This is a genomic window from Parahoeflea alexandrii, from assembly GCF_024105735.1.
In the GTDB taxonomy this organism is placed as follows: domain Bacteria; phylum Pseudomonadota; class Alphaproteobacteria; order Rhizobiales; family Rhizobiaceae; genus Hoeflea; species Hoeflea alexandrii.
The window spans coordinates 57,461-288,146 of sequence record NZ_JAAAML010000004.1; the positions used below are offsets into that span (position 1 = coordinate 57,461).

206 protein-coding genes, 1 tRNA gene and 2 pseudogenes (2 of these 209 cut by a window edge) are annotated in these 230,686 nt (G+C 61.8%); 107 read left to right on the top strand and 102 right to left on the bottom strand.

What is annotated here, in order from left to right:
- Positions 1-1,271, top strand: partial view of a 4-aminobutyrate--2-oxoglutarate transaminase gene (locus GTW23_RS19610; RefSeq protein WP_152009782.1) — the 3' portion only. Its footprint begins 25 nt before the window's first position; the window shows 1,271 of its 1,296 coding nt (coding positions 26-1,296); its start codon lies beyond the left edge, outside the window; its stop codon occupies positions 1,269-1,271.
- The gene (locus GTW23_RS19615; RefSeq protein ID WP_152009783.1) at positions 1,271-2,749 is read left to right on the top strand and encodes an NAD-dependent succinate-semialdehyde dehydrogenase; all 1,479 of its coding nucleotides are present in this window, start codon (positions 1,271-1,273) and stop codon (positions 2,747-2,749) included. Before GTW23_RS19610 ends, GTW23_RS19615 begins: the two co-directional genes overlap by 1 nt.
- 121 nt (positions 2,750-2,870) lie before the next feature.
- Here GTW23_RS19615 and GTW23_RS19620 read toward each other — a convergent pair whose 3' ends face one another.
- Entirely contained in the window at positions 2,871-3,956 is a 1,086-nt protein-coding gene (locus tag GTW23_RS19620; protein ID WP_252917080.1) for an endonuclease/exonuclease/phosphatase family protein, read from the bottom strand.
- Positions 3,953-4,234, bottom strand: coding sequence for a hypothetical protein (locus GTW23_RS19625; RefSeq protein ID WP_152009785.1), 282 nt, complete (start codon positions 4,232-4,234; stop codon positions 3,953-3,955). Before GTW23_RS19625 ends, GTW23_RS19620 begins: the two co-directional genes overlap by 4 nt.
- A gap of 153 nt (positions 4,235-4,387) precedes the next feature.
- Here GTW23_RS19625 and gntA point away from each other — a divergent pair, with 153 nt between their 5' ends.
- Positions 4,388-5,047 carry a guanitoxin biosynthesis heme-dependent pre-guanitoxin N-hydroxylase GntA gene (gene gntA / locus GTW23_RS19630; protein WP_252917082.1) on the top strand — a complete coding sequence of 220 codons (660 nt, stop codon included), beginning with the start codon at positions 4,388-4,390 and terminating at the stop codon, positions 5,045-5,047.
- Between the two features lies 1 nt (position 5,048).
- On the top strand, positions 5,049-5,639 hold the full coding sequence (locus GTW23_RS19635; RefSeq protein WP_252917084.1) for a DUF1989 domain-containing protein: 591 nt from the start codon (positions 5,049-5,051) through the stop codon (positions 5,637-5,639).
- A gap of 27 nt (positions 5,640-5,666) precedes the next feature.
- Here GTW23_RS19635 and GTW23_RS19640 read toward each other — a convergent pair whose 3' ends face one another.
- From GTW23_RS19640 to hutI, 7 genes are all read right to left on the bottom strand, one after another.
- On the bottom strand, positions 5,667-7,217 hold the full coding sequence (locus tag GTW23_RS19640; RefSeq protein WP_152009788.1) for a TRAP transporter large permease: 1,551 nt from the start codon (positions 7,215-7,217) through the stop codon (positions 5,667-5,669).
- Positions 7,214-7,726 carry a TRAP transporter small permease subunit gene (locus tag GTW23_RS19645; protein ID WP_152009789.1) on the bottom strand — a complete coding sequence of 171 codons (513 nt, stop codon included), beginning with the start codon at positions 7,724-7,726 and terminating at the stop codon, positions 7,214-7,216. Before GTW23_RS19645 ends, GTW23_RS19640 begins: the two co-directional genes overlap by 4 nt.
- A 65-nt stretch (positions 7,727-7,791) precedes the next feature.
- Entirely contained in the window at positions 7,792-8,880 is a 1,089-nt protein-coding gene (locus GTW23_RS19650) for a TRAP transporter substrate-binding protein (RefSeq protein ID WP_252917085.1), read from the bottom strand.
- A 37-nt stretch (positions 8,881-8,917) separates the two neighbouring features.
- On the bottom strand, positions 8,918-10,600 hold the full coding sequence (gene hutU / locus GTW23_RS19655; RefSeq protein WP_252917086.1) for a urocanate hydratase: 1,683 nt from the start codon (positions 10,598-10,600) through the stop codon (positions 8,918-8,920).
- The gene (hutG, locus tag GTW23_RS19660; RefSeq protein WP_252917088.1) at positions 10,597-11,397 is read right to left on the bottom strand and encodes an N-formylglutamate deformylase; all 801 of its coding nucleotides are present in this window, start codon (positions 11,395-11,397) and stop codon (positions 10,597-10,599) included. The genes hutU and hutG overlap by 4 nt, the downstream gene beginning before the upstream one ends.
- A complete protein-coding gene (gene hutH, locus GTW23_RS19665) occupies positions 11,394-12,935 on the bottom strand; it encodes a histidine ammonia-lyase (RefSeq protein ID WP_252917090.1) in 1,542 nt (513 codons plus the stop codon). Before hutH ends, hutG begins: the two co-directional genes overlap by 4 nt.
- The gene (hutI, locus tag GTW23_RS19670) at positions 12,932-14,125 is read right to left on the bottom strand and encodes an imidazolonepropionase (protein ID WP_252917480.1); all 1,194 of its coding nucleotides are present in this window, start codon (positions 14,123-14,125) and stop codon (positions 12,932-12,934) included. Before hutI ends, hutH begins: the two co-directional genes overlap by 4 nt.
- 74 nt (positions 14,126-14,199) lie before the next feature.
- On the opposite strand from hutI, the gene GTW23_RS19675 reads away from it, so the two are divergent.
- A complete protein-coding gene (locus tag GTW23_RS19675; RefSeq protein WP_252917092.1) occupies positions 14,200-15,564 on the top strand; it encodes a formimidoylglutamate deiminase in 1,365 nt (454 codons plus the stop codon).
- Positions 15,561-16,262 carry a histidine utilization transcriptional repressor HutC gene (hutC, locus tag GTW23_RS19680; protein ID WP_252917094.1) on the top strand — a complete coding sequence of 234 codons (702 nt, stop codon included), beginning with the start codon at positions 15,561-15,563 and terminating at the stop codon, positions 16,260-16,262. The genes GTW23_RS19675 and hutC overlap by 4 nt, the downstream gene beginning before the upstream one ends.
- Before the next feature lie 13 nt (positions 16,263-16,275).
- On the opposite strand, the gene GTW23_RS19685 is transcribed toward hutC, so the two are convergent.
- The 7 genes from GTW23_RS19685 to bcoG all read right to left on the bottom strand — a co-directional run bounded on the left by GTW23_RS19685 (position 16,276) and on the right by bcoG (position 24,240).
- Positions 16,276-17,058: a carnitinyl-CoA dehydratase gene (locus GTW23_RS19685; protein ID WP_152009796.1), complete on the bottom strand. Its 783-nt coding sequence runs from the start codon at positions 17,056-17,058 to the stop codon at positions 16,276-16,278.
- Between the two features lie 22 nt (positions 17,059-17,080).
- On the bottom strand, positions 17,081-19,126 hold the full coding sequence (locus tag GTW23_RS19690; RefSeq protein WP_252917096.1) for an acetate--CoA ligase family protein: 2,046 nt from the start codon (positions 19,124-19,126) through the stop codon (positions 17,081-17,083).
- A 191-nt stretch (positions 19,127-19,317) separates the two neighbouring features.
- Positions 19,318-20,481 carry an acyl-CoA dehydrogenase family protein gene (locus GTW23_RS19695; RefSeq protein ID WP_252917099.1) on the bottom strand — a complete coding sequence of 388 codons (1,164 nt, stop codon included), beginning with the start codon at positions 20,479-20,481 and terminating at the stop codon, positions 19,318-19,320.
- A 4-nt stretch (positions 20,482-20,485) separates the two neighbouring features.
- Complete coding sequence (locus tag GTW23_RS19700; RefSeq protein ID WP_252917100.1) at positions 20,486-21,247, bottom strand: SDR family oxidoreductase; 762 nt, start codon at positions 21,245-21,247, stop codon at positions 20,486-20,488.
- Positions 21,244-22,683 carry a carnitine 3-dehydrogenase gene (locus GTW23_RS19705; protein ID WP_252917102.1) on the bottom strand — a complete coding sequence of 480 codons (1,440 nt, stop codon included), beginning with the start codon at positions 22,681-22,683 and terminating at the stop codon, positions 21,244-21,246. The genes GTW23_RS19700 and GTW23_RS19705 overlap by 4 nt, the downstream gene beginning before the upstream one ends.
- The gene (locus GTW23_RS19710) at positions 22,680-23,300 is read right to left on the bottom strand and encodes an HD domain-containing protein (protein WP_252917103.1); all 621 of its coding nucleotides are present in this window, start codon (positions 23,298-23,300) and stop codon (positions 22,680-22,682) included. Before GTW23_RS19710 ends, GTW23_RS19705 begins: the two co-directional genes overlap by 4 nt.
- Positions 23,301-23,322: 22 nt before the next feature.
- Complete coding sequence (gene bcoG / locus GTW23_RS19715; protein ID WP_252917104.1) at positions 23,323-24,240, bottom strand: 3-dehydrocarnitine:acetyl-CoA trimethylamine transferase BcoG; 918 nt, start codon at positions 24,238-24,240, stop codon at positions 23,323-23,325.
- A 77-nt stretch (positions 24,241-24,317) separates the two neighbouring features.
- On the opposite strand from bcoG, the gene GTW23_RS19720 reads away from it, so the two are divergent.
- A complete protein-coding gene (locus tag GTW23_RS19720) occupies positions 24,318-25,334 on the top strand; it encodes a GlxA family transcriptional regulator (RefSeq protein ID WP_252917106.1) in 1,017 nt (338 codons plus the stop codon).
- On the opposite strand, the gene GTW23_RS19725 is transcribed toward GTW23_RS19720, so the two are convergent.
- The 4 genes from GTW23_RS19725 to GTW23_RS19740 form a co-directional block, all read right to left on the bottom strand.
- The gene (locus tag GTW23_RS19725) at positions 25,321-26,103 is read right to left on the bottom strand and encodes an ABC transporter permease (RefSeq protein WP_152009804.1); all 783 of its coding nucleotides are present in this window, start codon (positions 26,101-26,103) and stop codon (positions 25,321-25,323) included. The genes GTW23_RS19720 and GTW23_RS19725 overlap by 14 nt on opposite strands.
- Positions 26,103-26,834, bottom strand: a complete 732-nt coding sequence (locus GTW23_RS19730) for an ABC transporter permease (RefSeq protein ID WP_252917107.1) — start codon at positions 26,832-26,834, stop codon at positions 26,103-26,105. Before GTW23_RS19730 ends, GTW23_RS19725 begins: the two co-directional genes overlap by 1 nt.
- Before the next feature lie 74 nt (positions 26,835-26,908).
- Positions 26,909-27,679 (bottom strand): transporter substrate-binding domain-containing protein, encoded by a 771-nt coding sequence (locus GTW23_RS19735; protein ID WP_252917108.1) that lies wholly within the window; start codon positions 27,677-27,679, stop codon positions 26,909-26,911.
- Positions 27,680-27,725: 46 nt separating this feature from the next.
- Positions 27,726-28,520, bottom strand: a complete 795-nt coding sequence (locus GTW23_RS19740; RefSeq protein WP_252917109.1) for an ABC transporter ATP-binding protein — start codon at positions 28,518-28,520, stop codon at positions 27,726-27,728.
- Between the two features lie 132 nt (positions 28,521-28,652).
- Between GTW23_RS19740 and GTW23_RS19745 the strand changes: the two genes are divergently transcribed.
- From GTW23_RS19745 to GTW23_RS19760, 4 genes are read left to right on the top strand one after another with little or no spacing between them, the layout of a single operon-like run.
- Entirely contained in the window at positions 28,653-29,501 is an 849-nt protein-coding gene (locus GTW23_RS19745) for a dimethylarginine dimethylaminohydrolase family protein (protein ID WP_252917110.1), read from the top strand.
- Positions 29,498-30,127 carry a TetR/AcrR family transcriptional regulator gene (locus GTW23_RS19750; protein ID WP_252917111.1) on the top strand — a complete coding sequence of 210 codons (630 nt, stop codon included), beginning with the start codon at positions 29,498-29,500 and terminating at the stop codon, positions 30,125-30,127. Before GTW23_RS19745 ends, GTW23_RS19750 begins: the two co-directional genes overlap by 4 nt.
- A 5-nt stretch (positions 30,128-30,132) precedes the next feature.
- Positions 30,133-31,296: a pyridoxal phosphate-dependent aminotransferase gene (locus GTW23_RS19755; protein ID WP_252917112.1), complete on the top strand. Its 1,164-nt coding sequence runs from the start codon at positions 30,133-30,135 to the stop codon at positions 31,294-31,296.
- Positions 31,296-32,894 carry a 5-guanidino-2-oxopentanoate decarboxylase gene (locus tag GTW23_RS19760; protein ID WP_252917113.1) on the top strand — a complete coding sequence of 533 codons (1,599 nt, stop codon included), beginning with the start codon at positions 31,296-31,298 and terminating at the stop codon, positions 32,892-32,894. Before GTW23_RS19755 ends, GTW23_RS19760 begins: the two co-directional genes overlap by 1 nt.
- A 7-nt stretch (positions 32,895-32,901) precedes the next feature.
- On the opposite strand, the gene argE is transcribed toward GTW23_RS19760, so the two are convergent.
- On the bottom strand, positions 32,902-34,062 hold the full coding sequence (gene argE, locus GTW23_RS19765) for an acetylornithine deacetylase (protein WP_252917115.1): 1,161 nt from the start codon (positions 34,060-34,062) through the stop codon (positions 32,902-32,904).
- Between the two features lie 270 nt (positions 34,063-34,332).
- Between argE and GTW23_RS19770 the strand changes: the two genes are divergently transcribed.
- The 5 genes from GTW23_RS19770 to GTW23_RS19790 all read left to right on the top strand — a co-directional run bounded on the left by GTW23_RS19770 (position 34,333) and on the right by GTW23_RS19790 (position 40,100).
- Positions 34,333-35,337 carry an ABC transporter ATP-binding protein gene (locus tag GTW23_RS19770; protein WP_252917117.1) on the top strand — a complete coding sequence of 335 codons (1,005 nt, stop codon included), beginning with the start codon at positions 34,333-34,335 and terminating at the stop codon, positions 35,335-35,337.
- Positions 35,330-36,367 (top strand): ABC transporter ATP-binding protein, encoded by a 1,038-nt coding sequence (locus tag GTW23_RS19775; RefSeq protein WP_290129048.1) that lies wholly within the window; start codon positions 35,330-35,332, stop codon positions 36,365-36,367. Before GTW23_RS19770 ends, GTW23_RS19775 begins: the two co-directional genes overlap by 8 nt.
- Positions 36,368-36,390: 23 nt before the next feature.
- Positions 36,391-38,091 (top strand): peptide ABC transporter substrate-binding protein, encoded by a 1,701-nt coding sequence (locus GTW23_RS19780; RefSeq protein WP_152009815.1) that lies wholly within the window; start codon positions 36,391-36,393, stop codon positions 38,089-38,091.
- A gap of 88 nt (positions 38,092-38,179) precedes the next feature.
- Positions 38,180-39,187 carry an ABC transporter permease gene (locus tag GTW23_RS19785; protein WP_152009816.1) on the top strand — a complete coding sequence of 336 codons (1,008 nt, stop codon included), beginning with the start codon at positions 38,180-38,182 and terminating at the stop codon, positions 39,185-39,187.
- Positions 39,180-40,100: an ABC transporter permease gene (locus tag GTW23_RS19790; RefSeq protein ID WP_193217322.1), complete on the top strand. Its 921-nt coding sequence runs from the start codon at positions 39,180-39,182 to the stop codon at positions 40,098-40,100. Before GTW23_RS19785 ends, GTW23_RS19790 begins: the two co-directional genes overlap by 8 nt.
- A 15-nt stretch (positions 40,101-40,115) precedes the next feature.
- Here the strand turns inward: GTW23_RS19790 and GTW23_RS19795 are convergent, their stop codons facing one another.
- From GTW23_RS19795 to GTW23_RS19815, 5 genes are all read right to left on the bottom strand, one after another.
- Entirely contained in the window at positions 40,116-40,997 is an 882-nt protein-coding gene (locus GTW23_RS19795) for a transglutaminase family protein (RefSeq protein ID WP_252917118.1), read from the bottom strand.
- Positions 40,998-40,999: 2 nt separating this feature from the next.
- Positions 41,000-43,399: a circularly permuted type 2 ATP-grasp protein gene (locus GTW23_RS19800; protein WP_252917119.1), complete on the bottom strand. Its 2,400-nt coding sequence runs from the start codon at positions 43,397-43,399 to the stop codon at positions 41,000-41,002.
- Between the two features lie 3 nt (positions 43,400-43,402).
- Positions 43,403-46,759: a transglutaminase family protein gene (locus GTW23_RS19805; RefSeq protein WP_252917121.1), complete on the bottom strand. Its 3,357-nt coding sequence runs from the start codon at positions 46,757-46,759 to the stop codon at positions 43,403-43,405.
- Between the two features lie 241 nt (positions 46,760-47,000).
- Positions 47,001-47,468 (bottom strand): chemotaxis protein CheW, encoded by a 468-nt coding sequence (locus GTW23_RS19810; RefSeq protein WP_152009820.1) that lies wholly within the window; start codon positions 47,466-47,468, stop codon positions 47,001-47,003.
- A 301-nt stretch (positions 47,469-47,769) separates the two neighbouring features.
- Positions 47,770-48,369 (bottom strand): hypothetical protein, encoded by a 600-nt coding sequence (locus tag GTW23_RS19815; RefSeq protein ID WP_252917123.1) that lies wholly within the window; start codon positions 48,367-48,369, stop codon positions 47,770-47,772.
- A gap of 86 nt (positions 48,370-48,455) precedes the next feature.
- On the opposite strand from GTW23_RS19815, the gene GTW23_RS19820 reads away from it, so the two are divergent.
- A complete protein-coding gene (locus GTW23_RS19820; RefSeq protein ID WP_252917125.1) occupies positions 48,456-48,989 on the top strand; it encodes a hypothetical protein in 534 nt (177 codons plus the stop codon).
- Between the two features lie 2 nt (positions 48,990-48,991).
- On the top strand, positions 48,992-49,210 hold the full coding sequence (locus GTW23_RS19825) for a helix-turn-helix domain-containing protein (RefSeq protein ID WP_152009823.1): 219 nt from the start codon (positions 48,992-48,994) through the stop codon (positions 49,208-49,210).
- Between the two features lie 16 nt (positions 49,211-49,226).
- On the opposite strand, the gene GTW23_RS19830 is transcribed toward GTW23_RS19825, so the two are convergent.
- Together GTW23_RS19830 and GTW23_RS19835 are read right to left on the bottom strand one after the other, a co-directional pair.
- Positions 49,227-51,377 carry a DEAD/DEAH box helicase gene (locus GTW23_RS19830; protein WP_252917127.1) on the bottom strand — a complete coding sequence of 717 codons (2,151 nt, stop codon included), beginning with the start codon at positions 51,375-51,377 and terminating at the stop codon, positions 49,227-49,229.
- Between the two features lie 169 nt (positions 51,378-51,546).
- Positions 51,547-53,007 carry an MFS transporter gene (locus GTW23_RS19835; protein WP_252917128.1) on the bottom strand — a complete coding sequence of 487 codons (1,461 nt, stop codon included), beginning with the start codon at positions 53,005-53,007 and terminating at the stop codon, positions 51,547-51,549.
- A 242-nt stretch (positions 53,008-53,249) separates the two neighbouring features.
- Here GTW23_RS19835 and GTW23_RS19840 point away from each other — a divergent pair, with 242 nt between their 5' ends.
- Positions 53,250-53,636 (top strand): hypothetical protein, encoded by a 387-nt coding sequence (locus GTW23_RS19840; protein ID WP_252917130.1) that lies wholly within the window; start codon positions 53,250-53,252, stop codon positions 53,634-53,636.
- 150 nt (positions 53,637-53,786) lie between these two features.
- Entirely contained in the window at positions 53,787-54,695 is a 909-nt protein-coding gene (locus tag GTW23_RS19845; RefSeq protein ID WP_252917132.1) for a LysR family transcriptional regulator, read from the top strand.
- A 17-nt stretch (positions 54,696-54,712) separates the two neighbouring features.
- On the opposite strand, the gene GTW23_RS19850 is transcribed toward GTW23_RS19845, so the two are convergent.
- A complete protein-coding gene (locus GTW23_RS19850; protein ID WP_252917134.1) occupies positions 54,713-55,438 on the bottom strand; it encodes a helix-turn-helix transcriptional regulator in 726 nt (241 codons plus the stop codon).
- Positions 55,439-55,543: 105 nt separating this feature from the next.
- Between GTW23_RS19850 and GTW23_RS19855 the strand changes: the two genes are divergently transcribed.
- The 10 genes from GTW23_RS19855 (at position 55,544) to GTW23_RS19900 (ending at position 66,398) form a co-directional block, all read left to right on the top strand.
- Complete coding sequence (locus GTW23_RS19855; RefSeq protein ID WP_252917136.1) at positions 55,544-57,427, top strand: vWA domain-containing protein; 1,884 nt, start codon at positions 55,544-55,546, stop codon at positions 57,425-57,427.
- 10 nt (positions 57,428-57,437) lie between these two features.
- Positions 57,438-58,160, top strand: a complete 723-nt coding sequence (locus GTW23_RS19860; protein WP_152009829.1) for a hypothetical protein — start codon at positions 57,438-57,440, stop codon at positions 58,158-58,160.
- A 171-nt stretch (positions 58,161-58,331) separates the two neighbouring features.
- Positions 58,332-58,847: an arsenate reductase ArsC gene (locus tag GTW23_RS19865; protein WP_152009830.1), complete on the top strand. Its 516-nt coding sequence runs from the start codon at positions 58,332-58,334 to the stop codon at positions 58,845-58,847.
- Positions 58,848-59,038: 191 nt separating this feature from the next.
- Positions 59,039-60,202, top strand: a complete 1,164-nt coding sequence (locus tag GTW23_RS19870) for an ABC transporter substrate-binding protein (RefSeq protein WP_252917138.1) — start codon at positions 59,039-59,041, stop codon at positions 60,200-60,202.
- Positions 60,203-60,341: 139 nt separating this feature from the next.
- Positions 60,342-61,331 (top strand): ABC transporter ATP-binding protein, encoded by a 990-nt coding sequence (locus GTW23_RS19875; RefSeq protein ID WP_252917140.1) that lies wholly within the window; start codon positions 60,342-60,344, stop codon positions 61,329-61,331.
- The gene (locus GTW23_RS19880) at positions 61,328-62,287 is read left to right on the top strand and encodes an ABC transporter permease (protein WP_252917141.1); all 960 of its coding nucleotides are present in this window, start codon (positions 61,328-61,330) and stop codon (positions 62,285-62,287) included. The genes GTW23_RS19875 and GTW23_RS19880 overlap by 4 nt, the downstream gene beginning before the upstream one ends.
- The gene (locus tag GTW23_RS19885; protein ID WP_252917142.1) at positions 62,277-63,092 is read left to right on the top strand and encodes an ABC transporter permease; all 816 of its coding nucleotides are present in this window, start codon (positions 62,277-62,279) and stop codon (positions 63,090-63,092) included. Before GTW23_RS19880 ends, GTW23_RS19885 begins: the two co-directional genes overlap by 11 nt.
- Before the next feature lie 17 nt (positions 63,093-63,109).
- Positions 63,110-64,537: a gamma-aminobutyraldehyde dehydrogenase gene (locus tag GTW23_RS19890; RefSeq protein ID WP_152009835.1), complete on the top strand. Its 1,428-nt coding sequence runs from the start codon at positions 63,110-63,112 to the stop codon at positions 64,535-64,537.
- Positions 64,538-64,643: 106 nt separating this feature from the next.
- A complete protein-coding gene (purU, locus tag GTW23_RS19895; protein ID WP_152009836.1) occupies positions 64,644-65,498 on the top strand; it encodes a formyltetrahydrofolate deformylase in 855 nt (284 codons plus the stop codon).
- A 6-nt stretch (positions 65,499-65,504) separates the two neighbouring features.
- Positions 65,505-66,398 carry a LysR family transcriptional regulator gene (locus GTW23_RS19900; RefSeq protein WP_252917143.1) on the top strand — a complete coding sequence of 298 codons (894 nt, stop codon included), beginning with the start codon at positions 65,505-65,507 and terminating at the stop codon, positions 66,396-66,398.
- A gap of 376 nt (positions 66,399-66,774) precedes the next feature.
- On the opposite strand, the gene GTW23_RS19905 is transcribed toward GTW23_RS19900, so the two are convergent.
- The 3 genes from GTW23_RS19905 to xylF all read right to left on the bottom strand — a co-directional run bounded on the left by GTW23_RS19905 (position 66,775) and on the right by xylF (position 69,968).
- Entirely contained in the window at positions 66,775-67,551 is a 777-nt protein-coding gene (locus tag GTW23_RS19905) for an ATP-binding cassette domain-containing protein (RefSeq protein ID WP_210385788.1), read from the bottom strand.
- Positions 67,548-68,849: a sugar ABC transporter permease gene (locus GTW23_RS19910; RefSeq protein ID WP_252917144.1), complete on the bottom strand. Its 1,302-nt coding sequence runs from the start codon at positions 68,847-68,849 to the stop codon at positions 67,548-67,550. Before GTW23_RS19910 ends, GTW23_RS19905 begins: the two co-directional genes overlap by 4 nt.
- An 87-nt stretch (positions 68,850-68,936) precedes the next feature.
- Positions 68,937-69,968, bottom strand: coding sequence for a D-xylose ABC transporter substrate-binding protein (gene xylF, locus GTW23_RS19915; RefSeq protein WP_152009839.1), 1,032 nt, complete (start codon positions 69,966-69,968; stop codon positions 68,937-68,939).
- Positions 69,969-70,335: 367 nt separating this feature from the next.
- Here xylF and GTW23_RS19920 point away from each other — a divergent pair, with 367 nt between their 5' ends.
- The 3 genes from GTW23_RS19920 to GTW23_RS19930 are packed head-to-tail and all read left to right on the top strand — an operon-like array spanning position 70,336 to position 74,653.
- On the top strand, positions 70,336-71,568 hold the full coding sequence (locus GTW23_RS19920; RefSeq protein ID WP_152009840.1) for an ROK family transcriptional regulator: 1,233 nt from the start codon (positions 70,336-70,338) through the stop codon (positions 71,566-71,568).
- Positions 71,565-73,007, top strand: coding sequence for a di-heme oxidoredictase family protein (locus GTW23_RS19925; protein WP_252917145.1), 1,443 nt, complete (start codon positions 71,565-71,567; stop codon positions 73,005-73,007). The genes GTW23_RS19920 and GTW23_RS19925 overlap by 4 nt, the downstream gene beginning before the upstream one ends.
- Positions 73,004-74,653, top strand: coding sequence for a CRTAC1 family protein (locus GTW23_RS19930; protein ID WP_252917146.1), 1,650 nt, complete (start codon positions 73,004-73,006; stop codon positions 74,651-74,653). Before GTW23_RS19925 ends, GTW23_RS19930 begins: the two co-directional genes overlap by 4 nt.
- A 37-nt stretch (positions 74,654-74,690) precedes the next feature.
- Here GTW23_RS19930 and GTW23_RS19935 read toward each other — a convergent pair whose 3' ends face one another.
- Positions 74,691-75,401: a helix-turn-helix transcriptional regulator gene (locus GTW23_RS19935; RefSeq protein WP_193217323.1), complete on the bottom strand. Its 711-nt coding sequence runs from the start codon at positions 75,399-75,401 to the stop codon at positions 74,691-74,693.
- 340 nt (positions 75,402-75,741) lie between these two features.
- On the opposite strand from GTW23_RS19935, the gene GTW23_RS19940 reads away from it, so the two are divergent.
- A complete protein-coding gene (locus tag GTW23_RS19940) occupies positions 75,742-77,370 on the top strand; it encodes a long-chain-fatty-acid--CoA ligase (protein WP_252917147.1) in 1,629 nt (542 codons plus the stop codon).
- A gap of 82 nt (positions 77,371-77,452) precedes the next feature.
- Here GTW23_RS19940 and GTW23_RS19945 read toward each other — a convergent pair whose 3' ends face one another.
- The 3 genes from GTW23_RS19945 to GTW23_RS19955 all read right to left on the bottom strand — a co-directional run bounded on the left by GTW23_RS19945 (position 77,453) and on the right by GTW23_RS19955 (position 79,762).
- On the bottom strand, positions 77,453-78,538 hold the full coding sequence (locus GTW23_RS19945) for an ABC transporter ATP-binding protein (protein ID WP_152009845.1): 1,086 nt from the start codon (positions 78,536-78,538) through the stop codon (positions 77,453-77,455).
- A gap of 65 nt (positions 78,539-78,603) precedes the next feature.
- Positions 78,604-79,341 (bottom strand): IclR family transcriptional regulator, encoded by a 738-nt coding sequence (locus GTW23_RS19950; RefSeq protein ID WP_252917482.1) that lies wholly within the window; start codon positions 79,339-79,341, stop codon positions 78,604-78,606.
- 160 nt (positions 79,342-79,501) lie between these two features.
- Positions 79,502-79,762, bottom strand: a complete 261-nt coding sequence (locus GTW23_RS19955; protein ID WP_152009846.1) for a hypothetical protein — start codon at positions 79,760-79,762, stop codon at positions 79,502-79,504.
- A 3-nt stretch (positions 79,763-79,765) separates the two neighbouring features.
- Here GTW23_RS19955 and GTW23_RS19960 point away from each other — a divergent pair, with 3 nt between their 5' ends.
- The 9 genes from GTW23_RS19960 to GTW23_RS20000 all read left to right on the top strand — a co-directional run bounded on the left by GTW23_RS19960 (position 79,766) and on the right by GTW23_RS20000 (position 90,265).
- Positions 79,766-81,007, top strand: coding sequence for an ABC transporter substrate-binding protein (locus GTW23_RS19960; protein ID WP_252917148.1), 1,242 nt, complete (start codon positions 79,766-79,768; stop codon positions 81,005-81,007).
- 112 nt (positions 81,008-81,119) lie between these two features.
- Positions 81,120-82,052 (top strand): carbohydrate ABC transporter permease, encoded by a 933-nt coding sequence (locus GTW23_RS19965; protein WP_193217324.1) that lies wholly within the window; start codon positions 81,120-81,122, stop codon positions 82,050-82,052.
- Positions 82,052-82,900: a carbohydrate ABC transporter permease gene (locus GTW23_RS19970; RefSeq protein ID WP_252917150.1), complete on the top strand. Its 849-nt coding sequence runs from the start codon at positions 82,052-82,054 to the stop codon at positions 82,898-82,900. The genes GTW23_RS19965 and GTW23_RS19970 overlap by 1 nt, the downstream gene beginning before the upstream one ends.
- A gap of 16 nt (positions 82,901-82,916) precedes the next feature.
- Positions 82,917-85,049, top strand: a complete 2,133-nt coding sequence (locus tag GTW23_RS19975; RefSeq protein WP_252917159.1) for an alpha-galactosidase — start codon at positions 82,917-82,919, stop codon at positions 85,047-85,049.
- Positions 85,049-85,819, top strand: a complete 771-nt coding sequence (locus GTW23_RS19980; RefSeq protein WP_252917161.1) for an SDR family NAD(P)-dependent oxidoreductase — start codon at positions 85,049-85,051, stop codon at positions 85,817-85,819. Before GTW23_RS19975 ends, GTW23_RS19980 begins: the two co-directional genes overlap by 1 nt.
- The gene (locus tag GTW23_RS19985; RefSeq protein ID WP_267661200.1) at positions 85,816-86,748 is read left to right on the top strand and encodes a 2-dehydro-3-deoxygalactonokinase; all 933 of its coding nucleotides are present in this window, start codon (positions 85,816-85,818) and stop codon (positions 86,746-86,748) included. The genes GTW23_RS19980 and GTW23_RS19985 overlap by 4 nt, the downstream gene beginning before the upstream one ends.
- The gene (locus GTW23_RS19990) at positions 86,745-87,383 is read left to right on the top strand and encodes a 2-dehydro-3-deoxy-6-phosphogalactonate aldolase (protein ID WP_252917162.1); all 639 of its coding nucleotides are present in this window, start codon (positions 86,745-86,747) and stop codon (positions 87,381-87,383) included. The genes GTW23_RS19985 and GTW23_RS19990 overlap by 4 nt, the downstream gene beginning before the upstream one ends.
- 50 nt (positions 87,384-87,433) lie before the next feature.
- Positions 87,434-88,270 carry an SMP-30/gluconolactonase/LRE family protein gene (locus GTW23_RS19995; RefSeq protein ID WP_252917484.1) on the top strand — a complete coding sequence of 279 codons (837 nt, stop codon included), beginning with the start codon at positions 87,434-87,436 and terminating at the stop codon, positions 88,268-88,270.
- Between the two features lie 21 nt (positions 88,271-88,291).
- Positions 88,292-90,265 (top strand): beta-galactosidase, encoded by a 1,974-nt coding sequence (locus GTW23_RS20000; RefSeq protein WP_252917164.1) that lies wholly within the window; start codon positions 88,292-88,294, stop codon positions 90,263-90,265.
- A gap of 24 nt (positions 90,266-90,289) precedes the next feature.
- On the opposite strand, the gene GTW23_RS20005 is transcribed toward GTW23_RS20000, so the two are convergent.
- Complete coding sequence (locus tag GTW23_RS20005; protein ID WP_152009854.1) at positions 90,290-92,338, bottom strand: NADH:flavin oxidoreductase; 2,049 nt, start codon at positions 92,336-92,338, stop codon at positions 90,290-90,292.
- Positions 92,339-92,354: 16 nt separating this feature from the next.
- Positions 92,355-93,926 (bottom strand): trimethylamine methyltransferase family protein, encoded by a 1,572-nt coding sequence (locus tag GTW23_RS20010; protein WP_252917165.1) that lies wholly within the window; start codon positions 93,924-93,926, stop codon positions 92,355-92,357.
- Between the two features lie 85 nt (positions 93,927-94,011).
- Between GTW23_RS20010 and GTW23_RS20015 the strand changes: the two genes are divergently transcribed.
- A complete protein-coding gene (locus GTW23_RS20015; RefSeq protein WP_152009856.1) occupies positions 94,012-94,929 on the top strand; it encodes a LysR substrate-binding domain-containing protein in 918 nt (305 codons plus the stop codon).
- Here GTW23_RS20015 and GTW23_RS20020 read toward each other — a convergent pair.
- Together GTW23_RS20020 and GTW23_RS20025 are read right to left on the bottom strand one after the other, a co-directional pair.
- Positions 94,919-96,286: a putative bifunctional diguanylate cyclase/phosphodiesterase gene (locus GTW23_RS20020; RefSeq protein ID WP_152009857.1), complete on the bottom strand. Its 1,368-nt coding sequence runs from the start codon at positions 96,284-96,286 to the stop codon at positions 94,919-94,921. The two genes, GTW23_RS20015 and GTW23_RS20020, sit on opposite strands and share 11 nt — an antisense overlap.
- Before the next feature lie 122 nt (positions 96,287-96,408).
- Positions 96,409-98,151, bottom strand: a complete 1,743-nt coding sequence (locus tag GTW23_RS20025; protein WP_252917167.1) for a response regulator — start codon at positions 98,149-98,151, stop codon at positions 96,409-96,411.
- A gap of 297 nt (positions 98,152-98,448) precedes the next feature.
- Here GTW23_RS20025 and mutL point away from each other — a divergent pair, with 297 nt between their 5' ends.
- Both mutL and GTW23_RS20035 read left to right on the top strand, forming a co-directional pair.
- Positions 98,449-100,278, top strand: coding sequence for a DNA mismatch repair endonuclease MutL (mutL, locus tag GTW23_RS20030; protein WP_152009859.1), 1,830 nt, complete (start codon positions 98,449-98,451; stop codon positions 100,276-100,278).
- 90 nt (positions 100,279-100,368) lie between these two features.
- A complete protein-coding gene (locus tag GTW23_RS20035; protein WP_152009860.1) occupies positions 100,369-100,593 on the top strand; it encodes a DUF2093 domain-containing protein in 225 nt (74 codons plus the stop codon).
- Positions 100,594-100,604: 11 nt separating this feature from the next.
- Here GTW23_RS20035 and lpxK read toward each other — a convergent pair whose 3' ends face one another.
- The 6 genes from lpxK to GTW23_RS20065 all read right to left on the bottom strand — a co-directional run bounded on the left by lpxK (position 100,605) and on the right by GTW23_RS20065 (position 106,221).
- Complete coding sequence (gene lpxK / locus GTW23_RS20040) at positions 100,605-101,633, bottom strand: tetraacyldisaccharide 4'-kinase (RefSeq protein WP_252917169.1); 1,029 nt, start codon at positions 101,631-101,633, stop codon at positions 100,605-100,607.
- Positions 101,627-102,970: a lipid IV(A) 3-deoxy-D-manno-octulosonic acid transferase gene (waaA, locus tag GTW23_RS20045; RefSeq protein WP_152009862.1), complete on the bottom strand. Its 1,344-nt coding sequence runs from the start codon at positions 102,968-102,970 to the stop codon at positions 101,627-101,629. Before waaA ends, lpxK begins: the two co-directional genes overlap by 7 nt.
- Positions 102,967-103,734: a lysophospholipid acyltransferase family protein gene (locus GTW23_RS20050; RefSeq protein WP_152009863.1), complete on the bottom strand. Its 768-nt coding sequence runs from the start codon at positions 103,732-103,734 to the stop codon at positions 102,967-102,969. The genes waaA and GTW23_RS20050 overlap by 4 nt, the downstream gene beginning before the upstream one ends.
- Positions 103,735-103,753: 19 nt before the next feature.
- Positions 103,754-104,002, bottom strand: coding sequence for a DUF4170 domain-containing protein (locus GTW23_RS20055; RefSeq protein WP_152009864.1), 249 nt, complete (start codon positions 104,000-104,002; stop codon positions 103,754-103,756).
- A 66-nt stretch (positions 104,003-104,068) separates the two neighbouring features.
- Positions 104,069-104,878, bottom strand: coding sequence for a 3'(2'),5'-bisphosphate nucleotidase CysQ (locus GTW23_RS20060; RefSeq protein ID WP_290129050.1), 810 nt, complete (start codon positions 104,876-104,878; stop codon positions 104,069-104,071).
- A complete protein-coding gene (locus GTW23_RS20065) occupies positions 104,878-106,221 on the bottom strand; it encodes a TldD/PmbA family protein (protein ID WP_252917172.1) in 1,344 nt (447 codons plus the stop codon). Before GTW23_RS20065 ends, GTW23_RS20060 begins: the two co-directional genes overlap by 1 nt.
- Positions 106,222-106,323: 102 nt before the next feature.
- Between GTW23_RS20065 and GTW23_RS20070 the strand changes: the two genes are divergently transcribed.
- Genes GTW23_RS20070 through GTW23_RS20080 form a run of 3 tightly spaced genes read left to right on the top strand, consistent with a single transcriptional unit; the run spans position 106,324 to position 110,029 of the window.
- Entirely contained in the window at positions 106,324-108,141 is a 1,818-nt protein-coding gene (locus GTW23_RS20070; protein WP_252917174.1) for a monovalent cation:proton antiporter-2 (CPA2) family protein, read from the top strand.
- A 20-nt stretch (positions 108,142-108,161) separates the two neighbouring features.
- Complete coding sequence (locus tag GTW23_RS20075; protein ID WP_193217325.1) at positions 108,162-108,578, top strand: VOC family protein; 417 nt, start codon at positions 108,162-108,164, stop codon at positions 108,576-108,578.
- Positions 108,575-110,029, top strand: a complete 1,455-nt coding sequence (locus GTW23_RS20080; protein WP_345780642.1) for an MATE family efflux transporter — start codon at positions 108,575-108,577, stop codon at positions 110,027-110,029. The genes GTW23_RS20075 and GTW23_RS20080 overlap by 4 nt, the downstream gene beginning before the upstream one ends.
- A 2-nt stretch (positions 110,030-110,031) precedes the next feature.
- On the opposite strand, the gene GTW23_RS20085 is transcribed toward GTW23_RS20080, so the two are convergent.
- From GTW23_RS20085 to GTW23_RS20095, 3 genes and pseudogenes are all read right to left on the bottom strand, one after another.
- Positions 110,032-110,910 (bottom strand): patatin-like phospholipase family protein, encoded by an 879-nt coding sequence (locus GTW23_RS20085; RefSeq protein ID WP_152009869.1) that lies wholly within the window; start codon positions 110,908-110,910, stop codon positions 110,032-110,034.
- Between the two features lie 64 nt (positions 110,911-110,974).
- Positions 110,975-111,523 (bottom strand): annotated as a pseudogene (rsmD, locus tag GTW23_RS20090) (16S rRNA (guanine(966)-N(2))-methyltransferase RsmD); the annotation flags it as partial.
- The gene (locus tag GTW23_RS20095; RefSeq protein ID WP_425602794.1) at positions 111,504-113,099 is read right to left on the bottom strand and encodes a pseudouridine synthase; all 1,596 of its coding nucleotides are present in this window, start codon (positions 113,097-113,099) and stop codon (positions 111,504-111,506) included. The pseudogene rsmD and the gene GTW23_RS20095, both read right to left, overlap by 20 nt.
- Positions 113,100-113,234: 135 nt before the next feature.
- Here GTW23_RS20095 and GTW23_RS20100 point away from each other — a divergent pair, with 135 nt between their 5' ends.
- Positions 113,235-113,681, top strand: coding sequence for a nucleoside deaminase (locus GTW23_RS20100; RefSeq protein ID WP_252917178.1), 447 nt, complete (start codon positions 113,235-113,237; stop codon positions 113,679-113,681).
- 21 nt (positions 113,682-113,702) lie between these two features.
- Here the strand turns inward: GTW23_RS20100 and GTW23_RS20105 are convergent, their stop codons facing one another.
- The 6 genes from GTW23_RS20105 to GTW23_RS20130 form a co-directional block, all read right to left on the bottom strand.
- On the bottom strand, positions 113,703-114,356 hold the full coding sequence (locus tag GTW23_RS20105) for a hypothetical protein (RefSeq protein WP_193217326.1): 654 nt from the start codon (positions 114,354-114,356) through the stop codon (positions 113,703-113,705).
- Between the two features lie 180 nt (positions 114,357-114,536).
- Positions 114,537-117,524 carry an isoleucine--tRNA ligase gene (gene ileS / locus GTW23_RS20110; protein WP_252917180.1) on the bottom strand — a complete coding sequence of 996 codons (2,988 nt, stop codon included), beginning with the start codon at positions 117,522-117,524 and terminating at the stop codon, positions 114,537-114,539.
- Between the two features lie 255 nt (positions 117,525-117,779).
- The gene (locus GTW23_RS20115) at positions 117,780-118,532 is read right to left on the bottom strand and encodes an SDR family NAD(P)-dependent oxidoreductase (protein WP_252917181.1); all 753 of its coding nucleotides are present in this window, start codon (positions 118,530-118,532) and stop codon (positions 117,780-117,782) included.
- A complete protein-coding gene (locus tag GTW23_RS20120) occupies positions 118,529-119,248 on the bottom strand; it encodes an SDR family NAD(P)-dependent oxidoreductase (protein ID WP_252917182.1) in 720 nt (239 codons plus the stop codon). Before GTW23_RS20120 ends, GTW23_RS20115 begins: the two co-directional genes overlap by 4 nt.
- Positions 119,245-120,240 (bottom strand): bifunctional riboflavin kinase/FAD synthetase, encoded by a 996-nt coding sequence (locus GTW23_RS20125; protein WP_382266628.1) that lies wholly within the window; start codon positions 120,238-120,240, stop codon positions 119,245-119,247. Before GTW23_RS20125 ends, GTW23_RS20120 begins: the two co-directional genes overlap by 4 nt.
- 16 nt (positions 120,241-120,256) lie before the next feature.
- The gene (locus GTW23_RS20130) at positions 120,257-121,105 is read right to left on the bottom strand and encodes a TIGR01459 family HAD-type hydrolase (RefSeq protein WP_252917184.1); all 849 of its coding nucleotides are present in this window, start codon (positions 121,103-121,105) and stop codon (positions 120,257-120,259) included.
- Between the two features lie 246 nt (positions 121,106-121,351).
- Between GTW23_RS20130 and groES the strand changes: the two genes are divergently transcribed.
- From groES to GTW23_RS20150, 4 genes are all read left to right on the top strand, one after another.
- A complete protein-coding gene (gene groES, locus GTW23_RS20135; RefSeq protein WP_152009878.1) occupies positions 121,352-121,648 on the top strand; it encodes a co-chaperone GroES in 297 nt (98 codons plus the stop codon).
- 70 nt (positions 121,649-121,718) lie between these two features.
- Positions 121,719-123,368 carry a chaperonin GroEL gene (gene groL, locus GTW23_RS20140; RefSeq protein ID WP_152009879.1) on the top strand — a complete coding sequence of 550 codons (1,650 nt, stop codon included), beginning with the start codon at positions 121,719-121,721 and terminating at the stop codon, positions 123,366-123,368.
- 413 nt (positions 123,369-123,781) lie between these two features.
- Positions 123,782-124,228, top strand: coding sequence for a hypothetical protein (locus tag GTW23_RS20145; protein WP_152009880.1), 447 nt, complete (start codon positions 123,782-123,784; stop codon positions 124,226-124,228).
- A gap of 147 nt (positions 124,229-124,375) precedes the next feature.
- Positions 124,376-124,759, top strand: a complete 384-nt coding sequence (locus tag GTW23_RS20150; protein ID WP_152009881.1) for a DoxX family protein — start codon at positions 124,376-124,378, stop codon at positions 124,757-124,759.
- An 85-nt stretch (positions 124,760-124,844) separates the two neighbouring features.
- Here the strand turns inward: GTW23_RS20150 and GTW23_RS20155 are convergent, their stop codons facing one another.
- The 5 genes from GTW23_RS20155 to GTW23_RS20175 all read right to left on the bottom strand — a co-directional run bounded on the left by GTW23_RS20155 (position 124,845) and on the right by GTW23_RS20175 (position 129,818).
- The gene (locus GTW23_RS20155) at positions 124,845-125,144 is read right to left on the bottom strand and encodes a hypothetical protein (RefSeq protein WP_152009882.1); all 300 of its coding nucleotides are present in this window, start codon (positions 125,142-125,144) and stop codon (positions 124,845-124,847) included.
- A 399-nt stretch (positions 125,145-125,543) separates the two neighbouring features.
- The gene (hisG, locus tag GTW23_RS20160) at positions 125,544-126,239 is read right to left on the bottom strand and encodes an ATP phosphoribosyltransferase (RefSeq protein WP_252917185.1); all 696 of its coding nucleotides are present in this window, start codon (positions 126,237-126,239) and stop codon (positions 125,544-125,546) included.
- A complete protein-coding gene (locus GTW23_RS20165; RefSeq protein ID WP_252917186.1) occupies positions 126,236-127,357 on the bottom strand; it encodes an ATP phosphoribosyltransferase regulatory subunit in 1,122 nt (373 codons plus the stop codon). The genes hisG and GTW23_RS20165 overlap by 4 nt, the downstream gene beginning before the upstream one ends.
- Positions 127,358-127,573: 216 nt before the next feature.
- Positions 127,574-129,196 carry a histidine--tRNA ligase gene (gene hisS / locus GTW23_RS20170; protein ID WP_252917187.1) on the bottom strand — a complete coding sequence of 541 codons (1,623 nt, stop codon included), beginning with the start codon at positions 129,194-129,196 and terminating at the stop codon, positions 127,574-127,576.
- A gap of 142 nt (positions 129,197-129,338) precedes the next feature.
- The gene (locus GTW23_RS20175; protein ID WP_252917189.1) at positions 129,339-129,818 is read right to left on the bottom strand and encodes a BA14K family protein; all 480 of its coding nucleotides are present in this window, start codon (positions 129,816-129,818) and stop codon (positions 129,339-129,341) included.
- 474 nt (positions 129,819-130,292) lie between these two features.
- On the opposite strand from GTW23_RS20175, the gene GTW23_RS20180 reads away from it, so the two are divergent.
- A complete protein-coding gene (locus GTW23_RS20180; protein WP_252917191.1) occupies positions 130,293-131,177 on the top strand; it encodes a DMT family transporter in 885 nt (294 codons plus the stop codon).
- A gap of 2 nt (positions 131,178-131,179) precedes the next feature.
- Here GTW23_RS20180 and GTW23_RS20185 read toward each other — a convergent pair whose 3' ends face one another.
- Both GTW23_RS20185 and GTW23_RS20190 read right to left on the bottom strand, forming a co-directional pair.
- Positions 131,180-131,533, bottom strand: a complete 354-nt coding sequence (locus GTW23_RS20185) for a DUF1801 domain-containing protein (protein ID WP_152009886.1) — start codon at positions 131,531-131,533, stop codon at positions 131,180-131,182.
- Entirely contained in the window at positions 131,530-132,165 is a 636-nt protein-coding gene (locus GTW23_RS20190; protein ID WP_252917486.1) for a DNA-3-methyladenine glycosylase I, read from the bottom strand. The genes GTW23_RS20185 and GTW23_RS20190 overlap by 4 nt, the downstream gene beginning before the upstream one ends.
- A gap of 239 nt (positions 132,166-132,404) precedes the next feature.
- Here GTW23_RS20190 and GTW23_RS20195 point away from each other — a divergent pair, with 239 nt between their 5' ends.
- On the top strand, positions 132,405-133,172 hold the full coding sequence (locus GTW23_RS20195) for a L,D-transpeptidase (protein ID WP_252917193.1): 768 nt from the start codon (positions 132,405-132,407) through the stop codon (positions 133,170-133,172).
- A 178-nt stretch (positions 133,173-133,350) separates the two neighbouring features.
- Entirely contained in the window at positions 133,351-134,070 is a 720-nt protein-coding gene (locus GTW23_RS20200) for a L,D-transpeptidase (protein WP_375589370.1), read from the top strand.
- 111 nt (positions 134,071-134,181) lie between these two features.
- Here the strand turns inward: GTW23_RS20200 and glcF are convergent, their stop codons facing one another.
- From glcF to GTW23_RS20220, 4 genes are read right to left on the bottom strand one after another with little or no spacing between them, the layout of a single operon-like run.
- Positions 134,182-135,525: a glycolate oxidase subunit GlcF gene (glcF, locus tag GTW23_RS20205; RefSeq protein ID WP_252917195.1), complete on the bottom strand. Its 1,344-nt coding sequence runs from the start codon at positions 135,523-135,525 to the stop codon at positions 134,182-134,184.
- Between the two features lie 56 nt (positions 135,526-135,581).
- Positions 135,582-135,959 (bottom strand): DUF4870 family protein, encoded by a 378-nt coding sequence (locus tag GTW23_RS20210; RefSeq protein WP_252917196.1) that lies wholly within the window; start codon positions 135,957-135,959, stop codon positions 135,582-135,584.
- A gap of 52 nt (positions 135,960-136,011) precedes the next feature.
- On the bottom strand, positions 136,012-137,229 hold the full coding sequence (gene glcE / locus GTW23_RS20215; protein WP_252917197.1) for a glycolate oxidase subunit GlcE: 1,218 nt from the start codon (positions 137,227-137,229) through the stop codon (positions 136,012-136,014).
- Positions 137,226-138,704, bottom strand: a complete 1,479-nt coding sequence (locus GTW23_RS20220) for an FAD-binding oxidoreductase (RefSeq protein WP_252917198.1) — start codon at positions 138,702-138,704, stop codon at positions 137,226-137,228. The genes glcE and GTW23_RS20220 overlap by 4 nt, the downstream gene beginning before the upstream one ends.
- A 233-nt stretch (positions 138,705-138,937) precedes the next feature.
- Here GTW23_RS20220 and GTW23_RS20225 point away from each other — a divergent pair, with 233 nt between their 5' ends.
- The 5 genes from GTW23_RS20225 (at position 138,938) to GTW23_RS20245 (ending at position 143,847) form a co-directional block, all read left to right on the top strand.
- Positions 138,938-139,849, top strand: coding sequence for a LysR family transcriptional regulator (locus tag GTW23_RS20225; RefSeq protein WP_152009893.1), 912 nt, complete (start codon positions 138,938-138,940; stop codon positions 139,847-139,849).
- Between the two features lie 249 nt (positions 139,850-140,098).
- Positions 140,099-140,926 carry an FCD domain-containing protein gene (locus GTW23_RS20230; protein WP_152009894.1) on the top strand — a complete coding sequence of 276 codons (828 nt, stop codon included), beginning with the start codon at positions 140,099-140,101 and terminating at the stop codon, positions 140,924-140,926.
- Positions 140,923-141,708 (top strand): (Fe-S)-binding protein, encoded by a 786-nt coding sequence (locus GTW23_RS20235; RefSeq protein ID WP_252917199.1) that lies wholly within the window; start codon positions 140,923-140,925, stop codon positions 141,706-141,708. Before GTW23_RS20230 ends, GTW23_RS20235 begins: the two co-directional genes overlap by 4 nt.
- A gap of 19 nt (positions 141,709-141,727) precedes the next feature.
- The gene (locus tag GTW23_RS20240) at positions 141,728-143,179 is read left to right on the top strand and encodes a LutB/LldF family L-lactate oxidation iron-sulfur protein (RefSeq protein ID WP_252917200.1); all 1,452 of its coding nucleotides are present in this window, start codon (positions 141,728-141,730) and stop codon (positions 143,177-143,179) included.
- Positions 143,176-143,847, top strand: coding sequence for a LutC/YkgG family protein (locus tag GTW23_RS20245; RefSeq protein WP_252917201.1), 672 nt, complete (start codon positions 143,176-143,178; stop codon positions 143,845-143,847). Before GTW23_RS20240 ends, GTW23_RS20245 begins: the two co-directional genes overlap by 4 nt.
- A gap of 9 nt (positions 143,848-143,856) precedes the next feature.
- On the opposite strand, the gene GTW23_RS20250 is transcribed toward GTW23_RS20245, so the two are convergent.
- Both GTW23_RS20250 and GTW23_RS20255 read right to left on the bottom strand, forming a co-directional pair.
- Positions 143,857-144,549 (bottom strand): MOSC domain-containing protein, encoded by a 693-nt coding sequence (locus tag GTW23_RS20250; RefSeq protein ID WP_252917204.1) that lies wholly within the window; start codon positions 144,547-144,549, stop codon positions 143,857-143,859.
- A 5-nt stretch (positions 144,550-144,554) separates the two neighbouring features.
- A complete protein-coding gene (locus GTW23_RS20255; RefSeq protein WP_252917205.1) occupies positions 144,555-145,103 on the bottom strand; it encodes a MarR family winged helix-turn-helix transcriptional regulator in 549 nt (182 codons plus the stop codon).
- An 87-nt stretch (positions 145,104-145,190) separates the two neighbouring features.
- Here GTW23_RS20255 and GTW23_RS20260 point away from each other — a divergent pair, with 87 nt between their 5' ends.
- The 5 genes from GTW23_RS20260 to GTW23_RS20280 all read left to right on the top strand — a co-directional run bounded on the left by GTW23_RS20260 (position 145,191) and on the right by GTW23_RS20280 (position 150,105).
- Entirely contained in the window at positions 145,191-145,937 is a 747-nt protein-coding gene (locus tag GTW23_RS20260) for a hypothetical protein (protein ID WP_252917207.1), read from the top strand.
- A gap of 115 nt (positions 145,938-146,052) precedes the next feature.
- Entirely contained in the window at positions 146,053-146,697 is a 645-nt protein-coding gene (locus tag GTW23_RS20265; RefSeq protein WP_252917209.1) for a LysE family translocator, read from the top strand.
- A 48-nt stretch (positions 146,698-146,745) separates the two neighbouring features.
- Complete coding sequence (locus GTW23_RS20270) at positions 146,746-147,480, top strand: 16S rRNA (uracil(1498)-N(3))-methyltransferase (RefSeq protein WP_252917211.1); 735 nt, start codon at positions 146,746-146,748, stop codon at positions 147,478-147,480.
- Positions 147,481-147,619: 139 nt separating this feature from the next.
- Complete coding sequence (locus tag GTW23_RS20275; RefSeq protein ID WP_252917212.1) at positions 147,620-148,993, top strand: glutamate--cysteine ligase; 1,374 nt, start codon at positions 147,620-147,622, stop codon at positions 148,991-148,993.
- Positions 148,994-149,220: 227 nt separating this feature from the next.
- Positions 149,221-150,105 (top strand): DUF937 domain-containing protein, encoded by an 885-nt coding sequence (locus tag GTW23_RS20280; RefSeq protein ID WP_252917214.1) that lies wholly within the window; start codon positions 149,221-149,223, stop codon positions 150,103-150,105.
- A gap of 102 nt (positions 150,106-150,207) precedes the next feature.
- On the opposite strand, the gene GTW23_RS20285 is transcribed toward GTW23_RS20280, so the two are convergent.
- Positions 150,208-150,489, bottom strand: coding sequence for a DUF1127 domain-containing protein (locus tag GTW23_RS20285; RefSeq protein ID WP_152009905.1), 282 nt, complete (start codon positions 150,487-150,489; stop codon positions 150,208-150,210).
- A gap of 143 nt (positions 150,490-150,632) precedes the next feature.
- Here GTW23_RS20285 and GTW23_RS20290 point away from each other — a divergent pair, with 143 nt between their 5' ends.
- Positions 150,633-151,592, top strand: coding sequence for a LysR substrate-binding domain-containing protein (locus GTW23_RS20290; RefSeq protein WP_152009906.1), 960 nt, complete (start codon positions 150,633-150,635; stop codon positions 151,590-151,592).
- Positions 151,593-151,732: 140 nt separating this feature from the next.
- A complete protein-coding gene (locus GTW23_RS20295; protein ID WP_193217327.1) occupies positions 151,733-152,839 on the top strand; it encodes an endonuclease/exonuclease/phosphatase family protein in 1,107 nt (368 codons plus the stop codon).
- 61 nt (positions 152,840-152,900) lie between these two features.
- On the opposite strand, the gene GTW23_RS20300 is transcribed toward GTW23_RS20295, so the two are convergent.
- The 4 genes from GTW23_RS20300 to GTW23_RS20315 all read right to left on the bottom strand — a co-directional run bounded on the left by GTW23_RS20300 (position 152,901) and on the right by GTW23_RS20315 (position 156,701).
- Positions 152,901-153,314, bottom strand: coding sequence for an MAPEG family protein (locus tag GTW23_RS20300; RefSeq protein WP_152009908.1), 414 nt, complete (start codon positions 153,312-153,314; stop codon positions 152,901-152,903).
- Positions 153,315-153,392: 78 nt separating this feature from the next.
- Positions 153,393-154,001, bottom strand: coding sequence for a hypothetical protein (locus tag GTW23_RS20305; RefSeq protein WP_252917216.1), 609 nt, complete (start codon positions 153,999-154,001; stop codon positions 153,393-153,395).
- Positions 154,001-155,503 (bottom strand): IMP dehydrogenase, encoded by a 1,503-nt coding sequence (gene guaB / locus GTW23_RS20310; RefSeq protein WP_152009910.1) that lies wholly within the window; start codon positions 155,501-155,503, stop codon positions 154,001-154,003. Before guaB ends, GTW23_RS20305 begins: the two co-directional genes overlap by 1 nt.
- Positions 155,504-155,732: 229 nt before the next feature.
- The gene (locus tag GTW23_RS20315) at positions 155,733-156,701 is read right to left on the bottom strand and encodes an MBL fold metallo-hydrolase (protein ID WP_252917487.1); all 969 of its coding nucleotides are present in this window, start codon (positions 156,699-156,701) and stop codon (positions 155,733-155,735) included.
- Positions 156,702-156,954: 253 nt separating this feature from the next.
- On the opposite strand from GTW23_RS20315, the gene GTW23_RS20320 reads away from it, so the two are divergent.
- Together GTW23_RS20320 and GTW23_RS20325 are read left to right on the top strand one after the other, a co-directional pair.
- Positions 156,955-157,989, top strand: coding sequence for an alpha/beta hydrolase family protein (locus GTW23_RS20320; RefSeq protein ID WP_252917218.1), 1,035 nt, complete (start codon positions 156,955-156,957; stop codon positions 157,987-157,989).
- Positions 157,990-158,217: 228 nt separating this feature from the next.
- On the top strand, positions 158,218-159,633 hold the full coding sequence (locus GTW23_RS20325; RefSeq protein ID WP_252917220.1) for a DHA2 family efflux MFS transporter permease subunit: 1,416 nt from the start codon (positions 158,218-158,220) through the stop codon (positions 159,631-159,633).
- On the opposite strand, the gene GTW23_RS20330 is transcribed toward GTW23_RS20325, so the two are convergent.
- Positions 159,616-160,332: an RlmE family RNA methyltransferase gene (locus tag GTW23_RS20330; RefSeq protein ID WP_252917221.1), complete on the bottom strand. Its 717-nt coding sequence runs from the start codon at positions 160,330-160,332 to the stop codon at positions 159,616-159,618. The two genes, GTW23_RS20325 and GTW23_RS20330, sit on opposite strands and share 18 nt — an antisense overlap.
- A complete protein-coding gene (locus GTW23_RS20335; protein ID WP_290129052.1) occupies positions 160,329-161,888 on the bottom strand; it encodes a Ppx/GppA phosphatase family protein in 1,560 nt (519 codons plus the stop codon). The genes GTW23_RS20330 and GTW23_RS20335 overlap by 4 nt, the downstream gene beginning before the upstream one ends.
- Positions 161,889-162,131: 243 nt before the next feature.
- On the opposite strand from GTW23_RS20335, the gene GTW23_RS20340 reads away from it, so the two are divergent.
- Positions 162,132-162,205 (top strand) — tRNA-Gln (locus tag GTW23_RS20340).
- 54 nt (positions 162,206-162,259) lie between these two features.
- On the opposite strand, the gene GTW23_RS20345 is transcribed toward GTW23_RS20340, so the two are convergent.
- The 4 genes from GTW23_RS20345 to GTW23_RS20360 form a co-directional block, all read right to left on the bottom strand.
- Positions 162,260-162,529, bottom strand: coding sequence for a hypothetical protein (locus GTW23_RS20345; RefSeq protein WP_252917225.1), 270 nt, complete (start codon positions 162,527-162,529; stop codon positions 162,260-162,262).
- Positions 162,530-163,089: 560 nt separating this feature from the next.
- Positions 163,090-163,983, bottom strand: a complete 894-nt coding sequence (locus tag GTW23_RS20350; RefSeq protein ID WP_252917226.1) for a DMT family transporter — start codon at positions 163,981-163,983, stop codon at positions 163,090-163,092.
- A gap of 230 nt (positions 163,984-164,213) precedes the next feature.
- Positions 164,214-164,936 (bottom strand): response regulator transcription factor, encoded by a 723-nt coding sequence (locus GTW23_RS20355; protein ID WP_252917227.1) that lies wholly within the window; start codon positions 164,934-164,936, stop codon positions 164,214-164,216.
- Complete coding sequence (locus GTW23_RS20360) at positions 164,917-166,182, bottom strand: sensor histidine kinase (protein WP_252917228.1); 1,266 nt, start codon at positions 166,180-166,182, stop codon at positions 164,917-164,919. The genes GTW23_RS20355 and GTW23_RS20360 overlap by 20 nt, the downstream gene beginning before the upstream one ends.
- 275 nt (positions 166,183-166,457) lie before the next feature.
- Between GTW23_RS20360 and GTW23_RS20365 the strand changes: the two genes are divergently transcribed.
- From GTW23_RS20365 to GTW23_RS20390, 6 genes and pseudogenes are all read left to right on the top strand, one after another.
- A complete protein-coding gene (locus GTW23_RS20365) occupies positions 166,458-167,474 on the top strand; it encodes an ABC transporter substrate-binding protein (protein WP_252917230.1) in 1,017 nt (338 codons plus the stop codon).
- Positions 167,475-167,549: 75 nt separating this feature from the next.
- The gene (locus GTW23_RS20370) at positions 167,550-169,004 is read left to right on the top strand and encodes a sugar ABC transporter ATP-binding protein (RefSeq protein ID WP_252917232.1); all 1,455 of its coding nucleotides are present in this window, start codon (positions 167,550-167,552) and stop codon (positions 169,002-169,004) included.
- Entirely contained in the window at positions 169,001-169,948 is a 948-nt protein-coding gene (locus GTW23_RS20375; RefSeq protein WP_252917234.1) for an ABC transporter permease, read from the top strand. The genes GTW23_RS20370 and GTW23_RS20375 overlap by 4 nt, the downstream gene beginning before the upstream one ends.
- Positions 169,945-170,895: an ABC transporter permease gene (locus tag GTW23_RS20380; RefSeq protein ID WP_252917237.1), complete on the top strand. Its 951-nt coding sequence runs from the start codon at positions 169,945-169,947 to the stop codon at positions 170,893-170,895. The genes GTW23_RS20375 and GTW23_RS20380 overlap by 4 nt, the downstream gene beginning before the upstream one ends.
- A 14-nt stretch (positions 170,896-170,909) precedes the next feature.
- Positions 170,910-171,824, top strand: coding sequence for an SMP-30/gluconolactonase/LRE family protein (locus GTW23_RS20385; protein WP_252917238.1), 915 nt, complete (start codon positions 170,910-170,912; stop codon positions 171,822-171,824).
- A gap of 191 nt (positions 171,825-172,015) precedes the next feature.
- Positions 172,016-172,195: pseudogene (locus GTW23_RS20390) on the top strand (alcohol dehydrogenase catalytic domain-containing protein); the annotation flags it as partial.
- A 20-nt stretch (positions 172,196-172,215) separates the two neighbouring features.
- Here GTW23_RS20390 and GTW23_RS20395 read toward each other — a convergent pair.
- Positions 172,216-173,142 (bottom strand): LysR family transcriptional regulator, encoded by a 927-nt coding sequence (locus GTW23_RS20395; RefSeq protein WP_252917240.1) that lies wholly within the window; start codon positions 173,140-173,142, stop codon positions 172,216-172,218.
- Positions 173,143-173,251: 109 nt separating this feature from the next.
- Between GTW23_RS20395 and GTW23_RS20400 the strand changes: the two genes are divergently transcribed.
- From GTW23_RS20400 to GTW23_RS20450, 11 genes are read left to right on the top strand one after another with little or no spacing between them, the layout of a single operon-like run.
- A complete protein-coding gene (locus tag GTW23_RS20400; RefSeq protein ID WP_252917242.1) occupies positions 173,252-174,040 on the top strand; it encodes a cysteine hydrolase family protein in 789 nt (262 codons plus the stop codon).
- Complete coding sequence (locus tag GTW23_RS20405; RefSeq protein WP_252917243.1) at positions 174,037-175,074, top strand: ABC transporter substrate-binding protein; 1,038 nt, start codon at positions 174,037-174,039, stop codon at positions 175,072-175,074. Before GTW23_RS20400 ends, GTW23_RS20405 begins: the two co-directional genes overlap by 4 nt.
- Positions 175,075-175,083: 9 nt before the next feature.
- On the top strand, positions 175,084-175,878 hold the full coding sequence (locus GTW23_RS20410; protein WP_152009926.1) for an SDR family NAD(P)-dependent oxidoreductase: 795 nt from the start codon (positions 175,084-175,086) through the stop codon (positions 175,876-175,878).
- Between the two features lie 8 nt (positions 175,879-175,886).
- Entirely contained in the window at positions 175,887-177,305 is a 1,419-nt protein-coding gene (gene allB, locus GTW23_RS20415) for an allantoinase AllB (protein ID WP_252917244.1), read from the top strand.
- Positions 177,302-178,117 carry an ABC transporter ATP-binding protein gene (locus GTW23_RS20420; RefSeq protein WP_152009928.1) on the top strand — a complete coding sequence of 272 codons (816 nt, stop codon included), beginning with the start codon at positions 177,302-177,304 and terminating at the stop codon, positions 178,115-178,117. Before allB ends, GTW23_RS20420 begins: the two co-directional genes overlap by 4 nt.
- 8 nt (positions 178,118-178,125) lie before the next feature.
- Positions 178,126-178,869, top strand: a complete 744-nt coding sequence (locus GTW23_RS20425; protein ID WP_152009929.1) for an ABC transporter permease — start codon at positions 178,126-178,128, stop codon at positions 178,867-178,869.
- A 38-nt stretch (positions 178,870-178,907) separates the two neighbouring features.
- Positions 178,908-179,903 (top strand): ABC transporter substrate-binding protein, encoded by a 996-nt coding sequence (locus GTW23_RS20430; protein WP_252917246.1) that lies wholly within the window; start codon positions 178,908-178,910, stop codon positions 179,901-179,903.
- Positions 179,904-179,958: 55 nt separating this feature from the next.
- The gene (locus GTW23_RS20435) at positions 179,959-181,407 is read left to right on the top strand and encodes an amidohydrolase family protein (RefSeq protein WP_252917248.1); all 1,449 of its coding nucleotides are present in this window, start codon (positions 179,959-179,961) and stop codon (positions 181,405-181,407) included.
- A complete protein-coding gene (atzD, locus tag GTW23_RS20440) occupies positions 181,407-182,507 on the top strand; it encodes a cyanuric acid amidohydrolase (RefSeq protein ID WP_252917250.1) in 1,101 nt (366 codons plus the stop codon). Before GTW23_RS20435 ends, atzD begins: the two co-directional genes overlap by 1 nt.
- A complete protein-coding gene (locus GTW23_RS20445) occupies positions 182,504-182,917 on the top strand; it encodes a DUF3830 family protein (protein WP_152009933.1) in 414 nt (137 codons plus the stop codon). The genes atzD and GTW23_RS20445 overlap by 4 nt, the downstream gene beginning before the upstream one ends.
- Positions 182,918-182,920: 3 nt before the next feature.
- Complete coding sequence (locus tag GTW23_RS20450; RefSeq protein WP_152009934.1) at positions 182,921-183,502, top strand: LOG family protein; 582 nt, start codon at positions 182,921-182,923, stop codon at positions 183,500-183,502.
- A gap of 247 nt (positions 183,503-183,749) precedes the next feature.
- Here GTW23_RS20450 and GTW23_RS20455 read toward each other — a convergent pair whose 3' ends face one another.
- From GTW23_RS20455 to GTW23_RS20475, 5 genes are all read right to left on the bottom strand, one after another.
- Positions 183,750-185,279, bottom strand: a complete 1,530-nt coding sequence (locus GTW23_RS20455; protein ID WP_252917252.1) for a sugar ABC transporter ATP-binding protein — start codon at positions 185,277-185,279, stop codon at positions 183,750-183,752.
- A complete protein-coding gene (locus GTW23_RS20460; protein ID WP_252917253.1) occupies positions 185,276-186,277 on the bottom strand; it encodes an ABC transporter permease in 1,002 nt (333 codons plus the stop codon). The genes GTW23_RS20455 and GTW23_RS20460 overlap by 4 nt, the downstream gene beginning before the upstream one ends.
- Before the next feature lie 10 nt (positions 186,278-186,287).
- On the bottom strand, positions 186,288-187,265 hold the full coding sequence (locus tag GTW23_RS20465) for an ABC transporter permease (RefSeq protein WP_252917262.1): 978 nt from the start codon (positions 187,263-187,265) through the stop codon (positions 186,288-186,290).
- Positions 187,266-187,334: 69 nt separating this feature from the next.
- Positions 187,335-188,132 (bottom strand): SDR family NAD(P)-dependent oxidoreductase, encoded by a 798-nt coding sequence (locus GTW23_RS20470; protein ID WP_252917263.1) that lies wholly within the window; start codon positions 188,130-188,132, stop codon positions 187,335-187,337.
- Positions 188,133-188,217: 85 nt separating this feature from the next.
- Positions 188,218-189,174, bottom strand: a complete 957-nt coding sequence (locus GTW23_RS20475) for a sugar ABC transporter substrate-binding protein (protein ID WP_252917265.1) — start codon at positions 189,172-189,174, stop codon at positions 188,218-188,220.
- A gap of 240 nt (positions 189,175-189,414) precedes the next feature.
- On the opposite strand from GTW23_RS20475, the gene GTW23_RS20480 reads away from it, so the two are divergent.
- The 9 genes from GTW23_RS20480 to GTW23_RS20520 all read left to right on the top strand — a co-directional run bounded on the left by GTW23_RS20480 (position 189,415) and on the right by GTW23_RS20520 (position 200,025).
- Positions 189,415-191,256 (top strand): ABC transporter substrate-binding protein, encoded by a 1,842-nt coding sequence (locus tag GTW23_RS20480; protein ID WP_252917267.1) that lies wholly within the window; start codon positions 189,415-189,417, stop codon positions 191,254-191,256.
- 16 nt (positions 191,257-191,272) lie between these two features.
- Positions 191,273-192,079: an SDR family NAD(P)-dependent oxidoreductase gene (locus GTW23_RS20485; protein WP_252917268.1), complete on the top strand. Its 807-nt coding sequence runs from the start codon at positions 191,273-191,275 to the stop codon at positions 192,077-192,079.
- Between the two features lie 64 nt (positions 192,080-192,143).
- Positions 192,144-193,442, top strand: a complete 1,299-nt coding sequence (locus tag GTW23_RS20490) for a M24 family metallopeptidase (protein WP_152009942.1) — start codon at positions 192,144-192,146, stop codon at positions 193,440-193,442.
- A gap of 69 nt (positions 193,443-193,511) precedes the next feature.
- Positions 193,512-194,519, top strand: a complete 1,008-nt coding sequence (locus GTW23_RS20495; protein WP_252917269.1) for a thiamine pyrophosphate-dependent dehydrogenase E1 component subunit alpha — start codon at positions 193,512-193,514, stop codon at positions 194,517-194,519.
- A gap of 11 nt (positions 194,520-194,530) precedes the next feature.
- The gene (locus GTW23_RS20500) at positions 194,531-195,541 is read left to right on the top strand and encodes an alpha-ketoacid dehydrogenase subunit beta (protein WP_252917270.1); all 1,011 of its coding nucleotides are present in this window, start codon (positions 194,531-194,533) and stop codon (positions 195,539-195,541) included.
- Positions 195,531-196,892, top strand: a complete 1,362-nt coding sequence (locus tag GTW23_RS20505; protein ID WP_252917271.1) for a biotin/lipoyl-containing protein — start codon at positions 195,531-195,533, stop codon at positions 196,890-196,892. Before GTW23_RS20500 ends, GTW23_RS20505 begins: the two co-directional genes overlap by 11 nt.
- A gap of 14 nt (positions 196,893-196,906) precedes the next feature.
- Positions 196,907-198,337, top strand: coding sequence for an NAD-dependent succinate-semialdehyde dehydrogenase (locus GTW23_RS20510; protein WP_252917272.1), 1,431 nt, complete (start codon positions 196,907-196,909; stop codon positions 198,335-198,337).
- A gap of 1 nt (position 198,338) precedes the next feature.
- A complete protein-coding gene (locus GTW23_RS20515; protein WP_252917273.1) occupies positions 198,339-199,259 on the top strand; it encodes a 2-oxo acid dehydrogenase subunit E2 in 921 nt (306 codons plus the stop codon).
- Positions 199,260-199,269: 10 nt separating this feature from the next.
- Positions 199,270-200,025, top strand: coding sequence for an SDR family oxidoreductase (locus GTW23_RS20520; protein ID WP_290129054.1), 756 nt, complete (start codon positions 199,270-199,272; stop codon positions 200,023-200,025).
- Between the two features lie 69 nt (positions 200,026-200,094).
- Here GTW23_RS20520 and GTW23_RS20525 read toward each other — a convergent pair whose 3' ends face one another.
- From GTW23_RS20525 to GTW23_RS20555, 7 genes are read right to left on the bottom strand one after another with little or no spacing between them, the layout of a single operon-like run.
- Entirely contained in the window at positions 200,095-200,619 is a 525-nt protein-coding gene (locus GTW23_RS20525; RefSeq protein WP_252917275.1) for an NADPH-dependent FMN reductase, read from the bottom strand.
- Positions 200,620-200,631: 12 nt separating this feature from the next.
- Positions 200,632-201,945 (bottom strand): TRAP transporter large permease, encoded by a 1,314-nt coding sequence (locus GTW23_RS20530; RefSeq protein WP_252917277.1) that lies wholly within the window; start codon positions 201,943-201,945, stop codon positions 200,632-200,634.
- Positions 201,942-202,511: a TRAP transporter small permease subunit gene (locus GTW23_RS20535; RefSeq protein WP_152009951.1), complete on the bottom strand. Its 570-nt coding sequence runs from the start codon at positions 202,509-202,511 to the stop codon at positions 201,942-201,944. The genes GTW23_RS20530 and GTW23_RS20535 overlap by 4 nt, the downstream gene beginning before the upstream one ends.
- A 20-nt stretch (positions 202,512-202,531) precedes the next feature.
- A complete protein-coding gene (locus tag GTW23_RS20540) occupies positions 202,532-203,605 on the bottom strand; it encodes a C4-dicarboxylate TRAP transporter substrate-binding protein (protein WP_152009952.1) in 1,074 nt (357 codons plus the stop codon).
- Between the two features lie 21 nt (positions 203,606-203,626).
- A complete protein-coding gene (locus GTW23_RS20545; protein ID WP_252917279.1) occupies positions 203,627-204,031 on the bottom strand; it encodes a YciI family protein in 405 nt (134 codons plus the stop codon).
- Between the two features lie 26 nt (positions 204,032-204,057).
- Positions 204,058-205,203: a CaiB/BaiF CoA transferase family protein gene (locus tag GTW23_RS20550; protein WP_252917280.1), complete on the bottom strand. Its 1,146-nt coding sequence runs from the start codon at positions 205,201-205,203 to the stop codon at positions 204,058-204,060.
- An 11-nt stretch (positions 205,204-205,214) separates the two neighbouring features.
- Entirely contained in the window at positions 205,215-206,024 is an 810-nt protein-coding gene (locus GTW23_RS20555) for a citryl-CoA lyase (protein ID WP_252917281.1), read from the bottom strand.
- A 156-nt stretch (positions 206,025-206,180) separates the two neighbouring features.
- Between GTW23_RS20555 and GTW23_RS20560 the strand changes: the two genes are divergently transcribed.
- The 4 genes from GTW23_RS20560 (at position 206,181) to GTW23_RS20575 (ending at position 209,893) form a co-directional block, all read left to right on the top strand.
- A complete protein-coding gene (locus GTW23_RS20560; protein ID WP_152009956.1) occupies positions 206,181-207,035 on the top strand; it encodes an IclR family transcriptional regulator domain-containing protein in 855 nt (284 codons plus the stop codon).
- A 29-nt stretch (positions 207,036-207,064) separates the two neighbouring features.
- Entirely contained in the window at positions 207,065-208,576 is a 1,512-nt protein-coding gene (locus tag GTW23_RS20565) for an amidohydrolase family protein (RefSeq protein WP_252917288.1), read from the top strand.
- Between the two features lie 94 nt (positions 208,577-208,670).
- A complete protein-coding gene (locus GTW23_RS20570) occupies positions 208,671-209,531 on the top strand; it encodes a DODA-type extradiol aromatic ring-opening family dioxygenase (protein WP_252917290.1) in 861 nt (286 codons plus the stop codon).
- The gene (locus tag GTW23_RS20575) at positions 209,528-209,893 is read left to right on the top strand and encodes a hypothetical protein (protein WP_252917291.1); all 366 of its coding nucleotides are present in this window, start codon (positions 209,528-209,530) and stop codon (positions 209,891-209,893) included. The genes GTW23_RS20570 and GTW23_RS20575 overlap by 4 nt, the downstream gene beginning before the upstream one ends.
- Before the next feature lie 100 nt (positions 209,894-209,993).
- Here GTW23_RS20575 and lhpI read toward each other — a convergent pair whose 3' ends face one another.
- The 7 genes from lhpI to GTW23_RS20610 form a co-directional block, all read right to left on the bottom strand.
- Positions 209,994-211,700 carry a cis-3-hydroxy-L-proline dehydratase gene (lhpI, locus tag GTW23_RS20580; protein ID WP_252917293.1) on the bottom strand — a complete coding sequence of 569 codons (1,707 nt, stop codon included), beginning with the start codon at positions 211,698-211,700 and terminating at the stop codon, positions 209,994-209,996.
- Between the two features lie 471 nt (positions 211,701-212,171).
- Positions 212,172-213,173 (bottom strand): zinc-binding dehydrogenase, encoded by a 1,002-nt coding sequence (locus GTW23_RS20585; RefSeq protein ID WP_252917294.1) that lies wholly within the window; start codon positions 213,171-213,173, stop codon positions 212,172-212,174.
- A gap of 52 nt (positions 213,174-213,225) precedes the next feature.
- Positions 213,226-214,161 (bottom strand): ABC transporter permease, encoded by a 936-nt coding sequence (locus GTW23_RS20590; RefSeq protein WP_152009962.1) that lies wholly within the window; start codon positions 214,159-214,161, stop codon positions 213,226-213,228.
- Positions 214,158-215,666 (bottom strand): sugar ABC transporter ATP-binding protein, encoded by a 1,509-nt coding sequence (locus GTW23_RS20595; RefSeq protein ID WP_252917300.1) that lies wholly within the window; start codon positions 215,664-215,666, stop codon positions 214,158-214,160. Before GTW23_RS20595 ends, GTW23_RS20590 begins: the two co-directional genes overlap by 4 nt.
- Positions 215,663-217,363 (bottom strand): hydantoinase B/oxoprolinase family protein, encoded by a 1,701-nt coding sequence (locus tag GTW23_RS20600; RefSeq protein ID WP_252917302.1) that lies wholly within the window; start codon positions 217,361-217,363, stop codon positions 215,663-215,665. The genes GTW23_RS20595 and GTW23_RS20600 overlap by 4 nt, the downstream gene beginning before the upstream one ends.
- Positions 217,360-219,387, bottom strand: a complete 2,028-nt coding sequence (locus GTW23_RS20605; protein ID WP_252917303.1) for a hydantoinase/oxoprolinase family protein — start codon at positions 219,385-219,387, stop codon at positions 217,360-217,362. The genes GTW23_RS20600 and GTW23_RS20605 overlap by 4 nt, the downstream gene beginning before the upstream one ends.
- A gap of 68 nt (positions 219,388-219,455) precedes the next feature.
- The gene (locus GTW23_RS20610; protein WP_252917305.1) at positions 219,456-220,385 is read right to left on the bottom strand and encodes a sugar ABC transporter substrate-binding protein; all 930 of its coding nucleotides are present in this window, start codon (positions 220,383-220,385) and stop codon (positions 219,456-219,458) included.
- Positions 220,386-220,550: 165 nt separating this feature from the next.
- Between GTW23_RS20610 and GTW23_RS20615 the strand changes: the two genes are divergently transcribed.
- From GTW23_RS20615 to GTW23_RS20625, 3 genes are read left to right on the top strand one after another with little or no spacing between them, the layout of a single operon-like run.
- Complete coding sequence (locus tag GTW23_RS20615) at positions 220,551-221,282, top strand: GntR family transcriptional regulator (protein WP_152009967.1); 732 nt, start codon at positions 220,551-220,553, stop codon at positions 221,280-221,282.
- A complete protein-coding gene (locus tag GTW23_RS20620) occupies positions 221,279-222,382 on the top strand; it encodes a M24 family metallopeptidase (RefSeq protein WP_252917307.1) in 1,104 nt (367 codons plus the stop codon). Before GTW23_RS20615 ends, GTW23_RS20620 begins: the two co-directional genes overlap by 4 nt.
- Complete coding sequence (locus tag GTW23_RS20625; protein ID WP_252917308.1) at positions 222,375-222,902, top strand: GAF domain-containing protein; 528 nt, start codon at positions 222,375-222,377, stop codon at positions 222,900-222,902. Before GTW23_RS20620 ends, GTW23_RS20625 begins: the two co-directional genes overlap by 8 nt.
- Before the next feature lie 73 nt (positions 222,903-222,975).
- Here GTW23_RS20625 and GTW23_RS20630 read toward each other — a convergent pair whose 3' ends face one another.
- Positions 222,976-225,375: a YbcC family protein gene (locus tag GTW23_RS20630; protein WP_252917310.1), complete on the bottom strand. Its 2,400-nt coding sequence runs from the start codon at positions 225,373-225,375 to the stop codon at positions 222,976-222,978.
- Positions 225,372-226,961, bottom strand: coding sequence for a proton-conducting transporter transmembrane domain-containing protein (locus GTW23_RS20635; RefSeq protein WP_252917312.1), 1,590 nt, complete (start codon positions 226,959-226,961; stop codon positions 225,372-225,374). The genes GTW23_RS20630 and GTW23_RS20635 overlap by 4 nt, the downstream gene beginning before the upstream one ends.
- A 104-nt stretch (positions 226,962-227,065) precedes the next feature.
- Between GTW23_RS20635 and GTW23_RS20640 the strand changes: the two genes are divergently transcribed.
- Positions 227,066-227,947, top strand: a complete 882-nt coding sequence (locus tag GTW23_RS20640) for a LysR family transcriptional regulator (RefSeq protein WP_252917314.1) — start codon at positions 227,066-227,068, stop codon at positions 227,945-227,947.
- Between the two features lie 438 nt (positions 227,948-228,385).
- Positions 228,386-230,137, top strand: a complete 1,752-nt coding sequence (gene atzF / locus GTW23_RS20645; RefSeq protein WP_252917316.1) for an allophanate hydrolase — start codon at positions 228,386-228,388, stop codon at positions 230,135-230,137.
- Here atzF and GTW23_RS20650 read toward each other — a convergent pair.
- Positions 230,116-230,686 carry the 3' portion of a GntR family transcriptional regulator gene (locus GTW23_RS20650; RefSeq protein WP_152009974.1) on the bottom strand. The gene runs 86 nt beyond the window's last position, so only the last 571 of its 657 coding nucleotides appear in the window; its start codon lies off the right edge, out of view; its stop codon occupies positions 230,116-230,118. The two genes, atzF and GTW23_RS20650, sit on opposite strands and share 22 nt — an antisense overlap.

The following is a 230,686-nucleotide window of genomic DNA, read 5'->3' on the forward strand; positions in this document are numbered from 1 at the left end:
GCCGCAAGACAGACGCCATCGCGCGTGGCGTCGGCATGATGACGCAGGTCTATGCGGACCGCGCTGAAAACGCTGAAATCTGGGACGTCGAGGGCAACCGATACATCGATTTCGCCGCGGGCATTGCCGTGGTCAACACCGGCCACCGTCACCCCAAGGTAATCGAGGCAGTCAAGGCTCAACTCGACCGCTTCACCCACACCTGCCATCAGGTCGTGCCTTACGAGAATTACGTGCATCTGGCCGAACGGCTGAACGCGCTGGTGCCCGGCGATTTTGAGAAAAAGACCGTGTTCGTGACAACCGGCGCCGAAGCTGTCGAGAACGCCATCAAGATTGCCCGTGCCGCCACCGGCCGCCCGGCGGTTGTAGCTTTTTCCGGCGGTTTTCACGGTCGTACCTTCATGGGCATGGCACTGACCGGCAAGGTGTTTCCCTACAAGGCGGGCTTTGGTGCAATGCCGGGCGATGTCTTCCATGCCCCCTTCCCCGCAGCCTTGCACGGCGTCTCCGTCGAGCAGTCGCTGGCAGCACTCGAGACCCTGTTCAAGGCCGATGTCGATCCGGCACGGGTGGCGGCGATCATACTTGAACCGGTGCAGGGCGAAGGCGGCTTCTATGAGGTCCCGGCGGGGTTCTTCAAGCAGTTGCGCGAGATCTGCGACAGGCACGGCATCCTGCTGATCGCCGATGAGATCCAGACCGGTTTCGCGCGGACCGGCAAGATGTTCGCGATGGAGCATCATGGCGTGGCGCCGGACCTGACCACCATGGCCAAGGGCCTGGCCGGCGGCTTTCCGCTGGCAGCCGTCACCGGACGTGCCGATATCATGGATGCCGCAAATCCGGGCGGATTGGGCGGCACCTACGGCGGCAACCCGATCGGCATCGCCGCGGCGCACGCGGTGCTGGACGTGATCGAGGAGGAAGGGTTGTGCGACCGCGCCATGCAGCTCGGCAACCGGTTGAAGCAACGGCTGCAGGCGATCCGCGAGGATGTGCCGGAAATCGTTGACATCCGCGGCCCAGGCTTCATGAACGCCATCGAATTCAACGACGTCAAGACCGGCAAACCAAGCCCTGATTTCACCAATGCGGTCAAAGCCCGGGCGCTGGAAAAAGGGTTGATCCTTCTCACCTGTGGCGTCTATGCCAATGTCATCCGCTTTCTGTCGCCGGTCACCATTCAGGACCCGGTGTTCCAGGAAGCGCTGGACCTTCTCGAAGCGTCCATCCGTGAAGTTCATGCAGAAATTGGAGCGACCGCGTAATGAGCAGCAAACCCCTCGCAGAGATGCTGAAAGACCCGAGCCTTCTCGTCACCTCGGCCTATGTCGCCGGCTCCTGGATGAAGGCGGCCCCGAGCGGCAAGACCTTCAACGTCCTCAACCCGTCAACCGGTGAACTGATTACCGCCTTGCCGGATCTCGGTGTCGATGAGACCAAGGCCGCGATCGATGCAGCCTATGTGGCGCAGAAGGACTGGGCCGCAAAAACCGGCAAGGAGCGCGCTTCGGTGTTGCGCAAGCTCTATGACCTGATGGTCGCCAATGCCGACGACCTGGGCGCGATCCTGACAGCGGAAATGGGCAAGCCGCTGCCCGAGGCCAAGGGCGAAATCCTTTATGGCGCAAGCTTCATCGAGTGGTTCGCGGAAGAAGCCAAGCGGGTCTATGGCGACGTCATTCCGGGCCACCAGCCCGACAAGCGCATCGTCGTGCTCAAACAGCCGGTCGGCGTGGTGGCCTCGATCACACCGTGGAACTTTCCCAACGCGATGATCGCCCGCAAGCTCGGACCGGCGCTGGCCGTCGGCTGCGCCTTCGTCGCCAAGCCTGCCGCAGAAACCCCGCTGTCGGCGCTGGCGATGGCCAAGCTTGCCGAAGACGCCGGTCTGCCCAAGGGCCTGCTCAGCGTCATCACCTCAAAATCGAGTGCTGCGATCGGCCAGGAATTCTGCTCCAACGACAAGGTCCGCAAGATCACGTTTACCGGCTCGACCGAAGTCGGCCGGATCCTGATGCGCCAGTCCGCAGACCAGATCAAGAAGACCTCGATGGAGCTTGGCGGCAATGCGCCGTTCATCGTCTTTGACGACGCCGATCTCGATGCCGCGGTCGAAGGCGCGATGATCTCGAAATACCGCAACAACGGCCAGACCTGCGTCTGCGCCAACCGGATCTACGTGCAGGCGGGCGTCTATGACGCGTTTGCCGAAAAACTCGCCGCTGCCGTTGGCAAGATGAAGATCGGCGACGGTTTCGGTGACGGCGTGACCACCGGCCCATTGATCAGCGAAGACGCGGTGACAAAGGTTGTTGAGCACATCGAGGATGCCAAGTCGAAGGGCGCCAAGGTTCTGACCGGCGGCAATCGCCACGCGCTCGGCGGTACCTTCTTCGAGCCGACGATCCTGACCGGGGTCACACGCGACATGCAGGTGGCCGGCGACGAGACTTTCGGCCCGGTGGCTCCGCTGTTCAAGTTCGACACGGTGGAAGACGTCATCGAGCAGGCCAATGACACGATCTTCGGCCTGGCGTCGTATTTCTACGCCAACGACCTGACCAAGGTCTGGCGCGTGGCGGAGGCGCTGGAATACGGCATGGTCGGCGTCAACACCGGCCTGATCTCCACGGAAGTGGCGCCGTTCGGTGGCGTGAAGCAGTCGGGCCAGGGCCGCGAAGGCTCGAAGTACGGCATCGATGACTATCTGGAGATCAAGTATCTCTGCCTCGGCGGCATCTGAGGACTGCCCACCAAACCGGTTCCGGGGTTCGACCTACATCGCGCTCCGGAACCGTATGGTGAAAGCCGGCATTGCAGAAGTGGCTTTTAAGCCGTCAGCCGGGGGCAGCCGTCTGGCAGGATCAAGCCTCTTCCCAGTCTGTTCCTGCCGGGGGCCGGTCACGGTTTTTCTCGACCTTGATTGCCTCTTCGGCTTCGGCAATGTCATTGCCGGAAGGTGACGGAGGCGGATCGTTGCGGTCTCTGTCGGTCAGCGCCAGCCGGTAGAACATCGGAAAATGATCGGAGCCCACAAATTCCTGGCGCTCGATCGATATCAATTCGAAGTCCCGCGAGTGGAAGATGTGGTCGAGCGGCCAGCGAAGGAACCAGTAGCGCGCGTCGAACGAATTGAACATGCCGCGGCCCTGCCGCGGATCGAGCAGCCCTGAAATCCGCAGGAACCGGCGGGTGGTGCGCGACCACGCCACATCGTTGAGGTCCCCGGTGACAATGACCGGCAGGGGCTCGTCCCGGGCGATCTCGGCCGCAACCAGGATTTCGGCGTCGCGTCCGAGCGTGTCGCGGTTCGGCAATGGCGGTTCGGGGTGAAGCGCAATGACCCGGATATCGCGGCCACCGGGCAATTCCACGATGCATGACACGCTCGGCACTTCCTCGTTGAGCAGAAAACGCACCTGGCCTTCCCGAAGCGGAAGGCGGCTTGCGAAGATCATGCCGTAACTGTCTTCCTGCGGTTGCTCGATCGTTTCATGAAACTCCGAAAGACAGGGGCGGAGCGCTTTGGCCCAGTTCTCATCTGTCTCCATGAACACGGCGATATCGGGCTTGCGCTGCCTGATCAGCTCGATGACGCTCTGATAGTCATGGTTACCCTGCTTGATGTTGCAGGCGAGGACAGACACCGTTGGCGTGTTCTGCCTGTCACCATCAAATCCCCTTGTTTGTACCGGCCAAAGCGGAGTGAAGCGGATGACGAAGACGAGCTGAATGAGGAGAGCGATAGCGGCCATTGAGAGAGCCGCGATCAGGATGCCGCTGTTCAAGCCGGCGATGATGGTTGCCAAAATCACCAGTGACGAGACAGCGATGGCCTGCAGGCGCCCGAAATCGAACGAACGCACGATGCCGTGCCCAAACGGCAGCAGCGGCACCAGGCTTGCCAGCAGGCAGACCAGCGCCAAGCAAAAGAGCAGCGTTGCGATCACGCGTAGTCTCCCACGCCGGGAATCCGGAAAGCCATCCCGAGCAGCATCTGGCGCCGGTATCCCTCATGGCTCACGCCCTCATGCTCTGTGTCGACGGGGCGCCTGCTTGCGAGCGAGACGCGCAGGCTGGCGTTCGTGGGCTCCTTCAGCGGCTCAACTTCCGACTGCGCCGCGGCAACTGCATTGTCGCGACGCCTGAACGGTCCCGTGTAACGACTGCCGAGCTTGTAATACCAGCCGCCTCGCCAGTTTTCGATTTCGAACAAGGGCTCGTTCATCGTTTTGTCTCCGGTGCCTTTTGCGTGTGCCTATCAACGCATCATGCTCCGGCTTGTTCCCTCGACTGCGCATACGAGGCTTGGGAACTTCCGCGCGTGCTGCCCGTTTAGCCGGGCAGCCTGCCTGTTGTGGCTTGTGGAGAGCGAGTACCGATGAGCGACATTTCCAATTCTTTTCACCACTTCATCCGCAGTGCAGATTTTCCGTGTGTCGGCGCAAAGTCGGCGCTCGCACGCGACGCCTTGTCGATATTGCCGGCCGGCCAGATCGACGGCGCGACAGATGATGTCGAGATCCACCGCGCACTGCGTGAATACAGCGACGGCCTTGATCACCAGAGCCCGATAGTCCGTTCCTTCGTCGTCATCTTCGATGGCCCCGACGGACTTGATGAAGAAGCCTTCGAGAAGGCGCTGTGGAACCGGCTGCAAAGCCTGCACAATCTTGATGTCGTCAGCGGCCAGCCATGGAACCAGGCCGTCGACCACGATCCGAAGTCTCCGCATTTTTCGCTCAGTGTTGGCGGTGAGCCGTTCTTCGTCATCGGATTGCATCCAAATGCTTCGCGGCCAGCGCGCCGTTTCGAAAAGCCGGCACTGGTGTTCAACTCTCATCTGCAGTTCGAGAAGCTCCGCTCAGACGGGCGGTTCGACAAGATGAAGGAAATCATCCGCAACCGCGACGAAGCGCTCGCCGGCAGCATAAACCCGATGCTCAGCGATCATGGCGAAGCCTCGGAAGCCCGCCAGTACAGCGGGCGCGCCGTCGAACCCGAATGGAAATGTCCATTTGCACACAAGGAAATCGCCTGAAATGACCATTCGTATCCCACCCCGCAGCGGCACCGCGTTTGAACTGAAGAAAGGTCAGTTGCTGACCGTTTTCGACCCGAAAGGCGAACAGGTCTCCGACCTTGTGGCCTTCAACGCGCATGATAGGCGCGAGTATCTCTCTTCCGGCAGATCGATCGACTACGCCGGAAGGATGTTCCTGAGCACGGACGACATCCTCTATTCAAACCGGTCTGTGCCGATGCTGACCATTGTCGAGGACGAAGTTGGCCGCCATGATTTCAGCCTTACGCCGTGCTCGCGCGAGACTTTCAGCATCATCTATGGAGACGAGGATCCGCACCATGGCTGCCAGGGCAATCTCGAGATGGCACTGGCACCCTACGGCATAGGCCCGGACGCAATCCCGATTGCGTTCAATGTCTTCATGCATGTGGCGGTGGACAGTGACAGTGGCGAGATCAAGGTGCTGCCGCCGAAGAGCAAGCCGGGTGAGAAGACCGTGTTCCGCGCAGAAATGGACCTGGTCGTGGCGATGACCGCCTGTTCCGCCGGCCAGTCGAACAACTTCCGCTACAAGCCGATCGACTACCGTGTCAGCGACGCAGCCTGACACGCGGCTTAACACCCCTGGCCCGGCCTAGAAGATCACCCCCGGCAGCCAGGTAGCGAGTTGCGGCAGCATCCAGACCAGCGAGATGCCGATTATCTGCAGGCCGATGAAGGGAATAACGCCGGCATAGATCTGCCCGGTGGCGATTTCGGGCGGAGCGGCACCGCGCAGGTAGAACAGGGAAAAGCCGAAGGGCGGGGTGAGGAAGCTGGTCTGCAGGTTGACCGCCAGCAGCACGCCAAGCCAGATCGGGTCGTGGCCCATGACGATCAGCGTCGGGGCAATCAACGGCAGCACGATTACCGAGATCTCGACGAAATCGAGGAAGAAGCCAAGCACAAAGACGAAGGCCATGCAGAACAGCAGCGCGCCCATCGGTCCGCCCGGCATGTTGGTCAGGATGTGAGCCACCCGTTCCTCCCCGCCCAAGCCGATGAAGACCAGCGAAAACATGCCCGCCGCCAGTATGGTGGCGAAGATCATCGCCGTCATGGTGAGCGTTGAATCGACAGCACCGTGAAGGCTCCTCGTCCGAAGCGTCGCGTAGAGCGCCGCAATGATCGCCACCGCACCGACTATGGTCAGCACGATGTACAGCCCCCCGGCGGCCAGAGACATGAACTCGAGATCGCTACGCTGCAAGCGGACCGGAAACAGGCCGGCAAGGATTGCGAGGCATACCAGGGCCGCGGTGCCGAACAGAATGAGGCGCGGGTGCATCCCGACCCGGATCCCCGCCATCAGCAAGGCGCCGATGGCGCCGACGGCGGCGGCTTCCGTTGGTGTGGCAACGCCACCGAGGATGGCGCCCAGAACCGCGAAAATCAGCAGCACCGGAGGCAAGATCGCCGAGATGATTTCAAGCCGGTCGGGCCTTGGTGTGTCGAGTGTCGCGGGCGGCATGTCCTGCGGACGCAGGAAACCGCGCACCAGGATGTAGACCAGATAAAGCACCACCAGCATGAGGCCGGGAATGATGGCGGCGGCGAAGAACTGGCCGACCGACAGGGCTTCCACCGAGAACTTGCCCTGTTCATACTGCGCCTGCTGATAGGCGTTGGACATGACGTCGGCGAGAATGATCAGCAGTGTCGAAGGCGGAATGATTTGCCCCAGGGTGCCTGCGGTGCAGACGATGCCGGACGCGACCCGCGGATCGTAGCCCGAGCGCAACATGGTCGGCAGCGCGATCATGCCCATCGCCACGACAGTGGCGCCGACGATCCCCGTGGAGGCTGCCAGCAGCGCGCCGACCAGAACGACGGATATGCCAAGACCACCGCGCAATTGCCCGAACAGCCGACCCATCGTGTCGAGCAGCTCCTCGGCAATGCGGCTCTTTTCCAGCACCGCCCCCATCAGCACGAACAGGGGAATGGCGATCAGCACCTGATTGGAAATCAGGCCGAAGATACGCTGCCCGGTTGCCCCCATCAGGGTGATGTCCATGGCGCCCATGACCCATCCGAGATAGGCGAACGCGACGGCGACACCGGCAATCGAGAATGATACCGGAAAGCCAAGCAGAATGGCCCCGACCAACGCCACGAACATGATGAGATCAAGATATTCGCTCATGCCTTGGCCTCGGGCCTGGAGGTTTCAGGCAACAACAGCCGGATCAGCAAGGACAGGGACTGGATCACCAGAAGAATGCAGAATGCGGGTATCAGGGATTTGAGCAGGAACACCGCCTCGATGCCGCCCACGGAAATCGGGCCTTCGAGGATCTTCCAGGAATTGCGCACCGAAGGCCATGACCAGTAGAGGATCACCAGCATAGACGGGATCAGCAGAAAGACATGGCCGAAAACATCGATGCGGCGCTGGGTCCGAGGTTCCGCCTTGGCATAAAACACGTCGACGCGGACATGCTTGTCGACCAGGAGCGTGTAGCCCGCGCCAAGCATGAACAGCGTCGCATGCATGTAAAGCACGCTTTCCTGAACGGCAATTATGTTGTAGCCGAACACATAGCGGCCCACGACAATGCCGAATTGCACCAGCACCATGACGAGCGCCAGCCAGCGGATAACGCTCGCCGTCAACCGGCTGATCATATCGAGACTGTCGGCCAGACGCAGCATGCGGTCCCCTCTCGCCAAAGCTGTCCGGCGCGGAAACGACCCCCGCGCCGGACGGTTCATTGCACTCAGTAGCCCATGACGGAGGCGCGGGCGTTCATCTGCCCATTGTCGGCATAAGTCATGTAGCCGCCCACCAGATCGCGGTAGGAAATGTAGCTTTCGGTGATGCGCTTGACCAGCTCATCATCGTTCTGGCGCAACTCGTCAACAACCTCTTCGGCCGCCTTGCCCATGGCCACGATGACGTCGTCAGGCAGCTTGCGGACATTGACACCGTGCTCGGACACAAGCGTCTTGAGCGACTGGGCATGCTTGGTGGTGTATTCGGTCCAGACCGGATTGTAGAGGCTTTCGCAGGCGAGCGAGACAACCTGCTGCAGGTCGGCCGGAAGTTCGTTGTACGCAGCCGCGTTGACGCCGCATTCTTCCGCCGAGGACGGCTCGCCGACGCCCGGCCAGTAGTAGTTCTTGGCGACCTGGTAGAAACCAAGCGCCGAATCCGTCCACGGGCCGATGAATTCGCCGGCGTCGAGCGCTCCGGTCTGCAGCGCCTGGAACATCGGCGGTCCGCCCATGGCCTCTGCCGCCATGCCCATCTTGGTGGCCATTTCCGAGGCGAGGCCGGTGGTGCGGAACTTCAGGCCCTTGAGATCCTCGACCGAGTTGATCTCGTTGCGGAACCAGCCGGCCCACTGCGGACCTGAGTTGCCGCAGAGAAACGGCTTGACGCCGAAACGACCGTACATCTCGTCATAGAGCGCCTGGCCGCCACCATGCTGCATCCAGCCGAACTGCTCGTCGGCGCGCAGGCCGAAGGGCTGGGAGCCGAACAGCAGGATGCCCTTTGACTTGGAACCCCAATAGGCGGGAACGGCATGATAGAGCTCGGCGGTGCCTTCGGAGACGGCGTCGAACACGCCAGGTCCGGGAACAATTTCGCCGGCGGCATAGAGCTTGACCTCGATACGGCCGCCCGAGAGCGTGGTGATGCGATCAGCCAGAAGCTGGGCGGCGACGCCGGGGCCCGGCAGGTTCTTTGGCCAGGCGGTGACCATTTTCCACTCGCGCTTGTCCTGCGCGATGGCCGGTGTTGCGAGTGTCGCAGCCGCGGCTGCACCGGCAACGCCGGCTTTCAGGAATTTACGTCTTTGCATGTCAGTTCCTCTCTGTTTCGAGTTTACCTTGTTGTTCTCACCCCAGTATGCCGGGCAGATTGAGCCCGTGCTCGCGTGCGCAATCGAGCGCGATGTCGTAACCGGCATCGGCATGACGCCAGACGCCGGAAGCCGGATCGTTCCACAGTACCCGCTCGAGCCTGCGGGCTGCGGCGTCGGTGCCGTCGGCGACGACGACCATGCCGGAATGCTGGGAGAACCCCATGCCGACTCCGCCGCCATGATGCAGGCTGACCCAGGTTGCCCCGGACGCGGTGTTGACGAGCGCGTTCAAGAGCGGCCAGTCGCTGACGGCATCGGAGCCATCCTTCATGGATTCGGTCTCCCTGTTGGGTGACGCAACGGAGCCGGAATCAAGGTGATCGCGGCCAATGACGATCGGTGCCTTGAGTTCGCCCGAAGCCACCATCTCGTTGAAGGCGAGACCGGCGCGGTGGCGGTCGCCAAGACCGATCCAGCAGATCCGCGCCGGCAGGCCCTGGAAGGCAATGCGCTCACGGGCCATGTCGAGCCAGTTGTGCAGATGCGTGTTCTCGGGGAACAGCTGCTTCATCTTGGCGTCGGTCTTGTAGATGTCGTCCGGATCGCCCGAGAGCGCGCACCAGCGGAACGGACCGATGCCGCGGCAGAACAGCGGCCGGATATAGGCGGGGACGAAACCCGGAAAATCGAAGGCGTTCTCCAGGCCCTCATCCTGCGCGACCTGGCGGATGTTGTTGCCGTAATCGAGCGTCGGCACCCCGGCGTTCCAGAAATCGACCATGGCCGCCACATGGGCTTTCATCGAGGCGCGGGCCGCCTTCTCGACGGCCTTGGGGTCACTTTCCTGCTTTTCGCGCCATTCGGCGACGCTCCAGCCCTGTGGCAGGTAGCCGTGCAACGGATCATGCGCGGAGGTCTGGTCGGTGACAATGTCCGGACGCGGGCCTCCGTCCTTCATGCGCTTGGCCAGTTCGACGAAGATGTCGGCCGCATTGCCGAGCAGACCGACCGACTTGGCCTCGCCCGCCTTGGTCCACTGATCGATCATGCCCAACGCCTCGTCGAGCGAATGGGCCTTGGCATCAACGTAACGGGTGCGAAGACGGAAATCGATGCGGGTCTCGTCGCATTCGACGGCTAAACAGCAGGCGCCAGCCATGACGGCGGCCAGAGGCTGGGCGCCGCCCATGCCGCCAAGACCGCCGGTGAGGATCCACTTGCCCTTGAGATCGCCGCCATAGTGCTGGCGTCCCGCCTCGGCGAAGGTCTCGAAGGTGCCCTGAACGATGCCCTGCGTGCCGATATAGATCCAGGAGCCGGCGGTCATCTGGCCGTACATGGCAAGCCCGCGCTTGTCGAGTTCGTTGAAATGGTCCCAGTTGGCCCAGTGCGGCACCAGGTTGGAGTTGGCGATCAGCACGCGCGGGGCGTCTACATGGGTGCGGACGACGGCCACCGGCTTGCCCGACTGCACGACAAGTGTCTCGTCCTCGTTGAGCTTCTTCAAACTGTCGACGATCATGTCGAAGTCCTTCCAGGTGCGTGCCGCCCGGCCGATGCCGCCGTAGACCACCAGCTCATGCGGGTTCTCGGCCACATCGGGATGCAGATTGTTCATCAGCATGCGCATCGGCGCCTCGGTGAGCCAGCTCTTGGCGGTGATCTCGGTGCCGGTCGGCGGATAGATGTCGCGCTGGTTATGTCTCGGATTGGTCATGATTGGCCTCCCAATGATGCTGCAAGGTCAGCAACTGAATTCAGAATTGTCTTGAGATGAACGCGCAGCCGCTCCGCCTTCGTCTCGTCATAGGCGAACGGAAGCTCCTCGGTGGCCAGATGCGTACTTTGCGCCAGCTCCATCTGGATGGCGTGGATGTTATCGCCGGGCCGACCGTAGTGGCGGGTAGTCCAGCCGCCCTTGAAGCGGCCGTTGAGCACGCTGGAATAGCCTTCCGCGCCGGCACAGATTCCGGCCACCACAGCCTCGATCACTGGCGCACAGGTCTCGCCATTGTTGGTGCCTATGTTGAAGTCAGGAAGTGTGCCGTCAAACAGGAATGGAATGTTGGATCGGATCGAATGGCAGTCATAGAGGATGGCGACACCATGAATGGCGCGCACCCTTTCGAGCTCGGCCTCCAGTGCCGCGTGATAGGGCGCGTGCCAGGCAAGTCTGCGCGCCTCGACCTCGGCATCGTTCGGCTCTTCAAGCCATAGTGGCTCACCATCGAAGTTGGTTACCGGGACCAGCCCGGTGGTGTTCTGGCCCGGGTAGAGGCTTGCACCTGACGGATCGCGATTTGCATCGATGACGTAGCGATGGAAGTTGGCGCGCACGGTGGTGACGCCATCCAGCAAGCCGTCATAGAGGCGGCCGACATGCCAGTCGGTATCGCCCAGCGTCTGGCCGAGCGGTGTTAGCCGCGCGAAGATGTCATCGGGCACGAAGGTGCCTGTGTGCGGCAGCCCCAGGACCAGCGGGCTGTCGCCGCGCCTGACGTCGACCGGGGTCATGCCGCCGCTCCCGCCAAAAGGCCGGCGACATCGCATTGCGACTGGATGCGGCCGCCCGCCACGATCGCGGCGGCGGCGGCGAGGTCGCCAGCCATGAAGCGGTCATCGGTCAGCGCCGCCACCTTGGAGCGCACCAGGCTCACCGCGCCCTGCAGGACCGGGCTGGTGACAAGCGGCGCGCGAAACTCGACGCCCTGCGCGGCACAAAGCAGCTCCACACCGATGATGACGTTGAGGTTGTCGTTCATCCGCTTGAGCCGGCGCGCACCATGGGCAGCCATGGAAACATGGTCTTCCTGGTTGGCCGATGTGGGCGTGGAATCGGTCGAGCAGGGATTGGCGAGGTGCTTGTTCTCGCTCATCAGGGCGGCCGTTGTGACTTCCGCAATCATCAGGCCGGAATTGAGTCCCGGCTCGGGTGTCAGAAATGGCGGTAGATCGAAGGAAAGGGTGGGATCGACCATCAACGCAACGCGGCGCTGGGCGATGGCGCCGATTTCGGCAATGGCGAGGGCAATCTGGTCGGCCGCAAAGGCTACCGGCTCGGCGTGAAAATTGCCGCCAGAGACGATTTTTCCCTCAGCCACCAGCACCAGCGGGTTGTCCGAAACCGCATTGGCCTCGATCTCGAGCGTCTGGCCGGCATAGCGCAGCAGATCGAGCGCGGCACCTGCGACCTGCGGCTGGCAGCGGATGCAATAGGGATCCTGCACGCGGGTATCGCCGTCACGGTGGCTTTCACGGATCACCGAGCTCTGCATCACCGCGCGCATGGCGCGGGCAACGTCAATCTGACCACGGTGCCCACGGAAAGCGTGGATGCCTTCCTCAAGCGGCGCGGTCGATCCCATGATTGCGTCGGTCGACAGGCAGGACGAGACCACGCTTGCTTCGAGATTGCGGATCGCGCCGAAATAGCCGGTCAGCGCACAGGCGGTTGAGAATTGCGTGCCGTTGATCAGGCCAAGGCCTTCCTTCGGAGCAAGCACGGCGGGCTCGATGCCGGCCTTGGCAAGCGCCTCGGCAGCTGGCATGCGCTCGCCGCCAAAGATCGCTTCGCCCTCGCCGATCATCGCTGCGGCCATGTGGGCCAGCGGCGCCAGATCGCCCGATGCGCCGACCGAGCCCTGGCTCGGGATCACCGGCGTGACGCCTTCGCGCAGCATGTTCTGAATGACGGAGAGCGTCTTCCATGTGATACCCGACGCACCCCGACCGGCGGACAGAAGCTTGAGCGCCATCATCAACCGTGTGGTGGCAACGTCCAGCGACTCGCCGACGCCACAGCAATGCGACAGGATCAGGTTGCGCTGAAGCTGGGCCGTGTCACCAGGCTTGATCCGCACACTGGCCAGCTTGCCAAAACCGGTGTTGACGCCATAGACCGCCTCGTCGCCTTCCGCCGCCTTGCGAACCAGCGCCGCCGCAGCCTCGATGCCCGGCAGGGCGCTGTCATCAAGAACCACGGCAATACCGGTGCGCCAGATCTGTTCGAGCTGGTCAAGTGTGGCATGGCCGGGGGTGAGCGTCAGCGTCACGATGCGCCTCCAAAAATCCGCTTGAAGAGCGGGTTGAAACCAATGCGGTAGGCCAGTTCGGCAGGGTGCTCGACGTTCCAGATGGCCAAGTCGGCGCGCAGGCCGGGTGCGATCATGCCGGTATCGTCCAAGGCGAGTGCGCGGGCGGCGTTTCGGGTTACGCCGGCGAGCGCTTCTTCCGGCGTCATCCGGAACAGGGTGCAGGCCATGTTCATGCTCAGAAGCAGCGACGACATTGGCGACGAGCCGGGATTGCAGTCAGTCGCGACCGCCATCGGGACACCGGCTTCGCGGAAGGCGTTGATCGGCGGCGCTGCGGTTTCGCGCAGCGTGTAGAAGGCGCCGGGCAGGATGACCGCCACGCTGCCGGCTTTTGCCATGGCTGCTGCATCGTCCGCAGTGGCATATTCGAGATGATCGGCGGACAGTGCGCCGTATTCGGCTGCCAGCTTTGCGCCACCGAGATTGGAGAGCTGCTCGGCGTGAAGCTTGACCGGAATGCCGAGTTCTTTCGCCCTTTCGAAGACGCGGACGATCTGTTCCGGCGTAAAGGCGATGCCCTCGCAGAAACCGTCAACAGCATCGACCAGTCCTTCGGCGTGGGCTGCCTCGAGTGCCGTGATGCAGACCTCGTCGATATAGGCGTCCCCGCGACCCTTGTATTCGGGCGGCACCGCATGGGCGCCGAGATAGCTGGTCCTGACCCGGACCTGTCTTTGCGCGGCAACCGCCTTCGCGGCGCGCAGCATCTTCAATTCGTTGGCAGTGTCGAGGCCATAGCCGGACTTGATCTCAAGGGTCGATACGCCCTCGGCAATCATCGCATCAACACGGGTCAGGGCGCTAGCGACGAGTTCATCTTCCGTAGCCGCACGTGTGGCGGCGACGGTGGACACAATACCGCCTCCTGCCCGGGCGACTTCCTCATAGGACGCACCTTCAAGCCGCATCTCGAACTCGCGGGCACGGTTGCCGCCGTGAACGACATGGGTATGGCAATCGATCAGCGCCGGCGTGACCAGCCGGCCATCGAGATCGATCACTTCGCCGGCATCGAACCGGGCCGGAACAGTTTGGCCCGGACCTGCCCAAGCGATAACGCCATTCTCGATCGCCACAGCCCCCTGCTCCACCAGCCCGTAAGCTGGCGAACCATCCATCGTCGCCAATGTCGCGTTGATCAGAAGCATCATTTCGCCGTTGTTATGTCCGTGTCATTGAACTATAAGTATATACATAAAAACCTGTCAAGAGGTGCGATACGATGACGATTGTCTGGGCTGAAAAAGCATTGCTGGATACCGGATGGGCGGAAGCCGTGCGGATCGAAGCCGGGACTGATGGCCTGATCAGCAAGATCGAAACGGGCGCCCCGGCTGAAGGACACCGAACCGGCATCCTGCTCCCGGCACCAGCCAATTGCCATAGCCATGCGTTTCAGCGCGCTATGGCTGGACTGACCGAAAAGCGAGGGCCTGACGCCTCGGACTCATTCTGGACATGGCGGCAGCTGATGTTCCGCTTTCTCGACCGGCTGACGCCGGAGCATGTCGAGGCGATCGCCGCATTCGTGCAGATGGAGATGCTGGAAGCCGGTTATTCGGCGAATGTCGAATTCCACTATCTGCATCATCAGCCTGGAGGCAGCCCCTACGCCAACATCGCCGAGATGGCCGAACGGATCGCTGCGGCCAGCGCGCTGAGCGGCATGGGACTGACATTGCTGCCGGTGCACTACCAGTATGGCGGCTGCGACAAGCGTCCGCTCGGCCCCGGGCAGATCCGCTTCGGCAATACGCTCGATGCCTATGCGGAACTGCATGCCCGGTCGGCCGAGACGATCGGCCTGCTTCCCGGCGACGCCAGGATCGGTGTCGCCCCGCACAGCCTGCGGGCAGTGGCGCCGGAAGACCTTGCCCACCACGCCGAGCTCGCGAGAGACACTCCGCTGCACATGCACCTGGCAGAACAGATTGCCGAGGTTGAGGAAGTCGAAGCGGCCTATGGAAAGCGTCCTGTAGAGTTCGTGCTCGACAGGATGGAGCTCAACGCGCGACGCTGCTTTATTCACTGTACGCAGATGCTGCCGCATGAAACCGAGGGGCTTGCAAGAAGCGGCGCTGTGGCAGGGCTCTGCCCGATCACCGAATCGAGCCTGGGCGACGGTATCTTCGACGGCGTGCGCTGGTTTGCAGCCAATGGAGCCATTGCTGTCGGTTCCGATTCCAACATCCGCATCTCGCTTTCGGAAGAGCTGCGGACGCTCGATTACTCGCAACGCCTTCGCGACCATTCCCGCGCAGCGCTGGCGACACCTGAACACTCCACCGGCAGACGGCTGTTCGACGCCGTCAATGACGGCGGAGCGAAATCCTCGGGGCGCAACAATGGCGCCCTGGCGGTGGGGAAGCTCGCCGACATGATGGCGCTCGATGCGGGGGCTGTGGATCTGATCGGAAGAAGCGGCGACACCATTCTCGATTGCTATATGTTCGCAGGCGACGACCGCATGATAGAGGATGTCTGGTCGGCTGGCCGGCACATGGTAGCAGGAGGCCGGCATGTCAAACAGGAGGCCATTGTCTCGGCCTATGCCAGGACAATGAAGGAGCTTGGAGAGGCTATTTGAGCGGAGGAGAGTTCAAAAGCTGGCAGTCGGTGCAGGCGGAAGTCCTGCGCCGGATCAATGCCAGGGAATGGAAGCCGGGGGACTTCATTCCAAACGAGTCCGAACTGTCGGTTGAATTTGGTTGCGCACGGGCAACAGTGAACCGGGCGTTGCGCGGACTTGCGGAATCTGGCCTGCTGGACAGACGGCGCAAGGCCGGCACCAGGGTGGCGCTCAACCCGGTGCGCAAGGCGACGCTGGACATTCCGGTGATTCGCTACGAGATCGAAGGCAAGGGGCAGAGCTATCGCCACTCGGTCCTGTCGCTGGAACGGATGGTACCCCCGTCCGGCATCAGGGCGAGAATGCAAACCCAGACAGGAGTCAAACTACTCCACCTGGTGACGCTGCATCTGGCGGACGGCAAGCCGTATGTGTTTGGCGACAGGTGGATCAACCCGGACGCCGTACCGGGAATCGAGAAGGCGGACCTGTCGGCACAAAGCGCCAATGAATGGCTGGTGGCCAACATTCCTTTTGAGGGCGGGGACTTTTCGTTCTCAGCCATGACCGCGGGAAAACGCGAAGCCGAGATCCTGGCCTGCAAGGAAGGCGAAGGGCTTTTCGTGATCGAGCGCAGCACATGGAACAAGAGCCATGTGATCACCTCGGTGCGCCTGACATTCGCGCCGGGCTACCGGATGCACACGCAGATCTGAGTGTTGCGAACCCTTATCTGCCCTTCCAGACCGGGTCGCGTTTTTCTGTGAACGCGCGAAAGCCCTCAAGATTGTCTTCCGAACCATAGAGCGTATCGACCGTGCGCAACTGCCTGCGGGTGACCTTGTTCATGGTGTCCTGGAATTTCTCGCCCTCGGCCTCGCGCACCACTTCCTTGATCGCTGCGAAGACCAGCGGCGGGCCGGAGGCGAGCAGCTCGGCCATCTTCCAGGCTTCCGCCATCAGTTCGTCCGCCTTGTGGATATGGTTGACGAAGCCCCAGCGGTGCGCTTCCTCGGCATCGAGCCAGCGCCCGGTGAACAGCATCTCCATGGCGATGTGATAGGGAATGCGCTTGGGCAGCTTGATCGAGGCCGCATCGGCCACCGTGCCCGAGCGGATTTCGGGCAGCGCAAAACTGGCATGCTCCGCCGCCAGGATGATGTCGCAGGACAGCGCAATCTCGAGCCCGCCGCCAAAACAGATACCGTTGACGGCGCAGATCACCGGCTTGTTCATATGGGGCAGTTCCTGCAACCCGCCGAAACCGCCGACGCCGTAATCGCCGTCCACCGCATCGCCATCATTGGCGGCCTTCAAGTCCCAGCCGGGGCAAAAGAACTTCTCGCCCGCGCCGGTCAGGATCGCCACGCGCAGATCCGGGTTATCGCGGAAATCACGAAACACCTCGCCCATGATCCGGCTGGTGGCGAGATCAACGGCATTGGCCTTGGGCCGGTCGAGCGTGACTTCGAGCACGTGTCCGACAATGCGGGTCTTGACGGGTCCGGTCATGGGTCAGATTCCTTTTTCTGCTTCAGGCATCTTCGAGGCGGATCAGCGCATCGACGGCGACCGCATCGCCGACGCGGGCGATCAGCGGATTGACTTCAAGTTCGAGCAACCGGCCGGCATGGGCCTCGGCATAACGGCAGATCGCGATCACCGCATCGGCCAGTGCTTCCATATCGGCAGCAGGCTTGCCACGATAGCCTTCGAGCAAACGGCCGATCCGCAACTCGGCGAATGCCAGCATGATCCCGGAGCGGCTTGCGGGCAACAGCAGGTTGACCGTATCGCCCAGTATCTCGGTGAGCACACCGCCGGCACCCAAAGTGAGCAGAAAGGCGCCCGTCGGATCCCGGGTGATTCCGACAAGAACCTCGGCAAGTCCGCCGACCGCCATTTCCTCAACGAGGAACTCCGAGGTAACGGTTTGCATCTTCCGGGCGGCGGCACTGAGGCTCGGCTCATCGCCAATATCAAGAGCAACCAGGCCGGCCTCGCTCTTGTGCGCCAAGCCGGTGCCTTTCAACACCACCGGGAAAGAAAGGGCGGCACTCTCCCCGATCAATTCATCGATGGATTGCGCCTGGATCGATCTCGGGATCCGAAGACCAAATCCTGACAGGGCCTCCTTTGAGGCGGCCTCGCTGAGAATGGTTGCTGTCCTGCTGTTCGGGACAGCCAGCATCAGAGGCTGCGGATCCGACTCAACAAGGCGCCCGGCAGCAATTGCAGCCTCGATCGCCAGGATACCTTCCGCCATGCCATGCAGAACCGCGACGCCGCCTTTCATGAAAGCGCTGGTAAAACCTTCCGACATGTTTTCGGACAGGCTTGCCAGCACCGCGACCCTGGCGCCGGTTCGCGCCTTTGCAGCAATGATCGCATCAACCGCGCATTGATAGCTCGACGGATCGCAGCGATCAGCCCGCGGCAGGTCGAGAATGAAGACCGTGAGATCGAATGTCTGCTCCATCACCGTGGAGAACACCCGGGTCATTCGCTCCGTGTCACCCCAGATGAAGGTGTGATAGTCGAGCGGATTGGCGATGGTGACGATAGGCCCAAGCTCGGCTTTCAGAGCCGCCCGCTGGGCGGGCGCGAAATCAGCGAAATCCAGTTGCGTCGTGTTGCTCAGATCCGCCATCAGACTGGCCTCGCCACCAGAACAGCTGACGGAGGCAATGGATGCACCCGGCAGCGGGCCGATGCCGTGCAGCAGTTTCAATGTTTCGAGGAACACCGCGATGGTCTCAACCTCGATGATCCCGAGTCGCCTGAGCAGGGCCGACCCGGCGGCCGCACTTCCGGCGAGCGACGCCGTGTGGGTCATGGTCGCCACGCGGGCCTTGTCGGAGCGGCCGATCTTGATGGCGACCACCGGCTTGCCCTTTGCCCGCGCCTTGGCGGCAAAGGCTTCCAGCGCGCGGATATCGCCGAAGCCCTCGAGATAGAGACCGATGGCGCTGACGCGGTCGTCGTCGAGCAGTGCGGAGGCGATGTCGCTGGCGCCAACCTGGGCCTGGTTTCCGGCTGCAACCACATAGGCGATCGGCAGGCCGCGCGCCTGCATGGTCATGTTGATGGCAATGTTGGAGGATTGCGCGACGATCGCCACGCCGCTTTCCACCTTGAGCCCGCCATGCTGGTCGGGCCAGAGCGTGACGTTGTCGAGATAGTTGATCAGGCCGTAGCAATTGGGCCCGAGGATCGGCATGTCGCCTGCCGCCGCAATCAGCCGCGCCTGCAGGTCCGCACCGCCGGCGGTTTCGGACTCGCTTTCGAGAAAGCCCGAGGCAAAGCAGGTGGCGCCGCCAGCGCCCATAGAACTCAGCCGTCGCACCACCTCGATGGTCGCGTCACGGTTGACGCCGATGAAGCTCGCATCAGGGGCTGACGGCAGATCATCAATGGAGGCGAGGCAGGGCACGCCGAGAATGTCGGTCCGCTTCGGATTGACCGGCCAGATATCGCCGTCAAAGCCGGATTTCCTGAGCTGTGCGACGACATTGACGGCCCAGCCGCCGCCGAACAATGCAATGGATTTAGGCCTCAGGAGGCGGGAGAGATCATGCATGATGTTCGTCCCGCGTAGGTTCTGCAAGTTTCCACTCTGAAAGTGCCGACGACCTTGAGGCGGGTTTACCCCCCTCTGTCGCTTCGCGACATCTCCCCCGCAAGGGGGGAGATAGGGGTTGCGCGATCTTGCCCCATCCGATCTCACCCCTTGCGGGGGAGATGGCTGACAGGGCAGAGGGGGGTATCTGCCTATGCACCGAACGGCCTCAACAAAGCACGAGAAATAATGTGGCGCTGGATTTCCGATGTGCCTTCCCAGATGCGCTCGATCCGGGCGTCGCGCCAGATGCGTTCGAGCGGCAGTTCGTCCATCAGGCCCATGCCGCCATGGATCTGGATCGCCTCGTCGGCGACCATGGCGAGCATTTCCGTGGCCTTGAGCTTGGCCATGGCCATGTCGGCGTCCGACGCCTCGCCGCGGTCGAACTTCCAGCCGGCCTCGAGGATCATCAGTTCGGCCGCCTTCATTTCCATCGCCATGTCGGCGAGTTTGAAGGAGACGCCCTGGAACTTGCCGATCGGCTGGCCGAACTGCTCGCGGGTCGCGGCCCATTCGACCGAGTGCCGGAACGCACGATCGGCGCGGCCAAGACAGGTGGCACCGACCTGCAGGCGGGTGGCCCCAAGCCAGGTGTTGGCGACCTCGAAGCCCTTGTGGACTTCGCCGAGTATGTTCTCTGCGGGCACGCGGCAATTGTCGAATTCGAGGACAGCATTGGTGTAGCCGCGATGCGAGACATTGCGGTAGCCGTCGCGCACCGCGTAGCCGGGCGTGCCCTTGTCGACGAAGAAGGCGGTGATCAGCTTCTTCTTCCCACGCGGCGTCTCCTCCTCGCCGGTGGCCATAAAGGCGATGGTGAAGTCCGCAATGTCGGCGTGCGAAATGAAATGCTTGGTGCCGTTCAGAACCCAGTCGGAACCGTCCTGCTTGGCGCTCGCCTTCATGCCGCGCAGGTCGGAGCCGGCGCCGGGCTCGGTCATGGCCAGGCAATCCCATTTCTCGCCCGCGACGCAAGGTTCGAGGTAGCGGGCGCGCTGCTCGGGCGTACCGGCGCAGAGGATGTTGGAGGGGCGTGCGACGCAGGTCCAGTGCAGCGCGTAATTGGCGCGGCCGAGTTCCTTCTCGTAGAGCAGCCAGGTCGGCGTATCGAGGCCGGCGCCGCCGAACTCTTCCGGGATGTTGGCGGCGTAGAGACCGGCGGCGATGGCCTTCTTCTGGATCTCCCGCACCAGATCGATGTCGAGATGGCCCGTGCGCTCGACCTCGGCCTCGTGCGGATAGAGCTCGTTCTCGACGAAGGACCGCGTGGTCTCGACGATCATCTCCTGTTCCTGGGTCAGTCCGAAGTCCATTGTTTCACACCTTTGGATCTGGGTTTTCAGTATGGCCATCGACCGGGATCACCTGGCCGGAAACAAGCCGGGCGCCGTCGGAGGCGAGAAAGACCGCCATGTTGGCGATATCCTGGGCGGTGACGAAGGAGCGCATCGACACGCCCGCCTCGTAACCCGCACGGATCACGTCCGGCGTGGTTCCCTTGGCCTTCGCCTCGCGCTCGATGACGCCGTCGATGCGCGGGCCTTCGACGCAGCCCGGCGCAATGGCGTTGGCGCGGATGCCGAACGGCCCGAGCTCCATGGCGAGCGTCTTCATCAGCCCGATCTCCGCCCATTTCGCCGCCGCATAGGGCGCGCGGTTGGGGAAGCCGTTGATCCCTGCGTTGGAGGATGTGATCAGGATCACGCCGGATCTCTGTGCCTTCATCATCGGGGCCGCGTATTTGGCAGCCAGGAAAGCGCCTTCGAGATTGACGGCGAGGCAGCGGCGGAAATCCTCCGGTTCGACATCCTCGACCAGTGCCGTGGGACCGGCGATGCCGGCATTGGCGCAGACGACGTCGATACCGCCCCATTCGGCGGCAATGCGCGCGAAGACGTCACGTATGTGAGCCGGATCGCTCGCGTCACCCGCCGTTTTCAGCCAGTTCTCCGGGCACTCGGCCAGTACTGTTTCGCTGACGTCGGTGATGAACACACGCGCGCCTTGAGCGGCAAAGCTTTCGGCCATGGCCTTGCCGATGCCCGATCCGCCGCCGGTAATGAGAACGCGTTGGCTCATCCCTTGTCCCGCATGCTGGAAGGCTTGGGCAGCTTCGACTGGGCTTCCCCGAGGGCCGTGATCCTTGCCAGAACCTCGCCTTCCGGCTCGCAGGTGCGGCGGGTTTCGAGCGAGACATGCAGAAGCAGCTGGTTGCAGGTGGCCAGCAGTTCGTCATCGGCGGTGCGGATCATCTCGTGATACAGCCGGAGCTTCTTGCCGCGGGCTTCGAGCACCTGGGTACGGACATGAATGACGTCGCCCAGATGGGTCTCGCTCAGATAGCCGATCTCGTTGGAGACGGTGAAATAGGACAGGCCGCCGGAGATGTATTCCTGGTCGGCGCCGACCATTCCCATCACCACGTCGCCGGCATCTGAAAACACCTGGCCGTAGCGGCTCTCGTTCATGTGGCCATTGTAGTCCATCCAGTCGACCGGGATGACGCGTTCGAGCGTCTTCAGCGGAACGGAGATGTCGGTGGGCAGCGGCGGCTTCATGCGCGCATCGTGCTGGTTGAGCAATTCGCCCGATCCCCAGTTGCGCGGCTTGAGCGCGCGCATGATCGACACCAGGTTGTCGTCGCGGATGCGCTCGAGCTCGCGGATCGAATGCATGCCCGACTGCGCATCCGACTGATCGGCGATCATGTCGGTGAGTTCATCGGTGAGTTCGGGTACGTCCATGAGCTTGGTCCAGGGCCAGGAGAGGCACGGGCCGAACTGGGCGATGAAATGGCGCATGCCGGCCTCGCCGCCAGCGATGCGGTAGGTCTCGAACAGGCCCATCTGCGCCCAGCGCATGCCGAAGCCGTAGCGGATGACGTCGTCGATCTCCTGGGTGGTGGCGATGCCGTCCTTGACCAGCCACAGCGCCTCGCGCCAGACGGCTTCGAGGAAGCGGTCGGCGATGTGGGCGTCGATTTCCTTGCGCACGATCAGCGGCTTCATTCCGATCCCGGCGAGCACATCCTTGGCTCGCAGAAGCGTTGCTTCGACGCCGACCAGCTCGATCACCGGCAGTAGATAAACCGGGTTGAAGGGATGGGCGACGAAAATCTGCTCGGGCCGTGCCGCGCCCTGCTGCAGCTCGGAGGGTTTGAAGCCGGAGGTCGAAGAGCCGATCAGCGCGTCATGGCGGCAGTGCTTCTGGATCTCCGCGAATATGACATGCTTGATGTCGAGGCGCTCTGGCGCGCTCTCCTGGATCCAGTCGGCGTCTGCCACGGCCTCGGCAAGGGAAGCGGCATAGCTGAGCCTGCCTTCCTTCGGCACGCTGACATCAGATAGGGCCGGTAGCGAGCGCCTTGCGTTGGCGAGAACCTCGCCGACCTTGCGTTCAACCTCGGGATCAGGATCGGAGACGATTACATCCCAACCATTGAGAAGAAAGCGCGCAGCCCAGCCGCCGCCGATGACACCGCCACCGATGATGGCGGCTGTTTTGGTTTCGCTCATGCGTTTCGCCCTTCGGCAGTGGTTGGATCGGTCAGGGAAACCCGCTCACCAGCCCGGATCACGGCAGGATCATAGGCTTTTCGGGCGAAGACCTCTTCGACCATTCCCCGGAAAAATTCGATGCCCTCATGCGGGTAGTCGGGATCGAAGCTGTTCTGGTCCCAACGCTCGCAGAATATCGCGCAATCATCAAAGTAGGCATGGCCCTTGTAGGCTTCGCGGGCATGCGGATTGCCGCCGACATGGTGGGCGTAATAGAGCTTCTGGAAATCGCCGTGCTTTTCGACCACCCATGCACATTGCTCGCGCACGAAGGGGCGGAGAATGGCTGCGGCATATTCATCATGATTGTAGGGCGCGTAAATGTCGCCGATATCATGCAGCAGCGCCGAGACCACCCAGTCGACATCGGCGCCATCGCGCCAGGCACGGGTGGCCGATTGCAGCGAATGACCAAGCCTTGTGACCTGGTAACCCGACAGGCTCTCATCGAGTTCCACCATGGCGCCGAGAAGCCGCTCGGCGGTCTTGGAAGCATACTCGATTTCGTGCTCGGTGAGGAACTCGTAGTCCTCCCGGTCGCCATCCTTCATGGCGGTGAACTTGACCTTGTCCATGATCCCCTCCCCGGGAGCGTTGTCAGGCGGATGCAGGCGCGCGCTTGGTCAGGTTCAGCCGTTCACGCACTTCCTGCGGACCGATCACCCGCGCGCCCATGTTCTCGACGATGGTCACGGCACGCTCGACCAGCTGGGCGTTGGTGGCGAGTTCGCCCTTGCCGAGCCAGAGATTGTCCTCGAGCCCGACGCGGACATTGCCACCGGCCAGCACGGCGGCCGCGACATAGGCCATCTGGTTGCGCCCCAGCGCAAAGGCCGACCAGTTCCAGTCGGCGGGCACGTTGTTGACCATCGCCATGAAGGTGTTGAGATCGTCGGGGGCGCCCCAGGGAACGCCCATGCAGAGCTGGACCAGCGCATCGGGTGCCAGGACGCCTTCCTTGACCAGTTCCTTGGCAAACCAGAGGTGTCCGGTGTCGAAGGCCTCGATTTCCGGCTTGACGCCGAGCTGGGTCATCATGCCGCCCATGGCGCGTAGCATGCCCGGCGTGTTGGTCATGACGTAATCTGCCTCGGCGAAATTCATGGTGCCGCAATCCAGCGTGCACATTTCCGGCAGGCATTCTAGAATGTGCTTCATGCGCTCGGACGCGCCGACCATGTCGGTGCCAACCGGATTCAGCGGAAGCGGCTTTTCGGTCGATCCGAAGGTGATGTCGCCGCCCATTCCGGCGGTCAGGTTAAGGACCACATCTACCTCGGCCTCGCGGATGCGCTCGGTGACTTCGCGGTAAAGCGCGACATCGCGGCGCGGTGTCCCCGTCTCGGGATCGCGGACATGGCAATGGACGATTGCCGCGCCGGCCCTGGCCGCGTCGATCGCCGAGTTGGCGATCTGCTCGGGCGAACGCGGCACATGCGGGCTGCGGTCCTGGGTGGAGCCGGATCCGGTGACGGCGCAGGTGATGAAGACCTCGCGGTTCATGGTCAAGGGCATACGGACTGTCCTCCTCTTTCTGATCAGGCAATGATGACCGGCTTGAAGCGACATGCCTTTCCATTTACGAAGGAAACATGACACAAAACAAAGCTCTGTCGGCGATTTTGGATGCGGGCCGACCCATAATGGTGGATCTGCTGGCGCTGGCAGGCAGCTCGCTGCTGACGCTTTCCAGCGCCGTCGAACCGTTGAGGGCCGCAAACCGGCAATCCGGGCGCACGGTGTTCGACTGGCGCTTCGTATCGGTGAACGGGGATGCGCCAGTCACATCCTCGGGGATTGCATGGCCGGTGTCCGGGCGGCACGATCCCGCCTCGCGCTGCGATGTGCTTGCTGTCGTGGCCGGGTTTGGCGCGGCGCAAATGACTGACCGGCGGCTGGTCGGCCATGTTTACCGGGCGGCGCGCAATGCCACGATCGTCATGGGCATCGAATCCGGCCCGTGGCTGCTGGCCCGCGCCGGGCTGCTTGATGAACATCGCGCGGCAACCCACTGGGAAGACTTCGAGGATTTCGCCGCAGCCTTCCCGAATGTCGATCTGAGGCCTGACCGCTATGTGGTTGACGGGCGGTTCATCACCACATCGGGGGCATCACCAACCTTCGACATGATGGTGGACCTGGTGCGGCAGGTACTGGGCCATCCCGCGGCGCTGGACGTGGCAAGCAGCTTCGTGCACGACGATCTGCGGGCTGCGGGCGACCCGCAGGTCAACGTAACGCTCGGCGACGCCAATCACGACCCGCGGCTGGTGCGCTCGATCCGGCTCATGGAAACCCATATCGACACCCCGGTCAGCATCGCGGCGATCGCCCGGCGGGTGTCGATGTCGGCGCGTGGCCTGGAACAGCTGTTTTCCCGTCAACTGGGGCAGACGCCGGGCGCCTATTTCCTGTCGCTGAGGCTGGCGGCGGCGCGACGGCTGGTCAATGACACGCGGCTGAGCATGACCGATATCGCGTCGCGCACCGGGTTTTCCTCGGAATCATCCTTCTCGCGCGCCTTCAGCCGCCAGTTTGGCCTGCCGCCCCGCGCCAGCCGGAAGCAACCGTCAACAGCGCAGAAGGTGGCCGGTGTCAGCCGCCCTTGACAGGAACCTTGGCCTCGAGCCAGCGAAACGCCAGCACCAGTATCCCGGTCAGGATCATGTAGATCAGCGCAAGCAGGAGAAGCGGTTCGTAAGTCAGGTAGGTGTCCTGTCGGACCCGCGAGATGATGGCGTAGACATCGACCACGGTGATGGTGGCAACCAGCGGCGTGGCCTTGAGCTGCAGCACGGTTTCACCGGCCAGCGTCGGTAAGGCGCGATGGATGGCGCGCGGCAGCCAGATCCGGCGGAATACGGTCAAGGGCGACATGCCATAGGCGCGGCCCGCCTCCAGCTCGCCCTTGGGCACGCCAGCAAAAGCCCCGCGCATCACCTCCCCCTCGTAACCCGCAAAGGAGAGCGTCAACGCCAGCACGCCATAGGGCCAGGCCGAACGGAGATAGGGCCAGGCCCAGGACTGGCGGATCTCCGGCCAGTAGGCGAACAGCGAACCCAGGCCGTAGTAGAGCAGCCAGAGCTGCAGCAGCAGCGGCGTGCCGCGTATGACCGTACAGAACATGCGCGCCGGCGCCGACAGCCAGACCGGTCCTGCCGCCTGGGCAAGACCAAGCGGTACGGCCAGCAGAAAACCCAGAACGCTGGTGAGAAACAAAAGCCAGAGCGTGGTGCCGACGCCTTCGACAAGTCGGCCCGAGTATCGCGGCAGCCAGTCCCATCGCATGTTGACCGCTGCGAAGACGATTATGCCGATACCGATGGCCAGCAGCACCAGCCGGTGCGGCTCCCGCCAGCTTCGAGTTTCCGGACCCATCAGCGCACCGCCGGCATGCCACGGCGGGCATAGCGTTCAACGCGGCGGATCCCGACATTCGAGATGAGCGTCACCATGAGATATAGAAGACCTGCCGCGCAGAAGAACAGGAAATAGGATTTGGTGGTACCGCCCGCCTGACGCGTGACCAGCGTGAGTTCGGCCACGCCGACGACTGCAAGAAGCGCTGTGTCCTTGGTGGCGATGAGCCAGAGATTGGCGAGGCCGGGAACCGCGTGGGGCAGCATGCCGGGAAGCGTGATGCGTCGAAGCACCTGAAAGGACGTCATGCCATAGGCGCGCGCGGCCTCGATCTGGCCATGCGGCACGGCCTTGAAGGCCCCGCGCAACACCTCCGTCTGGTAGGCGCCCTGGACCACGCCGATAACGAAGATGCCGGCGGCCAGTCCGCTGATGTCCACACGCTCGGCGCCGATCAGCAGCATCAGCTGGTTGAGTGCATCGGTGCCGGCGTAATAGAGCAGCAGGATCAGCACCAGTTCGGGGACGGCGCGCACAAGCGTGGTGTAGACATCGAGCAGATCGCGAAGGATCGGCCCGCCATAGAGCTTTCCGGTGGCGCCGCCGACGCCGATCAGAAAGCCCAGGAGATAGCCGCCGACAGCGACCTGGAGCGAGATGGCGAGGCCGCCGAGCAGCACGCCTCCCCAGCCCGGCGGCTCGAGCGCCAGCAGTTCCCAGGATGCGAGGCCCGCAATCCACTCAAGCATGGAAAACGACCTTGCCGGCCCGGCGGGATTTCTCCGCCGGGCCGGTCACAGCGCGGTGCGCCGGTGCGGGCATGTTACTTGCCGTAGATGTCGAAGTCGAAATAGGCCTTCGAGAATTCGGCATAGGTGCCGTTTTCACGGATGGCGGCGATGGCCGTGTTGAACTTCTCGCGCAGCGCGTCGTCACCCTTGCGCAGGCCGACGCCAACGCCGGCGCCGAGAATTGCCGGGTCATCCTCGACGGCACCAACGATCTCGCAGCAGGCGTCGGACTTGACGAAGGCATCAAGCGCCAGCGAATCCGCCATGATGGCATCAACGCGACCGGCGGCCAGATCCTGGTTGGCCTCGTCCTGGGTCTGGTATTCCTTCACCTCGGCGGCAACGTCACCGAAATGGGTGGTGACGTAATCCTGGTGGATGGTCGAGACCTGAACGCCGATGATCTTGTCCTTGAGCCCGGCTGCGTCAGGCGTGATGCCGGAGCCTTTCGACGTCGCGATCACCGACGGTGTGTTGTAGTACTTGTCGGAGAAATCGATGGTCTTCATGCGCTCTTCGGTGATCGACATCGATCCGATGATGGCGTCGATCTTGTTCGAGGTCAGCGCCGGAATGATGCCATCCCAGGCAACCGGGGTGACGACGCAATCGAGCTTGGCCTCGGCGCAGACGGCGTTCATGAATTCGATTTCCCAACCGGTCCAGTTGCCAGCGGCATCCGGTTCGGTGAACGGCGGATAGGGCTCGGCGGCGACGCCGACACGGACGGTTTCAGCCGAGGCCGCGCTGGCAGCAAGCGACAGGCCGAGAGCGGCGATTGTGGTGATGATTTTGTTCTTCATGTTTTTCCCCTGTTAAGAGTTCGGGCTTTGCCCATTGGACCTCGGACTATTGAACAGTCGCAAGGAATTTTCTCAAACGCTCCGACCTGGGAGCGTTGTAGATGATATCCGGAGAGCCTTCCTCCTCGATCACGCCATCGGCCAGGAAGACCACGTGATTGGCAACCTCGCGGGCGAATTTCATTTCGTGTGTCACCAGCAGCATGGTGCGGCCTTCGCGCGCCAGATCGGCGATCACCGCCAGCACTTCGCCGACGAGTTCGGGATCCAATGCCGAGGTCGGCTCGTCAAACAGCATGACCTCCGGCTCCACAGCGAGCGCCCGGGCAATAGCCGCGCGCTGCTGCTGACCACCGGACAAAAATGCCGGGTAGACATCCCGCTTGTCAGACAGTCCCACGCGCTCGAGCAGCTTCTCGGCACGGGCAATGGCCTCGTCGCGCGGCACGCCCATGACCTGCACCGGCGCCTCGATGACATTGCCGAGCACAGTCATGTGCTGCCACAGATTGAAGCTTTGAAACACCATGGCGAGCCGGGTGCGGATGCGGCGGAGCTGGGCAGAATTGGCGGGCTGAAGACCGCCCCGCCCATCCGGTTTCATTTCGATTTCTTCGCCCTGAATGCTGATGGACCCGCCGCTCGGCAGTTCCAGCATGTTGATACAGCGGAGCATTGTCGATTTGCCGGATCCAGATCCGCCGATGATGGCAACCACATCACCATTGCCGGCGGAAAGCGATACACCCTTGAGCACTTCCAGGTCACCAAATCTCTTGTGAAGACCGGTAACTTCGACGGCTGGCGGGACTGCTGTTTCGCCGGTTTCTCGACTGCTCATACGCTTCCTCTATTGCTCCTGATGGAGCGGCAGGAGCCAATCGTGACCCTTGCGCAGTAATTAATCAAGTGTATAATTTCAGAAATTGCTCTCCCCAGAACGGACCCCTCCATGACATACGGATCCCAATCCATGACTCCCCCGCTCAAGCGCGTCATCATGCGCGCGCCCGGCGACAGCCTGCGGCAGGCCAAGGCCGAGGACTGGCACTACGGTCCCGGCTTCGACGGCAATCGCGCTATCGAACAGTTCGGCATCTTCGCCGGCCTCGTCTCGGCCAGCGGCACCGAGATCATCTGGATCGAGGATTCGGGCGACGGCCTGGCGGACGCGATGTTTACCCATGACCCTTCGCTTGTCACCGACAAGGGCGCGGTCATTCTCAGGATGGGCAAGCCGGGCCGAATGGCTGAACCCGATCTGCATGAGGCCGCCTACAAGGCTGCGGGCATTCCGATCCTCGGGCGGATCGAAGCGCCCGGCTCTGTCGAGGGCGGTGACTGCGTGTGGGCCGACGCGACCACGCTGGCGGTCGGTCGCGGTGTGCGGACCAACCAGGCTGGCATCGAGCAGCTGGGCGAAATCCTCGCTCCGCTTGGCGTGAGCGTACTCGGCTTCGACCTTCCGCTCGGAAACGGTGCCGATGCCTGTCTACATCTGATGTCGGTTGTTTCGCCGCTCGCCGAAAAACTGGCGCTGGTCTATGCGCCGATGCTTCCCGTCGCTTTCTGGCAATTGCTGAAGGATCGTGGCTACACCCTTGTCGAAGCCCCGGACGATGAGTTCGCCGCGTCCAACGGGCTCAATCTGAATGTGCTGGCGCTGGCGCCCGGCGAGGTCATCATGGTCGACGGGTTTCCGAAAACACGCGTGCTGATGGAACAGGCCGGCTGCAAGGTCACCAGCTTCAACGCCGATGCGCTGTGCATCCCGTGCGAAGGCGGGCCGACCTGCCTGACCCGTCCCGTGTGGCGGGAATGACGCGGCGGACATTCCATCGTGAACCCGAGGCGGTTCGGCAGAACGACCTGATCGCGGCGACACTCGACAGTGTGGCGGAGCTGGGACTTGCCGGGGCAACCGTGCGCGAAGTCGCCAACCGGGCCGGCGTGACGCCGGGCCTGATCCGACGATACTTCGACAACAAGGAACGACTGGTCGCCGCCGCCTACCGGACATTCATCGCCGACCTGATCGAAACGGCAGCGGCCGGATGCGGTGACGGTCCCGCGCATACCCGACTTGCCGGCCTGATCCGTGCCAGCGTCACGGCTCCGGTGGCAGACGGGCGGACCCTGTCGATCTGGGCTGCTTTCATTGGAACGGTCAATTCCGACCCGGTGATGGCCGAGGTTCACCGCGAGGGCTACCAGGCTTTCCGTGACCTGGTCGAACAGCTGGTTGGCGAATGCCTGCGCGAAGGGGGCACGGATACTTCACAACAGACCATTCGCCAGCAGGCGATTGTGCTGAACGCGCTGCTCGACGGATTGTGGATCGAGATTTCCATGGGCGGCGACGATTTCTCGCGCGTTGACGTGGTCCGGATCGCACTCGATTCAACAGCGACACTGCTTGGCATCGACCCGGCTGAATTCAGGGAATGAACATCATGAAATATGCAGCAATTACCGAGCGGCTGGCCGATACGGGCGGAGCGAAATGGGCCATTCACCAGCGCTGCCGTGAGATGAAGGCGCAAGGCGCAGACATCATCGAACTGACCATCGGGGAACCGGACCAGCCACCGGACCCGCAGCTGTTCGAGGTCTGCCACCAGTCGATGCTGGCAGGACGCACCGGATATTCCAGCGGACGTGGCGAACCGGAACTGCTCGAAGCGATTGCCGCACGCTACATGCGGCGGCGACCGGACGTCGATGCCGACAATGTGATGTGTTTTCCAGGAACCCAGACCGCTCTGTTTGCGACGATGATGGGGCTGACCGGCCCCGGTGACGGGGTGCTTGTAGGCGATCCGTTCTATGCGACCTATGAGGGGGTTATCCGCGCCAGCGGTGCCCATCGCGAATCTGTGCCGTTGAGACCCGAGAACGGATTCCGGCTCACCGCCGGCGATCTCGAAGCCGCGATCACTCCACAGTCCCGCGTGCTCTTGCTCAATTCACCGCATAACCCGACGGGAGCCGTACTCACGGCTGAGGAAATCGCGAGTATCGGCGCTGTCTGCCAGAAACACGACCTCTGGATCGTGGCAGACGAGGTTTATGAGGAGCTGGTGTTTGACGGCGACTTCGCCTCGCCGTTCGACAGCCCGGACCTTGCCGACAGGGTGATCGCGGTCTCGTCCATCTCTAAATCCCATGCAGCGCCGGGATTCCGCAGCGGCTGGGCGGTCGGGCCGCATGAATTCTGCGAGAGACTGCTGCCACTGTCCGAAACCATGCTGTTCGGCAATCAGCCGTTCATCGCCGACATGACGGCCTTTGCGCTGAATTCGGATCTGCCGACGTCGGCGCGGATGCGGCAATCCTACAAGCACCGGGCCAGCCTGTTTGCCGACCGGCTCGAGAAGCTTGAGGGCATGACAGCCTATCGTCCGCAGGCGGGAATGTTCATCATTCTCGACGTGTCCGGAACCGGGCTCGGTGGCGAGGACTTTGCCTGGCGCCTGCTCCAAGCCGGAGTCGCGGTGATGCCCGGCTCGTCATTCGGCGACAACGCCGGCAAACTGGTGCGGCTGAGCCTTACGGTGCCGGATGAATCGGTTGTGGAAGCCTGCGATCGTATCGCGCGTTTCGTGGAGGGGCTGTGATGGCCACTCATTCCCCCACCGTCGGTGAAGCGCTGGTGACCATGCTGGAACAGGCGGGCGTCGACACCGTGTTCGGCATACCCGGTGTCCACACCATCGAGCTTTATCGCGGTCTTGCCGCCAGTTCCATTCGCCATGTCACGCCCCGGCACGAACAGGGTGCGGGCTTCATGGCCGACGGCTATGCCCGCGTCACCGGACGCCCGGGGGTGTGTTTCGTGATCACCGGGCCGGGCCTGACCAACACGCTGACCGCCATGGCACAGGCACGCGCCGACAGCATCCCCATGCTGGTGATTTCCGGCGTCAACGCCACCACGACATTGGGCAAGGGACGCGGGCATCTGCATGAGTTGCCCGACCAGGCTGCACTGGCAAGCAGCGTGGCGCTTTGGTCGCACACGCTGACCGACCCTTCACAACTAGGTTCGGTTTTGCAGAAAGCCTTTGCGACCATGACCAGCGGCCGCCCCGGCCCGGTCCATATCGAGATTCCGACCGACGTGATGAAACTGCCGGCGGCGGACCAGGCGTTCGAGGTTCCTGCCTCCATTCCGCAGCGCCCGACATCTGCGGAACTGGCCGCAGCCGCAGAGTTGTGTGCCGGCGCACGGAAGCCTGCCATCCTGATCGGTGGCGGTGCCGTCCGGCTTGGCGATGCTGTTCGACGGTTTGCCAAAGCGCTCGACGCGCCGGTGATCAGCACCACCAATGCCCGCGGGATCATGTCTGGCCACCCGCTCGATGTGCCGGCCAGCCCCAGTCTCACTTGCGTCCGCGAAATGCTGGCCGGCTCGGACCTTGTGCTGGCGTTGGGGACCGAGCTCGGGCCAACCGATTATGACATGTATGAGGATGGCGGTTTCAAGCTTCCGTCCAACCTGATCCGGGTCGACATCGACGCCGACCAGCTGGCACGTGGCCTGAAGCCGGAACTGGCGATCAAGGCAGGACTTGGCGCCTTCATCGAAGACATGCTCGCCGAGGCCCGCACGTGGACACAACAGGGCCCGGGCGAAGGGGGAACACGCGCAGATACAGTTCGCAAAAGCGCAAGGTCCGAGATCGGCGAGGCCTATCTTGGACATATCGAGCTTTTGCAGGATATCTGGGACGCCTTGCCGGATGCCACGCTGGTCGGAGATTCGACCCAGCTGGTCTATGCCGGCAACATGTTTGTCGATGCTCCCCGGGAAACGGCCTGGTTCAATTCCGCCACAGGTTTTGGCACGCTCGGCTATGCGGCGCCTGCGGCGATCGGCGCGGCACTCGGACATCCCGGCCGCCCGGTGGTGGCGCTGCTCGGCGATGGCGGCTTCCAGTTCACGCTTTCAGAACTCGGCAGCGCGCGCGACTGCGGCGCCGACGTGGCCTTCCTGGTGTGGAACAATGCCGGCTACCGGGAAATCGAAACCTCGATGACCGGCTCCAGCATCACCCCGATCGGAGTGACACCATCGGCGCCCGACTTTTCGATGGTGGCGGCCGCTTATGGACTGACTGCGCGGCAGGTTCGCAGCCGCGACGAATTGATTGCGGCTCTGAAGCAGATGCCGCGGCCCTGCCTGATCGAGTATCTCGATACCGAGGACCGCTGAGCAGCTATCAGCACATTGAATCGAGCAGCCGGTCAATGAAGGCCTCACCGGCGGCGAGTTGTGCAAGCGAGAGGAATTCATCGGGCTGATGCGCCTGGGCGATATCTCCCGGTCCGCAGATCACGGTGGAGTAGCCGCGGACCTGGAACTGGCTGCCTTCGGTGCCATAACTGACGACATGCCGGCCATTGTCGCCGGTCAGGCGGCGCGCCAGCGTTTCGGCGGCGCCATCGGCTTCCGGCGTCAGCGCCGGAAGCGCGAAGCCCGCTTTCAGCTCAATGCCCGCGTCAGGATGGATCTTCTGCATCTCCGCTGACAGCTCGGCCGCCTTGGCTTCAAATGCCCTGCCCCAGTCTTCCGGACTCTCGCCCGGCACGAACCGGAACTCGATGAAGAACCGGCAGTCCTTGGCGGTGATATTGTGCGCGGTGCCGCCTTCTATCTTCCCCACATGCAATGTTGTGAACGGCGGATCAAAAGGAGCCGCCAGTTCGGATGGTTCTCGCGCAGCGTTTTCAGCATTGCGCTGGTTGGCCCAGTCGATCAGCTTCGCCGCCTGCATTATGGCGCTGACTCCGTAAGGCAAAAGCGACGAATGCACCTCGAAGCCGCGAACATGGACATTATACGCCAGACCGCCCTTGTGGCCGGTCACCACCCGCATCATCGTCGGTTCGCCGACAATCACCTCGCGGGCCCTTGGCAATTCGCCCTTCATTGCCTCGACGAGATCGACAACGGCTGCACAGCCAACCTCCTCGTCGAATGACAAGGCAAGTTGCAGCGGGCGCTTGAGCGGAAGCTTTGCCGCGCGTGCCATGGCCAGAAGCGCCAGCGCGTCAAACCCCTTCATGTCGCAGGCGCCGCGGCCGAAAAGCTTTCCTTCACGTTCGGTGAGGGTCCAGGGATCGGTCGTCCAGGCCTGACCGTCGACCGGCACCACGTCGGTGTGCCCGGAAAGGATGACACCACCATCGGTTTCCGGTCCGACCTGGGCGTAAAGATGTGCCTTCATGCCGCACGGACTTGTCACCCTTTCGGAACCGATACCGTGGCTCGAAAGATAGGATTCAACCCATTCGACAAGCGGCAGATTGGTGTCACGGCTGACTGTGGGAAATGAAACCAGTTTTTCCAGAATCTCTCGAACGTTAGAATTGTCTTCCATGAAGGACCTCAAATCGGTTGGAATCGGCAACTTCATGCCGGTTTCCACACTTTTGTTGACGTGAACAGCACTTGTCCAGTGCCGGTTTTGCGGGAAATTTTCTTTCGGGCAATAGCGGCTTCAGGCACTTATCACTCAATTTGAAAAAGCCCACTGGTCAACCAGCGAGAAATTGGTCAATAGTATGGCCACCGGCGGTCGCGAGATCAGACCGGCAACAAAAATAACGGGAAAACATCTCCCGAGGGGTACAGTATGCCAGACACGGCCATGCCAATTCTGGATGTTAAAGGGCTTAAAACGGTTTTCCGCACCCGCGGCGGTGAAGTTCACGCGGTCAACTCCGTCGATTTCCATCTGCGTCCGGGCGAATTGCTCGGCGTTGTCGGGGAAAGCGGATCCGGAAAATCCGTGACCATGATGTCGCTGCTTCGTCTTCTGCCATCTCCGCCCGCGGAGATGCGGGACGGGAAAGTGATGTTTGACGGTCAGGACCTGCTCAAGATCAGTCCGGAAGAGCTGCGGCAGGTACGCGGCTCAAAGATCGGGTTCATCTTTCAGGACCCGATGACATCACTCAATCCGGTCTACACCGTCGGTTTTCAGCTGGCCGAGCCCTTGCGGGCACATATGGGCATGTCCAGGTCACAGGCGCGAACCCGTTCGATCGAGCTTCTCAAGCTTGTCGGCATTCCCGATGCGGAACGGCGGCTCAAGGATTACCCGCACCAGTTTTCAGGCGGCATGCGGCAGCGCGTGATGATCGCTATCGCACTTGCCTGCGACCCGAAGGTGCTGATTGCGGACGAGCCTACGACCGCGCTTGATGTGACAATTCAGGCGCAGATCATCGAACTGGTGAAGGAACTGCGGCAGAAGCTGGGGATGGCGATCATCTGGATCACGCATGATCTTGGCGTCATCGCCGGCATCGCAGACCGGGTCATGGTGATGTATGCCGGCCAGGTGGTCGAGGAAGGTCCGGTCAAGGAAATCTTCAGCGATCCGCAACATCCCTACACCCAGGCGCTTCTCAAAACCGTCCCGGCGGTGCGCGGTGCGCGTGCCGAAAAGCTGGAGGTGATCGAGGGCCAGCCGCCGATCATGTATGAGGCACCCGTCGCCTGCTCATTCCGCAACAGATGCCAGTTCGCCTTCGACCGCTGCTCGCAGGAAAACCCGGCCCTGACGCAGATATCGGCACCAGGCCACCGCGCCGCTTGTTTCCTGCTGGACAAGGCCTCGACCCCAGAGCCGGAGGCCGTCGATGGCTGACACCGAATCCGTAAGTCCGCTCGTCAAGGTGCGGGATCTTAAAATGTATTTCCCGATTCATGCCGGCTTGTTCCGGACCCATGTCGGCGACATCAAGGCGGTGGACGGCATCAGCTTCGACATCATGCCAGGCGAAACGCTCGGCCTGGTCGGAGAATCGGGCTGCGGTAAATCCACAGTCGGCCGCTCGATCCTGCGGCTTTACGATGTCACAGGCGGCACCGTTGAAATCAACGGGTCGGAAATTGCCCATGTCGATCGCGACAGCCTTCGCTCCAAGCGGCCGATGATGCAGATGATCTTCCAGGATCCGCAGGCAAGCCTCAATCCGCGGATGACGGTTGCCAGCATCATCGGCGAACCGCTTGACGAGCACATGAAGCTCACCCCCAGTGAACGGCTTGCGCGGATCTACGAATTGATGGACTGGGTGGGGCTCAACCGGGCGTTTGCCAAACGCTACCCGCACGAGTTCTCCGGCGGCCAACGGCAACGCATCGGCATTGCCCGGGCGCTGGCTCTTAATCCGAAATTTATCGTCTGCGACGAGCCGATTGCCGCACTCGACGTGTCGATCCAGGCGCAGGTGGTCAATCTGCTTGAGGAACTGCAGGACCGGCTGGACCTGACCTACCTGTTCATCAGCCACGACCTGTCGATGGTCCGCCACATCGCCGACCGGGTGGCGGTGATGTATCTGGGCCGGATCGTGGAAGTGGCAAGCAGGGAGACCCTGTTTGACGAGCCGCTTCACCCCTACACTCAGGCGCTGCTCTCGGCGGTGCCGGAGCCCGATCCCGAATCCGAGCGGCATCGCAAGCCGATCGTGCTGCAGGGCGACGTGCCCTCGCCAGCCAATCCGCCAAAGGGCTGCAATTTTTCGACCCGATGCCCCAAGGTCATGGACATCTGCAGGCAGATAGAGCCCGCGGTCCAGGATTTCGGCGGTGGGAGACAGGTGGCCTGCCACCTTTATTCCGAGAACATGACAACGACCGCGGAACCAACCGCCGGCGAAACAAAAAACTGAAAAAAATCAACAAGGAGACAGCCATGAAACTGAGAACTATTCTGATGGGTGCCGTCGCCGCCATGGCGATCGCACCTGTCGCACACGCCGAGCGTGGCGCGGACGGCGAGGTCAAGATCATCTACTGGCAGGCGCCATCGATCCTCAACCCGTATCTGTCGGGCGGTACCAAGGACATCGAGGCTTCGTCGCTGATCGTTGAGCCGCTGGCCCGCTTCAATGAAAAGGGTGCATTGGTTCCCTTCCTCGTCGACGAGATCCCGACGGTCGAAAACGGCGGCGTTGCTGCTGACCTGACCTCGATCACCTGGAAGCTGAAGGAAGGCCTGAAGTGGTCTGACGGCACGCCCGTGACTTCGGCCGACGTCAAGTTTACCGCCGACTATTGCATGGCGCCTGACGGCGGCTGCGCGCAGAGCGCCAAGTTCGACGGTGTCGAAAGCATCGATACGCCGGACGACCTGACCGTCGTCGTCAACTTTACAGGTCCTAAGCCCGTTCCCTACGCAGCCTTTGTCGGCGCGCAGTCACCGGTCATCCAGAAGGCCCAGTTCGAGAACTGCCTCGGCGCCAAGGCTCAGGAATGCACCTCGGCCAACTTCGGCCCGGTCGGCACCGGCCCCTTCGTCGTCACCGACTTCAAGCCGAACGACGTGATCACCATGAAGGCCAATGAGAACTACCGTGATCCGGCCAAGCCGGCATTCGCCACGCTGACCTTCAAGGGCGGCGGCGACGCTGCGGCCGCTGGCCGCGCTGTCATGGAAACCGGCGAGTACGACTACGCCTGGAACCTGCAGCTGGCACCCGACGTGATTGCCAAGATGGCAGAAGGCGGAAAGGGCACGCCCGTTTCCGGCTTCGGCACACTGGTTGAGCGCATCGAGATGAACATGACCAATCCGTCGCCGGATCTGCCGGAAGGCGAGCGTGCAACGGCCAAGCATCCGCATCCGATCCTGTCGGATGAAAAGGTACGCCGTGCACTTTCGATGGCGATCGACCGCAACCTGCTGGTCGAAATCGGTTACGGCCAGGCCGGCCGTCCGACCTGTAACCTGGTCCCGGCACCTGAACTCTTTGCTTCCGACAACACCGACTGCCTGACGCAGGACGTGGAAGGCGCGAAGGCTCTGCTTGAAGAAGCCGGCTGGGCTGTCGGCGCCGATGGCGTGCGTGAAAAGGACGGGATGAAGCTCAAGCTTCTCTACCAGACTTCGACCAATGCCGTGCGTCAGGACTTCCAGGCGCTGATCAAGCAGTGGTGGTCTGACATCGGTGTGGAAACCGAACTGAAAAACATCGACGCATCGGTGTTCTTCGGCGGCGATCCGGCATCTCCGGACACTTTCCAGAAGTTCTACGCGGACGTTGAAATGTACGCCAACAACTTCGACGGCACCGATCCGGAGCAGTATCTGGGTCAGTACACCTGTGAAAAGGCTCCCCGGCCGGAGACACAGTGGCAGGGCGAGAACATCAACCGGTTCTGCGATCCGGCCTATGATGAACTGGTTGCCGAACTCGGCAAGACCGGCGAAATCTCCAAGCGCGCCGAAATCGCCAAGAAGCTCAACGACATGATCACCAAGGACACGATGACCATCGTACCGCTGGTCGATCGTGGCCGGGTTTCGGCTCATGCCACCAGCCTCGGTGGTGTTGTGCTCAACACCTGGGATTCCGAGCTTTGGAACGTCGCGGACTGGTACCGCGTCAAGTAATGCAGACAATGAATGGTCCCGCTCCGGCGGGGCCATTCCCTTCTCCTGCACATTTCCCTCGCCAAGCTGCTGAACCGAGGCGTCGCCCATGCTGACTTTTACATTCCGACGATTGTTGTTGGCTATACCGACGCTTGTGCTCATCAGTCTGATCATCTTCCTGCTGCTCGACCTTGCACCGGGCGATCCGCTTGCCGACCAGCCGTTGAGCATCCCGCCTGAAGTGCGCCAGAAGATGCGCGACGCGCTGGGTCTCGATTCCCCGGCCTATGTCCGCTACCTGCTTTGGGCAAAACAGTTCTTCTGGGTCGAGCCGCTGGTCTTCGTCGACTGGGTGGCGGGCACCAGTTTCTCCGAAGGCATGCAGCGGATCGTCTCCTGGCAATTCCGCGCACCGGTCTTCGACATCATCATCCAGCGCCTGCCGCAGACCCTGTGGGTTGTCGGACTTGCCTATCTGGTCGGGGTGATGATTGCGCTGCCGATCGGCATCATCTCGGCCTACAAGCAGTATTCCTGGTTCGACCAGATCGGAACCTTCATTTCGATGATCGGTTTCTCGGTACCGCCATTCTTCTCCGGCGTTCTGATGATCGTGTTTTTCGCGATCATGCTGCCCTGGTTCCCGTCGATCTACGACACCACCCTGGTGGTCAACGATTTCGAGAGTTTCGGCCAGCAGATCCGCCAGATGACATTGCCGGTGATGGTGCTGGCGCTGCAGACGACGGCGCAATTGTCGCGCTTCATGCGCGCCTCGATGCTCGACAACCTCAATCATGACTATGTCCGGACAGCGCGGGCCAAGGGCATGACCGAGAAAGTTGTGCTGCTGGTGCATGTGCTGCGCAACTCGATGATCCCGGTGGTCACCGTGATCGCGCTCGGCATCCCGTCAATCTTCGGTGGCGCTATCATCACCGAGCAGATCTTCAAGGTGAACGGACTGGGGCAACTGCTGATCACGGCGATCTACGCGAACGACCTGCCGATGGTGCAGACGCTGGCCTTCATCTTCGCGGTGCTGATCGTGCTGTGCAACCTTATCGCCGACGTGCTCTACGGCCTGCTTGATCCGAGGATCCGCTATGACTGACGCTCCAATGCTGGAACCGGTAAAGCCCGACACCTCGGGACGCTCGCAATGGTGGGATGTCTGGGACCAGTTCAAGACACACAAGGGCGCCTTGTTCGGTGCGGCGGTGTTCCTGTTCATCGTGCTGGCGGTGACCATCGGACCGCTGTTATGGACCATCGAGCCGACCTTCATCGACATCCGTGCCCGCAACTCCGGGCCGTCGCTGGCGCATCCGTTCGGCACCGACCAGCTGGGCCGGGACATCATGGCGCGGATGATGGCGGGCGGACAGGTTTCGATCGCCGTTGGCCTCACCGCAATGCTGATCAGCGTCTTGCTTGGTACCCTGATCGGTGTTGTGTCCGGCTTTTTCAAACGGCTTGACGGCGTCCTGATGGGGCTGACGGACCTGTTCCTGGCGCTGCCGCTGCTGCCGCTGCTCCTCGTCATGGTGATGCTGTTCCGCGAGACCCTGTCGCGCAGCTTCGGACCGGAGATGGGCACCTTCATCCTGATCGTGTCCGCCATCGGCGTGACAAGCTGGATGCAGACCGCACGCATCGTGCGCGGCGAGGTGCTGGCGCTGAAGGAGCGGGAATTCGTGCTTGCCGCGCGCTCTATCGGCACGCCGTCGCGGCGCATGATCCTGCGCCACATCCTGCCCAATGTGCTGTCGCCGATCATGGTGTCGGCCACGCTGGGGATCGCCACCGCCATCATCACCGAATCGGCTCTTTCGTTCCTGGGTCTCGGCTTTCCGCCGGATTTCCCGACCTGGGGCCGGCTGCTGTTTGATGCGATCGACTATCTGCAGCAGTATCCGGAGCGGGTGTTCTGGCCGGGTCTTGCGATCTCGCTGACCGTGCTGAGCGTCAACTATATCGGTGACGGCCTGCGCGACGCGCTCGACCCGCGCATCCGCGGACGCTGACCCCCGGCAACAACTCTACGATCCGACCGGCGCCACATCGACCGACTGATTGCTGGTCTGGCCACCTGCCGTACGCATGGCGCCACGCACCGGCGCGACATCGGCATAGTCACGGCCATAGGCGACAACTATGTGATCGGTGCCGGCAAAAACCGCGTTGGTGGGATCATATTCCACCCAGCCGACACCGGGACCGCACCAGGCCGACACCCAGGCATGCATGGCATCCGCGCCTTCTAGGCGTTCCTGTCCGGGCGGCGGCAGGGTTCGCAGATAGCCGCTGACATAGCCAGCCGGAATCCCGAGGCTTCGGAGCGCAATGATCATGATGTGGGTAAAATCCTGGCAGACGCCGTGACGGGCGGCGAATGCTTCGGCGGCAGGCGTTTCCACCGTCGTGGCGTCCGCGTCAAACCGCATTTCCCGATGCAGGGCGAGGCCCAAATCACTCACGATCTCACCGCATTGCCGATCCGGCCCGGACTGTAACCGAGCCCAATCCGCAATCGCCGGATCTGGCTTCGCATAAGGAGAGGCCGGCAGGAAATGCAGCGGCGTGCGAGGTCCAAGATCGGTCGTCGCATCAAGCGCGTGGCGAAGCGCTCGCAGGTCGACCGAAGCTGCCGCGGGTTCGGCACCTCCGGTGACCTCAACCCTGGCCTTGAGCCGGATCACCACCTTGCTGTGCGGTTCGTTGAAAGCGATATCGCTCAACCGGTTGCCGAAAAAGTCTTCCCGCTCCCGGCGCATTGCTGGTGACGGATCGATCTCGATGCTGCCCGCAATCAGGCGCTGGCGGTCAGGAATGGTCAATGGCATGGCATGCAGGATCTGGCGGGCGCCGGCCGCTGGCGCCTGAAAGGAGTATTCGATGCTGAGCTTGATGTCGTAGAGCATCGTCACTCGAGAAACTGGGTGTGGAGGTCGTTGGTCAACCGTCCGATCGCTTCACGCAGTTCGACCAGCTTGGACTGATCGAGACTTTGCGGCGTGTTGACCGACAGCTCGGCCTGCACACGCAGCACCGCCCGTGAGAGTTCGGAGAGTTGTCCGTTGACATCGGCGCCCGGCAGAAGGCTCACCTGATCGCGGATTTCGTCGATGTGGAAAGCGATCGAGCGCGGGTTGAGCGGATCGAGCGCCAGAAGATCAACCACCGTTTCACGGCTGGCTGCGACAGGATAGCGCCGGCGGTGGGTCATCACGCTGTCACCAACCTCGACGCACAACTCGAAACCGCCATGGGGGCCCGACCACTCCGCAAAGGCCGAGAGCAGGTCGGCCATGGCGATGGCCCGTTCCAGCGACCGGCCGATGGTCAGGAACCTCCAGCCGCTGAAGCGGTACATGTTTTCATGCACCAGACCTGAAAAACCGCTGATCTTGCGCAACAACACGCCCATGGCCGAAGCTGCATCATCGCCCGGCACCACCGTCCTGCGCATGTTGCCGACCGTGCGCTCAAGATCGGCCAGCGACGCCCAGGCGTCGACCGAGAACCGGTCGCGCACCTGGTTGGCGGCGTTGACGGCCATGGCAATGGTCCGCTCGACGGTTGCGGAAACACCCTCGGTGATCTCAAGACCTTCAGCATCAAGATAGGTTTCAAGCCGGCTCATCAGCGGTGTACCGCCGGCCGGCGTTTCGGGAAGCCTGCTCATATAGGCCCGGGTGAGGCGCATCTGACCTTCCGCCCTCTCGACGTAGCGACCGAGCCAGAACAGGTTGTCGGCGGCACGGCTGGGCAACAGCCCTGGCGATGTCCTGACAAAGACTTCGTCGGTGTGGCTGAGCATTGTGTCTTCGGACACCGGCTCGTCGGAAACAACCCAGACATCAGCCACGGTTCCGCCGCTGCGCAAGGACACCGCCGACGGATCCTGGCTTGTTGCCGCCAACCGGGCAAAGCCGCCGGGCATCAGTTTCCAGCCATTGCGGGTCCGTGCCATGAACACGCGGATCCGCATCGGTTTGGGTTCCAGCCTGCCGTCTTCCCAGGCAGGCGTGGTCGACAGCGACACCAGTTCCTGGCCAACCAGATTGCGCCCTTCCTGCTCAAGCCAGGATCCGAGATCGAGGCCGACGCCCGACATGTCTCCCCTGAGAACCGCTCCGGGTTCAGGCTCCAACGGGAGGCGTGTCGAATTGGCCGGACCGATCAGCATTGCAGCGGCATTGGCGCGAACATGGTCCCGCTCGGCCTCACCGCCGCACCACCATGTCGCGATGTTCGGAACCGCAAGCGGCTTGCCGTGCAGAACTTCCGACAGGCGCGGCAGGAAGGCGAGAAAGGCGCGGCTTTCAAGCACGCCAGCGCCAAGGGCATTGATCATTGTGACGCCTTGCGAGCGGACAGCGCCCAGAAGTCCCGGCGTGCCCAGACGCGAACTCGCCTCGAGCTCGAGCGGATCGGACCAGGCCGCATCCAGCCTGCGCCAAAGCACGCTGATCGGCTTCGGGCCCGAAACCGTGCGCACCATCAGCCGCCCGTCATCGACCACCAGATCATCGCCCTCAAGCAGCATCATGCCGAGATAGCGGGCAATGTAGGCGTGCTCGAAATAGGTGTCGTTCATCGGGCCAGGCGTCAGGATCCCTGCCCTGCTGCCATCCTCGCGCCGCATGGCGTTCAGGCCGTCGCGGAAGCTGCGGAAAAAGCCCGCGAGGCGCTCGACATTTGAGCCACTGTAATAGCCAGGAAAGGCGCGGACCGAGGCGACCCGGTTTTCCAGCGCGTAACCGGCGCCCGACGGCGCCTGGGTCCGGTCGCCCAGCACCCACCAGCCGCCATCGGCGCCGCGGCCGATTTCAAAGGCGAGGAAATGCAGGAAGTGACCGGAAGCAGGCTTTACCCCGATAAGCGGACGCAGCCATTCCGGATTGGACGCGATCAGGCCTGCGGGAAGGTGACCCTCCTCAACCAGCCGGTTCTCACCATAGAGATCGGCGACGATCGATTCGAGCAGCTCAGCCCTTTCGGCCAGGCCTTCGCCCAGCGCCTGCCATTCGCTGGCGGGCTGGATCACCGGCACCGGGCTCAGCGGCCAGTCACGCGGGCTTTTCTCCTCGCCGTAATGACGAACGAACACGCCGGCGTCGCGCAGATATTGTGCGCCACGGGCGAAGGCGCGCTCCCGCTCCTCGGGGCTCAAGCCGTCAAGATGGGCAATCAGACTGACCCATTCCGGCCTGACCGTCCCGTCGTCGCGCAGCAGCTCATCGGGCACGCCTGGCAGGGCCGAATAGCCGGTCAGTATGCTTGAGCGGCCCGGGGGCTTGGCCGTTGCTGAACCAGGCACGGATCAGATCCCCGGCTTGCGGCGCAGATCGAGCGTGAAGGGAAACTCGGGGTGCGGTGTTTCCGGCACCGGCGTGGTGGCGCCCGGCGTATGGCCGCGATGTTCGAAACGGGCCAGCCGCCGGGCTTCCGCCTCGTTGCCGTTGACGGGAAACGTATCGTAGCTGCGTCCACCGGGATGGGCGACGTGGTAGACACAACCGCCCAGCGGCTTGCCCGACCATGTGTCGAATATATCGAAGGTAAGCGGCGCATCGACCGGCAGCACCGGATGCAGCGCCAGAGCCGGTTGCCACGCCTTGTAGCGCACGCCGCCAACAGCGGTTCCGGCTTTTCCGGCCTCCGCCAGGGGCACCGGACGACCGTTGCAGGCGACCATGTAGCGAGACGGATCGGCGGTTTCGAGCTTGACCTGCAGACGCTCGACCGAGCTGTCGGTGTAGCGCACGGTGCCGCCAATGGCGCCGGTTTCACCCAGCACATGCCAGGGCTCAAGTGCTTGGCGAAGTTCCAGCCGGACGCCCTCGTAGCTCACCTCGCCACAGAACGGGAAACGGAACTCGGACTGAGCCTCGTACCACTCCGAGCGCAGGTCAAAGCCGTGATCGCGCAAATCCCGCAGCACATCGAGGAAATCCTCCCAGATGAAATGCGGCAGCATGAAACGATCGTTGAGACTGGTGCCCCAGCGGGTGAAGCGCCCCTTGGCCGGGCTCTGCCAGAACCGGGCAATCAGGGCGCGGATCAGCACCTGCTGCGCGAGGCTCATGCGCGGTTCGGGCGGCATTTCGAAACCGCGGAATTCGACCAGGCCGAGGCGACCCGTCGGGCCATCGGGCGAATAGAGCTTGTCGATGCAGATTTCGGCGCGATGGGTGTTGCCGGTGACGTCGGTCAGCAGATTGCGCAGCAGGCGGTCGACGAGCCAGGGCAAGGGCGGATTTCCAGCATCGGGATGCGGGATCTGCTCGAGCGCCATCTCGAGCTCGTAAAGGCCATCGTGACGGGCTTCGTCGATGCGCGGAGCCTGGCTGGTCGGGCCGATGAACAGGCCGGAAAACAGGTAAGACAGGCTCGGGTGCCGCTGCCAGTGCAGGATAAGGCTTGCGAGCAGATCCGGGCGCCTGAGAAACGGGCTGTCGAGCGGGGTTGCACCGCCGACCACCACGTGATTGCCACCGCCGGTGCCGGTATGGCGTCCGTCGATCATGAACTTGTCGGCGCCGAGACGGGTCTGGCGGGCCTCATCATAGACCCCTTCGGTGATCGCCTTGCATTCCTCCCAACTGGTGGCGGGATGCACATTGACTTCGATCACGCCGGGATCGGGTGCAACCCGAATAACGTTGAGGCGTGGGTCATGCGGCGGGCCGTAGCCTTCGATATGGACTTTCAGGCCAAGCCGGTCGGCGGCAACTTCAGCGGCCGAGACCAGTTCGAGATAGTCCTCGACCTTCTCGACCGGCGGCATGAAGACGCACAGCCGGCCATCTCGCGGCTCGACGGAAATCGCGGTGCGCACCGCTCCGTCGAGATCGCCGATGGTCTGCTCGACCCGCTGCTGCGTGGCCTCGGCGGCGGTGAACTGGGCGCGTGCCTGCGACGCAGCATCGGCGGCACGCGAGTCTGCCAAGGCATCATCGAGAGCCTTGCGGGCCGGATCCGGCAGATCGCCTTTGGGTTCTGTCGGATCGGAGGGATTGACGAACGGATAGGAGGACGCCGGGACATGCGGCAGCGAACCGAGCGGCAGGCGGTATCCGACTGGGCTGTCGCCCGGGACAAGAAAGACATGGCCACGCCGTGTCTTCCATTTCTCCGAACGCCAGCCGTGACCGGCGGCCTTGGATTGCCAGCGCTGGACCGGCAGCACGAAACCGGACGGGGTCGCAAGCCCGCGTGAAAACACGGTGGCGATCCGGTGACGCTCCTCGGCGTCTTCAAGCTTCGAATTGTCCGGCGTCACATTGTCGGGAAGGTTGCCTTCCTTGAGGATCCATTCCGCCGGATCCTCGTAAGCCGGAACCACGTGATCGTCTTCTATGCCGAGATTGTCGGCAATCGCGGCGAGAAGATCCTTGGCGGTCTCGGGCGTTGCCTGACCGGTGTCCTTGCCCTCTTCTGCAATGAGTTCGGGATTGAACCAGATCGGCTTTCCGTCGCGCCGCCAATAGAGCGAGAAGGTCCAGCGCGGCAATGTCTCGCCAGGATACCATTTGCCCTGGCCGTAATGCAGGAAGCCTCCCGGTGCGAAACGGTTGCGCAGCCTTCGGATCAGCTTGTCGGCCGCTTCACGTTTCTGCGGCCCGACAGCGGCAGTGTTCCACTCCTCACTTTCAAAATCATCGATCGAAACGAAGGTTGGCTCGCCGCCCATGGTGAGCCTGACGTCACCTTTCTTGAGCTTGGCGTCGATGTCCTTGCCGAGGGCGTCAAGCGCTGCCCAGGATTCCTCGTTGAACGGCTTGGTAATGCGTGGATGCTCGGCCATGCGGTCAACCCGCATGTCAAAGGCAAAGTCGACCTCGGCATAGCTGGCAAGACCCGAAATCGGCGCGGCATTGCGGAAATGCGGCGTGGCGGCCAGCGGAATGTGGCTCTCCCCTGTCAGCAGACCGGAGGTCGGGTCAAGACCGATCCAGCCGGCACCCGGCAGGTAGACCTCGGCCCAGGCATGCAGGTCGGTAAAATCGTGATCCGTGCCGGGAGGGCCGTCAAGCGCCACCAGGTCCGGCTTGAGCTGGATCAGATAACCGGACACAAATCGGGCGGCAAAGCCGAGATGCCTGAGCGCCTGCACGAGAAGCCAGCTGGTGTCGCGGCACGATCCCTTGCCGGTCTCAAATGTTTCCTCCGGCGTCTGCACACCCGGCTCCATGCGGATGACGTAGCCGATTTCGTTGGCAAGCCGCGCATTGAGGCCGACCACGAAATCCACCGTGCCGGTTTCATCGCGCGGGACGGTATCGAGAAAGGCCTGCAGCCGCGGGCCTGCGGGTTCGGGAGTCCGGTAGATGACCAGATCGGGTGCAATGTCCTCCGGATATGAGAACGGCCATTTTTCCGCCGATTCCTCGACGAAGAAATCGAAGGGATTGTAGACGGTCATATCGGCGACCAGATCCACTTCGATCTTCAGTTCCATCACCGGATCGGGGAACACATACCGCGCCATCCAGTTGCCATAGGGGTCCTGCTGGTAATTGACGAAGTGCTGTTTCGGGCTGACCTTGAGCGAGTGCGACACCACCCGTGTTCGGCTGTGCGGCGCCGGCCTGAGCCGGATGACCTGCGGGCCGAGGGAAACCGGACGGTCGTATTTGTAGTGGGTCAGATGATGGACACTTGCCAGAATCGCCATGAGAGATATCCGTTGATCGGGCGGCCTTTCGGCACCCGTCAACATGCATGGCGCGGGCGGTCATGTCCACAGTCGATGATGCGGTGCACACATTAACATCCGCATGCAGACCCCAGCCCGGCAAGGAATCGCGGCCTTTCCGACCGTGAGCGGCCGGACCGCGCGCAACCATGACAAAACAGGCGCACCGGGGCGAGCCGGAACGCCTGTTTTCAAAATTCTGACTGTCCTTGGACAGATCTCAGGCGGCGAGTTCGCCTTCTTCGTCGAGCAACGAGTCCAGGTCCAGATGAGAGATCATCTGCTTGTCCTTGGCGATGATCGACGTGGTCATCCGCTGCACTTCGGTGGCGCCAACTTCGGGCACCGACTGGATTTCATCTTCGGTGACGGTGACCATGTCGGAAACATTGTCGACCAGCAGGCCAACCAGTTGCCCGCGGATGCTGGCAACGATGATTGCCGACCGCTCGGTCGGATCAATCGCTTCAAGACCCAGCCGCAGTGCCATGTCGATGACCGGGATCACCGTTCCACGCAGGTTGATAACACCCAGAACGTGGCTCGGTGCGTGTGCCAGCGGCGTCGCAGGTGCCCAGCCGCGGATTTCCCTGACCGACATGATGTTCACGCTGAACACCTGTTCGCCGAGGAAAAACGAAATAATTTCAAGACCTGAAGTCTTATTGCCGGTTTGCGTCTCGTTCATCTTGTCCTCGCGTCAAGTTGGCCTTTCCGCGACCGGACGCACACGCGCCTTCAGTCTTCCGGACCGGCCTAACCGGTTAATCTGTTTGGAACCCGGCACCTTTCGAAAGAAGGCATGTGCCGTTTGCAGCGCCTGGCCGCGACGGGAAACGCATCATGCATGGGGCCAAACCCCTTCCCATATTCGACTTTAAACATGCTTTCGTTAAGAATACGGAAACAAGTGACCACAGTAAACCACCCGATATTGCACTTTTTCAACCACCATACGGCGATATTCACTCCGGGCAGAGGCTGCGGATCTATCCCGTTCCGTTGCAGATCCGAACTGACTGCATAAACTCTTTCCGTTCATGCGCCGGAAGGGTAGCGACAAAGTCCGAACGCCGGGTCGTTTCGATCCAGGAACTGTCTGAACCGGTCTTCACAAATGTACGGAAGGGAAGTTCCGTGAGCGGCGGGGCCGTGGTGCAGCCGCCGCGCAGGTTGATCGAGAAACTGCCCTGCCCTACAAGTCCCTCCGACTTGTGGCGAAGAATGCGCTCTTGCACATCCCTCATGCGAACGGAATCGAGCCTAGAGAGGCGTCCGACATAGATCCGCTCGCCGCGGAGGGGCGGAGGCATTCCGACAATCTCGGACGAATCCGATATCTGCAGCAAGAACCTCTCATTGACCCTGGGGGCCGCTTCACCCCGGACCTGCCAGGTCATTGCAATCATCGCGTCGCCATCCGCAAGACGGATGGATTGAGGCACACCGAGGCCAGCACCAAGCTCCGCGGGGTTCATTTGCAGGGGATTGAAACCTGCCATTGCGACCAGACCACGGGGGGTCACCGACAGACAGCCGGAAAGCAGCACAACGAGGGGGACCAGCAGAAGGGAACGGATTCGCGCCATTTCATTTTCTCCTTGATTTTTTATTGTTTTACGATAATTTATAGTCCTCATAGTTTATTTTTGGAGAGACGGCAATGGAGTATTCGATGTCAATCAAGGTGACCCGCACAAGCCAGAAGCTGGCGCTGTTGTTGCGGGCGGTGGTGATTCTGGCGCTTGTTGCCGGTCTGGCGCTGCTGGCAGGATCGGTGCTGGCGCCTGAGCTCTGGAAGGGGTGGATACGCAATGTGTATCCGCAAGTCACCGATGTGTCGGAGTGGCAGGTGGTCCTGCTCGCGCTTCTTGCGACGGCGCAACTGGGCCTGACCACGATTGCCTTGTGGTGGCTGGCGCGGATGTTCAGCAGCGTTTCGGGCGAGGAACCGCTCAGCCTCGAGGCCGCCGCGCATATGCGGCGGGCCAGTCGCTGGCTGCTGGCCGCGACACTCTATGCTATGGTGGCGCAGATCCCCGCGAGCCTTGTTGCCAGCCTGAACCAGCCTGAGGGCGCCCGCTTCATTGCCTTGGGCCTGAGCACCAGCCACGCCAGCGGCGTACTTGCCTCGCTTGTGCTTTATGCGGTCGCGAGCATCCAGGAACTCGCAGCGCAAGTGCGCGATGACAACCGGCAGATCGTGTGACCATGGCCATCATCGTTCGCCTCGACGTCATGCTTGCACTGAGAAAGATGCGGTCAAAGGAGCTTGCAGCTCGGATCGGCATTACCGAACAGAACCTGTCGCTGCTGAAATCCGGCAAGGTCAAGGGCATCCGTTTCGAAACGCTGGAACGGATCTGCGCCGAGCTCGACTGCCAGCCCGGTGACCTGCTGACTTTCGAGCCCGAACAAGACCAAGATTGAAACGGCTCGGAATTGCCTAGCTTTTCGGCTTGCGCTTCAAGCCGCCCTTGCCACCTTCGGACCCGGTGTCCGATCTGGCGGCGTCGGACGGCGGACCCTTGCGATGCGGCTTGGCCGGTTTGGCGGCCGCCTTGAAGCCGGGCTTGTCGCGTTTCGGCTTCTTGTCCTTGGCAAAGGCGGGCCGGGAATCGCCGGCATCCGCTCTCGTCTGCTCCCTGACGGGCTTGCCATGTTTCGCAGCCGCCTTGGGTTTGTCGGCCCCTGCTTTCGGCGCGGGCGGCAAATCATCATAGGGCCAGACACCCGGCGTTGCGTTTGCCGGCAGGTCGTCGCGGTCCGAGGGCTTGCGGTCGGCATAGGCGTTCTGGCGCGGTGGACGGTCATCACGCTTCTTGCCACCGGTAAAGGGCCGCTTCTTGGCGTAGTCCGGTTTTGACTTTTCCCGGGGACGTTCATCGGCGGAGGGCCATTCCTCCTTTGGCGCGCGCGCCGGCGCTGCTGCAAACTCGTCGCGGGCCCTGGGCGGACGCGGGGAACGGGCCGGCATCTCGGGCACGCCATCAAGGCGGGTGACGGTGACGTTCTTCTCGATCTTGCGGGTCGGACCAATGGCAGCCTCGAACTTGTCGGCGGCAGCTCCGGAGATTTCCACATGGGTTTCCAGGTCGTGGATCTTGATCGAACCGATTTCGGTCTTGGTGATGTGTCCTGCACGGCAGATCATCGGCAGCAGCCAGCGCGGCTCCGCAGACTGCTTGCGACCGAGCGACAAGGAGAACCACACAGCGTCCTTGAGCGGAACATGTTCACGTGGCGCGCGCTCCGGGTAGGTTCCACCAGGCGCGGAGACCGGTCCCTGCTCGATCAGCTCTTCAGGCGAGGAGCGGCCTGCACGGTGCATGCGCATCAGCGCAACCGCCACTTTCTCCGCGCCGTGCTTCTCGAGAAGGGCCGTCACCATGGCCTTCTCGTCTTCACCGATCTCAGCCTCGAATGACGGATCAGCCATCAGCCGCTCATCATCGCGGGCCAGGATCTCATCCGCCGAAGGCGGGCGCGCCCAGGCAGCGGCAATGCGGGCATCCGAGAGCAGACGTTCGGTGCGGCGGCGGGCATTGTAGGGAACGATCAGCGCCGAAACGCCCTTGCGCCCGGCACGCCCGGTGCGGCCCGACCGGTGCAGCAGAGTTTCCGGTGTCTTCGGAAGGTCTGCGTGAATGACCAGTTCGAGATCGGGCAGATCGAGACCGCGGGCGGCGACATCAGTCGCAACGCAAACCTTGGCCCGGCCATCGCGCAGGGCCTGAAGAGCGTGGGTGCGCTCGTTCTGGCTCAATTCGCCCGACAGCGCGACAACCGAGAAACCACGGTTGGAGAACCGCGCGGTCAGGTGATTGACGGTGGCGCGGGTGCTGCAGAAGACGATGGCATTCTTGGCATCGTAATAGCGCAGGACATTGATGACAGCGTTTTCGCGGTCATTGGGGGCCACCGAAAGCGCCCGGTATTCAATGTCGAGATGCTGTTTCTGGTCACCCGCGGTGGTCACCCGAACCGCCTTGTTCTGGTAGCGCTTGGCAAGATTGGCGATGCCTGATGGCACGGTTGCCGAAAACATCAGCGTGCGGCGCTGGTCCGGCGCGGCATCAAGTATGAACTGCAGATCGTCACGAAAGCCGAGATCCAGCATTTCATCGGCTTCATCGAGCACCACGGCGCGAATGGCCGACAGATCGAGCGACCCGCGTTCGATGTGGTCGCGCAAGCGGCCGGGCGTTCCCACGACGATGTGGGCGCCGCGTTCAAGCGTGCGGCGTTCGGTCATCATGTTCATGCCGCCGACACAGGTGGCGATCCGGGCACCCGCTTCGCCGTACAGCCAGGCCAGTTCGCGCTCGACCTGCAGCGCCAGCTCACGGGTCGGAGCGATGGCGAGCGCCAGGGGCGCCTCGGCCCGTGGCAGCGCTTCCTCGTCTCCCATCAGTGTCGGTCCAAGCGAAATGCCGAAGGCCACCGTCTTGCCGGACCCGGTCTGGGCGGAGACCAGCAGATCGGCATCGCGCAGTTGCGGCGCAAGCACGGCTTCCTGAACCGGAGTGAGTGTTTCATAGCCGCGTTTGGCCAGAGCCCGGGCTATCGCCGGCTGGATGGTCGCAAGGTCTGTCATGTCGGGTCTTTCGGACTTCGTGTTTAGGCCCGCTGGAGCGGGCGCCGGGCGCGGGTCACCGTCGGGCCACGGCTTTCTTTGGGGCCTACATAAAGCACATTGCAGCAAGAAGAAACGGGGCCAGGCAAGAAAGTTGCTTTGAGGTAAATCTGCCTGAGGCCGTTTCCTGTCAACCAGGTTTGTGCTGGGCAGCTTGCGGCTTCAGGAAGAACACTGCCAGCGCGGTCAAGCCGAAGGCGAAGACCGGATAGAACAGGGCATGGTAGAGTGAATCGATGTAGGTCGGGTAATCCGCACCCGGCACAGTTCCCGACATCAGCCGGCCGAAGAACAGCTGGCCCATGACTGCGACGCCCAAGGCTCCCCCCACCTGCTGGAACGATTGCACTCCGCCCGAAGCCGATCCGGCATCACGGTCGGGCACGCTGGACAGCGCGAGCTGGAACAAGGGTGACACGGCCGTTCCCAGACCAAGGCCGGCAATGAGAAATGGCGGCAGGAAGAGGCTTGAATGCACGCTCGTCCCCAGTCCTCCGACAAGGGACTGCAACCAGAGCATGGCGCAGAACAGCATGGCCGAGCCGATGAAAATCCTTTGACGCTGCCAGCGCGGCCCAAGCCTTCCCGACAGCATCGAGGCGAGAAAGACGCCCGCAGAGAAGGGAACCGTGGTCAGACCGGACTGCAGCGGCGTCAGACCGAAACCGGTCTGCAGAAAAACAGCAAACACCATGAAGAAACCGGGAACGGCCGAGAAGAACAGGCTCGCTGTCAGCACACCGCCCATGAAGCTGGCATTTGACATCAAGGTCACCGGCAGGAGCTGTGGGCCGCCCGCATCGGCCTGACGATGCTGCCACCGGACGAAGAGCCATCCCGACGGAATTGCTGCAACCGATAGTGCGAAGATCCAGGCGGGCCAGCCCAGTTCACGTCCCTCGATCAGCGGAAAGACGACCAGGAGCAAGGTCAGCCCTGCAAGCGCGATCCCGCCGATGTCGATGCCGACATCCCGGTTGCCTTCCATGGCCGGAATGTATTTCAGCCCTGCAAGGATGGCGAAGAGGCCGACCGGGATGTTGACCAGGAAGATCGGCCTCCAGCTCAGGCCGAAGATATCGGCATCGATCAGCAACCCGCCGATCAACGGGCCGGAAACGGCGGCCAGACCAGCGGTGACACCGAACAGCGCAAAGGCGAGGCCGCGCTCCTTTGGTGGAAAGATCACTTGCGCAATGGCCAGCGTCTGCGGCGTCATCATCGCTCCGCCGATGCCCTGCAACACACGGGCAGCAATCAGCGTGTTTATCCCGGGAGCCAGACCGCAAAGCGCCGAGGCGATGGTGAAAGCGCCGACACCCAAGAGAAAAATCCTGCGACGGCCAAGCATGTCACCGAGACGGCCGAACGGCAGCAGACCGATCGCGAAGGCCATGATGTAGGCTGCAACGACCCATTCGATCTCGGCGCTGGTGGCACCAAGGCCGGACTGCAGACTGGGCAACGCCACGTTGACGATGGTGACGTCGATCAGGTTCATGAAGCCGGCGATGAGCAAGATCGCCATTGCGATCCAGCGCCGCTCATGATGTTCATGGCGGCTCCCGTCAGTCCTGGCTGCAACGTTCATTGGATCTTTGCTCCGGTTCGGTCAGCAACACCTAGGGCTGATCGCTGAAAAAGGAAAGCCGCCCAGCGACCGCAATGGCACGATGACAGTGCCCGCAAAACAGGATGGCGGCCCTCGAGCACGGGAGGCTGGGGGCCCGCGTCAGACCCTTCGTTGAGAGTGGTGCAATCTTACCGAAATCGTGTCTCAAACCACTGAAAATATTTCCTAAAACAGAGGAGCTGCGACGCGAAACCATATACATGGCGGATGCATCGGGAACCGTTTCAGACGCTGCAGCCCTCGCCACAGCGGGAACCAAGGCGCTTCTGCGGCGTTGGTGTGGCATGAAAAAGATCGCCATCATATCCGCATCTGTCCTCGCTCTGGGCGCGGCTTCCATCGCCGCCGACGCGGACAGCATGCCCGAGCTTTCGGCCGCTGCGAGCATGGCTGTCAAAGCCTCCTTGACGCCGGCAGAAAGCACGATCGCCGCACCGCTTCGCGGCGCCCGGCTTGCGCATCAACCCATCGCGCGCAAGGTGCGCCTTGTCGCCCCCGGCATCGCCTCGGTGAGCTCATGTGACGCTGCGTACTGGCCGTACTACCCGTCAGAATGCCTCAAGCGCGTTGAAACAGCGGGACTTTAAACCATCCTCCGGTTCACGCGACCGGCGCAACCAGCACGCCGAGCCGGCACTCCGCTGACGGTGCCATCTGCTCGCCCCAGAGAGACCTGGTCCGCCATCGGGGCAGTTAGCCCGGTTGTCAGCCGCACAGAATGCTGATTGTTATGCGGCATGGCCTTCACGCTCCGCCAATTGCAGTATTTCGTCGCCGTCGCCGCCCAGGGCACAGTCTCAGGGGCAGCGCAGAACCTGTCGATTTCCCAATCGGCGGTGACCGAAGCGATCAAGGAACTGGAAGGCGACCTCGGGGTGGAGTTGTTCGACCGCCATTCGCGCGGGCTGACCATTACCCACAAAGGCCACCAGTTCCTGCGCCACGCCACCAAGATCCTCTCCGATGTCTCCGACGCGAGACGTACCTTTTCTGATGACAAGGAAAACATCACGGGCACGCTCAATCTCGGTGTGACGTCGCTTGTGGCTGGCTATGTGCTGTCCGACCTGCTGGCGCGCTACCGGCGGGCGTTTCCGGGCGTGACGGTTTCAGCGATCGAGGACAACGGAGACTATCTCGAACATCTGCTGATCGGCGGCGAACTCGATGTGGCAGTGATCGTGATTTCCAATCTGCGCAACCGCATGGCGTTACAGACCGAAATCCTCGAAGTCTCGCCCTATCGGCTGTGGCTGCCGCTGGGCCATCGCCTGTCATCGGCTGAAAGCATCAACGTCTCGGACGTCGCCGAGGAACCGGTGATCATGCTGACGATTGACGAAATCGAGGAAAGTACGGCCAAGCTGCTCAACGCCATCGGATCCCGCCCGAAAATCGCTTTCCGAACGCGCTCGGTCGAAGCGGTGCGCAGCCTTGTCGCTACCGGTGCCGGCGTGGCCCTGCTTCCGGATCTTGTCTACCGGCCCTGGTCGCTTGAAGGCGACCGGATCGAAAGCCGCGATGTATCGGGAAGCCTGCCGATGGTGCAGGTCGGCGTTGCATGGCGGCGCGGCAGCCAGATGACCCAGGCCGCGCGGGACTTCATTGACCTGTCGCAGGCTCAGAGAGCCATCCGGCAACGCTAAGCAGATCAATCCAATGATCAGACCGCTAGGAGACCGGCCGCGATAGCGCGCGCAAGCGCCTGCTCGCGGGTCTGGGCACCAAGCTTTGTTCGCGCATTGCGAAGATGCAGCTCGACGGTAATCGGCCGAATTCCCATCCGGTCCGCGATTTCCTTGGTCCGCAACCCGGCCGCCAGCCATTGCAGGCATTCGGTTTCACGGGGCGAAAGCTCGACCCTTGCCGTCTCGGGGGCCCCGTCTGACTGCGTGAGTTTTTCATGGCTGAAATGCGCGGCGAGGCGGATGACGTCCCCCTGCCGGGCGAAGACCTTCTCGAGTTGATGGCGCGGCATGGTTGATCCCAGGTTCCAGCCCGCAGCGCCCATCGGCCCCTTCACACGGATCATGCAGCTCATGCCCGAGCGAAAACCGGTCTCCGCGGCTTCGCGGATGAAGCCGCGTTCGCGTGGGTCCAGGTAGGAATGCTCCTCAAGATAGTCGACCCCGGTGCCGACCGGCATAAGCGAGGCCGCGCAATAGCGCATGAACGGGTCAATGCGGGCAAGATTGCGCTCGGTGTAATGGGCCATCCAGGCGTCCGGCATGGTGGCCATCACCCTGTCCCTGTCCGGGCCCATGTCGAGATAGATGATCCGATCGAAACCACAGGCATCAAAAAAGGCGGCGGCGGTTTCCCAAACCGCCGGCGTGCCCTTCGCGGTCTGCATCGATGTCAGGAGGTCTTCCACCGCGTTGGCCTGCATAGACTGCTCCTGTCACACCGGGGCCACACCTAAGGATTTCCATATATTGCCAAGTGGACCAAGCTTGGCAACCATCCGGCGCAAGAAACACAACCGGGTTTGATCATGCTTCGTCATCTCTCTTCGCGATACGGCCTGGGACTGGCCGCCGGCCTCCTGCTGTTGCTGCAACCGCCTGCCAAGGCTCAGGAGGACAGCGCGACCATCCTCGTCTTCGACGGATCGGGATCGATGTGGGCGGAGCTCGAGGGCCGCACCCGTATCGAGGTCGCCCGCGAGGTTCTGGGCGATTATCTTGCCGGGCGTGACATGAGCCGACCACTCGGTGTTGTCGCCTATGGGCACCGAAGACGGGGCGATTGTGGAGATATCGAAACCCTGTTTCCGTCGGGCGTCTACGCGGCGAACGATGTCTCTGCCCGCCTGAACGCGCTCAACCCAAAAGGCAAGACGCCAATCAGCGGCGCACTCCGGGAGGCCGCGCGACAGGTCCCGCGTACGGCCGAGGAGGCCGATATCGTCCTGATCACCGACGGCATCGAAACCTGCGTTCCGGATGTCTGCGCGATTGCGGATGAACTCGCTCAGTCAGGCATCAAGATACGGGCGCACGTGGTTGGTTTCGGGTTGTCGGAAGCCGAGGCGAATACTCTTGCCTGCATCCCGGACAGGACCGGCGGCAAGCTCTTGCGCCCAACGACCGGCGAAGAACTGGCTGACGCGTTGAGACAGACGGAAGCGCAAGCTCCGGTGGAGCAGCCTGCCATTTCTGCGGAGGTTAAGCTGTTCATCCTGCTTGGAAACAACAGCATGCCGGAGCGATACAGCTGGTCGCTCCGGAATGAGGATACCGGCACGGTGACCGAACTTGCGGAACTGACCGGCGATGCGCGGTACTCGCCCTTTGTCCTCGATCTGGACCAGGGCCGCTACACGGCTCTGCTTTCAACCGCCAACGGGGCGGGAGAAACCAGTTTCGAGATCGGGGACCCGGAAGCCAGATCCATCGAAGTGGCTCTGGCGGGTGACCTGCCGGATATCACGCTGATCGATCGAGGGCCTTATCTCGCCGGGCACAATGCCCTTTTCGACCTGACCATCAACCGAGAGGGCCTGAACGTCGGCGGGGCCGATTTCCAGCTGACGCTTTACAAGGCGAAACCCAATGGGGATCCGGATGGCGCAGCCGTCACATGGTCCTATGTCAGCGGGGCTGCCGGACGGAAGTCAAACGCGTTGGCGCTGCCGCCGGAGCCGGGCGAATTCATTGTCACGCTGGAACGTGGCGATGGAACGATCGTCGGGTCCACACGTATCGAAAGCCAGGTGGACCCGGATGTCAGCCTGAGGGTCCCCTCCGTGGTCGCGCCCGGTGCGGACATCACGTTCGAAAGCTTTGGCGGCCAGGGCTCGAGCGATCTTGTCACGGTGCAGAAAGACGGGGCCGACGTCGGATGGGCAACCACGCTGGTAAGCGTGGCCGAGGGCAATCCGCTTATCGCACCGCTAGCGGAGGGAACCTACGACCTCGTCTATGAAATGGGCGATGGCCGCGTGGAAAAGGCCCGGGTCCCGTTTCAGGTCGGGACATTGAATGCCTTGCCGGCGCAACCGGAGCAGCAAACGACATCCGCAAGCCCGCCATCGGGCGAGGTCGAGGCGACGTTCAAAGTCGGAGAGGCGTTTGAGAGCCTTCAGGTGCAATGGTCGGCGATCCCGCTTGATGACAGCCTGCCGCTCGATGCCTGGGCGCCGAGCGACTTCGCGCCGAGCATGAGCGGCTCCTTCCTGCCTGGGCGCTACCGGGTCACGGGCGATGCCGGCGACTTGCAGTTTGCCGGCGATGTCGAGATCACCGCGGAAGGCCCGAATGTGTTCGAGATCGGGCTGGCGCCCGAACCCGGATCTGATCCCGGCGGTCCCCTGACCGAGGAAGGCGCTGCCGAATTGCTCGACCGGCTCGTTCCGAACCGCAAACCTGCCAATTGAGGACGAGACCATGTGGAAGATCTTTCTGGCAACGGCCACCATCGCTTGCGGTGTGGCTTCTCAGGCCATGGCTGAAGAAAAGGCGCTGGTCGCCGAATGCACCGGAAACGGCGCACGCTTCTTTCTCTCCGATCTGACCATTGACGAGGCGTCGGTGGCAGCGGGTACGGAACTTCCATCGGCCTCCGGCGGGATCCTGATCATCGGCGCCGGGCGCAAGCCGGAATGGTCAACGGCCTCCCGCAGGCAGATCGACCGGGAGTGCGGCGGACAGGGACAGGAGGAGGTCGAACTGTTCCCCGGCGGGCTGCAGCCGCGCGACGGGAACTGGCGCACGGTGGTCAAGGCCACGCGCATGGAAGGATGTCCGGAGATGCTGGCAAGCGCGATGGCGGCTCAGAACAAGGGCCCGGAAACGACAACGCGGCGTGTCAGCTTCCCCAAACCTTTCGATCCCAACAAGCTGCCGCGGGATTTCAATCCCGGCCACAGCTGGAGTGCCGCAGGCAACAATCGCTGGACCGCTTCGATCTTCACGCAAGGCATCGATTACGGTGCGGAGGGAGCACAGAAAACGGATGTTCGCCTGACCATGGAACTGGTCTCTGAGACGGAGATCCGCACCTCCGGCTCGGTCAAGATGACACTGCCAAAGTTCGCACAAAAGGTCATGAACATCTCCGGCGACTGCCGCGTGATCACGGATTCGGTTTCGACCTGGATCGGCGACTGAATCGATCAGTGCCTGGAAGCACGCTTTCCACCACTTCATCGTTTCAATGCCGCGGATACAAAGTACAGCCTTGCCAAATCATTTTTATCTAGTATTCTTGATATATTGATTTAATGTGCCCGCGACAGGGATGCACTTCAAGTTCACGATTATCAGAGAAGCGAGAGAACCATGGCAGACAAGGTCTTCAACGTCCTGTTTCTATGCACCGGCAATTCGGCCCGGTCGATCCTTGCGGAAGCGATCATGAACCGGGTCGGACAGGGCCGGTTCAAGGCCTATTCGGCCGGCTCCCAGCCGAAAGGGGAAGTCCATCCCTACACGCTGGATCTGCTTCGGCAGATGAATTTCGACACCGGCTTCGCCCGATCGAAGGACTGGGACGAATTCACCCTGCCCGGCGCGCCGGAACTGGATTTCGTGTTCACCGTCTGCGACAACGCCGCCAACGAAAGCTGCCCGGTCTGGCCCGGTCAACCGATGACCGCCCATTGGGGCGTGCCCGACCCAGCCGCCGCCGAAGGAACGGAAGCCGAGAAGCATCTGGCATTCTCGGAAGCATACCGGATGCTCAATGCAAGGATTTCGATTTTCACCAGCCTGCCATTGCAAAGCATCGATAGGCTTGCATTGCAAAAGCGGCTTGATGCCATTGGCCGGACGTCCGACATGGATGGTGCCGCCTGATCAGTCCTTCGGATTGCAGCCAAGCGGCCTCAATCGCCGCGATACGCACCGACGTGGACTTGCATAGGCTATCGGTTTTTCCGATATCATCATTCTGATAAAAGAATTTGCGGAGTCACACGGGCCGCATCAATCTTGGCTCCCGACGCTGGCTGCCATTTCGGCGGCCACCAACGGTGGGAGCTCAAGCAATGAAAAAGATCTTGAATACATGCACGGCGATGGCGATGGCGCTTTCGGTGATGGCGCCGGGATTGGCATCGGCTGAAATGATGACCGAGGTCGGACCCGGTGAAGGCCAGGTCAACATCGTTGCCTGGGCAGGCTACATCGAGCGCGGGGAAACCGACAAGGCTTTCGACTGGGTGACCAAGTTCGAGGAAGCCTCGGGCTGCAAGGTCAATGTCAAGACCGCCAACACATCCGACGAGATGGTGGCGCTGATGAACGAAGGCGGCTTCGACCTCGTCACCGCATCGGGCGACGCTTCGCTGCGCCTGATCGCAGGCAAGCGGGTCCAGCCGATCAACATCGATCTGATCCCGTCCTGGTCGACGGTCGACGACCGGCTCAAGGACGCGCCCTGGCACACGGTCGACGGCGTGCATTACGGCACACCCTACATGTGGGGCCCGAACGTGCTGATGTACAACACCGAAGTCTTCAAGGAAGCTCCGACTTCCTGGAACGTCGTGTTTGAGGAAATGGATCTCCCGGACGGCCAGAGCAACAAGGGCCGGGTTCAGGCCTATGACGGCCCGATCCACATCGCCGACGCTGCGCAGTACCTGATGTTCCACAAGCCGGAACTCGGCATCAAGAGCCCCTATGAGCTCAACGATGCCCAGTACAAGGAAGCGCTCGACCTGCTTCGGGTGCAGCGCACGCTTGTCGGACGTTACTGGCATGACGCCTTCATCCAGATAGATGACTTCAAGAATGAGGGTGTCGTGGCTTCGGGCACCTGGCCGTTCCAGGTCAACCTCCTGAAAGCCGACAACCAGCCTGTGGCCTCCACCATCCCGCAGGAAGGCGCCACCGGCTGGGCCGACACCACGATGATGCATGTGGACTCCGCCAACCCGAACTGCTCCTACATGTGGATGGAGCATTCGCTGGCCTCCAATCTTCAGTCCGATCTTTCGGTCTGGTTCGGCGCAAACCCTGCCGTTCCCGCAGCCTGCACCGACGGTCGCGGCATGCAGACCGCCGAAGGCTGCACCGCCAACGGACTGGATGATTTCGAGAAGATCAACTTCTGGACCACACCGGTTTCGAAGTGCGAAAGTCAGGGCGAATGCGTTCCCTATTATCGCTGGGTCTCCGATTACATCGGCGTTATCGGCGGCCGCTGATCCGGCGACCGTAAACCGAGCAAACCTCTCCCTCTCCGATCCGGAGAGGGAGACCGGCGCCTCGCCACACCATCGTGATGTACTCTCGTCCGGACCGGTTCCCTCTTGCAGGGCACATCAGGACTGATTTGGAATTTCCATGCCGTATGCTGTCTCATTTCAACAGGTCTCCCGACACTTCGGAACCGTTCGCGCTGTCGACGCCGTCGATCTGGAGATCGAAGCGGGCGAGTTTTTCGCCATGCTCGGGCCGTCGGGATCGGGCAAGACAACATGTCTGCGGCTGATTGCCGGATTTGAGCAGCCAACCTCCGGGCATATCGAGATCTTTGGCGAGACCGCGGAAGGCGTTCCGCCCTACCGGCGCAACGTCAATACCGTGTTCCAGGACTATGCGCTGTTTCCGCATCTCAACGTGGCCGACAATGTCGCCTACGGGCTGATGATCCGCGGCGCCGGCAAGGCCGAACGCACCCGCGAGGCTGAAGCAGCCCTCGAAATGGTCAAGCTGCCCGGTTACGGCGCGCGCAAGCCCGGGCAATTGTCGGGCGGGCAGCGGCAGCGCGTGGCGTTGGCACGGGCCCTGGTCAACAAACCGAAAGTGCTTTTGCTGGACGAACCGCTCGGCGCGCTTGACCTCAAGCTGCGCGAACAGATGCAGGAAGAATTGAAGGTGCTGCAAAAGGCGCTCGGCATCACCTTTGTCTTCGTCACCCACGACCAGGGCGAAGCGCTGTCGATGGCGGACCGGATCGCCGTGTTCAACGAAGGCCGGATCATGCAGACCGGTACACCCGAAGAGATCTACCGCCGCCCCAGGACCCGTTTCGTCGCCGATTTCGTCGGATCCTCCAACGTGCTTTCGCCGCAGCTCACCGAGCGGCTCGCGGGCGTGGCGGAATGGTCGAGCCTCAGGCCCGAAGACATCCGGCTTGGAGACGAAAGCGGACAGGACGCCACCGTTACCGGAACCAGTTTCCTTGGCAGTGCCACCCGCGTTACGCTGGATGTTTCGGGGGAGAAGATCAACGTGCTGCTGCCTTCGGGCGCGCCGGTGCCTTCACAGGGTGAAAGCGTCCGCTTCTCTTGGGACAAGAACGCCCTGCACCTGATGGGAGCCGGGGCATGAGTTCTGCTGCAAGCGCTCCGTCCGCAGCCATGCTGCCCGGGCGCGGCGGTCTCGGCGGGGCGCTGTCGGATGCCTTCTGGCGCAACCCGAAACTGCTGCTGTTCGTCATGCTGACGCCGCCGCTTTTGTGGCTCGGCATCATCTATCTCGGCAGCCTGTTCGCGCTCCTGATCCAGAGCTTCTTTTCGATCGATGAATTCTCCGGTCTTGTGGTGCGCGAGTTCACACTCAAGACCTATGGCGAACTGCTGCGCCCTTCCAATCTCGACATCATTGTCCGCACCGTCACCATGGCAGGGCTGGTGACCATCGCCTCCGCCATCATCGCCTTTCCGATCGCCTATTTCGCCGCCCGCTATGCCAAAGGACGCTGGAAGGCGGTGTTCTATCTCGGCGTGATGCTGCCCCTGTGGTCGAGCTATCTGGTCAAGGTCTATGCCTGGAAGCTGATCCTGGCCAAGGAGGGCATCCTCAGCTGGATCTTCGACAAGCTTCACCTGACCTTCCTGATCGAGGGCTGGCTGGCGCTGCCGGTGGTCGGCGGCAACTCGCTGTCGGTCAGCCTGACGGGCACTTTCCTCGTCTTCGTCTATGTCTGGCTGCCATTCATGATCCTGCCCGTGCAGGCGGCGCTTGAGCGGGTGCCCGGCAATCTGCTCGAAGCCTCCGCCGATCTTGGCGCCTCGCCGCGGCAGACCTTCGTCAACGTCCTGCTGCCGCTGGCGCTGCCGGGAATCATCGCCGGCTCGATCTTCACCTTCTCGCTGACGCTGGGCGATTACATCATCCCGCAGATCATCGGCACATCGCACCGTTTCATCGGCATGGCGGTCTATGCGCACCAGGGGACGGCGGGCAACATTCCGCTGGCCGCAGCCTTCACCGTGGTGCCCGTGGTGATCATGGGGATCTATCTGTGGCTCGCCAAACGCGCGGGAGCCTTCAATGCGCTCTGACAAGCAAAACCGCACCCCGATGGGACTGAAGATCGCGGCAGGCATTGGCCTTGCCTTCCTGCATTTGCCGATCCTGCTGATCTTTCTTTACGCCTTCACCACCGAGGACAAGAGCTACCAGTTCCCGCCCCCCGGGCTTACGCTCAAATGGTTTGCGGTGACCTGGAACCGGCCCGATGTCTGGGAGGCGCTCAGCCTGTCGGTCCGCGTCGCCTCGATTTCGACCGTGGTGGCGCTGGTGCTCGGAACGCTCTGTGCAGCCGCCATCTCGCAGACAAAGTTCTTCGGGCGCGAGGCGATCTCGCTGCTGGTGATCCTGCCGATCGCCCTGCCCGGCATCATCACCGGCATCTCGCTCAGGTCCGCTTTCAACCTCGCCGAGATCCCGTTTTCATTCTGGACCATCGTACTGGGTCACGCGACTTTCTGCGTGGTCGTGGTCTACAACAACGCTGTGGCGCGGTTCCGGCGGGTTTCGGGCTCGCTGATCGAGGCCTCGATGGATCTCGGCGCCGACGGGTTCCAGACTTTCCGCCATGTCATCCTACCCAATATCGGCACGGCGCTGCTGGCTGGCGGCATGCTGGCCTTTGCGCTCAGCTTCGACGAAGTGATCGTCACCACCTTTACCGCCGGGCAGCAAGCCACGCTGCCCATCTGGATGCTTGAGGAACTGGTCAGGCCGCGCCAACGCCCCGTTACCAATGTGGTGGCGATGGTGGTCGTTCTGGTCACCTTCCTGCCTATCCTTGCCGCCTATTACCTGACCCGGGACGGAGACCAGATTTCCGGACAGGGCAAATAACACACGGGAGAGACACCATGGACACCCAAATGCTGATCGGCAACCGCTTCGAAGCCGGGACGGAGGCGGAAGAGAAGATCTTCAATCCGCGCACCGGAGAGACCATTCTCAACCTTCCCGAAGCCTCCTCGATCCAGATCGAGGCCGCGGTCAACGCCGCCGAGAAGGCATTTGCCACATGGTCGAGGACCACGCCTGCGCAACGCTCGGCCTATCTGCTTCAGATAGCCGACCGGATCGAAGCGGAAGCGGACGGGTTCGCAGCGCTTGAGGCGCTCAATTGCGGCAAGCCGATCAATGCCGTCAAGAACGACGAAATCCCGGCCATCGTCGATTGCTACCGGTTCTTCGCCGGCGCCGTGCGCTGCATGCCGGGCCAGGCGGCGGGTGAATACATGGAAGGTCATACCTCGATGATCCGCCGCGATCCTGTCGGCATCATCGCCTCGATCGCACCCTGGAACTATCCGCTGATGATGATGGCGTGGAAGCTGGCACCGGCGATCGGCGGCGGCAACACGGTTGTGTTCAAGCCTTCCGAGCAGACGCCGCTGACGGCGTTGAAGTTTGCCAAGATCCTCGCCGACATCCTGCCCGAAGGCGTCGTCAACGTCGTACTCGGCCGTGGCGAGAGCGTCGGCAACGCGCTGATCAATCATCCCAAGATCAACATGGTCTCGATCACCGGTGACGTCGCCACCGGCAAGAAGGTGCTGCAGGCGGCCGCCAAGTCGGTCAAGCGCACGCATCTGGAACTGGGCGGCAAGGCGCCGGTGATCGTGTTCGACGACGCCGATCTGGATGCGGTTGTCGATGGGCTCCGCGCGTTCGGCTACTACAATGCCGGACAGGACTGCACCGCCGCCTGCCGGATCTATGCGGGTCCGAAAATCTACGACAAGCTCGTCGCCAGCCTGTCGAGCGCGGTGTCGAGCATCAAGTATGACCATGGCGACGACGCCGAAAACGAGATCGGCCCGCTGATCTCGAAGCGCCAGCGTGACCGGGTCGCGAGCTTCGTCGAGCGCGCCTCGGAAATGAAGCACATGGAAATCACCACGGGCGGCAAGCCCGGCGACGGCAACGGCTTCTATTATCAGCCGACCCTGATTGCAGGCGCACTTCAGTCAGACGAGATCGTCCAGCGCGAAGTGTTCGGCCCGGTGGTCTCCGTCACCCGCTTTACCGAGGCAGAGGAAGCAGTCTCCTGGGCGAATGATTCCGAGTATGGCCTCGCCTCCTCGGTCTGGACCAAGGATATTTCCAAGGCGATGACCTGTGCTGCGCGGCTGCAGTATGGCTGCACCTGGATCAACACCCATTTCATGCTGGTCAACGAGATGCCGCATGGCGGCATCAAGCAGTCGGGCTATGGCAAGGACATGTCGCTTTATGCCCTTGAGGATTATACTGCAGTGCGGCATGTAATGATCGCCCACGGCTGAACGGCCGGACACCCGATCCCGGGACGGGCTTGACCGTCCCGGGAGGATGCTGCAAAGCCGCTGGAAGGTGGCCGGAAACCGGGGCCATTTGAAACCGGAGACTTCCATGGCGCATCCGCATTTTGTCATCACCATCGCCTGTGCCGACCAACCAGGCATCGTCGCGGCGATCACCACCGAACTTGCGGCCATTGGCGCCAACATTGCTGAATCAAGCCAGTTCTGGGATCGCCAGACCAACCGGTTTTTCATGCGGATTGCGATCGAAACGCCGGATGGCGTCGATGCCGAGGCGGTCAAGCGGGCGCTGCAGGCGCCGGTGGCGCGGTTCGAGATGCGGCTCGATATCAACACGGTCGCCAAGCGCCCGAAGATCATCATCATGGTGTCGAAATTCGACCATGCGATGCTGCATCTCATCTATCAGATCCGTGTCGGCTGGCTCGATGCCGAAGTGGTCGGCATTGTTTCCAATCACGAGGACAGCCGCCGAACAGCGGAGATCGAGGGAATTCCATTCCACTACTGGCCGGTGACCAAGGAAACCAAAACCGCTCAGGAAGAAAAACTGCTTGATCTCGCCACCAAGAGCGGCGCCGATCTGGTGATCCTGGCGCGCTACATGCAGGTGCTGTCAGACACCCTGTCGCGCCGGCTGTTCGGCAAGGTGATCAACATTCACCACTCCTTTCTGCCGAGCTTCAAGGGGGCCAAGCCCTATCACCAGGCGCACGAACGCGGCGTCAAGCTGATCGGTGCAACGGCGCACTACGTCACCGCCGACCTCGATGAAGGTCCGATCATCGAGCAGGAAACCGAGCGCGTGACGCATGCCATGACCGCGGATGATTTCGTCGCCGCAGGCCGTGACATCGAAGCCCGGGTGCTGGCGCGGGCAGTCAAGATGCACCTTGAATCCCGTGTCATGCTCAACGGTCACAAGACCGTTGTCTTCGGATAAGTGGCGGTGAACTGGGACGACATCAGGGTTTTTCTTGCTGTCGCCCGCTCCGGGCAGATCCTTGCCGCCGCCCGGCGGCTGGGGATTAACCACGCCACCGCCGCGCGCCGGATCACCTCGCTTGAGACCAACCTCGGGGCTCAGCTGGTGGTCCGCCGCACCAATGGCTGCGGGCTGACCGGCGAAGGCGAGGCGTTTCTGGTTCATGCCGAGCGCATGGAAGCCGAGATGCTGGCGGCGCAGGCCAATCTCGGTCGCACCGACAGCGCCATCTCGGGCACGGTGCGGATCGGCGCGCCGGATGGTTTCGGGGTCTCATTCCTGGCGCCCCGGTTGGGCGCACTGATTGCAAGACACCCAGACCTAAGACTGCAACTGGTGCCGGTGCCGCGCAGCTTTTCGCTGCCGCAGCGCGAAGCCGATATCGCGATCACCGTCGAACGTCCGGCGGAAGGACGGCTGGTTGCGCGCAAGCTGGTCGACTACTCACTGTCGCTCTATGCCGCGCGGTCCTACCTGGCCGAACACGGCACGCCTGAGACTGCCGACGATCTCAAGCAGCACCGGCTGATAAGTTACGTCGAGGATCTGATCTTTTCACCTTCGCTACAGTTCACTCGGGAAATCCTGCGCAACTGGACAGCCCAGTTCGAGATATCGAGCGCTACCGGGCAGACCGAGGCCGTGCGCTCGGGCGCGGGCATCGCCGTGCTGCATGACTATATCGCCGGGCTTGATCCCGAGCTGATCCGGGTGCTGCCAGACCATTGCATCGGGCGATCCTACTTCATGGTCTACCATGAGTCAGCCCGCGATCTGGCGCGGGTGCGCACGGTGGCGGATTTTATCTCGACGGTGGCGCAGGAGCACAGGGCATCTTTCTTCCCCGAACGAGGCTGAGCCCATCTGCCTGCAGCCTTGCTCCGATGCCTGAAAAACAAAACGCCTGCCGGGCGGAGCCAGGCAGGCGTTTGTACTTCGTCGTGACGCTCGGACCGGTGCTTGGGAGGAGGATCCCGGCCTAGTCGCCCCGACTACTGCCATGCCGAATTGGGAGGAGGAGGAGTTCGGCGTGGCGTTGATTGATATATGGAACAGTTTATGCTGCATTGCAATAGGAAAATCCGAAAAAATTTATCATCCGATAAACTTGCAGAACTATTTGTAATATATCGTGTTTTCTCAGGCTACAGCCCTTACTTGGCTAGCTCGAATGGAGAAATTATCGCGCCGCAACAAAAAACCGGGGCCTTGGGCCCCGGTTTTGTTCGGTCTGTCAGGCGGTTTGCAGCGCCCCGGGTCCGGGGATCGCGTTGGCGGGACACTTGCCGGCGATGATCATGCCGAGCATGTCATCCTCGCTGACCTCGTCGACCTTCACGGTCCCGACCAATTGTCCGTTCTTCATGACATTGGCCCGGTCACACAGCATCTTGACCTGGTGGATGTCATGGTCGATCAGAAAGATGCCGATGCCTTCCGACTTCAGCTGTTCGATCAGTTCCGCCACCATCTGGGTTTCCTGAACGCCCAACGCCGCGGTCGGCTCATCCATGATCAGGATCCTGGCATTGAAATAGACCGCGCGGGCGATCGCCACCGATTGCCTCTGGCCTCCGGACAGTCCGGCAACAGGCGTATGGAAGCGCCTGAAGTTCGGGTTGAGGCGGGCAAGGATCTTGCGGGTCTCGGCTTCCATCTGGGCGTCATTGACAAAACCGGTCGGGCTCATCAGCTCACGTCCAAGGAAGAGGTTTGACGCCGCGTCCAGATTGTCGGCGAGCGCGAGATACTGGTAGATGGTCTCGATCTGGTAATTGCGCGCGTCGCGCGGATTGTTGATCGTAGCCTTCTCGCCGTTGATGTAGATCTCGCCACTGTCGCGCTGCAGAGCGCCCGACAGCATCTTCATCAGCACCGACTTGCCAGCACCGTTGTGACCGAGCACGCCGACCACTTCACCAGGGTAGAGGTCGATGGTGACGTGATCGACAGCCTTGATGCCGCCGAACGACTTCACCATGTCACGCATTTCAACAAGTGGTGCGGTCATGTCCTGTCTCCCGTGCGTCGGCGGTAGAGGATATCGATGAAGACGGCGAGAACAAGGACGGAACCCACGACCATGTTCTGATAGGGCGCGTCGACACCCACCATTGCCATGCCCGATTGCAGGCTCTGCATGATCAGGGCACCCAGCACGGCGCCATATATCGTGCCCATACCGCCCGCCAGCGCGGTACCGCCGATCACGGCTGCCGCGATCACCCGCAACTCGTCGAGCGTGCCGATGTCGTTGGAATGGAAGGTCTGGCGCGACGAGGCGACAATGGCCGAGATGGCGCACAGCATGCCCATGATGGCGAAGACCTTGACCGTCAGCAGACGGGTGTTGATACCCGCCAGAGCCGCGGCTTCCGGATTGCCGCCGGTGGCAAAGATGTAGCGTCCCAGCCGGGTGCGCCGCGCAACGATGGTCATGACGATGACGATAAGGATCAACAACAGGACAGATATCGGGATACCATACCCTGCGATCGTGCCCTCGGGCAGGATCTCGCCTCGGGCCTCGTAGATACGCTGCAAGCGTGCAGTGGGGATTTCATAGGCATTGAGAATCGCGACAAAGCCGATGATCGTAGCCGCTATGATTGCGCCTATGAGCGCTTCCGCCCACACCGGCTTGACCGGAAACTCGTGCGCCACCCGGGTACGCCGGGACTGGATAAGCGCGTAGAGCGAGCCAATGATGGCAACGACGGCGAAAATCCAGCTCCAGGTCTCCCCGAGCGTTCCGTTGATGCCGCCAAACAACTGAAAATTCTCATCCAGCGGTCCGATGGTCTGCCCTTTGGTCAGGTGCCAGGCAACGTTTCGCCAGACGAGGAAACCACCGAGCGTGACGATAAAGGCCGGGATGGCCAGATAGCCGATCAGCCAGCCCTGGAAGGCGCCAATGAGCAGGCCTGTCAGGATGCCAACAACAACTGCGATTGGCATGGTGGCGGGATTGTTGAGACCAAAACCGAGCCAGTCGGGAACGAACCAGGTCTGGGTCATCGCCATCATCGCCGAGCAGGTCGCCAACAGCGACCCCACTGACAAATCGATGTTGCGTGTGACGATCACGAACACCATGCCGGTCGCCATGATGGCAACAGAGGCGGTCTGGATCGTGAGATTGAAGAGGTTCCGCGGGGTCATGAAACGCCCCTCGGTGAGGAAATTGAAGACAAGGCATATCACCACGAAAGCGCCGATCATGCCGAGCAGACGTGTGTCAATTTCCAGGGCGGAGAAGAAGTTTCGCGGCTTCGGCGGCGCGCTCGCAGCAGGGGGCGTATCGGTCATGGCCGTCTTCCGGATAGATGCAAAGATGCGCCCCCACCCCGAAGGATGGGGACACTGTTCACAATTCAAGCGACTGAGGTCGAACCCTTAGTTGCAGGGAGCAGGACCACCGGAGACGCCCTGGCACAGATCTTCCTTGCTGATCCAGCCAGCGTCGACAACCGTGGCGAGGTTGTCCTTGGTGATCGGAACCGGTGCGAGGAACATCGCGGTCATCGTGGTGCCGGAAGGCGAGGTCCATTCGGAAGCGCCGTCGATGTCGGCCATGGCGGTGCCGCTGGCCAACTGGGCAGCGATTTCACCGGCAGCCTTGCCGAGCGCACGGGCATCCTTCCAGACGCTGACGGTCTGCGTGCCCTTGGCAACGCGGTTGAGGGCGGCATGGTCACCGTCCTGGCCCGAGACCGGAATGCCTTCCATGCCCTGCGCCGTCAGCGCAGCCACTGCACCGCCGGCGGTGCCGTCGTTGGAGGCCACAACAGCGTCGACCTTGTTGTCTTCGGCAGTCAGGATCTGCTCCATGTTGCGCTGCGCGTTGGCCGGAAGCCAACCGTCGGTGTAGGCCTCGCCCACGATGGTGATATCGCCGGCATCGATGGCCGACTGCAGGACCTCCTGCTGGCCGCCACGAAGGAAGTCTGCGTTCGGATCGGTGGGCGAACCCTTGATCATCACGTAGTTACCCTTCGGCGCAGCGGCGAGCACCGCACGGGCCTGCATGCGGCCAACCTCGACATTGTCGAAGGTCAGATAGAAGGCACGGCTGTCCTCGATGAGACGGTCGTAGGCGATGACCGGCACATTTTCGTCGGCGGCCGCCTGGACGGCGGGAATGATCGCCTGGGTGTCCTGCGCCAGAACGATGAGCGCATCGACGCCCTGGGCCATCAGGCTTTCAATATCCGAAAGCTGCTTTGCGGCAGACGATTGCGCGTCGGTGGAGACATAGGTGTCGCCAGCCGCTTCGATCGCGGCCTTCATTGCTGCCTCGTCAGTTTTCCAGCGCTCTTCCTGGAAGTTCGACCAGGATACGCCAATCACCATGTCCTTCGCGAAAGCGGCTGTGGACATGGTCAGAGCAAGGGCCGATCCGGCCAGAAGATGGATAATCGATTTCATGTAGTCCTCCCAAAAAATTCACATCGGATGGAGTGTTCCAGTCCGGTCACTGTTCAACTGCACGACCCGCAGCTCGGTGGCGAGCTTTTTCTCGACAGTCGAGAAAATTAATGTCAGGCTTCACTCAGGCTGTCAACACGGGCAAGACAAGCGCCGGACCCGCCCGATCGAGACCGCACTGCCTGCAACGGCATCGCCTGCAAGGGGAAAACCCTGGCGAAGCTGAAGACAGGCAAACCGGCGGCCGGTATCATGGGTCAAGAGCCGGAATGACAAGGGAGGCGTGGGAGGAACGGCCGGGAGAGCCTGTCCCTCATGCAGTGAGGAACGGAAGTGGATTTGCAGCAATGAATTGGCGGCAGCGAAAATGCTGACGAAGTCGAGCACCGAGCTCATCCGCCAGCAAAACCGCGCCCGCATCCTTGCGGCGTTGCGACGCAAGAACGGACAGTCGCATACCGAGCTTGCCATCGAGACCGGGCTCGCCTCGGCAACGGTGACCGCCATCACGCAGGAACTGGAGAACGAGAACGTCATCGAGCGCACGGTGGCGGCTCCTGCCGGTGGACGCGGCCGGCCGCGAATCCTTTTCAAGCAGCGCCGCTCGGCGGCCTATGCCGCCTTTGTCCGGATATCGTCCGATGTGCTGCAGTATTCGATGGTCGACTATTCAGGCACCCTGATCTACCGCATCGAGGAAAAGCGCGACAATGCCGGGCAGAAGGTGGATGCATTTGCCGCCGACATCCGGGCTGCTCTCGGACGGCTCGCGGAGAAATCCCGGATCCCGAATCATGCATTGAAAGCCATCTCGATCTCGTCGAAGGGTCTCGTCGCCGACGACAACAGGACGCTGCTGTGGTCTTCGGTCCTGGGCAGCCAGCAGATCGACATGCACAAGACGCTCGAGCCCGACTGGCAAGCCACGATCACGCTCAGCCACGAGAGCCTGCTGGTGGCCAGCGCGCTGCACACCTCGCTCAGCCGCAAGGCGGGCAAGCCTATCCCACGGCTGGCTGCCCTGTCGCTCGGCCATTCGATCGGTCTTGGAGTGGTGCATGCCGACGGCTATGAATCTCCGCGGGCCCGGGCTCCGGGCTTCGGACACATGATACACAGCCATGGCGGCGCACTTTGCCGCTGCGGTTCGCAAGGCTGCATCGAGGCCTATGCCGGCTCCTACGCCATCCTGCGCGCAGCCTTCAGGGTTCCGCCAAACACCTTGCCGGCGCATTTCGTACCCTTTGTCGAAATCGAGAGGATCGCGGTGCTTGCGCGCGGCGGCGACCGCATGGCCAAGACCGCCTTTCGCGACGCCGGCACGGCCATCGGCAACGGGCTGGCACGGCTGATCAGTCTTCACGGCAAGATGCCGATCGTCTTCACCGGCCCGGGCGTCCGGTTCTTTGACCTCATGCGGCCCGGAATCGACGAAGGCCTTTCCGCCTCGCTCGGTGTTCAGATCGAAGGCCCGCCCGAAATGTCGGCCTCGCCAGATGAAGAACGCCTCGTCTTCGAAGGCCACCTCAATCATACCATGTCGGCGATCGACCGTGACGTGATCGCACCCAAGATCCTTGCTCAGGGAGGAACAGCATGAATCACCGGGCTCAAAGAACGCGCTGGAGCTGCCGGATCGCAGCCGTCGCGGTCCTGCAAGTGGGACTGGCTGCAGCGGCGGTGGCCGCCGACGAGCCATGGGCGGAGCGAACACGGGCTCTCGGCGCCACGGAGACGATGCCGAGCGGCCCGCTTTCAAAGGACCAGCTCGAGGTTCTGACAAATACCGGCAAGGACCTGTTCGAAGCGCATTTCACCACGCTTGACGGTGTCGGCCGGCCTGAGGCGACACAGGCGATCGATCCGACACGACGCAGGCATCCGCGCGAGCAGGTGTTTTTTAGAACCGCAGGCCCCGACGCGGGATCCTGTGCCGCCTGCCACAACCAGCCTGCCATCGGCGGCTCCGGCGACTTTGTTGCCAACGTGTTTGCCTCTGAAGGTTTTGAAAGCGCGGATTTCGATTCGCTCGACCCGCAGTTTTCCAGTGAGCGGGGCACCAACCATCTCTTCGGCGCGGGGCTGGTGGAGCTGCTGGCCCGCGAAATGAGCGATGAGCTGCAGTCGATCCGGACCCGGGCGCTTTCGGAAGCACGGTCCAGCGGCACGACGGTCCGGTTGCCGCTGGAAGCCAAGGGTGTCGATTTTGGACATGTATCGGCGGATCCGGACGGGTCGGTCAATCTCGACGAACTCGATGGCATCGACACCGACCTTGTCATCCGCCCTTTCACGCAGAAGGGGGTAATGACATCGCTGAGGCAGTTCACCATCAACGCGCTCAACCACCATCACGGCATGCAGGCAGACGAACGTTTCGGCCCTCGCTGGACGGGGTCGGATGACTTTGATGGCGACGGCAAATCGGCGGAGATTTCCTCCGCCGATGTCTCCGCTCTCGTGGCCTGGCAAGCGACATTGCCGGCGCCGGTTCAGTTGATCCCCGCAGCCAGCGGCTGGGCCGAAGCCGCGGCGCAGGGAGAAACAAGCTTTTCCGATTTCGGATGCACATCCTGCCACCGCCCTGCCCTGCCGCTGGAGACACTCTCCTTTACCGATCCGGGGCCCTTCGATCAGGCCGGCACGCTCAATGACGGCCAGGTCAGCGCCAGTGCGATCTACGACATTGCGCTGCTGGACTGGGCCAAAAGCCTTCCCCGCGATGAGGACGACCGGGTGCTGGTGCCGCTGTTTGGCGATCTGAAGCGGCACATGATGACCGACAACCAGATCGATGTGTTAGGCAATGAACTGCTTTCACAGCGTTTCGTCGACCGCAACATCTTCATGACGGCGGAGCTGTGGGGCGTGGGCTCCACACAGCCTTACGGACACCGCAATGATTTCACCACGCTTGACGAGATCATCCTCGCCCATGGCGGCAATGGCCGGGAGGCCCGCGATGCCTATGCCGCGGCATCGGAATCGGAGAAATCAGCCTTGATCGCCTTTCTCAAGACCCTGGTGATTGTCCCATGACGACCATCTCTCCCCTGCTCGCCATCAGCGCGGTGTGGCTCGCGGCCCTTGGCCAATCCGCGAGCGCCCAGACAGCCTTTACCGCCGACGTGCCGACCCTTCATGAGGAGGCGGCAAGCGCGGGCATCGATCAAAGCTACACCGGCGGATGGGAGTTTTTTGTCGGCGGGGGTGCGGCGAGTTTCGATTGCAACGGGGACCGCCTTCCCGATCTGCTGATTGCCGGCGGGTCCGCACCAGCGAAGTTCTTCGTCAACGAAAGTATGACCGGCGGCGCGCTGGCGTTCAAACCGATGCAAACAGGATTGAAGGCGGAGGATCTCACCGGTGTGCTGGGAGCCTATCCGCTCGATATCGACAATGACCGGCATACGGACCTGGTGCTGCTGCGGCTCGGGCGCAACCTGGTGCTCAAGGGCGGCCCCGATTGCAGTTTCGAGAAAGCCAACAGGAGCTTCTCGATCGACGGGGGCCGGGCGTGGTCGACCGGCATGTCGGCAATATGGGAAAAGGGCAACCGTTTTCCGACCATCGCGATCGGCAATTATGTGGATCGCTCGGCACCGGGAACCCCGTTCGGGACCTGCGAACCCAACCAGCTGCTTCGACCACACCCAGGCGACGTGCCCGACTACTCGGATGCCCTGAGGCTAGAGCCCGGTCACTGTGCGCTATCGCTGCTGTTTACAGACTGGAACCGCTCGGGCGAGCCCGATCTGAGGATCACCAATGACCGGCAATATTACCGCGGTGGACAGGAACAGCTTTGGGAAATGAACCAGGGCCGACCACCGCGGCTCTACACCGCCTCGCAGGGCTGGCAGAGGCTGACCGTATGGGGCATGGGAATCGCCGAAACGGATTTTGATGCCGATGGTCTGCCCGAATATGCGCTGACCTCGATGGGCGACACAAAGTTGCAGAAGCTTGACGAGGAAGCCGGCGAGGATCGGCCGACATATCGCGACATCGCGTTCGAAAAGGGTGCCACCGCCCACCGGCCCTATGCCGGCGGGGATTCGAAACCCTCAACCGGCTGGCACAGCGAGTTTGCCGATTTCAACAATGACACCAAGACCGATCTCTTCATTGCCAAGGGCAATGTGCAGGCGATGCCCGATTTCGCCAGTTTCGACCCGGACAATCTCTTGCTGGGCGGGTTTGACGACACGTTCCACGAAAAAGGTATGGAGGCCGGTATCGCCCTGAACACCCGAGGCCGTGGTGCGATCGTCGAAGATTTCAACATGGACGGCATGCTGGATCTGCTTGTGGTCAACCGGGAGCATCCGGCAAGTCTTTTCCGTAACCTGGGCGTGGCAACGGACTGGGGGCAGCGGGCGCTCGGCAACTGGATCAAGATCGAACTCGACAACGGCAAGATCAATCCGTCCGCCGTCGGATCGCTGATCTCGGTGCGCACCGGGACGCGCACCCAGACCCGCAGGATCCAGATCGGCGGCGGGCATGCTTCGGGGCAAACCGGTTTCGTCCATCTGGGCCTGGGCGTCTCCGAACGCGCAACCATCCGGGTGCAATGGCCGGACGGCGAGTGGAGCCATCCCTACCGGGTCTTCGCCAATCAGCATGTAAGGATCATCCGCGGGGAGGCCAATGCGCGCTACTGGTACCCGGTGGCACAGTAGCGCCGGCGCAGTCTGGCAAAAACCTGACGCCAGGCAATCAGTCTATGAAGCCAAAGCGCAGGCCGTGAGCTACGGCCTGGGTCCTGTTGACGGCATTGAACTTGCGGGCCGCATTGTTGAGGTAGTGGTTGACCGTGTGTTCCGAGAGGTTGAGAATCTGCGCGATTTCGATCGAGGTCTTGCCGACCGAGGTCCAGACGAGACACTCCCGCTCGCGCTCGGTCAGTGGAGAATCGGGTTTCGGCGGCCTTGCCGAAACGTGACGCAGTTTCTCGTGCAGCAGCTGGCCATAGTGCGACAGTTCTGCGGCTTCCACAAAGCTCAGGGGCGCCCGCTTGCCGATGAACAGAAGCGCGGCCGGGCCATGATCCGGATGATAGACAGGAACGACAAATGAGCACTCAAGACCGTAGCTGGCCGCCACGCGTTCGGCAAAATCCTTGAAGTTAGCCGGGACAGTCTGGTCCGGTTGATCGAGCCTGAACTCGAAAGGTGCACTGAACTGGCGAAGAACGCCAGTCAGCGGATTGCTTGGCGGCGGCTGGCTGGCATCCTGTTTCTGCACCATTTCGGACGGTGCTGAGGTGATGACAATTGCTTCAGCGAAGGTTTTGACCTCTGCCGAAGGACTGCCGGCCACAAAAAAATACTGGTAGCCAAACCCCTTGGTGACTTCGCGCAGAAGCCTGAGGACGTCGAACTGTGTCTCGCAGTTCACCACCTGATCACTCAGGCTAAAATCACCCATTTTCTTGTGACCATCAACGGTCATACGTGGCACAGTCCCAGCATACAGACCTTTGACAAGGAAAGAGGATGGCTCTTCGCGGAATTATGCTCGCCTGCAAAGCCGTCGATTATCACTGTAGCCCCCCAATTCATGCGCTTGTTAAAACAACCTTTCATTGAGAAAGAACCCGACAAGCAATTCGGCTTTGATAGACCCGCATCTGCCAAACTTTATTTAAGACTATACTAAATTCATTCATATGCAAAACGCCTAATTGGCAATAATTTGAGGTTGTCTGAACTCCCCTGATGGCGCTAGTGTTTGTGGCTGGACGAGGAGAAAATCCAAAGGGGATCATATGCTTGGAATGATGCAGGAATGGCCGCTTCTGTGCCACAAGGTCATCGATCATGCGGCAATTTATCACGGCCAGAGAGAAGTCGTATCCCGCTCGATCGAAGGGCCATTTCACCGCACGAACTACGCCGAAATCCGCGCCCGCTCGCTGAAGCTGGCGCAGCGCCTGAAACGTGATGGTTGCGGTGTCGGCGACCGGATCGCGACCATGGCCTGGAACACCTGGCGGCATCTGGAAACCTGGTACGGGATCCTCGGGATCGGAGCGGTCTACCATACGCTCAATCCGCGCCTGTTTCCCGACCAGATCGCCTGGATCATGAATGATGCCGAAGACAAGATGCTCTTCGTCGACCTGACATTCGTCAAGCTGGTCGAGATGATCGCGCCAAAGGTTCCGAGCCTGGAACGCGTGGTGATCCTGACCGACGATGCGCATATGCCCGAAACATCGCTCAAGAACGCGGTGTCTTACGAAAGCTACCTCGCGGAAGCCGACGGCGATTTCACCTGGGCGGAGTTCGACGAACGGACCGCGGCCGGGATGTGCTACACGTCGGGGACCACCGGTGATCCGAAGGGCGTGGTGTATTCGCATCGCTCCAACGTCCTGCATGCGATGGCAGCGCTCCAGCCGGACATGCTCAACCTCGCATCTCGCGACCGGCTGATGCCGGTTGTTCCGCTGTTTCACGCCAATGGCTGGTCGACGGCCTTCTCGGGCCCCATGTGCGGCTGCTCGATGATCATGCCTGGCGCGGGCATGGACGGGGCCTCGATCTACGAGATCCTCACACAGGAAAAAGTGACGATCACGGCCGCCGTGCCCACGGTCTGGCTGATGCTGCTGCAGCACATGGAAAAACAAGGCGGCAACCTTCCGGAGCTATCGCGGGTGGTGATCGGCGGGTCGGCCTGCCCGCGCGCCATCACCAAGGCCTTCCAGGACGATTACGGCGTCGAGGTCATTCATGCCTGGGGCATGACCGAGATGAGCCCACTGGGGACCCTGTGTTCCATCAAGCCGGAATACAGCCATCTTGCCGGTGACGAAAAGCTCGACCTTCAGGCCAAGCAGGGCCACCCGCCGTTCACCGTGGAAATGAAGATCACCGATGACGAGAACAACGAGCTGCCGTGGGACGGCAAGACCTTCGGCAGGCTCAAGGTTCGCGGACCGGCGGTCTCGTCCTCTTATTACAAGGGCCGCGGGGCCGAGCAGTTCGACACGGAGGGCTGGTTCGACACCGGCGACGTCGCCCATGTCGATCCCTACGGCTACATGCAGATCACAGATCGCGCCAAGGACGTCATCAAGTCCGGCGGCGAATGGATATCCTCGATCGACATCGAGAACCTCGCGGTGGGACATGCAGATGTTGCCGAGGCCGCGGTGATCGGTGTCGCCCACCCGAAATGGGACGAACGGCCGCTGCTGGTTGTTGTTGTCAAGGAAGGACGCTCGCCAAGCAAGCAATCCATTCTCGAATTCCTGGAAGGTAAGATCGCCAAATGGTGGATGCCGGACGACGTGATGTTCATTGACGAAATCCCGCACACGGCAACCGGCAAGATCCAGAAAACGGCCTTGCGCGAGACGCTCAAGGATTACCGCCTGCCGACCGCCTGAGCGCTGAACCGGTCGCGGCGAACGAAAAAGGCCCGGACGCCTGGCGCGTCCGGGCCTTTGTCGTTCGCCGCCGGGGGAAAAATCAGCGCAAGCGCGCGCCCGTTCCGGCATCAAACAGGAAGGCTCGTTCCGGATTGAAGCCGGTCTCAAGGACTTCGCCTTCCCGGACATTCCGGTTTTCACGAATTTCGATGGTGAGCGGCAGTTCCATTTCGGACCGTGAATAGGCAAAGGACGACCCACCCAGGTGCTCGATGACATCAATCGGCATCGAGACCTGAACGCTGCCGGCGGCATCAAAATGTTCCGGGCGAATGCCGAGCTGCAATTGCGTTCCCGGCTTGGGATGTGTGCCGCGAATTGCCATCGGCACCTCGATGCCATCAAGATCATCAAGCCGTACCGTCAGCGTTTCGCCATCGGAGGCAACGACCGAAGCGGGAAGAAAATTCATCCGCGGCGAGCCGATGAAGCCGGCAACGAAGGCATTGTCGGGATCATCGTAAAGCGCGAGCGGCGAGCCGACCTGCTCGATGACGCCGGCACGCAGCACGACAATCTTGTCGGCCAGCGTCATGGCCTCGACCTGGTCGTGCGTCACATAGATCATGGTGGCGCCGAGCTCCTTGTGCAGCTTGGCAATTTCGAGCCGCATCTGCACCCGGAGTTCGGCATCGAGATTGGACAAGGGCTCATCGAAGAGGAAGACTTCGGGTTGCCGGACGATGGCGCGGCCGATGGCGACGCGCTGGCGCTGGCCACCCGACAGGGCTTTCGGCTTGCGCTGCAGCAGCGGTTCAAGATGCAGGATGGACGCGGCGCGGCTGACCCGTTCTTTGATTTCACTCGCCGGATGACCTGTCATCTTCAGGCCGAAGCCCATGTTTTCCTCGACCGTCATGTGCGGGTAGAGCGCATAGGACTGGAAAACCATGGCGACACCGCGGTCTGCCGGCTCGACATTGGTAACGTCCTTGCCGCCGATGGACAGACTGCCGCCGGTGGTTGCTTCCAGCCCGGCGACCAGCCTGAGCAAGGTGGACTTGCCGCAGCCGGAGGGGCCGACAAACACGGTGAATTCTCCATCATCGACGGTCAGATCAACACCGTGTATGACGTCAACGCTGCCAAAGGACTTCTTCACTTGATGCAGTTCAAGACCTGCCATGACATTCCCTCTTCCAATCCCGGCTTGGCCGGTTCCCGGTGATCCTGCGGTCACCGCCTCCACATTCAGGTGCGCGGACCCAGCCGTGCGCCCATATCTTCCATGATCGCGCCTGCCGCGTTGCGCACCAGCACCGCCCAGCTTTCAAGCAGCTCCGGAGAAATCCGGTAGGCCGGACCGGTCACCGACAGCCCGCCGACGAAACCTCGATCTTCCGAATAGATTGGCGCGGCGACACAGCGGATGCCGGGTTCGTGCTCTTCCCGGTCATAGGCGTTGCCGCTGGCGCGGATTTCCCCGATTTCTCGGATCAGTTCCTCGGGCGTGGCGAGCGTGCTGTCGGTGAAGCGGTGGAACTTGATGCTCGCCACGACTGCCTTTAGCTCCGGATCGGGCAAAGCCGACAAACCGGCCTTTCCGACACCGGTGCAATAGACCGGCGAAGCGTTGCCGATCTGCGAATACATCCGCACCGCCTGGCGGCTTTCGACCTTGTCCAGATAGATCACCTCGTTGCCCCGAAGCACACCCAGATGCACGGTTTCGCCGGTGAGATCGTGGAGGTTGCGAAGATGCGGCTCGGCAATGGCGCGGAACTGGTTGCCGGCCCAAGCCCTGGCGGCAAACTTGAGCAGGCGGATGCCGACGGAATAGGAATGATCGCGACCGAGCGAAAGCAGGCCTTCCTCCACCAGATTGGAGAGTTGACGATGCAGGGTGCCGCGCGGTTGGTTGGAGACCGCCAGAATATCGGTAAACCGCATTGGCTGATCAGCAGAAGCGACAATATCGAGCACGGCTATGGCCTTGCCGAGGGTGCCCGTGTCGGCGTGCTTGCGTCCGCTCGCGGTCTCATCAACTTGCGGCGGGGCCTCAACAGCCTCGTCTCCCGGATTGTCCAAAACCCCTCCCCTCTCCACCCTGCGGCCCGGTCACACGGTGCGCCGCAAAACGGTCGTTTGTTCAAACGGTTGGCTCTCCCAAAACCAAACACTTGCATTTCATCTTGCCGGTCAACGAGCGAATGCCGCGCTTTTCCAGCTTGACAACTTCTACACCATAGATCGATAATTCTAAATAGTCAAATTGAGTTCCAAATAATGGAACATCAATTGATGCTGCCGGGGTGGTCTTGGAGGATTGCCCGCCCGGCAGGTGTAGAGATCCCGCCTTGACGGGATACACCGAGGGAACGGCAGGTTCGTCAACAACCGGGAGGATCACGCAATGAAGCTTTCACGCAAATCCGCGCTCCTCGGCACGGCTGCATTTGCCCTGATGGCAACGCAGGCTGTGGCCGAGCAACGCACACTGAAATATTACGCCGATTTCGATCCGGCGCCGCTGGCCGCCTTCGAGGCCGCGATCGCCGAATTCGAAGCCGCCAATCCTGACATCGACGTCGTGCTGCAGAATTTCGACCACGAAGGATACAAGACGGCGATCCGCAACTTCCTGTCGGCGGATTCTCCGGACCTTGCCAACTGGTATGCCGGCAACCGCATGGCGCCCTTCGTCAATGCCGGCCAGTTCATGGACATCACCGACGTATGGACCGACAACAATCTCGGCGAAAGCCTGGCTTCGGCCAAGGGCTCGATGACCATCGACGGCAAGCAGTGGGGCGTGCCCTACACCTATTACCAGTGGGGCATCTACTACAACAAGGACGCCTACAAGCAGGCCGGTGTCGAAGTGCCGAAAACCTGGGCCGAGTTCATCGACAATTGCGCCAAGTTCAAGGAAGCCGGCATCGACTGCGTGACCACCGGCACCAAGGCGCTGTGGCCCGGAGCCGGCATCTTCGACTACATGAATCTGCGCACCAACGGCTATGACTTCCACATGGAACTGACCGCCGGCAAGGTGGCCTGGACCGATGACCGGGTGAAGAATACCTTTGCCGAGTGGGCCAAGCTGGTCGAACCCGGCTACGTAACCGCCAACCACGCAGCGCTTGACTGGCAGGATGCCGCATCGCTGCTGATCCAGGGCAAAGCCGCGAACTATGTCATGGGCAACTTCGCCGTGGCCGTGTTCAAGGATGGCGGCATGACCAACGACACGCTGGGTTTCATGCAGTTCCCGGAAATCACGCCGGGCCTGCCCAGGGGTGAGGAAGCTCCGACCGACACGATCCATATTCCGGCCGGAGCCAAGAATGTCGATGACGCCAAGAAGTTTCTTGCCTTCATCGCTACTGCGGATGTCCAGACCAAGCTGAACGAAGCCCTCGGTCAGCTGCCGATCAACAACCAGTCCAAGGTCGGTGATGATCCGTTCCTGCAGGCGGGTTTTGAAATGCTCTCGACGGCCGATGGCGGGATTGCCCAGTTCTTCGACCGCGACGCGCCGGCGGAGATGGCAAAGGTCGGCATGGAAGGCTTCCAGGAGTTCATGGTCAGGCCTGAAAACCTCGACAAGATCCTTGAACGGCTCGAAAAAGCCCGCCAGCGTATCTACAAGTAAGCCTCATGACCGGGCGGCCAAGCTGCCGCCCGGTCATTTCAAGACGACCTGACAACCGGGCGCGGGCAGATCGATCTCTCCGCCCATCGCCGGCGCATTCGGGAGGGCAGCCATGACGGGTTCAGCGACCACAGCCATCGCCGCAACACAAGCAAACACACCCGGGATCTGGAAACGGAACCAGCGCGCATGGGCGCCCTGGATCTTTCTTGCGCCGGGCATCGCGATGTTCGCGCTCTATGTCATCTACCCGATCATCGCCTCGATGTGGCTGAGCTTTTACGACTGGGACGGACTTGGCACCAAGACCTGGCTCGGACTGGACAACTATGTCGAGCTGTTTGATGACGAGGCCTTCTACACATCACTGTACAACAACATCATCTGGCTGGTTCTTTACATGCTGGCGGTTCCGGCCGGGCTGTTCGTGGCGCTGTTTCTCAACCAGACTGTCACCGGGATCCGCATCTACAAATCGCTTTTCTTCTTCCCCTTCGTCATCAGCCAGGTCGTTGTCGGACTGATCTTCTCCTGGTTCTACGCACCCAATTTCGGCCTGTTCTACAACATGATCGAGTGGCTGACCGGCACCGGCATCGCCGTTTTGGCCGACGACCGCTACGTGACCTATGGCATCATCGCCGCTGGTCTGTGGCCGCAGATCGCCTACTGTATGATCCTTTACCTGACAGGCCTCAACAATGTCGCGCCCGACCAGATCGAAGCCGCCCGGCTTGATGGCGCCAGGGGCTGGAAGATGCTCTGGCACATCATCCTGCCGCAACTGCGACCCGCGACCTTTATCGCCGTCGTCGTCACGGTGATCGGTGCGCTGAGATCGTTCGACCTGGTCTCGATCATGACCGATGGCGGGCCTTACGGCTCAAGCCGGGTGCTGTCGTTCTACATGTATGAGCAGGCGCTGTCGGAATACGGCTTCCGGATGGGCTATGGCGCTGCCATCGCCGTCGTGCTGTTTGCCATCATGATGATCTTCATCTCCGGGTTCATCTGGAAGATGGTCCGCGACGAAAGGGGCCTGTGATGTTTCCACGTCCCATCGAACACACAGCGCCTGCCACCCAGCTGCTTTACAAGGTGGCGTTACCGATTGCCCTGATCTTGTGGCTGCTGCCGCTGCTCGGGGTGGCGATGACCTCGCTCAAGCCTTCCAGCGACCTTGCCGCGGGCAATTATTTCGGGCTGCCGAGCCAGATCGCGTTTTCGAACTATGCCGACGTGTTCAACAATTCGCCGATCGGCAAATACATCCTCAACTCGTTCAAGGTCACGATCCCAACCGTGATCGGCGCAGTGGCAATTGCCTGCCTGTCGGGTTTTGCGCTGGCGGTCTACCGGTTCCGGATGAACCTGTTGATCTTCTTCCTGTTCGTGGCGGGCAATTTCGTGCCGTTCCAGATCCTGATGGTGCCGGTCCGCGACCTCACCGTCTCGACAGGGCTCTACAACACCATCACCGGGCTCGCGCTGTTCCACATCGCCTTCCAGTCCGGCTTCTGCACCCTGTTCATGCGCAACTTCATCAAGGGGCTGCCGTTCGAACTGATCGAGTCGGCCCGCGTCGAGGGCGTCTCCGAGTTCCGCATCTTCTGGTACATCGTGCTGCCCTTGATGCGGTCGGCTATCGCGGCCCTCTCGGTACTGGTGTTCACCTTCATCTGGAACGATTACTTCTGGGCCACAGTGCTGACCACCAGCGCCGAAACACAGCCGGTCACCGCCGGGCTCTACTCGCTCAACGGACAATGGATCGCCCAGTGGCAACTGGTCTCGGCCGGATCCATCATCGCGGCGATGCCGCCGGTGCTGATGTTTTTCCTGATGCAGAGGCACTTCATTGCCGGCCTGACGCTCGGCGCGACAAAGGGATAAGATGACACGCCCCGACATGCCAGACTTTGCCGTCACCGATGTGATGCGGCTTGACGGAGGCGGTCGTACAGCCGCCTTCGCCAGCTTCAACAAGGGGGTGCCATGCCTGATTCATTTTGGCCGGTCCCTGCCCGGGACGGATGACCTCGCATCGCTGGCGATCGCCACCATACCCAATGTCGGCGCCGGGCAGATCGATCCATTCCTGCCGCTCACACTGTGCCCGCTGGCAATCACCGGCTGGCAGGGTCATCCCGGCATGATCCTGCAGACGGACGATGGCCGGGACTATCTGGCCAATCCCGAACTTGCGGACATCAAGCGAGATGGCGCGGAAGGGATCGATTTCATGCTGCTCGACCGCGGCAAGCCAGACGGTGTCAAGCTTGTCATCTCGGTCCGTCTCGATCCCGATACCGGCATCCTGCAGCTCAAGCAGACTGTGACCATACCCGACGGTTGGAGCTGCAGCTGGCTTGCAGCACCTACCGTTCCGGTTTCAACCGGAATGAACCAGATCATCGACCATTCCGGCCGCTGGTGCGGCGAGTTCCGGCGGCAGGAAGCGCCATTCAGGACCGGCGCGCACAGCCGGGAGAGCCGGGAGGGGCGGACCGGGCACGCGCATTTCCCCGGCGTGACGCTGGCGACGCCTGCCACCGGTGAACATACAGGCGCCTGTCTCGCCGCCACGCTTGCCTGGAGCGGCGGTCACCGGATGCTGGCCGAGGAACTGCCCGACGGGCGGCGGCAGGTGCAGTTCGGTGTCCTGGACGACGCTCTGGCGCGCGCCGAGGTCGCCTCCCCCACCATGCTGCTGTCATGGTCGGGTGACGGCTTCAACGGCGTGTCGCGGGCTTTCCATGGGCATCTTCGCGCCGTCCAGGCACCGGTCAATGCGCGGCGCAAGCGCGAACCGCGTCCGGTGCATTACAATTGCTGGGAGGCGGTCTATTTCCGCCATGACCTCCATGAGCTCAAATCCATCGCCTCGCTGGCCGCCGAGCTTGGCGCGGAGCGCTTCGTGCTCGATGACGGCTGGTTCCGCGGCCGCAATGACGACACTTCAAGTCTGGGCGACTGGGAGATCGACAAAGCCAAGTTCCCGGATGGGCTCGCGCCGCTGATCGATCATGTCCACGGCGAGGGCATGCGCTTCGGGCTCTGGTTCGAGCCGGAAATGGTCAACCGTGACAGCGAGTTGTTCCGGTCCCATCCCGACTACATGCTCGGGCCGGACGACCAGCCCAGCGGCCGTAACCAGCATGTGCTCGACATGGCCAGACCCGAGGTGCGCGCGCACCTGTTCGGCCAGATCGACGCGATCCTGTCCTCGCACGAGATCGACTACGTCAAATGGGATCACAACCGGCCGCTGACCGGCGGCGGGCCGGATCAGGCGCGCGGCTTCATGATGCTGCTGTCCGACCTTGTGCTGGCCCACCCGGGTGTTGATTTCGAGAGCTGCTCCTCGGGCGGCGGGCGCATCGATTTCGGCGTGCTGGAGCTCGCGAACCGGGTCTGGCTGTCGGATTCCAATGACGCGCTGGAGCGGCTGAGAATGCAGCACGAGGCCAGCCACTGGATCGCGCCGGAGGTGCAGGGGTCGCATGTCGGTCCGCGCCATTGCCATACCTCGGGTCGGGTGCTGTCGATGCCGTTCCGGGCATGGGTGGCGGCACAGCGGCACATGGGCTTCGAGATGGATCCGCGCGAACTCACACCTGAGGAAAGCCAGACGCTACGCCGGGTTACCACATGGTGGAAGCAGAACCGGGATTTCCTTTTTTCCGGCGCACTGCATCGCTTGGAAAGCGACGACAGCGAGGTGTTCGCGGAGATGACGGTGGATACTGCCGCAGACCGGTTCATCCTGTTTGCCGGTCAGGCCGGTGCTTCGGAGCAGATCTACCGGCGGCCCCTGGTTGCAGCTGGGCTCAATCCTGATGCGGTTTACGAGATCCGGCTGGTGAACCCGGAAGATGTGAGCCCGCTTGCAAACCGCCGGATGGTCAACACCCTTGCAAATGGGGGAACGATGCAGTTTTCCGGAGCCTTCCTAATGAGCCACGGCCTACGCTTGCCCAATGCAGTTCCGGCCTCCATGACTGTTGTCGAAGGACAGCGAATCGAGCCGGAGGACCAGTGATGAGCGAGCATGTACCGACATTCCCAGATCTCAAGGACAAGGCTGTTCTCATCACCGGTGGCGGCAGCGGCATCGGCGCGGCGTTGACCGAAGGCTTTGCGGCGCAGGGCTCCAAGGTAGCGTTCATCGATGTCGCCGGGGCGCCAAGTCGGGAGTTAGCCGACCGTCTGGCCGGCATAAGCAGGCACGCGCCCCTGTTCATCCAAGCCGATCTCACGGACCTTGAGGCCCTCAAGCAGGCTGTTGCGCAGGCTGAAAGTGCACACGGTCCGGCCAGGGTGCTGATCAACAATGCGGCGCTTGACGACCGGCATGAACTCCTCGAGATCACCGGCGACTACTGGGACGCCAACCACGCGATCAACCTGCGGCCGGTGGCGTTTACCGCCCAGGCGGTTGCGCCGGGCATGATCGCGGCCGGCGGCGGCGCGATCGTCAATTTCACCTCGACATCCTACATGCTGAACATCGGCGCGATGCCGGCCTATACGGCAGCCAAGGCGGGGATCGTCGGGCTCACCAAGGGTCTTGCCGGGCGGCTTGGCCCCGACGGCATCCGGGTCAACGCCATTGCGCCCGGCTGGGTGATGACGGAACGGCAGAAAAAGCTCTGGGTCACCGAGGAGGGCCTCGCCGCAATGATCGAGCGGCAATGCCTCAAACGCCCGATCGAGCCGGACGACATGGTCGGGCCCTGCCTGTTCCTGGCATCCAACGCCTCGGCGATGATCACCGCGCAGGTCCTGATCGCGGACGGAGGCATGATGTGAGTACGACACCCGCCCTCGTTGCCGTCGACTGGGGGACGTCGAGCTTCCGGCTCTGGCTGATGTCACTCGACGGCACGGTGCTGGCCGAACACCGCAGCCACGAGGGCATGAGCGAGGTTGCCGGGCGCGGATTTGAAGCCGTGCTGGAAAGCCATCTCGGAACGCTCTCGGCGCCGGGGCATCTGCCGGTCGTCATCTGCGGCATGGCCGGATCGCGGCAGGGATGGGTCGAGGCGGGCTATATCGATACGCCGGCCGATGTCACCACCATCGGCGAGACGGCGACCATCGTGCCCGGCACGGCGCGGCAGATCATCATCATTCCGGGACTGGCGGTGCGGTCGGATGCCGAACCGGACGTGATGCGCGGCGAAGAGACGCAATTGCTCGGCGCCCATTTCGACATGCCCGGCGGGGAGCGCTACTGCATGCCGGGGACGCATTCGAAGTGGGTCAGCATGGACGGCTCGATCGTCACCGGGTTCGAAACCTTCATGACCGGAGAACTGTTTTCGGTCATCAGCGGCAAGACGATCCTCAAGCATTCCACCGGCGGCGATGGCAACGTCGACGCCAATGACCCGGCGTTTCTGACGGGCGTCCGCGACGGATGGACCCAGCCGGCGAAGACAACGCATCACCTCTTCTCGATCCGTGCCGGACAATTGCTTTACGATCATCAGGCAGGCGAAAACCGGGCCCGGCTGTCTGGCCTGCTGATCGGCGCCGAGTTCGCCGGGGCCGGCATCCGGGGCGACGAACAGATCGGCCTGGTGGCGAGCGGCGCGCTGCAGCGGCTCTATCACGCGGCGCTGGCCGAATGCGGGGTGCAGGTTCGCGACATTGACGCTGACGTGGCCGTGCGTCGCGGGCTGCTGGAATCCTGGCAGCGTTTTTCCACCACCAACGGGGATGTGCAAAGCCGATGATGCGGATCAAGTTTCCTTCGATGAAGCGCGGCCTGGTCGCGATCCTGCGCGGCATCAAGCCAGATGAAACCGCCGGGATCGTCGACGGTCTTGTCGAAGCCGGTTTCACGGCCATCGAGATCCCGCTCAACTCGCCCGAGCCGTTCCGCTCTATCGAGATCGCTGTCAAGCGCGCGCCGAAAGAGGTGCTGATCGGCGCCGGGACAGTGCTGTCGATCGAGGATGTCGACCGCCTCGAGAGCATCGGCGGACGGCTGATGGTCAGCCCCAATGTCGACCGCGAGGTGATCGCGCAGGCGGCGTCGCACGGCATGGTGACCATGCCCGGCGTGTTCACGCCGACCGAAGCCCTGGCAGCCTGCGCGGCAGGCGCCTCGGCGCTGAAGTTCTTTCCGGCCAGTGTCCTGGGTCCATCGGGCATCAGCGCCATTGGCGCGGTTCTTCCCAAGGACGTTCCGGTCGGGGCGGTGGGCGGTGTGTCGAACGAGGATTTCGCTGCCTACGCAAAGGTCGGCGTACGAACTTTCGGACTCGGCTCCAGTCTCTACAAGGCGGGTATGTCGGCAAACGAGGTTGCGCGCCGCGGTCGCGCGGCAATTGCCGCATATGATGCACTTGAGGGGAGCGGAACGTGAGCGCGAAAGAGATCACATTCTCGGGGACAAGGCTGAATGCCCCCGCCTGCATGCTGGGTGAAGGCCCCACCTATGACCCCCACACCGGCACGGCCTGGTGGTTCGATATCCTCGGGCGAAAGCTGTTTGAATACAGGCTCGCCTCCGATGCCCTCCAAGTCCACGATCTGTCGGTGATGGGCAGCGTTCTGGCGCGGGTTGACGATGACCGGCAGGTGATCGCCACGGAGACGGGCCTGCACCTGCGCCACAGATCGACCGGCGAACTGGAACTGATAACCCCGATCGAGGCGGACAACGGCATGACGCGCTCGAATGACGGAAGGGTGCATCCCTGCGGCGCCCTGTGGTTCGGCACCATGGGCAAGAGCGCCGAAAAACACGCCGGCGCGATCTACCATGTGGCGCGCGGGAAGGTGACAACGCTGTTTCCCGACATCACCATCCCCAACGCGATCTGCTTCTCGCCCGACGGTGCGATCGCCTATTTCACCGACACGATGGCCGGCAAGCTGATGCGCGTGGCGATTGACCCGGCAACCGCCCTTCCCACCGGCTCACCCGAGATCTTCTTCGATCACCGCGGCGGCGACGGGGGGATCGATGGCGCGGTGTGCGACCGTGTCGGGATGATCTGGAACGCCCGCTGGGGCGCCGGATGCATCGACGGATACTCCGCGGATGGCGAGCGGATCCTCTCGCTGAAGGTGCCTGCCAGCCAGTCGAGCTGCCCGGCCTTTGTCGGTCCCGATGCTGATCGGTTGCTGGTGACATCGGCGCGCGAAGGCCTGTCGGACGAAGCCCTTGCCGCTGATCCCGAGGCCGGTTCGACATTCCTGCTCGATCATCCGGTCAGGGGCCCGTTCGAGCCCGACTATATTCTCTGACCTCACGCGGAGCCCGCCAAAATGAACCGTACGCTCGGTGTCTGTTATTACCCGGAACACTGGCCGGAAACCCAATGGGCGGACGACGCCGCGCGGATGGCCAGGCTCGGCCTTACCCATGTCCGCATCGGCGAGTTCGCCTGGTCGCGGCTTGAACCCAGGCGCGGCGCTTACGATTTCGACTGGCTGCGCCGCGCCATCGACACCTTGCATGGCGCGGGCCTGAAGGTGGTCCTGGGGACGCCGACCGCCACGCCGCCAAAATGGCTGGTGGACGAGATGCCGGACATGCTGCCGGTCGGCGCGGATGGTTCGGTGCGCGGGTTCGGCTCGCGCCGTCACTATGATTTTTCCCATGACGGCTATCTGGAAGAATGCAAGCGCATTACGCTTGCACTCGCCAGGGCCTTTGGGGAGCATCCCGGCATTGCCGCCTGGCAGACCGACAATGAATATGACTGCCACAACACCACGCTGTCCTATTCTGCTGCGGCGCGCGCCGGTTTCCAGGCATGGCTGCAACGAAAATACCAGTCTCCCGATGCGCTCAACCGTGCCTGGGGTACGGTGTTCTGGTCGATGGAGGTGGCCGATTTCGGCGAGGTCGAACTGCCGAACCTGACGGTGACCGAAGCCAATCCGGCGCATGTGATGGACTTCCGCCGTTACGCCTCGGACATGGTGGTGCGCTTCAACAAGGCGCAGGCCGATATCATCCGGGCGCATTCGCCGGGCCGGGACGTGATCCACAACTTCATGGGCCGGACGCTGGCCTTCGATCATTTTGCTGTTGGCGCTGACCTCGATATTTCAAGCTGGGATTCCTATCCGCTCGGGTTTCTCGAAGACCGTTCCGACCAGAATGATGACTGGAAGCGTCAGTTCGCCCGCGCCGGCGACCCGGATTTCCAGGCCTTCCACCACGATCTCTACCGCGCCACCTCGAAGGGACGCTGGTGGGTGATGGAACAGCAGCCCGGACCGGTCAACTGGGCGCCTCACAATCCCGCACCGCGCGACGGCATGGTGCGGCTGTGGAGCTGGGAGGCCTTTGCCCACGGCGCCGAAACGATGAGCTATTTTCGCTGGCGCCAGGCGCCCTTCGCGCAGGAGCAGATGCATGCGGGCCTGCTGCGGCCGGACTCGATCGAGGCCGAGGGTTATTTCGAGGCGGCGCAGGTGGCGAAGGAACTTGGCGAACTTGAGGGCGAGCTTGACGACAAGGCCGGGCTTGCCGATGTGGCGATCGTCTTCGACTATCCCTCCGCCTGGGCCTGGGAGATCCAGCCGCAGGGCCGTGAGTTCGACTATTTCCGGCTGGTGTTCGACTTCTACCGCAGCCTGCGGCGGCTTGGTCTTTCGGTCGACTTCGTGCCAGGCGATACGCCGAGTCTAGAAGGCTACAGGCTTGTCGTGATCCCCGGCCTGTTCACCTGGTCGCCGGCCCTGCTCGAAGCGATCAAGGCGCATGACGGACATGTGCTGATCGGTCCCCGGTCCGGCTCGAAGACGGCGGATTTTGCCATTCCCCAAGGCCTGCCACCGGCATTGCCCGATGATCTACTCGGGGTACGGGTCGCCCGGATCGAGACATTGCGGGCGGATACGCCGGTTCCCATACAGGGCGGCGGAACCTTCCAGTTCTGGCGTGAGTACCTCGAGGTGAATGCTGAGACCGAAACTATCCTGTCCGCCAAGGATGGGGTTCCGGCACTCGTGGCCAAGGGAAATTGCCACTATCTTGGCGGCTGGCCGGATGCTGACTTGCTGTTGGAAATCCTTCAAGGGCTGTCCGCCAATGCAGGCCTCTCCGTACGGGAGCTGCCTGACGAGGTTCGGCTGCGGCGGCACGGCCATCATGTCTTCGCGTTCAACTATGGCGCGACACCATTCGACCTTACCGATTTAGGCTGGAGCCGGGAGCCTTTGCTAGGCAGTCGCAGGCTCGAGCCCTCGGGCGTCGCTGTCACGCAGCTATCAGACGCCGGGTACTGATCCACAGGAGGCCCTGACACTAGCCTAGATCTCCTTCACCAGCCTCAGCGCGTCATAGATGGCAGCATGGGTGTTGCGAGCTGCGATCGCGTCGCCGATGCGGAACAGCTGGAAGCCCGGACCATCCGAGGGGCCACCATTCAGTGTCTGCGGTTTGCCTGCAATGAAGGCGTCGTAGTCGACCTGGCCGAGATTGCTCGAGTGCGGCTTGAGCTCGAAATAGAGCTCATCGAGCGGCAGCGTGCCGTGATTGATGACGATCTGATCGAAATTGCGGGTCTTGGCGAGCGGCATGTAATCGCTGCCGATGGTGGCCTTGAGCCGGTTGCCGTCGCGCTCCACGGAGGTCAGACGGTAGGTGACGGTGAAGGTCACCTCCTTGTCCTGCAACGAGCGCATATAGGGGACCAGGTTCATCGCCATCACGTCGGGCGCGAAGCTGCGGTCGGGGGTCATGATCTCGACCGAGGCGCCGGCCTGAGCTGCCACTTCAGCCGCCTGCAGCCCTGAATGGTCACCGGCGTCGTCATAGATCAGCACCTGTTTTCCCGGTTTGACATCGCCCGAGATCAGGTCCCAGCTGGAGACCACCAGATCGTTGCCCGCTTCCAGAACTTCCGTGTGCGGCAGACCGCCGGTGGCGATGATCACCACGTCCGGATTCTCGGCGATCACGTCTTCGGCTTCTGCCCAGGTGTTGAAACGGAACTCGACATCGCGGGCGGCGCATTGCGCCATGCGCCATTCGATGATGCCGATCATCTCCTTGCGGCGCTGGTTCTGGGCGGTGAGCCGGATCTGCCCTCCCGCATCGGGCTGCGCCTCGAACACCGTGACCTTATGCCCGCGCTCGGCTGCGACACGGGCCGCCTCAAGGCCTGCAGGCCCTGCCCCAACGATCACGACGCGCTTCGAAGTCTCGGCGCGCGGGATTGTGTGGGGCATGGTCAGCTCGCGACCAGTGGCGGGATTGTGGATGCAAAGCGCATCTCCCGCCTGATAAATGCGGTCGAGGCAATAGGTGGCGCCGACGCAGGGCCTTATGTCGTCCTCGCGGCCTTCCATGATCTTCCTGACCAGATGCGGATCGGCCATATGCGCCCGGGTCATGCCGATCATGTCGAGCTTGCCGCTTGCGATCGCATGGCGCGCGGTGGCCACATCGGGAATCCGGGCTGCGTGGAAGGTCGGCAGCCCGACCTCGGCGCGAATGCGGCCGGCGAAATCGAGATGCGGGGCCGAGCGCATGCCCTGCACAGGAATCACATCGGTCATCGCCGGATCGGTGTGGATCTGGCCGCGGATAACATTGAGGAAATCGACCTGGCCTGACGCCTTGAACATGTGGCCGATGGCGACGCCCTCTTCCTCGTCGATCCCGCCTTTGGCCGTCTCGTCGGCGGTGTAACGGATGCCGACGAGCAGCTTGTCTCCAACCCTTGCCCTGATCGCAGCCACAACATCGAGCGCGAAGCGGGCGCGGTTTTCAAGGCTGCCGCCATAGGGTCCGTCGAGCTCATTGGTAAGCGGCGACATGAACTGGTCCATCAGGTGGCCATAGCATTCGAGCTCGATGCCATCGAGCCCGGCCGCGGCCATGCGCTCGGCCGCGTCGGCATAGTCGGTGATGACGCGCGCGATGTCCCAGTCTTCCATCTTCTTGGGAAACGCCCGATGCGCCGGTTCGCGCTGGTGGCTGGTCGACAGTGCCGGCAGCCAGTCGCCCTTGTTCCAGTGAGTGCGGCGGCCGAGATGGGTCAGCTGGATCATCACCGCGCAGCCATGCTCGTGGCACTCGTCGGTGAGCTTTCTCATCCAGCCGACGACTTCATCCTTGTAGGCGAGCACATTGTTGAACACCGGCGGACTGTCTTTCGAGACCGCCGCCGAGCCTGCCGTCATGGTCATGGCTATACCAGCCCTGGCGCGTTCGACATGATAGGCGCGGTAGCGGTCCTTCGGCATGCCGTCTTCCGGATAGGCCGGTTCGTGACTGGTGGTCATAATCCGGTTCTTCAGCGTCAGGTGCTTGAGCTGATAGGGTTGCAGCAGCGGGTCGTTCAGGGTTGCCATGGATCCCCCTTTCTTGTCAGTACCAGGCGTCGGCCTGAGCGGCCTTGGTGCGCTCCATATACTCCAAAAGCGCCTGGTCTGTCGCTTCGTCCATGGGCGGCGCCTCATAGTCGGCCAGCGTCTGCTTCCAGCGCTTGTTGGCACGGCTTGCAGCGTCGGTGCGTCCGGCGATGTCCCATTTCTCGAATGGTTCATTGTCGGCGATCGCCGAGTCCCAGAAGGCGGTCTGGTAGTTTTCCATTGTGTGGGCGCAACCGAGGAAATGCTTGCCGACCCCGACTTCGCGGAAGGCATCGAGCGCCAACGTGTTGTCGTCGACCACCACGCCGGCCAGATAGGAATGCAGCGCACCACAGAAATCGGCATCCATGACGAATTTCTCGTAGGACATCGACAAGAGCCCGTCGAGAAAACCGGCGGAATGCAGGATGAAATTTGCCCCGCAATGCACCGCCGAAAGCATCGACATGGTGCCCTCGTTCATGGCCTGCGCATCGGGCAGCTTGGAATTGGAGAAATTGCCGGCGCAGCGCAGGGGCAGGTTCAACCGCCGCGCCAGCTGTCCGATCACCATCGAACCAATGGCGGGTTCGGGCGTTCCAAAGGTGGGCGAACCCGAGCGCAGGGACATGGAGGAGAGGAAATTGCCGAAAATCACCGGCGCGCCCTTGCGCTCGAGCTGGGTCAGCGCGCAGCCAGCCATGGTTTCGGCCAGCGACTGGGCGATCGCGCCGGCATTGGTGACCGGCCCCATAGCTCCGCCCAGAATGAACGGCACGATGACGGCGGCCTGGTTGGCGCGGGCATAGGCCCTGAGCGCGTGGGTCATGGTTCCGTCCCAGACCAGCGGCGAGTTGACGTTGACGTTGCCCAGGATGACGCAGTTGCGGTCGACAAAATCACGGCCGAACACGATCCGCGCCATCTCGATCGATTCCTCGGCCCGGTTTTCGGCGGTGACCGATCCCATGAAACAGCGGTCGGAATACTTCAGATGGGCATAGACCATGTCGAGATGGCGCTTGTTGACCGGCACATCCACCGGCTCGCAGATCGTGCCGCCGGAATGATGCAGCCAGGGGCTTGATTGCGCCAGCTTTATGAAGTTGCGGAAATCCTCGATAGTGCCGTAGCGGCGGCCCTTGTCCAGATCCATCACGAAGGGCGAACCGTAGGCCGGAGCGAAGACCACGCTTTTGCCGCCGATCTCGACATTGTTGGCGGGATTGCGCGCATGTTGTGTGAAGCTCGCTGGTGCTGATTTGAGGATCTCGCGCAGCATGCCCGGCTCGAATCTCACCAACAGCCCATCGACATCGGCACCGGCCGATTTCCAGTGCTCAAGCGCGACAGGATCATCGCGGAACTCGATGCCGATCTCGGCAAGGATCCGGTCTGCGGTATCCTCGATCCGGAGAAGGCTTTCCTCACCCATGATGTCGTAGGTGGGAATATTGCGGATGATATAGGGTGCCTTATGGTGCAGAGGCTGCGCGCCCTGTCCAGCCCTGCGGCCGTCGCGTCCGCCGGCCCGCTCCCGCCGCTGCCCTCTTGACCCCCTCGGTTCCGCGATATCTGCAGTATCCATGCTCAACCCTCCGCACGGCAAGTCTAGGATCATTGCCAAGCAATGTAATGCTGGAAAATTCATGTGTGTTGGATAAGGTGAGCTTATGGACAACCTTCGGCATCTATTGCCCTCGGCGGGCAATCTCATTGTCTTTGAAGCGGCCGGGCGGCAGCTCAGCTTCACCAGGGCGGCGCAGGAACTGGGCATGACCCAGGCTGCGGTCAGCTACGCGATCCGGTCGCTCGAAAGCCAGCTCGGAACCACGCTGTTTCACAGGGCGCACCGGGCCGTGACGTTGACAGAGGCGGGCCGACGCTTTCATGCCGACGTCAGTCTCGGCTTGAGCCATATTCGCAGATCGGCCGAGGACATGCGAGCGCGCGGCCGGGCCAACACGGTGACGCTGGCCGCGTCGACCGCATTTGCCTCGCTCTGGATGCTGCCACGGCTGCACCGGTTGCGGGACGACCTGCCCGACATCGATCTGCGCATCCAGACCGCCGATCGCGATATCGATATCCGCAACGAGAACATCGAACTGGGCGTGCGCGGCGGGCGGCCTGAAGACTGGCCGGATTACGAGAGTGCGCTGATCGCGCCTGAAGTGATCTGGGCGGTGGCAAGTTCCGCCTACCTCGACAAGCACGGCATGCCGGAATCTGTCGCCCATCTGACCCAGCACAGGCTGATACATCTTGAGGAACCGTTTCGCAGCGCCTGCGACTGGCGGCAGTGGTTGACGAGTGCGGGCATCAATGGAGTGACTGCAAACCGGGGACTGGCCATCAACGACTATGTCCTGGTGATCCAGGCGGTGATGGAAGGTCAGGGCGTGGCGCTGGGCTGGCAGCATCTTACCGAACGGCTGGTCGCTTCAGGCCTGCTGCGCAAGGTAACGGATCACCGGCTGGTTACCGGGGCCGCGTTCCATGTGATCTGGCCAAAAGGACGGCCGCTCTCATCACAATCAAAACTGGTTCTGGACTGGCTTGCAGACGAGGGGCGCGAGGTCAGCGAATGACCAGGTTCTGGCGTGCAGCTCCGGCTCGGGCAAATTCCTCGGCTTCGATCAAGGCAAAGGTTGTCGCAGCGTCGACTGCCTTGCCATAGAACCAGCCCTGCCCCGATTTGCAGCCGAGTTCCTGAAGCTTCAGCGCCTGTTCCTCGGTCTCGATTCCCTCGGCGATCACCTTGAGATTGAGGCCTTCACACATTGCGAGAATGGCCCGCACGATATGTTCGGCGGATTTGTCCACGGTGATTTCGCTGACGAAGCTGCGGTCGATCTTGACCTTGTTGAAGGCAAAGTCGCGCAGACGGCCGAGGCTCGACTGTCCCGTTCCGAAGTCGTCGAGAGACACACGGATGCCGACGCTTTGCAGTTCGGTAACGACCTTGGCGGCGACCTCGGGATCGCTCATCATCGCGGTCTCGGTGATCTCGAGTTCCAGACGGCGTGGGTCGAGTCCGACCCTGTTTATGACCGCCAGCACGTTGAAGGCCGTGGCCGGGTCAATCAGTTGGGCAGAAGACAGGTTGAAGGACAGGAAGACCCCTGCCGGCCAGTGCCTGGCTGTTTCAGCGGCCTTCTTGAGCAGTGTTTCAGTGAGAGAATCGATAAAGCCGCGTTCTTCGGCGAGCGGAATGAAGAGGCCCGGCGAGATGAAACCGAGTTCCTTGTCGGTCCAGCGTGCAAGCGCTTCGAACCCCTGGATGGATCCGTCGGAAAGATCGACGATCGGCTGGAAATGTACAGCCACCTCATCAGCGATGATGGCCCTGCGCAGCGCCTGCTCGATTTGTGTGCCGCGGCGCATTTCCTCAGCGATTTCCTCCGAGTAGACCGTTATCTGGCCGCGGCCCCGTCGCTTCGACCGGTAGAGTGCGGTGTCGGCGCTCTTGAGCAATTCGGCAAACTGCTCGCCTGCGAATGGATAGACGGCAAAGCCGAAGGAGGCCGACAGGCGGACGTTGCGGTCGCCAAGGTCGTAGGGCGCCGACAGGACATCCTTGAACATCCGGCCAATCTTTTCCGCACCCTTCTTCTCGAAGACCAGCGGCAGGATGAAGGCAAACTCGTCGCTTTCAATCCGGGCGACAAAGCCGCCGTCAGGCAGGCAAGCGCGCAACCGGTGTGCCACCTGGCACAGGATTTCATCGCCGGCGGCGTGACCGAAGAGATCGTTGATCGGCTTGAAGCCGTCGATATTGGCGATACCGATGGTGAAGGGCGCAGGATCATCCGCACGTTCGGACGCCAGCTTGCGGATCTTGTCCATCAACCGGCGCCGATTGCCCAGTCCCGTCAACGGGTCGGTGTACGACACGGTGTTGGGATTGGGTGACAAAGCGTCGCTGTTTGTGTCTTCAGGCGCCATTAACAAAAACTGGTCCGCAAAAATGAATGTAACTTCCAGAAACAAAATGCGGCAGATGTCTTAAGATTGTCCTATAACGGGACCGACTAGAAAATACTCCGGATTTTCAGCAGGATGGAGGTTCAGCCAGCGGCCTTCAGCAGCTGTGGACCATTGACCCATTTTGCGATGATCGCCTCCAGCTTTTCGGGACTGACTGGCTTGGAGAGGTAATCGTTCATTCCGGCAGCGAGGCAGCGTTCGCGATCACCGGTCATGGCATGGGCTGTGACAGCAATCACGGGCACTGGGTGCGGCTTGTTGCCGGCCTTTGCTTCCGCGTCGCGTATTGCCTGGGTAGCCTGCAGACCGTTCATGACGGGCATGGAAACATCCATAAGGATTAGGTCCGGTGCTGCGGCGGTCCAGGCAGCAACGGCCTCTTGCCCGTTGGCGACGATGCGGAAATCCACATCCATGGCTTCGAGGATCTGCTCAAAGACGATCTGGTTCACGTCATTGTCTTCGGCGACCAGCACCCGGATACGGCCACGGACCGGTGACGATGCCCGTTCCTGAGACGCCGGTTTCCGGGGAGGCAAGACTGCAGTCTGGGCGGATGCAACAACCGCTTCTTCGGAATTCCGTGATGCAGCGACCAGGGATGGCAACGGAGCATCAGCGTTTTTTTCCGGCGCGTTCCTGACCGAAGTTGGTGCGGGCAATGCTGCACGCAAGGCCTGCTCAAGAACCGGGTGGCTCCGGGCGGCATCCATGGAAATCATCTGCGATAGTCTGGCGGAAATCCTGACTTCGCTGATTGCGAGCTTCATCTCCCGCGCCGCCTCCAGGAAGGCGAATGTTTCCCCGACGCCTGCTGTAGCGACCGCATCGAAGCCTCCGCGTTTAAGCGCAGCCACCTGAGCTTCCGAGCGCTGCCGGTCTTCATCGACCACCAGAATGCGCCCCTTGCATGCCTGTGGTACTGGCGGCTCCTGGGCATCCATTTCGAACGGCGTCGAGGGTCCAGTGACGGCTGCTGGCTTCGGGCCGCTGCGATAGTCCGCCTCGACCTTGTTCCCAACAGTCACAGCGCTGACGTCGTCGAACGAGATTGTTACGTAGCGATTTCCCGAAGCTCCAGAGCGTCGAATGCGGGTAACAACGGGTATGACGGTTCCGTCACAACTGAAAATGTCCTCGGGTGTTTCATAGGCAACGCCGGTTTCAAGCACCTTTTTTTCCACCGCCTCGAACCGCGCGGCGAGTTCCGGATTGACGAGATCGACCGCCTTCTTTCCGAGAATCTGCTTGCGATGCAGCCCTGCAATCCGGCAGAAGGCGTCGTTGACCATGATGTAGCAAAGCTCGGAATCCTTGACCACCACCGGTGTGGCCAGATTGTCGAGAATGAGCTGGACGAGTTCGGCCTTCTTCAAGACCTCGGCCATTTCCTCATCCTTGCGCTTCTGGTCGGTGACGTCCTGAATGGTGGCAAGCAGAATTCCGTCGGGCATACGCCGCTTGCACAATCGCACCCAGCGGCCGTCAGCCAGCCTCTCGACACTTTCGTAACGCTCCCGCCAGTGGATGGCGATCCGCTCGGCGACCCAGTCCTCGCGCGAGACATAGCGCGGTTTGCCGTCCAGGGAACCAAGCACGCGGGCGCCGGCATCATAGGTGGCGTTGAAGAGATCGCGCAATCGCGCACCGGGTTTCAGCAACTCGCGGGGCACATCGAAGAAACGCAAAAACTGAGAACTTGCCGCGATCAACCGATCGTCACGGTCGTAGACCATGATGCCGATGTCCAGTGCTGAAGCCAGACATTCGATATTCTTGATTTCGCCCCAACGGCGTGGATTTTCGGTGTCGTTCAACGCCATTCTACTTCAATCCGATACCCACACTCTCGACAGGCACCACTTGGAGGCCACATTTCGTGGCAGTTTTTTTCTCAAGCACTTGCTCCAGTGACAGGGGACAGGGGACAGGTGCGACATGTATCGTAAATATGCCATGCGAGGGTTAAGCCTCGATTAACCACGATTGGCGAGGCGATCGGCGGTCTCGGCAAGACCAAGCAGGTTCGGGAGCCAACATGACAGCGACCGGCCGACATTTTCCTGCTTGAATTGCCCGGCAAACATTGCGCTCAACACCGAATCCCTCAACATGGCACCATGCGCGTCCACCAACTGCCAGAAACCCTGATCAACCAGATCGCCGCCGGTGAAGTCATCGAGCGGCCTGCGAGCGTCGTGAAGGAACTGGTCGAGAATGCGATCGACGCCGGCGCGCGCAGGATCGAGATTGCGACTGCGGCCGGCGGAAAGGCCCTGATCCGGGTCATCGATGACGGCCGGGGGATGGACGCCGAAGACCTGACGCTGGCCATCCGCCGACACTGCACGTCAAAGATCGATCAGCGGCTTGATGACATCAGCACGCTTGGGTTTCGCGGCGAGGCCCTGCCCTCGATCGGCTCGGTGGCGCGGCTGACCATCAGGTCCCGCCCGCAGGACGCGCCCCACGCTAACGAGGTCACGCTGGCCGGAGGAATTCCTGCACCGCTCAAACCGGCGGCGGCCAACCAGGGAACAACGGTGGAAGTCCGGGATTTGTTCTTCGCAACCCCGGCACGGTTGAAATTCCTCAAGTCCGATCGCGCGGAAACCGCCGCGATCACCGAAACCGTTCGCCGCATCGCCATAGCCTTTCCTTCGGTCCGCTTCACCCTGTCGGGACCGGACCGGTCGACCCTCGACCTGCCATCAACCGACGAGGACAGGCTGGCGCGCATCGCCCAGGTGTTGGGAGAGGAATTCGCCGCCAACACCATCGCCGTGGACGCGGCCCGGGAGGATGTCGGCCTTGCCGGCCATATCGGGCTGCCGACCTGGAACAAGGCAAACTCGCTTTCGCAATACGCCTTCGTCAACGGCCGGCCCGTGCAGGACAAGCAGATCCTCTCTGCAATCCGAGCCGCCTACTCAGACACCTTGCCGCGCGGGCGCTACCCCGTGGCCGTGCTCTGGATAACGCTCGATCCGGCGCTGGTGGATGTCAATGTGCACCCGGCCAAGTCAGACGTCCGGTTTCGAGATCCGGGGCTTGTGCGCGGGCTGATCGTCGGCGCCATCCGGCAGGCGCTGCTTGCGGAAGGAGACCGCGCCTCACCATCGGCCAGCACCGGGCTGGCGGAGGCGTTCCGGTCGCCGCAGTTCGCGAGCGCAGTGTCCCAAGCCGGCGCCACTCACTTCCGTCCCACCGGCGCGGTCGCTCATGGCGGCTGGCAGATGGGAGCATCTCCCTCGCGACCGCTCGCCGGTTTGGCGAACGGTTTTGCCGAAACCGGCCAATCCGAAATTACCGAGACAGTTCTGCCTTCGGCGCGGATGGAGCAGGCCGAAGCCGACCCGTCCATTGTCGAGCGCCCGCTTGGCGCAGCACGGACGCAGATCCACGAAAACTACATCGTGGCGCAGACCCGCGACGGACTGGTGATCGTCGATCAGCACGCGGCCCATGAACGGCTGGTGTTCGAGCGGTTCAAGACAGCACTGAGAGCAGGCAAGGTCGCCTCGCAGATCCTGTTGCTGCCCGAGATCATCGACCTGCCGGAGGATGATTGCGACAGGCTGGCGGAGCGCGCCGAGGATCTCGCCGAACTCGGGCTGGTGCTCGAGCGGTTCGGCCCGGGCGCAATCGCGGTCAGAGAAACCCCGTCCATGCTCGGTGAAACCGACATTGGCGGCCTGATCAGGGACCTGGCCGACGAAATAGCGGAATGGGACAGCTCGTCAGCACTCAGGGACCGGCTGGAAGCGGTGGCTTCGACGATGGCCTGCCATGGATCCGTGAGGTCCGGACGCAGGCTGGTGACAGAAGAAATGAATTCCCTCTTGCGCGAGATGGAGCGGACACCAGGTTCGGGGCAGTGCAATCACGGCCGACCGACCTATATCGAGCTGAAACTCACTGATATCGAGAAACTGTTCTCGCGCCGCTGATCGTGCGTCGATGCGCGGTTCTGGCGCCAAATCTTGCTATTTGGTGCCGAGACGGCATAGAACAGCAACACCGAAACCGGAGCATTTGCCATGAATCGTTTTGAAGGCCCCGGCGAACGGCCGGCCAAAATACGCTATCTCGACGGTGATTTTCAGATCATTATGCCGGGCAACCATGTGGTCTGCGCGGTGACCGGCGATATCATCCCGGTCGAAGAACTGAAATACTGGAGCGTGGCGCGGCAGGAGGCCTATGTCGATGTTCATGCCTCGATCGCTGCAGAGCAGCGCGCCGGTCTGCTGCCCACGAAATAGCGCGGCAGCACTCAGGCCCCGTTCCGGCGCCTCTGGAAAGCACTGAGCGCCGCTTCGACGACCACGGCCGGCACATCGGGACTGTCAAAGGCAAGATCGATTTCCAGAACGGAGGTCTTTTCGAGCAACTCCTGTGCCCGTCCGTGGCCCGCCCGCAGCCGGACATGGTCCTTTGCGGTGGTGATCAGGTCGAGACCGTAGAGTTCGGCCTCGGTGAGCAGATCCTTGATCTCGTCATCGGTGAACGGGTGGTGATCAGGAAAGCCCTGGCAGCGAGCAAGACGGATATGGGCTTCCTCAAGCGTCCTGAAGAATTTCTCCGGATCGCCGATCGCGGCGAATGCGAGGCAATTTCTTCCAAGAAACTGCGCAGCATTGCGCGGCTGAAACCGGGCCAGGTGGATCGGCTTTGCGGCGCGGGCTGCAAGCCGGATCATCGGATCGGCGCCGTCGCCCTCACCGACCACGATCAGAGCGTCGGCATGACGCACCTGATCGATCACCGGTGCCCGCACCGGTCCGGCGGGAAAAACGCAGCCATTGCCAACACCGCGGCGGGCATCGACCACCAGAAGCGCCTGATCGAAAACAAGCCGGGCGCTCTGGAAACCATCATCCATGATGATCAGATCGACGCCCTCGCTGACCAGCATTTCGGCGCCTTCCACCCGGTTGGGCGAAACCACGGTCGGCGCTTTTGCGGCCAGCAGCATCGGTTCGTCACCGACGAGCCGGGCGGTGTCCCGGGCAAGATCCACGAGGGCCGCATGATGGACACTGCCCCCATATCCCCGGGAGAGAAAGCCCGGCTTGAGGCCGCGCGCGAGCGCGGCATCAGCGAGCGCCAGCGCCGTGGGGGTCTTGCCGGAACCGCCGACCGTGAAATTGCCAACGCAGATGACAGGCACATCGACGGCCTTGCGCACCCTGCGATCGAGGATGCGGCGGGCCACCCGGCCGTAGACCCAGCCGAAAGGTGACAGCAAGGCGGACTGGATGCCATGCGGCTGCCACCAAAAGGGTGGCGCTTCGCTTACCATTGCCCGCCTCCGCGGCTCTCCGAACTCTCGTTCTCGCGCGGCAGAAGCCGGGCCTTGACGGTCAGGGGATTGATGTAGGGCTCAAGCGCGCGAATGGTGGCCTTCAATGCGCCGCGCATATCCTGCAATGTCTTCTGGCCGCCTTCAGCCATGGCCTGCCGTGCCTGAGGATTGGACAACAGGAAATGCACGGCCTTGGCCAGCATCTCGCCATCACGCACATAACGCGCGCCGCCGTTCTTGAGCAGACGTGCGTAGCTTTCGCGGAAATTTTCGACGTTGCTGCCGGACAGAACCGCGCAGCCCAGCATCGCCGGTTCGAGCGGGTTCTGTCCGCCGCCGCCCTTCAGGGATTTGCCGACAAAAGCGATTTCGGTGAGGTTGAGATAGAGCCCCATCTCGCCGATCGTGTCGCCAAGATAGACATCCGTCGACGGGTCAATCTGATCGCCCCGGGACCTGCGGGCAACCTTCAGGCCACGCTGATCCAGCATGGTTTCGATCGCATCCGCGCGGTCGGGATGGCGTGGAACCAGAATGGTCAGCTGCTTGTGGCGCTGATAGAGCGCGCGGTGCACGGCCGCCGCTATCTCATCCTCGCCCTCAAAGGTGGAGATGGCCGCCCAGGTGTTGCGGCTGCCGATCTGCTCCTTGAGCCTGGCAAGCTCTTCAGCATCCCAGGGCGGCGCGGTGGTATCGACCTTGAGATTGCCGGAAACCGAGACGGGACGGGCGCCGAGCGCGAGAAAGCGTTCAGCATCGAGATCGGACTGGGCAACCACATGGGACAGGTTCTCAAACAGCGCGTCGGCGAGGCTCGGGCGCTTGCTCCAACGCGCGAACGAGCGGTCGGAAAGCCGGCCATTGACGAGCACCTGCGGTGTCCGCCGGGCGCCGAGCTCGAGAATGGTCATCGGCCAGATTTCGGATTCGGCGATGATTGCCAGATCGGGCTTCCAGTGATCGAGAAACCGGGAGACGGCGGGCTTGAGATCAAGCGGCACGTACTGGTGGATGACCGTGTCGCCGAGACGTTCACGGGCCACGCCTGCCGAGGTCACGGTGCCGGTGGTCAGGACCACCGCAATGTTGCGGCGGCGCACTTCATTGATCAAAGGCACAACAGCGGTCGTTTCACCGACGCTCGCGGCGTGAAACCAGACCAGCGGTCCGTCCGGACGGGGAATCCGCGACCGGCCATAGCGCTCGTTGCGACGGGATCGCTCTTCCTTGCCCTTGGCGGCGCGAATGGCGAGATACGGTCCCAGCAGCGGGTAGATTCCCGCACCGAACCATCGATATCCGACGAGCGCCGCTCGTGCCCAACCACGGCTCATGTGCTCTCCCCGACGGCCCGCATCGCCTCGTCCGTGACCCTGTTGAGTTCCGCGGTCACCCTTTTGCGGGCAACTGCCAATTGCTGCTCATCGGCCCCTGGCTCGACATAGATCGGCGGTGCGAGCCTGACGCTGCGAGTTCCGAACGGAAGATTGATGGTTGTCTTGTCCCAGGTCTTCTCAAGCACCTTGCGGCGACTGGTCGCCAGCGCGACAGGAACGATGGGACGGCCTGAAATCTTCGCCAGGGTGACAACCCCCTCGCCGGCCTGACGCGGCTGGCCCTTGGAGATATCGGCGATCATGACAACGTTGACCCCATCCCGAAGCGCTTTTCGCATCGACAGCAGCGCCTTGACGCCGCCCTTGCCTGTATCGGTGCGCGAGGATTCACGTCCGCCCGATCCGCGGATCACATCGATGCCGGCGCGGGCGAGCACACGAGCATTGATTTCAGCATCGGCGCTGCGCGAGACCAGCGAAGTAAACCTTCTGTCAGAAGGGCTTGCATAGGGAACCAGCAAATGCTGGCCGTGCCAGAGCGCAAAGATCGCCGGCCATTCACCCTGCAACAGGGTTTCCCAATCGGTCGATGTGCCATTGTCCCGGTTCGACCGCCAGATCGCGGACAGGGTCCAGCCGATCAGCGCGGACCCTGCGCTCTGCACCAGTTCCGATCGCAACAGCTTCTTGCCCAGACGCCGCCTGTTGAACGTCTCGCCAAGCCTCGGCTTCGGCGCGGTGTCGGCGTCCGGTTTGATCATCTCGTCTTTCGCCTGCGCCTCAGGAGGCGGTTTTGCTTTCGCTGTTGGGATCGAGCATGCGGTGCATGTGCACGATGAAGTAACGCATGTGGGCGTTGTCCACCGTCATTTGCGCCTTGGATTTCCAAACCTCATGGGCCGATGCGTAATTGGGATAGATGCCGACAATATCCAGCGCATCGAGGTCGCGGAAATTCATTGACTCCAAGCTCTCAAGCTCGCCGCCGAATACAAGGTGCAAAAGCTGTTTGTTGTTGCCTTCCGCCATGGGATCACTCCAAGATTAAACGGACTTACCTATCAGAGCGCGGTTTGCGGCAATTCGATTAAAAGGTCAATGCCCGTCGGCAGTCTGCAGCAGCGCCAGCAACTGCGGCACATGCCCGCTGGAGGCGGCGAGCAGAAGCCCGCGCGATGGATCCGGCCGATTGTAGTGCATGCGGCCACCTGCCTGATCGACCAGAACGTGCCCGGTTTCGGCAAGCAGCGTATCGGCCGCGGCCAGGTCCCACTCGCTGGCGTGGGGACGGACGAAAACCGCGTCGAGCTCGCCTCGCGCCACGGCTGCAACCCGCAAGGCAAGAGAAGGTCCGCCGGCCACCTTGTCGAGACCGTTTTGGGCCTTGGGCAGCATCTTTTTGGCAACCATGTCGGGGATCGCCACACGCAATCGCGCTTCACCAGACAGCGACATGCCTGCAGGAAGACGGACATCGTTCAGGAAAGCGCCGCCCCCAGCCTGGGCCTGCCAGATTTCGCCCCGCGCCGGCGCTGCCAGAACGCCTGCCACCGGCCTTCCGTCTTCCACCAGGCCAACACTCACGCACCAATCGGGTCGGCCGGCGACATAGGCGCGCGTGCCGTCAATCGGGTCAACGATGAACACCCGTTTGTAGGCAAGACGGTGTTCGCTGTCCTCTGCCTCCTCCGAAAGCCAGCCGTAATCGGGACGGGCGGCAAGCAGAAGCTTCTTCAAGAGTTCATCGATCGCGATATCGGCCTCGCTCACCGGAGAGCGGCCGCCATTCTTGTACCAGACTTCGGGGTCCTGACGGAAATGCGACATGGCAATGTCCGCCGCCAAGCGCGACGCCTCAAGCATCAGCGCCAGATCATCGGAAAAAAGTGTCGCCTCAGACCCCATTACTCGCCTGCAAGGGTCATACCTTCGACAGCTATCGTGGGAGCCGCAATCGAGAACTTGGCGTCGATGTCATTGGCAAGCGTCATGCGCTTGAACATGTCCTTGAGGTTGGAAGCGATGGTCACTTCGGACACGGCAAAGCTCAGCTTGCCGTTTTCGATCCAGAACCCTGAAGCGCCGCGGCTGTATTCGCCCGTCACCGGATTGACCCCCTGCCCGATAAGCTCGGTGACATAGAAGCCGGTGCCGACCGAGGCGATCAGATCCTCAGGCGATTGCTGACCGGGAGCGACGATCACATTGGTGGAAGACGGCGAAACGCCGCCGCCGCGACCGGCGCGGCCGTTGGACGTGAGACCCAGTTCCCGTGCCACCCCGGTGGTAAGGTACCATTGTTGCAGGATACCATCTTCAACCATGGTCAGTGGTCCGACAGAGACGCCCTCGCCGTCAAACGGTCGTGAACCAGAGCCACGCCGGACAAAGGGGTCGTCAATCAGCGTGAGACCGTCGATCGCCACCTTCTTGCCCATCATGTCCTTGAGAAAACTGGTCTTGCGGGCGACCGACGCGCCGTTGATGGCGGAAACCATGTGCCCGATCAGTCCACGGGCGGCCCGCGGGTCAAACACCACAGTGACGTTGGAACCGGTCTTGACCTTGCGCGGGTTCACACGCGCGGCGGCACGCTCCCCGGCGCGGAGGCCGATTGCCTCGGCTTCATCGAGATCGGCGAAGAACACGCGGCTGTCAAAGTCGTAATCGCGCTCCATCTTGACACCCTCGCCGGCAATGACGCTGACCGAGCGGGAGAAACCGGACCGTTCGTAGGTACCGGAGAAGCCGTGCGAGGTCGCAAGCACCATGCCGAACAGACCTGTTCCCGCGCCCGCACCGACCGAGCTTGAAACACCCGGTACCGACAGCGCAGCCGTTTCAGCGGCAGTCGCAGCCTCGATCAGGCTTTCCGCGGACGGTTCAGTGGAGTCGTACAGTTCAAGGTCGGGCCAGGATTTGGCCAGCATCTCTACGTCGGCGAGGCAGGCATGCGGATCTTCGGGAGAAACCCGTGCCATTGCCACCGCGCGCTCGGCAAGTGCGGTTTCATCGGCTCCCTGGCCTGCGTGGACCGTCGCGACCTTCTGGCCGACAAAAACCCTGAGGCTGAAATCATCTGATTCGGCGGACTGGGTGTTTTCGACCTCGCCATTGCGCACGGAAGCCGAGCGCGAACGGCTGCGAACCACCAGCGCATCTGCCTGGTCGGCACCAGCTGCCCGGGCTCGCCCGATGAGACGCTCAGCCGTCGCCAGTAAGCCTTCAGATTGTTGTGTATCACTCATGTTTTTTGGCCTTTCGCTTGGCTCTCATGTATTGTCGCCACGGTCAAGCATCAAGCCCGTCATGGCTCAAGCCTGCGGTTTAACGTCAAAGGAGCGCAATGAATGGCTGCAGTCGATGGCACCCTTTACACCGAAGGCCTTGTGCTGTTGTGCGGAGCGGTCGTGGCGGCGCCGCTGTTCAAGAAAATCGGGCTCGGAACGGTTCTTGGCTATCTTGCCGCCGGCATTGTCATCGGCCCCCTGCTCCGGATCATCACCGACGGCGAGGAAATCCTGCATTTCGCCGAACTGGGCGTGGTGCTGCTTTTGTTCATTATCGGGCTTGAGCTCAAGCCATCGCGGCTTTGGCAATTGCGGCGCGACATCTTCGGGCTCGGGCTGGTGCAGGTCATGGTATCGGCACTGGCAATCATCGGTGTCGCCTGGTCGCTTGCCGGTCAGCCCTGGACAGCGGCGATCGTTATCGGTTTCGGACTGGCGCTCTCGTCGACGGCGTTCGGCGTCCAGATCCTCAACGAACGCGGCGATCTGAACACGCGCTACGGGCAGCAATCCTTCTCGATCCTGCTGTTCCAGGACATCGCAATCGTGCCGATCCTGGCTCTCGTTCCGCTTGTCGCGCCCGCTGCTGGCGACGGCGGCGGCTCGATTGTCACCGATATCGCCATTACGGTCGGAGCCATCCTGGCATTGCTGGTTGCCGGCCGCTACCTTCTCAATCCGCTGTTTCAAGTCATTGCCGGAACCGGTGCCAAGGAAGCAATGATCGCGGCAGCCCTTTTCGTGGTTCTGGCGTCAGGCACCTTGATGCAGTTTGCCGGCCTGTCGATGGCGCTGGGTGCCTTTATCGCAGGCGTGATGCTGGCCGAATCCTCCTACAGGCACGAACTCGAAGCCGACATCGAGCCATTCCGCGGCATCCTGCTGGGTCTATTCTTCATGGCGGTCGGCCTGTCGCTCGATCTCAGTGTGATCGCCGACAACATCGTCGTCATTCTCATTGCCGTGCCGGTGCTGATGATCATCAAGGCCCTGGTCATCTACGGCGCCTGCCGGGCTTTTGGGTCCACACACAACAACAGTGTGCAGATCGCGGGACTTCTGCCGCAGGGCGGCGAATTCGGCTTCGTGATTTTCAGTGCGGCGGCGGCTGCAGGCGTATTCGCCCAGGCGACCGCGTCTCTGCTGGTGGCGATCGTCACCATTTCCATGGCGCTGACGCCGCTGGCCGCGTTTGTGGCCAACCGGCTGATGCGGGAGGCGGCCGACGAGCAGATGGACGAGGATTTCGCCGGCGCCGGTTCCGATGTGCTGATGGTCGGCTTTTCGCGTTTTGGCCAGATCGCCTCGCAGATCCTGCTCGCAGGCGGCTCGGACGTAACCATCATCGACCAGTCCGCCGACAGGATCAGATCCGCCTCGAAGTTCGGCTTCAAGATCTATTTCGGAGATGGGACCCGCAAGGAAGTGCTGGTGGCGGCCGGCATCGAGCGGGCCAAGATCGTTGCGGTCTGCACGCACAAGCAGGAGATCACCGACAGGATCGTCGACCTGATCCAGGCCGATTTTCCGACCGCACGCATCTTCGCAAGGGCGTATGACCGGACCCACACCTTGTCGCTGCGCGCCCGCGGCGTGGATTACGAGGCGCGGGAAACGTTTGAATCCGGGATGCTGTTCGGCCGCAAAACGCTCGAGGCGCTGGGCACGTCGGAAGATCAGGCGGCGGCCATCAGCGAGGATGTGCGCCACCGCGACGAGGAGCGGCTGGCAATCCAGGCGGTTGAGGGGCTTCTCGCCGGACGCGAGAAGCTGCACACCAGGCCTGTAACGCCGGAACCGTTGGTCAAACCCAAGCGCGAATCCGAACGTCTGGACAAACCGCTCAAAGACGATATCACCCTGTCTGATCCCGCGTGACAGGTTGAAGGAAAAACATCATGACGCCATTTCACCTCGCCTTCCCAATCAGAGATATTGACGAGACACGCCGCTTCTACGGCGAACTGCTCGGCTGCCCGATGGGGCGTTACACCGATAGCTGGATCGATTTCGACCTGTTCGGCCATCAAATGTCCGGGCATGTCAGGCCGGATGCCGGTACCGGTGCCGCTTCGGGCGCGGTTGACGGGCACTCGGTGCCGATCCCCCATTTTGGTGCCGTGCTGCAAATGGAGCAGTGGAAGGAACTCGCGGCCAGGCTTGAGGCTGCAGACGGAATTGACTGGATCATGAAGCCGACGCTTCGCTTTGAAGGTCAGCCTGGCGAACAGGCGACGCTGTTTCTGCGCGATCCTTCCGGCAATGCGCTCGAATTCAAGGGCTTTACCGATCTCGGCCAGGTCTTCGCCTCGTGAGCGAACAGAGACCGGCGGCCGCGCCGCCGTCTGCCCGGCAAAGCGAGCCGGCGAAATTCGTCACCGGTTCGACCATGCGGCACGTTGTGGTGATGACGGCAACCGGCTCGATCGGGCTTGTTGCGGTGTTCATAGTCGACGCCCTCAACCTGTTCTACATCTCGCTTTTGGGGCAACAGGAACTCGCGGCGGCGATCGGTTATGCCGGCACGCTTCTGTTCTTTTCGACCTCGATCGCCATTGGCCTGTCGATCGCCGCAACGGCGCTGACCGCACGCGCACTGGGGCGGGGAAACCGCAGCGAGGCGCGCGAGATCGCCGGAGCTTCACTCTTCTACATGATCATCATCATGACCAGCACGGTGGCGTTCGCCTATCCGTTCCTGGGAGACATGGTGCTGATTATGGGCGCCCGGGGGCAGACTGCAGACCTTGCAACGGAGTTCATGCAGATCGTGCTGCCGTCGCTGCCGGTTCTGGGAACAGGCATGTGCCTGTCAGCCCTGCTGCGTGCCGTGGGCGATGCCAAGCGGGCGATGTATGTGACGCTAGGCGCCGGGGCGCTGACTGCGGTGCTGGATCCGATTTTCATCTTCGGCTTCGACCTCGGCATCCACGGCGCGGCGATCGCCACGGTGATCTCGCGCTTTGCATTGGTTGGCATCGGTCTCTACTCGCTGTTGCGGATCCACAACCTTGTCGCCATGCCCTCAAGAACCATCATCGGACGCGAATTCCGGCCGTTTCTGGCGATCGGACTGCCGGCGCTGATGACGCAGATCGCAACGCCTGTCGGGAACACTTTCGTCACCGCCACCATGGCCGAACATGGAGATGCCGCCGTTGCCGGCTGGGCGGTGGTCGGACGGCTGATTCCGGTCGCGTTCGGGGCGCTCTTCGCCCTGTCCGGCGCGGTGGGGCCGATCCTCGGCCAGAACTACGGTGCCAGGCGGTATGACCGGCTGATATCGACGATGCGTGACAGCCTGGTGTTCATCACGCTCTACACACTGGTTACATGGGCAGTGCTGGCGCTGTTTCGAAACCAGATCGCCGATCTCTTCGGCGCGACCGGAGAGGCGCGCGACGTCATCGTCTTCTTCTGCCTGTTCGTGGCCGGCAGCTTCGTGTTCAACGGCATGCTGTTTGTCGCCAACGCGGCTTTCAACAATCTGGGCTATGCGCTCTACTCGACGGTGTTCAACTGGAGCCGCTCAACGCTTGGTGTCATACCCTTCGTCTGGCTCGGCTCTCACTGGTACGGCGCTCAAGGGGCTCTTGCTGGCTATGGCCTGGGAGCCGTGGTGTTCGGTCTGGCATCGATCGTCGTCTGTTTCCGGGTGATTGTGAAAATCGAGGACCGCGATGGCGGCGGGCCGGACGAGCTCGTTGTACGGACGCCACCCGCAGGGCAATCGGCCTTTACCAGCGGCAAGGCGTCAACGCTGTAGCGCTACTTGAAAAAGGCAAAGGCGGCGTCAAGGTCGCGCTTGAGCTGCTCTGCGACACTCTCGGAGCCGACAAGGATCTCCTTGGCCTTGAGGAAATCGAGCACCCGGTACTGGTGCACCTCTGGACGGAGCAGGATCTGCGGGGGATGGGCGCGCCGCTTCATTTCTATGATCGATTGCATCATCAGCTGGCTGGCGCCAAACATCATGTCGATGGTCGTCGGCGGCTGGCCGGGAACGCCCGATGGCAGGCCGACGACATCCACGCCGATGACGATGTCGGCCAGTCCGGCCAATTGGTCAAACGGCACAGGATTGAAGATGCCGCCATCGATCATGATGGTGCCGTCGAGCATCACCGGACGGAACACTGCGGGTATGGCTGCCGATGCGGCAATCGCCTGGCGCAGATCCCCCTCCGAACAGGCCACTTCGGCATGGCCATAGTAATCGGTGACCATGATTTTTGTCGGAATGATCAGGTCTTCGAAACGCCGCGCGACCTTTTCGGGCAAAAATCCTTCGAGGATCCGTTCGACATTGAACTGGCCGAGCCTGAGCCCGCCCTCCATGGCGTCCTTGACGCCCCGGGGCCTCGCTGCCTTCCACATCCGGCTGAGCGCGCTGGCCGGCTTGCCGATGGTGTCGAGCGTATGGGCGCGGATCTCCTCGCCGGTCATGCCCGAGGCCATCGCAGCCCCCATGATGGCTCCAATCGAGGAGCCGGCAATCGCAACCGGCCTGATACCCATGGAATCGAGAGTCTCGATGACATGGATATGGGCTATTCCGCGCGCTCCTCCGCCGCCAAAGGCAACGGCGACCGTCGGTTCGGAAAATCGCGACGCGGTCTCGGGTTCGGCATGCATTGTGTCAGTCATTCCTGAACCCCGTTTCAGTGGTTCCCTCGGCCATCACTGCGTTCTCAGGCAAGCCTGAAGCATCATAGCGGAAGAAGCGCATGATTGTGTCGCCAAATTCACGGGTGTCGAGAAGTTTGAAGCCACGCCCCGGATCAGGCTCGGCTGAAGCTTGCTCTTCAAGGACAACGAGAGCGCCATCCGCGAGCCAGCCGCCGCGAGCAGCGGACACCAGCGCCCTGTCTCCCAGTCCCTTGCCATAGGGCGGGTCTGCGAAGACCAGATCAAACGGACCCATCGTGCCGGCGGCACCAAGCTTGCAGGCATCGCGGCGGAAAATGCGCGCACGGCCCTGCAGCCCAAAGGTCTCGATATTCTTCTGGATCAAGCCGCGCCCCTCGACGCCGCTTTCGACAAACAGCGCGGTCCGGCATCCTCGCGACAGGGCTTCGATGCCGACGGCTCCGGTACCGGCGAAAAGATCGAGCACCCGCGTTTCCGCCAGCGCCTCGGGAAAGGCGTGGCTCAGAATGTTAAAAAGGCTTTCCCTGCTCCGGTCGGTGGTCGGCCGGATGACGTTTGACTTCGGAGCGGCCAGTCCGCGGCCGCGAAACTCACCGCCGACGATCCGCACCGGGGCCCCGTCCCTTTCCGTAAGCAGGCTTGCCGCTCCGCTTGTCCGATGAAGGCCGTCCGCCCGTTGGTCTGCCGCTGTCCTTTGGAGGTCCGTCAAACGATTTGCCACGGCCCGGTTTTCCGGCAGGTTTCATGCCGGGCTTGTCGCCCGGTTTGCCGCCGGGCTTTCTGGCCTCGGCTCCCGGCCTTGCCTCATCCGCCTCACGCGGAGGGCGAGGCTTTGCCCGCCCCTTGGGAAAACTGCCGCGGCGCGTATCGGCGCGGTCATCCGCCTTGGCAGGCTTGCGCGCGGGCCGTTCGGCTGCGGGCACGGCATCGTCCTTGCGGTTTTCGTTGACCGGCCGTGCGCCGGGCGCCATCCAGACATTGCTGGCGCGGCTGCGCTGGACAAAGCTGCGCTTGGCGGGCTTGCCACCAGGTTCCTCGTTTCGGCCGCCGGGCCGGTCGGCTTTAGCGGCGGCACCGAAAGGTTTGCGGTCGGTGCGGTCACGGTCGCGGTCGGGAGCACGATCACGATCCTTGCCAAAGCCCTTGCCATCGCGTCCCGGACGGCCTGGTTTGGTATCGAGACGGGCGCGGGCGCGCTCGGTTTTCTCCGAACTTGAAATCCATTCGCGCTGAGCCGGCTTGGCGGCCGGCTTGGGTTTGGCTTCTGGCTTCGGCTTGGCGAGATGCTCGCTCAGCGGCGCATCGAAATTGGCGCCCGATTCCTCGATCATGCGTTCGCCGAGCTGTTCGCGTAGCGTCTTGCTCTTGATCTCGACAACCTCGCCTTCGCGAATATCACCCAACTGGAAGGGACCGAAGGAGATCCGGATCAGGCGGTTGACGTCGAGACCGAGGGCGCCGAGCACATTCTTGATCTCGCGGTTCTTGCCCTCGCGAAGACCCATGGTGATCCACACATTGTGGCCCTGCTTGCGGTCCAGCGTCGCTTCGATGGCGCCATAGAGCACGCCCTCGACGGCGATGCCGTCCTTCAGTTCATCGAGCCTTGCCTGATCGATGTCACCATAGGCGCGGACACGATAGCGACGGAGCCAGCCGGTCTGCGGCAGTTCCAGCGTCCTTGCCAGGCCGCCATCATTGGTCAGAAGCAACAGTCCCTCGGTATTGATATCAAGCCGACCGACAGTCAGAACACGCGGCAGGTGCCTGGGCAACCTGTCAAACACTGTCTCGCGGCCTTCGGGATCCTTGTTGGTGGTCACCAGGCCCGCGGGCTTGTGATAGACCCACAGCCGGGTCCGCTCGATGCCGGCGATTTCCTCACCGTCAACCTCGATGCGATCCGAGAGGGAGACAACAACTGCCGGGCTTTCCAGGGTCTTGCCATTGACCTTGATGCGGCCCTCGGCAACCATCCGCTCGACATCCCGGCGGGACGCGACGCCCACGCGCGCCAGGATCTTGGCAATACGGCCGCTTTCGGTGGCGCTGTCCGCCGTGTCCGGCGACTTGTTGGCGGGCTGTTGTTTGCCGTGTTTGGGCTTGTCTTGTTCTGTCATTTGTAGTTTGCCTGCCTCTACAGCGCCTTCCCGCGTTCCTTCAGGATCGCACGGGCACTGTAACATGTTTGGTTTGGCGATACGTCGTTCGACAGATCGGTTCTGTTGTCATGGGGTATGGCCGCTTAAATCGCTGTCTATCAGGTTGGACGGGCCGGGTTAAGGGGTTTCATGCATGGTCTTTCGACCGCGGGACATTTGATGATCAGCAACGGATACATGGACCTGGCGCTTGAGGAAGCCCGCGCTGCCGCCACTCGCGGCGAAGTGCCGGTTGGCGCGGTGATCGTTCGCGACGGCCTGGTGCTGGCGCGCGCAGGCAACCGAACCCGGGAATTCAACGACGTGACCGCGCATGCAGAGATTTTGGCCATCCGGCAGGCCGCCGAAAAGCTCGGCAGCGAGCGGTTGATCGATGCGGATCTCTACGTCACGCTCGAACCCTGCACCATGTGCGCCGCCGCGATCTCGTTTGCCAGGCTGAGACGTCTCTATTTCGGCGCGGAAGACGAAAAAGGCGGCGCAGTGACGAGCGGCGTGCGATTCTTCAACCAGCCGACATGCCATCACGCACCGGAGATCTACCCGGACATTGCATCAGCCGACGCGATGGATCTGCTCAAGGGGTTCTTCAGGGAAAAGCGCTGACACACGGAAAGAAGTCTTCCCTTACCAGGGCCACCACTTGCGCCTGCCGGTGCCTTCCTTCGCAGCTTCTTCCTTCCAGCGCTTCTCTTTTTCGCGCTCCGATTCGCCGAGTTCACCCACTGGGGCGGTCGCGGCGGGCTGGCGGTATGCCAGCGGTGGATCAGACAGGAACCGGCGCCGATCGGAATAGGCGCCTGACTGAACCTTGCGCGCTTGCTGAAAGGCCTGGCGCTGAGCCGCACCGGTCACAGGTGGTGCGGCTTCTGCGGCACGCGGTGAGCCAAGAGAAGTGGTGCGCTTGGTGATCTCGGGCTTTGCGAGCGGAGAGCTGAAAGCGGAGTTGCCTGAATTTGCGTCAGCCTCGGCCAGAAGCCGCGCGCGGGTTTCTTCCGGTGATTCCACCCATGCCGGGTTGTTCTCGGTCACGTTCTCCTGCGGTGCCGGAAGGCCGGCGGTCTCCGTCGGTTTCACGATGGCCGGACGCGGCTTGTACTCGATATCGGCGCCCTTGCGGGTGGAGCCGATCGTCACGATGTTGCCGAGATCGTCAATCAACTGCGCGGTGGATGTCTTGTCGGTGCCATAGGTCGGACCCATGCAGCCAGACAACGCAAGGCTTGCGGCAATGAGTGCGCCTATTGTCACGCCAGCGCGGTACTCGGTCTTCATTGTCATGCACAGGATCCCGTCTCGGACAGTCGCTTTGATTTCATACTGCTTGTTGCCGCACAATCCGGCCTTTTTCAGGCAGGGTTTTACCGGATTGGAACAGGCAGGGCAATTGACCCCGGCAAAATTGCCGCAGGATCACGGTTCAAATCCCGCCGGACCCCGTGTCAGGGGCCCGGCAGACCGTCACAGCCGGCCAAGCGCCTTGAGTTCGTGCAAGGCGGCGGCATCACGGGCCGACACGTCCGGGAACTCGGGGTCGGAGCCGACATCGTCGGTGATCCGCCAGGACCGCGCACATTTGTCGCCCGTCGCAAGGGCTGGAAGCACGGACACAGCCTTTACCTCATCGATGCGGAAGGCAGTGTCAGGGCCTTCACCGGTTTCAATGCGAACGCCCGAGGTGATGCAGATCTCGGCGAAGTCGCTGTCGCCGACGGCCTCGACCAGCGCCGGATCGGTGATGTGGACCACGGGTGCTGCTTCCAGCGACGAACCGATGCGCTTTTCACGGCGCTCGATTTCCAGGGCGCCGGTAACGACGCGGCGCACGGTGCGGATCTTCTTCCACTTGGCGGCCAGCGACTCATCGCGCCAGGCGCCGGGAACCTCGGGAAACTGTTCGAGATGCACGGATTCGGCATCCGGCTTGTGAGAGAGCCAGGCTTCTTCCATGGTGAAGGGCAGCATCGGCGCGAGCCAAGTCACCAGGCAATCGAAGATCTTCCGGATGACCTGCAACGAAGCCCGGCGACGCAGGCTCGAGGGCGCATCGCAGTAGAGCGCATCCTTGCGGATATCGAAATAGAAGGCCGACAGCTCGATATTGGCAAAATCGGTCAAGGCGCGGGAGATGCGCTTGAAATCGAAATTGTCGTAGCCGGTGCGTACCAGCTGATCGAGCTCGCTCAGCCGGTGCAGCATCAGCCGCTCGAGTTCGGGCATATCGGACGGATCGATGGCGTCACCGCCGTCATGCGCCAGGGTGCCAAGCATCCAGCGGATGGTGTTGCGAAGCTTGCGGTAGGCATCGATGTTGGTCTTGATCACCGTCTTGCCGAGACGTTGATCTTCCCAATAGTCCGTGTTCATCACCCACAGGCGCAGGATATCGGCACCGGATTCCTTCATGACATCCTGCGGGAAGACCTGATTGTTCAAAGACTTCGACATCTTGCGGCCGTCCTCGGCCATGGTGAAGCCATGGGTGATGACGGCGTCGTAGGGCGCGCGGCCGCGGGTGGCGCAGCTTTCCAGCAGCGAGGAATGGAACCAGCCGCGGTGCTGGTCGGAGCCTTCGAGATAGACATCGGCCGGCCATTTGAGATCCGGACGGTCCTCCAGCGTGAAGACGTGGGTGCAGCCCGAATCGAACCAAACATCGAGAATATCGGTGACCTGGATCCATTTCGGATCACTTGCGAGATTGCCCAGGAAGCGCTCGCGGGCACCTTCGGCAAACCAGGCGTCGGCGCCCTCGGCCTCGAAAGCCTCGAGAATGCGGGCATCGACAGCCTCGTCGAGCAGCACATTGCCATCGACATCGGCAAAGACGCAGATCGGCACGCCCCAGGCGCGTTGGCGCGAGAGCACCCAGTCGGGACGGTCCTCGATCATGCCACGCAGGCGGTTCTGCCCAGCTGATGGCACGAAGCGGGTGTCTTCGATGCCTTTGAGTGCGCGCGAGCGCAGTGTGGTGCCGTCGCCGAAGTCCTTGTCCATATAGACAAACCACTGCGGCGTGTTGCGGAAGATGATCGGCTTCTTGGAGCGCCACGAATGCGGATAGTCATGCTTGAGGCGTCCGCGAGCGAAGAGATTGCCGGCCTCGATCAGCGCGGTGATGACCGACTGGTTGGCGTCGCCCTTCTTGCCCTTGTCGTCGATCACGCGTGCAGGCCCGCCTTCGCGATCCGGCCCGAGGCCGGGCGCGTCCTTGGTGTAATAGCCGGCGTCATCGACGGTGAAGGGAATCGCGGACGAGATGCCGCGCGCCTCGAGATCGCGGGCAGCATCCATCCAGGCTTCAAAGTCCTCGCGGCCATGGCCGGGCGCGGTGTGCACGAAGCCGGTACCGGCATCGTCAGTGACGTGATCGCCGGCGATCAGCGGCACTGCGAAATCGTAGCCGCCACCAAGACCCTTGAGCGGGTGGGCACAGACCATGCCTTCAAGGTCGCTCGCCGCCACTTCGCGCAAACGCTTGAATTCAAGCTTGGCCTTGGCGAAGCACTCCTCGGCCAGCGCATCGGCGAAGATCAGCTTCTCGCCCGGCTGCGGTCCGAAGTCGTTCTCGGCCGCCGTGACCTCATAAAGGCCATAGGCGATCCGATCAGAGAAGGAGACGGCGCGGTTGCCCGGGATGGTCCATGGTGTTGTCGTCCAGATAACGACGGAAGCATCTTCCAGATCGGGATAGAAGGTCTGGGAAGAAACGCTTGGAGCCGGTGCAGCATTGGCGTCAGCGGGTTTGGTGACCGCAGACACCGGGAACTTCACCCAGATCGTGTCGCTCTCGTAGGTCTGGTATTCGACCTCTGCTTCGGCCAGCGCGGTGCGTTCGACCACCGACCACATGATCGGCTTGGAGCCGCGGTAGAGCTGGCCGGATCTCGCGATCTTGAGCAATTCACCGGCGATGCGGGCTTCGGCGTGGAAATCCATGGTCTTGTAGGGCTTGTCGAAATCTCCCTCGATGCCCAGGCGCTTGAATTCCTCGGACTGCACCGAAACCCAATGCTCGGCATAGGCGCGGCATTCCTTGCGGAATTCGAGCATTGCCGCCGATTCCTTGAGATTGGGCTTTTCCTTGCCCTTGGAGCGGTAGTTCTCCTCCTCGATCTTCCATTCGATCGGCAGGCCGTGGCAGTCCCAGCCCGGGACATAATTGGAATCGAAGCCGCGCATCTGGAAAGAGCGGGTGATCACGTCTTTCAGGATCTTGTTGAGCGCGTGGCCGATGTGGATGTTGCCGTTGGCGTAGGGCGGGCCGTCATGCAGCACGTATTTCGGGCGGCCGGCAGAGGTGGCGCGCAGCCTGTCGTAAAGCCGCATCTGCTGCCAGCGGGCAACCAGTTCGGGCTCCTTCTGCGGCAGGCCGCCGCGCATCGGAAAATCGGTTTCCGGCAGATAGAGCGTCTTGGAATAGTCGAGCGTGTCGTTGGTGTCGGTCATGGTGTCGCAATCTTATGGGCCGATGGCCCGTGGTAGACAGTGTATCGGAGAATTCGAAAGCGGGCGCTGTGTGCGCGCCAGATTGCCCGGTCTCCTGCGAGCTCAGCTCAGCGGGAAACCGGGACCATAATTCGTATCGGCGGAGCGCCTGTGATCGTGACAGCCGTGGTCATGGACCGGGTTCATAATGGTTTTTGGTGCGTGTGAAAAGAAGATTGCGCAAAGCAATCGTTTCGCCTGCCAAATCTTCCGCCGCTATGGCTTGAGCCGAGTGTATATCAGCCTGCGCATCACTGCTGTCACCGGTTTTGGAAACACCCTGCCGATCACGGCGAAAACACGGTTGCCCGCACCGGGAATCGAGCTCTTCTTGCCCGCCAGCGCATCGGCCAAAATGAGGCGCGCGGCATGGTCCGGGTCCATCCGTTTGCTGTCATCGGCGCCTTCGGGCGAGTGCCGCTCGGCATGATCGGTCTTCAACGGACCGGGGAAAGCGACGGTCAGGGTCACGCCCCTGGATGCCGCGTATTTGCGCATGCTCCTGGCGTAGATCGCCAAGGCATCCTTGGAAGCGGCGTAGCTGGCCGCTCCCGGATAGCCGGTAAAATGCGACAGGGAAGAAACGAAGACCATTGCACCGCCGCTGCGGCATGCGTTTGATTCAAGCAAAGCTGCCGCGATGACCATCGGGGCTTCCGTGTTGACGCGCAGAATGTCGATATGGGCGCGCGGGTCCAGGGCCTCGAACTTGCCGGTCGCATTGATGCCGGCATTCAGGAGAACCAGATCATAAGGCCCGGCGGCGATCAGATCGGGCAGGACGTCGTCAAGCTCGGTCCGGCTCGCAAGATCGCAGCGGATGAATTGCACAGGTGTCTTGCCGGTCCAGGGCCGATCACGGTCGAGCACCACGATCTCGTAGCCGTTTGCCTGCAACCAGCCTACCGATGCGGCCCCGAGGCCGGCGCTGCCGCCGGTGACAAGAGCGCGTTTGGATGCAGAGGTCAAAGCCGTCTCCCGGTATAGGCGCCGCCATTGAGGTACTTGACCCAGGACAGGGTGACCGGCGAACGGCGTGCTGCAATGGCCGAGGCCATCATCGCCGCCACATCGTCCGGCGCAAGAAACAGGGCGCGCATGCGGCCAGGATCATATCCGGCCTTGTCGTGCATATCGGTTTTCGCCGGGCCGGGATGCAGCACCTGGACCGAGATATCGCCACTCCACTCGGACCGCAGAGCCCGAGCCAATCCGTGCAATCCGGCCTTGGATGCGGCATAGGCGGGGATGCTGGCCGAGCCCTTGTGCGCCACCGATCCGATCAGACTGAGCGTTCCGCTCGACTTCCTGAGCAATGGATAGAGCGCCTGAGCCTGCAGCATCACCGCCAGCAGGTTGACGTCGAGCGTCTGGCGGATAGCGTCGGTGCTGTCCACGCCACCGACCGCAACAAAGCCGGTGCCGGCATTGAGCACGGCATTATCGAGGCCGTCCCAGCCGAAATCCCGCACACCCCGGACCAGCGCCCGGGCCGACATTTCCGGATCACCGTGATCGGCAACGACATATCCCGCACCGGGGGGCAGTATCTCGGCGACCTCGGTCTGCGACTTGCGGCCCGACAGCAACAATGAGTGGCGGCGGGCCAGCTTCTGGGCAAGCGCCAGTCCCAGGCCGGAGTTGCCGCCGGTTATCAATATGCGGCGCGGTTTGGCGCCGATCATCCGGCCGGCCCGAATGTGATAGCGGCATCGAGCGGCGAGAGAGGTTGCAGCGAACCAAGCACCGCACGGGCTTCGGCTTCATCGATCTTCATCTGCGATACCAGTTGGTCAAGGTCATCGAACTTCTCCTCGCCGCGGAGCCTCGTGACGAACGAGACCGTGCAGGTTTCACCATAGAGGTCGGCGGAAAAATCGAACAGGAATGTTTCAAGCAGCAGGGCCGCGCCATCTTCGGCAACGGTCGGCCGGCGGCCGAAACTGGCCACACCATCGTGGATGGTTCCTTCGGCGCGGCGGAAACGCACCGCATAGATGCCCGGCTCGAGCCCGGTTTCAGGCGGCAACGCCATGTTGGCTGTCGGGTATCCCAACGTCCGGCCGAGTTTCTGACCGTGCTGCACCTCGGCCGAGACCGCATAGCGATAGCCGAGCAATCCGTTCGCCCCGGTCACATCGCCAGCCGCCAGCGCCTCCCGGATCCGGCTCGAAGACACGACATCCGCATTTTCATCCTGGAACTGCTCGACCAGGGTGACGCCGAAACCATGCCTGACACCGGCATTCATGAGATAGTCCGGATTGCCTTCGCGGCCCTTGCCGAAATGGAAATCATAACCGGTCACGACATGATGAACACCCAGCCGCTGGCACAGGGTCCGGGTGACGAAGTCTTCTGCACTCTGGGACGAAAACGCCTTGTCGAAACACTGCTCGACAATCGCATCGAAGCCCAGATGACCGAGGATCACGGCCTTCATTGGAGCCGGGGTCAGGCGGAACACAGGCTGGTCGGGCCGGAACACGGTGCGCGGATGGGGCTCGAAACTGAGCACGATGGAGGCAACGCCCGCAGCCTTGGAAATCGCCGTGGCGCGCGCCAGCACAGCCTGGTGACCGCGATGCACGCCGTCAAAATTGCCGATCGCCACCACGCCGCCCCTGAGCTCGCCTGCGAACGTGTCGACATCATGAAATCGCCGCGCCATTTCCATTCCCGTGCTGCTGTTCTCAGGCAAGCCATTCCATCCAGTAGGCCGGCGCCAGTCCCTCTCCCTCGAGGAAGGCCTGCAGCCGTGCCTCATCGGTGGCCCGGCCGTCAAGATAGTGTCGGGCGTGGATACCGCGGGCGATGAAGACAGCTTCGATGCCGTTGTCGAGCGCCCCGCGGATATCGGTATGGGCTCCGTCGCCAATCGCAAGAACGCGGGCCGGATCCACCTCGCCGCGGATGGTTCGCGCACGCGAAAGGGCTTCCTTGTAAATCGGCGCGTGCGGCTTTCCGGCGATCCTGGTCTCGCCACCAAGCTCCGCGTAGAGATCCGCCAGGGCGCCGGCGCAAGGCACCAGCCGGTCGCCACGCTCGACCACGCGGTCGGGATTGGCACAGATCAGCGGCAGCTCGCGCGCCTTGAAACCTTCAAGCAGGCTGCGGTAGTCCTCGGCCTGCTCTGTTTCATCATCAAAGAGACCGGTACACAAAACCGCCTTGGCAGCGCCTGGTTCAACCAGGTCGACATCAAGGCCGTCGACCAGAGCGATGTCGCGTTCGGGACCGAGAAAATAGATCTGTTGCGGGCCTTCCGTGACCAGTTGGCGCGTGACATCGCCCGATGTGACAATGTCATCCCAGCACTCGGGATCAACCCCGATGGTTTCGAACTGGCGGATCACCCCGCCTGCCGGCCGCGGCGAATTGGTGATGAGAATGACGGTCTGTCCACGCTGCCTGGCGGCCTTCAAGGCTTCAACAGACAACGGAAAGGGGTTGACGCCATTATGGATGACACCCCATACATCGCACAACAAAACGTCGGCGCTGCCGGTCAGCTGATCAAGGTCGGTAATCCTGCGGGCCATGGGCGAACGGTTCCTTTCGGACAAACGATGTCGCGCAGCTTGCCGCCGATTACAAGACCCCGCCGGAAAATTGCCGGACGGACACGAAACATCCAGCAGGATTGCTCTCCGATATCTTGACTCTTGGTCGCCGCACCCCTATCTCGGCGTCGTTGGCACTCTCCTCGGGTGAGTGCTAACAGCAACTTCATGAGGCCCATTCGGGGACCTCAGCCGCTTCTGTCATTCGATCAAGGAATTTAGACAATGGCAAAAACCAAGTTCCGTCCGCTCCACGACCGCGTTGTCGTCCGTCGTGTCGAGTCCGAAGAAAAAACAAAAGGCGGGATCATCATTCCGGATACCGCCAAGGAAAAGCCGCAGGAAGGCGAAATCATCGCCGTTGGCTCCGGCAATCGCGACGAGGCCGGCAAGCTGGTGGCGCTCGACGTCAAGGCCGGCGACCGCGTTCTGTTCGGCAAATGGTCCGGCACCGAAATCAAGCTTGATGGCGAAGACCTTCTGATCATGAAGGAAAGCGACATCATGGGCGTCCTCGGCTGAGCCGACATTCTGCCTGAACACATCCACCCTGCCTCAAGACGATGGGCCACAGGCCCGGGAGTTAAGTTAAATGGCTGCTAAAGAAGTTAAATTCGGTCGTACCGCCCGCGAGAAAATGCTCCGCGGCGTCGACATCCTCGCCGATGCGGTGAAGGTAACGCTGGGTCCGAAGGGCCGTAACGTGATCATCGACAAGTCCTTCGGCGCTCCGCGCATCACCAAGGACGGCGTCACCGTCGCCAAGGAAATCGAACTGGAAGACAAGTTCGAAAACATGGGCGCACAGATGGTCCGCGAAGTCGCTTCGAAGACCAACGACATCGCCGGCGACGGCACCACCACTGCAACCGTGCTGGCCCAGTCGATCGTGCGCGAAGGCGGCAAGGCCGTTGCTGCCGGCATGAACCCGATGGATCTGAAGCGCGGCATCGACCTCGCCGTCACAGAGGTCATCGCCAACCTTCAGAAGAAGGCCAAGAAGATCAAGACCTCGTCGGAAGTCGAGCAGGTCGGCACGATCTCGGCCAACGGCGAGAGCCAGATCGGCAAGGACATTGCCGAAGCCATGCAGAAGGTCGGCAACGAAGGTGTCATCACCGTCGAGGAAGCCAAGACCGCTGAAAGCGAACTCGAAGTCGTCGAAGGCATGCAGTTCGACCGCGGCTACCTGTCGCCCTACTTCGTGACCAACCCCGACAAGATGGTTGCCGAACTCGACGACGTCTACATCCTTCTCCACGAGAAGAAGCTTTCGAACCTCCAGGCCATGCTGCCTGTGCTCGAAGCCGTGGTGCAGACTTCCAAGCCGCTCCTCATCATCTCGGAAGACGTTGAGGGCGAAGCCCTTGCAACGCTCGTGGTCAACAAGCTGCGTGGCGGCCTGAAGATTGCGGCCGTCAAGGCTCCGGGTTTCGGCGATCGCCGCAAGGCAATGCTCGAAGACATCGCCATCCTGACCGGCGGCCAGGTGATTTCCGAAGACATCGGCATCAAGCTCGAAAACGTGACCCTGGAAATGCTGGGCCGCGCCAAGAAGGTGTCGATCACCAAGGAAACCACCACCATCGTTGATGGCGCTGGCAAGAAGAAGGAAATCGAAGGCCGGATCACGCAGATCAAGGCTCAGATCGAAGAGACTTCTTCCGACTACGATCGCGAAAAGCTGCAGGAACGCCTGGCCAAGCTCGCTGGTGGCGTTGCCATCATCCGCGTCGGCGGTGCGACCGAGACGGAAGTCAAGGAGCGCAAGGACCGCGTCGACGACGCGCTCAACGCGACCCGCGCTGCCGTTCAGGAAGGCATCGTTGCAGGCGGCGGCACCGCGCTGCTGCGCGCATCCGTTGCGATCACCGTCAAGGGCGCCAACTCCGACCAGGAAGCCGGCATCAACATCATCCGCCGCGCTCTGCAGGCTCCTTGCCGCCAGATCGCGGACAATGCCGGTGATGAGGCTTCGATTGTCGTGGGCAAGATCCTCGACCAGAAGAGCGACACCTACGGCTACAACGCCCAGACCGGTGAATATGGCGACATGATCACCATGGGTATCGTTGACCCGGTCAAGGTTGTCCGTACGGCGCTTCAGGATGCGGCCTCGATCGCCGGTCTTCTGATCACCACCGAAGCCATGATTGCAGAACTTCCGAAGAAGGAAGGTGCTGCTGGCGGTGGCGGCATGCCCGACATGGGCGGAATGGGCGGAATGGGCGGCATGATGTAATAGGGCCAAGGCCTTGTTAATGCCGGTCAGCGCACATTGCGCGACCCAAAGAAAGGGCGGTCTTCGGGCCGTCCTTTTTGCTGTTCAGGGGGCACCAATCGGGCCGATCCACAATTGATGGCCGGTGTTGTTGCAAAATGGACCCGGCGTGGCCTAATATCGCGTTGCATGTTAACTGAAAATCAACGAAAAAATTGATCAAAGAAGACATGGCATTTTGCTCGATAAATGCTTTATCTTGCATTTTCACCAACCCGTACCGGTGGCGATGACTGATCGGCGGACATTTCCGCATAAATGAGTTGCCTTGATCATGGTCTGATTGCAGCCATCGGACTGGGCGGTTTTGAATCCATATCCCGGACGGTCCGGGCAGACAGGCTTGAATTCACTGGGCGTTGCCGAGGTGTACATTGTTCAAAATTGCTAGGGCAGACAGTATTTCAGGAATTGGCGTCCAGCCTCACGGCATTGACGCTCCCGATCTCGATGTGATTTCCCACTATTGCCGTATCGAGCCATTCGAAGCCAACCTGGCGACCGGAACGTTTCAGCTCGGGCCTGCCGCGCGTTATCACCACCAGCTTCCGGAAGAGGGCGAGTTCGGGCTTTACAACCTGGTCAAGTGCTACGACGAAGAGTATCGCAACCATGTACTCGAACTCTATGAACTGGCGGCGATGCGGCCTTCTTCGTTCTGTTTTTCAACCACCATCATTCACGCGGATGGAAGCCAGGTGCCGGTAATGTGCATCGGTGAATCGTCCAACTTCTCGGATGATGGCGATGGCGCAATCAACGGTGTCTTTGTTTTCCCGAAGTTCAAGCTGCTCGATCAGCCACCATTGAACACGCAGTAACTGAACCGCCGGTGACAATCATTCAAGGTCGTTTCCGCCCGGGTTTTCCCGTTTATTTTTGTGAACAATACGTTCATAATTGTTCATCTTTCCGTTCGTCGATGACGCGTATATGGCTCTCTCTAGTTTGAGAAACAGGAGAGTACCATGTCAAACAATCTACAGCTTCTTATCGGCCGTGTGCTGCTGAGCATCATCTTTATCATGGCCGGCGTGAGCAAGCTCGGCAGCGTCGCAGGCACCGCCGGCTACATGGCAAGCATGGGCATTCCGCTGCCCGGCCTCACCGTCTGGCTGGTCATCGCACTCGAGATCGTCGGCGGCATCGCCATCCTGCTGGGCTTCTTTACCCGCTACGCCGCCTGGGCGCTTGCCGCCTTCTGTGTGGCTTCAGGCTATCTTGGCCACTTCCAGCCTGAAGACCAGATGCAGATGACCAGCTTCATGAAGAACCTCGCCATGGCGGGCGGCTTCCTTGCCCTCGCCGCCGCAGGCGCAGGCAGCTTCTCGGTTGACGCACGCCGCAAGTAATCCGGCCGCAGCAAGACGAAATAAACCGATGGACCCGGCGCCTCGACGCGCCGGGTCTTTTTTCATTCCGGGATGTCGGGTCTGGTCAGGCCGGCAGCGACTGCGGAGCCCGGGCCACCAGCCTGGTGATAAGCCAGCCAGACACGACTATGAAGGTCAGGATGACCGCCACTTCAAGGCTGCGCGATGCAAAATACTGCTCGCCGCCGAGCGCCATCATCAGCGGGCCGACGGCGAGGCCGGTGGAGATGATCACCGCCAGCATGGCCGGGACGATCTCACCGCGCAGAATTCTGCTCTGCGGGTTGACGGCGGAAATCCTGGCGAGCACCGCCAGGACGAGCATTGATGAAAGGAACACGATCGAACCGATGGTGAATTCCATGATAAACCCCACAATCCAAAATCATCCCGATGCCTGGGACGAGGCTGAACCGGTGGAGAAGCGGCTTTGTGGTTGGCGGAGCCATTCCGGGGCTGGTCTCCATCAGGAGCCAGGCGCGAAGGACGCGTGCAGGCCGGGTCTTTCCCGGGTGACCTCAAATTGCCTCAAACCAACGAAAAGACAAGCCACCTCAGGCAGGGTGCGAAAAATAAATTTCAGAATTCCGGGGAAGCCGTGATCCGGTTACGCGCTGCCGGCGTAAACGCTTGTGGGTCGCAGGAAAGTTCCCCCCGATCTGACACCCTGCGACAGACTTGGCCGAAGGGCTCCCGATCCCCTGACGCCACGGCCGCCTCCTCGCGAGGCGGCCTTTCTTTTTTCCCTTCCAGGACGGCGAACTCAGCTTGCCGAGCGCACTGCCTCGATCAGCGCCGCAACGCGGCTGTCATTGTCATGCGCGGTCTTGCGCGCCCTAACAAGGCAGGCTTCCGATCTGAGAATGACCCCGTCCGAAAGAACGCGCAGGTGATTGGCGGTCAGTGTGGAGCCGGTCGAGGTGATGTCGACAATGATATCCGCGGCTCCGGAGGCGGGAGCGCCCTCGGTCGCCCCGAGGCTCTCGACGATCCGGTAGAGCTGAATGCCGTGGCGCGTGGAGAAGAAGTTCTGGGTCAGCCGCCAGTACTTGGTGGCGATCGTCAGCCGCCGGCCATGACGGCTGCGGAAATCAGCCGCCACATCGCCAAGATCGGCCATGCTGTCGACATCCTTCCAGATATCCGGCACGGCAACGACCACATCGGCATTGCCGAAGCCGAGACGGGCGGTGATTTCCACCCGCTCATCGGCACGGGCGAGGCTTTCGCGCACCAGGTCCTCTCCGGTGACGCCGAAATCGACGGCTCCGGCGCCGAGTTCGCGGGCAATCTCGGACGCCGAGAGGAACGCCACCTCGACATCATCGATCCCGTCGATCCGGCCACGATAGCTGCGGTCATTGCCGATTGCCGACACGGTCAGTCCGGCGCGGGCAAGAGTGGCGATGGCATCATCCTTCATGCGGCCCTTGGAGGGCAGCGCCACGGTCAAGGTCATTTGCCGGCCCTCACGGTTTCGATCCGGTCGAGCCAGAGCGAGAAGCCCACGGCGGGGATCGGCTCGCGCGCACCGAGCAGGGTCATCATCCGGTCATAGCGACCGCCGCCGGCGAGAACGAGGTTGTTGCTTCCCGCCGAAACCTCGAAGACGAGGCCAGTATAATAGTCCAGCGGCCGGCCAAAGGCGGCCCGCCAGTGGATGGCGCCAAGATCTTCACCACGCTCGGACAGGGCATCGAGCCGCGCCTTGAAAGCCTGCTGCGCGCCACTGATATCGAGGCCCGCATCCCGGGCAAACCCGGCCAGCGCCGATGCGGCGCGATCAAGCGGGACATCAAGAGCCAGGAAGGCCTTCAGCGCATCGAGTGATGCGGCAGACAGCCGGGTGCTGTCGAGCGACTGCTTGCCGATCAGCCGGGCAGCAATCTCGGCCGGGGAGCGGCTGGCATGGGTCGAATAGCCGGTCTCCTGCATCACCTGCTCGATATGCGCCTCGAGGCCCGCGACATCTTCCGTGGCGAGAAAACCGGCCACGGAGGGATCGGGCCGCGCCGCACTGTCGGGACTGGCCAGGCGGGCCATCATGGCTTCAAGCGCCTGCGCGTTGCCAAAGGCGTGGACAAGGCGCTTCTGCCAGCCGGCGGGCAGGCCAAGACCGGCGACCACCGCCTCGAACACGGACTGGTCGCCCAGAATGATCGAAAGGTCTGCACCGGGCACGAATTGCGCAATGAGCGCGCGGGCCTCGGACAGCGCCCGGGCATCGGCACGGGCTTCATCGGGTTCACCCAGATCCTCGACACCTGCCTGGTAGAATTCGTTGCCACCTTCGCGGCGCTGGCGGAACACCTGGCCCAGATAGGAGTAACGGCGCGGCGTGGCGACACTCTGAGCGATATGGGCACTGCACACGGGAATGGTGAATTCCGGCCTCAGACAGAGGCTTTCTCCGGTCTCGCTTTCGGTGAGGAAGATGCGGCGGCGCAGGTCCTCTCCGGCCATGTCGAGAAACGGCTCGGCCGGTTGGATCACCGGGATATCAACGCGCGGCGCCTCAAGCGCTTCGAGCGCGCTTGCGAGACCGGCGGAGAAATCGGGGGCTGCCAGCTGGATCATTGCCGGTCCCCGACACCTTTTGGGAAAGGCTCCTCCCCACCCCCTCCCCACAAGGGGGAGGGGCTAATCCGTCGCAAATCCAGTCCAAGCAATCCAGCAGCCATCGAGCGAAGCTGGAAGACTACGCCGGAAGGACGAGCCGGGTTAAGCCCCTCCCCCTTGTGGGGAGGGGTTGGGGAGGGGTTTTTCTTTTGAGAAGGATAATTGGCTTCCATCTCAAATGTCCTGACCATCGGAAGCCTGTTCGGCAAGGACGCGCTGGACCGTGATGACAAGGTCACCCTCGTCGACCAGATGCTCACCGGCCTTGGCCTCGCGCCACTCGGCATTGTCGGTGATGGTTTCGGCGATGCGCTTGCCCTCGATCAGGTCCTTGACGATGAGCTTGCCGGCTTCCTTCTCGTTGCCGCCCTGGATGATGGCGATGGGCGAACCCCGGCGGTCGGCATAGCGCAGCTGCTTGGGGAAATCCTTGGGGTTGCCCTGGAACAGCTCGACCGGGATGGTCGGGCCGAGCGGTTGGTTGTTCGCATCGACCGGGTTGAGCGCAACGCGCAATTCCTGCGCCATCCTGGCGTAGTCGCCGATGCGGTCGCGGTCCATGATGGTCACCAGGATCGGGCCGGAGGCCGCCTCGCCCGAGAGCTTGCCCAGGTTCTTGAGCGCCGTCATCAGGCGCGAGACGCCGATGGAGAAACCGGTTGCGGGGACCGGCTGGCCCATGAAGCGCGAGACCAGCCCGTCGTAACGGCCACCGCCACCGACCGAGCCGAACTGAACCTTCTGGCCCTTCTCGTTGGTGACGTCGAACAGGAGTTCCGCTTCGAAGACCGGGCCGGTGTAGTATTCGAGGCCGCGGACCACGGAGGGGTCGATCTTGATGCGGTCGGGACCGTAGCCGGAGGCGTGAATTGTGCTTCGAATAATCGACAATTCTTCGATCCCCTGGGCGAAACGCTCGTTCGAAGTCAAGCGGCTTCCATCGTAAGGAAACATTGCATGGGGCATGAGCTTGGTATCTTCGTCTTGGTTACCACCATCAAACTTTATCGAAAGAGGCTTGATGCTTACTGTGGATCGGAGGAACCCGATTAACAGATTTATGTCGTCATCTACCAAACCAGCTCCAGGCGTGAAGTCGCCCTCGCCTTCCTTGCCGCCGTCCCAGCGGCCGGCGCCTAGCAAAAGCTTGACGCCGTCGATGCCGAACTTGTCGAGCTTGTCGATGGCGCGGAGAACGGTGAGGCGGCGAGATGCATTCTCGTCGCCACCAAGCCCGATGGCCTCCATTACGCCGTCGAGCACCTTGCGGTTGTTGACGCGGATGACGTAGTCGCCGCGCGGGATGCCCAGCGCTTCCATGGTGTCGGCCATCATCATGCACATCTCGGCGTCGGCCTGGACACCCGGCGCGCCGACGATGTCGGCATCGAACTGCATGAACTGGCGGAACCGGCCCGGGCCGGGCTTTTCGTTGCGGAACACCCATCCGGCGCGATAGGTGCGGTAGGGCAGCTGGATGTCGTTGAAGTTTTCGGCGACGTGACGCGCCAGCGGCGCGGTCAGGTCATAGCGCAGCGAGAGCCATTGCTCGTCATCGTCCTGAAACGAAAAGACACCCTCGTTGGGCCGGTCCTGGTCGGGCAGGAACTTGCCCAGCGCGTCGGTGTATTCGACAAAGGGCGTTTCCACCGGCTCGAAACCGAAGCGCTCGTAGACCAGCCTGATCTTCGCCATCATCTCGTCGGTGGCGCGGATATCGGCCGACGAGCGATCCGGAAAACCGCGCGCCAGGCGTGCCTTGAGTTTCTGGGGCTTCTTTTGCTTCTTGTCGGACATGAAAAAGGGCCTGCGGCAGGAGAAACGACTTGTTGCGCTTCTCCTAACCGACAGGCCCTTTTGCTGCAAGGCTTGGGTGCTCCAGCTCAGGCATGCCGATGGTCAGACCGCCCGCCCGCCCGGGCCGGAACGCAAAGGCCAATCAATAATAAGGCGAGCGGCATTCGCGGCGCGGCCCGTGGTAAGGCTGGAAAGTGTTTGTCCGCTGGTCATAGGAGCGGTACTTGTTGTGGCACCAGCGGACATGCTGCGGGTTGGTATAGCCCGGGCGGACGCCGACACTGCCGCGGTTGTTGCCGCCGATGATCTCGCCAAAGGAAAAGGCGGACGGCGGGAACCAGTAACCGTTGTAGTGGCGATAGCCATGGCGCTTGTGGCGATAGCCGCGATGGCCGTTGTAATAACCGCGCTTGTGGTGGCGGTAAAAACCGCGCCTCTTGTGGTGGTGCCTTTCACGGAAATCGCGGCGGTGCCTGTCGCGGTACTGAACCTCGACCAGGCCAGAAGAGCCTGTAATCTCGACTGCCGGTTTCTGTACGACCATCGGCGCCGCGCCCGCTGGAGCAAGTGCTGCCAGGCAAAACGAGGCCGTTACGATGGATTTCATCAAACTACTAAACATTCCACACTCCTCATGCAGGATTACAAAATGGCCCTTCACGCTTTCAACGCGGTGACCGGGTGATGGTTCCTTGGGCAGATGGCGATGCGCCTGACTGCGAACCGTCGCTGACCCAGAGTGTCGTGGTGCCGGGGCAAGCCGGACTTGAACAAATCGGCTCAAAATCACCCGGTCTCTGAGGACCTTGAGATGCCTGCCCCCTGTTGGTTCAGGCTACATCGGGGACAAGGATGGCGCGCCAGGCTTGAACTCCCGCTGAACCGTCCGTTCATCCGACATTCAGAAAGGGCGGGCAGAAAGGGCGGGCAGAAAGGGCGGGCAGAAAGGGCGGGCAGAAAGGGCGGGCAGAAAGGGCGGCCACGCAGCGCGGTACATCCTGTCTGTGGAAATCACACGGCAAGATCGACAGGCGGTGGCAATCGGGCGATAGGTAAGTCGTCGCCCTCCCGGGCCTCTCACGAAAGCGGTTCGTTCTTGCGCCTCATTCTGCTCACCAGCCTGACCATGATCGCGTTTGCCGCCAACTCGGTGCTTGGACGCATGGCGATTGCGCCAGGGCCCTTCGGATCGGGCGGTCTGCCGCTGATCGACCCGGCAAGCTATTCGGCGGTGCGGCTCGGCAGCGGCGCCGTCATGCTGGCGCTACTGGTCGCTGTTACCGGCACAGGCGCACGCCGCTGGCCGCGCCTCCAGTCAGGCTCCTGGGCCTCGGCGTTCGCCCTGTTTGCCTATGCGGTGGCGTTTTCCTACGCCTACGTGGCGCTCGATACCGGGATTGGCGCGCTGATCCTGTTTGCGTGCGTGCAGGCGACGATGATCGGCTGGAGCCTGAAGGAGGGCGACCGGCCCTCGCTGCTCGAATGGCTGGGCCTGATCGTGGCCTTCGGCGCGTTCATCTGGCTGGTTTCGCCGGGCCTGTCCGCGCCGGATCCGCTGGCGGCAGCGGCAATGGCTGCGTCGGGAATTGCCTGGGGCGCCTATTCGCTCAGGGGGCGCGGGCTGCCGGACCCGCTGAAGGCGACGGCCGACAACTTCATGCGCTCGGTCGCCTTCATCATCCCGCTCTTTGGCCTTGTGCTGGTAACGCAATTGCCGGTGCATGCCAGCGCCAAGGGGGTGATGCTGGCCATTGCCTCCGGCGCGGTCACCTCGGGCCTGGGCTACGCGCTGTGGTACCGCGTGCTCAAGCGGATCGGCGCAACCCAGGGCGCGATCGTGCAACTGACCGTGCCGGTGATCGCGGCAATCGGCGGCACGGTGTTCCTGGACGAGGGCTGGACGCTGAGACTGGCCGTCTCCTCGCTGCTGATCCTGGGCGGCGTGGCGCTGGCGACCATGGCCAAGCAGAGGCGGCTTTGAAGTCAGATCCGTTTCATGCGCTTGCGCAGCTTGTAGGTCAGCGCCAGCGCGATGCAGTGCTTGAGTGCTTCGCGGTCGGCATCGATGCCTGGTGAGAGCACGATGGCGCGGTTGCCTTCATAGGTCAGGGCATCGGGATAGAGCCCGCGGAACTCATCGACCAGATTCGTATGGCAGATGAACATCAGCGCGAGTTCGCCATCCGGACGCGGCGCGATCCGGACCGAGCTGCCAACGTTGCGTTTGAGCGGCGTGAAGCTCTGCTCTCCCCATTTGAGGCTTTCCTCCAGCGGCCCGATTTCTGGCGTGGCTTCGGCAACCTGATGGATGAGCGTCTTGAGATCCTCAGGCGTCATGCCGGGCGCACCAGAGCGCCGCGCAGCGCCTCGATATCCTGACGGCAGCAGCAACCCTCGAGGTGATCATTGACCAGACCCATGGCCTGCATGAAGGCATAGACGGTGGTCGGGCCGACAAAGCTCCAGCCGCGCTTCTTCAGATCCTTCGAGATCCGGGTTGATACCGCCGTAGTCGGGTTTGCCGTCAGGGTGGCATAGTCGACCGTCCCGGGCCGCTCGTCCGGACCGGGTTCATGGGCCCAGAAATAGGCGGCGAGCGAGCCGAACTCCTCGACCAGATCGATGGCGCGGCTGGCATTGTTGATGGTCGAGACGATCTTGCCGCGATGGCGAATGATGCCCTTGTCGGCCACCAGCCGCTCGACGTCAGACTCGTCAAAGCGGGCGACCTTGTGGAAATCAAACCCGGCAAAGGCGGCGCGGAAATTCTCACGCTTGCGCAGGATCGTCAGCCAGGACAGGCCCGACTGAAAACCTTCGAGGCAGATCTTTTCGAACAGGCGGATATCGTCGGTTACCGGCCGGCCCCATTCGTGATCGTGATAGGCCAGGTAGTCGGGCAGATTGCCCGGCCAGAAGCAGCGCGTACGGCCATCCTCGCCGGTGATCAGGCCGTTTTCATGCGCCATGGTACCGCTCGTCGTCATGGTTAATCGGGAATCGTATGCAATTAAGCGGTCGTTCACCGCGTTTGGCAAGACGGCGATAACCCTAAGGAGAGGTTTCGGGTGTTGCAGGCCTTTTATCGAGCCGGATTCACCAATTGATTCCACCCCTGCCGCAGCATGGATCCTGGAAGACAGGGCCATCGGCACAGCACACGTGATGGCAGCTGTCGTGATCAGACGAAAGGTATTTGGTGCGTCCGATGAAACAACTTGCTCTCTTTCTCATGTCCGGTGCGGCGCTCGGCCTTGCCGCATTTTCAGTGCCGGCCAGCGCCGGTGACCGCTACGGCCAGCGGCCGCCGGTGGTTCTCAGCCCCGACCTGACAGCCCCTTGGGTGATGCAGTTGCGCGGCCAGGCAGCGCCGCGCGGCGGCGTCGTCTACCGGACCAAGCCGCGGGCCGTGCGCGCGCTGGCGCCACAAACGCGAGCGCTGAATTCTCAACGCCGCCAGGTGACCAATGTCGCGCTTGCCGCGCCGCGGGTGAAGGCCGCGCCGACCCGCCAGATCGAGGATCGCTTCCTGCCGCAGACAGTTGCCTACACCGGTAACCAGAAGCCCGGCACGATCATCATCAACACCAGCGAACGGCACCTTTACTACGTCATGGGCGATGGCCAGGCGCGGCGCTACGGCGTCGGTGTCGGCAAGGAAGGCCATGCCTGGAGCGGCACGGAGAAGATCACCCGCAAAGCCGAATGGCCGGACTGGCGTCCGCCTGCCGAAATGATCAAGCGGGTGCGCGAGAAGGAAGGCCGGATCCTGCCTGCTCACATGAAAGGCGGGCCGGAAAACCCGCTCGGCGCCCGGGCGCTCTATCTCGGCTCGACGCTCTACCGAATCCACGGCACCAACCAGCCCTGGACCATCGGAAAAGCCGTTTCCTCCGGCTGCATCCGGATGCGCAATGAAGACGTCACGGATCTTTACGAACGGGCAAAGATCGGCGCCAAGGTGATTGTGATGTAACTGCAGAGCACTGCTTTCGGACTACTGACAAGAACCGGTTCGGGCCCGCTCCCGGACCGGTTTTTTGTTTCCCCGATCACAAACACGTTATGACTTTGATCGCGCGGGCTGTTGATCCCCACAAAATCAATGGTACCTTTTGTAACAAGGCCGAAGCAGCCAAGAGGGGAAAAGGGCTATGACAACCAGGGTATCACGACGTTTCATGCTGACCGCCGGCGCCAGCGCGCTGATGGTCGCTCCTTTTGCACAGGGAGCTGCCGCGTTCCCACGCCTGGCTGCACCCGCGTCCGTGGAGGCCGGATCAGATGACGGCTTTCCGCTGGTCGAGGTCTCGACGTCGAAAAAGCCCAAGCCGGAATTCATGCGCAAGAAGGTGCGCCTCGTCACCAGCGAGAAGCCCGGCACCATCATCATCGATACCAGCACCAAGTATCTCTACTATGTCGAGGGCAACAACCGCGCGACCCGCTACGGGGTTGGCGTTGGCCGGGAAGGCTTCGGCTGGTCTGGAACGGTGAAGGTGGGACGCAAGGCCGAATGGCCGGACTGGCGTCCGCCGGCAACCATGATCGCGCGGGAGCGCAGGAAGGGCCGGATCATCCCGACCTACATGAAGGGTGGGCCCAACAATCCACTCGGGGCCCGCGCGCTCTATCTCTACAAGGGCGGCCGCGACACCATCTTCCGCATCCATGGCACCAACCAGCCCTGGACCATCGGCCAGAACATGTCGTCGGGCTGCATCCGGATGATGAACAAGGATGTCGAGCATCTCTACAAGCGGGCCGGCGTTGGCTCCAAGGTCATCGTCATCGGCCCCAACGGCAGGGGTGCCGAAAAGCTCTATACCGATCGCGGCATGGATCTTCTGGGAACCCTCTTCGGCGGCGGCTGACCGCGCGGAATTGCCCTTGGCAAGGCCGGAAATACAGAACGCGGCGCTTCAATAGCGCCGCGTTCTCTCTTGGCGGACAACGTTTCCGCCTGACAGCAACAGGGTAGCGCTTTACTCGGCAGCGACCAATGGTGCCGACTTCGCCCGATCGATATCGGGCAGGCCCGCCGGCTTTTCTCCACCATAGACCCAGTCGAGCAACTCCACCGTGTGGATGATCGGGATATCTGTCCCGCCGGCGATCTGGGTCATGCAGCCGATATTGCCGGTGGCGATCAGATCCGGCTTTGTCCGCTCGATGTTCCTGACCTTGCGGTCGCGCAGCGTCCGGGCGATCTCGGGCTGCATGATGTTGTAGGTGCCGGCTGAACCGCAGCAGAGATGGCCCTCGGGCGGGTCCTTGACGGTAAAACCGGCCGCCTTCAAGAGCGCCTTGGGCTGGGTGGTGATCTTCTGGCCATGCTGCATCGAACAGGCAGAGTGATAAGCCACGATCATGCTGGCGCCGTTGACCGGTGCGGGCATCTCGATGCCTGCCAGATATTCGGTGATGTCCTTGGCAAGCTCGGAGACACGGGCCGCTTTTGCCGCATAGTCCGGGTCCTCGCGCAGCATGTAGCCATAATCCTTGATCGTCGTGCCGCAGCCCGACGCGGTGATGATGATGGCGTCGAGCCCGCCATTGTCTATTGCGCGGGTCCAGGCGTCGACATTGTTGCGCGCCGCATCAAGCGCATCGTGCTCGCGGCCCATGTGATGGACCAGCGCGCCGCAGCAGCCCTCGCCTTCGGGCACCACCACCTCGACACCGATGCGGTTGAGCAGCCTGACGGTTGCCTCGTTGATGCCGGGCTTGAGTACCGGCTGGGCGCAGCCGGTCAGGATCGCGACACGGCCACGCTTCTGACCTTGCGCCGGATGGGCGCCGGGTCTGGCAACATCGGATTGCGCCGGGACAGAGGACGGCGCGAGTTCGAGCATCGCTGCCATTGGCTTGAGGCCCGGTAACGCCTTGAACAGCGGCGCGAAGGGCCGGCCAATCCGGGCTGCATAGAGCGAGGCGCGGAAGCGCCCCGGATAGGGCAGCACCATTGCCAGCAGTCCGCGGGTGATGCGGTTCATCAACGGCCGCTTGTAGGTCTTCTCGATATGGGCCCGGGCATGGTCGACCAGGTGCATATAGTTGACGCCGGAGGGGCATGTGGTCATGCAGGCGAGGCACGACAGGCAGCGGTCGATATGGGTGACCACCTGCTTGTCGGCGGGGCGGTTGTTCTCGAGCATGTCCTTGATCAGGTAGATCCGGCCGCGCGGGCTGTCGAGTTCATTGCCAAGCGTGACATAGGTCGGGCAGGTGGCGGTGCAGAAACCGCAATGGACACATTTCCTCAAAATCTTCTCGGATTCGGCGACACCGGGATCAGTCAGCTGCTCGGCGGTAAAATTGGTCTGCATGTCGCGGTTTCCTTGGAACTTTCAGAAATTGTGCCGCCTCTTGCGACAGGTGTCCGTCAAAGCAGCCAGCTTTGGGGATTGTCGATGGGCTCGTTGCGTCCGAGTTTCTGCAGCCCGACGACCGTGCGGATGACGATCCAGAGCGCGACCAGCAACATGGTCAGCATACCGATCATGACAATCATCAGCAGCATGCTGACAAAGGCGCCAAGAAGGCCGAGCCAGAAGGTACGGATCGCCCAAGTGTAGTGGCTTTCGAGCCAGGCTTCGGACTTGCCGCGATTGAGATGGGCCAACACGATGCCCACAAGGCCGGAAATCCCGATGACGAAACTGACAAGATAGAGAATGTAAATGACCTGCAGGTTGGTCTTGCCGGGCTCAAGCCAGCGGTCGGTCTTACGAGTTTCAGGGGCTTGGTCGTGATTGCTCATTTCACGCTCCTTGTTCTGTCGAGGTCTGCATTTCCAAGAGGCTGCAATTCTATCACATTCCGGCCGTCATGCGTCCCGGGTTGAGTACGCCAGCGGGATCGAACTGATCCTTGATGCGACGAGCCAGGGCCTCAAGCGGTTTGGGTTGCGGCTCGAACACCGCGACAGACGCGCGGGTCGCGGCATCGGCCCGAACCAGGGTGGCGTGTCCGCCCCCCAGTGCCTTGATGTACTGGCGGATCAGTCCGGCTTCCGGATCCGATTCCATGCGCAGCCAGACCAGCCCGCCCTGCCAGTCGTAGAAGGCATCAACGCCGGTCTTGAGCCGCAAGGCCGCGACAAGCTGATGGCCGGCAGACGGAGCGACCGACACCCGCCATACAGGCTTCATGCTGCCGTCGGCAAAGGGCGTGACATCGCGGATATCGCGCCAGAGGCCGGCAGAAACGTCGCCGTCCAGCACGGATACCGTACCCCGACGGCCCATTTCGGCGACCAGCCGCCCGGTGCGAACCTCGACCGAAGGGATCAGCCCTTCAAGCCGCAGAACCGTTGCCGGGCCGCACTTGAGACTGCCACCGGCAAACCTGGCAATGACGCTTTCGGGCAAGTGCGCCGCGCCCGAGACTTCGACCGACATGGCCAGTGCTGCCGCCATGGCCTCGGCGGCTTCGGCATCGTTGAGGCCCGATACCGCGATTGTGACGGCGGTTTCGGGTCGCGGCAGCACCTTGAATATGACTTCGCTCAGAACCCCGAGCGTCCCCCAGGAGCCGGCCATCAGCTTGACCAGATCAAGTCCTGTGACATTCTTCATCACCCGGCCGCCGCTTTTGACGATTTCGCCGGAGCCGTTGACGAAGCGGACACCGAGAAGATTGTCGCGCGCCGCGCCGGCGGAAATCCGCCGCGGGCCTGAGACGTTACCGGCAAAGACGCCGCCGATGGTCGGCTCGCCGACGGCACCCAGAAGCGGGCGGTGATCCATCGGCTCGAAGGTGAGCATCTGGTTGTTTTCCGCCAGCGCTGCCTCGATCTCCGCGAGCGGCGTTCCGGCACGCGCCGCCATCACCAGCTCGGAAGGGTCGTAATTGGTGATGCCGCTCAATTTGGCTACCGACAGAACGGAAGCGGATTGCACGGGACGACCCAGATCGAGCCGGGTGCCGCCTCCCCTCACCTCAATGGGACGGTTCGCCTTGCCCGCCTCGACGACGATGCGGGCAATTGCTTCCTCGCTCTCGGGATACTGGATATCGAGCGCACTCATGCCGCTGTCCTGTCGTCGGCGCTCTGGTTGCCCGGCTGCGAACCGTTCCTGCCGTCGAGCGGAAACACCTTGGAAGGATTAAGGATCCATTTAGGATCGAATGCGGCGCGTACCCGCATCTGCTGGGCCAGATCGGCGTCGGAATACTGGTGGCGCATGAGGTCGCGCTTCTCGATGCCGACGCCATGCTCACCTGTCAGGCAGCCGCCGGCGTCGACGCAGAGCTTGAGAATATCGTTGCCGGCCATTTCTGCCTTCATGCTCTCATCCGGATCATTGGCGTCAAACAGGATGAGCGGGTGCATGTTGCCGTCGCCGGCATGAAACACATTGGCGACCCGCAGGCCGTAGCGGTCGATGATCTCGCTGGTTTTTTCCAGCACGTGCGACAATTGCCCGAGCGGCACGGTGCCGTCCATGCAGATGTAATCGGCGATGCGGCCGGTGGCACCGAAGGCTGATTTGCGACCTTTCCAGATCAGCGCCGCTTCTGTGGCGGACTGGCTCTCCCGGATGGTCTTGACGCCGTGCCTGCGGGCGATTTCGATAATGCGCTCGAGCATGGCATCCATCTCGGCGTCAGAGCCCTCGACCTCGACGATCAAGAGCGCCTCGACATCCATAGGATAACCGGCCTGGGCAAAGGCCTCGCAGATCTCGATGGCCGGCTTGTCCATGAATTCGATGGCAACCGGTATGATGCCCGCGCCAATGATATCGGTGACGCAAGCGCCGGCGGCAACCGAGCTCTCAAAGCCGAACAGCACCGGCCGGGCGCCTTCAGGCTTGGCTATCAGCCTGACGGTTGCCTCGGTGACGATGCCCAGCTGACCTTCGGATCCGCAGATCAGCCCGAGCAGGTCGTAGCCCGCCGCATCGAGTGCCTTGCCGCCGATTTCGACGACGGAGCCGTCGAACATGACCATCTTGACGCCAAGGAGGTTGTTGGTGGTCACGCCGTATTTGAGACAGTGGGCTCCGCCCGAGTTCATGCCGATGTTGCCGCCGATGGTGCAGGCCAGCTGCGAGCTGGGGTCGGGCGCGTAGAAGAAGCCGTCTGCATCGACCGCCTGGCTGATGGAGATGTTGGTAACACCCGCCTGAACAACGGCGGCACGGTTGGAGAAATCGACCTCGAGAATGCGATTGAGCTTGGAGACGCCGATGACGATTGCATCTTCCTGAGGGATCGCGCCACCGGAGAGCGATGTGCCTGCCCCGCGCGGAATGACAGGGATCGAGTTTTCGTTGCAATATTTCAGCACGGCGGCGACCTGGGCCGTGGTTTCGGGTAGAACAACCGCGAGCGGCATACGCCGGTAGGAGACGAAGGCATCGGTGTCAAACGGCACCAGCTCCCTCTCATCGGTTATCAGGCAGCTGTCAGGGAGCAGGCCCGCGAGATCGGCAATGATTGCCGGACGGCGATCCAGAATCGCACGATCAGGCTCCAAAAAGGCAATCAACTCTGACATGGCTTCCTCCCTACCGTCTCAAGACAGTGTAGAAGTCCCGCATCCGGACCTCAACTGGTATTTTTTGTTTACCACTTAATTTGACGCTCGGCAATGCGGTCCGGGTTGCGGACCAGAGGCATGCCCGCCCTCGAACGAAGGCCTCTTGAAAGCAGTTTGAACAAAACTGATCTGAGACACCAGTATCTGCGTACTGATCAGGATAAGGTATTGAAAGGGGGAGACGACCCGAGATGAACAATCTGGGTGATCTTGAGATTTTTGCCCGCGTGGTGTCCGCCGGATCGATGTCCGCGGCAGGGCGTGAACTCGGGCTCTCTCCCGCAGTGGTCTCCAAGCGGCTACGCCGTCTTGAAGACCGGCTCGGCACCCGCCTGATGCAGCGCACCACCCGCCAGATTTCCCTTACCGAGGCTGGACAGGGCTTCTACGAACGCGTTGTCGCGATCCTTGCAGGCATCGAAGAGGCCGAAGCATTCGTTTCGCGCCGCTCTGCGCTGGCGCACGGGGTGCTCAAGGTCTCGGCCCCGACATCCTTCGGGCGCATGCACATTGCACCGCACATCAATGCCTTCATGCAGGCGAATCCGGATCTCGGCGTCAACCTGATGCTGCGTGATGAATTCGTTGATATCGTCGGAGACGGCTATGATCTCGCGATCAGGATCGCTGAATTGAGCGATTCCAGTCTGGTTGCCCGAAAACTGGCCCCTGTCCGGCGTATTTTGGTCGCTTCACCCGATTATCTGAAGCGTCAGGGAACGCCGCAGAGGATCGAGGATCTCGACCGCCACATCTGTCTTGCACCCCATAACAACGAAGCCTGGAAACTCGAAGGCCCTCAGGGCCAGATGGTCCACCGGCCAGCCGGGCCGCTGCAAACCAATTCCAGCGAAGTGGTCCGTGAAGCCGTGATTGGCGGGGTCGGCATCGCCTTGCGCTCGACATGGGACATTGGCGCGGAGCTCGCCGACGGACGGCTGGTTCAAGTTCTTCCGGCCTATGAAGGATCGCGCAATGTCGCCATTCACGCCGTCTATGCCAGCCGCAGGTTTCTGCCGGCCAAGGTGCGGCTGTTCATAGACTATCTTGCAGATCTTTACGGTCCGACGCCCTATTGGGATGGACCCGAGACCGATCGGTAAGCGCTTCCGCACATGAACAAGGGCGCCTCGCGTGGATCAGCGGCGGCATCTCTTGAACACACTCGGCGTACGCCAGACAGAATAGCTGTGAGAAGCTCTTCCACCCCATGCAGCCTGACCGCAAGGCAACTCAAAGATGACCTCCAGTTGCGGCGGCGGGAGTGAAACTTGCCACAAACTGGATAAAAATATTGACCACGTTTCCCGACCCTTGATACGGTCCCGGCGAGGATGGAGCAGGAAACGGCGATGGCCACGGACATTTTTGCACGGATCGAGCACAGCCGGACGGCTGATGAAGTTGTTCATCAGATTGAAATCCTGGTGCTTGAAGGTATCCTGCGGGTGGGCGACCGGCTGCCCGGTGAGCGGGAGCTTGCCAAGCAATTCGATGTGTCCCGGCCTATCCTTCGAGAAGCGCTCAAGGTGCTCGAGAGCCGGGGCCTGCTCAACACGCAGCATGGCGGCGGCACCTTTGTCGCCGATGTCATCGGCCAGGTTTTCACCAAACCGGTAATGGAGCTGATCGCGCGGCATCAGAAGGCGACACTGGACTATCTCGAATACCGGCGCGAGATCGAGGGTATTGCCGCCGAGTTCGCAGCCCGCCGGGCCACCGAGGCCGACAAATCACTGCTGACCCGGATCATCACCTCGATGAAGGCCGCCCACGAGAAGGACGATTTCGAGGAAGAGGCCGGTATCGATGTCGAATTTCACAACGCAATCGGCGAATGCGCGCACAACATCATCCTGCTGCACACGCTGAGATCCTGCTATCGATTGCTGGCCGAGGGCGTGTTCTACAACCGGGCGCTGGTCTACAACCTTCCGGGCGCTCGCGATCAGTTGCTTGCCCAGCATGTCGCCATCTATGATGCGGTCATGGCGGCCAATCCGGAGGCGGCAAGGCGCGCAGCACAGGCCCATATCGATTTTGTCTCGAGGGCCATGACCGATGCCGAACGCTCGGGCGACTGGGAGCGGGTTTCGAAACTGCGGCTGCAGCAGCGCGCGCCGGATCTGTCGGCTTCGGTCAGACCACCAAAACAGAAACAATCGGAGGCGGCAGAGTGACGTCAAGCGAAGCGAAGGCTGCCCCACAGCCGCGTGTAGGACTTTTTGCGACCTGTCTGGTCGATCTTTTCAGGCCATCGGTCGGCTTTGCCAGCGTCAAGCTGCTGCAGGACGCCGGCTGCGAAGTGCATGTTCCGGTGGCTCAGACCTGCTGCGGCCAGCCGGCCTACAACACCGGCGACAGGGCGGACACGCGCGAAATCGCGGAACAGGTGATCGAAGCCTTTGAAGGTTTCGACTTCATCGTTGCGCCGTCGGGATCCTGCGCCTCGATGTTGAAAAAGCACTATCCCGGCCTGTTTGCGGGTGACGCCGCCTGGGAACAGCGGGCGCAGGCCTTTTCGGGCAAGTGCCACGAGCTGATTTCGTTTCTCACCGACGTGATGATGGTGCGCGACACCGGAGCATCGCTTGAAGCCAGCATCACCTATCACGATTCCTGTTCGGGATTGCGCGAGCTCGGCATCAGGGAACAACCGCGCAAGCTGCTTGGCAATGTCAGTGGCGTCGAGGTTCGCGAGATGACGGATTCGGATGTCTGTTGCGGTTTTGGCGGCACCTTCTGCGTGAAGTATTCCGACATTTCCAATGCCATCGTCACCAAGAAAGTCGGAAACATCGACACATCCGGCGCCGACATGCTGCTGGCCGGCGATCTTGGCTGTCTGATGAATATGGCCGGTAAACTCAAGCGGCAGGGGTCGGATGTCGAGGTTCGCCATGTCGCCGAAGTGCTCGCGGGAATGACCAGCCAGCCGCCGATTGCCGGCAGCGGCAAGTAAGCGGAAGAGGAGACAGTCGATGGAACTCACCGCCAACAAGTTCAAGGCAAACGCGTCGAAGGCGCTGGTCGACGCGCAATTGCAGAAAGCGCTCGGCAATGTCCAGAAAGGCTTCATCGGCAAGCGCCAGAAGGCTGCCGACGCCCTGCCGGAATTCGATGAACTTCGCGACAATGCCCGCGACATCAAGAACCATGTGCTCGCCCATCTCGACCTCTATCTCGAGGAATACGAGCGCAAGGTAACCGCCGCTGGCGGGCACGTGCACTGGGCCGAAACCGCCGAGGACGCGCGGCGCATCGTGCTCGACATCTGCCAGAAAGCCAACGCCCGGACGGTGACCAAGGGCAAGTCGATGATCACCGAGGAGATCGCGCTCAACGATCACCTCGCAGCCAACGGCATCGAGCCGGTGGAAACCGATCTCGGCGAGTACATCATCCAGCTGCGCGGCGAACATCCGAGCCATATCATCGCACCGGCAGTGCATCTCAACAAGGAGCAGGTCGAGGGTGATTTCCGGCGGGTGCACACCCATCTGGCCAAGGACCGCGACCTTTCCGAGCCGGTATCGCTGCTCAGCGAAGCGCGCGAAGTGCTGCGCCAGCGCTATTTTGCCGCCGATGTCGGCATCACCGGCGCCAACTTTCTCATCGCCGAAACCGGCACATCGGTGATCGTCACCAATGAAGGCAATGGCGACCTGACCCAGACACTGGGCAAGGTTCACGTTGTTGTCGCCTCGATCGAGAAGATCGTGCCAACGCTGGAGGACACGTCACAGATCCTCAGGGTGCTGGCGCGCTCGGCCACCGGGCAGGACATGAGTGTCTACACGACATTCTCCACCGGCCCGAAGCGCGAGGAAGACCCGGACGGACCGGACGAGTATCACGTCGTGCTTCTGGACAATGGCCGATCGGCGATGCTCGGCACCGAGTACCAGGACATGCTGCGCTGCATCCGCTGCGGCGCCTGCATGAACCATTGCCCGGTCTATCACGCAGTCGGCGGCCACGCCTACGGCTCGGTCTATCCCGGCCCGATGGGCGCGGTTCTCACGCCGTCGCTGAACGGCATCGACGAAACCGGGCAGCTGCCCAACGCCTCGACCTTCTGCGGCCGCTGCGAAAGTGTCTGCCCGATGCGGATTCCGCTGCCGAAAATGATGCGGCACTGGCGCGAGCGCGAGTTCGAACGCAATTTGACGCCCGCAGTCGCGCGCTACGGCCTGAAGGCCTGGGCCTTCTTTGCCAAGCGGCCGAAGCTCTACCGGCTCGCCGCCTCCTTCGGCATGCCGCTGCTGTCGCTGTTCGGCGGCACTTCGCGACGCTTCCATTCTCTGCCGCTTGCCGGGGGATGGACCCGCCATCGCGACCTGCCGGCGCCCGAAGGCCGCACCTTCCTGCAGGCCTGGGCGCAGCGCGAGGCGTTGAAGCAGGAGCCACTCAAGCAAGAGGCTGGACAATGAGCGCGCGCGACACGGTGCTGAGCAAGATCCGGGCGTCGATGCGGGTGCCGGACTCCGACGACGTGCGCCGCAAGACGGTTGCCGAGCGGCTGGAAAGTACACCTACAGGCGTCATACCCGCCAGGGCAAAACTGCCGAAGGCCGGGCAGGTCGACCTGTTCTGCGCCATGGCCGAGCAATTCGGCGCGACCCTGGCAAGGGTCAGCGACTACAAGGCGGTTCCGGCGGAAGTCGCCACCTATCTGCGGTCGCGCAACCTGCCGGCCGAAATCCGGATGGGCGCCGACAAGCGGCTGAAGAAGGCCGGCTGGGAAACCGAGAAAAACCTCGAGATCCGCCACGGCGCCTCCGATGGCGGTGATCTCTCCGGCGTCAGCCATGCTATGGCCGGGATCGCCGAGACCGGAACGCTGGCGCTGGCTTCCGGCCAGGACAACCCGACCACCATCAATTTCCTGCCCGAGCACCATATCGTGGTGCTCAAGGCCAGCGACATCAAGGGCGACATGGAAAGCGTCTGGGCGATGTTGCGCAAGGCGCGGGGCAAGGGCGAGATGCCGAGGGCCTTCAACCTGGTTACCGGTCCATCCCGCTCGGGCGACATCGAACAGACCATCCTGCTCGGCGCGCACGGCCCGCGGGCGCTGCATGTCATCGTGGTCGAGTAGGCTGCCGCGCTACCCTTCAAGCCGGACGGTGACGTCTTCGCTAAAACCTCGATGGGATTTGCGGCTGAAAGCGTCCGCCCAACCGGGTGCAAGCCGCGGCAACCGGGCCAATACTGAAGCGATATCCGGGGCAAGTCGCGGATTGAGCCGGGCGCGGGTGACGCGTTCAACAGTCCAGTCCGGATTCGGGCATTCCAGACGCATGATCTCGTCACCGATGCGCACCGTGCCAGGTTCAATCACGCGATAATACCAACCGGTGCGCGCGGTCTGCTGAAACAGGGCAGCCATGGTCTTCAAGCCCGCATGGGCATTGAGCTTCCAGCAAGGCTGGCGACCCTGGGATATCTCCACGATCGCAGACCCGAGTAGCAGTCTGTCGCCAATACAGAGATCACTCTCTGTCATACCGGTTGTCGAGATGTTCTCGCCAAACCGACCGGGCCCGAAACCGTCCGCAGAGGGGCCTAGTTCCGCCCGCCATGCTTCGTAGTGCTCCGCGGCATAGTGATGAACCGCCTTCTCGACGCCGCCGTGAACCGCAAGATCGGCCTGCTGATCATCCGCGAAACCGGTTTCCGTGAGAACCTGTGCAGCCGCTGTCGGCAGCTTGCCTATTGCCGAGACAGCCTTGCCTGGCCAGAGCTGGCGGACCTGGCCGACATAGAGCCCGGTCACTATGGCTCGGAGTTCAGGTCGCACTGGCATCACGCGGGCGAATGTTCATGGCAGATCTGTTCTGTCTCCGCCGGTTCGAGATCGACCTTGAGCAGGTGACAATAACTGGCGGATCCGCGGCGCTCATGATGGCGGCACTGGCGGCACAGGCCGAAGGATCTGCCGCCTTGCGCGGCCAGCAAGGTCCGCAGGACATTGCCCAGCCCCTGCTCCAGCGCCTGCACCCTGTCGGGGGGCAGACTGGCGATCGCGTTGTCGAGCGCTTTTCCGCTGAGTGCCAGTTCGCGCCCCTTGGCTGTCACTGAATAAGAGATGCTGCGCCGGTCGTTTTGTGAACGTGTTTCGGTGACCAGACCCTTGCGTTCGAGGGCCCGCAAGGTCTGTGAGACAGTACCGCGGGTGGAGCCTGAAAAGGAGGCGACATGGGAGGGAGCTCGCGAAAAACGGTTGGCATTGGAGAGGTAGCTCAGCGCCGCCATCTGGGCGGGGTTGAGCTCTCCAGCCCAGTCTTCCGCTTCGGAAAGCCGGGCAAGTCGCTCGATCAGGGCACGGATCTGATTGGAATGATGGGTACTCATGGCGATGATAATAGCGACTCGAAATATATCTTGCAATAGTTTCGACTCGCTACTATTAAGACCCGGTCAACCTGAAAGGAGACACCCATGAAACCACTTCTCATCATCGCTCTGAGCGGACTGCTCACCAGCCCGGCTCATGCAGACGAAACCCACGCGATCAACCAGAAAGGTGCGATCCAGTCGAAAGCCGACACCGGCACACCGGCACCGTTCGACATTCTCGCGGCCCATGTTCACAGGACCGGCAGTTCGATTACGTTTCACATGACAACGGAAGGGACAGCCGGGGCGGAGAAACCCTCCGCGAACGGTGCGCTTGCTGGCGCTCCGGTCTGGTCCTATGTCTGGCCGACTTCGCTCGATCCCTCCGAAGTGGGCTTTGAAGGCGGGACGGGCATTCTGGCGCTTGCCGCCACCAGCCATCCGGATTTCGACGACACACCGCTTTATGACGAGAACGGCGACGGCGACATGGCAAATGACGGCGCCGGCTGGCACAGCCATTGGGTGGTCCTGACCCCAAACGAGGCTTGCGGAGCGGGAGCGTTGTCCGTGCGTGACATCGGAGAGAACGAGACACCGAAATTGCCGGCAACGTGGCCGGGGTTACCGCTTTTCATCGACAGCCCTGGCTTCAATCCCGTGTTTGATGGTCCGGAAATTGCCGTCACGGTCACGTTGGCGGATTCCGGCGGAATTGCCGGGGCATCGTTCGACGGCGTAACAGCGGCACTGAAGATCAACGCAAACGTACATGCACCGCTGCTTTGTGTGACGGATGTGTTTGACATCGCTTCCGGAGATCTCAGTCTGCCGGGCACCATCGAATAGTATCCGCTGATACCTGCCCGGACCCGCACCAATTGATCAGGTGCGGGTCCGGGGATATTGACGCTCGCGGAAATTTACGGCTTGCTCCGGTTTTTCCACTTCGGAGCCAGACGCCATGCCAGTCTCACCCGAGCATTTTGCCGCATTCGTGCTCGCCAGCATCATCCTGCTGGTCATTCCAGGGCCGACCATCGTCATGGTGATCACCCAGGCGCTGGCGCATGGCCGCAAGACTGCGCTTGCGAGCGTGATGGGTGTCGGGCTGGGAGACCTGCTTGCGACATCGCTGTCAATCGCAGGCGCCGGCGCATTGCTGGCGGCGTCCGCGTCGCTGTTTCAGGCGCTGAAGTTCATCGGTGCGGTCTATCTGATCTGGATCGGATACAAGATGTGGCGGACGCCTGTGACACTGCCCGAGATGGCTGCAGCCGAAGTGGCAGACCATTCCGGCAAACCGACGACGATCTTTCGCGATTCCTTTCTGATCACGGCGCTCAACCCCAAGGGTATCCTGTTCTTCGTGGCCTTCGTGCCGCAGTTCATCGACCCCGCCCTGCCCTATGCGCCGCAGGCCGCAACCTATGTGCTGACCTTCACCTTTCTCGGAGTAATCAACGCGGCCATGTTCGCCTATGCCGCCGCCGGCGCCCGGCAGACCATCCGCCGGCCAAAGGTGATGAAACTGGCGATGCGCACCGGCGGATCGCTGTTGATCATGGCAGGCGTTGCCGCGGCGCTGACACGGCGGGCGACCAGTTGATCTCCCCGGGAGCTTGATCTTCCGGTCGGCCTGGGCAAGAAGACGCGCATGCGTGCCAATTACAAACTGCAAAGACTTTATCTCGACACCGAACTTGCCGAAGGTGCGCTTGCCCCGTTGGGCAAGGAACAGGCACATTACCTGCTCACCGTGCTGCGGTTCGGTGATGGCGCCGAGGTTCTTGTCTTCAACGGACGTGACGGCGAGTTTTCCGCTACGCTGCGTCCTCAAGGCAAGAAATCTGCAAGCCTGGAAATCAGCGTCCGGACCCGGGAACAACCCGAGCAATCGCGGCTGGATTTCCTGTTCGCGCCGCTGAAAGTCGGCCGGCTGGAATATCTCGTGCAAAAAGCTACCGAAATGGGTGTGCGCAGGATCACGCCGGTGTTCACCGATCATACCCAGCTGCACAAGGTCAATGCAGGGCGGCTTGAGGCCAACATTATCGAAGCAGCCGAGCAATGTGGCAATCTCGCAATCCCGGAACTGGCGGAAGCGGTCAAGTTTGACAGCCTGATTGCTGACTGGGACCCGGCGCGCCGCATCATTTTCTGCAACGAGAGCCAGGCCGGCAACAATCCGGCCAAGGCGCTTGAGAGCATCAAGGAACGCGATCTGGCGCTGTTGGTCGGTCCGGAAGGCGGCTTTTCCGAGCGGGAACGGGAGGTCCTGACCGCCCTGCCCTTCGTCACATCAATACCGCTGGGACCGCGTATCCTTCGCGCCGACACGGCCGCGGTGGCGGCCCTGACAGCGGTTCAAATGACCATCGGCGACTGGTAGGGTTGCAGATCAGCTACGGATCAAGCTTCTTTGATCCTTCGATCAAGGATTTTCGCTTGCATGGCGGACCGGTTCCGGTCCAATCAGCGTCAGGATGCGTGGTTTGAGATCGCGCCTGTGAGATGAAAAAGGGTCAGCCATGGCGCGCGACACCACCGACGACACCCCGATCAGTTCGATCAATGAACTGGCCGACTGGATGGCTGCGGGCTGCAAGCCGCAGGACAAATGGCGGATCGGCACCGAGCACGAGAAGTTCGTGTTCTATACCGATACCCACGAACCCGTCCCCTATGAGGGCGATCGCTCGATCAAGGCATTGCTCGAGGGCATGGCATCCATGCTTGGCTGGGAGCCGATCATCGACGCGGGGAAGATCATAGGCCTGGTCGAACCGACAGGCGCCGGCGCCATCAGCCTTGAGCCGGGCGGGCAGTTCGAGCTGTCAGGCGCGCCGCTCGAGACCATTCACCAGACCTGCCGCGAATCCAATGCCCACCTGGCGCAATTGCGGGAGATCGCCGAGCCGCTGGGCATCCGTTTTCTCGGCATCGGCGGCAGCCCGGCGTGGTCTCTGGCCGAGACGCCGAAGATGCCGAAATCCCGCTATGACATCATGACCCGCTACATGCCGAAGGTCGGAAGCCAGGGGCTCGACATGATGTACCGGACCTGCACGATCCAGGTTAATCTCGACTTTTCCTCGGAAGCCGACATGCGCCGAAAGATGCAGCTGGGCATGAAGCTGCAGCCGCTGGCGACCGCGCTGTTTGCCGCATCTCCCTTCACCGAAGGCAAGCCCAACGGCCTGGTTTCCTGGCGCGGCGATATCTGGCGCGACACCGACAACCAGCGCTCGGGGCAATTGCCGTTTGTCTATTCGGATGATTTCGGCTTCCTGGATTACGTCGAATGGGCGCTGGATGTACCGATGTATTTCGTGCTTCGCGACGGGCGTTACCACGAGGCGACCCATGTCACCTTCCGTCAGTTCATGAACGGCGCCTTGAAGGGCGAACTGGACCAGCCCATGCCCACGATGGGCGACTGGACCAACCATCTGGGGACGCTGTTTCCCGACGCCCGGCTCAAGCGCTTCATCGAAATGCGCGGCGCAGACGGTGGCCCGTGGCGTCGGATCTGTGCGCTGCCGGCGTTCTGGGTCGGTCTGCTCTATGATGAAAGCGCGATCGGTGAAGCGCTCGAACTCACCCGCAACTGGAGCCTGGAAGAGGTGAACAGCCTGCGCAACACCACTCCACGCGATGGGCTGAACGCCAGAATCAATGACAAATCGCTGCATGATATCGGCCGCGAGGTGCTCGGCATTTCCCGCCGGGGCCTCATCAACAGGGCACGGCTGAATTCCGAAGGCAATGACGAAAGCCATTTCCTGGCTCCGCTGGAGGAATCCATCGCTCGCGGAACAACCCTGGCCGAAGAAATGCTGGCGCTCTACAACGGCCGCTGGCAAGGATCCGTCGACCCGGTCTTCACCGATTACGCCTATTGATCCATGTCGCGCTCATTTGGATCGGATAGAGCGACAGCATACATGCATTTGTTCTCAGCGTTACAGCGCCCTTAGCCCATCCAATCGAATGCGCGGCGCTGTAGCCCCGGACGCGGGTATCCAGACAATGCGTGCCCGGACAAGGGATTGCCGCCCTAGGCACAAAGCTTCGGGCGGTATAGTCTTTGCTCAAGCCCCTTGGGGCGATTGAGGAGAGACCTGATCCGATGATGCCGCTTTACGACATGATGATGAACGCCAACAACGGCAACGCGATGCGGGCCATGGCGCAGCAATTCGGCCTGAGCACCAGCCAGGTGGAACAGGCAATGGCGGCACTGATGCCAGCCTTTTCAACGGGCCTGAAGCGCAACGCTTCCAACCCCATGGACATGTCGAATTTCCTGTCAGCGCTCGCTGGCGGCAACCATGCCCAGTATTTCGAGAACATGCAGAATGCTTTCAGCCCACAGGCCATGCAGGAGGGCAACGGCATTCTGGGGCACCTGTTCGGATCCAAGGAAGTCAGCCGCGCGGTCGCGGCACAGGCCGAAGCGGCGACAGGCATCGGCCAGGAGGTCTACAAGCAGATGCTGCCGATCCTGGCGACGACCATTATGGGCGGGCTCTTCAAGCAGGCGACCGGACAGGCTTCCGGCCATGGTCAAGCCAATGCCATGGGTGGCTCCAATCCGATCGGGGACCTGATCTCCGAGATGATGCGCCAGGGCTTGGGGGGCGGCCAAGCGAAACCGGCGCCCAGGGCCTCGCCAATGGACAATCCGCTGGGGCAGATCCTTGAAGGCATGTTCGGCGGCGGGGCGCAGCGCCCGGCCACGCAAACTACCGGCAACCCTTTCGGCGACAATCCTCTCGGACAGATCTTTCAGGACATGCTCGGTGGCGCCATGGGCGGCGGCCAGCCTCGTGAGGCGCCCGAGCCCGAGCAACAGCCTGACCCGGACCGCATGCCGTCAGGCCGCAAGCGCAACCCCTATGACGACTTGTTCGGACCGATGTTCGATGCCGGCAAGGAGGTGCAGCAGGGCTATCAGAAGAACATGGAAACGATTTTTGACCAGTATCTTCAGGGCATGAAGCGGTCGCAGTAGCACCTGCAACAAAAAGACCCGGCCGCGAAACTCGAAGGAGTTGCCGGGCGGCCGGGCTAAGGGCGGGACACAGGGCAGTATCCCGCGGGGGACAGTGATAATTCAGTAGTAGCTGTTCAGGCGTGCGCGGCGGGCCAGCTCAACCGTCGGATCGGCATTGAACGGCACGGAAAATCCATAGCGCACATCATCGCGGGTCAAGCCGATATCCGACAGTTCACGATCGGACAGCTCGGCAATCTTGCAAGCCTTACGGCGATTGAGCCGAGCATTGGAAACCTGCCGGACGTTGCGCACCAGCGCGTGCGCGAAACCCAGGACGACCGAGCCGAAACCCGGAGTGCGGACAGCCGACAATGCGGCAGTGAAACTGCGTGCGTTCATGGCAATGATCCTTAATAAAACCTGCGCCAGTCAAAGGGCCGGGGCGCAAACCGAACTTGCAAATCCTGTTTCTCAAAAAACGATTGATCATACCAGCGAATGTTTCTAATTCTTATCATCAGAACTTTTGATAGGAGCCTGACATGCCCGCACCGCTTGATATCGATCAGCTGCAGACCTTCGTGGCGATTGTCGACACCGGGAGCTTCACGCGTGCGGCAGACAAGGTGTTCAAGACCCAGAGCGCGGTTTCGATGCAAATGCGGAGGCTTGAGGAGCGGGTCGGCAAGACCCTGTTCATTCGCGACGGCAGGCTCAACCGGCTAAGCGAGGACGGGGAGCGCATGCTCGGTTATGCACGCCGGATCATCCGCCTCAACAACGAAACCATCGCCGCATTCGATGATCACCAGCTCGAAGGCTCGATCCGGATCGGCACTCCTGACGACTATGCCGACCGCTATATGCCCGCCATCATCGCCCGCTTTGCCAAGACAAATCCGAATGTCGAGCTCTATATCGAATGCGAGCCATCGGTGGAACTTGCCGCGAGGCTAGCGCGGGGCGAGCTCGACGTGGCGCTGGTGACCCACAATCCGCGTGAACGGACATCGGAAGTGGTGCGGACCGAGCCGCTCTACTGGGTGACTTCGATGAACCACACGGTGCATGAGGACCCGGTGGTGCCGCTGGCCGTGGGGCGCAGGTCCTGCAACTGGCGCAACATTGCCTGCACGGCGCTGGATTCGGCCGGACGCGACTATCAGGTGCTGTTTACCAGCTGGTCGGCAACCGTTGTGGCGTCCGCCGTGCTTTCGGGTCTTGCGGTGTCGCTGTTGCCTGAATGCGCGGTGCGCCCGGGGATGCGAATCCTGTCTCCGGCTGATGGATTTCCAGCACTTCAACCAGCACAGATCGGCCTGATGAAACGACCGGGCGCGCCTGCTGCGCTGGTCAATGCGATCTGCGGCCACATAGCCGCCAGCCTCGACAACATCACCCCGGTGGGTTCAGAGGAAAAACCGATGTCGGCGGCTTCGGGGTCCTCCTCACGCCGCGAGGCCCGGGGCCGAGGGGATCTTGCCGCGGTCCCCGCCTGGTAAGAAGCCCGACCAGCCAAGCTGCAGTCTTGCCATCAGCGTTCAGTTGGTGGGACCAGAGGTCCGGCCCGACTGGTCGCAGCCTTACATTGCAGTGATTTTGAGCTATGCTCTTTCAGTTGAATGCAGAGAGAGGAATGGCCGTGTCGTTCATTTCATCCATTCGCTACATCAAGCCCGATGCGCACCGGGCCTTCGTCGCCGAGCGGCTGAAGGCGCTCAAGCAGCAGCTTGATGAGGAAATCCACGGCCAAACGGACGACACCTCGCTCAGGCTTGCGACCTGGAACATCATGCATTTTTCCGATGGCGGTGCCTATGACCGGACCACGGAATCGCTACTCTACATTGCCGAGATCATCGATCACTTCGACCTCGTCGCCATCCAGGAAGTCAATCACGACCTGAAGAAGTTCGAACTGCTGATGCAGCGATATCTGGGCGGCGACTGGGACTACATTCTCACCGACGCCAGTGGCAACCGCGAACGCCTGGCCTTTGTCTACCGCAAGGCAAAGGTCCGGTTTCTTCGCGAAGCCGGGGAAATCGTCTTGCCGGAAGGCCAGGAAATCGTCGCTCCGGACCAGGTGAATGCGACCCGCAAACTTCAGTTCGCGCGCACGCCCTTTGCCGTCACCTTCCAGGCGGGATGGTTCCGGTTCAAGCTTTGCACGGTGCATATCTATTACGGGAAATCGGCGGACAATTCCCCGGAAATGGAGCAGCGACGCGGCGAGATCGAAAAGATCGCGGTGTTTCTGGCGAAAATGCAAAAGGCAGAGAAACGCAGTTCGGGCACTGATGCCAACATGATCCTGCTGGGAGACTTCAACATCATCAGCCCGGAACACCGGACCATGAAAGCCTTGCTGGATGCGGGATTCGTGACCACCGACGGGATCAAGGATGCGGCCACCAGCCTGTCGGGCAAGCACCACTACGACCAGATTGTCTTCAAACTCGCCGAGCGAAGGGTGAAGCTCGGCCGATCCGGTGTGCTCGACATCTTCAAGAGCGTCTATCGCAGCGAGGATGCCGCGCATTATGCGGACGTGTCGGAAATCAAACGGATCACCGATGGCCGGGACGGCAGCGCCCGCACCAGGGACAAGGCGATGGACTATTTCCGGAACTACTACCGCAAGCACCAGCTGTCAGATCACAATCTGCTCTGGTGCGAGGTCAAGACGGATTTTTCCGGTCATTATCTCGATGCCATCGCCTCCGGACGCGACCCGCGCAAGATGTAGGTCCTTCTGGTATTCACGCGACGCGCTATGCCAGTCTCAGGCTTTTACGGGGATGCACCGCTCAAGCGATGTGAAATGCCAGAAGCAGCCACTGAACCAGATTGATCGCCAGGCCGACAATGAACAGCATCCGGCGTGGCCTGATGCGGTTGGTTGTCAGGTGGATCCAGGCGTGGGCCGCGCGGGCCAGCACAAAGGCCCAGGCCACGATCACCGCCGCCATACCGGCTCCGCCGGTGACGAAGAGCGACAGGCAGGCTGCGAAAAACAGCACCGGCAGCTCAAACTGGTTGGTCAGGTTGCGGGCTGCGGTCGCACTCGGTTCCGGCTCGATCGACGGAACCTTGAAATCCGATGGTCTGGCGTTGCCGGCCTTGACCGCGCCGATACGGCGGGAGGACATGACGACATAGACCACGTAGGTCAGAAGCACCTGGGCCAGAACCGGCCAGAAAATTGCAGTCGATGAGGTCATTGCGCCATACACCCATGGTTGCCAAGGTTTCGCCTTCCCTAAACTGCAATCACGTCAACAGCAAGGGATCGGGTCTGGTCAACCGCCGGAACCGGGCGCTTCGCTGCGCCGGGCAGCGGTCAATCGCCAGGTCCAGAGCGCAATGATCAAGGCAAAGGCAAGGCTGAGGGTGACGTATTTGCCCGTCGTAAGGACGCGCAGCACAAAGACAAAGCTCTGGTTGAATTCGAGCGCGAGTGCCTTGGGCCCGAACATGGCATCAGCGACGGCGTTCTCGATAAAATCGCAGGCAAGGTATGTGAAAGCAAGGGCCAGGACCAGACCGAAACCGACGGCCGCCAGCCGCGGCGCCTGACCAGGCCGCGAAGGGCGAAAAAGCGCCGCAAAGCCGCAGAACGCCAAGCTTGCGGTCAGCAGCGGAGGGAATACGAGATCATAGCTGGCATGCAGCGAAACATAGGCTTCCGAGGCGCTTGTCCGGCCGGTTGCCTGCGCTATCGCGTGATCGGACCTGAAGGCCGCGAACACGGTGCGGGCTCCCTCCAGATCATATCCGAAAGGCAGCTGATCCGGGATCCTCATATCAGCCAGAAGCGCGTTGATCGGCGGGACCTGGATGAACGCAACATAAGCAAACAGCCCGGCCGTGATCATGCACAGCAGCCAGCCGGGCCAAAGCCGTCGCATCACATCGCGCCGGGATAGTTGGGGCTTTCCCGGGTGATGCTGACATCATGGGTGTGGCTTTCGCGCAGCCCGGCCCCGGAGATCCGGACAAAAGTCGCGCGGTCATGGAAGTTCTTCAGATCCGATGCGCCGACATAGCCCATAGCCGCCTTGAGGCCGCCAGCCAGCTGATGCAGAACGCCCGATACCGGCCCCTTGTAGGGAACCTGGCCCTCGATACCCTCGGGCACAAGCTTGAGTGTATCGCGAACCTCGGCCTGGAAGTAGCGGTCGGCCGAGCCGCGCGCCATGGCGCCGACGGAACCCATGCCGCGATAGGCCTTGAAGGAGCGGCCCTGGTGCAGATAGACCTCGCCCGGGCTTTCATCGGTGCCGGCGAGCAGCGAGCCGACCATGACGGCAGAGGCGCCGGCGGCGATTGCCTTGGCCAGGTCGCCCGAATACTTGATGCCGCCGTCAGCGATCACCGGAACGTTGTGCTTCTGGGCTTCATCGACGGCGCTCATGATCGCCGAAAGCTGCGGCACACCGACACCGGCGACAATGCGCGTGGTGCAGATCGAGCCGGGGCCGATCCCGACCTTGACGGCATCCGCACCTGCATCGATGAGCGCCCTTGCGCCCTCCGCCGTTGCCACGTTGCCAGCCATGATGCGGACCGAGTTGGACAGTTTCTTGGCGCGGGTGACGGCATCAAGCACCCGCTGCGAGTGGCCATGGGCGGTGTCGATGACCAGGAGGTCCACACCGGCGGCGATCAGGCGTTCGGCGCGCTCGAACCCGTCCTCGCCCACCGAGGTGGCCGCAGCTGCGCGCAGCCGCCCCTGCTCGTCCTTGGAGGCGTTCGGGTTGAGTTGCGATTTCTCTATGTCCTTGACGGTGATCAGGCCGACGCAGCGACCTTCGCCGTCGACGACCACCAGCTTCTCGATCCGATGGCTGTGCAGCAGCCGCTTGGCTTCGGTCTGTTCGACGCTCTCCTTGACCGTGACCAGGTTCTCATGGGTCATCAGTTCATGGATCTTCTGATTCGGGTCGGAGGCAAAACGAACGTCACGGTTGGTCAGGATGCCAACCAGGTGGCCCGGGCCGGAGCTGTCACCGCTGCGATGCTCGACCACGGGGATCCCGGAGATGCCATGGGCCTTCATCAATGCGAGCGCTTCAGACAATGGCGCATTCGGGCTGATGGTCACCGGATTGACGACCATGCCGCTTTCGAATTTCTTGACCTGCCGGACCTGCTCTGCCTGCTCTTCCGGCGTCAGGTTGCGGTGGATGACGCCAATGCCGCCAGCCTGCGCCATGGCAATGGCCAGGCGGGCTTCGGTGACTGTGTCCATGGCGGAGGAAATGATCGGCAGGTTGAGGTCAAAATCACGAGCAATGCGGGTCGCGATGTTGGCCTGACCAGGCATGATCTCCGAATGACCGGGCTGCAACAGCACGTCATCGAAAGTCAGCGCTTCAGCGCCGGTAATGGATTGGATAATGGTCGCCATCGCCTGTCGGTTCCGTCTGTTCGGGGCCGCCCGAAGCGGGTTGCCCGGTGCTGTTTCGGGTGTTTCGCGTTGGCAGCGGCAAGTACCACGCTTCCGACGGTTGGGAAAGAGCGGGAATGGCTTTGATCACCGAATTTCGCTGCGGCGCACACTTTCGGCATTCCGAGCAAACAAAAACCCGGGCATTGCTGCCCGGGCCCTGGCTCTCACACCGGGATAGGATGAATCCTCAGAGATCCAGCTGGTAGGTCTCGGGGATGAAGCGGTAGCCTTCCGACGCCTTCTCGATAAAGCCGACGGACGGGAACGGCATGTGGTAGCCGATGAACGGGAGCCGGTCGGCAGCAATCATGTCAAACACGGCCTTGCGGGTCTGGGCGGCAGCGGCCTTGTCGGCATCAAACAGCACTTCCCAGTCCGGGCGCTGCAGCGAAAGAACAAAGTGATTTGCCGTATCGGCGGTCAGCATCAGCTTGCGGCCACCTGATTCCAGACCATAGATCATGTGACCCGGGGTATGGCCGAAGGCTGCCATGCTGGTGATGCCTGATACCACGCTTTCACCATCGCCGATGAAGCTCATCTTTTCGGCGAGCGGCACGACTTTTGAGACGACGCCCTTATGGCCGTTTTCCGCGCCGGTTCCGATGCGGTCTTCAGACGACCAGAAGTCATACTCGGCCTGACCGGTGACGTAGCGGGCGTTCGGGAACGTCGGAGCGCCGGCTTCCATCAGGCCGCCGATGTGGTCGCCATGCAGGTGGGTGAGCACCACAACGGTGACCTGTTCGGGCGTGTAGCCAGAAGCCTTGAGATTTGCCAGCGTCTGGCCGACGCCGCCTTCGCGGCCGCCCTCGCCATTGCCGGTGTCGAACAGAACCAGATCGGACCCGGTGTTGACCAGGGTCGGTGCAAATGTGAACTGCATCTGGTCGACCGGCAGGTAATTGGTATTGAGAAGCTCTGCGACTTCTTCCTCGGTCTTGTTGGTGCCGAAGATCTTCTGCGGGCCGGGTACGACGCGATGGCCGTCGGACAGCACGGTGATCTCGAATTCACCCAAGGAAAAGCGCTTGTAGGCAGCAGGTTGAGCCGCAGCCATCGGCACCTCTGCCTGGGCAGCGCGAACCATCAGCTGGGGAGCAGCGAGTGCTCCAGCACCGAGGACGGTCGCCTTGAAAAGATTACGACGGGACATGCTGGATGAGTTTGACACGGTAAAAGCCTCCGAGGGAAAGAAGATGCACCGACCCGAGATGGCGCGACATTGCCGAACGGCAAGCGTTGGGCGACCTTTACAAAGGGTGACGCAGCGTCAAGCCAGTGTGAACAATCCCGTCAAAGATGAGAAATTACAGGGAGAATGCTGTAATCCAACCCCCACCATATAAATTTAGGGTTGAAATTTACACGCTATGCGCGGCATAGGGGGTTCTCAAGGGAGCCTCATCTTGAACAATCTGCTCGGCCTGATCGCTGCCTTTCTGGCGTCGTTTTTCCTGCTCTACGCGCTGGTCAGCAAGGACCAGCCGGCGAAGCATGCGGGCTTGAAATCCGTCGGTCTGCCGCCCTTGCTCGCGATCCATGATCTCTATGCAGCATCAAGCGCTTTGCCGCGCCATGACAAGGAACCGAACATCGGCTTAACATCCGGCACCGAGATAGGGTGGCGGCAGCGATACGGCAACAGGAACGGCAGCACCATCCGTCTTGCGTTGCCGCTAACAGGTCCCAATCCAGGGCCGTTGCCGATGGTCGTTGTGATAGAAAGCGGGGCTGAGAGCGGCATTTCGGCAGACAGGAAACGCACAGAGCTCTTCCTGACCAATCGCGGATATGCAGTGCTTTCCATTGCTTGCCGGGGGGCTTCATCCGCCAATCTGGCTTTGGGCGCACCCTTAGATGCCACCCGAGAGAGCTCCTGCGGGGCCGCTATGATCCGGGACGAGGTCAGGCTGCGGATCGAACAGGGTATCGCCGACCCGCAGGCCCTGGCGGTGCTTGGATCAGGGATGGGCGCGCGCCTGGCGCTGATGACCATGGTGCTCGAGCCCGACCTGTTCAAAGCCGCAATCCTTCATTCCGCCGTGATCGACATGCCGCGGCCTCTCCCCGGCAGGCAATCCGTGATGACCCCGTTCAAGGCTGTCGTTACAAGCGTGCAAGGTACCGGCGAAGGCGATGTGATGCCTTTGATCGTCGCCTCCCCGTTTGAACTTGCAAAAAGCATTCGGGGTGCGGTTTTGATCACCCATGGCAAAGCGGATGAGGTTGCGCCCGTCGAACACGCAGAGGCCTTTGCCCGTGCGCTTCGACGCGCAGGAAAGGCCGTCGAAGCGGCCTACTTCAATCACGAAGACCACTGCTATTCCCTTTGGCAAACCCGTGTGCAGACCGCACGCCTGTCCGAAAGCTTCCTCGCCCATCATCTGGGTGGCAGGAATGGCGGCTATGACTTTATTGAACTGCTGGCAAAACTGTTCTGAGATTTAGCATAATTATATATGCATTGCTGATTCGAATGGCTTTAAAGCTTGCCGCGCACAGGGCAATCGCCTGGGAAAGCCGCTCCGGTTCGAAGGGGCGTTCAGGTTGACTTCGCCAAGATTGACATGGTGTCACCCTTTCAGTGACGGCTTTTTCCTGCGATACCGTCAGCCTTCCATTTGCTTCCGTGCCCGGCGCGGCTGTCTCTGCTCCAACGGATACTTCCTGTGAATCGTTCAATTCCGCTTGTTCTGGCTGTTGCCCTTTTCATGGAACAGATGGATTCGACCGTCATCGCCACCGCGCTGCCGGCGATCGCGGCCGACGTCAACACGAGTCCGATCTCGCTCAAACTGGCCTTGACGGCCTATCTCGTATCGCTCGCAATCTTCATTCCTATTTCCGGCTGGATGGCCGACCGTTTCGGCGCACGGCGCATCTTTGCCATCGCCATCGGCGTGTTCCTCGCGGGATCGATCGCCTGCGCCGTCTCGGGCAGCCTCATCGAATTCGTGGCTGCGCGCTTCCTGCAAGGCATGGGCGGGGCGATGATGACGCCGGTGGGCCGGCTGGTGCTGCTGAGGTCGACCGAAAAGTCGCAACTGGTCAGTGCCATGGCCTGGCTGACGATACCCGCACTGGTCGGCCCGATGGTGGGCCCGCCGGTCGGTGGTTTCCTGACCACGTTCCTGAGCTGGCACTGGATCTTTTTGATCAACATTCCGATCGGGCTCGCCGGCATCGTTTTCGCGATCAAGATCCTGCCTGACGACGGCATCCGCGTCCGCGACAAGGTGGACTGGACCGGTTTCCTGCTATCGGGAACCGCAACCTCGGGAATCGTCTTCGGCCTGTCGGTGATCAGCCTTCCGGTCCTGCCGCCGGTGTGGGGTCTGGCCATAACCGGGATCGGCATACTGTCGCTGATCGCCTATCTCAGGCACGCCCGCGCGCACCCCAAGCCGCTGCTCGATCCGAAGATCTTCCGGAACCGGACGTTTTCCCTGTCGCTGCTCGGATCAAGCCTGTTCCGGGTCGGGTCGGGCGCCGTTCCCTTTCTGCTGCCGCTGATGCTCCAGCTCGGCTTCGGCATGTCGCCGTTCCAGTCCGGCATGATCACCTTCATCTCGGCCGCAGGCGCCATCCTGATGAAATTTGCCATCAAACGAATCCTGAGCCTCGGCGGCTTCCGCTTCACGCTGCTGGTGGCAGCCGCCGGATCTGCGCTCTCGATCGCGGTCAACGGGTTCTTCACACCCGCGACTCCGATCACGCTGATCCTCCTGATCCTGTTCGTCAGCGGACTTGTACGGTCGATGTTCTTCACCGCGGTCAATGCCCTGACCTTTTCCGAAATCAGCCCAGAAGAGGCGGCCCAGGCGAGCTCGATCACCTCGGCATCCCAGCAGGTCTCCATCGCCATCGGCGTGGCACTTGCCGGCGGCATTGTCGAAGTGGTGACAAGGCTGGATGGCGGAGTGCTCGGTCTCAACGCGTTTCACACCGCCTTCTTCGCGGTGGCAGCGCTGACCTCTGTGGCGATCCTGCCGTTCCTGGTTTTGCCCCCGGATGCCGGCGACGCGGTATCGGGCCGGGCGCTCGGGCGCGCCGGGCCCCGCGCCGCTTCACCCGTTCGCAGCTAGCTCCGAATTACCGCGGCCCTTGAAGCCCTTGGCCAGAACGAACATCTCCACCGATTCAGCGCGCGAAGACGGCGGCTTGATGTGGATGACCGATTTGAAATTCTGCTTGAGCAGGGTCAGGAGATCGTTCTCGGTACCGCCCTGAAAGGTCTTGGCGAGAAAGTGACCTCCAGGGGTCAGCACCTCGATGGCAAAATGCGCCGCCACCTCGCACAGATGCATGGTCCTGAGGTGATCGGTGCGCTGGTGGCCGGTGGTGGGGGCCGCCATGTCGGACAAGACGACGTCGGGCGCGCCGCCGAGCGCGTCCTTGAGGGCTTGCGGCGCGGCGTCGTCGAGAAAGTCCATCTGCAGGAACTTGACGCCGGCCAGACCATCCATCTCGAGGAAATCGATAGCCACGACCTTCGGATCTTGATCGGTGGAGTCGGTCACCTGCGCCGAGATCTGCGACCAGCCGCCGGGTGCTGCGCCGAGGTCGATGATGCGTTTGGCCTTGTCAAGAATCTTGTGCTTGGCGTCGATCTCGAGAAGCTTGTAGACAGCGCGCGAGCGGTAGCCTTCCTGCTTGGCCTGCTGGACATAGGGATCGTTGAGATGGCGCTCGATCCAGCGCCGGGACGAGGCCTTGAGCTTGCTCTTGCGCTTGACCTTCTGTCCAAGCTTGCGCCCGGTGGGTCCTGTCGGAGGACGGGTCATGGTTTGTCCCCTTGCACGGGTCGCGGGTTGCGATGGCGGTGGTTCCGGCCGCTGCGCCGCCAGGCCCCGTCGGACGCCATCATCTCGTTGAGAAGACCCTCGCGCAGTCCGCGATCGGCAACGCGCATCCGCTCCGATGGCCAGCGCTTGCGGATCGACTGCAGGATGGCGCAACCGGCCAGCACCAGATCGGCCCGGTCGGCGCCGATGCAGGGATTGGCGGCGCGGGCCTCGAAATCCCAGGACAAGAGCCTGTCGAGCATGCGGTCGACATCCTCGTTTGACAGCCACAATCCGTCTACCTTGCGGCGGTCATAACGCGGCAGGTCGAGATGCAGGCCGGCAAGCGTGGTGACCGTTCCCGACGTGCCGAGCAGGTGGATGCGGCCCTCGCCGAGCGCCGAAAACGCCGGCAGCGACGGCGGGTCAAAGGCCGCGAGCATGGCATCGACTTCCTCGACCATCGCCTGAAACACCGCGGGCGTGACCAGGCAGCCGCCATGGCGTTCCGACAATGTCACGACGCCCACGGGCAGCGACGTCCAGGCCTTGATGTGATTGGCCAGCCGGTTCGAGCGGTTTTCGGTCAGGTCGATCATGGCAATCTCGGAAGAGCCGCCGCCAATATCGAACAACACCAGGCCGTCGGTCTCGCGGCCTACCAGCGACGAGCAGCCGGCCACGGCCAGCCTGGCTTCGGTTTCGCGGGTGACGATTTCGAGCTCGAGGCCGGTTTCGGCCAGCACACGCTCCAGAAACGCCGCACCATTGCGCGCCGACCGGCAGGCTTCCGTGGCAATCAGGCGATGCCGTCGCACCGGCCGGTTCTTGAGCTTTCCGGCACAGATCTTCAACGCTTCCACGGCCCTGTCCATGGCGTCCTGCGACAACTCGCCGGTGGCATCGAGGCCTTCGCCCAACCGGACAATCCGCGAAAACGCATCCACCACCCTGAACTGACCCGGCCGCGTCGGCTGGGCGACCAGCAGGCGGCAATTGTTGGTGCCCAGATCAAGCGCGGCATAGAGGTCATCGGCCTGCCTGCGCACGCCCTGCCCGGAAGCGGCGGCGGGCTTGGTTTGCACACCGGCCACAGGTTGAGTGCTTGCGCCGGCTTGCTGCCCGGCATGCGGCTGGCCCGGTGATTTCTGCGAGGTGAGCGGGCGGCCCTGAATTTCGCGGCCGGACTTGCGGCGTCGCCTGCGCCCTTTCTTGCCGCCCGCGGGCGCTGCCGCGGTCTCGGCTGACGGTGTGTTTTCGGTGGAGGCCGCGGGTGCGCTCGCGGTCTCGCCCTTGCGCGCAGATTTCCTGCGTCGCCGCCTGCGTCGTCCCGACGGCTCCGGGCCGTCCTTTCTGGTGGTGGATTCGCTGGCCGAAGATCGCCCTGATGCCGATGCATCAGAAGACGAGCTTGGAACCACGGTTTTGCCGTGTTCCTGCTTCACGCCGTCCGTCGCTGCCTTGCCGGCGCGCCCAGACTGCCTTTCACCTGCCAGTGATGCACCTACGTCTGGCGTGTCGCCGTCGCGAAGGTCTTTCACGGTCTGTCCTGTCATGCGCGGCGAGCAAGGGCCCGCACCACGCTTCACGGTTTGTCGTTGGGAAAAGATTAGCAAAGCGGCGGACAGAACGCAAAAACTCTTTTCGCGTTCCGTCCGCCGGGACGCGAGGCAGGCGCAGGCATGATCTGCCATTTATCCTGAGCATTATCAAAAAACTCTGCAATCCGGGTTTGCATCCCTATCGTTTATTGGTTATACACCGGCGCGCCGACCGGGTTCTGCCCGTGCCGGCCGCGTTGGGGAATAGGTTAACGGTAGACCCACGGACTCTGACTCCGTTAGTCCTGGTTCGAATCCAGGTTCCCCAGCCACTCTTTTCAAGTTTTTGATCTGATTTACTTTCTCGCTCGGATTGCGGCTATATTTCAATGGCTTGCAAGCGCACTCGTGTGGCTGAGGCCGGATATACCTCCCCTTCGGGACCAGCCGACAGCCGTAGAGTTGCTGCCGTCTTTCCCGGCAGTGTTGGGCAGGCGGTTCGATACGTAGTAGCGGTGGCGCTTGCCTCTATTGTTGGCGTGGCTGTGTGTGAGCTTGTCGATGGTCTCGTCGACGAGCTTGCCGGCAAGAGGACTTATGATTGCCCCACCCTTGCCCTCGACCCGCTTTGGGGCAGCACTTTCCTGCATATGCATCCAGACCCGATCCCAGACATCCGGATCGAAGATTGGCGCATGCAGCCCTTGCTGGATGACGTCCTTGTGCCGATACGACCGGCATAGACCGGGTTGGTCAACAGGTAGTGGAGCGTCGCGTGTTCGAAGCGAACGATGCAATCGTTCCGATCGATTGAAGTTGCCTGGTTTCCGCCGCTGATCGATCCGCCGTCTGCGCCGTGCCCTGGACCTCCGAGATGGCTCGCATGCGGTGCGGCGTCGGTTCCCTGCCCCTCGACGAGCTCGGGCTTGTTCCGGCCGCCACGCTCAAACACGCCGGACGCAGCTTCGAGCAGAGCGCGTTTCCATTGGGGGATCATCGTCCGATACCCCCGAACCGGGTCACCAACCCGGCGGCGGTCTCTTTGCTCTCCAGGGCTTCCAGGGCGAGATTTGCCTTGAATTCGGACGCGCGCTGATTGCGTGTTGAGATCTCTGATCTCCTTCTCGTCCAAGACCGGCAGACTGCAAATCGCAACCAATGTCAGTGTCCAGGTTTCAGGGCGTGGCCCAATCCATGGCCTTTGTTCTTCGGAAAGCTACGAAGTGCTATGCTTGCTGCGCTCACGGAAGAAGAGAAACAGCCCGGCTGCAATGATGATTGCGGCGCCTGCGAGCATTGCCGGGCGCGGCACGTCGCCGAAAACGATGAAACCGAAGACGACTGCCCAGAACAACAGTGTGTACTGGAACGGCGCGACAACCGCCGCGTCTGCAAGCTTCATTGCCCGGTTGACGCAGACATGCGCCAACATGGCAACGACGCCGAGCCCGCCCAGCAGGGCCAGATCGAATCCGGATGGCTGTACCCAGCCAAACGACGCCGTCACAAGGCCCAAAAGTCCGGCTCCAACGCTTTGCCAGAACACCAGCACCTTGTCGGGCGTGGCTCTGAGCGCCCGGCCCGAGAGCATCATGAAAGCAAAGCAGAATGTTCCCAATACAGAGATCAAGGCCGGCGCCGTCATTGTCGCCGACGAGGGTTCGAGCGCGATGATGACTCCCGCGAAGCCGATGACGATGGCCGTCCAACGGCGCCAGCCCACGTGTTCGCCCAGCAGGAAAGGCGACATCGCCGCGACATAGATCGGCGCCGCCAGCCAATAGGTCATGACGTCGGCCAGGGGCAAGTAGATGACCGCGAAGTAGAAGGCGTAGACTTCGAGTGATGACAGGCCCACCCGCAAGACTTGCATGCCCGGGCGCTCGAGGCTGAACAGCGGCCTCCAGCCCATGCGCCAAAGGAAAGGCCAAAGAACCAGCAGCGCCGCGATACTGCGGACAAGCAATACCTGGCCGACCGAGTAGGTCGCGACCAGCCACTTGCCCAGCGTGTCGTTGAGCGCGAACAGGAAGATCCCGAGCAGCATGACCGCGACACCGAGCCGTGCGTTCGGGGAATGGAGGGCCGAGGCCACGGACACAGCGGTCATGAACGAAAAGCCGGATCCACGTTGAGCGAAGACAAAGCCAAGCCATTATCCGACGCGGCAATACCGGAACCCATCGGCATTCTGCAGGTCATTTGTTTTTCCAATTCTGCACTCGCCCGCTTCTCCGGCCACCGCCCGGAGCCTGCCCGCGTCCCCAGGACTGGGCATCGTAGCCCGCTCCCTGCTCCTTTCTCGTGAAGCCTCAACAGCAAAACGCCAGGTCCCAAGGTCTATTTTGCATCAAGCCACTCCCTGAGTTCCGCCTCCGCCCTTTCGAGAGCACTGTAGTTGAGGAGTTTGCGCAGGAAGGCCACCGTGACCGACCGGGCCCGGAGATTGAAGCGGCCATCCTCGTTCTCGTCGTTCGATGTCTGATAGACATCGAGTTTGTCGTAAAGGTTCTGCAGGCGGTTCTGGACGCTGCGCAGCGAAAGGTTGCGGCGCCTGGCAATGGTCCGGTCGGTCAGTCCGAGCGCGATGTCGACGAGGATCTCGTATTCGGAATCGGTGAAGCCGTTGGTCTGGCCCAGGCTTTTTTGCTGGAGGCCCCGCACCTCGCGGTCAATGACGCACTGGCTCTCGATGAAGATCGAGCGAAGCGCGAGCCGCAGCCGTTCATCGGAGGCTGATTTCAAGACGTAACCATAGGCGGCGCCGTCAGGAACGATGCGCGAAACACCTCTGACATAGGCCTCGTCCGAGTAGTTCGACCAGAACAGGATGTGCGTCTCCGGCCGTTCCTTCCAGATCGTGCGCGCCGCCTCGATGCCATTGCGGGTCGCCATCTGCAGATCCATGACGATATGCGCGGATTTGTGGTCGCGGGCGAGCTTTTCCCCGGCCAACCCGTTTTCCGCCTCGATCACCGTGTCGCACTCCGGCAGGGCGGCAACCACCGCCTCGTGGAGATAGGTGCGATGCAACGGGTCGTCCTCAACGATCAGAACCTTCATACCGCCCCTCCCCAAGGCTTTCCACGCCGGCTGGCGTCGCAAGCGGCAGCACCACGCGGACCACGGTACCACGATTGTCGGGCCCCGAAGCGATCGTGAACCGCGCGGAGATCAGCCGGGCGCGGGTCTGCATATTGTCGATGCCTCCACCGATCCGCTTTCGCGTTTTTGCGTGTCCGCTGCCGTCATCGGAAATCTCGATCAGCAGCCGCTCGTCATCCGCGTCGAGGCGGACCGTGATGGCAAGCGGGGCCGCGTGGCGCACCGCATTGTTGATCGCCTCCTGCGCTATGCGGAAAAGCGCGACGCTGACAGTGGGTTCAAACTTTTCCAGGACACCATGGGTTTCATCGGTGAGGCGCCACTCGGTAGTGGAGCCGGTGTCCCTCATCGATCGATCCAGGTGGTGCTCGATAGCCTGGGCGAGACCAAACAGCTGCAGGACGGAGGGCTTTGCCTGTTCGATGATATGCCGCAGATCCTGCATACAGTGCTGCAGGGACCGCGAAACCGGCTCCAGCGCCTCCGGCGCCATTTCGCCTGCATGGGACAGGCGGTCGACGTGGCGGGCGAGGCGTGTCAGGTCAGCCAGTGTCTGATCGTGAAGATCCATGCCGATGCGCTGACGCTCCTGCTCGAGCGCCTCGGTGAGTTTCAATGCGCCGAGCCTCAGCCCCTCTTCGCGCGCCCGCGCCTCGGCCTCGACGATAGCCGAGCGCTGGGCCTGTTCGGCGGCGCGCAAGGCGAAGAAATAGGGTGTCAGAAGGTCGGCGATAATGCGGGCGCGCTCGACATCCTCCATCGTGTAGATGCCGGCCTTCTGCGACGAACAGGAAAGTGCCGCGATGATCGTGCCCTGCACTTTCATCGGCACATGCAGGCGACTTCTGAGCGATTGCTCGAAGATGGGTCGCTTGAAGGCGCCCTCGAAGTGGAAGCGCGGATCGGTCATGGCGTCATCAGCAAGCAAGTAGTCCACTTCGCCCCAGAGCAGGGAGCGGATCGGGCTGTCGACAACCGGCGCGCCCACAAGCTCGCCCCAGGCAGTGTCGATTCCGGTCTCATAGGCCGTGTGGTAGTTGCCATCCTCAAGCAGCACGCAGACATCGAGATGATCGTGCGGCACGATATGGGCGACTTCGGCCGCGACAGAACAAATGGCTGAGCGAAAATCGAGCTGTCCCGCAAGCAGCCTGCAAATGCCCAGGTAATGATCGATCAGGGCTGCCGGTGCGAGATGCAGCATTGTCAGTTCCTCCCGAAACGGCAAGCTCCCTCCGCCGCCATCGCCTCGCCAGTAAGCGCCTGCGGAGGGGGCTCCGTCTTGCATAAACCCGCAGGTTTTTGCGCAGAACCCGCAAACATCTTGCCGCCACGCGCCTGTACAGCCCCAAACGGCTTCAGCATACTGGCCTTACTGAGAGGAGGAAGCTCAGTGCAAGAACATTTTTTTGTTCAGGCTCATTGGGGGCCGGGATGAAGCGATCCGCCAATTTGGCGGGATCATCAGGGAGGAAAGACATGACAATTCGTAAGATGCTTCTGGCATCGGTCGCCGTCGCGTGCGCCGCCATGCCTGTTTCCGTATTCGCCGACACCGCCGACAAGAAGATCGCGCTCTCCAACAATTATGCCGGGAACTCCTGGCGCCAGGCCATGCTGACCAGCTGGGAGAAGGTGACCGGCGAGGCCGTGAAGACAGGCGTCGTTGCCGCCGCGGATGCCTTCACCACTGCTGAAAACCAGGCCACGGAACAGGCCGCCCAGATCCAGAACATGATCCTTCAGGGTTATGACGCGATCGTCATCAACGCTGCCTCGCCGACAGCGCTGAACGGCGCAGTCAAGGAAGCCTGCGATGCTGGCGTGACTGTCGTTTCCTTCGATGGCATCGTGACCGAACCCTGTGCCTGGCGGATCGCCGTCGACTTCAAGGAAATGGGGCGCAGCCAGGTCGAGTATCTCGCCGGAAAGCTGCCAGACGGCGGCAATCTGCTGGAGATCCGCGGCCTCGCCGGCGTCTTCGTCGATGACGAGATCTCGGCCGGCATCCATGCCGGCGTCGAGGAATACCCGAAGTTCAAGATCGCCGGCTCGGTTCATGGCGACTGGGCGCAGGACGTCGCACAGAAGGCGGTTGCCGGCATCCTGCCGAGCCTGCCTGCGATCGTCGGCGTTGTCACCCAGGGCGGCGACGGCTATGGCGCGGCCCAGGCGATCGCCGCAACCGACCGGGATATGCCGATCATCGTGATGGGCAATCGCGAAGACGAACTGAAGTGGTGGAAAGAGCAGAAGGACGCAAACAGCTACGAAACCATGTCGGTCTCGATCGCGCCCGGCGTCTCGACGCTGGCGTTCTGGGTCGCCCAGCAAATCCTTGACGGCAAGGACGTCAGCAAGGATCTCGTCGTGCCGTTCCTGCGCATCGACCAGGACAACCTTGAAGAAAACCTGGCCAATACCCAGGCCGGTGGCGTTGCCAATGTTGAATACTCGCAGGAAGATGCAATTCAGGTCATCGAAGCCGCGAACTGAACCTCCCGGTGACTGGCGTGCGGTCGCGAATGGCCGTGCGCTTTTCTTTCTTTGTTCGATGAGACGACGGCGACCATGGCCAAAGACATGAAGAAGGCGGTCATCGAGGTTGATGGCGCCCGGGTTAGCTTCGGCGCCGTGAAGGCGCTCGACGGGGTGACGCTGAGCGTCATGCCGGGTGAATGTATCGGTCTCGTCGGGCACAACGGCGCCGGCAAATCGACACTCGTCAACGTGATCAATGGCGGCCTGACCCCGCAGCAAGGGACGGTCGCCAGCGATGGCGAGCGGCTCGATCGCTACAACATCACCATCGCGCGGGGACGGGGGATGCGCTGCGTCTTCCAGGAATTGTCTCTCTGCCCCAATCTTTCCATCGTCGAGAATACGCGCATCATGCACCATGAACTTGGCGGCTTCGGCTGGCGCGCGAAGGCCGCCAAGGTGATAGAGACAAGCCTGGATGCGGTGTTTCCGGGTCACAACATCGACAGCGGCCAGCCGGTAGGCGACCTGTCGATCGCAGAACGCCAGATGGTCGAAATTGCCATGGCCTTCTCCGATGCCGGCATTGCGCCGCGCCTGGTCATCCTCGACGAGCCGACCTCATCCCTGGACGCGAGCCTCGCACGCCAGATGCTGGACCACGTCAGGCGTTTCGTTGCGAGCGGCGGCTCGGTCATCTTCATATCGCATATCCTGCACGAAATTCTCGAAACCTCGGACCGCATCGTCGTCATGAAGGACGGCCGTGTCGTCGCCGAACGGCCGGCCACCGAGTTCGACCACCAACGCCTGGTCGAGGCGATGGGCAGCGTGGCCAAGGAGGAGGCGTTTCAGCGGTCCGCCCGGGAACTTGCAGCCGCCCCGGTCGTGCTCAGGCATCAGGCTGACGGCATTCCCTTCACCGCCCGTCAGGGCGAAATCATCGGGCTCGCCGGGCTTGCGGGACACGGGCAGACCGAGTTGCTGCTTGCCCTTCACGCCGTGCAATCAAACGCCTGGTGGCCGCGACGCGATCCGCTCGTAACCTTCGTCGCCGGTGACCGGCGTCTCAACGGAATCTTCGAACTCTGGAGCATCCTTCGCAATTTTTCCATAGCCTCGCTGGCAGACCTGTCTCAGGGCGGCGTCGTCCGGACCGCCGAGGAAGCAGAGCGTGGAGCCGACTGGAAGCGGCGTATCGAGATCCGCACACAGGACGTGGACAACGGTATCCTTTCGCTGTCGGGCGGCAATCAGCAGAAGGTGCTTTTCGCACGCGCGCTTGCCACCCGGGCGCCGGTGATCCTGATGGACGATCCCATGCGCGGCGTCGATGTCGGCACCAAGCAGGAAGTCTACGAGATCATCCGCCAGGAGGCGGCCAAGGGACGGACTTTTATCTGGTATTCCACCGAGATGGACGAGGTGCGGCTGTGCGACCGCGTCTATGTTTTCCGAGAGCGTGTCATCACGGCGGAACTCGTCGGCGACGAGGTCAACGAGATCAACATCATCGCCGCCTCCTTCGGGGGAGTGGCGGCATGAAGCTGGGTCTCACTTCGGATGCGATGCGGCTGGTGATTCCGGCGCTTTCGATGACGGTTTTGCTCGCAGCCGTCTTCTGGCTGCAGCCGCGGGCCATGAGCTATTTCGGGCTCAACCTTCTCTTGAACCTGGCAGTGCCGATCGCGCTGGCGACGATCGCCCAGATGCTGGTGATGGCAGTGAACGATCTCGATCTTTCAATCGGCGCCTTTGTCAGCTTCGTCGCCTGCGTGACGGCGACCTTCCTGCGTGACGCGCCGCTTGTCGGCACACTGATTCTTGCCGGCGCGGTGGGCATTTATGCACTGATAGGTGTCGTGATCTACTTGCGCAATCTGCCCTCGATCGTCGTGACGCTGGGAATGAGCTTTGTCTGGGCCGGGCTCGCGGTGTTGATGCTGCCGGCGCCGGGCGGGCAGGCGCCGGACTGGGTGCGCTGGCTGATGACCGTCAAGCCGCCGCTCATGCCGATGGCCATCGTCGCCAGCATCGTCATCGCCATCGTCGCGCATCTCATCGTCATGCGCTCGTCGCTGGGCGTTCTGATCCGTGGCGTTGGCGGCAACCAGCGCTCCGTGGAGCGTGCGGGCTGGTCGATAATTGCCGCGCGGGCTGCCGCCTACGGACTTGCCGGTGTGTTCGCGGTCGCCGCGGGCATTGCGCTGGTCGGGCTGACCACGTCGGCGGACGCCAATATCGCGCTGCGCTACACGCTGCTGTCGATTGCCGGCGTCATCCTCGGCGGCGGCGAGTTCACCGGCGGGCGCGTGTCGCCAATCGGCGCGGTCATCGGTGCGCTGACGCTGACACTGGCGGGTTCGTTCCTATCGTTCCTGCGCATCTCTCCCGACTGGCAGATCGGCGCTCAGGGCGCGATCCTGATCATCGTGCTGGCGCTGCGCCTTGTCTTCAACCGTGTCGAGAAACGGAGGGCGCAGCCATGATTTCCTTCGGCAATCTGGCAAGAAAGCCCTGGATCTGGTCATGGATGGCGGCCTTCCTGGTCTGGTTCGCGACGATCATGGTAACGGGTGGCGCAAGCACGCTGGGGCTGAGCCAGGCGGCACTCACCTTCGCCGCCTTCTCGATCATCGTGGGTATCGGACAGATGTTCGTCATCACGCTTGGCCCGGGCAACATCGACCTTTCGGTGCCCGCCACAATGACGCTGGCGGGCACGGTAGCGCTGAAGTTGATGAATGTCGAAAACGGCATGGTGGTGCCTGGCCTTCTTGTCGCGGTACTGATCGGCTTGGCGGTCGGCGTCGGGAACTACGCGCTGATCAAGGCGCTGCGGATTCCGCCGATCATCGCGACGCTTTCAATGAGCTTCATCGTGCAGTCGGCGGCGATCTGGACAAACCGGGGTCTGCGCATCAAGCCGCCGTCCGTCCTGGCGGATTTCACGACGTCCAGCACGTTGGGTGTCCCGAATGTCGCGCTGGTCGCGCTCGGCCTGTCGCTCATTGCCTGGGTGCTTCTGGAAAAATCGGTCTATGGCCGCTGGATCTCGGCTATCGGCCAGAGCATGGCGGCCGCCCGCATGGCCGGCATCCCGGTCGACGGCGCGCGCTTTGTGACCTATCTGCTGTGCGCGGTGCTCGCATCGGTGGCCGGCTACCTGCTTGCCTGTTTCTCCGGCGGCGCGGCGCTCAACATGGGGGCGGAGTATCTGCTGATGTCGATCGCGGTCGTCGTCATCGGCGGCACGGCAGTCGCCGGCGGCTACTCCAACGTGCCCGGAATCTGGGGCGCATCGCTCTTTATGTTCCTGGTCGTCTCGATGCTCAACACCTACGGCATCGGCGCCGGTGTCCGCCTCATCATGACCGGGCTCATCATCATCAGCGTCATCATGCTCGCCGGCGGTCGCCGGACAGGCATGCGATAAACAGAAAGACCGACATGGCAGAAGCCAGCATCTACGAAATCCATGACCCGCGCTTTAGGCACCTGATCGTGACAAGCGCGGGACTCGACGAGCTCTACTCCGGCTGCCGCTGGGCAGAAGGTCCGGTCTGGTTCAATGACGCCAACCAGCTGTTGTGGAGCGACATTCCAAACCAGCGCATGTTGCGATGGACGCCCGACGGCGGCGTTTCGGTCTACCGGGAGCCGTCGAACTTCGCCAATGGCCATACCCGTGACAGGCAGGGGCGTCTGATCTCGTGCGAGCATGGCACGCGCCGGGTCACGCGCACGGAGATAGATGGTTCGATTACGGTGCTTGCCGACAGTTTCGAAGGGGCACGGTTCAATTCGCCAAATGACGTCGTGGTCAAATCCGACGGCACTGTCTGGTTCACCGATCCCACCTACGGCATCCTGTCCGACTATGAAGGCTACCGCGCGGACCCCGAGCAGCCGACGCGCAATGTCTACCGCCTTGATCCCGCGACCGGCGAACTCACGGCCGTGGTGACGGACTTCGTCCAGCCCAACGGCCTCGTCTTCTCGCATGACGAAACCGTTCTCTACGTGGCCGATTCCGCGGCAAGCCATGACGACAGCCTGCCGCGGCACATCCGCGTCTTCGATGTGAAGGATGGCAAGCGGCTTGCCAATGGCCGCGTCTTCAGCGTGATCGACAACGGCATTCCGGACGGCATCCGCACCGACATGAACGGAAATCTCTGGTCAAGTGCCGCGGACGGCGTTCACTGCTTCGATTCCTCCGGCAAGCTGCTTGGCAAGATCCTGGTGCCGCAGACGGTCGCCAACCTCACCTTCGGCGGCCCGAAGCGCAACCGCCTGTTCATTGCCGCCACCCGCTCGCTCTATTCTATCTATGTCACCGCGACCGGCGCCCAGGTTCCATGACTTGGGGGTGGCATGAGCATGGCGGTCAACACGTGGCTCATGTTTCTCGCAAACAGAAGAAGTGAAGTGTTTCCGAGCTGAGATTGGGAAAGGTCCATTCACCGGTGCTCGAACAACGGTGCGCGGACTTGGGCACTGTTGCCACCACTCCGGGTAGCCATGAGCACCAAAACAGAAGTGCCAGGGCGCGGGTGCACATCCAACGGATCGGAATCTACGGCACCGACATCTCCGAAGGCAGCCATCCCTATCTGGCATATCCTCGGATCATGGGTCATGAACTGGCCGGCGAGACCATAGACGTGTCCGAAGGCCGCCGCTTTCCAATTGGCGATACCGTTGTTGGAAATCCCTGTCTTTCGTGTGGCGGACAAGCCTGCTGCGCGGTTCATCAATCCGATGATGGCCGGTATTCATCGGAGAGCGACAGGGTGATCTGTTCGACGAAACGGGACGCTGCGACCGGCAAGGCGCGGTTTCGTTTGAGGCCGAGCAGCAGCATTCCGCCCGTCACATCGCGCGTGTCGATCTCGCGGCTGATGATGCCCCTGTCCTGCGGGGCTGACTGAGAAGCGTCCGGCGCACCGATCTGGATCTGGAAGGTGATCGCGTCGGTCGTCGCCACATGGGCCATAAGGTACTCAAAGGAATCGCTCTGTACGATGGGCGGCTTCCTGAAGGTCTTGCCGTGGAGCGCGCGTTCGAGAAGCAACCGGCCGCTGAAGCCGCGCAGGGCGAGCGCGACGGGATACTCATAACATTGCCTGAGACGCAGGATCTTGTGGCGGGCGAGCGGGTGGTCCCGCGCCATGATCGCTGCAAGGCGCTGTGGAACCGCCAGATGCACCTCGTAATCGGGCACGGTCTTCTCGTCGAAAACCAGCGCGATATCCACCTGGAAGGCCTCCAGCGCTTCGGCGGCACGGCTGTGTTCCATGACCTGAACGTTGAAGGTGACCTCTGGATATCTGGCCTGGTAGCGGGCGATCTGGGCGGGCAGAAAATACGGCATGAGAGCCTGGCTGCAGCCAATGTTGACATGTCCGCGCCGCACGCCCGCAAGATCGGCGATCAGGGAATTGAGCCGCTCTGTGTCGGCAAGCGTCTGGCGGATGTGCTGGATGGCCATTTCACCGGCGGCATTGAGCCGGACACCCTTGCTGGTGCGCTGGAAAATCTCGTAGCCGAGTTCGTCTTCATAGTTTTGCAAACGGCGCTGAACGGCGGATGGCGTCTGATTCACCTGTTCGGCCGCAGAGCGGATGGAACCCGTGCGTGCGATGGCATCGATCATGCGAAAGGTGACGAGGTGTTTCATGGCATTTGACTGTAACACGCGTTGCGTTTTGGGCAACGCGGTTGAGAAAATTTAGCACAAGACAGCTACGCAGCAACGCGTCAACACTCTGCCCAAACAGGAGAGTAGCGTGCACGAAATTCATGACAGACAGGGACGGAGAGATCGTTGGTCGCGGGATGCGTCCGGGATCAGCCTTGTGCGCCCGTCTGTCGAACCACGCCCGGTCCGGTTTGCCGCCGAGCCTGAACCGATAGAGATCGACCTGGCGCGCTCCGCCCTGATCATCGTCGACATGCAGAACGACTTTCTTGATGCCGAAGGCTGGTTTGCAGCGGTTCGCAATGCGGAGGTTGCGCCGCTCGGCGGCATCATTCCGCGGATCAACGCACTGTCTTCAGCCTTCCGCGGTGCAGGCGCGCCGGTGATCCATCTCAACTGGGGCATACGCGCCGATGTGGCCAACCTGCCAGCCAATGTTGTCGACAAGGGATCGTCGTGCGGGCAGATCCCGGGCTACGGGGACACGATCGCATCCGGCGATGTGCTGGTTGAAGGAAGCTGGGGGTCGGCCAGCGTTCCGGCAATCGATCAGGCCGATACCGACATCACCGTGTTCAAGCATCGGCTGTCAGGCTTCCAGGACAACGAGCTGGATCAGATCCTGCGCCGCCTCGGCATCACGACGGTCTTCTACACCGGCGTGAACCTTGATCGCTGCGTCTTTGCCACCCTGATGGACGGATGTTTCCAAGGCTACGACGCGGTGCTGGTGGAAGACGCCACGACGACTGTATCGCCCGGCCATGTCAGCGACGCCATCCTCTACCTGATCCGGCTGCTCTACGGCTTTACCACCAAGACCCAAGCGCTTCTCAACGCAATCGCAACCAAGACCGACATTGGAGAGACAGCATGACCATTACACGACGCCGTTTCACACAACTCGCCGCAGCGGGACTTGCAACGGGCCTGGCTTCGCCCGCCCTCGGCCAGAGCAAGACCAAGCTGAACATGATCCTCAACTGGACCTACCAGGGACCGCAATCCTGGTTTTTCCTGGCCCAGGACAACGGCTATTTCGACGAGGTCGGGATCGACCTGACAATCGACCAGGGCAAGGGCTCCGGCGCTGCCGTGGGCCAGGTCGCAGGCGGCGCCTACGACGTGGGCTTCGGCGACGTCAACGCGTTGATCCGCCTGGCCGGAAACACCACCGAAGAGACGCCGATCTGCGTCTACCAGATGTACAACAAGCCGCCGTTCACGGTGGCGGTGCTTTCGAAATCCGACATCAAGACCGCAGCCGATCTTCAGGGACGCAAGCTCGGCGGTGCCGCCAATGACGGCGCGCTCAAGCTTTTCCCGGCCTTCGCCAATGTCGCCGGACTGGATACCGCGGGCATCGAGATCCTCAACTTCCAGTCCAATCTTCGAGAGCAGATGCTGAAATCCGAACAGGTCGAGGGCGTTTTCGGATACGTCAACACGATCAGGTTCTCGGCCAAGCTTTCGGGCATGAACCCCGACGAGGACATCCGCTTCATCAATTTCGGCGATTACGGCATGGACCTCTATTCGAACGGGATCATCCTGTCGAAAAAGCTGGTTGCTGAAAACCCGGAGCTGGTGAAGGGCATGGTTTGGGCGATCAACAAGGGTGTGCAGGACACCCTTGCCGATCTGGACGCGGCCGTCGAATCCGTCGCCAGGCGCGAACCGCTGATCAACAAGGCGGTCGAGAAAGAACGGCTAATCGCGACCCTCCAGGACGAGATGAACCATCCGGAGCTGGCAGAAACCGGCCTGGGCGCCGTGAGTCCGGACCGTTTCAAGGAATCGATCGATCTGGTGGTCAAGGCAGACGGCCTGGAGCGTACCCCGGCCGCGTCGGAGATCTTTACCGACGCGTTTTTGCCGTCGGCCGACGAACGCATCTACAAGCTGCTCTGAGATCCGCGAATGGACCTTCAACTCAAAGACAAGATCGTGGTGGTCACCGGCCCGGCCAAGGGCATGGGTGCCGCGATCTCCCTGGGGTTCGCGCGTGAAGGCGCGAACCTCGCCCTGCTCGGCCGTGATACCGGTGCGATCGAGCCTGTTGCCGGCGAGGCCAGGGCGATGGGGGTTCAGGCAGAGATCTTCTCCTGTGACGTGACCGATCCGGATGCGGTCGAAGCCGCGATTGCAAACGTCCTGGAAAGATATGATGGCCGGATCGACATCCTGGTCAATGTAGCCGGAGGCACGGGCCCGATCGGGAAGAGCGGCGTGGAGACTTCAGCCCGCGAATTCGACGAGATCATCCACCTCAACATGCGCGGCCCGTTCAACCTCATCCGGGCGGTGGCCCCGACGATGCAACGCCAGCGCAGCGGCAAGATCGTCAATGTGGGGGGAACCTTCGGCCTGCGCGGGCGCGCCATGCGGATGGCTTACTCCAGCTCGAAATGGGGGCTGCGCGGCATCACAAAGAGTTTCGCGCTGGAGCTTGGACCCGACAACATCAATGTCAACCTGGTTGCGCCGGGCATGGTTGAGGGTCCGCGCTTTCGCACCAAGGTCGTCCCCCAGGTCGCGGCCCAACACGGCATCTCCGAGGACGAGGCCGCAGAACTGCACGCCAGCGATTACGCGCTGGCGCGTATCAGCACCGACGAGGACATCGCGGCTGCGACACTGTTCCTTGCCTCTGAACAATCGCGCCAGATCACCGGGGTCGACCTGCCGGTCGACGGTGGCTGGGCAGCACTCTAGGGACTTCCATGACGGATCTCATTCTCAAAGGCGGCACCGTCGTTCATGAAAACGGACGCGAAACAGCCGACATCGCGATCACCGGAGAGCTGATCTCCGCCATTGGCGCCCCCGGAACCTTGGGTGATGCCCTGGAGGTGGTCGATGTGAGCGGCCATCATCTGATCCCGGGCGGCATCGACATGCATGTGCATTTTCGCGAGCCGGGGTACACCCACAAGGAAGACTGGGGCACAGGCACGCAGGCTGCGGCTATGGGCGGAGTGACCACGGTCTTCGAGATGCCCAACACCAACCCGCCCACGCGCTCGGCGATCGAGTTGCGGCAAAAGCAGGACTGCGCCCAAAAGGCCTGCGTGGATTTCGGCCTCTACGGACTTCTGGCAGAGGACAACATCGACGAGATCCCCGGCTTGATCGAGGCCGGGGCCAACGCCTTCAAATGCTTCATGGGCAACACGTTCGGCAACCTGCCTTCGCCCTCGACCGGTGCAATGCTCGAAGGGTTCGAGCTGATTGCGGCATCCGGCCTACGGATCTCGCTGCATGCGGAAACCGCGTCGATCATGGCCTGGCGGCAGGCCAAACTCGAAGCCGCGGGGCTGAGCGCGCCGCTCCACCACATAGCTGCCCGGCCTGAAGTCGTGGCGATCGAGGCGGTCGCCCGCGCAGCCATCCTTGCCGAGTGGACCGGGGCACGCATCCACGTGCTGCATATCTCGTCGGCCGGAGAACTGCGTCCCCTCGCCGAGGCCAAGGCGCGCGGCGTCGATGTGACCGGAGAGACCTGCCCCTGTTATCTCTTCCTCGACAGCCGCGATTACGACCGGCTGGGCAGCATCATCCGGATCAACCCACCGGTGCGGGAAGAGAAAGATTCCAAAGCCATCTGGGACGCCTTGCAGTCGGGCGTGGTCGACATGATCGCGACCGACCACGCGCCGCATACGCCTGAGGAAAAGCGGAAAGACATTATCTGGCAGGCCGATTGCGGCTTTCCCGGCGTGGAGACCCAGATGCCGCTGATGCTCACCGAAGTTGTCGCCGGTCGGATGACGCTCGAGCATTATGTGCGGATCTCGTCAGCCAATCCGGCCCGCGCATTCGGGCTTTATCCGATGAAGGGACGCTTGGCGGTCGGCGCGCATGCCGATATCGCAGTTCTCGACATGGCGCGCGAGGAAATCGTGCAGGCCGCGCGGCTTCACAGCCGCGGCAAGATCACGCCGTTCGAGGGACGCAAGACGATCGGGGCGCCGGTGCACACACTGGTGCGCGGCTGTTTTGTCCAGCGCGACAGGATGCTGGTGCCGGACATGGCCGGACACGGCAGACAGGTTACCGACATCCAGTCCATGCCCGAAGCAAAACCAAAAAACATCGAGATGAGCCTCGCTCATCTGCTCAGCGCGGGTGCCGTGACATGAGTATGGCCCGGTTTGTCGAACTCGAGAATGTCGGCGTGACGTTTGGCCAGGGGCCGGAGCAGACCGAAGCCTTGCAGCCAACCAGCCTGACTGTCGAGCGAGGCGATTTCCTGGCCTTTGTCGGGCCCTCCGGCTGTGGGAAATCGACCATCCTGAAACTTGTCAGCGAGCTGTTGCGGCCGACAACGGGCAACATCTTTTTTGGCGGACGCGAATTGGGTGCCAAGCCGGTGCGGGTGGGCATGGCGTTTCAGAGCGCATCGCTGCTGCCTTGGATGTCGGTTCGCGACAATGTGATGCTTCCGCTCAAGATCGTACCGCCGTTCAAGTCCGGTTTTCGCAGCAAGAAGAACGGCGAATACCGGGACCGGGCAGACGCGCTGCTTGCGCAGGTTGGTCTCGAGGACTTTGCCGACAAGAGCCCGTGGCAGCTTTCGGGTGGCATGATGCAAAGGGCAAACCTGTGCCGTGCGCTGATTCACGATCCCGATATCCTGCTGCTCGATGAACCATTCGGCGCGCTGGATCAGTTCACCCGCGAAGAGCTTTGGCAGACGCTGCAGGACCTCTGGATCGACCGGAAATCAACGGTGATGCTAGTCACCCACGATCTGCGCGAGGCCGCCTACCTGGCAAACCGTATCTGCGTCATGAGCCCGCGACCGGGCCGCATCATCGATGACCGGCAAGTGAGTTTCGCCCGCCCGCGCCCGATAGACCTGACCTTTGATCCTGATTTTGTCACGCTGGTTCAGGACTTGCGAGGCCTCATCGTCCATGCCCCGAACGTCAAGAAGGTAGACGCGACATGAAGCCGACGATGCGTAAATTTGCGCCGACCATCCTGATCATCGGAGTGTTCGTTTTCTGGGAACTCTTCTGCCTCTTGGCTGGGATTTCGGAACTTGTGCTTCCTCGTCCGACACGGATCCTCGCGGCCTTTTTCGAGTACGCGCCCGCAATCATGCCGCACGCCTGGCAGACCCTCTACACCACGCTTGTGGGCTTCTCGTTCGGAGTGATGATCGGGCTTTCCCTCGGCGTTCTGATCGGCTCTTCGAAACTGGCCTATGACACCGCCTATCCATTGCTGGTGGGGATCTCCTCGATCCCCAAGGTGGCGGTTGTCCCGATCCTGGTGTTGTGGTTTGGCGCAGGCACGGTGCCTGCAATCCTGACGGCGATGATCATCTGCATCTTCCCGATCGTCGTCAACGTCTCCACCGGCATTGCCACGGTTGAGCCGGAACTCGAAGACGTCATGCGCTCACTCAAGGCAAAGCGCTGGGAGATGCTCTGGAACGTCGGCCTGCCCCGGTCGATGCCCTACTTCTTTGCCTCCCTGAAAGTGGCGATCACCCTGTCCTTCGTAGGCTCGGTCATTGCCGAGACCGTCGCCTCCAACAAGGGCGTCGGCAACATGATGCTTATCGCCTCTTCCTCCTTCAACGTGCCGCTCGTCTTCGCAGGCCTGATGATCCTCGCGGTCATGGGGATCACGCTTTACGCGATCTTCTCGGTGGTCGAACGGCGGATGGTCGGATGGGCGCTTCGCAAACAGTAGACCGAGAAAACCACCGCCAACCAACCGGAGATCTGAAAATGAAAAGATTGCTGACTGCGGCTTTTGCCGTAATTTCGATGACGGCATCCGCCGGTGCCGCCGATATCCCGATCAAGTTCACGCTCGACTGGAAGATCCAGGGTGTGCACAGCTGGTTCTACCTGGCCAAGGAGAAGGGCTACTTTGCCGCCGAGGGTCTGGACGTCACCATCGACCAGGGCGAAGGCTCGGCCGCGACCGTCACGCGCATCATGTCGGGTGCCTATGACGCCGGCTTCGGCGACATGAATGCGATCATCCAGAATGCCGCGACCAATCCGGATGAAGCCCCGGTGATGGTTTACCAGATCTACAACCAGCCACCGTTTGCGGTTCTGACCAAGGCGGGCGGAAAAGTCGAAAGCCTTTCCGGTCTTGAAGGTCTCAAGGTCGGTGGCCCCGCCGGTTCCGCCTCGACCAAGCTGTTTCCCGCATTGGCGGAAGCAGCCGGTTTCGATGCGGCAAAGGTCGAGATCATCAATGTCGCGCCCAACCTGCAGGAACAGATGCTGATCCAGGACCAGGTGGATGCGAGCCTCGTCTTCAACGTGACCAGCTATCTCAACATTCTGGGCCAGAACATGGATCCGGACGAGGACTTCAAATGGTTCCCCTATGGCGAAGCCGGGCTGGATATCTATTCCAATGGCGTGATGGTCTCGCCAAAGCTCCTGAACGACCATCCAGACGCGGTAAAGGGCCTGGTTTCGGCTATCGCCAAGGCGATGGCTGACGTGATCGCCAATCCCGCAGAAGGCATCGACATCATCGTCAAGACCGAGCCGCTTTCCAATGGCGCACTTGAAATGAAGCGGATGGAGTTTGCCTTGAACAATCTGATCTATTCCGATGAAACCAAGGCCAACGGCATCGGCACAGTCGACCCGGAAAGACTGACGCGGTCGATTGCCGTCATCCAGAAACTTTATGATCTGCCCAATGCGCCCGAAGCGAGTGCCGTTTTCGACGATGCCTTTCTGCCGGCCACGCAATAACCGTTCTCAACCCAACTCCCCGGGGCACGGCTCCGGGGTGCCCCCGGGGTTCATCATGGATACCACCATCATCGCAGCCGAGGCTGCACTCGCCGGCGCGGATTATTCGCTCACCGGTCCCTGCGAAATCCTCGTCTCAGGCGGGCTGATCGAAGCGATCCGCCCAGTCGCCGCGACACCGCAAGCGCCGCGCCTGCTGGCCATTCCCGCGCTTGCGGATGCCCACAATCACGCTCGACCGCTCTCGACCACGTCATTCGGCTGCGGCAACAAACCTCTGGAAACATGGCTGCCCCAGCTTGCCGTCATGCCATCCGTCGATCCCTACACGGCCGCGGCCGCATCTTTTGCCCGCTCGCTGCGCGGTGGCGTGACCTCGATCATGGTGCACCTGACGCGCGCGATGGGTCTGACACCGCTGACCGAAGAAGCCCGTGAAATCGCCCGGGCCGCGCATGATGTCGGCGTTTCGATCGGCTTTGCCATTGCCATGCGCGACCGCAATCCGCTGATCTATGGTGATGATGCCGAGATCCTTAACCGGCTGGACCCGTCCGAGCGCGATCTCGTCAGGCAAACCTGGCTCCGGCCGCTACCCCCGGTCAGCGAGCAGATGGCGCTCGTCGATGCCGTTGCCGATGCGGTTTCAGACATGCCCGGCCATATCGATGTTCAATATGGCCCGACCGGCGTGCAATGGTGCTCCGCGGAACTGCTGCAGGCGATCGCCAGGGCCTCCAAACAGACCGGGCGGCGGATCCATATGCACCTTCTGGAAACGAAGCCGCAAAGGGTCTGGGCGGATGGCGCCTACCCCGACGGAATCGTATCCTTTCTCGATCAGATCGGCCTGCTGTCGCCGCGGCTGACGCTGGCCCATTGCGTCTGGGCGCGGCCGGAGGAACTGGCTTTGATCGCTGGTGCGGGTGCGCGGATCGCGGTCAATGCTTCGTCAAACCTGCACCTCTACTCGGGAATTGCCCCAGTGCCCGACATGCTGGAAGCAGGCGTTTCGGTGGCCATGGGCCTCGACGGCTGCGCGCTTGACGAGGACGACGATGCGCTCAGAGAGATGCGGCTGTTTCATTTGCTCAATCATGCTGCGGGATTCAGCGACGGCGGATTGACCCGTCAAACCGCGTTGCATGCGGCATGCGCTGCGGGCCGTCCGGGTCTGGGGCTTGGCCCCGGTGGTGTCCTTGCCGCCGAACTGCCGGCCGATATCCTGCTGCTTGATCTCGCGGCTCTTGACCGGGACGCGTTGATGCCGGTGAACCCTACGGATTACCTCTTCGCCCGTGCCGGTCAGGCCCATATCGTCGAGGCCTACTCGAGAGGCCGCAAGGTTCTGTCCAATGGCACCGTGCTCGGTGTCGACCTTCCCGCGCTCGAAACCAGTTTGCGCTCCGCCTATCGAGACGGTCTGCCGGATAAGGCGCCCCTTGTTGCCGCCTGGCCCAAGATAGAGGCGGCAATCGGCAGCTTCTACCGGGGCTGCTGCTGATGCCGGGTGAAGCTCAGGTCTTTCGTCTGCCCATGAGCGGGCCTGACGACGTGTCCGGGATCGCGTCGCTGATCACAGACGGCAGCCTCGACCCGACGCAGATCATTGCGATCCTTGGCAAGACCGAGGGCAATGGCTGTGTCAACGATTTCACCCGCGGCTATGCCACGCAATCCCTGCGCGCCATGCTGGCCAGGTACCTCGGCGAGGCGCAGATCGCGCGGATACCGCTGGTGATGTCCGGTGGCACCGAGGGCGGACTGTCACCGCACTGGATCGTTCTGAGCCGGACCGAAGGAACTGGTTCAGTACAGTCCGAAACAGAGGCCCCGGCACTGGCGATGGCCGGCGTGATCACCCGCCCGCTCGATCCGCGCGAAATCGGTCGCAGCGAGCAGGCGGAACTGGTGCGCACCGCTGTGCTGGAAGCGATGACAGCGGCTGATATTTCAGGGCCCGATGACGTGCATTTTGTTCAGATCAAGTGTCCGCTGCTGACATCCAGGCGGGCCAATTCCGCCGTCGGTGATGTGGCGACGGACAACATGCTCAAGTCGATGGGTCTGTCCCGCGGCGCCTCAGCACTTGGTGTGGCCTTGGCGCTTGGCGAGGTCGAGACGATCACCGATGCGCAGATCGGGACCGACATGTCGCTTTGGTCGAGCCGCGCTTCCTGCTCGGCCGGGATCGAGCTGATGGCCTGCGAGATCATCGTGCTTGGCCTGTCGCGGCAATGGTCCGGTCCCTTGCGGATCGGTCATGACGTGATGCGTGATGCGATCGATGCCCCGGCCATCGCCGGGCTTCTGGCACAGGCCGCACCGGGCACTGGCCTGCAGCAGGCTCAAGCCAGTCTGATCGCGGTTCTTGCCAAGGCGGAAGCCTCGGGCTCTGGCCAGATCCGCGGCAAGAGGCACACGATGCTCGAGGACAGCGACATCTCCTCCACCCGCCATGCGCGCGGCTTTGTCGGCGGTCTGCTGGCGGGGCTCATCGGCCATACCGAGCTTTTCGTCTCCGGCGGCGCGGAACACCAGGGCCCCGATGGCGGCGGACCGGTGGCCATCATTTACACATCACTGAAAGGAACAGATGCATGACCAAGCTTATTGTCCGGGCCGGAGATTTCGTCTTCGGCGGCCATCTCGAGGAAGAGGCCGCTCCCGCAACGACTGCCGCCTTCAAGGCGCTGCTACCCTACAAGGGCAAGATCGTGCATGTACGCTGGTCCGGCGAAGGGGTCTGGATTCCGCTGGGCGACACGAATTTCGGCGTCGGCTACGAAAACCACACCAGCCACCCCGCGCCCGGACACATCATCCTCTATCCCGGCGGCATCAGCGAAACCGAGATCCTTCTGGCCTATGGCGGAGTGGATTTTTCCTCGAAAATGGGACAATTGGCGGGCAACCATTTCATCACGCTGACCTCGGGACTGGAAAACCTGATGACGCTCGGCAATGCGGTTCTCTGGAAGGGCGCGCATGACATCTCGTTTGAAATCGCCTGATCAATGACTGGCCGCGCCATCAAGACGATCGCGGTTTACTGCGGCTCGAACACCGGACAGGGAGATGTCTACCTGCGGGCCGCAGATGCGCTCGGGCGCCATCTGGCAAAATCCGGTATCGGGATCGTATATGGCGGCACCCACAAGGGACTGATGGGGGCCCTGGCAGACGCGGCCATCGCGGAGGGCGGGATGGTTCACGGCGTAATCACCGAGCGGCTGCGCGACAAGGGCCACCTGCATGAACAACTGTCCCGGCATGAAATCCTGCCGACGATGAAGGAACGCAAGCACCGCATGATGGAGCTTGCCGACGCCTTCATCGCCCTGCCGGGAGGTATCGGAACCCTCGAGGAGTTCATGGAAGTCTGGACCCTGAACCAGCTCGGCGAGTTTGAAAAACCCGCCGGGCTGTTCAGTGTCGACGGCTACTACGAGCCATTCATGGGTTTCATCGACCACATGATTTCACAGGCCTTCCTGCCGGCCGCGCACCGGAACTCGATCGTGCTGGCTTCCGATCCCAGGAGTCTGCTCGACGGGCTGATCAATTTTCGCAGAATAGATGTGCCGAAGTGGATGTAGGCAGGCCATCCCGGAGTTTCCGATCACACTGTTTGTGTGTTGCTGCTGCCTGAGAACCTGGTTGAGACCAGGCCGCTCATGCAGGTCTTTTGCACAGGGCTCTCGGAGCCTGTCCTGTAAGGCTTGCCGGGACAAGCAACCTTTTACGGCGCTATGTCAGGGTTCCCGGCCTCGACGGACCCATCGACATTTCAGAGGCAGAAAGCCGTGCGGCATGGGGTCTGAACCAGCACACTTCTCAAGCATTTCAAGCGGCCTGGCCAGAATTGTCCCCCAAACCGGAGATGGCCTGGATCAGGCTGTCCTCGGTGACTTCCTCGGAGGTAAATTCACGCATGATCCGGCCGCTGTACATGGCGACGATTCGATCGGAAACCTGCAGCACTTCAGGCATTTCCGACGAGATCACAACAACAGCGTAGCCCTGTGAAGCAAGGTCCCGGATCAGTTTGTGGATCTCGGACTTGGAGCCGACATCAATGCCGCGCGTCGGCTCGTCCACGATTAGCACCTTCGGGTGCATGGACAGCCATTTCCCGATGACGATCTTCTGCTGGTTGCCCCCCGACAGATTGCCCGCCTGCTGCTTCCAGCTTGGGGTCTTGATCTCCAGCTTGTCATAATAGTGGTCGAAAATCGCAATCTCCGCGCCGTCCGAAACGAAAGGCCCGGCGGTCAGGTCACTGACTTGGGGCAGTGTCATGTTGTCCCGGCAATTCATGCCCAGCACGAGACCTTGTTCCTTGCGGTTTTCAGGCACCAGAGAAATGCCAAGATTGATCGCGTCCACAGGTGAGGAAATCTCCACCTCCTGGCCTTCCAGGACAATGCAGCCCCCGGTCGGCGTTCGGAGGCCAAACAGTGTTTCGGCGATTTCGGTGCGCCCGGCACCGACCAGACCGTAAAAGCCGACCACCTCCCCGGCGCGAACCTTGAAACTGATATCCTTGTAGAGCGAACCGCAGGAAAGACCCTTCACCTCGAGCGCCACTTCGCCAAGTTCATGGTCGCTTGCGTGCCGCGTCAGATCAAGCTTGCGCCCGATCATCAACTGGGTGATGTCTTCCTCGGTGGTCTCCGCGGTTTCCAGCGTGCCGCGGTACTGACCATCACGCAGAACGGAAATCCGATCTGTGATCTTGAAGATCTCTTCCATCCGGTGCGAGATGTAGATGATGCCGACGCCATGGGATTTGAGATCGTCGATCACCTCGAAGAGGACGGTTTTCTCGGCATCGGTAAGCGAGGCTGTCGGCTCATCGAAGATCACAGCCTTGGCTTCATGGGTCAGCGCCCGTGCAATTTCGACCATCTGCTGGTTGGCGATCGACAGGTCCCCGACCCGGGTCCGGGCGTCGAAGCCCACCTTGAGACGCTGCAGGATCGTGTTGGTCTTGTCGAAAAGAGCTTGCCAGTCCACCAGGCCGAAGCGCTTGCGCGGCAATTCGCCCAGGTAGATGTTTTCCGCAACCGTGAGCTCCTTGGCCAGACTGAGCTCCTGATGAATGAAGACAATGCCCTTGTGCTTGGCCTCGAGCGGCGAGCTCATCTTCACGGGCGTTTCACTGACAATGATGCGGCCGCTGTCTGGCTGATGAATGCCGCCAAGGACCTTCATCAGTGTTGACTTACCCGCACCGTTTTCTCCCATCAGGGCGTGCACCTCACCTGGCATCACATCGAAGGAGACGCCGTCGAGTGCGCGGACACCGGGAAAGGTCTTGACGATGGCTTCAAGGCGAAGCGCGGGAACCGATGCGGAAACTTGCTCGCTCATACCTTCAACTCCCCCTTGGCCTTGATGTTGAGCTGGCGATCGAGGAACAGCACCGCGATCAGGATCAGGCCGATGACCAGATTGACGGTTTCGGTGCCTGCGCCGATGTAACCCAGCCCCTTGCGCAACAACTGAATGGCAATGACGCCACCAAGAGTGGAAACGATTGACCCGGCCCCGCCGGTCAGCTTGGTCCCGCCCAGCACCACGGCGGTGATGGCCCAGAGTTCGAACAGCTCGCCATCATTGGGGTTGACCGAGCCGCTTTCGGAATAGAACACCACAGCAGAGAGTGCCGCCAGGAACCCGATCAGCATGAAATTGATCATCATGTGCGGTCCGACGCGAATGCCAGCATTGACCGCTGCCTCGCGATTGTCGCCAATGGCATAGGCATTGCGGCCATGAACCGTGCGGTTCATCAGGAACCACAAGCCGCCGACAACTGCGAGAAGGAACCAGGTTGCCGTGTGCAGGCCCAAAAACTGCGCCTCGGCGAAATCGACAAGCGTCCAGTTGAGATGGGACGTCGGTTCTTCACCATTGTACATGAACACCAGCCCACGGTAGCCGAGCATCGCCCCCAGGGTGACAATGAACGCATCGACTCCGGTCTTCCAGACTATGAGGCCATTGACCGCGCCAAGCGCCACACCGGTCATAAGCGCCAGGATCCACGAGACCGGGATCACCCAGTCACCAAAACCGGCGAAGACCGGCCAGGTCATGCTGTCGAGCATCACGATTGCCGCCAGCGCATAGGTTGCCCCGACGCTCAAGTCGATGTTGCCGTTGATCATGATGATCGTCATGCCCAGCGCGATAATCCCGATGGGGGCCGACTGCTTGAGCAACAGCAACATGTTGTCGAGATCCATAAAGGCGCTTTCCGACAGCGAGAGATAACTCCCGGCGACCGAAAAGAACACAAGCTCGAACAGGATGAAGCCCCAGATGGCACCCTTCTTGATCAGTCTCGTCCGGCTTTCATTGTTCATCAAACCGCCCTCACGCGATGGGGGACAACAAGCGGCCACGCTTGGCCGCGATGTCGAGCCAGACCGCCAGAATAATGATCACCCAGGTCACCACATATTGCGCGTAGAACTGCAGGCCAACGAGCAGCAGACCGTTCTGGATGAAGCCCAGGATCAACACGCCGACGATTGTCTTGAAGATCGTGCCGGACCCACCGAGCAGCGATGCGCCGCCGAGGATGACAGCTGCGAGAACCTCGAGCTCCAGCCCCTGCCCCACTGTGTTCTGGCTTCCCAGGCTCCGGCTGGCCTGGATAAGTCCGGCCGTGGCAACGCAAAAGGCGGAAAGCAGGTAACAGGTGAACACCACCCTCGCCCTGCGAATCCCGGAGAATGTCGCGGCCACTCCGTTGCCGCCGACGGCGTAGACCTTTCGCCCGAACGGTGTCTTTGCCAGCACCATGCCGAGCACCGCCGCCAACAGGCCGAAAATCAGGATCGGCACCGGGATGCCCAATGCACTGCTTTGCCCGAAGACCGCGAACCAGGTGCCGTCCTTGTCAGCTATGTCCATGTTCTTGCCGCCGGAATAGGTCAGCGTGAGCCCGTGAATGGCCGACAGCATGCCGAGCGTCACGATCAGCGAATTGAGCTTGAGATAGCCAACAAGAAACCCGATGAAAGCGCCCAGGCAAAGCGTCATCGCAAACATTGCGGGTATGGCAAGCGCCGGCCCGATCTTGTCATGAAGATCAAGCACCACAATCGTCGAAAACGACATCATTGATCCGACGGACAGATCGAGATTGCCGCTGATCACAACGAAGGTGACGCCGAGCGCCATCACACCAAGAATTGCAGAGGAGCGAACGACTCCCATGACATTTTCGGGCGCCAGAAAACGTTCATTGGCGATCGTAAAGCCGATCATGAAAATGACAAAGGCAATCAAGATGCCCTGCTTGGCGAGGAGCCCGCCAATATTCGACCTACTGAAACCACCAGCCATCGTTTCCTGCCTCCCATTCGAAAGTGCCCGCAGCGAGACAAACACGCTGCTGCCTTTGCGAAACCTTGCTCAGACCAGCACCATACCGCCGTCGATCATGACGACCTGGCCGGTCATGTAGTCGCTGTCAGCCGAAGCCAGGAACGTCGTTGTTCCGGTGATATCGCGCGGCGCGGCGACACGGCCCTTGAGAATCCCGGCGGCAAAATCCTCCATTGCCTGCCCCGGACGCTCGGCAGCGCCAATCTCCATCAGATCCTGGTCGACCTGCTCCCACATTTCGGTGGCGACCACACCCGGCGCAAAGCCGGTCACGGTAATGTTGTGCTTGGCCAGATCGCGCGCGCCCGACTGGGTCAGGGATACAACCGCGAATTTGCTGGCGCAATACGGCGCGACATTGTCAAACCCCTGGCGGGAAGCAATCGACGCGGTGTTTATGATCTTGCCGCCGGTGCCCTGGGCAATCATCTGGCGCGCGGTCTCCTGCATGCCGATCAGGCAGCCAAGACCGTTCACACCCATGATGAAGTTCCAGTTCTCTTCCGTCACGTCGAGAAAATTCATCGGCCGGTTGACGCCGGCATTGTTGAACTTGACATCGATCTTTCCGAAGACGGATACGGCATGCGCGATCAGCGCACGAACCTGCATACGATCAGTCACATCGACCGACGCGTGCGTTACCTTGCCGCCGGCGGCCTCGGCGGAGGCAAGGTTCGATGCCGCGACTTCAGCGACCTTGTCGCCATCTATATCGGCAAAACAGACATCGGCTCCCTCGCACAAGAGCGCCTCGCCAATGGCTCTGCCAATTCCGCGCGCAGCTCCGGTGACAATGCAGGAGCGTCCAGACAACCGGCCCATGCTCACCTCCCCGATCACATGGCAAACTCGACAGGAAAATCCGGACGCAGCACCCGCCGCGTCCGGAGAAAAAGCTTCACGAGCCTCAGAAAACCGGCTTGGTGAAATTGGACATGTTGTCCTGGGTGATTTTCGGCGTGTCGAAGTAGTTGAGGAACGGGACTTCCTTTCCATCAAGCACATCAATCGCGGTTTTCAGCGCCGCCTTGGCATCGTCGACAGGGGACTGGTAGATCGACCCCCAGTACTCACCCTTTTCCATCGCCTCGTATCCGACAGCGAAGTTGGTCGCACCGACGAAGATGATGCCCTCGCGACCGGCTGCCTTGGCGGCATTGAGGGCGCCGACACCCATGTTGTCGTCTCCGGCATAGACGCCGTCGATCTTGTCATACTTGACGAGGAAGGCTTCCATCACCTTCTGGGATTTTTCGCGGTTCCAGTCGCCCGGCTGGGTTTCAAGAACAGTCACATCCGGGCAGACTTCGGGAAGCCGGTCATCGAAGCCCTTCTGACGTTCGATTGCGGTGGTGTAGCCGGGCTGGCCCGAAATCTGCACCACCTGGGCTGTCGTTTCGATACCCATTTCCTTGAACTTGTCGCACATGATCTCCGCCGAACGGGAGCCCTGCGTGATGTTGTCCGGTCCGGAGAACGACTTGACGAAGTCAAAGCCGGCTTCCGCGATGTTGGAATTGGTGACGATGACCGGAATTCCCGCATTCTTGGCCTTGCGAACGGCGGGAATGACAGCCTCGCCATTTGTCGGCCAGATGATGATGGCCTGAACCTGCTGCTGGATCAGATCCTCGATCTGGGCGATCTGGCGTGCAACATCGCCACCAGCGTCAAGCACAACCGCTTCGACACTGTCGTTTGCCTCGACAGCCTCCTTGAAGGACTGGTCGTAGGTCGTCTGGTAGCTGTCGACGCCAACGTTGTTCTGGGTAATGCCAATCCTGTATTCGGCAGCACTTGCCGAGCTTGCGAAGGCAAGACCCGCCATCGCGGTCGACAGGGTTATCATGGTACGAATTTTCATTTGGTTTCCTCCCGAAATTTCCTGCTCACACTATCGTTGGTTTCGCTTTTCCTCTGCTCAGTGAGCACTGCAACAGGAAGCGGCCTCTATCCGCGATCATGCAAAACACAGCCGTAAGGTGCCGACAAGCGCCCCGCGATTGAGTCTGAAATATGTCCAATATGGATATTTTGATATCCAAAATGGTTTTCTTGCGCGTATCCTCAAATCACCAATTTGAACATCTTTCGGGAGGCAGCCATGACAAAGGGTAAGCAGCAGTTCGAAGCGAGGCGCGTTCCGGCCGAATCGAACAGCGCGATCGGCAGGGCGGGAGCCGGAACCATGCTTTCAATCAACAGGGGAGGAGATGAAGCGCGAAGACCGCCTGATCCGCAATTCGAGAAGACCGAATTGCTTGACGTGGTGGCTTTCCTCGAGGATTTCGAACACGAGCTGTCCGATGCCCTGAGCGTTTTCGCGCCCGATCCTTATGTTCGCATGACGCTCCATCTCATCCGCAGCCATCTCGAAGCCAAGACGGTCACGCCGACATCGCTGATCGGCGCCTCCGGTGTTCCCTATGCAACGGCAACCCGGCGCATTGGCGAAATGATCGAAAACGGTCTGATCGATCAGCGGCCGCGCACCCGCAGCGGCAAGACATTCTCCATGCACCCGAGCGAGAAGCTGCTTGAATCCTGGATGCAATTGTCCGGGCGCTTGCAGCGTCTTGCCGAAACCCGCCTGATGCGATCAGCCGATGGTTCTGCTGGCCAGGAATACTACTTTGGCGGCTCCTACATGGCAGCCCAGTCGATCCCGCCCCTTCAGGTGCTGGCAGAACCGTTGCGGCTTGCAGGCGGCGTTCGCGTGCTGGTGCACGGAGACCCCACTTTCATGGTGATGGACAATCTCAAACGGCGGTTCGAGCAGGTCGTGGGCACTGAGATTCACCAACGCGCCTTCTCCATCGACCGGCTGCACCAGGAAGCGCTGAAGAACGCCGAACGCAAGACAAGCCGCTACGACATCATTGCCGTTGACTTGCCCTGGATCGGCGAGTTTGCCGAAAAGAACGTGCTCATGCCGCTGGACGAGGCAATGGACATTGCACGCCTGGATCCGGCCGATTTCCACACGGCCGGCTGGAAGGCAGCGCATTGGGGCGGACGCCCCTATGGCGTACCTGCGCAGACCACGCCGGAACTGCTGTTCTATCGCAAGGACATCTTCGCCGAAGCCGGCATGGAGGTGCCCGCAACCACGGCGGACGTCATCAAGGCGGCAAAGTCGCTGCATGATCCCGTCAGAGGGTTTTACGGAATAGCCTGGAACGCGGCGCGCGGCACCGCACTTGGCCACACATTCCTGATGACCATGGCAGACTTTGGCCAACCGGTGATCGACATTCCGCCGGAGGCCGGAGGCTTCAACACCGACGGGCTCAAGCAAGACGTCTACCGTCCGATGATCGATTCGGAAGCAGGGATGGCGGCTGCGGAATACCTCATGGAGCTGCTGAAGTATTCGCCCCCCTACATCCTTTCAATGTCCTGGTACGAGCGGATCCGTCCCTATGCGGCGGGCGAAGTCGCCATGGCCTATGGCTACACCTTGCTTGCCCCCTATTTCGAGCTCGACCCGGCATCGCCGGCACACGGCCAGACCGGTTTCCTGCCGCATCCGGCCGGACCGGAGGCCACACCGGTCGCGCCCGTGGGCGGGTATGTGATGGGCATTCCGCGCAACATTGCCCCTGAGAGAATAGAAGCCGCCGCAGAAGCGCTAATCGTTTTCACCTCTGCGGGCGCCCAGAAGCTCTACGTCGAAAACGGCAGCCGGACCAATCCGCGTTACTCGGTTGGCGCAGACCCGGAAGTGCGCCGCGCATCGCCAATCTTCGAGGCCGTCGACCAGATGTCCTGGCGCGATGAGCTTCAGTTCTGGCCACGCCCGCCAATCCCCGAGATTGGCAAGATCTTCCAGATCTGCGGCGAGGAACTGCACGACATGCTTCGCGGGATCATCCCGCCGAAAACCGCATTGCAAAACGCCCAGAAGCGGGCGGAACAGGCCCTGCGGGAGCAACACAAGACTTGAAAAATGGAGGAGTGAAATGGATCCCAATCGGCTCAAAGGAAAGAATATTCTCATCACCGGCGCGGCGCGCGGCATGGGCGCGGCGAATGCAGAGAACTTCGCCCAGCAGGGCGCAAATGTCTGCCTGGGTGATCTGGATCTCGACGAAGCCCAGAAAGTCGCCGACCGCATCAATGCTGCCGGAAACGGCAAGGCGATTGCCGTGAGGATGGATGTCACCAAGCGCGAGGACAACGCGGCGGCCGTGGCCGCAACGGTGGAGGCCTTCGGCTCGATCAATGTAGGCGTCTTCAATGCCGGTCTGAACAAGCCCCGCTTCTTCATGGATATCGATGAAGACAACTGGGACATGATCATGAATGTCAACACGAAGGCGATGTGGCTCGGGATGCAGGAAACAGCCCGCCAGATGATCGAACAGGGGCCCATGGACGAGCCCTACAAGATCATCAATGTCGGCTCCATTGCGTCGAGAAAGCCGCTGGTTGACGTCACCGTCTACTGCACCTCGAAATATGGCTGCCTGGCGCTCACCCATTGCGGTGCCGTGGCGCTCGCGGAGCATAACATCACCGTCAACGGCTATGCGCCGGGCGTTGTGGTGACGCCGCTTTGGGAGCAGCTCGACAAGGATCTTGTCGAAATCGGCTTCAAGGAGAAGGCCGGCCAGGCCTACGAGGATATTGCTCGCGACCAGCTGCAGATCAAGCGGGTCTCCTATCCCGACGACATTGTCGGAACAGCCTCGTTCCTCGCCAGCCGGGACAGCGACTACATGACCGGCCAGATGATCCACATCGATGGCGGCTGGTGCATCCAGTAACGGCGTAAACCCAGGTTTCAACGAATGAAACGGGCGCGTGAAGGCGGGTCCGGAGGAGAAAGTCATGTCGCGTGCACTGACACCGAACATCCTGACAGCCCAGGATCTCGAACCCCAGTGGAAATGGGAAAACCGGCTGCCCGCGTGGGGCCACACATCCGTCGATTTCGAACGCAGGATCGATCATGACCGGCTGCGGCGCTATCGCCTGAGCCGGACCCGGCAGGCATTGCAGAACTCCCCTGCCGGGACGCTGCTGCTGTTTGACGTCAACAACATCCGCTACGTTTCAGCGACCAAGATCGGCGAGTGGGAACGTGACAAGATGTGCCGTTTCTGCCTGCTGACAGGCGACGACTCGCCTTACGTCTGGGACTTCGGATCGGCGGCCATGCACCACAAGAAGTTCTCGGACTGGCTCGAGCCGGACCATTGCCGGGCCGGCGTTGTCGGCATGCGCGGCACGATCCCGCCGGATTTCGGCCTGATGCGCAAATATGCGAAGGAAATTGCCGGGCTGATCAAGGACGCCGGAATGGCCGACATGCCTGTCGGTGTCGACTACGCGGAAACAGCCATGTTCCACGCTTTGCAGGAGGAAGGTCTCAACGTCATCGACGGCCAGCAGATCATGCTGGCAGCGCGCGAGATCAAGAACTGGGACGAAATCCAGCTGCTTACCCAGGCGGCCTCGATGGTCGATGGCGTCTACCACATGATCTACGAGCAGCTCAAACCCGGCATTAGGGAAAACGACATCGTCGCGCTGTCAAACAAGATGCTCTACGAGATGGGATCAGATGACGTGGAGGCGATCAACGCCATCTCCGGCGAGCGCTGCAACCCGCATCCGCACAATTTCACCGACCGTTACTTCCGGCCAGGTGACCAGGCGTTCTTCGATATTCTGCAGTCCTACCAGGGATACCGGACCTGCTACTACCGGACCTTCAATATCGGCCGGGCAACGCCGTCGCAGAATGATGCCTACGTCAAGGCGCGTGAGTGGATCGATGCATCGATTTCCATGATCAAGCCCGGCGTCAGCACCGACAAGGTGGCCGAAGTCTGGCCGAAGGCCGAGGAATTCGGCTTCCCCAGCGAGGAGGCCGCCTTTGGCCTGCAGTTCGGCCACGGGCTGGGCCTGGCGCTTCACGAACGCCCGATCATCAGCCGTGCTGTCTCGCTCGATCATCCGATGGAGATCCAGACCGGTATGGTGTTCGCGCTCGAAACCTACTGTCCGGCAAGCGACGGCTACTCGGCTGCGCGGATCGAGGAAGAAGTGGTGGTGACCGACACGGGCTGCGAGGTCATCTCGCTGTTCCCTGCCGAGGAACTGCCTATTGCCAACCGCTATTGAGCTCCTCCCTGGAAGGCCCGGTTCGCACACGGTGCGGCCGGGCCCGAGCAGGAGATTGGGAACTGACACATGAGCACCAGCAAGACCAAAAACGCCGCCCAGGCTTCGGCCAAGGACAATGCCGAGGACTTTCTGCGCATGTACCGCCAGATGGTTCGAATCCGGACATTCGAGGACAATGCCAACCAGCTTTACCTGTCGGCGAAGATGCCGGGGCTGACCCACATGTATTCGGGCGAAGAAGCCGTTGCCGTGGGAATCTGCGAAGCCCTCAAGGTGACTGACAAGATCACCTCGACGCACCGCGGCCATGGGCACTGCGTGGCCAAGGGCGCCGATTTCAAGGAGATGTTCTGCGAATTGCTGGGCAAGGAAGAAGGCTATTGCCGGGGCAAGGGTGGGTCGATGCACATTGCCGACCAGTCCAACGGCAATCTGGGGGCCAATGCCATCGTCGGCGGCTCGATGGGGATTGCGACCGGGGCTGCCTTTACCGCCAAACTGCTGGGCAAGGATGACGTTACCGTCTGCTTCTTTGGCGACGGCGCCACCGCCCAGGGCCTGATGTACGAGGTGATGAACATGGCCGCTCTGTGGAACCTCCCGATCATCTACGCCTGCGAGAACAACGGTTATTCCGAATACACCAAGACTGCCGAGATCGCAGCCGGTTCCATCACCGGCCGGGCCGAGGCGTTCGGCATCGAGGCGCACACCGTCGATGGCCAGGATGTTCTTGCGGTCAATTCGCTGACGGAGCAGCTGGTTGAGCGCTGCCGCAAGGGCGAAGGCCCGTTCTTCATCGAGTTGATGACCTACCGCTATCACGGTCACCATGTCGGCGACATCAACCGCGAATACTACCGCTCCAAGGATGAGGAAAAGGACTGGCGGGAAAACAAGGACCCGATCACCCGGTTCGCCCGCCATTTGACCAGTGAAGGCATCGCCACCGAGGAAGAGCTCGAAGCCATGCAGGCCGAGATCAAGGCCGATGCCACTGCCGCCGTCGAATACGCGCTCAAGGCAAAATACCCTGATGCGTCGGAAGTCGACATGCACGTCTATGCGGCCTGAGGAGAAAATCCATGCGTGAAATCACCCTTTCCCAGGCCGTCAACGAGGCGCTTGCCGAGGAAATGCGCCGCGACGAGACCGTGTTCATCATCGGCGAGGACGTGGCCGAGGCCGGCACCCCCTTCAAGGTCCTGTCGGGCCTTGTGGAGGAGTTCGGAACGGCTCGGGTTGTCGATACGCCGATCGCCGAACCTGGCTTCATGGGCATTGCCGTCGGGGCTGCCATGACCGGTTCCCGTCCGGTGGTCGATCTGATGTTCGGCGACTTCATTTTCCTGATCATGGACCAGCTCTGCAACCAGGCGGCCAAGACCCATTACATGTCCGGTGGCAAGCTGAGCGTTCCGCTGGTGCTGCGGACAAATCTCGGCGCCACCCGCCGGTCGGCCGCGCAGCATTCGCAGTCACTGCATGCTCTGGTGGCTCATATTCCGGGTCTGAAGGTTGCCCTGCCGTCATCGGCCTACGAGGCCAAAGGGCTCATGAAGACGGCAATCCGCGACAACAATCCTGTCGTCATCTTTGAAGACAAGCTTATGTACCAGGAGAAGGCCGGCGTACCGGATGAGGAGTACCTGATCCCGTTCGGCGTCGCCAATGTGAAGCGCGAAGGCACCGACATCACCCTGATCGCCACCTCGTCGATGGTGCAGGTTGCAGAGAAGGCGGCCGAAATTCTTGCCGCGGAAGGCATCAGCGCCGAGGTCATCGATCCCCGAACAATCGTTCCCCTCGACGAAGCCACGCTGATAAAGTCGGTGAAGAAGACCTCGCGTGCCATCGTCATCGATGAGGGGCACCAGAGCTACGGGGTCACCTCGGAGATCGCCTCGCGGCTCAACGAGAAGGCCTTCTACCATCTCGACGCGCCAGTACTGCGCATGGGCGCCATGGATGTGCCCGTTCCGTTCAGCCCGGCACTGGAAGATCTCACTGTGCCGACCCCGGAAGGCGTGGCAGCCAATGCCCGCAAGCTTGTGGCCGGAGAGATGCTCGACGGGGAGATGATCCATGCCGCATGATGTCATCATGCCGGCACTGGGGATGGCGCAGGACACCGGCCTGATTGTCTCCTGGCTGAAAAAACCCGGCGACGCGGTGAAAACCGGCGAAGGGCTGATGGAGGTCGAAACCGACAAGGCGGTGATGGAAGTGGAAGCCGTGGCTGACGGATATCTTGCCGCGGTCAGCGCGGAAGCCGGCGATCACGTGCCAGTCGGCCAGGTTGTCGCCGTGATTGCGGACACATTGGAGGCGGCAGAGAACACAAGCCCCTCCCCCTCGCGTTCCAGCCCACAAGATGACGAGCCAACCTCGCGGGCAGCGTCCGGGACCGAGGCCGTGCCGTCAGGAGAAGAAATCATCATGCCGGCGCTTGGCATGGCACAGGACAGTGGTCTGATCGTTGCCTGGCGCAAGAAACCGGGCGACCCTGTTGCTGCAAGCGACATTCTGCTTGAAGTGGAAACCGACAAATCGGTGATGGAAGTCGAAGCCGGACATGACGGCTTCGTCGCCGCAATCCTGGCCGATGCCCAGCAGGCGGTACCGGTCGGATCGGTGATCGCAATCATCAGCGCTGAGAAACCAGAAAACGCGGTCGCGCGCAGCCACAAGAACATCCCTGTTGACGACGAGACGCCTGGCAAGGCGGTAGTCAAGGAACCACAGGCCGCACCGAAGAAGACCGAAGCCCGAAACACGCCTGCTTCAAGCGGGCGCGTGCTGGCGTCCCCAAAAGCACGCCGCCTGGCAATGGAGAAAGGGCTCAACCTGAGCCTGCTGGTCGAGAACGGCGTGCCGCAGCCCTATCATGTCTCTGATCTCAAACTTCTGGAGACCCTAGCACCGTCTGACAAAACGGCGGGGGCCATCCCCTCACCCGCGTCTGCGGGATCGTTGCCAATGCACATTGGAGCGCGAATTGCAGCGAGCGGCAGCGACGAGTTCATCGCCTGGCTCGCTGAAGACGGCGATGTTCGCCTCGAACCGCGCCTGATCTGGTTGCGTTTTGCCGCGGCAGCGTTCCGTGAAGCGGCCGGTCTTGGAGACATGCCGCTCATCGTGGAATCCCGGACGGTTCGCAAGATGGATGGACGTTTCGCCGATGCCGACCGCGTAGGGGTTTCCAAACCGCTGAGCGACGCAGGCGATCAGGTTCCGTCCATCGTGCTGCGCGATCTTTCCGGATCGCCGATTACCGCGGCCACCGGTTCGGCAATCGATGCACCGGTGCTGACTGTTTGCCGCGAACGTGAAGACTACGCCGTTTCGCTCGACTACCTGGCCGGCCAACTTGACGAGGACCAGGCGATTGAATTCGTCACCGGCTTTGTGGACCGCCTCGGCGACCCTCTCAGACACCTGCTTTGACTGGAGCAAACCGGATGCAACACACCAATCTCTACATCGATGGCCAATGGCGCGACGCTGCAAGCGGCGATCGCTTTGATGTCATCAATCCCGCAACCGAAGAAACAATCGCGTCGGTTGCCTCCGCCGATCTCGCTGACGCAGATGCGGCACTCGACGCAGCGCAAGCCGCCTTCGGAGTATGGGCCGCCAAGAAGCCTCGCGAACGCTCGGAGATCCTGCGCAAGGCGTGGGAACTGATGACCGCGCGGCTGGACGAATTTGCGCAGCTGATAACGCTTGAAAACGGAAAGGCCCGGGCCGATGCGGTGGGTGAGGCAGCCTATGCGGCCGAGTTCTTCCGCTGGTTCGCCGAGGAAGCCGTTCGCGCCGACGGCATGATCACCCATGCGCCATCGTCGGGCGCGCGTATTGTTGTTCAGCACAAGCCTGCCGGAATTGCCGTGCTGGTCACGCCGTGGAACTATCCGGCGGCAATGGGCACCCGCAAGATCGCGCCGGCTCTGGCAGCCGGATGCCCGGTTATCATCAAGCCCGCTTCTGAAACGCCGCTGACGATGCTGGCGCTGATGCCATTGCTGGAAGAGGCCGGCGTGCCGAAGGGGCTGGTCAACGTGCTGCCCTCGAAGAAATCCGGTAGGCTTGTCGACCACATGCTGCACGATCCGCGGGTGCGGGTCATTTCGTTTACCGGCTCCACCGAAGTTGGCCGCAAGCTGCTCCATTCTGCAGCCGACCAGGTGCTCAAGCCCGCGATGGAACTGGGCGGCAACGCGCCGCTGATCGTGTTCGAGGATGCCGACATCGACAAGGCTGTGACTGGCGCGATGCTCGCCAAGATGCGCAATCTCGGCGAGGCCTGCACTGCCGCCAACCGTTTCTATGTGCATGAAGCGGTCAGCCAGGAGTTCACAAGCAAGTTCTGCGCCGCCATGGCTGCCCTGACGATGGGCAACGGGATGGAAGACGGGATCGACGTCGGCCCGCTGGTCAATGCCGATACCCGCGACAAGGTGGCGGCTTTCGTCGCGGATGCCGTGGCCAAGGGCGCCAGGCTGGAACTCGGTGGCATATTGCCCAACGGCAAGGGATATTACTATCCGCCGACGGTGCTCTCCAACGTGCCGGAAACGGCCGACTGCGTGAACGACGAAATCTTCGGACCGGTTGCCGCCATCCAGTCCTTCACGGATGAAGACGACGTTATCCGCCGCGCCAACAATACGGAGTACGGGCTGGTGGCCTATGTGTTTTCGGAAAACATGAAACGCGCCATGCAGGTTTGCGAACGCCTGGAATATGGCATGGTCGGCCTCAATCGCGGCCTGGTTTCCGATCCCGCTGCCCCGTTCGGCGGCGTCAAGCAATCGGGTCTCGGCCGCGAGGGCGGGCATGAGGGCATGCTGGAATTCATGGAAACCCAGTATATTTCGGCGGAATGGTAAGATGGGTCGGGCCGATATCATAGCCAGCCCCTCGGTCGTTGCCCTGGCCGGGCGACTGGGCGTCGACCTTGCGGAAGTGGCCCGGACCGCTGACCGCACCAATATCGCACGGGAGGATGTCGAGCGTCATGTGAGTGGCGATTCCAAGCAGAGCTCAACCCACGCCGCTGCCTTAGCGGCAGCCTCCAGGGACACGAGCTACTGGGATGTGGATCACTCGGCCTACGGACCAGTGGCACAAGAGCCGTTGTCACGTTTCGCACGGATCGCTGCTGACAATCTGTCTGCTGCGAGCCGCGTCATTCCGCAAGTTACCCATCATGATCGTGCCGACATGCGCGCCGTGGAAGCCTTTCGCGCCAAGCTGAAGCCGGAGGCCGCGGACCGTGGCGTGCGCCTCACCGCACTGGCCTTTCATGTGAAGGCACTGGCCGCATGCCTTTCGGAATTCCCTCGCTTCAATGCATCACTGACAGCCGACGGCGAAACCCTTGTGCTCAAGCAGTTCTGCCATATCGGCATTGCAGTCGACACGCCGCACGGCCTGATGGTGCCGGTGATCCGGGATGTCGACCGCAAGGGGCTGTGGCAAATCGCCAGCGAGATCTCCGATCTCGCCGGGGGGGCGGCCCAGCGCAAGATCAAGCCTGACGAGATGGGCGGGGCCTCGATGTCGATCTCCAACCTCGGCGGCATCGGAGGCACCGCGTTCACCCCGATCGTCAATCCGCCGGAAGTCGCGATCCTGGGCATCACCCGGACAGAAACCGTTCCAGTGTGGGAAAACGAGAGCTGGACTCCGGTGCCGATGACACCCTTGGATCTGTCTTACGATCACCGTGTGATCAACGGTGCCGATGCCGCCCGCTTCATGGCGCATTATGCGCGGCTGATGGCCGACCCTCGCAGAATGATGGTGTGATCCGATGGGCATGACAATAGATCTTTCCGGCCAGACCGCCCTCGTGACCGGATGCAAACGCGGCATTGGCCTGGCGATCTGCAAGACGTTGGCCGAAGCGGGCGCAGACATCATCGGCACCAGCGCATCCCTGGAAGCACAGGGCAGCAATGCGGAGAAGGCGGTTCATGCCGCTGGTCGAAGCTTTACGGCTTGCCAGTGCGATTTCTCCGACCGGGACGCCACAATCGCCTTTGCCGAAACAATGGAAAACCGTGGCGACATCTCCATTCTGGTCAACAATGCCGGCACCATCAGGCGCGCGCCGGCGGCGGAGCACTCCCTTGAAGACTGGGATCATGTGCAGGCTGTCAATACCGATGCTCCCTTCATCCTGACACAGGCGCTGGGTCGCTCCATGCTCAAACAGGGGACCGGGAAAATCGTGTTTGTTGCCTCGGTTCTGAGTTTTCAGGGTGGCATCAACGTCCCTGGCTATGCCGCCAGCAAGGGTGCCATCGCTCAACTGGTTCGCGCTTTTTCCAACGAATGGGCGGCCAGGGGCATCAACGTGAACGGCATAGCGCCGGGCTACATCGCCACCGACAACACTGCAGCTCTTCAGGCTGATCCGGATCGCACGCGTTCTCTCATGGAACGCATTCCCGTTGGCCGTTGGGGAACGGCTGAAGAAATCGCCGAACCGGTTGCCTTCTTGTGCAGCGACCTGGCGAGATTTGTGCACGGCACGATCCTGCCGGCCGATGGCGGCTGGATGTCGAGATAGGCTGCCCCTGTTTTCATCGCGGGTGCCGGGATCATTTGCAGCCGAATGGACTCGCCGATGGCCTTGATCTCAGAAGCTTGAGACAAAGGCGCGCATATTCAGTTCGGCAAAATCAAGGATGGCTTCGTCGGTGAGATGCCCGTCGGTAATCTTGGCATTGGCCTGCGGGATGACGATCTCCTGGCAGGCAAACGGTCTGGCCAGCATGCCGTTGAGAATGTACTTCAGATGCGCCTGAGCCCGCACGCCGCCGAGCGCTCCGCCGGAAACGCTGATGATGAAGAAGGGCTTGTCCTTGAAAACGGAATTGTAGGCAGGCCGCGATGCCCAGTCGATGGCGTTCTTGAGCACACCGGGAACGCTGTAATTGTACTCGGGCGTGACAAAAACGACGCCGTCGGCCGCCGCCACCTCCGCAACGAAGCCTTCAACCGCGGGATCCTGGCCGAGATCCGCATTGTAATGAGGAAGCCGGCCGGGATCCGCGACACGGCATGTGACATCCTGATCAAGACGCTTGACCAGCGCCCGCACCGTGGCGCGAGAGGAAGATGCCTCCCGCAGGCTGCCGGGGATGAAAAGAAGCTGTGTCATGAAATCACCTGATCAAAGACGCGCCAGCCATGTGGCGATTTGCGGAAAGACGACGATGAGAGCGATCGATACCAGCATGGCGCCGACAAAGGGCAGCGTCCCGCGGAAGATCTCGCCGACCTTGAGATCGGGATCGTCCATTGCCGACTTGATGATGTAGACCGAGAGCCCGAAGGGCGGGGTGAGCAATCCAACCTCCACCGCAACCACCGTCAGGACACCGAACCAAACCAGATCGAAGCCCGCGGCTTCGGCGATGGGCAGCGCAATTGGCAGAAGGATCAGCATGATCGAGATGGAATCGATCAGGCACCCAAGCGCAATGATCAGCAGCAGGTAGATCAGCAGAAAGCCATAGGGCCCTATCGAGCCTTCCAGCAGAACTTCGGCCAGCGCATTCGGTACGCCCGAGAGCGCCAGCATGCGGCTGAAAAAGGTTGCCGCCATGATCAGGAACAGGACCGAGACCGTGATCTGCCCTGCCTCCAGCAAAAGCCGCCAGAATGACTTAGGATCCAGAGAGCGCCGCATCAAAGCGATGACGAGAGCGCCAAGCGCACCGGCTGCACCGGCTTCCGTTGGGTTGAGAAAGCCGCCATACAGACCGCCGAGCACCACCAGCATCAATGACAGAATGGGCAGCGACTTGCGTGCTATGCCGAGCCCGCTCATCACCTCATCAGACGAGCCTGTTTCGGCCCCGGTGAAGACAAAATCGCGGCGAAACCGGGCAAGCAAGACGATGGTGATGGAAAAGGCGACGGCCAGAAGAATGCCCGGACCGACCCCTGCGAGGAACATGCGGCCGACCGATTCCTCGGCCAGCACCGCATAGACGATCATCAATAGCGAGGGCGGGATCAGCATGCCCAGCACCGAGGACCCGGCGACGACACCCGTGGCAAATTTGCGGGTGTAGCCGTGACGTTTCATCTCCGGCACAGCAACGCGGCTGAAGACTGTGGCGGAAGCAATCGATATGCCGGTTATGGCCGCAAACACCGCATTGGCGAAGACAGTCGCTATCCCCAAACCCGCGGTCACACGTCCGAGTAACTGCTGGAAGACATCAAACGTGTCCTTGCCCACCTTCGACACGGTCACCAGCAATCCCATGAGGACAAACAGGGGAACCACGGCGAAGAGATACTCGCGCAAGGAGTCGTTTGCGACCTGTCCCATCATCCGCAGCGAGACGACATCGCCGCGGATTGCGGCAACACCGAGAAAGGAAACCGTGAGCATGCCAATACCGATGGGCATGCCAAGATAGATGAGAACCAACAGGCCAAGCGTTGCCAGTGCGCCGATTTCAATTGGGCTCATGACCTTGCCTCTTGTGTCGCGGCTATTCGGAGGTCGGAGATCATCCGAACGATGAATTCGAGGGCGGCAATCGTCATGCCGGCAAGAATCAGGGCGCGAAACGGCCATGTCGGCAAAGTCGCGATGCCAATGATTCCGATGTAGTCACCGGACGCCCAGTCCTTGCCAAGAATGCGGATCGACGCGTAGGCGATGAGGCCGATGATGATGGCTCCGACCAGATTGAAGAAGGCCGAAAGCAGCGCCGCGATTCTCGGGCGCGACGCCTTCAAACCGACGAAGAACAGATCGGTGCGCGCAAGACGTTCGGCACGGATCGTCGTGGCGAGCTGCAGGCTGACAATCATCACCAGCAGCAGAGCGCCGAGCTCGGACACCAGGGGCAACGATGCCCCCAACAGGTTGCGGGCGACGATGTCAGCACAGATGATGACCATCAGCACTCCGATCAGTACTGTCCCGAGCGCGGCGAAGCCCTCGACCAGCCATTGCCAGGCCCGGCTGACCGCAGCGCCTTTACGCTGCGGTCGAACGGGATCGTGCGTGTTTTCATGATCTGCCGGCATGATCCCGCCCTGAGCCTTGCTTACTTGTCCCAGTCACGGGCAGGCACTTCACCGGCGTCCCGCAGGGCATTCATGTATTCGGCGAGAAACGCGGTCCCCTGGCCTCCCTGCGCATCGACGCTGGCGGCCCATTCGCCGGCAAGATCGGGAAGCATGTCGACCCATTTCTGGCGCTCACCGGCCGGCATCGGCACGATCGTGACCGGCGGCGACTGTTCAGCACCGTTCTTGACCATCAGGTCGAGCATCAATTCATGGCGGTCGACCATGTCCTGACCGTGAGACCTGGTGTAGTGCTTGCCGGCCTCGATCATTGCCGCCTGCACCTCTTCGGGAAGGGTTTCCCAGGTGTCATTGTTGATTGCCACCGCGCCCGAGAAAGCTGCGCCGACATCAAAGCGGTTGATGTAGGGAGCGACTTCGTAGAGCTTGATCGGCATTGCACCCAGGGCGAGGGTCAGCGCGCCATCGGATACGCCGGTCTGCACGTCGGTGTAGAAGGTTGTCAGCGCGCCATCGACCGCATTGGCTCCGGTTCCGCGCAGCCAGCTGCCCAGGACGCCCGGTGCGGAAAGCTTCATGCCGTTGATGTCGGCAATGCCGGTGAGCGGCTTCTTGGTGTAGATGTCATAGAGATCGGTTGCGGTCAGCCCCAGAACCTTGAGGTTGTGGTCTTCCCACTCGCTACGGAAGGCTTCGTTGGTTTCGAGAAGCTTCTCCATCACCTCGAGCAGGACCGGCGGGTTGGCGGTTGCGAACGGGGTGTTGGTGGAGACCTGGCTCAATGGCAGCTTTGCCGCCTCGAGGAACGAAAATACCCAGCCGACATCGGTGATGCCTTCTTCCACCGAACTCAGCGTCGCGTTTGCCTTGTAGAGCGTGCCTCCAAAGGCCTCGTTCCACTCGATCTTGTAATCGCCCTTTTCAGCGAGGATCTCGTCCGTGCGCGCCATGAAATGGGTCTGGATCATGCCCACCCACGGAACCACCGTCGGATGGCTGGAGGCCACTGTCAGGTTGATGACTTCCTGCGCCGAAGCGGCGCCCGGCAGCAGCATCATGCCCGCTGCCATCATTCCCATAAACTGTTTCATTGCTTCTCTCCCAAGTGAGGTTCAGGCCAAAGTGAAAGTCTGGCTGGAATAGTCGAGCCGGACCGTGAGTGTTCCTTCATTGATGAGCCATGGACGGACCTGAAAACTGCGGGCACCGCTCGTGTGCATCGGGTCCCGCTCGGCAATCGCGATTGCCTCCTGCCGCGAGGCTGCCCGCACCACGACCATTCCCTCTCCCTCCCAGCTCTGCTCGTCATCGCTCCACATCGGACCGGCCGCGAACATCACGCCTTCGCGCTCCAGGCCGACCTGAAACTTCAGGTGTTCTTCCAGATGCGCGAAGACCGGACCCATGCCGTTCACGGGCGTGGTGAAGATCGCGTAGAGCTGCTTTTGCAGCATCGCCCGACTTGCTTCCATCACGCCGGCTGCTGGCACAGACGTGACCATTTCCTCTTCACTCATGCTTTCCTCCCCTATGTTTGCGGCGTTCAGACTGCCTTTCTGGCCTCCAGTTCGGCACGGAGTTCAGCGCCATGCTGATCCAGTGTCGGCGGAGGCGTCACATGCAGCTCCGCCTCGCCATCAAAGCTGTAGGGAGGCCGGACTGTCTTGGAATCCCCCATCTCAGGGTGGCTGGTCTCGACCGCCAGCTGCAGATGCAGCGCCTGCGGGTCCTCGAGTGCCTCGTTGGAATCGTAGGCCGGCGCATGCGGCACCTCGAGAGCGAGAAGCTTGGCGCACCAGGCATCGCGAGTGTCAGTCTTGAAGATCGGGGTGAAGATCTCGATCAGGTCGTCCTGATGCTGGATCCTGTCCAGCCGCTCGGCGAAGCGCGGATCTTCGGCCAGCTCCGGCTTTCCGGTGGCCTCCAGAAACCCCTCCCAGAACTTGGGGGGTGACGACATGTGGATCGCAATCCACTTTCCATCACTGCATTCAAAGGTATAGCTCTGCGACACGACAGGACGCGAAAGCGGCCCCATGATCTCGCCTTCGGAATAGTAGTGCGTGAAACTGTCGAGGTTGAAATGCGCCATCGCCTCCAGCATTGAGATGTCGATGCGCCGGCCCTTGCCGCTGCTGCTCCGCTCGAGAAGCGCTGCGAGTATCGCGGTTGCCGCGTACTGGCCGGTTACCGCATCGGCGATCGCCGGTCCGATCACACGCGGATTGGTTGGGGGCGTCAGCAGCCTGAGATATCCGCTGGCGGCCTGTGCCACGGTGTCGAAGGCGGGACGATCCCTCGACGGACCGGACTGGCCAAACCCGGAGATTGCACAATAGATCAATCGCGGATTGATCTTGCGCAGGTCGTCCTCGCCCACCCCAAGCTTCTCGGCAACGCCCGGCCGGAAATTCTGGATGAAGACGTCGGCGGTGGCGATCAGTTGGTAGAATGTCTCGAGGTCTGCGGCATCCTTGGTATCAAGCGCAATGGATCGCTTGTTGCGGTTATAGGTCTGGTAGTGCGGAGAGTAGAGGCCGCCCTTGAAAGCGCGAAACGGATCGCCGGTTCCGGGGCGCTCGACCTTGATGACATCGGCGCCGAGGTCACCCAGATGCATGGCGGCAGCAGGACCGGTAATGTAAGTGCCGAGTTCAACCACACGGATATTCTTCAAGATCTTGACCATGACTGCGTCCTTTACGCCTGCTTGGGGTGACGCGGAGCGGATGTGCCGTCGTACTCGATCGCCAGGTCCGCCTTGTGAGACATGATGAAGCCGATCGATCGGAGGGACTCCTCATAAAGGTGAGCCGCGAGACCGGCCGTGCGGGCAAGCAACGGAACTGCCTTGAGAGCCTCGAGCGGCCAACCGGCGTCCAGTATTGCAGCGGGAATGGCTCCGGATACATTGATCGGCAAGGGCCGCTCGATGATGCCCGGCGCATGTTCGGCAAGGGTCCGCAGTGTGGAAATGTAGCGACCGGAGATGCCCAGTTCGTCCGCGATTTCGAGCAGGCGATTGGCGCGCGGGTCGCCGGCATTGTGTTGCGGGTGGCCAAGACCCGGCACCTTCTTGCGCGCCTGCTTGAGTGACTTCAAGCTGGTGATCGCGGCTGTCTCGACATCGGTGCCATTGGCTTCCGCATCGGCAAGCACTTCGGCCAGGTACTGACCAGCCGTTTCGGAACTGCCGGCAACAACACTTCCCATTCCCAAAAGACCAGCCGCCATCGCTCCCTGCCAGGCCTCCGGACCGGCTGCGAGCGTCATGCGCGCCGCCTGGACACTTGGCACCAGGCCATGCTCGGCTATGGCGACCAGGCAGGCATCGAGCATCTTTCGTTGAGCGTCTGTCGGTTTTTCGCCAAGCACCAGAAGCCAGAAATAATCGGTGAAACCGATCTTTCCGATCAGATCGCCGCACAGATCGTGCCCACGGACCGTGATCGAGTCGGCATCCGATGTGGCGATCGCGGTGAATGCCTGATCCTGCTTTCCAATGCGCATTTCGGTTCCTTTTTTCGCATGCCGAAAATATTTCCTCTTGCCGAAAACATTGCACTGATTTATCGTTGCGTCAAGTCATCCGCCGAGGCCTGTGAAAACGGGCGATCACCACGTAGGAAGGGAGCATCACAGCAATGAGGAAGGTCCCGTTCACCCATGATTGATGATCGCACGACAGAAACGACCGAGACGTCGACAGGCAAGGTTGCGGGAGGCCAGGCGGCCAAGCCCGCCGAATTCGTCGAGGCCCTGGCAAAGGGACTGGCAATTCTCGAAAGCTTCGATGCCGCCAATCCGGAAATGACACTGAGCGAGATCGCGAGGAAGGTGGGCTATTCGCCCGCGGCTGCGCGGCGAAGCCTGATCACGCTGATGGCGCTTGGCTATGTCGGACAGACAAACAAGCGCTTCCACCTGCGCCCCAAGATCATGACGTTGAGTTCCGGTTTCTACTACTCGGCCCAGATAGACGAGGTTCTTCAACCGCATCTGCGTGAGGTGGTGTCGAAGTTCGGCGATGCGTCGTCGGTTGGCACACTCGACCAGCGCGACGTGATCTATATCGCCCACAACTCGGTGCAGCGCGCGCGACGTGCGGCAGCCGTGGTGGGAGCACGCTATCCCGCTTGCGCCACGTCATTGGGACGAGTGCTTCTTGCAGGATTGAGCGACGCAGAACTGGACCGCTACTTTGACGGCCTGGTCATCGAACCACTCACATCAAAGACGATGGTCGACCCGGTGCAGTTGCGAGAGGAAATCGAGCAGGTGCGCAAGAATGGCTACTCGACCACCGTCGATCAGCTCGATTATGGCATCACCGCTCTGGCCGTCCCCATACGGGCGCTTGATGGCCGAACAATCGCGGCTCTCAACACGTCCGGCTACTCCGGCATGGTTGACGCGGACTTCCTGGTCGCCAACCGCCTGCCCGAGTTGCGCGCCACTGCATCCAGAATTGCCAATGCCCTGACGCGATATCCGATGCTCGTTTCCATCATCGGATCCTGAACACAAGAACGAACCTGGGAGGAAAGTGAATGTGCAGACTCTGTGATCCGAAGAGACCTCAACTGCCCTGTCCGACGCGGCGGGATTTTCTCACCGCGAGCGCCATTGGCGGCGCGGCTGCAACGCTCGGACTAGGGTCGACCCGAACCGCGCAAGCCCAGACGGTTGCGGCCTCAACGCTGCCCGAAGGCCTTGGCACGCCGGGTCGCAGGGTTCTGATCAAGGGCGGCGCGGTGCTGTCCGTCGATGATGCCGTGGGCAATTTCGCCGTGGGAGATGTACTGATCGACGGCAAGACCATTGTCGAGGTCGGCGCAAACATCGATGCTCCCGATGCCGTGCAGATAGATGCAGCCGGCAAGATCGTGATGCCGGGTTTCATCGACACGCACCACCACCAGTTTGAAACCGCCCTGCGGAGCCAGCTCGCCAACGGCATTCTCATCAATGATGGCCGCCCGGCGAATGCCTCCAACTATTACGAGACGATTCTTCAGGGCTTCTCCATGGTCTACCGGCCCGAGGACGTCTACATCAACGAGCTGTTCGGCGGCATCGCTCAGCTTGATGCCGGCGTCACCACGGTGATGGACGTCAGCCAGATCCACCATTCGCCGGAACATTCCGACGCCGCGATCGAAGGTCTCAGGGACGCAGGACGCCGTGGCGTCTTTGGTTACTTCGAAGGATGGGGCGACCGTGCCAAGTACCCGCAGGATGCCGCGCGCATCAAGCAGCAGTACTTCTCCTCCGACGACCAGCTGACCACCATGGTCATGGGCGGCGAGATCTATCTTCCGGGCTATGAAGCGGCCTGGAAGATCGGACGCGAACTTGGCCTGCCGATTGCCCTTCATGTCGTTGGTACCTTCGGCATGCAGCCAACCTTTGACGAGCTTGGTGCGGCGGGCATGTTCGGCGAAGACAACATCTTCATTCACATGACCGGAATGTCGGATGACGGCTGGAAATATGCTGCGGATGCCGGTGCCCATGTTTCGCTCTCGGTGCCCATCGAGATGCACATGCGCCATGGCACCCCACCGATCCAGCAGGCCATCGATCTGGGCATGGACATGTCGCTCTCCACCGACGTCGAATGCACCATGACCGCCGATTTTTTCACCCAGATGCGCAGCCTGGTGACCTTGCAGCGGATGTTTGCCAACGAGAAGGCTCTCTCGGGACAGGAGTACCCGGAGCTGATGACAACAATGGAGGCGGTCCGTCAGGCAACCATGGGCGGCGCCAGGGGGCTGAAGCTCGACCGCAAGGTCGGGTCGCTGACGCCGGGCAAGGAGGCCGACATCATCCTTCTCGATGCAGAGGCAATCAATGTTGCGCCGCTCAACAACGTGCCCGGCGCGATCGTCACGCTCATGGAGCGGACGAATGTCGACACGGTCATGGTCGCAGGCGAGGTCAAGAAGTGGAAAGGCCAGATGATGGGCTTCGACATCGACCGCCTGCGCGGAGAGCTGGAAGCAAGCCGCGACTATCTCTTCGAGGCGGCAAAGATCGAGCGCAACCTGTTTGCCTGAGGCCGTCGAAATCCCGATCCCGGCGACCGCCGGGATCGCCAGTCGAAAACCGTATCTCCGGGCCCACCGGGAAGATTGAAACAGGAGTAGAACCTTGGCTCAGCTCGTTGCCACTTTGGCCTCCACCCATCACCCCTTCTACCTCAAGGCGACAACGATGCCGCCCGAACAGCAGATGCCGCAGGCGCCCAAGTGGAAACGCAAGATCGAGGCTTATCGCGAGACCCTGGCCCGCACCAAGCCGGACATTCTGGTGATGATCGGTTCGGACCATTTCCACCAGATCTTTCTCGACAATTGTCCCCAGTTCCTCATCGGCAAGGCGCCACGCTACGACGCCACCTTCTACAACGAGGAACGCGAATTCGGCATTCCGAAATATGTGCTGGAGGGGGACGAAGAGATGTCCCGCTTCATGCACCAGCACCTGATGGACCAGAACTTCGATTTCGCCTTTTCCAACGAATTGAAAATCGACCACTCGATCATCTGCCCGATCATCACGGTGCGGCCGCAAAACGATCTGCCGGTGGTGCCCATCTACACCAACATCTTCGCTCCGCCGCTGCATTCGCCTAAGCGCTTCTACGAGCTTGGCCGCGCCATTCGCAAGGCAATCGACGACTTTCCTTCGGACAAGCGCGTTGCCGCCATCGGCACCGGGCATCTCTCGCTCGAACTGGGCGGGCCGCGCCAGTTCATGGAAACCGGACCGGATCCCGACTTCGACCGCCAGGCCATCGAGTGGCTGCGCGCGGGCGACATCGATTCAATCCTCGCCAATGTCAATCACGAGACCATGGCCAAGAGCGGCAACGCCACCCATGGCTTCCTCAACTTCATCCTGATGCTGGGTGTGGCCGGGCCCGAAGGCGCCGATTACGTCGACAATCTCGACCTCTTCCATACCATGGAAGCCTATTTCACCTGGTATCCGAAGGAGCAGGCAGCATGAGCAAGTACTACGTCAACAAATTCCTGTTCACCGTCGACCGCGATCCGGATTATCTCAAGCGCTACATCGAGGATCCGAAGTCCTTCGTCGCCACATGGGAACAGTCAATCGGACCCAAACTCAACGATGCCGAACGTTCCACCGTGCACAGTCTCACCGACGCCGAGCGACAAGCGCTGATCGATCATGATTATGTCGCGCTGTTCGAAATGGGTGCGCATTTCTTCCTCAACCTGACCATGTATATCGGCATCTACGACGAGCCTTACCTTGCGAAATCCGGCCCGTTGTCGTTCCAGCGCGAATTTGCCGCCAAGCTGCAGCACTGGCGCGACAAGGACTATCCGAGCGTCGAGACCTGACGGCGGCATCACTCTGTTCAAGCTTGCAGCTCTTGGCGCCGACAGGTTTGACCCGCTTGCCGGAAACGCTCCCGGCGGAGAACCCAGGGTGTCTTTCGCTTCAGCTATCCGATGCCAACCAGGCAGGAAGGCCCGGTCCTGCGCGCCCGGTCACGGCGGCTCTTGTACAGTCTTCCAGGCTCCCAAAGCGCATGTTCCGTCCGGTCAGGCCCTTGCCGTAATGGGCATATTTGCCTGAGTTGGTCATGACGACGGATGCCTCTGCGGGAAAGACAGGTTCTGTTATCGAACACCAGCAGAGATCCGGAATGACCTTGACGCCGGCTCCCTGAAGCCGGTCGAGAATGCCTTCAGCCGCCATATCGGCCAGTGTTCTTCGGCCAACGGTGACGATTGCCGTTGTACCGTCATGGCAGTGTTGAGCGTCGAGGAGATCAGCGAACCGCCGGGTTTCGGCGAGCGACGCATGCGGGCTGCCGATGGCGACGAGATCAATCCTGTCACCGCCGGCATTGAACTCTCGCCACAGCTGCCTCAGATCGCCGGGTGTGATCTCCTCAAGGCGGGCATCGACGGCCAGCGGCAGGCCGCCCTCCGGCGTGTGCCCCCTGACATGCAGCATCGGCGCTGCCGAGGTCGTTCCGAACGCGGCGCACAGCGCCTTCAGGTCATCGGGCGTCGGAGACAGGTGCTCGAGCCCGCTCAGAACCGGGATGCCCGCCGGGGACTTGGCTCCGGCCAGCCATCCGAGCATCGGCCACAGCGCATCGTCGAACGACGCAGGCAGCGCAACGCGGATCTCGCAGACCGGCCTGCGGTTTTCCGCAAGATAGACCCCGGTGTTGGGCGCACGCCCGGTTATCGCGATGAACAGATCGAGGTAATCCGGATGTTTCTGGGTGCGGGCTCCGAGCACCGAGTTCGCATAGATCACGGCGTTGGATTCCGACCAGCCGATCGCTTCATCTTCATCCGGCACATCGTCAAGCAGGTAGGGCGCACAGGTAAATGTCGGACGTGCGCCCATGTGGACGTAGGCATCGGCAAGCCGGCTGGCCTTGGCGCCGAAATCAGCCGGCACACCCTGGGTTTGCCAATTCTCCCGGTCCACCGAAATGGCGTTGATGGTGGTGGGGATGACCGTCTTCGCTCCCAGCGCGTCCATCTTCTCGGCGAAATCGAGATTGGCGTCATGGGCCAGGATGCAGCCGTCGATGTGAGCCCGCGACACATCGATCAGGTCCCGTGCTCCCTGGACTGCCGCCATCAGGCAAAGGACTTCCATGGCAATCTGGCACGCGGGTCCGTCCCTGCCCGCCAGCCGGTCCCGGTCCGTTTCACTGAGGCGCAGTCCCCGGGTTTGCGGCTGCGACAGTTCAATCTGACGTTCGGCAAAGAGCAAGGTATTGCCTTTGATCTCAACTTCGGCGGCCCGGGACAATGCCTCGTAGGTTTCAGCTGGCAGACGCAGGACAGCGATCGGCCGATCAAAGAGGCGCGCTGAGATGATCGCGCCGAGGGTGAGGATATCCTCCGCCTCACGAAAGACCAGCGCGGCAGGAGCCTTTCCATTGCGCGCCAGTTGAAGCAGCACGCCGCTGCCGCTGCAGGACCCGCGGGAGGTTGGCATCAACACGATCCTGCCGGCGAGCATTGCGCCATGGTCGGGATGATGCGTATCGATGATCCTACCGGTATCGGGATCCACGCCTCCCCAGAAGCTCAGTCCTTCACGGCAGGTCAGCACATCGCCTCTGGTGTCATTCTGGACAAACAGGGTGGCTTCGGATCCGGCAGGAACAGTCACGCCCGCTGTCCCCTGTCTTTGCCCGGCTTCAGAAAGGTCCTATTGGCGGCGGCAAAGGCTGGATACAGGTCTCCGGCGGCAGCAGGAACTGCATAGACTGCGAAGCGAGGCCGCCGCGTGCGGTTGCTATCAACATACGGCAGATGCGAAACAATCATCATATCCTGCGGGTCCAATCGATTCCCTTTCAAAATGGGCTCAAACGGCCGGGCCGCCAGACTTCCGACAACGGCAGGCTCTCCGCGCCTGCCGCGTGCCGAAACTCAGCCCGACAGTCGTTCTGGCTCAATCAAGCGAGCAGGACAAGCTCAAACCGGGCACCGCGTCCGGTACAATGCGATGCGCGCGTGGAGGCCGGCGTTTTGCGACGCTCAGATTTCTCACCAGGCAAAAACCACCTTGTCAGATTAGTCCCGAGATGACGAAAGCCATCAGACGCATTTGCGACAAATCGCACCGGGACCGCGAGGCTCAGACCCTGATCATGACCTTGCCGTGGTTGTGGCGCGGAGCGCGGAGATATTCCCACGCTTCACGGAACTGCTCCATCGGGAAGACGCGATCGACAGTCGGGCGGATCTTGCCGGACGCGAGTGCGCCGTAGACGAAATCCAGACCCTTCTTCTTCCAGGCGGCGTCTTCGATGTAGTTGAAGAGCGAATAGGGCTTGAAGGTCGCATTCGCCTGGTAAAGATACATCATCGGCAATTCAGGCAGTTTCTCGTCGAGCGTGCCATAGAAGAAAATCTGCGCATCCTTGGCCAGTGCCTGGCTGTAGTGCGCGATCATGCCTGCGCCGACAGAATCAAACACGGCATGAACTCCAACCCCGCCGGTCGCTTCCCTGACGGTCTCGGCCAGCCCCTCGCCATTGCCGATGTAGACATGGCTGGCACCACCCTCCATCAGGTAGTCCCGGTTATGGTCATATCGTGATGTGCCGATCATCGTCGCGCCGAGCATGCTGCCTATTTCCAGCGCTGCGCGGCCAGCGGTGCTGGTCGCCGCGGTCACGAGGATGTTGACGCCCGGGCCAGCCTTGGCCAGTTCGGCTATCGGGTAATAGGCTGTCATGAACTGCATCCAGATCGAGCCGGCCTCGACCGCGTCCATTCCGTCGGGCGCCTTCGTGAGGTAGCGCGGATCCCTGATGACGGTGTCACCGCTGGCGCCGTTCATGTCGTAGAAATAGGGAAGCGTGCAGTGGCGCTCTCCGATTGCGATGCCTGTCACGCCCTCGCCGATCTGGTCGACAATACCGACCGCCTCGCAGCCGACGCGCGCGGGCAGCTCGCTGAAATTGAAGGAATAGCGGCCCTGCATGAGGTCCATGTCACCCCAGTTCAGCGCAAAAGCCTCGACCTTGAGCCTGACTTCGCCCGGCCCGGCGTTCTTGGGGGTGTATTCGCGCAGTTGCAGCCCGTCGATACCGGAATACTGCGTGATGACCCATTCGCGATTTGTTTCCGGCATTCCGATCTCCCATGATTTCATTTGAGCTGTTCGAGGTCCTGTGATCTTGCGATTATCGTCGTTGGCCAAGAGCGGAGATGCCGACGGCGGCGAGGATGATCAGTCCCATGGTCAGATCGCGGAAGAACGGATCAATACCCAGGATGTTGAACCCGTTGTTGACGAGCGCCAGCAGGAAAACACCTGCCAGCGACCGCCAGACCGCGCCTTGCCCGCCATAGATGCTGGTGCCGCCCAGGATCACGGCTGCGATGGCCTGAAGCTCCATCCCGTCGCCCGCAGTTGCCTGTCCAAGTGCAACCCGCGATGTGGTGATGATCGAGGCGAGGCCCGCCGCAAAGCCGGCAATTGCAAAGGCCGCAATCTTGATCCGGTTGGTGCGGATGCCCGAGAGGATGGCCGCCTCTTCGTTGCCTCCGACTGCAAACACCCTGCGGCCGAAGGTCGTGCGGGTGAGAAGAAAGGTCAGCACGAGCGCAAACAGGACCATCACCCAGACCGAGTTGAAGACGCCAAGAAACTTGCCGCGGCCAAGCCAGGTGAAGTCGTCGATTCTGGCCGAAATCAGCCGTCCGTCCGACACCGCGACGGCGATGCCCTTGAAGATCAGTGCGGTTGCGATCGTGGCAAGGAACGAATGCACCCTGAGCACGGTGATCGCGAGCCCGTTGGCATAGCCCAGCGCAAGCCCGACGAACGGTGCCAGCAGCAGGCCCAGATAGGGATCCACATTGACCGCCAGCCAGGCCGAGGTCACCGAGCCCATGGCAAAAATCGCGCCTACCGAGAGATCGAAACCACCCACGATAATGACAAGTGTCATCGCCGCGGCCATGATCGCCAGGGGGGCGTTCTGGTTAAGGATATTGAGAAGATTGCGGCCCGTCAGGAAGCTGTCGGACAGCAGCGTCAGAGCGACCACCAACAGGGCGATGAGGATCAGCACCGCGTAATTCTGAAGAAAATGAAGCGTCTTAGCGCGGGTCATTCGGCGGCGTCCCCCATGCCCTGATGATTGAAGAGTGCGGCAAGTACTTCGGCCTCGCTGACCCGGTCCGGATCGATCTCGTCGACGAGGCGGCCGCGGTCGACCAGGAAGACCCTTGTGGCCAGCCCCAGCACTTCCTCGATTTCGCTCGAGATGACGAGGATCGCCACGCCCTGACTTGCAAGCCGCCCGATCTCGCGATGGATTGTTTCGCGCGCGCCGACATCGACACCGCGCGAAGGCTCGTCGAGAATGAGCACCCGAGGATCGCCGGCAAGCCATTTGCCGATAAGGACTTTTTGCTGATTACCGCCGGAATAGTTCGACACATCGCCATCGACGATGGCAGGCCGGACATCGAGCTGGTTGATAAGTCCAAGCGCCAGCGCGCGTTCGCGAACCTTTGCCATCACCCCGCCCGAAGACAGCGCACGAAGATGCGGCAGGGAGATATTGGCCCTGACCGGCAAAGACATGACGAGCCCCTGCCCGCGCCGGTCTTCGGGAACCATGACGATCCCGGCCTCTGTCGCCTCGGCGATGGAGCGCCGGGTCAGCACTTTTCCCGCGACCTCGACACTGCCGGTCGAAGGATCTGCGCCGATGATGGCACGGGCAATTTCGGACCGCCCGGCACCGACCAGTCCGGCCAGGCCGACAATCTCGCCGCCCCGGATCTCCAGCCTGTCGACCTGCGTCCCGTTGGGGGAGATGAGATCACGCACGGAAAGCACCACCTCGCCATGGTCACGGGACTTGGGCGGGTAAAGCGTATCCATCTTTTCACCGCCGAGCATGGCGGAAACCAGCGTCTCCCTGGTTTCCCCGGCGGTGTCGCGGGTGTGAACCTTTTCGCCGTTGCGCAGGACGGTGATCCGGTCAGTCACCTCGAGGATGTCGTTGAGAAAATGGGTGACATAGATCACCGAGCGGCCTTCATCACGCAGGCTGCGCATGATGCGATGCAGCTGGTCGATCTCGGATTTCGACAGCGAGGCTGTCGGTTCGTCCATGACGATGACCCTGGACTTGCGCGCCAGAGCCCGCAGGATTTCGATCTTCTGTTGTTCGGCGATCGTCAGACTCGAGGTGCGGGCGTTGGGGTCTAGCCGCAGCCCGCTCTGTTCCATGAGTGTCTCAAGCCGGGCGGCCTCGGTGCCGCGCAGGATACCGTTGACGTTTTCCTCAAGCCCGAGGAACACGTTCTGAGCCACCGTGAGAGCGGGAACGAGCTGCAATTCCTGGTGCATGATCGCGACGCCATTGGCCAGTGCCGTGGGCGTATCCCACGAGCTCTGCAACTGGCCGCCCACCGTGATCTTGCCGGATGTGGCGCGGTAGTACCCACCCAGCACCTTGCCCAGGGTCGACTTGCCGGCTCCGTTCTCGCCGATCAGGCCGTGGATCTCTCCGGGACGGATATCGAGATCCACCCCGGAGAGCACTTCCACATCGCCAAACCGGACGCCGATGCCGCGGACCGATAGCAGCGCGTCGACGCTCATCTTGCGACCGAGGCCGCCTGGTCCACGCTGCCGTCTTCCGCGATGGCAACGCCGTAGGCGCTGAGCGCCATGTCGCGGCTGACCAACCCGCGCGAGACATCGCGCACGACCTCGGCGTAGGAGCGTTGCATCGGATCGCCATTGCCGCCGCCGCCACCGGTCTTGGTCTCGACGACAGTGCCGGCCGGCAACTGCCGGGCGCGCATCTTGAGCGGATCCTCGACCTTGCCATCGGGGAAGCTGAGCGAAACCTCGGGTCCCCTGCCCTCGCCGCCACCGTTCAGCCCCCAGGCAGGGGTCTTCGACCGCTCGAACCAGATCGCGCCATAGCAATCCTCAAGCATCTTGTAGCGCCGCACCACGCCGCAGCCGCCGCGGTGCTTGCCCGGCCCGGCGCTGTCGGGCCGGATCGAGAATTCTTCCAGGCGCACCGGGAACTTGGTCTCCATCACCTCGGCCGGGATATTGCGGAAGCCGCCATTGACCAGGTTGATCAACGCACTCTCGCCATCGCTGTCGGCGCGGCCGCCCCATCCGCCTGCTGTCGGCTCGATGGAGATCCATTGCCCGCGCTTGGGGTCGACCGAGAAGAATCCCACCACCATGGAGTCGCCGTAATGGGCGGCGGTCGAGCGTTCCGGCATCGCCTCGGAGAGACATGAAATGAACAGATCGGCGAGAAGACCAAGACCGGTGAAGTACCATTCGCAAGCTGCCGGCTCACCGGCGTTGAACATGCACTCGTCCGGCAGGATCACCTTCATGGTCTCGAAGGAGCCGCCGGTGATCGCACGGTCAGGCGATATCATGGTCTTGTAGGCCAGCCGCAGAAGCGATTCCGTCTGGCTGGCGCCGCAATTGACCGACCCGGCGACAGGTCCGGAGGTGCCGGTCAGATCAACGATCAGCTCCTCACCCTTGACCGTCAGGGTCAGCTTGACCTTGACCGGTTCGGTGCCGACGCCGTCATTGTCGAGATAGCCCTCTCGGCTCCAGGTGCCGTCCCTGATCGCGGCAATGGCCTCGCGATCCATCTTGCGCGCCTGCTCGAAGATGTTCTGGCAGGCGGCGCGATAGGTTTCGGCGCCGATCTTGCTGAGCAACTGGCCCAGCCGCCGTTCGCCGGTGCGGATCGCCGCGATCTGCGCACCAAGGTCACCGATGGTGGCGCCTTCGAGCCGGGTGTTGAGCTTGAGATGGTCGTACCATTCGCGGATACGCTTGCCGCGCGAGACGATCCGTGTCGGCCCGAGGCGCAGGCCTTCCTGGTAGATGTTCGTCGAGGACATGGTGCTGCCCGGATCCATCGCGCCGATATCGTTCCAGTGGGCGCGGGCGGCACCGAAGCCCACCAGTTCGCCCTTGTGGAAGATTGGACCGATGGCGGTAACGTCATGCAGGTGGGTGCCCTGCATGTAGCTGTCGTTCATGATGAAAATGTCACCTTCGTGGATGTCATCCTCGTAATAGTCCTTCACATGGCGAACGCAGACATCGATGGCGCCGATGAAGAGCGGCACGCCGGTGGACTGGCCGAGCATGTTGCCATGCTCATCCATCAGTGCCACGGCGCTGTCCTTGCCTTCATAGATGATCGCCGAATGGGCGGAGCGCCAGAGCGAGGCATTCATGTCCTCGGCGCAGGAGATGACGAAGTTGCGAACCACTTCGGTGGTGATCGGATCTGCGATGCTCATGCCGCGTCCTCCTTGCTCAGGCTCATATGGCCGCCTTCGATCAAGCGCGCCGTCCAGCCGGGCGGCAGCAGTGTGGTCGAAGTAACCTCTTCGATAATGGCAGGGCCGCTCACGCTGTCGCCGTCGCCGATGCTGTTGCGGTCGATGATCGATGTGGCGCGGGGCTGTCCCGCGAACCAGACCTCGCGTTCGCGTGCGGGGCGTGGCGTTTCGCGTTCGGGCGCCGCGTTTTCGGGGCGTTCGAGACGTCCCAGCGCCGCCAGGCGGATGTTGGCCATCTCGACGCGGTTTTCCGGGCTGTTATGACCGTACTGGCGCTCATAGGCGGCGTCGAAATCGGCGCGGATCCTGTCCATATCGATCGGGCCATCCGCCAGCGGTATGGTCAGCACGTATTCCTGGCCGTAGTAACGGAAATCGATGGCCCGCTCGAATGACACGCGATCACCGGTGATGCCCTCATCGGAAAGGAAGCGGCGGCCTCTTTCCTCAAGCCCGCTGAAAGCGGTTTCGATTGTCTGGGCCTCGATCATGTCCCAGAAACTGTAGAGGGTCTCCTTGAAGTCGTGCCGGACATCGGTCTGCAGCATTCCCCAGGCGGAGAATGCACCGGGATGCACGGGGATGATGACTTCGGAGATTTCCAGTTCCTCGGCCAGCGCCGCGGCCTGCGCGGGGCCGGCCCCGCCAAAGGCCACCAGCGAAAACTCCCGCGGGTCAATGCCGCGCTGGATGGTGATGGTGCGGATGGCGTCGGCCATCTTTGCGTTGACGATGTCGATGACGCCCTGGGCCATCTCTTCCGCGTTCATGCCGAAGTCCGAGCCGAGCGCAGCAAGCGCGGACGCGGCGGCATCACGGTCGAGCGTCATTTCGCCGCCCGAGAAATTGGCGCCGTCGAGCCGTCCGAGCACCAGGTTGGCGTCGGAAACGACCGGCTCGGTGCCGCCAAGTCCGTAACAGACCGGTCCGGGTTTGGAGCCGGCCGATTGCGGCCCGACTCGCAGCGCGCCGGCCTCTTTCCAGGCGATCGAGCCGCCGCCGGCTCCGATGACATGGATGTCGACGACCGACATCTGGATCGGCAGGCCTTCAAGCATGGCTTCGTTGGAGGTGGACGGCAGTCCGTCGATGACCAGCGAGGCATCGAAAGAGGTGCCGCCCATATCAACGCAGATCAGGTTGCCGCGTCCAGTGGCGGCCGACAGCGCCTTGCCGCCGATGGCGCCGCCGACGGGACCGGACAGCAGGGTTTGCAACGGGTTTTCGGATGCGGCTGTCGCCGTCATCACGCCGCCGTTCGATTCCATCACATGCAGCGCACCACCCTCGGGCAGGCGATCGCCCATTTCGGCCTGCAAGGTCGAGATGTAGCGACGCACCACGGGGGCCAGATAGGCGTCGGTCACCGTGGTCGAGGTGCGCTCGAACTCGCGCCATTCCGGCGAGACCTTGTGCGACATGACGATCTGCACATCCGGCAGACGATCGGCCAGATAATCGCGGACGGCCACTTCATGGGCCGGATTGTTGAAGGAGAAGAGCAGCGAAATGGCAATCGCCTCGTAGGCCTCGGACGCGCAGGCATCAACCAGTTGGTCGAGATCGGAAAGGCGCAGTGGCTCCAGTTCGGATCCATCCGCGGCAATCCGACCACCTACGGTAAAAGTGCTTTCCAGCGGGACCAGCGGCTCGGGCTTGTTCCAGCGGATCGAAAAGATCTCGCCGCGGTCATTGCCCTGGATGGTGTAGATGTCCCGAAAGTTTTCGTTGGTGACCAGGGCCACCTTCGAGCCCTTGCGGGTGAGCAGGGCGTTGAGGCCGACAGTGGTGCCATGCACGAAAAAAGCAAGTTCCCCGTTGTCGCTCAAGACCTGATCGATACCCTTGAGCACGGCAAGTGCCGGATTGTCCGGCGTGGACAGCACCTTGGTGGCGCCGCAGCGCCCGGTGGCCACATCCTGGTAGACAATGTCTGTAAATGTGCCGCCGATATCGGCAGACACGCGATAGCTGGTTTTCACTGTTCCTGATCCTTTGACTGGGGGTGGCGCGCACCACATGCGCGCCACCGGCCTCGTTCAGCTTTTGCTTACTGTTCCCACTCGCCGGTGAAGTCGGGATTGGCCTCCAGAACAGCGGCATCGATCATGGCTTCGATCGGTCCCGCCTCATCCATGTTGATGGCCTGGGTAACCGGCTTGCCCTCAATCGCATTGGCGATCTGCTCCATGGCCAGGGCGCCCATGGTCTTGGGGAAGTAAGCCAGCGTCGAATCCCAGCGGCCTTCCCGGATTGCCGAGATCGCGATGGCTGCCGCACCGCCGCCCGACAGGTAGAGATCAGCCGGGTTCATGCCTGCCGCTTCAAGCGCGATTTCCACACCCGCCAGGTGCTGATCCGCATTGGAAAGAACCGCATCCACATCCGGATTGGCCTGCAGAATGTCGGTCATCGCCTTCAGGCTCGGATCGGGCGAGTAATAGCCCTCGCCGACGGCGACGACCTTGATATTCTCGTGCTTGGCCAGAACCGACTGGAAGGTTTCAAGCCGAAGATTGTCGAAGGGGAAAATCTTCGCGCCGATCATGATGACCACATTGCACGGGTCCTTGTCAGCGCAGAAGTCGACCACGGATTCGGCTTGTGCCGTTGCGCCGGGAACCGGTGGGGAGGCCGCCGTGACAGTGATGCCCTCAACCTGCGGATCGAGCGAATTGAGATTCGGTCCGATCGGAAACAGGACCGTGCCGATGGGAACGCCCTCGGCAATGACCTGTTCGAACGCTCCTGCGACACCGACTGAATCGTTGGGCGCAACGATCATGCCAACATATTTGCCAGCAGCAAGGGCATCCTCGATCTGGCTGTACTGGAGGGCGGCGTCAAACTGACCGTCGAGGATTTCCGTCTCATACCCCCGCGCGGCAGCCACTTCCTGAACGCCTTCATAGGTGGCCTGATTGAAGCCGTTCTGCGAAGTCGCGGCAAAATAGGCGATTGTACCCTCTGCCGCAGCCATCCCGGTCATTCCGGCCAAGGCTACACAAGCCAACAGTGTCCTTTTGATAGTTCCCATCACTTTTTCTCCGTTGAAAAGTTTGCTTCCTCTGATGCTTTGAGGTTGCACATTATGCAAACTTAATGCAAGAAGATTTTTATGCAAACTTAATGCAAGAAGAAAATCATGATGAAAAATGCCGAGCGAAAACCCAAGGACGAAACACCGATGCGCAAAAAACGCGGCGCGTTGATGGTCTATGAAAAGCTTCGCGAGGACATTCAGTGGTTGCGCATCGACCCTGGTTCGGCACTCGACGAGGTTGCATTGTCAAAGACCTACGACGTGTCCCGCACACCGGTCCGCGAGGCGTTGTTGTTGCTCGAGAACGAAGGTTTCGTGCAGTTCCTGCAAAACCGGACATCCATCGTGGCACCGCTGTCACTGCACAATCAGGCGGCCTTTCTCGATACCTTCATCCTGCTGTCGAGGGGGCTGATCCGTGCCGCGACCATGCGCGGCACGTCGCAGAAAGCCAGAATGGAGACCCTCGTCAGGGAGTATGCCGACAAGCTGGAGGCAGATGACGTGGAAGGCGCTTTCCGTGCGCAGCTCGAGTTGAACCGCTCTATCGCCAAGGAGGCAGGCAACCGGTTCCTGCAGAAATACTTCCTCGAGGCTCAGGACGCCTCTGTTCGCATGAAGCTGCTGTATTTCTTTCCACACCTGGCACAGGAACAAAAGAAAGAGGCGGTGGCGCGGCTTCAGGCAATCGTTGATGCAATGGTTGCAAGTGATCCCGACGCCGGTGATGCAGCCGTAAGGGATGCGATCCTGTTCGAGGCGAAAGTGATTCAAGGAGGGCTGGCGCCGCGTTTCGGGCACGAGATGTCCATAGTTCAGGAGGAAGCGAGATGAGCGATTTCTCGATACGCCGCGCCCGGGCAGCAGATCTGCTGCGCGCAGCCGGGCTTGGCGCCGCGGCTTTCGTGCCGGGACCGAACCTTGCTTATCTGACGGGTGTCCATCTGCACCTGATGGAACGGCCGACGCTTTTCGTGCTTTGCGCCGATGGCAGTTCACATGCGCTGATGCCTGCACTTGAAAAGCAGAAATGGCGTTCCGCGATGCCGGAAGCCGACACGGTTTACTGGGAAGACAGCAATGGTCCGGCGGCCGGTTTTGCGGTCCTCGCCGACCGGCTGGGCAAAGGCGTCGTGCTGGGGGTGGAAGGCCTGCGCATGCGAGCCTCTGAATACCGCTCGCTTGCCCACCATTTCGGCCATGAGGGTCTGGTTGATGCCGATCCGGCGCTTGTCGACTTGCGGCTGATAAAGGACCCGCGGGAAATCGACGAACTGCGCCGCGCGATCAAGATCAGCGAAGCCGCTCTTGGGGAAACCTATGATGCAGGGATCGGCGGACAGACCGAGAAGCAGATATCAGCACGACTCAAGGCGGCCATGCTCGCCCATGGCGCTACAGGGTTTGCCTTCGAGCCGATCGTGCTGAGCGGCGGCGCAGCGGCTGATCCGCATGGAGACGCGTCAGAACGAACGGTCTCGGCGGGCAATGTGCTGCTGATCGATTTTGGCGCCAGTTACGGCGACATGCATGCGGATATCACCCGCACCGTGTTTTGCGAGCATGCCAGCGACGCGCATTCAGCTATCTATGAAACGGTGCTGTCGGCAAACGAGGCCGGGCGGCAGGCGGTTCGTGCAGGCGCGCCCGTCGGCGCCGTCGACGCGGCCGCCACAGACCGGCTGCTGGATTCCCCCTTTGCCGACCTGATCCTGCACAAGACCGGGCACGGGCTGGGCCGCGAGGTGCATGAAGCCCCCGCGGTCATGCGCTCGAACACCGATCCGCAAAGGAACGGGATGGTCTTTACCATCGAGCCGGGCCTCTACCGCCGCAACGACATAGGCGTTCGTATCGAAGACAATGTCGTCGTCACCGACAATGGTCACGACTGCCTTACCCAATTCAACAGGGAGATCATGACCCTTGCTTGACGAAACCACAGCTTTGCAGCGCTTCGACGCCGTCATCCGCACCGACAAATGGACCAGCCTGTTCCCCGCTCTCGACGAGCTGTGCCAGGCATCCATCGGCCACAGGTTGTTTTCCTGCTCAGTTTTCCAGATGAACGGTCCCGAAAGCGGTCTTGCGTCCCGGATCTACACCAGCGATCCCGAGAACTACCCGCTCTCCAGTCTGAAGACGATTGTTCCCAACCGCTGGACAGATCAGGTGATTGTCCGGCGCGAAACCTTTGTCGCAAATTCGGTCGACGGCTTCGCGGACGTCTTTCCCGACCACGCATTCATCGCCTCGCTTGGCCTCGGCTCGGTGATCAATCTGCCGCTCATCTTCCGCGGCAATTTCATTGGCACCGTCAACATGCTGCACGAGGCTGGCTACTACACCGAAGAACGCGTCGAGCGGGCAAAGCAACTTGCCATTCCCGCGCTTCTGGCGTTCGAGGTTTCTCCGGAAGCCACGGTGCAAGCAAGCCAGGAACGATCCGGCTAGAAACGATCAAGCCAGAAACAATCCGGCCGCGCTCTGTTGAAGACAGCCCGCGGCCGGATTGGCAGGAAACGCTCTAAGCTTCCGCAACGCCCTCGAACGGCACCCATTTCAGATCGCCGTCGTAGCGCCAGGCCAGGCGCCCTTCCTCGCTCATCGCGAAGAGATGCAGCCAGCGATTGTCAAACAGGGTGCGCACCTGCTCATGCTTTGCAAGCACATCCGCAATCGCCTCGCGCGGGGCCCTGATGCAGACCGACAGGCGCAATGGCTCGTGCACATGGGTCTCACCGTCATGGACCGATTGAACCGGGAGCCCGCCGCGCAGCGTTCCGCCATTGCCTTCCAGCACGCCGACGCCGCCCACGACATTGTGCAGAAGCTTGCTGCCGGCCCCGAAACTGGCCGGCGCAACCGTCGAACCATAATATTGCAGGCTGATCCAGCTGGCGACGACGACGGGCGCGGTCAGGATGAGCTCGAGAACACTGAAACCGTTCTTGCTGTCCTGGTGCCAATCGTAATCATGAAGGAAGGCGCGCCCCTTGAGATCCCGTCCCGAGGTGTCTCCGCGCGGAGCCGCAATGAACGCCTTGCAGCCGGCCAGCGCCCATTCGGGGCGCACTTCCGCCCAGTCGCGCGAGCGCCTGGCAATCGCAGGCCCATCGGCGGCATGGGGCAGACGCAGGGCTCGCTCTCCGTTGGCCATTTTGCCGGCCGCGGCAAGCCATTTGCGGGCCTGTTCGATATCTGGCTGATGGGCCTTGCCCTCCACATCCCGGTCATAAAGCGTGACCACATCCGTCGTCGTGTCATGCAGACCGGCAATGAACAACGTGTCTTCCGGCACGGCGATTCCACGCGGAGCAAGCCCGTGACGGACTTCCGGATCGTTGAGAAGCCGCGCCAGCAGCCGCGCATTGACCTCGCCCGAGTGGCCGCCGCAGGCGCCGCAGTGCAGTCCGCTCGCGAAGGGGTTGTTAACGACGCTGGCGCCGTGGCCGGCAAGTAGGATCAGTCGGGCAAATCCCTCGGTCAGCGACATCGCGCGCAGCACGGTTTCCGCCATCGCAACCCTGGTTTCAAGATCCGGTTCGGGATTGAACCGCGGCGCAGGATCGTTCGGCACGCTTGCTTTCCGGAGCCCAAAGGCATCGCGTATGATCCTGCCGGCATAGACCGGTCCCATCGCCTCGACGAAGGCGAAGGAGGAAACGGCGGCAAGCTTGAAGCGACCCCAGGCACGCTTGGACCGCGCGGCGTAGCGCGAGACGAGATCCTCGGGTCCGGAGCTTGCATGGGAGGAACAGGAATGTGCGCCCGGGTTCAGCAGCACCGGCAGGCGGAGCTCCTCCACGTCGGAGGCGAAGCCCTTGTGGCTGACCGTCATGCCAAAGAAGCCGGCAAAGCCCAGCGTGCGTATCGATGGGTCGACCGATTCCAGCGCCCGCCGGAAGACTTCCGAGCGGACATCGATGCAGAAGGCTGCCTGCAGGGACGGGCGCGCAACGTGTTTATTCGGCGCTGTTTCAGCCAGCACCGCTGCAAGATCGCGTTGCGCTGCACGCTCCGCTGCCTCCTGCAGGATTGTATCCACGATACCGGGCAGCTCCGCTTGAACCGGCCTCGCGTGGATGGCGCGGACACCGGCCCATGCGCCGGCAATAGCTGAGCGATACTGGATGTAGAGCGCTTCTTCCCAAAGGAGACGAATGGCCAGCAGATCGACGATGGTGCGGTCACTGGTTCCCTTGAGTTCGGCGCGCCACAGCTGGTAGCGGGCAAATTGCGCCCAGCCTCCCAGGTCAAACAGCAACTGGTGGAAATAGCCCGGCAGTTCCGCCTCGTTGAGATCGAGGCTATCCACCGCCCGCGCAATGGCGGCTTCAGGGGTATCGGGCGCCTCGGCCACGAGCCGGGCAAATCCTTTCAGCCCGGCGATTTCCGGCGTCAGGTCATGGGTCGCGAACGAGCGGAAAGAGGCCCAGGCCGAATTGCCGCGCGGCGCGGCCCACAGGGCCTGTCCTGCATCAAAATAGCCGGCTGCCCAGATACCGATGCGCTCTGCGAGCAGTGCCGGCCAATCGATACCACCGGCTTCGGCAGCGAGATCTGCAACGGTGTCAAGCGGTTCCGGCTGCACCACGGGCTCCGAGGCCAGGGCCTTGAGCGCCGCGATGTCGGCCGGCTTGGAGGCGTCCCTGCAGCTTGCCAGTGCAGCCGACAGATCCGCCTCGGTGATCTGGCCCGAGGCCATGCGTTCCTTGTACCAGGCGCGCGGCATGGTGACCGATACGCCGCCGACCCGTCCCAGCAGAGAGCCGGTTTCAGCCAGTGTCTTGCCGGACTGGCCGAGATAGGGATTGACGGCAACGGAGGACGCAAGTGGCCAGAGCGGCGGGATCTGCCGCGCGGCAGCATCGGCGGCCGTTTCCAGAGCGGCAAGGTCCGGTCTTTGGATGTCCATGCTTGTCATTGGTCATTTCCTTGATTTGCGGAGAGCAGAGGCCGGGTCGACCAGTTGCCGATCAGCCGGTCGAAGACGGCGTTCGCGTAAAGCCCGTTGGAAAGGTGCACGCGCAGACCGGCGGCGGCTGGATGATCGGACCAGAGCGGAAACAGCGCCTGAGCAAAGGCCACAAATCCGAAACTTGCGACCGCCAGCACGATCAGCACCCATTCAAGCGGACCCGGATCCGGCGCTGGCGGCAGGGTGCCGGACGTCATCCAGCTGGCCACGGTGTGCAGCAGGAAATAGCTCAGCGAAGTGACCAGGGCATAGACCGCCATGCGCCTGGTAAGCGCTCGCGGCGCGGCGTCGGCAAGTCCCTGTGCCAGCAGGTAGGCGACGCCGAAAACAAGGATCGCGCCCAGGGCAATCGCCTGCGGTGACTTGGTATCGTAGCTGAAGGCGAAGCCGATCAGGGCGTAGATCGCCAGCGCGATCGCAAACGAGCGCACAACCGCCTTGCCGCTGGGGATGGCGATCGGTCCGGGACGCTTCAGCGAGGCCACGGCATCGACGGCCGTGCCCGAGTTGAGAAAGGCGTGCGCCTTGTAGAGCGAGTGGGCAACAATATGCAGCAAGGCCAACGGAAACAGCGCCAGCCCGCATTGCATGATCATGAAACCCATCTGCGCAATGGTCGACCAGGCGAGCGAGGTCTTCACCGCCGGCTGGGCAAGCATGGCGAGACCGCCGAGCAGTGCCGTGAAGCCGCCGACCATGACAAGACCAGCAAGGACGCCCGGCGCGAGCAGCATGACATCGGCAAAACGGATCAGCAGGAAACCGCCTGCATTGATGACACCGGCGTGCAGCAGCGCGGACACCGGTGTCGGGGTTTCCATCACTTCGGTGAGCCAGCCATGGGTCGGAAACTGTGCCGACTTGAGAATGGCCGCGAGCGCCAGGAACCCGGCCGCCCAGAGACTTCCGCCAGGTACCAGGCCGTCACGCGCAGCCGACAGGATCTCCGCAATGTCGATCGTGCCGTAACCTGCGCCGAGCAGCAGCACCGCGAAGAGCAGTGCCGCATCGCCAAGCCTTGCAACGATGAACTTCTTGCGTCCGGCGCGCACCGCTCCGGCTCTTTGGGAAAAATGCAGCAGCAGATTGTGCAGAAACAGGCTTGTGCAAATCCATGCGGCGACCAGCAGAACCAGATTGCCGGCGAGAACCAGAAGCATCACCGCAGCCAGAGTGAGACACAGCCACCCGGTGAAACGTCCCTGCTGCGGGTCTCCGTCCAGGTAATTACGGCTGTAGTGAAGAACCACCGAGCCGATGAAAGACACCAGCAGCAACATGGTGATGCTCAGCACATCGAGCCGAAGGCTGAAGATCTGCAGCGCGCCAGAGCCCGCCGCCCAGGTGAAGGGTCCGGCAAAAAGCAACCCGGCCAGGCCGGAGATTGCGGCAACCAGAGACACAGTGCCGGCTACCACCGCGGCGAGATGGGTCGTTGCCGGTCGCAACCCGGGATCGCGCCTGCTCACGGCAAAGGCCGCCACGAGCGCCAATGGCCCGGCCAGGGTCAAGAGAGTGAATGCGAGTTGCATGCCTGCCTCCGAAACGGTGTTGAAGTGCGCACCGGATAGCAGCAGGAATTTGATTTATTAAATTCATTGTTTGTGCTTTATCGTTTCTTATTGGAGAACGATTAATGAGCCAGCTCAATTACAATCACCTGCGCTACTTCTGGGCAGTGGCGCATGAGGGCAACCTGACACGGACCGCCGAAAGGCTGAACGTGTCCCAGTCGGCGCTGTCGATCCAGATCAAGAAGCTCGAAGTGCAGGTGGGGCACGCGCTCTTTGAACGCCGCGGAAAGCAGCTGATCCTGACCGAAGCCGGGCGGGTGGCGCTGGACCACGCCGACACCATCTTTGCCGCCGGTAACGAACTCATGGGCACACTCAGGGAACGGTCCAGGCAGATCAGGCAGGTGATCAGGGTCGGCTCTCTCGCCACGCTGTCACGCAACTTCCAGCTCGGTTTCCTGCGGCCGGTGGTGACGCTTCCAGATGTCGAGGTCGTGCTGCGCTCCGGCGGGCTTGCCGACCTGCTGCGCGAACTCGAAGCGCTGCGGCTGGACGTGGTTCTGGTCAACCAGGTGCCACAGCGCGATTCCGCGACGCCATGGATATCGCACAAGCTGGCCGACCAGCAGGTGAGCCTTGTCGGAACACCGGGGCGGGTTGGCGAGACCAGCGACCTGAAGACGCTGCTCGCAGACAACCCGATCATCCTGCCAAGCCTTGAAAGCGGTGTCAGAACCAGCTTCGACGCCCTGGCCGACCGGCTTGGCGTCAGGCCCCGGATCGCCGCGGAGGTCGACGACATGGCCATGATGCGACTGATGGCGCGCGAAGATGTCGGTCTTGCCGTCGTACCACCGATCGTCGTCAATGATGAACTCAAGAACGGCCTGCTGCGGGAGGCCAGCCGGCTGCCCGGACTGCAGGAGACCTTTTACGCCGTCACGCAAGTGCGGCGGTTCCCCAATCCACTGGTCAAGCAGCTGCTGAAGACCGACGTGATCTAGAAACCGGATGGTATGGTCTCCCGCACCAATCGGGAGATGGAGATTGGTTGGCATCCCACCGAATAGGCCCAGAGACTGCGTGGTTGGGGTCAAAGCCGCGGCATTCGCCCAATAAAGAGGCAGACAGCCGATACGTGTGGCTGCTGGGAAACCGTTGGAAAGCGGCTCCGGTCCATCCGGCTTTGGCTTGACCAGGTGTTGCTCCCCTTGCGCTTCCAGCGGCCGGCGTCCGAAACCAGCCAGAAACCGGGACTTGTGGCCAAGTATGGTTGAGGGGTGGATCGCCCGGCAAAGCCTTTCGCATGCGCCGTGGCATCGACGGCACATTCCAGCCTGCACCAGCCGATCTGGCGCAGGTCTTGCTTTGCTGAGCATTGGCGCGTCCGGGCATTTTCCGGCACGATGCGACGATGAAACGGCACACAAGGCAGACAGCGCATGTACAGTCACAAAACCGCAAGGAATTTCGCCTTCTGGCAAGCGATGTCGCCGAGCGATGCGGTCAGCCATGCCTTCCGTGCGCACGCCGCCTATGACGATCCTGCAATGTTCATCACCCTGCGAGACGAAACCGATTGCCTGGCGGATGCGAAGCGGCTGGAGGCCGAGGGGCCAGCGGGCAAACCGCTCTTCGGCCTGCCCTTCGCCGTCAAGGACAACATCGACGTGGCCGGTCTTCCGACCACGGCAGCCTGCCCGGATGCCAGATATGTGCCAACCGTGTCTGCCTTTGCGGTCGCACGGCTTGAGGCGGCCGGAGCCATCTGCATCGGCAAGACCAATCTCGACCAGTTTGCCACCGGCCTGGTCGGTGTGCGCTCGCCCTACGGCGTGCCGCGCAACAGCATCCGTGAAGACCTGATCCCGGGCGGGTCGAGTTCCGGTTCGGCCGTTGCCGTCGGCGCCGGTATCGCCGCGTTCTCGCTCGGTACCGACACGGCGGGCTCGGGCAGGATTCCCGCCGGGCTCAACGGGATTGTCGGGCTCAAGCCGAGCCTTGGCATGCTGTCGGCAACCGGCATGATGCCCGCCTGCCGGACGCTCGACACCATCTCGATCTTCGCCGCAAGAACCGCGGATGCAGCACGTGCCGCCTCGGTGGCACAAGCCTATGACGCGGCCGATTTCATGTCGCGTCAACTTCCCGATGCGGGCGTTTCCGCGCCGGGCAAGTCATTCACCGTCGGCGTACCGCGGCGTGATCAGCGGCAGTTCTTCGGCGATGCGGCCGCACAGGCCGCCTATGAGGCCGATCTTGAGACCCTAGCCGCACTCGGAGGCGAGATCGAGGAGATCGATTTCGAACCGTTCCATGCCGTGGCCCGGCTGCTTTATGAAGGTCCGTGGGTGGCCGAACGCTATCACGCGGTCCGCGCTTTGATCGAAAGCAAACCCTCGGCGCTGCATCCGGTCACCCACAAGATCATCAGCGGCGCCTCGAAAATCTCCGCCGTGGACACCTTCGATGCGATCTACAAGCTGGCCGACATGAAACGGCAGGTCGCACCGGTGATCGAGCGGCTCGACTGTTTCGCCGTGCCGACGTTGCCCGCGGCCTACACCGTAGCCGAAGTCGAGGCCGATCCGGTACAGCTCAATTCCAACCTCGGCACCTACACCAATTTCGTCAACCTGCTTGACATGGCGGGGATCTCGGTTCCGGTCGGGACACGGTCCGATGGCCTGCCCTCATCGCTTACGCTGATCGGCCCAGCGGGATCGGATGCCTTTCTTGCCGGGGTTGGCCAGAGGCTCGAAAGCGGTGTGATCGAGGCAAACGAGATTGCTTCCCGTCCAGGCGAAATCCTGATCTGCGTCGTCGGCGCGCATTTGAGCGGAATGCCGCTCAACCATGAACTGACAAGCCGCAAGGCTCGGCTGGTCGCCGCAACCCGCACCGCCCCCGACTACGCGCTCCATGCGCTTTCGGGCACAGTCCCGCCAAAGCCCGGCCTGGCGCGGGTCAAGCCCGGCAACGGCGTGTCGATTGAAGTGGAGGTCTGGGCACTGGATGCGGCCGGTTTCGGCAGTTTCGTTGATGGGGTGCCGGCTCCGCTTGGCATCGGCACGGTCCGGCTTGAGGACGGAACCCAGGTCAACGGTTTTATCGCCGAAGGCATCGCCATTGAAGACGCGACCGACATCTCGAGCTTCGGATCCTGGCGGCGCTATATCGCCAGCCGTTCCTGAACCCGGTTGGAGAACCGCTTCCAGGCGCCCTCGACATAACCGATATGGGCGCGCATGGCCTGCTCGGCCGTATCCCGATCGGCGCGCAGGATGGCTTCGACCACGGCGGAATGCTCGGCATGCGAGGCGGCTAGCCGGCCCGGCGTTTCGAACTGGGCGCGCCGGAACGGTTGCAGCCTCAGCCGGGTGTTGGCGGTCAGCTCCATCAGGTAGGAATTGCCGGTGCCCTCGTAGATCGCCGAATGAAACGCTTCGTTGGCAAGCGTGTAGTCCTTGCCACTGCCACTGCGAACCAGGATCGCCATTTCTTCATGCATGGCCTGGAGGAAATGGCGCTGCCGCGTGGTCATATTGAGCGCGCTCTGTCCGGCGCACATGGTTTCCAGCTGCGCCATGACGAAGAAGATATTGGCGAGCTCCTTGTCACTTGGTTTGGCGACAATTGTCCGCCGGTGCGAAGACTGCTGCACCAGCCCGGTCACGCCAAGCTTGCGCAGGGCCTCCCGCACCGGTGTACGCGAGACGTTGAATTCTGCCGCCAGACGGGTT

Bases quoted from the DNA above. Each gene is read 5' to 3' on its own strand.
- GTW23_RS19615 (WP_152009783.1), top strand. From the start codon at position 1,271: ATGAGCAGCAAACCCCTCGCAGAGATGCTGAAAGACCCGAGCCTTCTC.
- GTW23_RS19625 (WP_152009785.1), bottom strand. From the start codon at position 4,234: ATGAACGAGCCCTTGTTCGAAATCGAAAACTGGCGAGGCGGCTGGTAT.
- gntA (WP_252917082.1), top strand. From the start codon at position 4,388: ATGAGCGACATTTCCAATTCTTTTCACCACTTCATCCGCAGTGCAGAT.
- GTW23_RS19635 (WP_252917084.1), top strand. From the start codon at position 5,049: ATGACCATTCGTATCCCACCCCGCAGCGGCACCGCGTTTGAACTGAAG.
- GTW23_RS19640 (WP_152009788.1), bottom strand. From the start codon at position 7,217: ATGAGCGAATATCTTGATCTCATCATGTTCGTGGCGTTGGTCGGGGCC.
- GTW23_RS19645 (WP_152009789.1), bottom strand. From the start codon at position 7,726: ATGCTGCGTCTGGCCGACAGTCTCGATATGATCAGCCGGTTGACGGCG.
- GTW23_RS19650 (WP_252917085.1), bottom strand. From the start codon at position 8,880: ATGCAAAGACGTAAATTCCTGAAAGCCGGCGTTGCCGGTGCAGCCGCG.
- hutU (WP_252917086.1), bottom strand. From the start codon at position 10,600: ATGACCAATCCGAGACATAACCAGCGCGACATCTATCCGCCGACCGGC.
- hutG (WP_252917088.1), bottom strand. From the start codon at position 11,397: ATGACCCCGGTCGACGTCAGGCGCGGCGACAGCCCGCTGGTCCTGGGG.
- hutI (WP_252917480.1), bottom strand. From the start codon at position 14,125: ATGCTTCTGATCAACGCGACATTGGCGACGATGGATGGTTCGCCAGCT.
- GTW23_RS19675 (WP_252917092.1), top strand. From the start codon at position 14,200: ATGACGATTGTCTGGGCTGAAAAAGCATTGCTGGATACCGGATGGGCG.
- GTW23_RS19685 (WP_152009796.1), bottom strand. From the start codon at position 17,058: ATGACCGGACCCGTCAAGACCCGCATTGTCGGACACGTGCTCGAAGTC.
- GTW23_RS19690 (WP_252917096.1), bottom strand. From the start codon at position 19,126: ATGCATGATCTCTCCCGCCTCCTGAGGCCTAAATCCATTGCATTGTTC.
- GTW23_RS19695 (WP_252917099.1), bottom strand. From the start codon at position 20,481: ATGGACTTCGGACTGACCCAGGAACAGGAGATGATCGTCGAGACCACG.
- GTW23_RS19700 (WP_252917100.1), bottom strand. From the start codon at position 21,247: ATGAGCCAACGCGTTCTCATTACCGGCGGCGGATCGGGCATCGGCAAG.
- GTW23_RS19705 (WP_252917102.1), bottom strand. From the start codon at position 22,683: ATGAGCGAAACCAAAACAGCCGCCATCATCGGTGGCGGTGTCATCGGC.
- GTW23_RS19710 (WP_252917103.1), bottom strand. From the start codon at position 23,300: ATGGACAAGGTCAAGTTCACCGCCATGAAGGATGGCGACCGGGAGGAC.
- bcoG (WP_252917104.1), bottom strand. From the start codon at position 24,240: ATGCCCTTGACCATGAACCGCGAGGTCTTCATCACCTGCGCCGTCACC.
- GTW23_RS19720 (WP_252917106.1), top strand. From the start codon at position 24,318: ATGACACAAAACAAAGCTCTGTCGGCGATTTTGGATGCGGGCCGACCC.
- GTW23_RS19725 (WP_152009804.1), bottom strand. From the start codon at position 26,103: ATGGGTCCGGAAACTCGAAGCTGGCGGGAGCCGCACCGGCTGGTGCTG.
- GTW23_RS19730 (WP_252917107.1), bottom strand. From the start codon at position 26,834: ATGCTTGAGTGGATTGCGGGCCTCGCATCCTGGGAACTGCTGGCGCTC.
- GTW23_RS19735 (WP_252917108.1), bottom strand. From the start codon at position 27,679: ATGAAGAACAAAATCATCACCACAATCGCCGCTCTCGGCCTGTCGCTT.
- GTW23_RS19740 (WP_252917109.1), bottom strand. From the start codon at position 28,520: ATGAGCAGTCGAGAAACCGGCGAAACAGCAGTCCCGCCAGCCGTCGAA.
- GTW23_RS19745 (WP_252917110.1), top strand. From the start codon at position 28,653: ATGACTCCCCCGCTCAAGCGCGTCATCATGCGCGCGCCCGGCGACAGC.
- GTW23_RS19750 (WP_252917111.1), top strand. From the start codon at position 29,498: ATGACGCGGCGGACATTCCATCGTGAACCCGAGGCGGTTCGGCAGAAC.
- GTW23_RS19755 (WP_252917112.1), top strand. From the start codon at position 30,133: ATGAAATATGCAGCAATTACCGAGCGGCTGGCCGATACGGGCGGAGCG.
- GTW23_RS19760 (WP_252917113.1), top strand. From the start codon at position 31,296: ATGGCCACTCATTCCCCCACCGTCGGTGAAGCGCTGGTGACCATGCTG.
- argE (WP_252917115.1), bottom strand. From the start codon at position 34,062: ATGGAAGACAATTCTAACGTTCGAGAGATTCTGGAAAAACTGGTTTCA.
- GTW23_RS19770 (WP_252917117.1), top strand. From the start codon at position 34,333: ATGCCAATTCTGGATGTTAAAGGGCTTAAAACGGTTTTCCGCACCCGC.
- GTW23_RS19775 (WP_290129048.1), top strand. From the start codon at position 35,330: ATGGCTGACACCGAATCCGTAAGTCCGCTCGTCAAGGTGCGGGATCTT.
- GTW23_RS19780 (WP_152009815.1), top strand. From the start codon at position 36,391: ATGAAACTGAGAACTATTCTGATGGGTGCCGTCGCCGCCATGGCGATC.
- GTW23_RS19785 (WP_152009816.1), top strand. From the start codon at position 38,180: ATGCTGACTTTTACATTCCGACGATTGTTGTTGGCTATACCGACGCTT.
- GTW23_RS19790 (WP_193217322.1), top strand. From the start codon at position 39,180: ATGACTGACGCTCCAATGCTGGAACCGGTAAAGCCCGACACCTCGGGA.
- GTW23_RS19795 (WP_252917118.1), bottom strand. From the start codon at position 40,997: ATGCTCTACGACATCAAGCTCAGCATCGAATACTCCTTTCAGGCGCCA.
- GTW23_RS19805 (WP_252917121.1), bottom strand. From the start codon at position 46,759: ATGGCGATTCTGGCAAGTGTCCATCATCTGACCCACTACAAATACGAC.
- GTW23_RS19810 (WP_152009820.1), bottom strand. From the start codon at position 47,468: ATGAACGAGACGCAAACCGGCAATAAGACTTCAGGTCTTGAAATTATT.
- GTW23_RS19815 (WP_252917123.1), bottom strand. From the start codon at position 48,369: ATGGCGCGAATCCGTTCCCTTCTGCTGGTCCCCCTCGTTGTGCTGCTT.
- GTW23_RS19820 (WP_252917125.1), top strand. From the start codon at position 48,456: ATGTCAATCAAGGTGACCCGCACAAGCCAGAAGCTGGCGCTGTTGTTG.
- GTW23_RS19825 (WP_152009823.1), top strand. From the start codon at position 48,992: ATGGCCATCATCGTTCGCCTCGACGTCATGCTTGCACTGAGAAAGATG.
- GTW23_RS19830 (WP_252917127.1), bottom strand. From the start codon at position 51,377: ATGACAGACCTTGCGACCATCCAGCCGGCGATAGCCCGGGCTCTGGCC.
- GTW23_RS19835 (WP_252917128.1), bottom strand. From the start codon at position 53,007: ATGAACGTTGCAGCCAGGACTGACGGGAGCCGCCATGAACATCATGAG.
- GTW23_RS19840 (WP_252917130.1), top strand. From the start codon at position 53,250: ATGGCGGATGCATCGGGAACCGTTTCAGACGCTGCAGCCCTCGCCACA.
- GTW23_RS19845 (WP_252917132.1), top strand. From the start codon at position 53,787: ATGGCCTTCACGCTCCGCCAATTGCAGTATTTCGTCGCCGTCGCCGCC.
- GTW23_RS19850 (WP_252917134.1), bottom strand. From the start codon at position 55,438: ATGCAGGCCAACGCGGTGGAAGACCTCCTGACATCGATGCAGACCGCG.
- GTW23_RS19855 (WP_252917136.1), top strand. From the start codon at position 55,544: ATGCTTCGTCATCTCTCTTCGCGATACGGCCTGGGACTGGCCGCCGGC.
- GTW23_RS19860 (WP_152009829.1), top strand. From the start codon at position 57,438: ATGTGGAAGATCTTTCTGGCAACGGCCACCATCGCTTGCGGTGTGGCT.
- GTW23_RS19865 (WP_152009830.1), top strand. From the start codon at position 58,332: ATGGCAGACAAGGTCTTCAACGTCCTGTTTCTATGCACCGGCAATTCG.
- GTW23_RS19870 (WP_252917138.1), top strand. From the start codon at position 59,039: ATGAAAAAGATCTTGAATACATGCACGGCGATGGCGATGGCGCTTTCG.
- GTW23_RS19875 (WP_252917140.1), top strand. From the start codon at position 60,342: ATGCCGTATGCTGTCTCATTTCAACAGGTCTCCCGACACTTCGGAACC.
- GTW23_RS19880 (WP_252917141.1), top strand. From the start codon at position 61,328: ATGAGTTCTGCTGCAAGCGCTCCGTCCGCAGCCATGCTGCCCGGGCGC.
- GTW23_RS19885 (WP_252917142.1), top strand. From the start codon at position 62,277: ATGCGCTCTGACAAGCAAAACCGCACCCCGATGGGACTGAAGATCGCG.
- GTW23_RS19890 (WP_152009835.1), top strand. From the start codon at position 63,110: ATGGACACCCAAATGCTGATCGGCAACCGCTTCGAAGCCGGGACGGAG.
- purU (WP_152009836.1), top strand. From the start codon at position 64,644: ATGGCGCATCCGCATTTTGTCATCACCATCGCCTGTGCCGACCAACCA.
- GTW23_RS19905 (WP_210385788.1), bottom strand. From the start codon at position 67,551: ATGACCGCACCACTTGTTGAAATGCGTGACATGGTGAAGTCGTTCGGC.
- GTW23_RS19910 (WP_252917144.1), bottom strand. From the start codon at position 68,849: ATGACCGATACGCCCCCTGCTGCGAGCGCGCCGCCGAAGCCGCGAAAC.
- xylF (WP_152009839.1), bottom strand. From the start codon at position 69,968: ATGAAATCGATTATCCATCTTCTGGCCGGATCGGCCCTTGCTCTGACC.
- GTW23_RS19920 (WP_152009840.1), top strand. From the start codon at position 70,336: ATGCTGACGAAGTCGAGCACCGAGCTCATCCGCCAGCAAAACCGCGCC.
- GTW23_RS19925 (WP_252917145.1), top strand. From the start codon at position 71,565: ATGAATCACCGGGCTCAAAGAACGCGCTGGAGCTGCCGGATCGCAGCC.
- GTW23_RS19930 (WP_252917146.1), top strand. From the start codon at position 73,004: ATGACGACCATCTCTCCCCTGCTCGCCATCAGCGCGGTGTGGCTCGCG.
- GTW23_RS19935 (WP_193217323.1), bottom strand. From the start codon at position 75,401: ATGGGTGATTTTAGCCTGAGTGATCAGGTGGTGAACTGCGAGACACAG.
- GTW23_RS19940 (WP_252917147.1), top strand. From the start codon at position 75,742: ATGCTTGGAATGATGCAGGAATGGCCGCTTCTGTGCCACAAGGTCATC.
- GTW23_RS19945 (WP_152009845.1), bottom strand. From the start codon at position 78,538: ATGGCAGGTCTTGAACTGCATCAAGTGAAGAAGTCCTTTGGCAGCGTT.
- GTW23_RS19960 (WP_252917148.1), top strand. From the start codon at position 79,766: ATGAAGCTTTCACGCAAATCCGCGCTCCTCGGCACGGCTGCATTTGCC.
- GTW23_RS19965 (WP_193217324.1), top strand. From the start codon at position 81,120: ATGACGGGTTCAGCGACCACAGCCATCGCCGCAACACAAGCAAACACA.
- GTW23_RS19970 (WP_252917150.1), top strand. From the start codon at position 82,052: ATGTTTCCACGTCCCATCGAACACACAGCGCCTGCCACCCAGCTGCTT.
- GTW23_RS19975 (WP_252917159.1), top strand. From the start codon at position 82,917: ATGCCAGACTTTGCCGTCACCGATGTGATGCGGCTTGACGGAGGCGGT.
- GTW23_RS19980 (WP_252917161.1), top strand. From the start codon at position 85,049: ATGAGCGAGCATGTACCGACATTCCCAGATCTCAAGGACAAGGCTGTT.
- GTW23_RS19990 (WP_252917162.1), top strand. From the start codon at position 86,745: ATGATGCGGATCAAGTTTCCTTCGATGAAGCGCGGCCTGGTCGCGATC.
- GTW23_RS19995 (WP_252917484.1), top strand. From the start codon at position 87,434: ATGCTGGGTGAAGGCCCCACCTATGACCCCCACACCGGCACGGCCTGG.
- GTW23_RS20000 (WP_252917164.1), top strand. From the start codon at position 88,292: ATGAACCGTACGCTCGGTGTCTGTTATTACCCGGAACACTGGCCGGAA.
- GTW23_RS20005 (WP_152009854.1), bottom strand. From the start codon at position 92,338: ATGGCAACCCTGAACGACCCGCTGCTGCAACCCTATCAGCTCAAGCAC.
- GTW23_RS20010 (WP_252917165.1), bottom strand. From the start codon at position 93,926: ATGGATACTGCAGATATCGCGGAACCGAGGGGGTCAAGAGGGCAGCGG.
- GTW23_RS20015 (WP_152009856.1), top strand. From the start codon at position 94,012: ATGGACAACCTTCGGCATCTATTGCCCTCGGCGGGCAATCTCATTGTC.
- GTW23_RS20020 (WP_152009857.1), bottom strand. From the start codon at position 96,286: ATGGCGCCTGAAGACACAAACAGCGACGCTTTGTCACCCAATCCCAAC.
- GTW23_RS20025 (WP_252917167.1), bottom strand. From the start codon at position 98,151: ATGGCGTTGAACGACACCGAAAATCCACGCCGTTGGGGCGAAATCAAG.
- mutL (WP_152009859.1), top strand. From the start codon at position 98,449: ATGCGCGTCCACCAACTGCCAGAAACCCTGATCAACCAGATCGCCGCC.
- GTW23_RS20035 (WP_152009860.1), top strand. From the start codon at position 100,369: ATGAATCGTTTTGAAGGCCCCGGCGAACGGCCGGCCAAAATACGCTAT.
- lpxK (WP_252917169.1), bottom strand. From the start codon at position 101,633: ATGGTAAGCGAAGCGCCACCCTTTTGGTGGCAGCCGCATGGCATCCAG.
- waaA (WP_152009862.1), bottom strand. From the start codon at position 102,970: ATGAGCCGTGGTTGGGCACGAGCGGCGCTCGTCGGATATCGATGGTTC.
- GTW23_RS20050 (WP_152009863.1), bottom strand. From the start codon at position 103,734: ATGATCAAACCGGACGCCGACACCGCGCCGAAGCCGAGGCTTGGCGAG.
- GTW23_RS20055 (WP_152009864.1), bottom strand. From the start codon at position 104,002: ATGGCGGAAGGCAACAACAAACAGCTTTTGCACCTTGTATTCGGCGGC.
- GTW23_RS20060 (WP_290129050.1), bottom strand. From the start codon at position 104,878: ATGGGGTCTGAGGCGACACTTTTTTCCGATGATCTGGCGCTGATGCTT.
- GTW23_RS20065 (WP_252917172.1), bottom strand. From the start codon at position 106,221: ATGAGTGATACACAACAATCTGAAGGCTTACTGGCGACGGCTGAGCGT.
- GTW23_RS20070 (WP_252917174.1), top strand. From the start codon at position 106,324: ATGGCTGCAGTCGATGGCACCCTTTACACCGAAGGCCTTGTGCTGTTG.
- GTW23_RS20075 (WP_193217325.1), top strand. From the start codon at position 108,162: ATGACGCCATTTCACCTCGCCTTCCCAATCAGAGATATTGACGAGACA.
- GTW23_RS20085 (WP_152009869.1), bottom strand. From the start codon at position 110,910: ATGACTGACACAATGCATGCCGAACCCGAGACCGCGTCGCGATTTTCC.
- GTW23_RS20095 (WP_425602794.1), bottom strand. From the start codon at position 113,099: ATGTTACAGTGCCCGTGCGATCCTGAAGGAACGCGGGAAGGCGCTGTA.
- GTW23_RS20100 (WP_252917178.1), top strand. From the start codon at position 113,235: ATGATCAGCAACGGATACATGGACCTGGCGCTTGAGGAAGCCCGCGCT.
- GTW23_RS20105 (WP_193217326.1), bottom strand. From the start codon at position 114,356: ATGACAATGAAGACCGAGTACCGCGCTGGCGTGACAATAGGCGCACTC.
- ileS (WP_252917180.1), bottom strand. From the start codon at position 117,524: ATGACCGACACCAACGACACGCTCGACTATTCCAAGACGCTCTATCTG.
- GTW23_RS20120 (WP_252917182.1), bottom strand. From the start codon at position 119,248: ATGATCGGCGCCAAACCGCGCCGCATATTGATAACCGGCGGCAACTCC.
- GTW23_RS20125 (WP_382266628.1), bottom strand. From the start codon at position 120,240: ATGGAAATGGCGCGGCGATTTCATGATGTCGACACGTTCGCAGGCGAG.
- GTW23_RS20130 (WP_252917184.1), bottom strand. From the start codon at position 121,105: ATGGCCCGCAGGATTACCGACCTTGATCAGCTGACCGGCAGCGCCGAC.
- groES (WP_152009878.1), top strand. From the start codon at position 121,352: ATGGCAAAAACCAAGTTCCGTCCGCTCCACGACCGCGTTGTCGTCCGT.
- groL (WP_152009879.1), top strand. From the start codon at position 121,719: ATGGCTGCTAAAGAAGTTAAATTCGGTCGTACCGCCCGCGAGAAAATG.
- GTW23_RS20150 (WP_152009881.1), top strand. From the start codon at position 124,376: ATGTCAAACAATCTACAGCTTCTTATCGGCCGTGTGCTGCTGAGCATC.
- GTW23_RS20155 (WP_152009882.1), bottom strand. From the start codon at position 125,144: ATGGAATTCACCATCGGTTCGATCGTGTTCCTTTCATCAATGCTCGTC.
- hisG (WP_252917185.1), bottom strand. From the start codon at position 126,239: ATGACCTTGACCGTGGCGCTGCCCTCCAAGGGCCGCATGAAGGATGAT.
- GTW23_RS20165 (WP_252917186.1), bottom strand. From the start codon at position 127,357: ATGATCCAGCTGGCAGCCCCCGATTTCTCCGCCGGTCTCGCAAGCGCG.
- hisS (WP_252917187.1), bottom strand. From the start codon at position 129,196: ATGTCCGACAAGAAGCAAAAGAAGCCCCAGAAACTCAAGGCACGCCTG.
- GTW23_RS20175 (WP_252917189.1), bottom strand. From the start codon at position 129,818: ATGTTTAGTAGTTTGATGAAATCCATCGTAACGGCCTCGTTTTGCCTG.
- GTW23_RS20185 (WP_152009886.1), bottom strand. From the start codon at position 131,533: ATGACGCCTGAGGATCTCAAGACGCTCATCCATCAGGTTGCCGAAGCC.
- GTW23_RS20190 (WP_252917486.1), bottom strand. From the start codon at position 132,165: ATGGCGCATGAAAACGGCCTGATCACCGGCGAGGATGGCCGTACGCGC.
- GTW23_RS20195 (WP_252917193.1), top strand. From the start codon at position 132,405: ATGAAACAACTTGCTCTCTTTCTCATGTCCGGTGCGGCGCTCGGCCTT.
- GTW23_RS20200 (WP_375589370.1), top strand. From the start codon at position 133,351: ATGACAACCAGGGTATCACGACGTTTCATGCTGACCGCCGGCGCCAGC.
- glcF (WP_252917195.1), bottom strand. From the start codon at position 135,525: ATGCAGACCAATTTTACCGCCGAGCAGCTGACTGATCCCGGTGTCGCC.
- GTW23_RS20210 (WP_252917196.1), bottom strand. From the start codon at position 135,959: ATGAGCAATCACGACCAAGCCCCTGAAACTCGTAAGACCGACCGCTGG.
- glcE (WP_252917197.1), bottom strand. From the start codon at position 137,229: ATGAGTGCGCTCGATATCCAGTATCCCGAGAGCGAGGAAGCAATTGCC.
- GTW23_RS20220 (WP_252917198.1), bottom strand. From the start codon at position 138,704: ATGTCAGAGTTGATTGCCTTTTTGGAGCCTGATCGTGCGATTCTGGAT.
- GTW23_RS20225 (WP_152009893.1), top strand. From the start codon at position 138,938: ATGAACAATCTGGGTGATCTTGAGATTTTTGCCCGCGTGGTGTCCGCC.
- GTW23_RS20230 (WP_152009894.1), top strand. From the start codon at position 140,099: ATGGCCACGGACATTTTTGCACGGATCGAGCACAGCCGGACGGCTGAT.
- GTW23_RS20240 (WP_252917200.1), top strand. From the start codon at position 141,728: ATGGAACTCACCGCCAACAAGTTCAAGGCAAACGCGTCGAAGGCGCTG.
- GTW23_RS20245 (WP_252917201.1), top strand. From the start codon at position 143,176: ATGAGCGCGCGCGACACGGTGCTGAGCAAGATCCGGGCGTCGATGCGG.
- GTW23_RS20255 (WP_252917205.1), bottom strand. From the start codon at position 145,103: ATGAGTACCCATCATTCCAATCAGATCCGTGCCCTGATCGAGCGACTT.
- GTW23_RS20260 (WP_252917207.1), top strand. From the start codon at position 145,191: ATGAAACCACTTCTCATCATCGCTCTGAGCGGACTGCTCACCAGCCCG.
- GTW23_RS20265 (WP_252917209.1), top strand. From the start codon at position 146,053: ATGCCAGTCTCACCCGAGCATTTTGCCGCATTCGTGCTCGCCAGCATC.
- GTW23_RS20270 (WP_252917211.1), top strand. From the start codon at position 146,746: ATGCGTGCCAATTACAAACTGCAAAGACTTTATCTCGACACCGAACTT.
- GTW23_RS20275 (WP_252917212.1), top strand. From the start codon at position 147,620: ATGGCGCGCGACACCACCGACGACACCCCGATCAGTTCGATCAATGAA.
- GTW23_RS20280 (WP_252917214.1), top strand. From the start codon at position 149,221: ATGATGCCGCTTTACGACATGATGATGAACGCCAACAACGGCAACGCG.
- GTW23_RS20285 (WP_152009905.1), bottom strand. From the start codon at position 150,489: ATGAACGCACGCAGTTTCACTGCCGCATTGTCGGCTGTCCGCACTCCG.
- GTW23_RS20290 (WP_152009906.1), top strand. From the start codon at position 150,633: ATGCCCGCACCGCTTGATATCGATCAGCTGCAGACCTTCGTGGCGATT.
- GTW23_RS20300 (WP_152009908.1), bottom strand. From the start codon at position 153,314: ATGACCTCATCGACTGCAATTTTCTGGCCGGTTCTGGCCCAGGTGCTT.
- GTW23_RS20305 (WP_252917216.1), bottom strand. From the start codon at position 154,001: ATGCGACGGCTTTGGCCCGGCTGGCTGCTGTGCATGATCACGGCCGGG.
- guaB (WP_152009910.1), bottom strand. From the start codon at position 155,503: ATGGCGACCATTATCCAATCCATTACCGGCGCTGAAGCGCTGACTTTC.
- GTW23_RS20315 (WP_252917487.1), bottom strand. From the start codon at position 156,701: ATGTCCCGTCGTAATCTTTTCAAGGCGACCGTCCTCGGTGCTGGAGCA.
- GTW23_RS20330 (WP_252917221.1), bottom strand. From the start codon at position 160,332: ATGACCCGTCCTCCGACAGGACCCACCGGGCGCAAGCTTGGACAGAAG.
- GTW23_RS20335 (WP_290129052.1), bottom strand. From the start codon at position 161,888: ATGACAGGACAGACCGTGAAAGACCTTCGCGACGGCGACACGCCAGAC.
- GTW23_RS20345 (WP_252917225.1), bottom strand. From the start codon at position 162,529: ATGCATATGCAGGAAAGTGCTGCCCCAAAGCGGGTCGAGGGCAAGGGT.
- GTW23_RS20350 (WP_252917226.1), bottom strand. From the start codon at position 163,983: ATGACCGCTGTGTCCGTGGCCTCGGCCCTCCATTCCCCGAACGCACGG.
- GTW23_RS20355 (WP_252917227.1), bottom strand. From the start codon at position 164,936: ATGAAGGTTCTGATCGTTGAGGACGACCCGTTGCATCGCACCTATCTC.
- GTW23_RS20360 (WP_252917228.1), bottom strand. From the start codon at position 166,182: ATGCTGCATCTCGCACCGGCAGCCCTGATCGATCATTACCTGGGCATT.
- GTW23_RS20365 (WP_252917230.1), top strand. From the start codon at position 166,458: ATGACAATTCGTAAGATGCTTCTGGCATCGGTCGCCGTCGCGTGCGCC.
- GTW23_RS20370 (WP_252917232.1), top strand. From the start codon at position 167,550: ATGGCCAAAGACATGAAGAAGGCGGTCATCGAGGTTGATGGCGCCCGG.
- GTW23_RS20375 (WP_252917234.1), top strand. From the start codon at position 169,001: ATGAAGCTGGGTCTCACTTCGGATGCGATGCGGCTGGTGATTCCGGCG.
- GTW23_RS20380 (WP_252917237.1), top strand. From the start codon at position 169,945: ATGATTTCCTTCGGCAATCTGGCAAGAAAGCCCTGGATCTGGTCATGG.
- GTW23_RS20385 (WP_252917238.1), top strand. From the start codon at position 170,910: ATGGCAGAAGCCAGCATCTACGAAATCCATGACCCGCGCTTTAGGCAC.
- GTW23_RS20395 (WP_252917240.1), bottom strand. From the start codon at position 173,142: ATGAAACACCTCGTCACCTTTCGCATGATCGATGCCATCGCACGCACG.
- GTW23_RS20405 (WP_252917243.1), top strand. From the start codon at position 174,037: ATGACCATTACACGACGCCGTTTCACACAACTCGCCGCAGCGGGACTT.
- GTW23_RS20410 (WP_152009926.1), top strand. From the start codon at position 175,084: ATGGACCTTCAACTCAAAGACAAGATCGTGGTGGTCACCGGCCCGGCC.
- allB (WP_252917244.1), top strand. From the start codon at position 175,887: ATGACGGATCTCATTCTCAAAGGCGGCACCGTCGTTCATGAAAACGGA.
- GTW23_RS20420 (WP_152009928.1), top strand. From the start codon at position 177,302: ATGAGTATGGCCCGGTTTGTCGAACTCGAGAATGTCGGCGTGACGTTT.
- GTW23_RS20425 (WP_152009929.1), top strand. From the start codon at position 178,126: ATGCGTAAATTTGCGCCGACCATCCTGATCATCGGAGTGTTCGTTTTC.
- GTW23_RS20430 (WP_252917246.1), top strand. From the start codon at position 178,908: ATGAAAAGATTGCTGACTGCGGCTTTTGCCGTAATTTCGATGACGGCA.
- GTW23_RS20435 (WP_252917248.1), top strand. From the start codon at position 179,959: ATGGATACCACCATCATCGCAGCCGAGGCTGCACTCGCCGGCGCGGAT.
- atzD (WP_252917250.1), top strand. From the start codon at position 181,407: ATGCCGGGTGAAGCTCAGGTCTTTCGTCTGCCCATGAGCGGGCCTGAC.
- GTW23_RS20445 (WP_152009933.1), top strand. From the start codon at position 182,504: ATGACCAAGCTTATTGTCCGGGCCGGAGATTTCGTCTTCGGCGGCCAT.
- GTW23_RS20450 (WP_152009934.1), top strand. From the start codon at position 182,921: ATGACTGGCCGCGCCATCAAGACGATCGCGGTTTACTGCGGCTCGAAC.
- GTW23_RS20455 (WP_252917252.1), bottom strand. From the start codon at position 185,279: ATGAGCGAGCAAGTTTCCGCATCGGTTCCCGCGCTTCGCCTTGAAGCC.
- GTW23_RS20460 (WP_252917253.1), bottom strand. From the start codon at position 186,277: ATGAACAATGAAAGCCGGACGAGACTGATCAAGAAGGGTGCCATCTGG.
- GTW23_RS20465 (WP_252917262.1), bottom strand. From the start codon at position 187,265: ATGGCTGGTGGTTTCAGTAGGTCGAATATTGGCGGGCTCCTCGCCAAG.
- GTW23_RS20470 (WP_252917263.1), bottom strand. From the start codon at position 188,132: ATGGGCCGGTTGTCTGGACGCTCCTGCATTGTCACCGGAGCTGCGCGC.
- GTW23_RS20475 (WP_252917265.1), bottom strand. From the start codon at position 189,174: ATGAAAATTCGTACCATGATAACCCTGTCGACCGCGATGGCGGGTCTT.
- GTW23_RS20480 (WP_252917267.1), top strand. From the start codon at position 189,415: ATGACAAAGGGTAAGCAGCAGTTCGAAGCGAGGCGCGTTCCGGCCGAA.
- GTW23_RS20485 (WP_252917268.1), top strand. From the start codon at position 191,273: ATGGATCCCAATCGGCTCAAAGGAAAGAATATTCTCATCACCGGCGCG.
- GTW23_RS20490 (WP_152009942.1), top strand. From the start codon at position 192,144: ATGTCGCGTGCACTGACACCGAACATCCTGACAGCCCAGGATCTCGAA.
- GTW23_RS20495 (WP_252917269.1), top strand. From the start codon at position 193,512: ATGAGCACCAGCAAGACCAAAAACGCCGCCCAGGCTTCGGCCAAGGAC.
- GTW23_RS20500 (WP_252917270.1), top strand. From the start codon at position 194,531: ATGCGTGAAATCACCCTTTCCCAGGCCGTCAACGAGGCGCTTGCCGAG.
- GTW23_RS20505 (WP_252917271.1), top strand. From the start codon at position 195,531: ATGCCGCATGATGTCATCATGCCGGCACTGGGGATGGCGCAGGACACC.
- GTW23_RS20510 (WP_252917272.1), top strand. From the start codon at position 196,907: ATGCAACACACCAATCTCTACATCGATGGCCAATGGCGCGACGCTGCA.
- GTW23_RS20515 (WP_252917273.1), top strand. From the start codon at position 198,339: ATGGGTCGGGCCGATATCATAGCCAGCCCCTCGGTCGTTGCCCTGGCC.
- GTW23_RS20520 (WP_290129054.1), top strand. From the start codon at position 199,270: ATGACAATAGATCTTTCCGGCCAGACCGCCCTCGTGACCGGATGCAAA.
- GTW23_RS20525 (WP_252917275.1), bottom strand. From the start codon at position 200,619: ATGACACAGCTTCTTTTCATCCCCGGCAGCCTGCGGGAGGCATCTTCC.
- GTW23_RS20530 (WP_252917277.1), bottom strand. From the start codon at position 201,945: ATGAGCCCAATTGAAATCGGCGCACTGGCAACGCTTGGCCTGTTGGTT.
- GTW23_RS20535 (WP_152009951.1), bottom strand. From the start codon at position 202,511: ATGCCGGCAGATCATGAAAACACGCACGATCCCGTTCGACCGCAGCGT.
- GTW23_RS20540 (WP_152009952.1), bottom strand. From the start codon at position 203,605: ATGAAACAGTTTATGGGAATGATGGCAGCGGGCATGATGCTGCTGCCG.
- GTW23_RS20545 (WP_252917279.1), bottom strand. From the start codon at position 204,031: ATGAGTGAAGAGGAAATGGTCACGTCTGTGCCAGCAGCCGGCGTGATG.
- GTW23_RS20550 (WP_252917280.1), bottom strand. From the start codon at position 205,203: ATGGTCAAGATCTTGAAGAATATCCGTGTGGTTGAACTCGGCACTTAC.
- GTW23_RS20555 (WP_252917281.1), bottom strand. From the start codon at position 206,024: ATGCGCATTGGAAAGCAGGATCAGGCATTCACCGCGATCGCCACATCG.
- GTW23_RS20560 (WP_152009956.1), top strand. From the start codon at position 206,181: ATGATTGATGATCGCACGACAGAAACGACCGAGACGTCGACAGGCAAG.
- GTW23_RS20565 (WP_252917288.1), top strand. From the start codon at position 207,065: ATGTGCAGACTCTGTGATCCGAAGAGACCTCAACTGCCCTGTCCGACG.
- GTW23_RS20575 (WP_252917291.1), top strand. From the start codon at position 209,528: ATGAGCAAGTACTACGTCAACAAATTCCTGTTCACCGTCGACCGCGAT.
- GTW23_RS20585 (WP_252917294.1), bottom strand. From the start codon at position 213,173: ATGCCGGAAACAAATCGCGAATGGGTCATCACGCAGTATTCCGGTATC.
- GTW23_RS20590 (WP_152009962.1), bottom strand. From the start codon at position 214,161: ATGACCCGCGCTAAGACGCTTCATTTTCTTCAGAATTACGCGGTGCTG.
- GTW23_RS20595 (WP_252917300.1), bottom strand. From the start codon at position 215,666: ATGAGCGTCGACGCGCTGCTATCGGTCCGCGGCATCGGCGTCCGGTTT.
- GTW23_RS20600 (WP_252917302.1), bottom strand. From the start codon at position 217,363: ATGAGCATCGCAGATCCGATCACCACCGAAGTGGTTCGCAACTTCGTC.
- GTW23_RS20610 (WP_252917305.1), bottom strand. From the start codon at position 220,385: ATGGCTGCGGCAGAGGGTACAATCGCCTATTTTGCCGCGACTTCGCAG.
- GTW23_RS20615 (WP_152009967.1), top strand. From the start codon at position 220,551: ATGATGAAAAATGCCGAGCGAAAACCCAAGGACGAAACACCGATGCGC.
- GTW23_RS20620 (WP_252917307.1), top strand. From the start codon at position 221,279: ATGAGCGATTTCTCGATACGCCGCGCCCGGGCAGCAGATCTGCTGCGC.
- GTW23_RS20630 (WP_252917310.1), bottom strand. From the start codon at position 225,375: ATGACAAGCATGGACATCCAAAGACCGGACCTTGCCGCTCTGGAAACG.
- GTW23_RS20635 (WP_252917312.1), bottom strand. From the start codon at position 226,961: ATGCAACTCGCATTCACTCTCTTGACCCTGGCCGGGCCATTGGCGCTC.
- GTW23_RS20640 (WP_252917314.1), top strand. From the start codon at position 227,066: ATGAGCCAGCTCAATTACAATCACCTGCGCTACTTCTGGGCAGTGGCG.
- atzF (WP_252917316.1), top strand. From the start codon at position 228,386: ATGTACAGTCACAAAACCGCAAGGAATTTCGCCTTCTGGCAAGCGATG.